This is a genomic window from Micromonospora sp. NPDC048909, assembly GCF_040649635.1.
Classification (GTDB): Bacteria; Actinomycetota; Actinomycetes; order Mycobacteriales; family Micromonosporaceae; genus Micromonospora.
On sequence record NZ_JBEZFU010000002.1, the window covers coordinates 55,977 to 283,605 of the forward strand.

Annotated in this window: 212 protein-coding genes, 3 tRNA genes, 1 other RNA gene, 1 pseudogene and 2 riboswitches (2 of these 219 only partly in view); of the genes and pseudogenes, 128 read left to right on the forward strand and 89 right to left on the reverse strand. The window is 73.5% G+C overall.

What is annotated here, in order from left to right:
* On the forward strand, positions 1-738 hold the 3' portion of the coding sequence (gene hemW, locus AB0C04_RS06450; protein WP_357049313.1) for a radical SAM family heme chaperone HemW. Its footprint begins 486 nt before the window's first position; 738 of the gene's 1,224 nt are visible here — the last part of the coding sequence; the start codon falls outside the window, past its left edge; it ends in the stop codon at positions 736-738.
* Between the two features lie 37 nt (positions 739-775).
* Here hemW and AB0C04_RS06455 read toward each other — a convergent pair whose 3' ends face one another.
* Positions 776-1,414, reverse strand: a complete 639-nt coding sequence (locus AB0C04_RS06455) for a DUF4870 domain-containing protein (protein WP_357049316.1) — start codon at positions 1,412-1,414, stop codon at positions 776-778.
* A gap of 210 nt (positions 1,415-1,624) precedes the next feature.
* Between AB0C04_RS06455 and hrcA the strand changes: the two genes are divergently transcribed.
* From hrcA to AB0C04_RS06470, 3 genes are all read left to right on the forward strand, one after another.
* Complete coding sequence (hrcA, locus tag AB0C04_RS06460; RefSeq protein ID WP_350874003.1) at positions 1,625-2,647, forward strand: heat-inducible transcriptional repressor HrcA; 1,023 nt, start codon at positions 1,625-1,627, stop codon at positions 2,645-2,647.
* An 80-nt stretch (positions 2,648-2,727) separates the two neighbouring features.
* Entirely contained in the window at positions 2,728-3,873 is a 1,146-nt protein-coding gene (gene dnaJ, locus AB0C04_RS06465) for a molecular chaperone DnaJ (RefSeq protein ID WP_350874004.1), read from the forward strand.
* Positions 3,874-3,926: 53 nt separating this feature from the next.
* Positions 3,927-4,661, forward strand: coding sequence for a 16S rRNA (uracil(1498)-N(3))-methyltransferase (locus AB0C04_RS06470; protein ID WP_357049319.1), 735 nt, complete (start codon positions 3,927-3,929; stop codon positions 4,659-4,661).
* Positions 4,662-4,880: 219 nt separating this feature from the next.
* Here the strand turns inward: AB0C04_RS06470 and AB0C04_RS06475 are convergent, their stop codons facing one another.
* Positions 4,881-5,639, reverse strand: a complete 759-nt coding sequence (locus tag AB0C04_RS06475) for an SDR family oxidoreductase (RefSeq protein ID WP_357049322.1) — start codon at positions 5,637-5,639, stop codon at positions 4,881-4,883.
* A 68-nt stretch (positions 5,640-5,707) separates the two neighbouring features.
* Here AB0C04_RS06475 and AB0C04_RS06480 point away from each other — a divergent pair, with 68 nt between their 5' ends.
* The 8 genes from AB0C04_RS06480 to AB0C04_RS06515 all read left to right on the forward strand — a co-directional run bounded on the left by AB0C04_RS06480 (position 5,708) and on the right by AB0C04_RS06515 (position 13,368).
* Complete coding sequence (locus tag AB0C04_RS06480; protein WP_357049325.1) at positions 5,708-6,067, forward strand: histidine triad nucleotide-binding protein; 360 nt, start codon at positions 5,708-5,710, stop codon at positions 6,065-6,067.
* Positions 6,064-7,440, forward strand: a complete 1,377-nt coding sequence (locus AB0C04_RS06485) for a serine hydrolase domain-containing protein (protein WP_357049328.1) — start codon at positions 6,064-6,066, stop codon at positions 7,438-7,440. The genes AB0C04_RS06480 and AB0C04_RS06485 overlap by 4 nt, the downstream gene beginning before the upstream one ends.
* A gap of 236 nt (positions 7,441-7,676) precedes the next feature.
* Positions 7,677-8,735, forward strand: a complete 1,059-nt coding sequence (locus AB0C04_RS06490) for a PhoH family protein (protein WP_357050701.1) — start codon at positions 7,677-7,679, stop codon at positions 8,733-8,735.
* A gap of 15 nt (positions 8,736-8,750) precedes the next feature.
* Complete coding sequence (gene ybeY / locus AB0C04_RS06495) at positions 8,751-9,224, forward strand: rRNA maturation RNase YbeY (RefSeq protein WP_350874009.1); 474 nt, start codon at positions 8,751-8,753, stop codon at positions 9,222-9,224.
* A complete protein-coding gene (locus tag AB0C04_RS06500; RefSeq protein WP_357050704.1) occupies positions 9,200-10,615 on the forward strand; it encodes a hemolysin family protein in 1,416 nt (471 codons plus the stop codon). The genes ybeY and AB0C04_RS06500 overlap by 25 nt, the downstream gene beginning before the upstream one ends.
* Entirely contained in the window at positions 10,608-10,994 is a 387-nt protein-coding gene (locus tag AB0C04_RS06505) for a cytidine deaminase (protein ID WP_357049331.1), read from the forward strand. Before AB0C04_RS06500 ends, AB0C04_RS06505 begins: the two co-directional genes overlap by 8 nt.
* Before the next feature lie 14 nt (positions 10,995-11,008).
* Complete coding sequence (gene era / locus AB0C04_RS06510) at positions 11,009-11,905, forward strand: GTPase Era (RefSeq protein WP_357050707.1); 897 nt, start codon at positions 11,009-11,011, stop codon at positions 11,903-11,905.
* Between the two features lie 248 nt (positions 11,906-12,153).
* Positions 12,154-13,368 carry an acyltransferase gene (locus AB0C04_RS06515; RefSeq protein ID WP_357049334.1) on the forward strand — a complete coding sequence of 405 codons (1,215 nt, stop codon included), beginning with the start codon at positions 12,154-12,156 and terminating at the stop codon, positions 13,366-13,368.
* A 16-nt stretch (positions 13,369-13,384) separates the two neighbouring features.
* Here AB0C04_RS06515 and AB0C04_RS06520 read toward each other — a convergent pair whose 3' ends face one another.
* Entirely contained in the window at positions 13,385-14,248 is an 864-nt protein-coding gene (locus AB0C04_RS06520) for a DUF4097 family beta strand repeat-containing protein (RefSeq protein WP_357049337.1), read from the reverse strand.
* A gap of 102 nt (positions 14,249-14,350) precedes the next feature.
* On the opposite strand from AB0C04_RS06520, the gene recO reads away from it, so the two are divergent.
* From recO to AB0C04_RS06545, 5 genes are all read left to right on the forward strand, one after another.
* Positions 14,351-15,157 (forward strand): DNA repair protein RecO, encoded by an 807-nt coding sequence (recO, locus tag AB0C04_RS06525; RefSeq protein WP_357049340.1) that lies wholly within the window; start codon positions 14,351-14,353, stop codon positions 15,155-15,157.
* Positions 15,154-15,966 carry an isoprenyl transferase gene (locus AB0C04_RS06530; RefSeq protein WP_357049343.1) on the forward strand — a complete coding sequence of 271 codons (813 nt, stop codon included), beginning with the start codon at positions 15,154-15,156 and terminating at the stop codon, positions 15,964-15,966. Before recO ends, AB0C04_RS06530 begins: the two co-directional genes overlap by 4 nt.
* 154 nt (positions 15,967-16,120) lie before the next feature.
* Positions 16,121-16,306, forward strand: a complete 186-nt coding sequence (locus AB0C04_RS06535; protein WP_350874016.1) for a hypothetical protein — start codon at positions 16,121-16,123, stop codon at positions 16,304-16,306.
* Between the two features lie 169 nt (positions 16,307-16,475).
* On the forward strand, positions 16,476-16,676 hold the full coding sequence (locus tag AB0C04_RS06540) for a thioredoxin reductase (protein ID WP_357049346.1): 201 nt from the start codon (positions 16,476-16,478) through the stop codon (positions 16,674-16,676).
* Positions 16,673-17,434, forward strand: coding sequence for a pirin family protein (locus tag AB0C04_RS06545; RefSeq protein ID WP_357049349.1), 762 nt, complete (start codon positions 16,673-16,675; stop codon positions 17,432-17,434). The genes AB0C04_RS06540 and AB0C04_RS06545 overlap by 4 nt, the downstream gene beginning before the upstream one ends.
* Positions 17,435-17,471: 37 nt before the next feature.
* Here AB0C04_RS06545 and gndA read toward each other — a convergent pair whose 3' ends face one another.
* Both gndA and AB0C04_RS06555 read right to left on the reverse strand, forming a co-directional pair.
* Positions 17,472-18,914 carry an NADP-dependent phosphogluconate dehydrogenase gene (gene gndA / locus AB0C04_RS06550; protein WP_357050710.1) on the reverse strand — a complete coding sequence of 481 codons (1,443 nt, stop codon included), beginning with the start codon at positions 18,912-18,914 and terminating at the stop codon, positions 17,472-17,474.
* A 226-nt stretch (positions 18,915-19,140) separates the two neighbouring features.
* A complete protein-coding gene (locus AB0C04_RS06555) occupies positions 19,141-19,437 on the reverse strand; it encodes a thiamine-binding protein (protein WP_088988093.1) in 297 nt (98 codons plus the stop codon).
* Between the two features lie 303 nt (positions 19,438-19,740).
* Between AB0C04_RS06555 and AB0C04_RS06560 the strand changes: the two genes are divergently transcribed.
* Entirely contained in the window at positions 19,741-19,995 is a 255-nt protein-coding gene (locus AB0C04_RS06560) for a hypothetical protein (protein WP_357049353.1), read from the forward strand.
* Positions 19,996-20,162: 167 nt separating this feature from the next.
* Here the strand turns inward: AB0C04_RS06560 and AB0C04_RS06565 are convergent, their stop codons facing one another.
* The 3 genes from AB0C04_RS06565 to AB0C04_RS06575 all read right to left on the reverse strand — a co-directional run bounded on the left by AB0C04_RS06565 (position 20,163) and on the right by AB0C04_RS06575 (position 23,097).
* Positions 20,163-20,963 (reverse strand): energy-coupling factor transporter transmembrane component T, encoded by an 801-nt coding sequence (locus AB0C04_RS06565; RefSeq protein WP_357049357.1) that lies wholly within the window; start codon positions 20,961-20,963, stop codon positions 20,163-20,165.
* On the reverse strand, positions 20,960-22,378 hold the full coding sequence (locus tag AB0C04_RS06570; protein ID WP_357050713.1) for an ABC transporter ATP-binding protein: 1,419 nt from the start codon (positions 22,376-22,378) through the stop codon (positions 20,960-20,962). Before AB0C04_RS06570 ends, AB0C04_RS06565 begins: the two co-directional genes overlap by 4 nt.
* A 134-nt stretch (positions 22,379-22,512) precedes the next feature.
* The gene (locus tag AB0C04_RS06575) at positions 22,513-23,097 is read right to left on the reverse strand and encodes an ECF transporter S component (protein ID WP_357049360.1); all 585 of its coding nucleotides are present in this window, start codon (positions 23,095-23,097) and stop codon (positions 22,513-22,515) included.
* Positions 23,098-23,172: 75 nt separating this feature from the next.
* Positions 23,173-23,279: riboswitch (TPP riboswitch) on the reverse strand.
* 73 nt (positions 23,280-23,352) lie between these two features.
* Here AB0C04_RS06575 and AB0C04_RS06580 point away from each other — a divergent pair.
* From AB0C04_RS06580 to AB0C04_RS06595, 4 genes are all read left to right on the forward strand, one after another.
* The gene (locus tag AB0C04_RS06580) at positions 23,353-24,183 is read left to right on the forward strand and encodes an alpha/beta hydrolase (RefSeq protein ID WP_357049363.1); all 831 of its coding nucleotides are present in this window, start codon (positions 23,353-23,355) and stop codon (positions 24,181-24,183) included.
* A gap of 34 nt (positions 24,184-24,217) precedes the next feature.
* Complete coding sequence (locus tag AB0C04_RS06585) at positions 24,218-24,967, forward strand: SIS domain-containing protein (RefSeq protein WP_357049366.1); 750 nt, start codon at positions 24,218-24,220, stop codon at positions 24,965-24,967.
* A 177-nt stretch (positions 24,968-25,144) separates the two neighbouring features.
* Complete coding sequence (locus tag AB0C04_RS06590) at positions 25,145-25,648, forward strand: DUF6328 family protein (protein WP_357049369.1); 504 nt, start codon at positions 25,145-25,147, stop codon at positions 25,646-25,648.
* Positions 25,649-25,853: 205 nt separating this feature from the next.
* Positions 25,854-27,776, forward strand: coding sequence for an acyl-CoA dehydrogenase family protein (locus AB0C04_RS06595; RefSeq protein ID WP_357050716.1), 1,923 nt, complete (start codon positions 25,854-25,856; stop codon positions 27,774-27,776).
* A 57-nt stretch (positions 27,777-27,833) separates the two neighbouring features.
* Here AB0C04_RS06595 and AB0C04_RS06600 read toward each other — a convergent pair whose 3' ends face one another.
* The 8 genes from AB0C04_RS06600 to AB0C04_RS06635 all read right to left on the reverse strand — a co-directional run bounded on the left by AB0C04_RS06600 (position 27,834) and on the right by AB0C04_RS06635 (position 32,752).
* Positions 27,834-28,001: a hypothetical protein gene (locus AB0C04_RS06600; RefSeq protein WP_350874028.1), complete on the reverse strand. Its 168-nt coding sequence runs from the start codon at positions 27,999-28,001 to the stop codon at positions 27,834-27,836.
* Positions 28,002-28,010: 9 nt separating this feature from the next.
* Complete coding sequence (locus tag AB0C04_RS06605; RefSeq protein WP_357049373.1) at positions 28,011-28,616, reverse strand: hypothetical protein; 606 nt, start codon at positions 28,614-28,616, stop codon at positions 28,011-28,013.
* Positions 28,617-29,073: 457 nt separating this feature from the next.
* Entirely contained in the window at positions 29,074-29,472 is a 399-nt protein-coding gene (locus AB0C04_RS06610; protein ID WP_357049376.1) for a Fur family transcriptional regulator, read from the reverse strand.
* 28 nt (positions 29,473-29,500) lie between these two features.
* The gene (locus tag AB0C04_RS06615) at positions 29,501-29,800 is read right to left on the reverse strand and encodes a metalloregulator ArsR/SmtB family transcription factor (RefSeq protein WP_350874031.1); all 300 of its coding nucleotides are present in this window, start codon (positions 29,798-29,800) and stop codon (positions 29,501-29,503) included.
* Between the two features lie 43 nt (positions 29,801-29,843).
* Complete coding sequence (locus AB0C04_RS06620) at positions 29,844-30,710, reverse strand: metal ABC transporter permease (RefSeq protein WP_357049380.1); 867 nt, start codon at positions 30,708-30,710, stop codon at positions 29,844-29,846.
* Positions 30,711-30,713: 3 nt separating this feature from the next.
* Positions 30,714-31,475: a metal ABC transporter ATP-binding protein gene (locus AB0C04_RS06625; protein ID WP_357049383.1), complete on the reverse strand. Its 762-nt coding sequence runs from the start codon at positions 31,473-31,475 to the stop codon at positions 30,714-30,716.
* Complete coding sequence (locus tag AB0C04_RS06630; protein WP_357049386.1) at positions 31,472-32,440, reverse strand: metal ABC transporter substrate-binding protein; 969 nt, start codon at positions 32,438-32,440, stop codon at positions 31,472-31,474. The genes AB0C04_RS06625 and AB0C04_RS06630 overlap by 4 nt, the downstream gene beginning before the upstream one ends.
* A gap of 54 nt (positions 32,441-32,494) precedes the next feature.
* Positions 32,495-32,752: a DUF6703 family protein gene (locus AB0C04_RS06635; protein WP_350874035.1), complete on the reverse strand. Its 258-nt coding sequence runs from the start codon at positions 32,750-32,752 to the stop codon at positions 32,495-32,497.
* Between the two features lie 27 nt (positions 32,753-32,779).
* On the opposite strand from AB0C04_RS06635, the gene AB0C04_RS06640 reads away from it, so the two are divergent.
* The 7 genes from AB0C04_RS06640 to dusB all read left to right on the forward strand — a co-directional run bounded on the left by AB0C04_RS06640 (position 32,780) and on the right by dusB (position 39,379).
* Positions 32,780-33,121 (forward strand): antibiotic biosynthesis monooxygenase family protein, encoded by a 342-nt coding sequence (locus AB0C04_RS06640; RefSeq protein ID WP_357049389.1) that lies wholly within the window; start codon positions 32,780-32,782, stop codon positions 33,119-33,121.
* Positions 33,122-33,145: 24 nt separating this feature from the next.
* Positions 33,146-33,715 carry a hypothetical protein gene (locus AB0C04_RS06645; RefSeq protein ID WP_357049392.1) on the forward strand — a complete coding sequence of 190 codons (570 nt, stop codon included), beginning with the start codon at positions 33,146-33,148 and terminating at the stop codon, positions 33,713-33,715.
* A 114-nt stretch (positions 33,716-33,829) separates the two neighbouring features.
* Positions 33,830-35,209: a glycine--tRNA ligase gene (locus AB0C04_RS06650; RefSeq protein ID WP_357049395.1), complete on the forward strand. Its 1,380-nt coding sequence runs from the start codon at positions 33,830-33,832 to the stop codon at positions 35,207-35,209.
* 189 nt (positions 35,210-35,398) lie between these two features.
* Positions 35,399-36,238 (forward strand): hypothetical protein, encoded by an 840-nt coding sequence (locus AB0C04_RS06655; protein ID WP_357049398.1) that lies wholly within the window; start codon positions 35,399-35,401, stop codon positions 36,236-36,238.
* Positions 36,239-36,318: 80 nt separating this feature from the next.
* Positions 36,319-37,260, forward strand: coding sequence for a hypothetical protein (locus tag AB0C04_RS06660; protein ID WP_357049401.1), 942 nt, complete (start codon positions 36,319-36,321; stop codon positions 37,258-37,260).
* Positions 37,253-38,083, forward strand: coding sequence for a hypothetical protein (locus tag AB0C04_RS06665; protein WP_357049404.1), 831 nt, complete (start codon positions 37,253-37,255; stop codon positions 38,081-38,083). Before AB0C04_RS06660 ends, AB0C04_RS06665 begins: the two co-directional genes overlap by 8 nt.
* 123 nt (positions 38,084-38,206) lie before the next feature.
* Positions 38,207-39,379: a tRNA dihydrouridine synthase DusB gene (dusB, locus tag AB0C04_RS06670; RefSeq protein WP_357049407.1), complete on the forward strand. Its 1,173-nt coding sequence runs from the start codon at positions 38,207-38,209 to the stop codon at positions 39,377-39,379.
* Positions 39,380-39,467: 88 nt separating this feature from the next.
* Here dusB and AB0C04_RS06675 read toward each other — a convergent pair whose 3' ends face one another.
* Both AB0C04_RS06675 and AB0C04_RS06680 read right to left on the reverse strand, forming a co-directional pair.
* Positions 39,468-40,127 carry a C39 family peptidase gene (locus AB0C04_RS06675; protein WP_357049410.1) on the reverse strand — a complete coding sequence of 220 codons (660 nt, stop codon included), beginning with the start codon at positions 40,125-40,127 and terminating at the stop codon, positions 39,468-39,470.
* 628 nt (positions 40,128-40,755) lie between these two features.
* Entirely contained in the window at positions 40,756-42,444 is a 1,689-nt protein-coding gene (locus tag AB0C04_RS06680; protein ID WP_357050719.1) for a beta-N-acetylhexosaminidase, read from the reverse strand.
* Positions 42,445-42,837: 393 nt separating this feature from the next.
* Here AB0C04_RS06680 and ppdK point away from each other — a divergent pair, with 393 nt between their 5' ends.
* The 4 genes from ppdK (at position 42,838) to AB0C04_RS06700 (ending at position 48,278) form a co-directional block, all read left to right on the forward strand.
* Positions 42,838-45,573 carry a pyruvate, phosphate dikinase gene (gene ppdK, locus AB0C04_RS06685; RefSeq protein ID WP_357049413.1) on the forward strand — a complete coding sequence of 912 codons (2,736 nt, stop codon included), beginning with the start codon at positions 42,838-42,840 and terminating at the stop codon, positions 45,571-45,573.
* Between the two features lie 215 nt (positions 45,574-45,788).
* Positions 45,789-46,139: a VOC family protein gene (locus AB0C04_RS06690; protein WP_357049416.1), complete on the forward strand. Its 351-nt coding sequence runs from the start codon at positions 45,789-45,791 to the stop codon at positions 46,137-46,139.
* 12 nt (positions 46,140-46,151) lie between these two features.
* Positions 46,152-47,432 (forward strand): deoxyguanosinetriphosphate triphosphohydrolase, encoded by a 1,281-nt coding sequence (locus tag AB0C04_RS06695; protein WP_357049419.1) that lies wholly within the window; start codon positions 46,152-46,154, stop codon positions 47,430-47,432.
* A 15-nt stretch (positions 47,433-47,447) separates the two neighbouring features.
* Positions 47,448-48,278 (forward strand): siderophore-interacting protein, encoded by an 831-nt coding sequence (locus AB0C04_RS06700; protein ID WP_357049422.1) that lies wholly within the window; start codon positions 47,448-47,450, stop codon positions 48,276-48,278.
* A gap of 42 nt (positions 48,279-48,320) precedes the next feature.
* Here AB0C04_RS06700 and AB0C04_RS06705 read toward each other — a convergent pair whose 3' ends face one another.
* Positions 48,321-49,529, reverse strand: coding sequence for a low temperature requirement protein A (locus AB0C04_RS06705; protein ID WP_357049425.1), 1,209 nt, complete (start codon positions 49,527-49,529; stop codon positions 48,321-48,323).
* A 136-nt stretch (positions 49,530-49,665) separates the two neighbouring features.
* On the opposite strand from AB0C04_RS06705, the gene dnaG reads away from it, so the two are divergent.
* Positions 49,666-51,543 carry a DNA primase gene (dnaG, locus tag AB0C04_RS06710; protein ID WP_357049428.1) on the forward strand — a complete coding sequence of 626 codons (1,878 nt, stop codon included), beginning with the start codon at positions 49,666-49,668 and terminating at the stop codon, positions 51,541-51,543.
* Positions 51,544-52,080 (forward strand): hypothetical protein, encoded by a 537-nt coding sequence (locus AB0C04_RS06715; protein ID WP_357049431.1) that lies wholly within the window; start codon positions 51,544-51,546, stop codon positions 52,078-52,080.
* Between the two features lie 55 nt (positions 52,081-52,135).
* Here the strand turns inward: AB0C04_RS06715 and AB0C04_RS06720 are convergent, their stop codons facing one another.
* Both AB0C04_RS06720 and AB0C04_RS06725 read right to left on the reverse strand, forming a co-directional pair.
* Positions 52,136-53,155, reverse strand: coding sequence for a TAXI family TRAP transporter solute-binding subunit (locus AB0C04_RS06720; protein WP_357049434.1), 1,020 nt, complete (start codon positions 53,153-53,155; stop codon positions 52,136-52,138).
* Complete coding sequence (locus tag AB0C04_RS06725; RefSeq protein ID WP_357049438.1) at positions 53,152-55,506, reverse strand: TRAP transporter fused permease subunit; 2,355 nt, start codon at positions 55,504-55,506, stop codon at positions 53,152-53,154. The genes AB0C04_RS06720 and AB0C04_RS06725 overlap by 4 nt, the downstream gene beginning before the upstream one ends.
* A gap of 94 nt (positions 55,507-55,600) precedes the next feature.
* Between AB0C04_RS06725 and AB0C04_RS06730 the strand changes: the two genes are divergently transcribed.
* Positions 55,601-56,533, forward strand: a complete 933-nt coding sequence (locus AB0C04_RS06730; protein WP_357049441.1) for an ABC transporter ATP-binding protein — start codon at positions 55,601-55,603, stop codon at positions 56,531-56,533.
* An 87-nt stretch (positions 56,534-56,620) separates the two neighbouring features.
* Positions 56,621-57,160: a hypothetical protein gene (locus tag AB0C04_RS06735; protein WP_357049444.1), complete on the forward strand. Its 540-nt coding sequence runs from the start codon at positions 56,621-56,623 to the stop codon at positions 57,158-57,160.
* A 63-nt stretch (positions 57,161-57,223) separates the two neighbouring features.
* Here the strand turns inward: AB0C04_RS06735 and AB0C04_RS06740 are convergent, their stop codons facing one another.
* On the reverse strand, positions 57,224-57,556 hold the full coding sequence (locus tag AB0C04_RS06740) for a hypothetical protein (RefSeq protein WP_357049446.1): 333 nt from the start codon (positions 57,554-57,556) through the stop codon (positions 57,224-57,226).
* Positions 57,553-57,870, reverse strand: a complete 318-nt coding sequence (locus AB0C04_RS06745; protein WP_357049448.1) for a PadR family transcriptional regulator — start codon at positions 57,868-57,870, stop codon at positions 57,553-57,555. Before AB0C04_RS06745 ends, AB0C04_RS06740 begins: the two co-directional genes overlap by 4 nt.
* A 205-nt stretch (positions 57,871-58,075) precedes the next feature.
* Here AB0C04_RS06745 and AB0C04_RS06750 point away from each other — a divergent pair, with 205 nt between their 5' ends.
* The 19 genes from AB0C04_RS06750 (at position 58,076) to AB0C04_RS06840 (ending at position 83,304) form a co-directional block, all read left to right on the forward strand.
* Complete coding sequence (locus AB0C04_RS06750) at positions 58,076-58,873, forward strand: ABC transporter permease (RefSeq protein WP_357050722.1); 798 nt, start codon at positions 58,076-58,078, stop codon at positions 58,871-58,873.
* A 12-nt stretch (positions 58,874-58,885) separates the two neighbouring features.
* Positions 58,886-59,695 carry an ABC transporter permease gene (locus tag AB0C04_RS06755; protein ID WP_357049451.1) on the forward strand — a complete coding sequence of 270 codons (810 nt, stop codon included), beginning with the start codon at positions 58,886-58,888 and terminating at the stop codon, positions 59,693-59,695.
* 63 nt (positions 59,696-59,758) lie between these two features.
* Complete coding sequence (locus AB0C04_RS06760) at positions 59,759-60,853, forward strand: YihY/virulence factor BrkB family protein (protein ID WP_357049454.1); 1,095 nt, start codon at positions 59,759-59,761, stop codon at positions 60,851-60,853.
* Positions 60,854-61,135: 282 nt separating this feature from the next.
* Complete coding sequence (locus AB0C04_RS06765) at positions 61,136-62,314, forward strand: ROK family protein (protein ID WP_357049457.1); 1,179 nt, start codon at positions 61,136-61,138, stop codon at positions 62,312-62,314.
* A 201-nt stretch (positions 62,315-62,515) separates the two neighbouring features.
* Entirely contained in the window at positions 62,516-64,027 is a 1,512-nt protein-coding gene (locus AB0C04_RS06770) for a sugar ABC transporter ATP-binding protein (RefSeq protein ID WP_357050725.1), read from the forward strand.
* Positions 64,024-65,151, forward strand: coding sequence for an ABC transporter permease (locus AB0C04_RS06775; protein ID WP_357049460.1), 1,128 nt, complete (start codon positions 64,024-64,026; stop codon positions 65,149-65,151). The genes AB0C04_RS06770 and AB0C04_RS06775 overlap by 4 nt, the downstream gene beginning before the upstream one ends.
* 95 nt (positions 65,152-65,246) lie before the next feature.
* Positions 65,247-66,299, forward strand: a complete 1,053-nt coding sequence (locus AB0C04_RS06780; protein WP_350874061.1) for a substrate-binding domain-containing protein — start codon at positions 65,247-65,249, stop codon at positions 66,297-66,299.
* Between the two features lie 20 nt (positions 66,300-66,319).
* Positions 66,320-67,558: a Gfo/Idh/MocA family oxidoreductase gene (locus AB0C04_RS06785; protein WP_357049465.1), complete on the forward strand. Its 1,239-nt coding sequence runs from the start codon at positions 66,320-66,322 to the stop codon at positions 67,556-67,558.
* Between the two features lie 643 nt (positions 67,559-68,201).
* On the forward strand, positions 68,202-69,368 hold the full coding sequence (locus AB0C04_RS06790) for an inositol-3-phosphate synthase (protein ID WP_357049468.1): 1,167 nt from the start codon (positions 68,202-68,204) through the stop codon (positions 69,366-69,368).
* Positions 69,352-70,281 (forward strand): SCO3242 family prenyltransferase, encoded by a 930-nt coding sequence (locus AB0C04_RS06795; RefSeq protein WP_357049471.1) that lies wholly within the window; start codon positions 69,352-69,354, stop codon positions 70,279-70,281. The genes AB0C04_RS06790 and AB0C04_RS06795 overlap by 17 nt, the downstream gene beginning before the upstream one ends.
* On the forward strand, positions 70,278-71,273 hold the full coding sequence (locus AB0C04_RS06800) for a sugar phosphate isomerase/epimerase family protein (RefSeq protein WP_357049474.1): 996 nt from the start codon (positions 70,278-70,280) through the stop codon (positions 71,271-71,273). The genes AB0C04_RS06795 and AB0C04_RS06800 overlap by 4 nt, the downstream gene beginning before the upstream one ends.
* 56 nt (positions 71,274-71,329) lie before the next feature.
* Positions 71,330-71,929, forward strand: a complete 600-nt coding sequence (locus AB0C04_RS06805; RefSeq protein WP_357049478.1) for an EboA domain-containing protein — start codon at positions 71,330-71,332, stop codon at positions 71,927-71,929.
* Entirely contained in the window at positions 71,929-72,795 is an 867-nt protein-coding gene (locus AB0C04_RS06810; RefSeq protein WP_357049481.1) for a TatD family hydrolase, read from the forward strand. Before AB0C04_RS06805 ends, AB0C04_RS06810 begins: the two co-directional genes overlap by 1 nt.
* Positions 72,795-73,994 carry a metabolite traffic protein EboE gene (gene eboE, locus AB0C04_RS06815; protein ID WP_357049484.1) on the forward strand — a complete coding sequence of 400 codons (1,200 nt, stop codon included), beginning with the start codon at positions 72,795-72,797 and terminating at the stop codon, positions 73,992-73,994. Before AB0C04_RS06810 ends, eboE begins: the two co-directional genes overlap by 1 nt.
* Before the next feature lie 76 nt (positions 73,995-74,070).
* Positions 74,071-75,525 (forward strand): nucleotide pyrophosphatase/phosphodiesterase family protein, encoded by a 1,455-nt coding sequence (locus AB0C04_RS06820; protein ID WP_357049487.1) that lies wholly within the window; start codon positions 74,071-74,073, stop codon positions 75,523-75,525.
* Complete coding sequence (locus tag AB0C04_RS06825; protein ID WP_357049490.1) at positions 75,522-76,589, forward strand: polyprenyl synthetase family protein; 1,068 nt, start codon at positions 75,522-75,524, stop codon at positions 76,587-76,589. Before AB0C04_RS06820 ends, AB0C04_RS06825 begins: the two co-directional genes overlap by 4 nt.
* Positions 76,590-76,903: 314 nt before the next feature.
* Positions 76,904-79,777 (forward strand): ricin-type beta-trefoil lectin domain protein, encoded by a 2,874-nt coding sequence (locus tag AB0C04_RS06830; protein ID WP_357049493.1) that lies wholly within the window; start codon positions 76,904-76,906, stop codon positions 79,775-79,777.
* 81 nt (positions 79,778-79,858) lie between these two features.
* On the forward strand, positions 79,859-81,976 hold the full coding sequence (locus AB0C04_RS06835; protein WP_357049497.1) for a ThuA domain-containing protein: 2,118 nt from the start codon (positions 79,859-79,861) through the stop codon (positions 81,974-81,976).
* A 320-nt stretch (positions 81,977-82,296) separates the two neighbouring features.
* The gene (locus AB0C04_RS06840; RefSeq protein ID WP_350874073.1) at positions 82,297-83,304 is read left to right on the forward strand and encodes a sugar phosphate isomerase/epimerase family protein; all 1,008 of its coding nucleotides are present in this window, start codon (positions 82,297-82,299) and stop codon (positions 83,302-83,304) included.
* Between the two features lie 44 nt (positions 83,305-83,348).
* Here the strand turns inward: AB0C04_RS06840 and AB0C04_RS06845 are convergent, their stop codons facing one another.
* From AB0C04_RS06845 to AB0C04_RS06860, 4 genes are all read right to left on the reverse strand, one after another.
* A complete protein-coding gene (locus AB0C04_RS06845; RefSeq protein ID WP_357049500.1) occupies positions 83,349-84,533 on the reverse strand; it encodes an ROK family transcriptional regulator in 1,185 nt (394 codons plus the stop codon).
* A 107-nt stretch (positions 84,534-84,640) separates the two neighbouring features.
* Positions 84,641-85,711, reverse strand: coding sequence for a TIM barrel protein (locus AB0C04_RS06850; protein ID WP_357049503.1), 1,071 nt, complete (start codon positions 85,709-85,711; stop codon positions 84,641-84,643).
* A 76-nt stretch (positions 85,712-85,787) separates the two neighbouring features.
* Positions 85,788-89,117, reverse strand: coding sequence for a ThuA domain-containing protein (locus AB0C04_RS06855; RefSeq protein WP_357049506.1), 3,330 nt, complete (start codon positions 89,115-89,117; stop codon positions 85,788-85,790).
* Positions 89,118-89,398: 281 nt separating this feature from the next.
* Entirely contained in the window at positions 89,399-89,797 is a 399-nt protein-coding gene (locus tag AB0C04_RS06860; RefSeq protein ID WP_357049509.1) for a hypothetical protein, read from the reverse strand.
* Between the two features lie 294 nt (positions 89,798-90,091).
* Between AB0C04_RS06860 and AB0C04_RS06865 the strand changes: the two genes are divergently transcribed.
* The 9 genes from AB0C04_RS06865 to AB0C04_RS06905 all read left to right on the forward strand — a co-directional run bounded on the left by AB0C04_RS06865 (position 90,092) and on the right by AB0C04_RS06905 (position 98,678).
* Positions 90,092-90,167, forward strand: a tRNA-Asn gene (locus AB0C04_RS06865).
* Positions 90,168-90,390: 223 nt separating this feature from the next.
* Positions 90,391-92,511, forward strand: a complete 2,121-nt coding sequence (locus AB0C04_RS06870; RefSeq protein ID WP_357049512.1) for an MMPL family transporter — start codon at positions 90,391-90,393, stop codon at positions 92,509-92,511.
* A complete protein-coding gene (locus AB0C04_RS06875; RefSeq protein WP_357049515.1) occupies positions 92,501-93,739 on the forward strand; it encodes an NAD(P)/FAD-dependent oxidoreductase in 1,239 nt (412 codons plus the stop codon). The genes AB0C04_RS06870 and AB0C04_RS06875 overlap by 11 nt, the downstream gene beginning before the upstream one ends.
* A gap of 44 nt (positions 93,740-93,783) precedes the next feature.
* Positions 93,784-94,734: a hypothetical protein gene (locus AB0C04_RS06880; protein ID WP_357049518.1), complete on the forward strand. Its 951-nt coding sequence runs from the start codon at positions 93,784-93,786 to the stop codon at positions 94,732-94,734.
* Positions 94,731-96,416 (forward strand): insulinase family protein, encoded by a 1,686-nt coding sequence (locus tag AB0C04_RS06885; RefSeq protein ID WP_357049521.1) that lies wholly within the window; start codon positions 94,731-94,733, stop codon positions 96,414-96,416. Before AB0C04_RS06880 ends, AB0C04_RS06885 begins: the two co-directional genes overlap by 4 nt.
* 62 nt (positions 96,417-96,478) lie before the next feature.
* Positions 96,479-96,555, forward strand: a tRNA-Ile gene (locus tag AB0C04_RS06890).
* Between the two features lie 184 nt (positions 96,556-96,739).
* Positions 96,740-97,336, forward strand: a complete 597-nt coding sequence (locus AB0C04_RS06895) for a hypothetical protein (protein WP_357049524.1) — start codon at positions 96,740-96,742, stop codon at positions 97,334-97,336.
* 338 nt (positions 97,337-97,674) lie between these two features.
* Positions 97,675-98,232, forward strand: a complete 558-nt coding sequence (locus AB0C04_RS06900) for a DUF3592 domain-containing protein (RefSeq protein ID WP_357049527.1) — start codon at positions 97,675-97,677, stop codon at positions 98,230-98,232.
* A gap of 65 nt (positions 98,233-98,297) precedes the next feature.
* Positions 98,298-98,678 carry a VOC family protein gene (locus AB0C04_RS06905; protein WP_357050728.1) on the forward strand — a complete coding sequence of 127 codons (381 nt, stop codon included), beginning with the start codon at positions 98,298-98,300 and terminating at the stop codon, positions 98,676-98,678.
* Positions 98,679-98,704: 26 nt separating this feature from the next.
* On the opposite strand, the gene AB0C04_RS06910 is transcribed toward AB0C04_RS06905, so the two are convergent.
* Both AB0C04_RS06910 and AB0C04_RS06915 read right to left on the reverse strand, forming a co-directional pair.
* Positions 98,705-99,064 carry a DUF1801 domain-containing protein gene (locus AB0C04_RS06910; RefSeq protein WP_357049530.1) on the reverse strand — a complete coding sequence of 120 codons (360 nt, stop codon included), beginning with the start codon at positions 99,062-99,064 and terminating at the stop codon, positions 98,705-98,707.
* 228 nt (positions 99,065-99,292) lie between these two features.
* Entirely contained in the window at positions 99,293-100,252 is a 960-nt protein-coding gene (locus tag AB0C04_RS06915) for a helix-turn-helix domain-containing protein (RefSeq protein ID WP_357049533.1), read from the reverse strand.
* Between the two features lie 52 nt (positions 100,253-100,304).
* Between AB0C04_RS06915 and AB0C04_RS06920 the strand changes: the two genes are divergently transcribed.
* The 4 genes from AB0C04_RS06920 to AB0C04_RS06935 all read left to right on the forward strand — a co-directional run bounded on the left by AB0C04_RS06920 (position 100,305) and on the right by AB0C04_RS06935 (position 103,592).
* Positions 100,305-100,892, forward strand: a complete 588-nt coding sequence (locus AB0C04_RS06920; RefSeq protein ID WP_357049536.1) for a DJ-1/PfpI family protein — start codon at positions 100,305-100,307, stop codon at positions 100,890-100,892.
* 107 nt (positions 100,893-100,999) lie between these two features.
* Complete coding sequence (locus tag AB0C04_RS06925; protein ID WP_357049539.1) at positions 101,000-101,794, forward strand: methyltransferase domain-containing protein; 795 nt, start codon at positions 101,000-101,002, stop codon at positions 101,792-101,794.
* Positions 101,795-102,285: 491 nt separating this feature from the next.
* Positions 102,286-102,555 (forward strand): hypothetical protein, encoded by a 270-nt coding sequence (locus AB0C04_RS06930; protein ID WP_350874087.1) that lies wholly within the window; start codon positions 102,286-102,288, stop codon positions 102,553-102,555.
* Positions 102,555-103,592 carry a hypothetical protein gene (locus AB0C04_RS06935; protein ID WP_357049542.1) on the forward strand — a complete coding sequence of 346 codons (1,038 nt, stop codon included), beginning with the start codon at positions 102,555-102,557 and terminating at the stop codon, positions 103,590-103,592. The genes AB0C04_RS06930 and AB0C04_RS06935 overlap by 1 nt, the downstream gene beginning before the upstream one ends.
* Before the next feature lie 22 nt (positions 103,593-103,614).
* On the opposite strand, the gene AB0C04_RS06940 is transcribed toward AB0C04_RS06935, so the two are convergent.
* Positions 103,615-104,145 (reverse strand): SRPBCC family protein, encoded by a 531-nt coding sequence (locus tag AB0C04_RS06940; RefSeq protein WP_357049545.1) that lies wholly within the window; start codon positions 104,143-104,145, stop codon positions 103,615-103,617.
* Positions 104,145-104,459 carry a metalloregulator ArsR/SmtB family transcription factor gene (locus AB0C04_RS06945; RefSeq protein ID WP_357049549.1) on the reverse strand — a complete coding sequence of 105 codons (315 nt, stop codon included), beginning with the start codon at positions 104,457-104,459 and terminating at the stop codon, positions 104,145-104,147. The genes AB0C04_RS06940 and AB0C04_RS06945 overlap by 1 nt, the downstream gene beginning before the upstream one ends.
* 118 nt (positions 104,460-104,577) lie before the next feature.
* On the opposite strand from AB0C04_RS06945, the gene AB0C04_RS06950 reads away from it, so the two are divergent.
* Positions 104,578-105,507: an LLM class F420-dependent oxidoreductase gene (locus AB0C04_RS06950; RefSeq protein WP_357049552.1), complete on the forward strand. Its 930-nt coding sequence runs from the start codon at positions 104,578-104,580 to the stop codon at positions 105,505-105,507.
* A 23-nt stretch (positions 105,508-105,530) separates the two neighbouring features.
* On the opposite strand, the gene AB0C04_RS06955 is transcribed toward AB0C04_RS06950, so the two are convergent.
* Complete coding sequence (locus tag AB0C04_RS06955; RefSeq protein ID WP_357049555.1) at positions 105,531-105,932, reverse strand: hypothetical protein; 402 nt, start codon at positions 105,930-105,932, stop codon at positions 105,531-105,533.
* A 173-nt stretch (positions 105,933-106,105) separates the two neighbouring features.
* On the opposite strand from AB0C04_RS06955, the gene AB0C04_RS06960 reads away from it, so the two are divergent.
* Positions 106,106-107,344, forward strand: coding sequence for an FAD-binding protein (locus AB0C04_RS06960; RefSeq protein ID WP_357050731.1), 1,239 nt, complete (start codon positions 106,106-106,108; stop codon positions 107,342-107,344).
* A gap of 212 nt (positions 107,345-107,556) precedes the next feature.
* Here the strand turns inward: AB0C04_RS06960 and AB0C04_RS06965 are convergent, their stop codons facing one another.
* Both AB0C04_RS06965 and AB0C04_RS06970 read right to left on the reverse strand, forming a co-directional pair.
* Positions 107,557-108,699 (reverse strand): site-2 protease family protein, encoded by a 1,143-nt coding sequence (locus tag AB0C04_RS06965; RefSeq protein ID WP_357049558.1) that lies wholly within the window; start codon positions 108,697-108,699, stop codon positions 107,557-107,559.
* Between the two features lie 83 nt (positions 108,700-108,782).
* Entirely contained in the window at positions 108,783-109,637 is an 855-nt protein-coding gene (locus AB0C04_RS06970; RefSeq protein WP_357049561.1) for an alpha/beta fold hydrolase, read from the reverse strand.
* A 170-nt stretch (positions 109,638-109,807) separates the two neighbouring features.
* On the opposite strand from AB0C04_RS06970, the gene AB0C04_RS06975 reads away from it, so the two are divergent.
* The 4 genes from AB0C04_RS06975 to AB0C04_RS06990 are packed head-to-tail and all read left to right on the forward strand — an operon-like array spanning position 109,808 to position 113,305.
* On the forward strand, positions 109,808-110,707 hold the full coding sequence (locus AB0C04_RS06975) for an ABC transporter ATP-binding protein (RefSeq protein ID WP_357049564.1): 900 nt from the start codon (positions 109,808-109,810) through the stop codon (positions 110,705-110,707).
* 2 nt (positions 110,708-110,709) lie between these two features.
* Complete coding sequence (locus tag AB0C04_RS06980) at positions 110,710-111,519, forward strand: ABC transporter permease (protein ID WP_357049567.1); 810 nt, start codon at positions 110,710-110,712, stop codon at positions 111,517-111,519.
* Positions 111,520-111,545: 26 nt separating this feature from the next.
* Positions 111,546-112,685 (forward strand): histidine kinase, encoded by a 1,140-nt coding sequence (locus tag AB0C04_RS06985; RefSeq protein ID WP_357049571.1) that lies wholly within the window; start codon positions 111,546-111,548, stop codon positions 112,683-112,685.
* On the forward strand, positions 112,682-113,305 hold the full coding sequence (locus AB0C04_RS06990; protein ID WP_357049573.1) for a response regulator transcription factor: 624 nt from the start codon (positions 112,682-112,684) through the stop codon (positions 113,303-113,305). The genes AB0C04_RS06985 and AB0C04_RS06990 overlap by 4 nt, the downstream gene beginning before the upstream one ends.
* Positions 113,306-113,311: 6 nt before the next feature.
* On the opposite strand, the gene AB0C04_RS06995 is transcribed toward AB0C04_RS06990, so the two are convergent.
* Both AB0C04_RS06995 and AB0C04_RS07000 read right to left on the reverse strand, forming a co-directional pair.
* Positions 113,312-114,226: a L,D-transpeptidase gene (locus AB0C04_RS06995; RefSeq protein WP_357049576.1), complete on the reverse strand. Its 915-nt coding sequence runs from the start codon at positions 114,224-114,226 to the stop codon at positions 113,312-113,314.
* 182 nt (positions 114,227-114,408) lie between these two features.
* Positions 114,409-115,854 carry an alpha-amylase family protein gene (locus tag AB0C04_RS07000; protein WP_357049579.1) on the reverse strand — a complete coding sequence of 482 codons (1,446 nt, stop codon included), beginning with the start codon at positions 115,852-115,854 and terminating at the stop codon, positions 114,409-114,411.
* Between the two features lie 1,550 nt (positions 115,855-117,404).
* Here AB0C04_RS07000 and AB0C04_RS07005 point away from each other — a divergent pair.
* Genes AB0C04_RS07005 through AB0C04_RS07020 form a run of 4 tightly spaced genes read left to right on the forward strand, consistent with a single transcriptional unit; the run spans position 117,405 to position 120,860 of the window.
* The gene (locus AB0C04_RS07005) at positions 117,405-117,800 is read left to right on the forward strand and encodes a pentapeptide repeat-containing protein (RefSeq protein ID WP_357050734.1); all 396 of its coding nucleotides are present in this window, start codon (positions 117,405-117,407) and stop codon (positions 117,798-117,800) included.
* 6 nt (positions 117,801-117,806) lie between these two features.
* Positions 117,807-119,276 carry an NADH-ubiquinone oxidoreductase-F iron-sulfur binding region domain-containing protein gene (locus AB0C04_RS07010; protein WP_357049581.1) on the forward strand — a complete coding sequence of 490 codons (1,470 nt, stop codon included), beginning with the start codon at positions 117,807-117,809 and terminating at the stop codon, positions 119,274-119,276.
* Between the two features lie 25 nt (positions 119,277-119,301).
* On the forward strand, positions 119,302-119,937 hold the full coding sequence (locus AB0C04_RS07015) for a redoxin domain-containing protein (protein ID WP_357049584.1): 636 nt from the start codon (positions 119,302-119,304) through the stop codon (positions 119,935-119,937).
* The gene (locus AB0C04_RS07020; RefSeq protein WP_357049587.1) at positions 119,934-120,860 is read left to right on the forward strand and encodes a cytochrome c biogenesis protein CcdA; all 927 of its coding nucleotides are present in this window, start codon (positions 119,934-119,936) and stop codon (positions 120,858-120,860) included. Before AB0C04_RS07015 ends, AB0C04_RS07020 begins: the two co-directional genes overlap by 4 nt.
* Positions 120,861-120,929: 69 nt before the next feature.
* On the opposite strand, the gene serS is transcribed toward AB0C04_RS07020, so the two are convergent.
* From serS to AB0C04_RS07040, 4 genes are all read right to left on the reverse strand, one after another.
* On the reverse strand, positions 120,930-122,216 hold the full coding sequence (gene serS / locus AB0C04_RS07025) for a serine--tRNA ligase (RefSeq protein ID WP_357049589.1): 1,287 nt from the start codon (positions 122,214-122,216) through the stop codon (positions 120,930-120,932).
* A 104-nt stretch (positions 122,217-122,320) separates the two neighbouring features.
* The gene (locus AB0C04_RS07030) at positions 122,321-123,379 is read right to left on the reverse strand and encodes a MerR family transcriptional regulator (RefSeq protein WP_357050737.1); all 1,059 of its coding nucleotides are present in this window, start codon (positions 123,377-123,379) and stop codon (positions 122,321-122,323) included.
* Between the two features lie 47 nt (positions 123,380-123,426).
* Positions 123,427-124,620, reverse strand: a complete 1,194-nt coding sequence (locus AB0C04_RS07035; protein WP_357049592.1) for a saccharopine dehydrogenase NADP-binding domain-containing protein — start codon at positions 124,618-124,620, stop codon at positions 123,427-123,429.
* 39 nt (positions 124,621-124,659) lie between these two features.
* On the reverse strand, positions 124,660-125,052 hold the full coding sequence (locus tag AB0C04_RS07040; protein ID WP_357050740.1) for a hypothetical protein: 393 nt from the start codon (positions 125,050-125,052) through the stop codon (positions 124,660-124,662).
* A 209-nt stretch (positions 125,053-125,261) separates the two neighbouring features.
* Here AB0C04_RS07040 and AB0C04_RS07045 point away from each other — a divergent pair, with 209 nt between their 5' ends.
* Positions 125,262-128,132 carry a LuxR C-terminal-related transcriptional regulator gene (locus AB0C04_RS07045; protein WP_357050743.1) on the forward strand — a complete coding sequence of 957 codons (2,871 nt, stop codon included), beginning with the start codon at positions 125,262-125,264 and terminating at the stop codon, positions 128,130-128,132.
* Between the two features lie 3 nt (positions 128,133-128,135).
* Here AB0C04_RS07045 and AB0C04_RS07050 read toward each other — a convergent pair whose 3' ends face one another.
* The 3 genes from AB0C04_RS07050 to AB0C04_RS07060 are packed head-to-tail and all read right to left on the reverse strand — an operon-like array spanning position 128,136 to position 129,919.
* Positions 128,136-128,684 (reverse strand): DsbA family protein, encoded by a 549-nt coding sequence (locus tag AB0C04_RS07050; RefSeq protein WP_357049595.1) that lies wholly within the window; start codon positions 128,682-128,684, stop codon positions 128,136-128,138.
* Positions 128,681-129,178, reverse strand: coding sequence for a redoxin domain-containing protein (locus tag AB0C04_RS07055; protein ID WP_357049599.1), 498 nt, complete (start codon positions 129,176-129,178; stop codon positions 128,681-128,683). The genes AB0C04_RS07050 and AB0C04_RS07055 overlap by 4 nt, the downstream gene beginning before the upstream one ends.
* A gap of 54 nt (positions 129,179-129,232) precedes the next feature.
* Positions 129,233-129,919: a BON domain-containing protein gene (locus tag AB0C04_RS07060; RefSeq protein WP_357049601.1), complete on the reverse strand. Its 687-nt coding sequence runs from the start codon at positions 129,917-129,919 to the stop codon at positions 129,233-129,235.
* A gap of 200 nt (positions 129,920-130,119) precedes the next feature.
* Here AB0C04_RS07060 and AB0C04_RS07065 point away from each other — a divergent pair, with 200 nt between their 5' ends.
* Positions 130,120-130,758 (forward strand): maleylpyruvate isomerase N-terminal domain-containing protein, encoded by a 639-nt coding sequence (locus AB0C04_RS07065; RefSeq protein WP_357049603.1) that lies wholly within the window; start codon positions 130,120-130,122, stop codon positions 130,756-130,758.
* Positions 130,759-130,869: 111 nt separating this feature from the next.
* Here AB0C04_RS07065 and AB0C04_RS07070 read toward each other — a convergent pair whose 3' ends face one another.
* Both AB0C04_RS07070 and AB0C04_RS07075 read right to left on the reverse strand, forming a co-directional pair.
* Positions 130,870-131,277, reverse strand: a complete 408-nt coding sequence (locus AB0C04_RS07070; protein ID WP_357049606.1) for a hypothetical protein — start codon at positions 131,275-131,277, stop codon at positions 130,870-130,872.
* 132 nt (positions 131,278-131,409) lie between these two features.
* Positions 131,410-131,550 (reverse strand): hypothetical protein, encoded by a 141-nt coding sequence (locus tag AB0C04_RS07075; RefSeq protein ID WP_357049609.1) that lies wholly within the window; start codon positions 131,548-131,550, stop codon positions 131,410-131,412.
* Positions 131,551-131,903: 353 nt separating this feature from the next.
* Here AB0C04_RS07075 and AB0C04_RS07080 point away from each other — a divergent pair, with 353 nt between their 5' ends.
* Positions 131,904-132,266 carry an STAS domain-containing protein gene (locus AB0C04_RS07080; protein WP_357049612.1) on the forward strand — a complete coding sequence of 121 codons (363 nt, stop codon included), beginning with the start codon at positions 131,904-131,906 and terminating at the stop codon, positions 132,264-132,266.
* Between the two features lie 70 nt (positions 132,267-132,336).
* Complete coding sequence (locus AB0C04_RS07085; protein ID WP_357049615.1) at positions 132,337-132,807, forward strand: SRPBCC family protein; 471 nt, start codon at positions 132,337-132,339, stop codon at positions 132,805-132,807.
* Between the two features lie 3 nt (positions 132,808-132,810).
* Here the strand turns inward: AB0C04_RS07085 and AB0C04_RS07090 are convergent, their stop codons facing one another.
* The 5 genes from AB0C04_RS07090 to AB0C04_RS07110 all read right to left on the reverse strand — a co-directional run bounded on the left by AB0C04_RS07090 (position 132,811) and on the right by AB0C04_RS07110 (position 139,038).
* Positions 132,811-133,332, reverse strand: a complete 522-nt coding sequence (locus AB0C04_RS07090) for a hypothetical protein (protein ID WP_357049618.1) — start codon at positions 133,330-133,332, stop codon at positions 132,811-132,813.
* Positions 133,333-133,479: 147 nt separating this feature from the next.
* Entirely contained in the window at positions 133,480-134,550 is a 1,071-nt protein-coding gene (locus tag AB0C04_RS07095) for a hypothetical protein (protein ID WP_357049621.1), read from the reverse strand.
* Between the two features lie 4 nt (positions 134,551-134,554).
* A riboswitch (cyclic di-AMP (ydaO/yuaA leader) is annotated at positions 134,555-134,684 on the reverse strand.
* Between the two features lie 153 nt (positions 134,685-134,837).
* Entirely contained in the window at positions 134,838-135,752 is a 915-nt protein-coding gene (locus AB0C04_RS07100) for a cation diffusion facilitator family transporter (protein WP_357049624.1), read from the reverse strand.
* A gap of 104 nt (positions 135,753-135,856) precedes the next feature.
* On the reverse strand, positions 135,857-137,974 hold the full coding sequence (locus AB0C04_RS07105) for an AAA family ATPase (protein ID WP_357049627.1): 2,118 nt from the start codon (positions 137,972-137,974) through the stop codon (positions 135,857-135,859).
* A 125-nt stretch (positions 137,975-138,099) separates the two neighbouring features.
* The gene (locus AB0C04_RS07110; protein ID WP_357049630.1) at positions 138,100-139,038 is read right to left on the reverse strand and encodes an alpha/beta hydrolase; all 939 of its coding nucleotides are present in this window, start codon (positions 139,036-139,038) and stop codon (positions 138,100-138,102) included.
* A 144-nt stretch (positions 139,039-139,182) separates the two neighbouring features.
* On the opposite strand from AB0C04_RS07110, the gene AB0C04_RS07115 reads away from it, so the two are divergent.
* Positions 139,183-139,848 (forward strand): carbonic anhydrase, encoded by a 666-nt coding sequence (locus AB0C04_RS07115; protein ID WP_357049634.1) that lies wholly within the window; start codon positions 139,183-139,185, stop codon positions 139,846-139,848.
* Positions 139,849-139,960: 112 nt separating this feature from the next.
* Here AB0C04_RS07115 and AB0C04_RS07120 read toward each other — a convergent pair whose 3' ends face one another.
* Positions 139,961-140,290 carry a hypothetical protein gene (locus tag AB0C04_RS07120; RefSeq protein ID WP_357049637.1) on the reverse strand — a complete coding sequence of 110 codons (330 nt, stop codon included), beginning with the start codon at positions 140,288-140,290 and terminating at the stop codon, positions 139,961-139,963.
* A gap of 321 nt (positions 140,291-140,611) precedes the next feature.
* On the opposite strand from AB0C04_RS07120, the gene AB0C04_RS07125 reads away from it, so the two are divergent.
* Both AB0C04_RS07125 and AB0C04_RS07130 read left to right on the forward strand, forming a co-directional pair.
* Positions 140,612-141,103: a DUF3145 domain-containing protein gene (locus AB0C04_RS07125; RefSeq protein WP_357049640.1), complete on the forward strand. Its 492-nt coding sequence runs from the start codon at positions 140,612-140,614 to the stop codon at positions 141,101-141,103.
* Between the two features lie 83 nt (positions 141,104-141,186).
* Positions 141,187-142,920 carry a glycoside hydrolase family 3 N-terminal domain-containing protein gene (locus tag AB0C04_RS07130; protein WP_357050746.1) on the forward strand — a complete coding sequence of 578 codons (1,734 nt, stop codon included), beginning with the start codon at positions 141,187-141,189 and terminating at the stop codon, positions 142,918-142,920.
* Between the two features lie 6 nt (positions 142,921-142,926).
* Here the strand turns inward: AB0C04_RS07130 and AB0C04_RS07135 are convergent, their stop codons facing one another.
* Together AB0C04_RS07135 and AB0C04_RS07140 are read right to left on the reverse strand one after the other, a co-directional pair.
* Positions 142,927-143,571 (reverse strand): lipoprotein, encoded by a 645-nt coding sequence (locus AB0C04_RS07135; protein WP_357049644.1) that lies wholly within the window; start codon positions 143,569-143,571, stop codon positions 142,927-142,929.
* Between the two features lie 82 nt (positions 143,572-143,653).
* Entirely contained in the window at positions 143,654-145,468 is a 1,815-nt protein-coding gene (locus AB0C04_RS07140) for an NAD(P)-binding protein (RefSeq protein WP_357049647.1), read from the reverse strand.
* A 93-nt stretch (positions 145,469-145,561) separates the two neighbouring features.
* Here AB0C04_RS07140 and AB0C04_RS07145 point away from each other — a divergent pair, with 93 nt between their 5' ends.
* Entirely contained in the window at positions 145,562-145,780 is a 219-nt protein-coding gene (locus AB0C04_RS07145; RefSeq protein WP_357049650.1) for a hypothetical protein, read from the forward strand.
* A 62-nt stretch (positions 145,781-145,842) separates the two neighbouring features.
* Here the strand turns inward: AB0C04_RS07145 and AB0C04_RS07150 are convergent, their stop codons facing one another.
* The 8 genes from AB0C04_RS07150 to AB0C04_RS07185 all read right to left on the reverse strand — a co-directional run bounded on the left by AB0C04_RS07150 (position 145,843) and on the right by AB0C04_RS07185 (position 154,301).
* On the reverse strand, positions 145,843-147,279 hold the full coding sequence (locus tag AB0C04_RS07150; RefSeq protein WP_357049654.1) for a carboxyl transferase domain-containing protein: 1,437 nt from the start codon (positions 147,277-147,279) through the stop codon (positions 145,843-145,845).
* A gap of 10 nt (positions 147,280-147,289) precedes the next feature.
* A complete protein-coding gene (gene fabF / locus AB0C04_RS07155; protein WP_357049657.1) occupies positions 147,290-148,516 on the reverse strand; it encodes a beta-ketoacyl-ACP synthase II in 1,227 nt (408 codons plus the stop codon).
* Between the two features lie 2 nt (positions 148,517-148,518).
* The gene (locus AB0C04_RS07160; protein ID WP_007072348.1) at positions 148,519-148,758 is read right to left on the reverse strand and encodes an acyl carrier protein; all 240 of its coding nucleotides are present in this window, start codon (positions 148,756-148,758) and stop codon (positions 148,519-148,521) included.
* An 89-nt stretch (positions 148,759-148,847) separates the two neighbouring features.
* Positions 148,848-149,792, reverse strand: a complete 945-nt coding sequence (locus tag AB0C04_RS07165) for a beta-ketoacyl-ACP synthase III (RefSeq protein ID WP_357049660.1) — start codon at positions 149,790-149,792, stop codon at positions 148,848-148,850.
* Positions 149,792-150,961 (reverse strand): acyltransferase domain-containing protein, encoded by a 1,170-nt coding sequence (locus AB0C04_RS07170; protein ID WP_357049663.1) that lies wholly within the window; start codon positions 150,959-150,961, stop codon positions 149,792-149,794. The genes AB0C04_RS07165 and AB0C04_RS07170 overlap by 1 nt, the downstream gene beginning before the upstream one ends.
* A gap of 78 nt (positions 150,962-151,039) precedes the next feature.
* On the reverse strand, positions 151,040-152,344 hold the full coding sequence (locus AB0C04_RS07175) for a helix-turn-helix domain-containing protein (RefSeq protein ID WP_357049666.1): 1,305 nt from the start codon (positions 152,342-152,344) through the stop codon (positions 151,040-151,042).
* A gap of 32 nt (positions 152,345-152,376) precedes the next feature.
* Positions 152,377-153,093 (reverse strand): response regulator transcription factor, encoded by a 717-nt coding sequence (locus tag AB0C04_RS07180; protein ID WP_357049669.1) that lies wholly within the window; start codon positions 153,091-153,093, stop codon positions 152,377-152,379.
* Positions 153,090-154,301 carry a histidine kinase gene (locus AB0C04_RS07185; RefSeq protein ID WP_357049672.1) on the reverse strand — a complete coding sequence of 404 codons (1,212 nt, stop codon included), beginning with the start codon at positions 154,299-154,301 and terminating at the stop codon, positions 153,090-153,092. Before AB0C04_RS07185 ends, AB0C04_RS07180 begins: the two co-directional genes overlap by 4 nt.
* A 194-nt stretch (positions 154,302-154,495) precedes the next feature.
* Between AB0C04_RS07185 and AB0C04_RS07190 the strand changes: the two genes are divergently transcribed.
* Positions 154,496-154,864 carry a hypothetical protein gene (locus AB0C04_RS07190; RefSeq protein ID WP_357049675.1) on the forward strand — a complete coding sequence of 123 codons (369 nt, stop codon included), beginning with the start codon at positions 154,496-154,498 and terminating at the stop codon, positions 154,862-154,864.
* Between the two features lie 37 nt (positions 154,865-154,901).
* Here AB0C04_RS07190 and AB0C04_RS07195 read toward each other — a convergent pair whose 3' ends face one another.
* Positions 154,902-155,546 carry a hypothetical protein gene (locus tag AB0C04_RS07195; RefSeq protein WP_357049678.1) on the reverse strand — a complete coding sequence of 215 codons (645 nt, stop codon included), beginning with the start codon at positions 155,544-155,546 and terminating at the stop codon, positions 154,902-154,904.
* 220 nt (positions 155,547-155,766) lie between these two features.
* Between AB0C04_RS07195 and AB0C04_RS07200 the strand changes: the two genes are divergently transcribed.
* The gene (locus AB0C04_RS07200; protein WP_357049681.1) at positions 155,767-156,417 is read left to right on the forward strand and encodes a copper resistance protein CopC; all 651 of its coding nucleotides are present in this window, start codon (positions 155,767-155,769) and stop codon (positions 156,415-156,417) included.
* Positions 156,418-156,485: 68 nt separating this feature from the next.
* On the opposite strand, the gene gltX is transcribed toward AB0C04_RS07200, so the two are convergent.
* The 3 genes from gltX to AB0C04_RS07215 are packed head-to-tail and all read right to left on the reverse strand — an operon-like array spanning position 156,486 to position 160,571.
* On the reverse strand, positions 156,486-157,895 hold the full coding sequence (gene gltX / locus AB0C04_RS07205) for a glutamate--tRNA ligase (protein ID WP_357049684.1): 1,410 nt from the start codon (positions 157,893-157,895) through the stop codon (positions 156,486-156,488).
* A gap of 49 nt (positions 157,896-157,944) precedes the next feature.
* The gene (locus AB0C04_RS07210; RefSeq protein ID WP_357049687.1) at positions 157,945-159,222 is read right to left on the reverse strand and encodes an MFS transporter; all 1,278 of its coding nucleotides are present in this window, start codon (positions 159,220-159,222) and stop codon (positions 157,945-157,947) included.
* Complete coding sequence (locus AB0C04_RS07215; RefSeq protein WP_357049690.1) at positions 159,219-160,571, reverse strand: GH1 family beta-glucosidase; 1,353 nt, start codon at positions 160,569-160,571, stop codon at positions 159,219-159,221. Before AB0C04_RS07215 ends, AB0C04_RS07210 begins: the two co-directional genes overlap by 4 nt.
* Before the next feature lie 186 nt (positions 160,572-160,757).
* Between AB0C04_RS07215 and AB0C04_RS07220 the strand changes: the two genes are divergently transcribed.
* Positions 160,758-161,207: an SRPBCC domain-containing protein gene (locus tag AB0C04_RS07220; RefSeq protein ID WP_350874138.1), complete on the forward strand. Its 450-nt coding sequence runs from the start codon at positions 160,758-160,760 to the stop codon at positions 161,205-161,207.
* 169 nt (positions 161,208-161,376) lie between these two features.
* Here the strand turns inward: AB0C04_RS07220 and aceE are convergent, their stop codons facing one another.
* Positions 161,377-164,121, reverse strand: coding sequence for a pyruvate dehydrogenase (acetyl-transferring), homodimeric type (gene aceE / locus AB0C04_RS07225; protein ID WP_357049694.1), 2,745 nt, complete (start codon positions 164,119-164,121; stop codon positions 161,377-161,379).
* A gap of 172 nt (positions 164,122-164,293) precedes the next feature.
* On the opposite strand from aceE, the gene AB0C04_RS07230 reads away from it, so the two are divergent.
* From AB0C04_RS07230 to AB0C04_RS07255, 6 genes are all read left to right on the forward strand, one after another.
* Entirely contained in the window at positions 164,294-164,713 is a 420-nt protein-coding gene (locus AB0C04_RS07230) for a hypothetical protein (protein WP_357049696.1), read from the forward strand.
* A gap of 26 nt (positions 164,714-164,739) precedes the next feature.
* Positions 164,740-165,144 carry a secondary thiamine-phosphate synthase enzyme YjbQ gene (locus AB0C04_RS07235; RefSeq protein ID WP_357049699.1) on the forward strand — a complete coding sequence of 135 codons (405 nt, stop codon included), beginning with the start codon at positions 164,740-164,742 and terminating at the stop codon, positions 165,142-165,144.
* Positions 165,145-165,328: 184 nt separating this feature from the next.
* Positions 165,329-168,142 (forward strand): transketolase C-terminal domain-containing protein, encoded by a 2,814-nt coding sequence (locus tag AB0C04_RS07240; RefSeq protein ID WP_357049702.1) that lies wholly within the window; start codon positions 165,329-165,331, stop codon positions 168,140-168,142.
* 111 nt (positions 168,143-168,253) lie between these two features.
* Positions 168,254-168,691, forward strand: a complete 438-nt coding sequence (locus AB0C04_RS07245) for a DUF3052 domain-containing protein (protein WP_350874143.1) — start codon at positions 168,254-168,256, stop codon at positions 168,689-168,691.
* Positions 168,692-168,804: 113 nt separating this feature from the next.
* Positions 168,805-169,269 (forward strand): peroxiredoxin, encoded by a 465-nt coding sequence (locus tag AB0C04_RS07250; protein ID WP_357049706.1) that lies wholly within the window; start codon positions 168,805-168,807, stop codon positions 169,267-169,269.
* A gap of 82 nt (positions 169,270-169,351) precedes the next feature.
* Positions 169,352-169,423 (forward strand) — tRNA-Val (locus tag AB0C04_RS07255).
* Positions 169,424-169,464: 41 nt separating this feature from the next.
* On the opposite strand, the gene AB0C04_RS07260 is transcribed toward AB0C04_RS07255, so the two are convergent.
* From AB0C04_RS07260 to AB0C04_RS07280, 5 genes are all read right to left on the reverse strand, one after another.
* Entirely contained in the window at positions 169,465-170,646 is a 1,182-nt protein-coding gene (locus tag AB0C04_RS07260) for a low temperature requirement protein A (RefSeq protein ID WP_357049709.1), read from the reverse strand.
* A 202-nt stretch (positions 170,647-170,848) separates the two neighbouring features.
* Positions 170,849-171,583, reverse strand: coding sequence for a VOC family protein (locus AB0C04_RS07265; protein WP_357049712.1), 735 nt, complete (start codon positions 171,581-171,583; stop codon positions 170,849-170,851).
* A gap of 257 nt (positions 171,584-171,840) precedes the next feature.
* Positions 171,841-172,605 carry a DUF1223 domain-containing protein gene (locus AB0C04_RS07270; RefSeq protein WP_357049715.1) on the reverse strand — a complete coding sequence of 255 codons (765 nt, stop codon included), beginning with the start codon at positions 172,603-172,605 and terminating at the stop codon, positions 171,841-171,843.
* Positions 172,606-172,843: 238 nt separating this feature from the next.
* Positions 172,844-173,662, reverse strand: a complete 819-nt coding sequence (locus AB0C04_RS07275; protein ID WP_357049718.1) for an LLM class flavin-dependent oxidoreductase — start codon at positions 173,660-173,662, stop codon at positions 172,844-172,846.
* Between the two features lie 57 nt (positions 173,663-173,719).
* Positions 173,720-175,636, reverse strand: coding sequence for a transketolase (locus AB0C04_RS07280; RefSeq protein ID WP_357049721.1), 1,917 nt, complete (start codon positions 175,634-175,636; stop codon positions 173,720-173,722).
* 180 nt (positions 175,637-175,816) lie between these two features.
* Here AB0C04_RS07280 and AB0C04_RS07285 point away from each other — a divergent pair, with 180 nt between their 5' ends.
* The gene (locus tag AB0C04_RS07285; RefSeq protein ID WP_357049724.1) at positions 175,817-176,614 is read left to right on the forward strand and encodes an alpha/beta fold hydrolase; all 798 of its coding nucleotides are present in this window, start codon (positions 175,817-175,819) and stop codon (positions 176,612-176,614) included.
* Here the strand turns inward: AB0C04_RS07285 and AB0C04_RS07290 are convergent.
* The 6 genes from AB0C04_RS07290 to AB0C04_RS07315 form a co-directional block, all read right to left on the reverse strand.
* Entirely contained in the window at positions 176,586-177,995 is a 1,410-nt protein-coding gene (locus AB0C04_RS07290; RefSeq protein ID WP_357049727.1) for a hypothetical protein, read from the reverse strand. The genes AB0C04_RS07285 and AB0C04_RS07290 overlap by 29 nt on opposite strands.
* Positions 177,992-178,495 (reverse strand): SigE family RNA polymerase sigma factor, encoded by a 504-nt coding sequence (locus AB0C04_RS07295; RefSeq protein WP_357049730.1) that lies wholly within the window; start codon positions 178,493-178,495, stop codon positions 177,992-177,994. Before AB0C04_RS07295 ends, AB0C04_RS07290 begins: the two co-directional genes overlap by 4 nt.
* A gap of 87 nt (positions 178,496-178,582) precedes the next feature.
* Positions 178,583-179,326 carry an SDR family oxidoreductase gene (locus AB0C04_RS07300; RefSeq protein WP_357049733.1) on the reverse strand — a complete coding sequence of 248 codons (744 nt, stop codon included), beginning with the start codon at positions 179,324-179,326 and terminating at the stop codon, positions 178,583-178,585.
* A gap of 151 nt (positions 179,327-179,477) precedes the next feature.
* Positions 179,478-180,413, reverse strand: coding sequence for a phosphotransferase (locus AB0C04_RS07305; protein ID WP_357049736.1), 936 nt, complete (start codon positions 180,411-180,413; stop codon positions 179,478-179,480).
* Between the two features lie 87 nt (positions 180,414-180,500).
* A complete protein-coding gene (locus AB0C04_RS07310) occupies positions 180,501-181,124 on the reverse strand; it encodes a Pr6Pr family membrane protein (protein ID WP_357049738.1) in 624 nt (207 codons plus the stop codon).
* Positions 181,125-181,160: 36 nt separating this feature from the next.
* Positions 181,161-182,354, reverse strand: coding sequence for a glycosyltransferase (locus tag AB0C04_RS07315; RefSeq protein ID WP_357049741.1), 1,194 nt, complete (start codon positions 182,352-182,354; stop codon positions 181,161-181,163).
* Positions 182,355-182,487: 133 nt separating this feature from the next.
* Here AB0C04_RS07315 and AB0C04_RS07320 point away from each other — a divergent pair, with 133 nt between their 5' ends.
* Together AB0C04_RS07320 and AB0C04_RS07325 are read left to right on the forward strand one after the other, a co-directional pair.
* On the forward strand, positions 182,488-183,000 hold the full coding sequence (locus AB0C04_RS07320; protein WP_357049744.1) for a GNAT family N-acetyltransferase: 513 nt from the start codon (positions 182,488-182,490) through the stop codon (positions 182,998-183,000).
* A 68-nt stretch (positions 183,001-183,068) separates the two neighbouring features.
* On the forward strand, positions 183,069-184,211 hold the full coding sequence (locus tag AB0C04_RS07325; protein WP_357049747.1) for a polysaccharide pyruvyl transferase family protein: 1,143 nt from the start codon (positions 183,069-183,071) through the stop codon (positions 184,209-184,211).
* A gap of 25 nt (positions 184,212-184,236) precedes the next feature.
* Here the strand turns inward: AB0C04_RS07325 and AB0C04_RS07330 are convergent, their stop codons facing one another.
* Positions 184,237-184,443, reverse strand: a complete 207-nt coding sequence (locus AB0C04_RS07330) for a hypothetical protein (protein ID WP_357049750.1) — start codon at positions 184,441-184,443, stop codon at positions 184,237-184,239.
* Between the two features lie 84 nt (positions 184,444-184,527).
* Here AB0C04_RS07330 and AB0C04_RS07335 point away from each other — a divergent pair.
* Positions 184,528-184,674 (forward strand): annotated as a pseudogene (locus AB0C04_RS07335) (mini-circle protein); the annotation flags it as partial.
* A gap of 76 nt (positions 184,675-184,750) precedes the next feature.
* Here AB0C04_RS07335 and AB0C04_RS07340 read toward each other — a convergent pair.
* Entirely contained in the window at positions 184,751-185,617 is an 867-nt protein-coding gene (locus AB0C04_RS07340; RefSeq protein ID WP_357049753.1) for a carbohydrate kinase family protein, read from the reverse strand.
* 62 nt (positions 185,618-185,679) lie between these two features.
* On the opposite strand from AB0C04_RS07340, the gene AB0C04_RS07345 reads away from it, so the two are divergent.
* Entirely contained in the window at positions 185,680-188,967 is a 3,288-nt protein-coding gene (locus AB0C04_RS07345; RefSeq protein WP_357049757.1) for a DEAD/DEAH box helicase, read from the forward strand.
* Entirely contained in the window at positions 188,964-189,899 is a 936-nt protein-coding gene (locus AB0C04_RS07350) for an SWIM zinc finger family protein (protein ID WP_357049760.1), read from the forward strand. The genes AB0C04_RS07345 and AB0C04_RS07350 overlap by 4 nt, the downstream gene beginning before the upstream one ends.
* Before the next feature lie 24 nt (positions 189,900-189,923).
* Here the strand turns inward: AB0C04_RS07350 and AB0C04_RS07355 are convergent, their stop codons facing one another.
* The gene (locus AB0C04_RS07355; RefSeq protein WP_350874167.1) at positions 189,924-190,181 is read right to left on the reverse strand and encodes a DUF3040 domain-containing protein; all 258 of its coding nucleotides are present in this window, start codon (positions 190,179-190,181) and stop codon (positions 189,924-189,926) included.
* A gap of 462 nt (positions 190,182-190,643) precedes the next feature.
* Between AB0C04_RS07355 and AB0C04_RS07360 the strand changes: the two genes are divergently transcribed.
* From AB0C04_RS07360 to AB0C04_RS07380, 5 genes are read left to right on the forward strand one after another with little or no spacing between them, the layout of a single operon-like run.
* A complete protein-coding gene (locus AB0C04_RS07360; RefSeq protein WP_357049764.1) occupies positions 190,644-192,728 on the forward strand; it encodes a DUF1800 domain-containing protein in 2,085 nt (694 codons plus the stop codon).
* Between the two features lie 8 nt (positions 192,729-192,736).
* Positions 192,737-194,119 (forward strand): DUF1501 domain-containing protein, encoded by a 1,383-nt coding sequence (locus AB0C04_RS07365; RefSeq protein ID WP_357049766.1) that lies wholly within the window; start codon positions 192,737-192,739, stop codon positions 194,117-194,119.
* Positions 194,116-195,534 (forward strand): ferredoxin reductase family protein, encoded by a 1,419-nt coding sequence (locus AB0C04_RS07370; protein WP_357049769.1) that lies wholly within the window; start codon positions 194,116-194,118, stop codon positions 195,532-195,534. The genes AB0C04_RS07365 and AB0C04_RS07370 overlap by 4 nt, the downstream gene beginning before the upstream one ends.
* 13 nt (positions 195,535-195,547) lie before the next feature.
* Positions 195,548-196,132 carry an FMN-binding protein gene (locus AB0C04_RS07375; protein WP_357049772.1) on the forward strand — a complete coding sequence of 195 codons (585 nt, stop codon included), beginning with the start codon at positions 195,548-195,550 and terminating at the stop codon, positions 196,130-196,132.
* Positions 196,133-196,181: 49 nt separating this feature from the next.
* Positions 196,182-196,904 carry an FAD:protein FMN transferase gene (locus AB0C04_RS07380; RefSeq protein WP_357050749.1) on the forward strand — a complete coding sequence of 241 codons (723 nt, stop codon included), beginning with the start codon at positions 196,182-196,184 and terminating at the stop codon, positions 196,902-196,904.
* Between the two features lie 272 nt (positions 196,905-197,176).
* Here AB0C04_RS07380 and AB0C04_RS07385 read toward each other — a convergent pair whose 3' ends face one another.
* Positions 197,177-197,848, reverse strand: coding sequence for a bifunctional DNA primase/polymerase (locus tag AB0C04_RS07385; RefSeq protein ID WP_350874226.1), 672 nt, complete (start codon positions 197,846-197,848; stop codon positions 197,177-197,179).
* Positions 197,849-198,097: 249 nt separating this feature from the next.
* Between AB0C04_RS07385 and AB0C04_RS07390 the strand changes: the two genes are divergently transcribed.
* The 9 genes from AB0C04_RS07390 (at position 198,098) to mctP (ending at position 207,765) form a co-directional block, all read left to right on the forward strand.
* Positions 198,098-199,327, forward strand: a complete 1,230-nt coding sequence (locus AB0C04_RS07390) for a helix-turn-helix domain-containing protein (RefSeq protein WP_357049775.1) — start codon at positions 198,098-198,100, stop codon at positions 199,325-199,327.
* A gap of 16 nt (positions 199,328-199,343) precedes the next feature.
* Positions 199,344-199,916 (forward strand): flavoprotein, encoded by a 573-nt coding sequence (locus tag AB0C04_RS07395; protein ID WP_357049778.1) that lies wholly within the window; start codon positions 199,344-199,346, stop codon positions 199,914-199,916.
* 145 nt (positions 199,917-200,061) lie between these two features.
* Positions 200,062-200,892, forward strand: a complete 831-nt coding sequence (locus AB0C04_RS07400) for a Nif3-like dinuclear metal center hexameric protein (RefSeq protein ID WP_357050752.1) — start codon at positions 200,062-200,064, stop codon at positions 200,890-200,892.
* Positions 200,889-201,626 (forward strand): C4-type zinc ribbon domain-containing protein, encoded by a 738-nt coding sequence (locus AB0C04_RS07405; protein ID WP_357049781.1) that lies wholly within the window; start codon positions 200,889-200,891, stop codon positions 201,624-201,626. The genes AB0C04_RS07400 and AB0C04_RS07405 overlap by 4 nt, the downstream gene beginning before the upstream one ends.
* Before the next feature lie 6 nt (positions 201,627-201,632).
* Positions 201,633-202,856 (forward strand): bifunctional RNase H/acid phosphatase, encoded by a 1,224-nt coding sequence (locus AB0C04_RS07410; RefSeq protein WP_357049784.1) that lies wholly within the window; start codon positions 201,633-201,635, stop codon positions 202,854-202,856.
* An 88-nt stretch (positions 202,857-202,944) separates the two neighbouring features.
* Complete coding sequence (locus AB0C04_RS07415) at positions 202,945-203,025, forward strand: putative leader peptide (RefSeq protein ID WP_350874228.1); 81 nt, start codon at positions 202,945-202,947, stop codon at positions 203,023-203,025.
* Positions 203,026-203,140: 115 nt separating this feature from the next.
* Positions 203,141-205,594, forward strand: a complete 2,454-nt coding sequence (locus tag AB0C04_RS07420) for a M14 family zinc carboxypeptidase (protein ID WP_357049788.1) — start codon at positions 203,141-203,143, stop codon at positions 205,592-205,594.
* A 279-nt stretch (positions 205,595-205,873) separates the two neighbouring features.
* Positions 205,874-206,116: a DUF3311 domain-containing protein gene (locus AB0C04_RS07425; protein WP_281572902.1), complete on the forward strand. Its 243-nt coding sequence runs from the start codon at positions 205,874-205,876 to the stop codon at positions 206,114-206,116.
* Positions 206,116-207,765, forward strand: coding sequence for a monocarboxylate uptake permease MctP (mctP, locus tag AB0C04_RS07430; RefSeq protein ID WP_357049792.1), 1,650 nt, complete (start codon positions 206,116-206,118; stop codon positions 207,763-207,765). Before AB0C04_RS07425 ends, mctP begins: the two co-directional genes overlap by 1 nt.
* A gap of 117 nt (positions 207,766-207,882) precedes the next feature.
* Here mctP and AB0C04_RS07435 read toward each other — a convergent pair whose 3' ends face one another.
* Positions 207,883-208,365: a MarR family transcriptional regulator gene (locus AB0C04_RS07435; protein ID WP_357049795.1), complete on the reverse strand. Its 483-nt coding sequence runs from the start codon at positions 208,363-208,365 to the stop codon at positions 207,883-207,885.
* A 53-nt stretch (positions 208,366-208,418) separates the two neighbouring features.
* On the opposite strand from AB0C04_RS07435, the gene AB0C04_RS07440 reads away from it, so the two are divergent.
* Positions 208,419-209,651, forward strand: a complete 1,233-nt coding sequence (locus AB0C04_RS07440) for an MFS transporter (RefSeq protein WP_357049798.1) — start codon at positions 208,419-208,421, stop codon at positions 209,649-209,651.
* Positions 209,652-209,780: 129 nt separating this feature from the next.
* On the opposite strand, the gene AB0C04_RS07445 is transcribed toward AB0C04_RS07440, so the two are convergent.
* Positions 209,781-210,542: a sulfite exporter TauE/SafE family protein gene (locus AB0C04_RS07445; protein ID WP_350874180.1), complete on the reverse strand. Its 762-nt coding sequence runs from the start codon at positions 210,540-210,542 to the stop codon at positions 209,781-209,783.
* Positions 210,543-210,680: 138 nt separating this feature from the next.
* On the opposite strand from AB0C04_RS07445, the gene rnpB reads away from it, so the two are divergent.
* The 4 genes from rnpB to AB0C04_RS07465 all read left to right on the forward strand — a co-directional run bounded on the left by rnpB (position 210,681) and on the right by AB0C04_RS07465 (position 214,022).
* Positions 210,681-211,095: RNase P RNA component class A (rnpB, locus tag AB0C04_RS07450), an RNA gene on the forward strand.
* 268 nt (positions 211,096-211,363) lie between these two features.
* The gene (locus tag AB0C04_RS07455) at positions 211,364-212,596 is read left to right on the forward strand and encodes an epoxide hydrolase family protein (protein WP_357049801.1); all 1,233 of its coding nucleotides are present in this window, start codon (positions 211,364-211,366) and stop codon (positions 212,594-212,596) included.
* A gap of 6 nt (positions 212,597-212,602) precedes the next feature.
* Complete coding sequence (locus tag AB0C04_RS07460) at positions 212,603-213,550, forward strand: redoxin family protein (RefSeq protein WP_357049804.1); 948 nt, start codon at positions 212,603-212,605, stop codon at positions 213,548-213,550.
* A gap of 256 nt (positions 213,551-213,806) precedes the next feature.
* Complete coding sequence (locus AB0C04_RS07465; protein ID WP_350874229.1) at positions 213,807-214,022, forward strand: hypothetical protein; 216 nt, start codon at positions 213,807-213,809, stop codon at positions 214,020-214,022.
* A gap of 76 nt (positions 214,023-214,098) precedes the next feature.
* Here the strand turns inward: AB0C04_RS07465 and sigJ are convergent, their stop codons facing one another.
* Positions 214,099-215,001 (reverse strand): RNA polymerase sigma factor SigJ, encoded by a 903-nt coding sequence (sigJ, locus tag AB0C04_RS07470; RefSeq protein WP_357049807.1) that lies wholly within the window; start codon positions 214,999-215,001, stop codon positions 214,099-214,101.
* 101 nt (positions 215,002-215,102) lie between these two features.
* On the opposite strand from sigJ, the gene AB0C04_RS07475 reads away from it, so the two are divergent.
* From AB0C04_RS07475 to AB0C04_RS07485, 3 genes are all read left to right on the forward strand, one after another.
* Entirely contained in the window at positions 215,103-215,879 is a 777-nt protein-coding gene (locus AB0C04_RS07475; protein WP_357049810.1) for an NAD(P)H-binding protein, read from the forward strand.
* Between the two features lie 77 nt (positions 215,880-215,956).
* The gene (locus AB0C04_RS07480) at positions 215,957-216,337 is read left to right on the forward strand and encodes a VOC family protein (RefSeq protein WP_357049813.1); all 381 of its coding nucleotides are present in this window, start codon (positions 215,957-215,959) and stop codon (positions 216,335-216,337) included.
* A gap of 126 nt (positions 216,338-216,463) precedes the next feature.
* On the forward strand, positions 216,464-217,330 hold the full coding sequence (locus AB0C04_RS07485; RefSeq protein WP_357049816.1) for an AraC family transcriptional regulator: 867 nt from the start codon (positions 216,464-216,466) through the stop codon (positions 217,328-217,330).
* Between the two features lie 62 nt (positions 217,331-217,392).
* Here the strand turns inward: AB0C04_RS07485 and AB0C04_RS07490 are convergent, their stop codons facing one another.
* The gene (locus tag AB0C04_RS07490) at positions 217,393-217,896 is read right to left on the reverse strand and encodes an NUDIX domain-containing protein (protein ID WP_357049819.1); all 504 of its coding nucleotides are present in this window, start codon (positions 217,894-217,896) and stop codon (positions 217,393-217,395) included.
* 129 nt (positions 217,897-218,025) lie between these two features.
* Positions 218,026-219,300 carry a M48 family metallopeptidase gene (locus AB0C04_RS07495; RefSeq protein ID WP_357049822.1) on the reverse strand — a complete coding sequence of 425 codons (1,275 nt, stop codon included), beginning with the start codon at positions 219,298-219,300 and terminating at the stop codon, positions 218,026-218,028.
* 197 nt (positions 219,301-219,497) lie between these two features.
* Between AB0C04_RS07495 and AB0C04_RS07500 the strand changes: the two genes are divergently transcribed.
* The 4 genes from AB0C04_RS07500 to npdG all read left to right on the forward strand — a co-directional run bounded on the left by AB0C04_RS07500 (position 219,498) and on the right by npdG (position 223,126).
* Positions 219,498-219,701: a hypothetical protein gene (locus tag AB0C04_RS07500; protein ID WP_357049825.1), complete on the forward strand. Its 204-nt coding sequence runs from the start codon at positions 219,498-219,500 to the stop codon at positions 219,699-219,701.
* Between the two features lie 82 nt (positions 219,702-219,783).
* Positions 219,784-220,620 carry a histone gene (locus AB0C04_RS07505; RefSeq protein WP_357049828.1) on the forward strand — a complete coding sequence of 279 codons (837 nt, stop codon included), beginning with the start codon at positions 219,784-219,786 and terminating at the stop codon, positions 220,618-220,620.
* A gap of 248 nt (positions 220,621-220,868) precedes the next feature.
* Positions 220,869-222,299, forward strand: a complete 1,431-nt coding sequence (locus AB0C04_RS07510; protein ID WP_357049831.1) for an RNB domain-containing ribonuclease — start codon at positions 220,869-220,871, stop codon at positions 222,297-222,299.
* A 128-nt stretch (positions 222,300-222,427) separates the two neighbouring features.
* Positions 222,428-223,126, forward strand: coding sequence for an NADPH-dependent F420 reductase (gene npdG / locus AB0C04_RS07515; protein ID WP_357049834.1), 699 nt, complete (start codon positions 222,428-222,430; stop codon positions 223,124-223,126).
* An 89-nt stretch (positions 223,127-223,215) separates the two neighbouring features.
* On the opposite strand, the gene AB0C04_RS07520 is transcribed toward npdG, so the two are convergent.
* The 3 genes from AB0C04_RS07520 to AB0C04_RS07530 form a co-directional block, all read right to left on the reverse strand.
* Positions 223,216-224,565 (reverse strand): DUF222 domain-containing protein, encoded by a 1,350-nt coding sequence (locus tag AB0C04_RS07520; RefSeq protein WP_357049837.1) that lies wholly within the window; start codon positions 224,563-224,565, stop codon positions 223,216-223,218.
* A gap of 488 nt (positions 224,566-225,053) precedes the next feature.
* A complete protein-coding gene (gene panB / locus AB0C04_RS07525) occupies positions 225,054-225,896 on the reverse strand; it encodes a 3-methyl-2-oxobutanoate hydroxymethyltransferase (RefSeq protein ID WP_357049840.1) in 843 nt (280 codons plus the stop codon).
* Positions 225,897-226,058: 162 nt separating this feature from the next.
* Positions 226,059-227,629, reverse strand: the 3' portion of a protein-coding gene (locus AB0C04_RS07530; protein WP_357049844.1) for an NAD+ synthase. It continues 190 nt past the right edge of the window; only the last 1,571 of its 1,761 coding nucleotides appear in the window; the start codon falls outside the window, past its right edge; its stop codon occupies positions 226,059-226,061.

Below are 227,629 nucleotides of genomic sequence, written 5' to 3' on the forward strand. Positions count from 1 at the left end.
GCGATCCTGGACCGCAAGCACAGCGCGGGTCGGGCCACCGCCGCCGCCCTGGAGGCGCGCGACGCCGGGTTCGACCATGTCAACCTGGACCTGATCTACGGCACGCCGGGGGAGAGCGCCGAGGACTTCGCCCGCTCGCTGGAGCAGGTGGTCGCCGCCGGCGTCGACCACGTCAGCGCGTATGCCCTGATCGTGGAGGACGGCACCCGGCTGGCCGCCCGGATGCGCCGTGGCGAGCTGCCGTACCCCAGCGACGACGTGGCGGCCGACCGTTACCTGGCGGCGGAGGCGGCGCTCGGCGCGGCCGGCTTCTCCTGGTACGAGGTCTCCAACTGGGCCCGGACGCCGGCCGCCCGGTGCCGGCACAACCTGCTCTACTGGGCCGGCGCCGACTGGTGGGGGCTCGGGCCGGGGGCGCACAGCCACGTCGGCGGAGTGCGCTGGTGGAACGTGAAGCACCCCACGGCGTACGCCCAGCGGCTCGCCGCCGGGACGTCCCCCGGCCTGGCCCGGGAGGTGCTCACCTCCGACGAGGCGCACATGGAGGACGTCATGCTGCGGCTACGGCTCGCCTCCGGGCTGCCGCTGGAGGTGCTGGACACCGCCGGCCGGGCCGCCGCCGCGCGGGCGCTGGCCGACGGCCTGCTGGACGCCGGACCGTACGCGGCCGGTCGGGCCGTGCTCACCCTGCGGGGCCGGCTGCTGGCCGACGCCGTCGTCCGCGACCTGCTGCCATGAGCGGTGCCCGACCGGCCGGGGGAGCGGCCGGCCGGGATCACTTGATGAAGCTCGCCGACATCGGGTAGCGGTAGAACTGGCCCTCGTTGGCCTTGATCCCGGCGAGGATGCCGAAGACCGTGCCGAGGATGACCGCCGCGGCGACGCCGATGAAGCCGATGAGGATGCAGGAGAGCACCCAGCCGATCAGGCCGACGATCGACCAGATCAGCTGGAAGTTGAGCGCCGCCACGGCGTGCGCCCGGACCGTCGGGGACTGGTTGCCCCGGGCCAGCATCGCCACCAGCGGGGCGATCCAGCCGAGCACGCCACCGCTGAGGAACATCCCGGCCGCCCCGCCGAAGTGCGCGACGAGCGTCCAGGTCTTGTCCTCGTTGTTGGCGAACCCGCCGCCGGGAGCACCGTAGGCCCCGCCGGTCGGATAGCCGACGCCCGGCGGCGGGTAGCCGCCCGGGGGCCCACCTGGGGGTGGGTAGCCGCCTGATGGTGGCAGGTCACCGCCGGGTGGCGGATAGCCACCGGGCGGGGGATAGCCGCCCGGGCCCGGGGCCCCGGACAGTGGTGCGGTGGGCGGCTCGTCCGCTGCGGACGGGCCCGGAGCTGCGTACGGCGGGTTCGGCTCCGGCGGGTTGCCGCCGGGTTCCCCGGCGCCGGGAGGGCGAGGTGGTTCAGTCATGAACGTCACGGTAGGGGCAGCCGGCAACGCCGCACCAGAGCGTCGCCGTCCGGATCGGCGGGACGTGGGCAGGGCCGCACCCGCGGTCCGTCGTTGATCATCGCGCTGGCGGGCCTGCCGACGTAGACTGGCACTCGCTACAGTCGAGTGCCAGGAGAGCCGCCGGCGGTGCCCAGTGCCGCCGGCCGAGGGGCGTAGGAGGTGGGGGGAATGGGTCTCGACGACCGCAAGCTCGCCGTGCTCCGCGCCATCGTCGAGGACTACGTCGCCACGCAGGAGCCGGTCGGCAGCCGCGCGCTGGTCGAGCGACACCAGCTCGGGGTCTCGCCCGCGACGGTCCGCAACGACATGGCCGTGCTCGAGGAAGAGGGCTACATCCGGCAGCCGCACACCAGCGCCGGCCGGGTGCCCACCGACCGCGGCTACCGGCTCTTCGTCGACCGGCTGTCCCGGGTCAAGCCGCTCAGCCCGGCCGAGCGCCGGGCGATCGAGCGCTTCCTGGTCGGCGCGGTCGACCTCGACGACGTGGTGCACCGCACGGTCCGGCTGCTGGCCCAGCTGACCCGGCAGGTCGCCGTCGTGCAGTACCCGAGCCTGGCCCGGTCGTCGGTCCGGCACCTGGAACTGGTGCCGATCTCCACCACCCGGCTGATGCTGGTCATGATCGCCGACACCGGGCGGGTCGAGCAGCGGCTGGTGGAGATGCCCGCGCCGATCCCCGCCGACGACGTCACCGATCTGCGCCGGTTGGTCAACGAGAAGCTGGCCGGCACCCGGCTCTCCGACACACCGCCGCTGGTGCAGGCGCTGGTCGACGAGGTGCCGACCGAGCTGCGCCCGGCGATGACCACCCTCTCCACCGTGCTGCTGGAGACGCTGGTCGAGCGGCACGAGGAGCGGCTCGCGCTGGCCGGCACCGCCAACCTGACCCGGGGTGGCCTGCTCGACTTCCAGGGCTCGCTGCGGCCGATCCTCGAGGCGCTGGAGGAGGAGGTCGTGCTGCTCAAGCTCATCGGTGAGACGGAGCCGAGCACGACCCGGGTGCTGATCGGCGACGAGAACGAGTTCGACAACCTCCGCGCCGCCTCGGTGGTCAGCACCGGCTACGGCCCGGGCGCCACCATCGTGGGCGGTCTGGGGGTGCTGGGGCCCACCCGGATGGACTACCCCGGGACCATCGCCACGGTGCGCGCCGTGGCACGCTACGTGGGCGAGCTGCTGGCCCAGAACTGACCAGTCAGGGCGCCGACGGCCGGCTCCGGCCGCCGACCGGCGCAACGCAACGCGAGACGAACATGAGGACACGGAACGCAGTGGCCAGGGACTACTACGGCATTCTCGGTGTGAGCCGGGAAGCCTCCGACGACGAGATCAAGCGCGCCTACCGCAAGCTGGCGCGCCAGTTCCACCCGGACGTCAATCCGGATCCGGAGGCTCAGGAGAAGTTCAAGGACATCAACGCCGCGTACGAGGTCCTCTCGGACGACCGGAAACGGCAGATCGTCGACCTGGGCGGTGACCCGCTCGCCCCGGGCGGCGGGGGCGCCGGCGGCCCGGGTGGCCCCGGCGGGGCCGGCCCGTTCGTCGGGTTCCAGGACATCATGGACGCGTTCTTCGGCGGGGCCGCGGGCGGCGCCCGCGGGCCGCGGCCGCGCACCCGGCCGGGCGCCGACGCGATCCTGCGGCTGGAGCTCGACCTGCACGAGACCGCGTTCGGCGTCGAGGCGCCGATCACCGTCGACACGGCCGTGCTCTGCACCACCTGCTCCGGCGCCGGCACCGCCGCCGGCACCCACCTGGCCACCTGTGAGGCCTGCGGTGGTCGCGGCGAGGTGCAGTCCGTGCAGCGCACCTTCCTCGGCCAGGTGGTCTCCGCCCGGCCGTGCACCGTCTGCCAGGGCTACGGCACCACGATCCCGCACCCCTGCCCGACCTGCGCCGGCGACGGGCGGGTGCGCACCCGCCGCTCGCTGACCGTCAAGATCCCGGCCGGGGTCGAGGACGGCATGCGGATCCGGCTGGCCCAGCAGGGCGAGGTCGGCCCGGGCGGCGGCACCGCCGGCGATCTCTACGTCGAGATCCACGAGCGGCCGCACGACGTCTACTCGCGCAAGGGCGACGACCTGCACTGCCGGGTCACCGTGCCGATGACGGCGGCGGCGCTCGGCACCCGGCTGACCATCAAGACGCTGGACAGCGAGGAGACCGTCGACGTCAAGTCCGGCACCCAGCCGGGCAGCACGCTGCGGCTGCGCGCCCGCGGGGTGCCACACCTGCGCGGCACCGGCCGGGGTGATCTCTACGTGCACCTCGACGTGCGTACCCCCACCAAGCTCGACGCCGACCAGGAGAAGATGCTGCGCGACTTCGCCAAGACCCGGGGCGAGGAGGTCGCCGAGCTGACCAAGCAGGGCGGCTTCTTCTCCCGGATGCGGGACGCGTTCAACGGCCACGCCTGAGTCGTAGCCGGGTCAGCCGCCCCGGCCGCTCCGGGGCGGCTAGCCTGTTGATCGTGTCCGCGCCGCTCTTCCTGGTCGATCCGCTGCCCGCCGCCGACTCGCTGACCCTCGGCGGGCCCGAGGGGCACCACGCGGCCACCGTGCAACGGCTGCGGGTGGGCGAGGAGCTGCTGCTCGCCGACGGCCGGGGTGGCACGGCAACCGCCGTGGTCACCGCCGTCGGCCGGGGCAGCCTGGAACTCGACGTCACCTCCCGGGGGTACGCCGACGCGGCCGTTCCACGGCTGGTGGTGGTGCAGGGCATCGCCAAGGGCGACCGGGGCGAGCTGGCCGTGCAGGCGATGACCGAGGTCGGGGTGGACGAGATCGTGCCCTGGGCGGCGTCCCGCTCGGTGGCCCAGTGGCGCGGCGACCGGGGGATACGGGCCCGGGAGAAGTGGGTCGCGACCTCCCGCGAGGCCGCCAAGCAGGCCCGCCGGCCCTGGCTTCCGGTGGTGGCCGGCGCGCCGGACGAATCGACCGCCCAGGTGGCCCGCCGGATCGCCGGTGCCGCCGCCGCGTTCGTGCTGCACGAGGAGGCCGACGGGCGCCTCACCACCGCCGAGCTGCCGGACGTCGGCGAGATCGTGCTGGTGGTCGGCCCCGAGGGCGGCGTCGCCCCGGCCGAGCTGGACGCCTTCGCCGAGGCCGGCGCCCGCCCGGTCCGCCTCGGCGAGTCCGTGCTGCGCACCTCCACCGCCGGCGTGGCCGCCCTCAGCGTGCTCGCCACCCGCCTGCTCCGCTGGTAACCCGCCCGCTCGCCGCCTCGTCTTCATTGCCCCGGCACTGCCCCGGCACCGCCCCGGCACTGCCCCGGCACCGCCCCGGCACTGCCCCGGCACCGCCCCGCCCGTCCTTTGCTCTGCTTCAGCCGACGCAACAGAAACGGGCCCTGACTGTCGCCTCCGTTGAAGCAGAGCAAAGGATGCGCAGGGTGTCCCTTGCTCGCCTGCCCGGCGCGAAGCGGGTCAGCGCAGGTAGGAGGCGCCGTTCAGGTCGACGATGGTCCCGGAGGCCCACTCCGCCTCGGGGGAGGCCAGCCAGTGCACCGCGGCGGCGATCTCCTCGGGGCGGGCCACCCGGTTGAACGGGCTCTGCGCCCGTACGGCCGCGCCCCGTTCGGCCTTCAGGTGCTCGTTGGTCATGTCCGTCGCCACGAAGCCGGGCGCCACCGTGGCCACCGCGATGCCGTACGGGGCCAGCGCCACCGCCAACGACTGGCCGAGCGCGTTCAACCCGGCCTTGCTCGCCCCGTACGCCGGGTTGCCCGGCTCGCCGCGGAACGCGCCACGGGAGGAGACGTTGACGATCCGGCCGCCGCGCTCGCGCATGTGCTGGGCGGCGCACCAGGTCGCGTTGGCCGCGCCGAAGAGGTTGGTGTCGAGCACCTCCCGCCAGCGCTGCCGCCACTGCTCGTAGGAGCTCTCGAAGACCGGGTGCGGCGGGTCGGCCGGCCCGAACATGCCGGCATTGTTGACCAGCACGTCCAGCCCGCCCAGCAGCTCGGCGGCCCGGTCGACCATCGTGCGGACCGCCTCCGGGTCGGCGAGATCGGCCTGGAGGACCACGTGCCCGTCGCCGGGCAGTTGCCCGCGCAACTCCTCGGCGAGGTCCGCCGAGTCCCGGTGGTGGATCGCCACCCGGTCACCGCCGGCCGCGAACGCCTGGACCACCGCCCGCCCGATGCCGCGCGAGCCCCCCGTCACCAGTACCGCCCGTGAAGTCACGCGGGCCATCATGCCGCAGCGGCCCGGCCTCGCCCATCCGGCCCCGGTGCAGCGAATAGCATGCCCCGATGGGAAGCGACTGCCTGTTCTGCCGAATCGTCGCCGGGGAGATCCCGGCCACCGTCGTCCGGGAAACCCCCACCACCCTCGCCTTCCGCGACATCGGCCCGAAGGCGCCGGTGCACGTGCTGGTCATCCCGAAGGAGCACTACGCCGACGTCGCCACGCTCGCCCAGGGCGACCCGGGGCTCGCCGGCGAGGTGCTGGCCACGGCCGCCGCGGTGGCCGACGACGAGGGCCTGCTCGGCGACGGTTTCCGGCTGATGTTCAACACCGGGGCGTACGGCGGCCAGGAGGTCTTCCACGCGCACGCCCACCTGCTCGGTGGCGCGCCGCTGGGCCCGATGCTTGCCCGGGACCTCGGGTGAGCGAGGTGGCGGACCGGCTGGACCGGATGGTGCGCCAGGTGCAGGCGCAGGCCCGGATCCCGGCGGTGTCGGCCGCGCTGCACCGGGCCGACCGGCCGCTGTGGAGCTGCGCGGTGGGCGGCACCGGCAACGACACCGCCCTCGGCCCGGCGACGCAGTTCCGGATCGGCTCGGTCACCAAGACCTTCACCGCCGTGCTGACCCTGCAGTGCCGCGACGACGGCCTGCTCGACCTGGACGACCCGGTGGGCCGGCATCTCGACCTGCCGGCGCACGGCGAGCTGACCGTGCGCCGGCTGCTCTCGCACACCGCCGGGCTGCAACGCGAGCCGTACGGCGACGTGTGGGACAGCCTGCGCGCCCCCGACGCCGACCAGCTCCTGGCCGACCTGGCCCGGGCCGAGCGGGTGCTGCCACCGGGCCGCCGCTACCACTACTCCAACCTCGGCATGGCGCTGCTCGGGCAGCTGGTCGGCCGGTTGCGGGGCGGCAGTTGGGCGGAGGTGCTCGCCGAGCGGGTGCTCGTACCGCTGGGGCTGACCGCGACCACCGTGACACCCGGGCCCACCGCCGCCACCGGGTTCCTGGTCGACGCCTACTCCGACGAGGCGCACCCGGAACCGCCGACCGACTTCGGCGCGGTCGGCCCGGCGGCCCAGCTCTGGAGCACCGCAGGGGACATGGCCCGCTGGGCCGCCTTCCTGGCCGACCCGGCGGCGCTCGACCCGGCGGGCGCGGTGCTGGCCCCGACCACCCTGGACGAGATGCGCTGGCCGCTGACGGTGACCGACGAGACGCTCTGGGCCGCCGGCTTCGGGCTCGGCCTGATCCTGGTGCCGCAGGGTGAGCGGGTGGTGCACGTCGGGCACGACGGCGCCATGCCGGGCTTCCTCGCCGGGGTGTACGGCCGGCGCGGCGGCGAGGGCACCCCCGGCGCGATGGGCTGCGCGGTGCTGCTCTCCTCGGGTGGCGCCGCCGCGGCGCTCGACCTGCCGCACCGGCTGCTCGCCGCGGCCGTCGAGCACGACCCGGCGCAGATCGAGCCGTGGCGGCCCGGCCCGCCGGCGCCCGCGCCGCTGCGCGGCCTGCTCGGCCGGTGGTGGGGCGAGGGCTACGAGTACGTCTTCTCCTGGCACGACGGGGCGCTGCGGGCGCGCGGCGCCGACGACCCGCCCGGCCGGCCGCCGGCGGTCTTCGCGCCGCTGCCCGACCAGCCGGACGTGTACCGCACCGTCTCCGGGCGGGAGGCCGGCGAGCTGCTCCGGCTGACCCGGGACGAGCACGGGACGGTGATCCGGATGCACTGGGCCACCTACCGGTTCACCCGCCGTCAGGAGACCTTCGACCGGTACGACTTCCGCCAGGGCGGTTGACCGGCCGGGGCGGGCCGGAGGACGCCGCCGGCCCGCCCCGGCGGCTTCCCGGAGGTGGCCGATCGCCTGGTTCGTCCCGGTCCGTCACGGCCGGGTGTCCCGGTCTCAGGGCGGGGAAATGCGCACGGTGTCGGCGCTGTTGAACCGATACGATGGGTGGTACGTCGTACGCCGCGCCACCAGGGCCGGCGCCCCGAGATCGAGAGCAGGTGGCACAGGGCCCCTCGGCCCGACCTATGACCGGCACCCCACCTCCCGGCCCGCCCCAGGTGCAGACCAGGATCACGGTTCCCGATCCGAAGATCATGGTCAACCTGCTCGGTGCGGGTGACGAGATCCTGCGACTCGTCGAACGCTCGGTCAACAGTGACGTGCACGTCCGTGGCAACGAGATCACCATCACCGGCGCGCCCGCGGACAACGCCCTCGCCGAGCGCCTCTTCAGTGAGCTGCTCGAACTCATCGAGAAAGGCGAGACCCTGACCACTGACGCCGTCCGGCGTACCGTCGGCATGCTCGAGCAGGGCAGCGCCGAGCGGCCCGCCGAGGTTCTGACGCTCAACATCCTCTCCCGGCGCGGCCGCACCATCCGCCCCAAGACGCTCGGCCAGAAGCGCTACGTCGACGCGATCGACACGCACACCATCGTCTTCGGCATCGGCCCGGCCGGTACCGGCAAGACCTACCTGGCGATGGCGAAGGCCGTGCAGGCCCTCCAGGCCAAGCAGGTCAGCCGGATCATCCTCACCCGTCCGGCGGTCGAGGCGGGCGAGCGGCTGGGCTTCCTGCCCGGCACGCTCAACGAGAAGATCGACCCCTACCTGCGTCCGCTCTACGACGCGCTGCACGACATGCTCGACCCGGAGTCGATCCCGAAGCTGATGGCCGCCGGGACGATCGAGGTCGCGCCGCTGGCGTACATGCGCGGCCGGACGCTCAACGACGCCTTCATCATCCTCGACGAGGCGCAGAACACCACGCCCGAGCAGATGAAGATGTTCCTCACCCGACTCGGCTTCAACTCCAAGATCGTCGTGACCGGTGACGTGACCCAGGTCGACCTGCCCGGCGGGACGACCAGCGGCCTGCGTATGGTCCGGGAGATCCTGGACGGGGTGGACGACGTGCACTTCGCCGAGCTGTCCAGCTCCGACGTGGTCCGGCACCGGTTGGTCGGGGAGATCGTCGACGCGTACGCCCGCTGGGATGCCGAGCGGGAGAACCAGCAGGCGCAGAGCGTGCACGCCGTACCGGGGCGGGCCGCCCAGGGCGGCCGTTCCGGCCGGCGCCGCTAGAGCAGGGGAATCCAGTTGTCCATCGAGATCGCCAACGAGTCCGGTGTCGAGGTCGACACCGACGCCGTGCTCGCCGTCGCCCGGCACGCCCTCGACGAGATGGGGGTCAACCCCCTCGCCGAGCTCTCCGTGCTGCTGGTCGACGTCGACTACATGACCGAGCTCAACCACCGCTGGATGGGTGGCGACGGGCCCACCGACGTGCTCGCGTTCCCCATGGACGAGGGCAGCGTCGACCACGGGCCGGGCGAGAGCGCCCCGGCCGGCGGCGAGCCGGCCCTGCTCGGCGACATCGTGCTCTGCCCCGACGTGGCGGCCAAGCAGGCGGCGACCGCCGGCCACTCCGCCGCCGACGAGCTGCACCTGCTCACCGTGCACGGGGTGCTGCACCTGCTCGGTTACGACCACGCTGAGCCGGAGGAGGAGCGGGAGATGTTCGCCCTCCAGGCCCGACTGCTGTCCAGCTGGCGGTCGAGCCGGTCCCGGTGATACCCCTTCATGCCTCCGCGGCCGGTGCGACCACCGGCCTACCGGACCTGCAACTGCTCGTCTTCGCCGCCGGGCTGGTGGTGCTCGCCGGGCTGATCGCGATGACCGAGGCGGCCCTCGCCGCGGTCTCGCCGGCCCGCGCCGCCGAGTTGACCCGCGACGGCGCCCGTGGCGCACGGGCGCTGCAGGCCGTCGCCGGCGACGTGGTCCGCCACCTCAACCTGCTCCTGCTGCTGCGGCTGCTCGCCGAACTGACCGCCACCACGCTGGTGGCGCTGGTCGCGGTGGACACCTTCGGCGCGGGCTGGCGGGCGGCGCTGGTCACCGCCGGCGCGATGACCGTTGTCAGCTTCGTGGTGGTCGGGGTCGCCCCGCGTACCCTCGGCCGGCAGCACGCCTACCCGGTGGGTCGCGCGGTGGCGCCGCTGGTGCGCTGGCTGGGTCGCGCCCTCAACCCGCTCGCCTCGCTGCTGATCCTGATCGGCAACGCGGTGACCCCGGGCCGTGGCTTCCGGGAGGGCCCGTTCGCCACCCAGGTCGAGCTGCGGGAGCTGGTCGACCTGGCCGAGCAGCGCGGCGTGGTGGAGCACGGCGAGCGGCAGATGATCCACTCGGTCTTCGCCCTCGGCGACACCATCGCCCGCGAGGTGATGGTGCCGCGTACCGAGATGGTGTGGATAGAGGAGGGCAAGAGCCTCTCCCAGGCGCTGGCGCTCTTCCTGCGCTCCGGTTTCTCCCGGATCCCGGTGATCGGCGAGAGCGTCGACGACGTGCTCGGCGTGCTCTACCTCAAGGACCTGATCCGGCGGGTACGCGGCGACGACCGCTCCGCCGAGCAGTTGCCGGTCTCCGAGCTGATGCGGCCGGCCACCTTCGTGCCCGAGTCCAAGCCGGTCGACGATCTGCTCTCCGAGATGCAGGCGGCCCGTAACCACCTGGTCATCGTCGTCGACGAATACGGCGGCACCGGCGGTCTGGTCACCATCGAGGACATCCTGGAGGAGATCGTCGGTGAGATCACCGACGAGTACGATGTCGAACGCCCGCCGGTCGAACGGCTGGCGGACGGGTCGGTCCGGGTCGCCGCCCGGCTCCCGGTCGAGGACCTGGGCGAGCTCTTCGACACCGAACTGCCCACCGACGAGGTGGAGACGGTCGGTGGCCTGCTCGCCCAGTCGCTGGGCCGGGTGCCGATCCCCGGTGCGCTGGTCGAGCTGGCCGGTCTCCGGCTGATCGCCGAGGGCACCACCGGCCGGCGTAACCGGATCGACACCGTGCTGGTGAGCCGGGTCGAGCCGACCGACCAGCAGGAGAGCCCGGGGCGCGGCGAGTCCGCCGAGTCCCGGGGCAACCAGAACCGAGCCGAGGAGAGGCAACCCGCCGATGCCTGAGTCGCCCGCCGTGCCAGCCGCCCGGCCCACCCCGTCCGCGCCGGCCGAGCTGAGCGCCGAGGACGGCAAGCTGGTCGTCCTGGCGCGGGGTGCCCGGGCGCGGGTGGGGGCCGTGGAGGGCGCGGCGGTGCGCGACCAGGACGGCCGGACGTACGCGGCGGCGAGCGTCGCGCTGCCGTCGCTGACCCTCACCGCGCTGCAGTTGGCGGTCGCCTCGGCGGTGGCCGCCGGCGCGACCCGACTGGAGGCCGCAGTGGTGGTCACCGAGGCCTCGACCCTGGACGGCGCCGGGCACGCGGCGGTCCGCGACCTCGCCGCCGAAGCGCCGATCCACGTCGCCGCGCCGAACGGCACCGTCCTCGGCACGGTGCTCCAGTGAGCGCGACCGGCGGTCTGCGGGACCCGGAGGAGCGCCCCTACCGGGCCGGCTTCGCCTGTTTCGTGGGGCGGCCCAACGCCGGCAAGTCGACGCTGACCAACGCGATCGTCGGGCAGAAGATCGCCATCACCTCGAGCAAGCCGCAGACCACCCGGCACATCATCCGGGCCGTCCTGCACCGGCCGGAGTCGCAGCTCGTCCTCGTCGACACCCCCGGCCTGCACCGCCCCCGTACCCTGCTCGGCGAGCGTCTCAACGACCTGGTCCGGACGACCTGGTCGGAGGTCGACGTGATCGGCCTCTGCATCCCGGCGGACGAGCCGGTGGGCCGGGGCGACCGGTTCATCAGCGGCGAGCTGGCGGAGCTGAAGGCGACCGTGCTGGCCGTGGTGACGAAGACCGACCTGGTCGACAAGAAGCGCCTGGCCGAGCAGCTGCTCGCGGTGAGTGAGCTGGGCGAGTTCGCGGCCGTGGTGCCGGTCAGCGCCGTCTCCGGGCACCAGGTGGACACCCTGGTCGACGTGATGACCGACTACCTTCCGCCGTCCCCGCAGCTCTACCCGGACGACATGCTCACCGACGACCCGGAGCAGGTGCTGGTCGCCGAGCTGATCCGGGAGGCGGCGCTGGAGGGCGTCCGCGACGAGCTGCCGCACTCCATCGCGGTGGTGGTGGAGGAGATGCTCCCCGAGGGCAAGCTCACCAAGATCTACGCCGATCTGTACGTCGAGCGCCCCAGCCAGAAGGCGATCGTGATCGGTCACCGGGGCAGCCGGCTCAAGCAGGTCGGCACCGCCGCCCGGCAGCAGATCGAGGAGCTGCTCGGCACCCGGGTCTATCTCGACCTGCACATCCGGGTCGCGAAGGACTGGCAGCGCGACCCGAAGCAGCTGCGCAAGCTCGGCTTCTGACCCGGCCCCAACCTCTGTTCGAGCGCCCGTCCCGGCCCCGGGGCGGGCGCTCGACCGTTGTCGCCCCACCCTGATCGAGACCGGTCGGCGCACCGCGTGGACCGCCCTGCTGACCAAATCCGGCATGATCGGCATCGGTCGGACCTATGGGAACTTTCACTTCTTCACGGGGTGTCGGTCCGTTTGGCCGCGGGCGGGCGGAGGGTAGGAGACATTCGCGCCCGTGCCCCCGACACAGATGCAGGCTGATGCGAAACAGATACCTCGATCTGCTCCGTTTCCTGGCCATCGTTCGAGTCGTCGTCTACCACGTCACCGGCTGGGCCGCGCTGACCCTGATCTTCCCGGCGATGTCGGTGATGTTCGCGCTCGCCGGTTCGCTGATGGCGGCCTCGCTGCACCGGTCCGGGCCGGCGGCGGTGGTCCGCCGGCTGCGTCGACTGCTGCCCTCACTCTGGGTCCTGGCCGCGATCTTCGTGCCGGCCATGCTGCTCACCGGCTTGCCGTTGACCCCACGGGTGCTGCTCTGGCTGTTCCCGGTCGCCGACCCGCCGGCCAACGACTGGGGCGCGCTGGCGCTGAGCGTCATCTGGTACCTGCGCGACTACCTGTGGTTCGTGCTCGCCTCGCCGGTCGCGCTCTGGCTGTTCCGCCGGGCCCCGCTGCCCACCCTGCTGGCCCCCTACGTCCTGCTCGCGGCGATCGAGTCGGGCATCTGGGCGACGGCGCCCGGGGTGGCCCGGGAGTTCGGCCTCTACTTCGGCGCGTGGTTGCTCGGCTTCGCCCACCACGCCGGGATGCTCCGCCGGCTCGCCAACCGGGTGCTGGTTCCGCTGGCGCTGGCGCTCGCCGCCGCCGGGGGCGGTTGGATCCTCACCCACCCCGGTCCCCGCGGCTACGACCTGAACGACATCCACCTCGGCAACGCGCTCTGGTCGGCGGCGTTCATCCTGGTCGTCCTGGGCCGGGGGCCGGCCGGCGCGGCGTGGATCGAGCGCAGCGCCCTGTTCAGCCGGCTGGTGACCGTGTTGAACCGGCGGGCGCTCACCGTCTACCTCTGGCACATGCCGTTCGTGGTCGCCCTCACCCCGCTGGTCGACGTGGTGGGCTGGTCGCACCAGGATCCGCTGGGGCTGGCCATCCGGGTGCTGCTGGTCTTCGCGCTGGTGGGCGTGGTGACGCTGGCGGTGGGCTGGGTGGAGGACCTGGCCGCCCGTCGGCCGGTCGAGCTGCTCCCCGGCGTCCGTCGCCCGATGCCCGCCGGCGTGCCGCCCACCAGCCCAGCACCGGCCGGCGCGGTCACCCGGCCGGTGCTCGTCGGCGCTGCCGCTCGTGCCGCCGACGGTGCACCGCGGTCCGCTGCCGCCCGATCCGACGGCGCGGCCGGGCCGGGCCCGACCGAGGCGTACCCGGCGGACCCGGACCGGCGCGGCCGGGTGCCGGCGCAGCGCACCGGCCGGTAGCCGCTCACGGCCGAGGTCAGCGCTGGGTGATCGAGACGTCGCCGCTGCCGGTGGAGACGTCGAGGACCAGGGACGCGCCGGGGTCGTCGGTGACGCCGAGCTGGGCGTCCCCGGAGCCGGTGTTGGACCGGACCCGGTACCGGCCGGGGGGCACGACCAGGTTGACGTTGCCGCTGGACGCGTGCGCGCGGGCGGAGACCGGCTGGTCCACCTCGACGTCGACGTCGCCGGAGTTGGCCTCGACGTCCACCTGTCCGGAGAGCCGGCGGGCGCTGATGTTGCCGGAGGAGGCCCGCAGGATGACCGGGCCGGTCACCTCGGTCACCTCGATGTCACCCGAGCCGGTCTCGACCCGGACCGCTCCGCTGCCACCCGCCAGCCGTACGTTGCCCGAGCCGAGCTGCAGCTGCACGGTGCCGACCCGGCTCAGCTCGACGTCCCCGGAGCCGGTCTCGCCCTGCACGGCGACCCCCTCCGGGGCGGTCACCTCGTAGGAGATGCTGCACCGCGACCCGCAGTCGGTGTCCAGCACCAGCTCGTTCTCGTTGATCTGGTACGTCGCGTCGGGCTGGGCGCCCTGGTAGCGCACCACCCGCTTGATCCGGACCTCCGACGCGCCGCCGGTGGCGCGCACCACCACGTCGCCCGCACCGGGCAGCACCCGGATCGTGGTGATCCGGGCCGCCTCGGTGTTGTCGTAGTCGAGCCGGCGGTACGAGAGGTTGTCACACCCGGCGAGGACGATGAGGGTGGCGGCCAGGCCGAGAGCGACCGCGCCGGTCCGGCGGGCGCCAGGGCGGCGGTCGGCGGGACGGCGGTCGGCGGGGCGACGGGCGTCGCGGTCGTCGGCGCGGCGGCCGATGGTGCGGTGCAGGGCCATGGCGAGCACGCTACGGCCGAAATCGGGCCCGGCGCATCGGGGTTCGTCCGGCCGTCCACCCCGAACCGACCCTGATATCGCACCCCGAGGGAGAATGGCCCGATGGCCGGGTACCGCCGACAGCTCTACCGCGACGACGCGGTGGTGCTGCGCGTGCAGAAGCTCGGCGAGTCCGACCGGATCATCACCCTGCTCACCCGCCGGCACGGCCGCCTTCGCGCGGTGGCCCGGGGCATCCGGCGCACCACCAGCAAGTTCGGCGCCCGGCTCGAGCCGTTCGGGCACGTCGACCTCCAGCTCGCGGGCGACCCCAAGGGCAACCACGGCAGTTCGCTGCACACCGTGAGCCAGGTCGAGGGGATCGACCTCTACGGCAAGCGGTTCCTCGGCGACTACCCGCGCTACACCGCGGCCAGTGCGATCGCCGAAACCGCCGAGCGGCTCACCCCGGTCGAGCGGGAGCCGTCGCTGCGGCTGTTCCAGCTCACCCTGGGCGCGCTGCGCGCGCTCGCCGAGGGCAGCCATGCCACCACCCTGGTGCTCGACGCCTACCTGCTGCGGGGGATGGCCCTGGCGGGCTGGGCGCCGGCGCTGATCGCCTGCGCGGTCTGCGGCACGCCGGGTCGGCACCGGGCCTTCTCGGTGCCGGCCGGGGGCGCGGTCTGCCCGGACTGCCGCCCACCGGGCGCGGCCCATCCCGCGCCGGCGACCATCGACCTGATGTCCGCGCTGACGAGCGGTGACTGGCGGGTCGCCGACGCCACCGAGGCCGGCGTGCGCCGGGAGTGCAGCGGCCTGGTGGCGGCGCACCTGCAGTGGCACCTGGAGCGCGCGCTACGCTCGCTGCCGCTGGTCGACCGGGGCGCCCCGGGGTCCGGCGAGAGCGGGGCGAAGGAGAGAACACAGTGATTCGCACGAGCAGGGCCCGCCGGCGTACGCCGACGCCACCGACACCGCACCCGTCCGGCGCCCGACCGCCGGCGCTGCCCGCCGAGGCGCTGCCGCGGCACGTCGCCGTCGTGATGGACGGCAACGGCCGGTGGGCCAAGGACCGCGGGCTGCCCCGCACCAAGGGCCACGAGGCGGGGGAGCACAGCCTCTTCGACACCATCGAGGGCGCCATCGAGCTGGGCATCCCCTACCTCTCGGCGTACGCCTTCTCCACCGAGAACTGGCGGCGCTCGCCGGACGAGGTCCGTTTCCTGATGGGCTTCAACCGCGACGTGATCCGCCGCCGCCGCGACCAGCTGGTCGACCTCGGCGTCCGGGTGGTCTGGTCCGGTCGGGCCGGCCGGCTCTGGAAGAGCGTCATCTCCGAGCTGCAGACCGCCGAGGAGATGTCCCGGGGCAACTCGACGCTGACCCTGCAGTTCTGCGTCAACTACGGCGGCCAGGCGGAGATCGCCGACGCCGCGGCGGCGATCGCCCGGGAGGTGGCGGCCGGCCGGCTCGATCCGGACAAGATCAATGAGAAGACCGTGGCGAAGTACCTCTACCACCCCGAGATTCCCGAGGTGGACCTCTTTCTGCGGCCCTCGGGCGAACAGCGGATCTCCAACTTCCTGCTCTGGCAGACCGCGTACGCCGAGCTGGCCTTCCTCGACACGCTCTGGCCGGACTTCGATCGCCGCCACCTCTGGTACGCCTGCGAGCTCTACGCGCAGCGGGACCGGCGGTTCGGCGGCGCGCTGCCCAACCCGGTCGCCCCGCCGGCCTGATCCGGCACAGCCCGGCCGGCCGGCGTCGGAGCGGCGACCGGCCACCGGGCGGGCACGGGCCGCTCTCGTGGCACCCACCGCCGGTCGGCAGGCTTACCAGGGCGTCACGCTGGGTATCAGTCTGCTCAGGAGCCACTGACGGAGGTGAACCCACATGATCCAGAAGCGCATTGCCCAGTGGGCGGTGATGGCCGTCGCCGTGCCGCTGGCCGCCGCCGGCGCGCGCCGGCTGAGCCACACGCTGGAGGCTCGTCGCGGCCCCTCCGGGGTGTCCCGACTGCTGACCCGGGGTGCCGACATGCTGCGCCCGCAGAAGGCCAAGCGCCGCCGGTTCTGGTGATCGACCCGAGATCTGCGCCGTCCGCCGAGTCGCGGGCGGCGCAGATTCGCGTCTGCGGCGTTGGCCGGTGGGCGGGGGGCGGCCGTGCTTAGGATCGGCAGGCGGGGGTGTCGTGGGGGTGCTCCCGTCTTCGGGGGTGGCGATGCGGGAGCTTCGGTACAAAATGATCATGGCGTTGAACGCCGCCGACCTGGGTGACCCGATCTGCGATCAGGTGGCCGAGATCTGTGCCGAGATCGCCGAGCAGCACTGCGCCGAACTCGGTCACGCGCCGCAGCTGCGCACCGGTGAGATCGGTGAGCTGGCCACCGGCGAACCGGCCCTGACCTGGGCGCCGACCCCCGCCGACAGCGCGCAGCGGGCCTGGTGAGCACGCCCGCGCCGGCGGTCGACGTACGCCGGGCCGACGACCGCTTCCACACCCGGATCTCCTGGCTGGACTCGAAGCACTCGTTCTCCTTCTCCCGGCACTACGACCCGGCCAACACCCACCACGGGCTGCTGCTGGTCAACAACGACGACGTGGTCCGGCCCGGCGCCGGCTTCGAGACCCATCCGCACCAGGACATGGAGATCGTCACCTGGGTGCTCCGCGGCTCGCTGGTCCACCAGGACTCGACCGGGCACTCCGGGGTGATCTATCCGGGGCTGGCCCAGCGGATGAGCGCCGGCACCGGCATCCTGCACTCGGAGAAGAACGACTCCTGGCGGCTCGACGGCCGGAACCCGCACACCGACCCGGTGCACTTCGTGCAGATGTGGGTGCTGCCCGACACCGAGGGCGTCGACCCGGGCTACGAGCAGTTGGAGATCGACGACCAGCTGCTCCGCGGCGACCTGGTGCCGGTCGCGTCCGGCATGGAGCGCTACGACGGCGCGTCCGCCATCCGGATCCGAAACCGGTACGCGGCCCTGCACGCCGCCCGCCTCGGCCCGGGCGACGCGGTCACCCTCCCGGACGCGCCCTACCTGCACCTCTACGTGCCCACCGGCGCGGTCACGCTGGAAGGCGTCGGGCCGCTCGGCACCGGCGACGCCGCCCGACTCACCGCCACCGGCGGTCAGCGGGTCAGCGCCACCGAGCCGGCCGAGATCCTGGTCTGGGAGATGCACGCCACCCTCGCCTGACGCCCGCTCGACCGGCAGCCCGGAGGGGTCGGGCTCGTCACGCCTCCACTTCGGAACGGTCGCCGGCCCAGAGGGTGTGGAAGGCGCCCTCCCGGTCGACCCGCTGGTAGGTGTGCGCGCCGAAGTTGTCCCGCAGCCCCTGGATCAGCGCGGCCGGGAGCCGCTCCGCCCGCAGCGCGTCGAAGTAGGACAGCGACGAGGCGAACGCGGGTGTGGGCACCCCGGCCCGGGCCGCGTCGGCCACCACCCGTCGCCAGCTCGGCACGCCCCCGCCGACCGTCTCGGCGAACCACGGCGCCACCAGCAGGGTGGGCAGGTCGGGCTGCTCGTCGTAGGCCTTCCGGATGCGGTCCAGGAAGCGGGCCCGGATGATGCAGCCGCCTCGCCAGATGGTCGCGGTGCCGCCCAGGTCGATGTTCCAGTCGTACTCCTGGCTGCCGGCCCGGATGTGGTCGAAGCCCTGGGCGTACGCGACGATCTTGGAGGCCAGCAGCGCCCGGCGGACGTCCTCGACGAACGTGTCGCGGTCGTCCACCTGCCACTTCGCCCCGGCGTCCGGGAAGGCCCGACGGGCCGCCGCACGCTGGTCGACGTGCCCGGAGAGCGAGCGGGCGAAGGTCGCCTCGGCGATGCCGGTGATCGGGATGCCCAGGTCGAGCGCGCTCTGCACGGTCCACCGACCGGTGCCCTTCTGCTCCGCCCGGTCCTGCACCACGTCGACGAACGGGCGGCCGCTGGCCGCGTCGGCGTGCGCCAGCACGTCCGCGGTGATCTCGATGAGGAAGGACTCCAGCTCGCCGTCGTTCCAGCCCCGGAAGATCTCCGCGATCTCCGCGGGCTCCGCGCCCAGACCAGCCCGGAGCAGGTCGTACGCCTCGGCGATGAGCTGCATGTCGGCGTACTCGATGCCGTTGTGCACCATCTTCACGAAGTGCCCGGCGCCGTCCGGGCCGACGTGCCGGCAGCACGGCACCCCCTGTACCTGCGCGGCGATCTTCTCGAAGATGGGGCCGAGCTTGCGGTACGACTCGGCGGAACCGCCGGGCATGATGCTTGGTCCGAGCAGCGCGCCCTCCTCGCCGCCGGAGACGCCGGTGCCGACGAAGTGCAGCCCGTGCTCGCGCAGCGACTCCTCCCGTCGGCGGGTGTCGGCGAAGTGGGCGTTGCCGCAGTCCACCACGATGTCGCCCGGGTCCAGCAGCGGGACCAGCTCGTCGATCACCGCGTCGGTCGGCGCACCGGCCTTCACCATCACGATCACCGCCCGGGGGCGTTCCAGCGCCCCGACGAAGTCGGCCAGCGACTCGGCCGGCACGAACGTGCCCTCGTCACCGTGCTCGGCGACCAGGCGCCGGGTCCGCTCCGGCGAGCGGTTGTGCACCGCCACCGTGAACCCGTTGCGGGCCAGGTTGCGGGCCAGGTTGCGGCCCATCACCGCCAGCCCGGTCACGCCGATCTGCGCCGTCGCCTGCTCCGCCATGCGTGCCGCCACCTCTCGCTCCTGCTGTCCGCGGCTTCGAACCTATCGCGCTGTCCGGCGACCCGCGCCGACGATCGACCGTCGGTGACGGGACGGGTGCGTTCGGCTGCGGGAGGGCGACCGCGACGGTCCGGCGCCCGGGTTCGGCGAGCTCCCCGCCGGCGCGTCCCGGGCGGCGACCGCGTTCCCGGTGCTGTTCGGTTTCGCCTTCGGCGACGGGCGGCGGTCAGCCCTCGGCCAGTCGGGCCTCGATTCGCGCGACCTTGCCGGTGAGCGCGTCGGTGACCCCGGGTCGGACGTCGGCCTTGAGCACCACGCTCACCCGCGGCGCCCGCGCGGCGACCACGTCGACCGCCCGCTTGACCACCGCCATCACCTCGTCCCACTCGCCCTCGACGGTGGTGAACATGGCGTCGGTCCGGTTGGGCAGGCCGGACTCGCGGACCACCCGGACGGCCTCGGCGACCAGGTCGCCCACCGAGTCGTCGCCGCCGAGCGGGGTGATCGAGAACGCGATCAGCATGTGCCGATCCTGCCAGCAAATCGGATGCGCGTGCGGCCGGGCATGGGTTACCGTCGGCACATGCGTAACTGACGCCCACCTCCGAGCCGGCCCGCCGCCCTGCGTGCGGTCCGTGCGCTCCCGGGCGTCCGCATTCTCCGCCACCGCCGCGTCGGTGGCCGTCGTGGCCGATCCCGGGACGAACCCCGTCCGCCAGGACCGTGGCTGTCGTCAGCCCGGTCCCCGCCCAGCCGAGACCGCGCCGTTCACGCCGCGACCCTGCGTCGCCCGTCCGCCGGCCGGTCCGCCGAGAAGGAGGCCTGGATGCCCACCAAGCGCAACCCGAAGAAGTCCCGTACCCCCCGACCCACGCCCGACGTCGCGGAGCTGACGCCGGCCGACCTCGACGCGGTGGTCGCCCCCGTGGTGCCGCCGCTGCCGCTCGACGCGGCGACCGAGCCGGCGACCCGGCCGGTCCCGCCGAAGGCCGGTCCGCCGGTCGGCCACGGCCGGTCCGGCGCCGGCCGGGGCAGTCAGCGGGCCGGCGCGCCCCGCCGGTACGCCTTCCGGCGCAGCTGATCGGCGGAGGCGGGTCCGCCTCCGCCTCAACCACCGCTGCACCGGCCGGCACCGGGTGCGGTTCGCCACCATCGGTGACGAACCGCACCCGGGCTCGGTGTCACCGGCGCCGCAAGCATGCGACCACGCGACTCCGGCCATGCTTGCGGCGGGGCAGGCGGGCCTGGTCAGCCGATGAGGGGCCGGAAGGTGCCGAGCAGGATGCTGGTGGTGAGGGCGGTGGCGGCCAGCGTCGCGGCGCCGGCCACCAGGAGGGCGTCCGCGGCGGTGAACCGCTGCCGGCGGGCGACCGTGCGCGGGGTGCCCGCGTCGAAGCCCCGGGCGTCCATCGCCACCGCCAGCCGGGTACCCCGCCGGATCGCCCCGACCAGCAGCGCGAACGCGGTCGAGACGAAGAGCCGCAGCTTCGCCACCGGGTTGCGCCCGGCGTCCACGCCGCGCGCCCGGCGGGCCATGCTGATCATCTGCCACTCCTGGCCGAGCAGCGGCACCAGCCGGAACGCCGCCAGGGCCCCGATCGCGAACCGGGCCGGCGCCTTGGCGTTCTGGACCAGCGCGTCGGCCAGGTCGGTCGGGTCGGTGGTGGCGAACACGATCACGCCGGGCAGCGCCACCGCGAACATCCGCAGCACCAGCCCGAGCGCGGTGAGCAGCACGCCCGAGGTGACCACGACCGGGCCGGCCTCGACCAGCACCCGGCCGGAGCGCTCGGCGGCGAAGAGCACCAGCGTGACCACGATGCCGACCGCGCTGACCAGCAGCGGCCACGCGCGCCGGGCCAGCACCCGGTAACGCACGCCGAAGAGCGGCAGCAGCGCCAGTTCGAACGCGATGGCGATCGCCGGCGCGACCGGGTCGAGGGTGGCGACCAGCACGATCGAGAAGACCAGCGCGGCGGCCAGCTTGGCGACCGGGTTGCGCCGCGCCAGCGGCGCCCCGGGCACGGCGACGGGTTCGAGGCCGATCACGACCGCCGGCCCAGCGTGAGTTGCCGGTCGGCGAGCGCCGCGACGAACTCCGGGTCGTGGGTCACGGTGACCACGCCGTGCCCGGCGTCGCGCAAATCGGCGAAGAGGTCGACCAGCTCCAGCCAGGTCCGCCGGTCCTGACCGAAGGTGGGCTCGTCGCAGACCAGCAGGCGGGGCGCGGTGGCCAGGGCGGTCGCGACGCTCAGCCGCCGCGCCTCGCCACCGGAGAGGGTGTACGGGTTGGCGCCGGCGAGCGCGGTCAGCCGCAGCCGGTCCAGCAGCTCGTCCACCGTGGACCGGATCGCCGCCTCGGGCCGGCCGCTGCGGCGCGGGCCGAGAGCCAGCTCGTCGTAGACGGTGCTCGTGACGAACTGGTGCTCCGGGTCCTGAAAGACCGAGCCGATCCGGCCGGCCAGGGCGGGGGCGCGCCAGCGGTGCGGGGGAGTGCCCGCGTCCCGGCCGGCCAGCTCCGGGCTCGCCGTCACCGCGCCGGTGCCCGGCCGGAGCAGCCCGCCGAGCAGCAGCGCCATGGTGGACTTGCCCACCCCGTTCGGGCCGAGCACGGCGAGCGCCTCGCCGGCGCGTACCGCCAGGTCGGTGTCGGCCAGCCGGGGTGGCAGGCCGAGCCGGTCGGCGGTGAGCAGCAGGTCGCCCGGGGTCGAGCCGGCGCGCCGGGGCGGCACGGTCCGGCCGGGTACCCAGACGCCCTCGGCGGCGAGCGCGTCGCCGTGGGCGCCGAAGACCGCCTCCGGGGTGCCGTCGGCGCGCACGCCGCCGCCGGGTTCGAGCACCACCACCCGGTCGACCAGCGGTAGCGCCTCGGCCACCCGGTGCTCGACCAGGATCAGCGTGGTGTCGGCGTCCAGCGCCCCGGCGACCGCGTCGCGGACCAGCGCGGCGCCGGCCGGGTCGAGGTTGGCGGTCGGCTCGTCGAGCAGCAGCAGGCCGGGGCGCAGGGCCAGCACCCCGGCCAGCGCGAGGCGCTGCTGCTCGCCGCCGGAGAGGGCGGCGGTGGGCCGGTCCCGGTCGTACGGGAAGCCGACCCGGCGCAGCGCCTCGTCGACCCGGGGCCAGATCTCCGCGGCCGGTACGCCCCGGTTCTCCAGCCCGAACGCCACGTCGTCGCCGCAGCGGGCCATCACCAGCTGGCTCTCCGGGTCCTGGAAGACGATGCCGACGCGTTCCCGGTCCTTACGCGGGTCCAACCCGTCGATCTCGACGGTGCCCGCCTGCTCGCCGGAGTCCTCCGGCAGCAGCCCGGCGAGCGCGGCCAGCAGCGTGCTCTTGCCGGCCCCGGACGGGCCGAGCAGCAGAACCCGCTCGCCGCCTTCGATCCGTAGGTCCACGTCGCGCACGGCCCAGCGCTTGCGCCCGGCGTGCCGCCACCCGAATCCCCGCAGCTCCACCCGGCCCACCACACCCCCTCCCCGCGCGCCGCTACCGGCCCCGTCATGTTGATCAAGAGGTTTGCGTCAGAAATCGGGCCGCCGTTGACGCAAACCTCTTGATCAACGGGTCCGGGGGTGGGGGAGGGAGGGTGGGGTGGGGGTTAGATGGCGGGGCGTTCGCGGGCGGCGGGGAACCGGTCGAGGACGCCGGTGTCGGCCAGGGCCCGGGTGAGGGCGAGGCTGCCGAACCCGGCGATCACCAGTGAGCTGGCAGCGGTGATCAGGATGTACGGGAGCCGGAAGCTGACCCACGAGGTCGCCGGGTACCAGACGAAGACGTCGTAGATGGCCGCCGCGAGACCGGCCAGCGTGGCGGCCAGCAGCGCGATGGGCGCCTTGAAGGTGCGGTAGCCGAAGGCCGCGAACGCCAGCTCCGCGGCGGCCGCCTCCAGCGGGCCCTGGATGACCAGCGTCCAGCCCCAACTGCTGCCCAGCGCCACCGAGACCAGCGCCGCGACCGTGAGCGTGAAGAAGGCGGCACCGGGCTTCCGGATGATCAGCCCGCCCAGGACGGCGGGAACCAGCCAGACGCCGTAGAGGACCGCCCGGCCGGGCAGCGGAATGGCGTCGGCGGGACCGTTCCAGAGCAGGCCCCAGGCCCAGAAGATGATGCCGAAGGCGATGGCGATCACCGAGGCCACGACGATGTCGACGGTCCGCCAACGGTTCGTGTCGGGTTGTGTCATGCGAGTGCTCCCAGTTCTGTGGAGGAACCAGGAGAAGACGCACGCCGACGTCCGGTGGAACCGGACGGCGGCGCGGCTGGAGGTCGACCGAACTCCCTGCGCTGGCATTACCCAGATCAGGTTCGAGGGTCTGCGGGCGTGTGCCCGCACTCTCAGCGCTGTGCGCTCCCCTGTCGGATGTGAAGTTGTTCCACAGACGCTAGCACCGCGACCGGGGGCCGGGCGACGCCGGCCGGCCTGGGTAGGCTGCTGATCATGCGGATCGACGCCCGAGGATTCACGTTCGACGTCCGCGCCGGTGGACCGGAGGAGGCCCCGCCGGTACTGCTGCTGCACGGCTTCCCGCAGCACGGCGGGGAGTTCGACGACCTGACGCCGGCCCTGCATGCCGCCGGCCTGCGCACGTACGCGCCGGACCAGCGCGGCTACTCGCCCGGCGCCCGCCCGGAGACCGTCGAGGCGTACCGGTTGGCGGAGCTGGTCGCCGACGTGGTGGCGCTGCTCGGCGCGCTGGGCGTCGAGGCGGCGCACCTGGTGGGGCACGACTGGGGCGCGGTCGTCGCCTGGGCCGTGGCCGCCGCCCACCCCGGCCGGATCCGTACTCTCACCGCCGTGTCGGTGCCGCACCCCGCCGCGATGGCGTACGCGCTGGCCCACGACACGCAGCAGAAGGTCCGCTCGTCGTACATGGTGCTGTTCCGGCAGCCCGGCAAGGCGGAGAAGGTGCTGCTCGGGTTGCGGGCGGCGGCGCTGCGTCGGATGCTCGCCGGGGTCGGCGACGAGGACCGGGTGGCGGCGTACGCGGAGCCGATGCGCGCGCCCGGCGCGCTGACCGGGGCGTTGAACTGGTACCGGGCGATGTCCCGGGGTGACCTGGCCGCGGTCGGGCCGGTGACCGTGCCGACCACGTTCGTCTGGAGCGACCGGGACATCGCCATCGGCCGGACCGCCGCCGAGGCGTGCGCGCAGCACGTGTCGGGGGACTACCGCTTCGTCGAGCTGCCCGGGGTGACCCACTGGATTCCGGACGAGGCGCCGGCGGCGCTGGCCGAGGCGATCGTCGCCCGGGTGCGGGGCGTGGCCTGAGCCGCGTCCGGCGGTCAGTAGGAATGGAGGAGACATGACGTTGAGCGCCGACGCCTACCTGGCGGTGGTGACCGAGACGATGAACCGGGTCGCCGCGAGCCAGCGGGAGGCGGTGGGTCGGGCGGCGGACCTGCTCGCCGACGCGGTACGTGCCGACGGGGTGGTGCACGCCTTCGGCGCCGGGCACTCCGAGGCGCTCTCGATGGAGATCGCCGGCCGGGCCGGCGGGCTGGTGCCGACCAACAAGATCGCCCTGCGGGATCTGGTGCTGCACGGCGGCGCGCCGGCCGATCTGCTCGGGCCGACCCTGGAGCGGGATCCGTCGGTCGCGCACCGCCTCTACGAGCTGGCCCCGGTCCGACCGGCGGACGTCTTCGTGGTGGCCTCGAACTCGGGCGTGAACGGCGCGATCGTCGAGTTCGCCAGCCTGGTCAAGGAGCGCGGCCACGGGTTGGTGGCGATCACCTCGGCGCAGCACTCGGCGCAGATGACCTCCCGGCACCCGTCCGGGCGGAAGCTCGCCGACCTCGCCGACGTGGTGCTCGACAACGGCGCCCCGTACGGCGACGCGACGTTGCCGCTGCCTGACGGCGGCGCGGTCGGCGCGGTCTCCTCCATCACCGCGGCGCTGCTCGCGCAGCAGATCACGGTCGAGGTGGTGGCCCGACTGCTCGCCGCGGGGGAGCGGCCCCCGGTCTACCTCTCCGCCAACATCGCCGGGGGCGACGAGCACAACCACGTGCTGGAGGCCCGCTACGCCGGCCGGATCCGCCGCGGCTCCTGACCGCCACCGGCGGGTGTCTCGCGCGCTCCTGACCCGCGACCGGCGGGCGCATCGCGGCGCGGGCGGCGACCGCCGGCGGGTCGATCCTGAGCTGGTTTCGCGGATTGCGTGATCGGGCATTGGCGTTGCTGCCGGCGGCGGGCCCCGCCGGCAGTAGCGTCTGACCGGAGGTAACGCGTGTCGAAGGAAACCGAGAAGCAGCGCTGGCAGCGCAATTTCGCCGACCTGCTCCAGGAGCTCCGGGTCGCGCAGACCGGGGTGCAGATCCTCTTCGCGTTCCTGCTGACCCTGCCGTTCAGCAACGGCTTCACCAGGACGACCGAGTTCCAGCGGGACGTCTACGTGGTCTCGCTGCTGGCCGCGGCGGCCGCCACCGCGCTGATCATCTCGCCGGTGGCGTTCCACCGGGCGCTGTTCCGCCAGGGGCGCAAGCCGGAGCTGGTCCGCTTCGCCCACCGGATGGCCACCGGCGGGCTCGCCTTCATGCTGATCGCCATGGTCAGCGCGGTGCTGCTGATCACCGACTTCGTGCTGGACCGTCCGATCGCGTTCGTGCTCAGCGCGGTGACCGCGGTCTGGTTCCTCGTCTTCTGGGTGCTGCTGCCGTTCGCCCGTCGCAACTGGGGTGACGACGACATCGACGACGATGACGACGACCCGCGCGCGGTCACCGGCGACTGACCGGCGATCGCCGAATCTCGATCTTCACAGACCGCTACCCCTGGGTAACAACCGGGGGTAGCGTGGCATTTGTCGAGCACGTTGACGCGCCGGACCGAGGTTCGAGGGGGCAGCCGTGACCACGACGCAGAACAGCCGACCCGTGCCGGACGAGCCCGGCGCCGTCCCGGAGCGGCCCGACACCAGCGGCGGTGTCGCCGCCGCGTTGCCGGTCGAGGCGGGGCAGGTCTCCGAGAAGGAGGCGCGCCAGGTCGCCGAGGCGGCACGGCAGTCCACCTGGGACCGCCCCAGCTTCGGCAAGGAGCTCTTCCTCGGCCGGTTCCGGCTCGACCTGATCAATCCCTGGCCCCGCTCCGACCCGGCGGAGGACGCCCGGGCCGAGGAGTTCCTCGACCAGCTCCGGGCGTTCCTCGTGACCGAGGTGGACGGCGCCGCGATCGAGCGCGACGCGCACATCCCCGACGAGGTGTTCCACGGGCTGGCCCGGCTCGGCGCGTTCGGCATGAAGATCGACCGCTCGTACGGCGGGCTCGGGCTGAGCAACCTGCAGTACTGCCGGGCGTTGATGCTGGCCGGCTCGATCAGCCCGGCCATCGGCGCGCTGCTCTCGGCGCACCAGTCCATCGGCGTGCCACAGCCGCTCAAGATGTTCGGTACCGCCGAGCAGAAGCAGCTCTTCCTGCCCCGGCTGGCCGCCGGCGAGGTCTCCGCCTTCCTGCTCACCGAGCCGGACGTCGGCTCCGACCCCGCCCGACTGGCCACCACGGCCGAACCGACCGAGGACGGCACCGGCTACCGGCTCAACGGGGTGAAGCTCTGGGCCACCAACGGCACGGTGGCCACCCTGCTGGTGGTGATGGCCCGGGTGCCGGCCGCCGAGGGCCGCCGCGGCGGGATCACCGCGTTCGTCGTGGAGGGCGACGCCGAGGGCATCACCGTGGAGCGGCGTAACGCCTTCGTCGGCCTGCGCGGTCTGGAGAACAGCCTCACCCGGTTCCACGACGTCTTCGTCCCGAAGGAGAACGTCATCGGGGGCGAGGGCAAGGGTTTGAAGATCGCCCTGACCACGCTGAACACCGGCCGGCTGTCGCTGCCGGCGATGTGCGTCGGCGCCGGCAAGTGGGCGTTGAACGTGGCCCGGGAGTGGTCCGCCGACCGGGTGCAGTGGGGCCGGGCGGTCGGCGAGCACGAGGCGGTCGCCCAGAAGCTCGCCTTCATGGCCGCCACGACGTACGGCATGGAGACCATGCTGGATCTCTGCTGCCTGCTCGCCGACGACGACCGCAACGACATCCGGATCGAGGCCGCGCTGGTCAAGCTCTACGCCAGCGAGATGGCCTGGCGGATCGCCGACGACCTGATCCAGATCCGTGGCGGCCGTGGCTACGAGACGGCGGATTCGCTGGCGGCCCGGGGCGAGCGGCCGGCCGCCGTCGAGCAGCTGCTGCGCGACCTGCGGATCAACCGGATCTTCGAGGGCTCCACCGAGATCATGCATCTGCTGATCGCCCGGGAGGCGGTCGACGCGCACCTGTCGGTCGCCGGGGACATCATCGACCCGGACGCCGGCCTCGGCCGCAAGGCCAAGGCGGGTGCCCGGGCCGGCGCCTTCTACGCCAGGTGGCTGCCCACCCTCGCCGTCGGTCGTGGCCAGCGGCCCACGGCGTACGCCGAGTTCGGGCCGCTCGCCGGCCACCTGCGGCAGGTGGAGCGCGCCTCGCGCAAGCTGGCCCGGTCGACCTTCTACGCGATGTCCCGCTGGCAGGGCAAGATGGAGCGCAAGCAGGCGTTCCTGGGCCGGGTGGTGGACATCGGCGCGGAGCTGTTCGCGATGTCCGCCGTGTGCGTGCGGGCGCACGCCGAGCGGGACGTCCGGCCGGAGAACCTCGAGCTGGCCGACCTGTTCTGTCGGCAGGCCCGGGTCCGGGTCGACGCGCTCTTCACCGCGCTCTGGGAGAACACCGACTCGGTGGACGTGACGGCCGCCAAGCGCATCCTCGCCGGCCGGTACGCGGCCCTGGAGGAGGGTGTGGTCACCCCGCCGACGGACGACCCCTGGGTGGCCCCGTGGTCGCCTGGCCCGTCCACCGCGGCCGACGTCCGCCGCCGGATTCCCCCGCCGCAGTGATCGCCCGGCGGTCGGCGGCGGTGGCCGCCGGTCGCCGGGACCTGGGCGGGTGCCAGCTCAGCGGGCGATCGCCCAGGCCAGGATCGCGGCCAGGATCACCCCGTTGAGCGCGGCGAGACCCAGGTACGCCCCCGGCGGGATCTTCCGCCCCTTGCGGACGAAGTTGACCAGTACGCCGGCATAACCGAGCAGCAGGACGGCGATCACGACCAGGAAGTAGAACACCCGAAGACCTTAGCGGCCGTCCCTGAGACCCAGTTGGCGCAGCTCCAGTGCGGCGAGCGCGTCGACGGTGTCGTCGTCGCCGCGGCGCCACGCCTCGGCGACGTCGGGCCCGATCCGGGTCAGCCGACCCAGCGGCTGGGTGGCCAGTGCGCGCAGGGCGAGCAGGTCCCGGCCGGCCGGCGCGGCGGCCAGCTTCGCGGCCGACCCGGCGCGGCGCATCCAGCGCAGCCGCAGCGGGAGCCAGCCGAAGAGCACCAGCCCGAGCGGGAAGATCAGCACGGCGACGGCGAGCGCCAGGGCCAGCTGGTCGACCAGCTGCTGCTGGTCCCGGCCGGCCTCGGCGAGCGACCGGGCCGCGTCGGCCGCCCGCTCGAAGGGCGCGGTCAGCTCGTCACCCACCAAGGGCACCCGGCCGACCTTGCCGCCGGCGTCGGCCAGGTTGTCGGCGAGCCCGCCGCCGGCGCCCTCCAGCTTCTGGCCGGGCACGGCGAGCTTCTGGACCAGGTCATGCAGCCACAGCGCGCCGCGGATCGCCCCGTACACCCAGGCGACGACGAGCAGGTCGGTGAGGAGCTGACGGGCGGCGGTCGGGAAACGATCGGCGTAGATCTTCACGCCGGACAGCGTGCCACGAACGGCCGTGCCCGGCATCCGCCGCCGGCCGGGTCGACGCCGCCCGGCCGGGCCGACTTCCGGGACCTGCCGCGCCGCGCCTGCATCTGCCGCGCCGCGCCCTCGTGCTGCGCCGCGCCGTCCTGCCTCTCGCCTGCTGCGCCGCGCCCTCGTGCTGCGGCCGCGCCCTCGTGCTGCGCCGCGCCCTCCTGCGCTGCCTTTGCTCTGCTTCAGCCCAGGCAACACCCGGCGTCCGGTCTCCGGACATCAGGTGGTGCCGGGATTGAAGCAGAGCAAAGGCGGCAGCGGAGGTGTCCGACGCCGGGTCCGGCGTGCCCCGTGGCGCCTCGCCCGCCGCCGCGCCGATGGTCCCCAAGGGGGACGGCGGGCGGCGGCGGTGCGCGGTGGTCGTGGGCGGGCGGCGGCGGTCAGTGGGCCGCGGCGTCAGTGGGCCGCGGCGTCAGTGGGCGCAGGCCGGGCAGGTGCCGAAGATCTCCAGGGTGTGGCTGACGTCGGCGTAGCCGTGCTGCGCGGCCACCCGCTCCGCCCAGCTCTCCACCGTCGGCCCGGCCACCTCCACGGTCCGGCCGCAGGCCCGGCAGACCAGGTGGTGGTGGTGCCCCTCGCTGCACCGGCGGTAGAGGTGCTCACCGCCGGGCGGGCGCATCACGTCGATCTCGCCGGCGTCGGCCAGCCCCTGCAGCGTCCGGTAGACCGTGGTCAGGCCGACCCGCTCGCCACGGGCCCGGAGCATCGCGTGCAGTTCCTGCGCGCTGTGGAACCCCTCGACCTCGACGAGCAGCGCGCTGACCGCGCTGCGCTGGCGCGTGTTGCGGACGGCGGTTGCGTTCTCGCTCACGGGGCACCCCCTTCGACCGGTCGCTGTTTCATGATCCCTCGCCGGCGTGACTCACCGCATCCGCGACGATGTGCGCGACGTGCTCGTCGACCAGGGTGTAGGCGATCTCCCGTCCCCGGCGGGCGCCGCGGACCACACCGGCGCCGCGCAGCACGCGCAGGTGTTGGGAGACCAGCGGCTGGGCGGCGCCGAGCTTCTCCACCAGCTCGTGCACGCACCGTTCCCCGTGGGCGAGTTCGCTGACGATGGCCAGCCGGATCGGGGCCGACAGGGCACGTAGCAACTCGCCGGCCCCCTCGAAGCCGTCGTAGCCGGATCCGCCGCTCACCCTGTAACGGTAACCAATACCGCTGGCATCGCGGCGACCAGCATCAGCGGAGCACGACCTCGTGCGGCTCGGACGCCGGCACGGCCGCCGGCGTCGTGCGGCGGCGCAGCATCCGCCACGCCCCGGCGGCCAGCGCGACCACCAGGAACGAGGCGATCGCCATCAGCACCACCGAGGCGCCGGGGGCGGTGTCGGCGTTGGCCGCGACCCAGACGCCCGAGCCGGCGGCGAAGAGCCCGAGCGCCATCGCCGCCGTCATGGTGCTGCGGAAGCCCCGGGTGACCTGCTGCGCGGTGGCCACCGGGACCACCATCAGCGCGCTGATCAGCAGCACGCCGACCGCCCGCATGGCGATGGTCACGGTGACCGCCGTGGCGACCGCGATCAGCATGTTCAGCGTCCGCACCGGCAGGCCGGAGACCCGGGCGTACTCCTCGTCGTGGCTGACCGCGAAGAGCGCCGGGCGCAACGCGATCATGGTCACCAGGATCGCCGCGCCGAGCACCGCGATCGTGGTCAGATCGACCGGCGAGATGGTGGTGAGCGACCCGAAGAGGTACGCGTTGAGGTTGCTGCTGGTGCTGTCGGAGAGCCCGACCAGCATCACGCCGCCGGCGATGCCGCCGTAGAAGAGCAACGCCAGGGCCAGGTCGCCGGAGGTCCGTCCGCGGGAGCGGACCAGCTCGATGCCGATCGCGCCGAGGGTGGCCACGATCACCGCGACGAGCACCGGAGAGCGGTTCAGCAGCAGCCCGGCGCCGACACCGGTCAGCGCCACGTGCCCGACCCCGTCGCCGATCAGCGCCAGCCGGCGCTGCACCAGATAGATGCCGAGCGCCGGGGCGGCCAAACCGATGATCAGCGCACCGATCAGGGCGCGCTGCATGTACGGGTACTGGAAGAGTTCCATGGGTCAGATGCTCCAGAGCCGGGCGGGCTCGTCGGGACAGTGCGGGTGCACGTGGTCGTGGTCGGGCTCGGCGTGGTGGCCGGCCGGCTCCGGCACCGAGCCGTCGTGGCAGATGCCGCCCTCGTGGACGACGATCGCTCGGCTGATCACCGGCCGCAGCGGCCCCAGCTCGTGCGCCACCAGCAGCACCGTGCCGCCGTCGGCGACGAACTCGCGCAGCGCCCCGGCGAATGCCTCCTGGCTGGCCGCGTCCACCCCGGCGGTCGGCTCGTCGAGCACCAGCAGCTCGGGTCGGCCGGCCAGCGCCCGGGCGATCAGCGTGCGCTGCTGCTGCCCGCCGGAGAGGGTGGCGACGGGGTCGCCGGCCCGGTCGGCGAGCCCGACGGCGCGCAGCGCCAGGTCGACCGCCGCCCGGTCGGCGGCGCCGGGTGGGCGCAGGAACCCGCGTCGGGCGAGCCGGCCGGAGGCCACCACCTCCCGGACGGTGGCCGGTACGCCGCCACCGGCGCCGAGGCGCTGCGGGACGTACCCGACCCGCTCCCACTGCCGGAACCGGCGCAGCGGGCGGTCGAAGAGGGTGACGGACCCGCCGGTCAGCGGCACCAGGCCGAGCACGGCCCGGACCAGGGTGGACTTGCCCGAGCCGTTGGCGCCGAGGACGGCGACCACCTCGCCGGCGGTCACCCGCAGCGAGACGTCGCGGAGCACGGGGCGGCCGTCATAGCCGACCGCCCCGTGCTCGACGGTGATCACCGGTGGGTTCACGAGCAGCCCAGTGCCGTACGCAGCGTCTGGAGGTTGGTACGCATGACCGAAAGGTAGTCCGAGCCGCTGCCGTCGGCGAGCCCTTCGATCGGGTCCAGCACCGCGGTCCGCGCGCCGACCTGGCCGGCGATGGTCTCGGCCACCTTCGGGCTGACCAGCGTCTCGAAGAAGATCGTGGTGGCCTTGTGCTCCCGGGCCTCCTCGATCACCTCGGCGAGCCGCTGCGGGGAGGGCTCGACGTCCGGGCTGAGCCCGGTGATGCCGACCTGCTCGAGCCGGTAGCGCTCGGCCAGGTAGCCGAATGCGGTGTGGCTGGTCACGATCTCCCGCCGCTGGCAGGTGGTCAGCCCGGTGGCGTACTCGCCGTCCAGCTTCTCCAGGTCGGCGTGCAGGGCCCGGGCGCGGCTGGTGAAGTCGGCGGCCCGGTCGGGGTCGACCTTGCCCAGCCGCTCGGCGAGCTGGTCCGCCACCGTGGCGAGCCGGGTCGGGTCGAGCCAGAGGTGCGGGTCCTTGCCGCCGCTCTCCTCCTCGTGGCCCGGCTCCTCCGTCGCCCCGGCCCCCTCGCCCTCGTGCTCGTGGGCGCCGGCGGTGGCGTCCCGCAGCGGCTGGACCGTGGCCACGTCGAAGGCGCGGTCGGCCGCGTTCTGCTCGATCGCCTCGTCCACCGCCGGCTGGAAGCCCTTCAGGTAGACGATCAGCTCGGCCTCGCTGACCTCGCCGACCTGGCTGGGGTTGAGCTCCAGGTCGTGCGGCTCGGCGCCCGGCTTGACCAGGTTGGTGACCCGGACCGCGTCCCCGCCGATCCGCTCGGCGATGAACTGGAGGGGGTAGAAGGCGGCCACCACGTCGACCCGCTGCGGGTCGGCGCCGGCCGGGCCGTCGGTGGAGCAGGCGGCGGCTCCGCCCAGGGTGAGCAGGGCGGTGGTGGCGGCGGCCAGGACGCGCGAAGCGGTGCGGTTGTTCATGCCGCCAACTGTCCGTCGTAACGACAATGATTGTCAAAAACGCATGATTGCATGTCAGAGCAGCTTCGCCAGGGCCGCCGTCACCAGCAGGGTCAGCATCAGCAGCCGGACCACCCGGGTCTGCGGCGCCTGCACCGACCAGGTGGTCGACAGCAGCGCGACCAGGGCCGCGGCCAGCGCCAGCAGCAGCACCGCGCCGACCGGGCCGGGGGTGAAGAGGGCCACCAGCACCAGCAGGAGGGTGACCAGGAACACCGACGTCGGGTTCGCCCGGGCCAACCGGGCCAGCAGGGGGCTCTGCGTACGCTGCATCCCACAGACTCTACGAGGAGGAACCCGGTGCTGGTGACCAACCGGTTCGTGGTCGAGGTCGATGTCGCGGACGACTTCACCGAGCGGGCGCACGCCGCCCTCACCGCGCTGGCCGAACGCCCCGGATACCTGCGCGGCCAGCTGGTCCGGGCGTTGGACGACCCCCGGCACTGGTGCCTGGTCACCGAGTGGGAGTCGGTCGGGGCCTACCGTCGCGCGCTCGGCGGCTTCGAGGTCAAGGTGACCGCCGTCCCACTGCTCGCCGAGTCGGTCGACGAGCCGTCCGCGTACGAGGCGCTGGCCACCGCTGCCCCGGGCGGGGCGGTCGTGATCTCCGCCAGTGATCGGGCCGCTGGTCCTTACCGCTAAGCCGTCGGGCACTACCCTGCTCGTATGACCGCTCCCGGACCGGCAGCCCCACCGCCGTACCCCGCGCCGACCGGGTCGGAGGGCGGGCAGCCGCCCGCCACGCCGGACATCCCGGCGGGAGCCCCCGCCCCGCCGCCCGGCCCGGGTGTGTCGCCGCCCTTCGCCGCGCCACCCACCGAGGGGCGGCGGACCCGGCTCTGGCTGGGTCTCGGCGTCGGCGCGCTCGCCCTGGTGCTCTGCTGCGGCGGGGGCGGGGCGGCCGTGGTCGGCCTGGCGGTCAGCGGGGTGCAGGCGCTCCGCGAGCAGGGCCGGACGGTCTCCACCGACTACTACCAGGCGCTGGTCGACCGGAACTACGGCGAGGCGTACGGCCAGCTCTGCGACGACGCGCAACGGCGCGAGTCGCGGCCGGAGTTCGAGCGGCGGGTGGCCGCGGAGCCGCAGGTGGCCGGGTACCAGGTGGGCGAGGTGGACACCAGGAACCTGACCGTGCCGGTGGACGTGACGCTGGAGGGCGGCCAGCGCGAGCGACAGCAGGTCATCCTCGGCCAGGACCAGCAGAACGGTGGCGTGGAGGTGTGCGGGATCAACTGACCCGCCCCCGGTATTCTGCTGGGCTCGGGGCGCTGCTGGTCGTACCGTTGTCCCGAACTGTTCGTTCCGTCCCCATCACGTCCCCGCCGACCGCCAGCCGGCGTAGGAGGAAACATGCCAGCCGACCGTATCGACGCCGTTGTCAGCCTCGCCAAGCGCCGAGGCTTCGTCTTCCCCTCCAGCGAGATCTACGGAGGCACCCGGTCGGCGTGGGACTACGGTCCGCTCGGCGTGGAGCTCAAGGAGAACGTCCGCCGGCAGTGGTGGAAGACCATGGTCCAGCAGCGCGACGACGTCGTCGGCCTGGACTCCGCGGTGATCCTGGCCCGCAAGGTCTGGGAGGCCTCCGGCCACATCGCCGAGTTCGTCGACCCGCTGACCGAGTGCCAGTTCTGCCACAAGCGGTTCCGCGCCGACCACCTTGAGGAGGCGTACGCCGAGAAGCACGGCAAGCCGCTGACCTCGCTGTCCGAGCTGAACTGCCCCAACTGCGGCAACAAGGGCACCTTCACCGAGCCGAAGATGTTCAACGGCCTGATGAAGACCTACCTCGGCCCGGTGGAGAGCGACGAGGGGCTGCACTACCTGCGCCCGGAGACCGCCCAGGGCATCTTCGTCAACTACAAGAACGTCGAGACGGTGGCCCGCAAGAAGCCCCCGTTCGGCATCGCTCAGACCGGCAAGTCGTTCCGCAACGAGATCACCCCGGGCAACTTCATCTTCCGGACCCGCGAGTTCGAGCAGATGGAGATGGAGTTCTTCGTCGAGCCGGGCTCGGACGAGCAGTGGCACGAGTACTGGCTCCAGGAGCGCTGGAACTGGTACCTCGACCTCGGCCTCTCCGCCGACAACCTGCGCCTCTTCGAGCACCCGAAGGAGAAGCTGTCGCACTACTCGAAGCGGACGGTGGACATCGAGTACCGCTTCCAGTTCGGCGGCACCGAGTTCGCCGAGCTGGAGGGCATCGCCAACCGGACCGACTTCGACCTGTCCACGCACAGCAAGCACTCCGGCGTCGACCTGTCCTACTTCGACCAGGCCAAGGGCGAGCGCTGGATGCCGTACGTCATCGAGCCGGCGGCCGGCCTGACCCGGGCGGTGCTCGCCTTCCTGCTGGAGGCGTACGACGAGGACGAGGCGCCGAACACCAAGGGCGGCGTGGACAAGCGCACCGTCATGCGCTTCGACCCGCGGCTGGCCCCGGTGAAGGTGGCGGTGCTGCCGCTGTCGCGTAACGAGGCGCTCTCGCCGAAGGCCAAGGACCTGGCGGCCACCCTGCGCAAGCGCTGGGTGGTGGAGTTCGACGACTCGCAGGCGATCGGCCGCCGTTACCGGCGACAGGACGAGATCGGCACCCCGTTCTGCGTGACCGTCGACTTCGACACCCTCGACGACAACGCGGTGACGGTGCGCAACCGCGACACCATGGCGCAGGAGCGGGTCTCCCTCGACCAGGTCGAGCGTTACCTCATCGACCGGCTGCCCGGCTGCTGACCACCGGCTCCACCCGACGGCCCCGCCCTCCGGCGGGGCCGTCGGCTTTTCCGGCCAGGTCTCGGCTCGGATACTCGGGCGAGCCCGGCCAATCGGACCGCAGGTGGGGTGCCGTTGCCGGCCGGCTGTTGAGTCGTCCGTGATCTCGTGCGAGCATTCCCGGCGTTGAATCTCGTCACGGGGGTGTGCATGACGCGCGCGTCGCAACAGGACCACGACCACGACCCGAACCGGCGGCGCCTGCTGCGCCGCGCGGCGACGGTCGCCGCCACCACGGCCGGCGCCGGGGTCGCCGCAGCCGTCGGGATGCCCGCCGCGGCCCAGGCCGCCCCGGGCGACAACCTGGTCATGGGTACGGCGAACGACGCCGGCCCGGCGACCACGGGCCTCACCCACACCGACACTCCGCTGGTGCTGCGCAACGTGGCCGGAGCGCCGCTGCGGCTGGTGCCGGGCGAGAGTCTCTACCCGCAGGTGCTCGAGTCCGAGGTGGGCACGCTCGCCGTCGACGACATGGGCGACCTGTTCGTCCGGGCCGGTGCGGACAGCGGCGACAACGGCGTCAACGGCTGGGCCTGGACCAGCGAGTGGGCGACCACCTCGGTCGCCGTGCCGCCCACCCGGGTGCTGGACACCCGCGACCCGAACCTGCGGCGCACCATCGTCGCGGGTGCGGAGACCCTGGACTCCACCGGCCGGATCACGCCGGGCAAGCCGATCGTGTTGAGCCTCGACTCGTACGTCCGGGACGGCTATGCGATCAAGGGCAACGTCACCGTGGTCGGGATGACCGGCGCCGGCGTGCTCACCGTCTGGGGCGCGGGCACCAGACCGACCGCGTCGACGGTGAACTGGTCGACCGCCGGCACCATCCTCTCCAACTTCCTCTTCACCGAGCTGGGCGCGAGCGGGGTCTACCGGAGCGTCATCACGATCCAGGCGACCTCCTCGCCGACGCATGTGATCGTCGACATGACCAGCCTGCTGGTCGGCCACCCGAGCCAGGTCCTGCTCGGCGGTGGCGCGTAGCCGCCGGGACGGCCGGCGCTCACCCGCCGCCGTCCGGCCCGCCCGCCGTAGACCGTCAACCCACCCAACGGGGGAATGAGATGAGTTCGTCCGAACCCGACCGCTCCGCGTCGCGGCGCAGCCTGCTGCGCAAGGCCGCCGTCACCGGCGGCGCCGCGGTCGCCGCCACCGCGGTGACCGCGGTCAACGCCACGCCGGCCGTCGCCGCCCCCGGCGACCCGGTGGCGCTGGGCCTGCCCAACTCCGGTGGCACCACCACCGTGACCAGCACCGCGCAGGGCGGCGCCGCCACCCTGGCGGTGAAGAACAGCACCGGTGCGACCGTGGAGCTGAAGCGCGGCACGTCCACGACGCCGACCCTGCCCGGCTCCCTCTGGTCGACCAGGAACGGCCTCGGAGTCTCCGGCGCGACCGGCTCCTCCGGCACGCTCGGCCGCTACGACGTGCTGACCACCGCCAACGCCACCATGCTGGTCCCGATCCCGCCGACCCGGATCCTGGACACCCGCAGCGCGGCCGGCCGGGCCCGGCTGCTGGAGGGCGCCGGTCGGGTGGACGCCCAGGGCCGGGTCGTCGCCGAATCCTTCCTGGTGGTGCACCTGGCGGGCATCGCGGAGTACGCCGACGGCATGCTCGGCAACATCACCGTGGCCAACACCGAGAAGGGCGGCTTCGCCACCGTCTTCGGTCGGGGCGACCTGCCGAACGCTTCCACCATCAACTGGTGGAGCGCCGGGCAGCTGCTCTCCAACGGCGTGATCACCCAGCTCGGCGACTACCAGACGGCGAACGGCGACTACTACCCCGACGTCGTGGCCATCTACGTGCAGAAGAGCGCCACCGCGGTGATCCTCGACGTGACCGGCCTGCTGGTGTGGCACCCGGACTCCGCCGTGATCAACGGCACCCGGAGCACGGCCCGGATGTCGCTCGCCGCGGAGTCGGGCAGCACCGAGGTGCGGGCCCGGGAAATCAAGGCCAACGCCGAGCGGGACGGCCGGGAGGTGCGGGCCGGTGCGTGACCACGGAACCGAGGAGAGCAGCATGACCGCCGAGGAGACCGCCGCGCCGACCCGGCGCCGGATCATCAAGGCCGGCGTGGTCGCCGGCGCCGGTGTGGGCGCGGCCGTGGTGGTCGCCAGCCCGGCCAGCGCCGCACCCGGCGACCCGGTGCTGATCGGGCAGACGAACGACGCGGGCGCCACCGAGACCGTGCTGACCGGCGGCTCGTCGGCCAACCCGGCGCTGGCGCTGAACGCCACCGGCGGCCGGCCGCCGCTGGTGCTCGCCCCGACGCCCGACGCGGGCATCCCGCAGGAGCTGCCCACCGGGTCGCTGGCGGTCACCCCCGTCGGTGACCTGGTGATCGGCGGTCGGGGCAACACCAAGGCGTACGTGAACACCTCCCGCTGGGCCAACCGGACGGTGGCCGTGGCGCCGCGGCGGATCCTGGACACCCGGTCGATCGGCAGCTACACCGCCAACGTGCTCACCGGTGCCGCCAACGTCACCTCGGGCAAGCTCGGCGCCGGCAAGGTCATCCACCTGACGGTGAAGAACGTGCCGCCGGCGCTCGCCGAGAAGGCGACCGCGGCCTACCTGAACATCACCGTGGCGGGCACCGTCGCCGCCGGGGTGCTGACCGCGTACAGCTCGTCGATCAGCAAGCCGGTCAGCTCCTCGCTGAACTGGTGGGGGCCGAACCAGATCCTCTCCAACCTGGTCGAGGTGCAGCTCGGCAGCTACAACGGCAACGGGCTGGCCTTCGCCCTGCACGTGAGCAGCGCCACGTCGGTGATCGTGGACGTCTCCGGCCTGATCCTCTCGGCACCGGCCACCTTCTGACCGGGCCGGCCGGCTTCTGACCGGTACGCCGGTCGCCGTCGCGGTGCGAGTTCGCTCACCCCGACGGCGGCGACCGGCCACCGGGCGGTGGCCCGACGCGGCCGGCGTGGGATTCTTGGGTACGTGACCAGTCCCGCCGCTCCCGCGCTCCGCCCGCTCACCCTCGGGCGGTACCAGGTGTGGCCGCCGGTGGTGCTCGCCCCGATGGCCGGCATCACCAACGTCGGCTTCCGACAGCTCTGCCGGGAGCAGGGCGGCGGCATCTACGTCTGCGAGATGATCACCACCGTCGCGCTGGTCGAGCGGAACCCGAAGACGCTGCGGATGATCGCCTTCGGCGAGCAGGAGCAGCCGCGCAGCCTCCAGCTCTACGGCACCAACCCGGAGACCACCGCCGCCGCGGTTCGGATCGTGGTGGAGCGGAACCTCGCCGACCACATCGACCTGAACTTCGGCTGCCCGGTGCCCAAGGTGACCCGCAGGGGCGGCGGCGCGGCCCTGCCGTGGCGGCGTCGGCTCTTCGCCCGGCTGGTGAAGGCCGCGGTGGACGCCGCGTCGCCGGCCGGGGTGCCGGTCACGGTCAAGATGCGCAAGGGCATCGACGACGACCACCTGACGTACGTCGAGGCGGGGCTCGCCGCGCAGGACGCCGGGGTGGCCGCGGTGGCCCTGCACGGCCGGACCGCCGCCCAGCGCTACTCGGGCACCGCCGACTGGGACGCCATCGCCACCCTCAAGCAGGCGCTCGACGTGCCGGTGCTGGGCAACGGCGACATCTGGGAGGCCGACGACGCGCTGCGGATGGTCGCGCACACCGGCGTGGACGGGGTGGTGGTCGGCCGTGGCTGCCTCGGTCGGCCGTGGCTCTTCGCCGACCTGGAGGCCGCGTTCAACGGGCGCCCGGAGCGCCGGCTACCCGATCTCGGCGAGGTCGCCGCGACCATGCGCCGGCACGCCGAGCTGCTGGTGGAGCAGTTCACCGTCGGGTCGCGGACTCCGGAGCGGGGCGAGCGTGACGGCTGCACCGACTTCCGTAAGCACGTGGCCTGGTATCTGAAGGGCTTCCCGGTCGGCGGCGAGCTGCGCCGGGAGCTGGCGATGATCGAGAGCCTGACCCAGCTGGACGACCTGCTCGGCAAGCTCGACCCGACCGAGCCGTTCCCGGTCGCCGCCCTGGGCCAGCCGCGCGGCCGGACCAACTCGCCCGGCAAGGTCTTCCTGCCCGAGGGTTGGCTGGCCAGCCGGGACGACGACACCGTCCCCGAGGGCGCCGAGATGGCCGACTCCGGCGGGTGACCGACGGCCCGGGTTCGAGGTGACGGAGAGACGACGAAGGGCCGGCCCCCGGTGGGGGCCGGCCCTTCGGTCGGTTGGTTGCTCCGGCTCAGTTGGCGGAGTAGCCGCGGGTGGCGATCCAGTCGGCGAGGTTGTCCACGCTCATCCGGTAGGAGGCCATGTTCGGATCGGCCGAGTCGGCGATCGTCACGACCTTGCCGCCGTCGCGGTAGCCGATGACGCTGATGTAGTGCCCGCCCTCGAAGGAGTGGGTGTTGCCATCAGTGTCGGTGGCGGTGCCGGCGATGTTGGCGACCACCGCGCGACCGTCGTCGACGGTGCGGACGACGTCAGCCTGCAGCTTGTCGGTCTGCTTGTCGTCGGCCTTCGGGGTGCTGATCTCGACGCTCCGGTACACGTCCTTACCGGTCTCCTTGTTCAGCACCGGGGTGATGTCGTTGATGGAGTTGGTGCCGGCCTCGGTGGTGCCCATCTCCTTGGCCATGGCGTCGACGTTGATGTCCTTGCCCTGGACCGAGAGAGCGTTACGGGCGGCGGCCGGACCGCAGTAGAAGAAGTTCGGCTGGGCCTCGTAGCGCACACCCAGCTCCCGCTCACCGTGCTTGCGGTCGCCCTGCGACGCCGAGGTGTTGGGCTTGTCGGTGCTCGGAGCGGCGAACGCGGTGGTCACCGGCCCGGCGATGGCGCCGCCGGTGAAGGCGAGCCCGGCAGCGGTCAGAGCGGTCTTACGGATCAGATCGGTACGCATGATGTGTGCCTCTCTGTTCGGGGGTGCACGACACGCGCCAGGTCAGGGGGCACGTGCCGGTATGCACAAAGGGGGTTCGTACGGGAGGCGTCCGGCGATCGTGATCGACCTTCTCGGTGCGCGTCCCGGGATGGTGTAACCGTGCGGGCCGGTCAGCCATTCCGGCGGGGGCCCGGGTCTTGCGGGGTACCGGGTCTTGCGGGGTACCGGGTTGTCAACCGAACCCAGCGACCGGCCATTCCCGGCGGCCGTCGGGCCCGCGGTACCGGGTGGTCAACCGACCCGAGGGCCCGGTCATTCCCGGCGGCCGGGGGGTTGGACCCGGTGCCGGCGGCGAGGCCGCGCGGCACGCCATGTTCAACGACCCGGGCCGGGCCATGATTCCGCCGCCCGGGTGGCCCCGACCACGCGACACGGATGGCCAAACGCGGACACCACGCCCAGCCCGGCAGCCCGCGAACCGGACAGCCAGCTCAGTCGGGACCGACCCGACGACCGGGCCGGCCAGCCCGACTTCGGGGTGATCCACTCCAGGGTCGCCGGAAGTGGGGTATCCCGGTCGCCCGGATACCGCCAGGTCGGCGAGCTGGAGTCGATCACCCCGGCCGTTCACGCCGTCGGGCGGCCGTCAGAGGTGATCGGCTGCGACCTCCGAGGCGGGCTGGGCTGGATTGCGCGGGTTGCCCGCCGAGGCGGGTTGGGCCGGGATGAGCGGGGTGTCCGCCGGCGCCGGGGTGACCGGTTCCGCCGGCCAGGGGACCTCGGGCGCCGGGTGGAAAGTGATGCCGGCGCCGGCCCAGCGCGGGCCGTGCCCGGCCAGCCGCTCCCGGAAGCCGGCCCAGTCGTGACTGTCCCGCGATGACCAGCCCAGCTCGGCGACGGCGGGCAGCCGGGGCAGGAGCAGAAGTTCGATGTCGGCCAGCGTGGTCACCGACTCGGTCCAGAGCGGGGCCTCCACGCCCAGCACGGCCTCGGCCGGCACGCCCGTCACGTGCGTGCCCGGATCCCACTCGTACGCCCGGCGCACGTCGATCAGCCCGGCCCAGTCGTGCCCGATCGGGGTGTCCGGGGCGTACTTCATGTCCAGGTAGGCGTGGTTGCCGGGGGAGAGGATCAGCCGCGCGCCGCGGCCCACCGCCTCGACCGTGGCCGGATCCTCGCCGTTCGTGCCCCACCACTGGAGCACCCGGCCGTCGGTGTGCGCGGCGGGCGCGATCTGGTGCCAGCCGACCACGGTCTTCCCGGTGTCGGCCACGATGCGCTGCACCCGCTCGACGAAGCCGGTGTAGGCCGCCCCCTTCACCTTGAAGGCCTCGTCGCCGCCGATGTGCAGCAACGGGCCGGGGGTCAGTGCGGCCAGTTCGCCGAGCACGTCGGCGACGAAGTCGTACGTCCGCTCGTTGGCCGGGTCGACGTAGCTGAAGCCGACCTCGGTGCCGGTGTACGGCGGGGGCGCGATCCCGTCCGGCGCCAGCTCGGGATAGGCGACCAGCGCCGCGTTGGTGTGCCCGGGCAGGTCGATCTCCGGCACCACGGTGACGTGCCGCTCGGCGGCGTACGCGACGATCCGCCGGTAGTCGGCCCGGCTGTAGTGCCCGCCCGGGCTGTCGCCGACCGCACCGACCCCGCCGACGGTGGCGAGCCGGGGCCAGGAGTCGACGGCGATCCGCCAACCCTGGTCGTCGGTGAGGTGCAGGTGCAGGTGGTTGAGCTTGTACCGGGCCAGGTGGTCGATCACCCGGAGCACGTCGGGGACGGCGAAGAAATGCCGGGCCACGTCGAGCATCGCGCCCCGGTAGGCGAACCGGGGCCGGTCGACGATCGACCCGCCGGCCAGCGCCCAACGCTCGACCGCCGGGGTGCGGCTCTCGATCGCCGGTGGCAGCAGCTGGCGCAGGGTCTGCACGCCGTAGAAGAGCCCGGCCGGAGTGGCCGCGGCGATCCGTACCCCGTCGCGGGTCACGTCGAGCCGGTAGCCCTCGGCGCCGAGCGCCTCGTCCCCGGTCAGCGCCAGCGCGATCCCGCCGGTCGACTCGGGCCGGGCCGTGTCGGTGACCGGCAGTGGAAAGCCGGTGGCCGGCCGGAGCAACTCGGCGAGCTGCTCGGCGACGGCGAGCGCGGCCGGGTCGGCGCTGACCCGGATCACCGCGTCGGCGGTGAGCGCGAAGTCGGCGGCGGGGTCCGGCCTGACCTGCTGCGGGGCAGGTACCACGTCGCCCAGCCCGATCGGGGCGGGCGGGGCCAGCAGCTCCGCGGCGGACCGGCTCGCCTGCCGGGCCAGTTCGGCTGCCGCCGCACCGGTCGCCGTCCTGGGCAGCGGTACGGGGGAGCCGGCCGGCCCGGTGGCGCGGTCGGTCGGCGGGTCGAGCGGCTCCGGGGCGGTGCTGGGCAGGGACACGGCGGCGACTCCGGGGTGTATTCGCGGCTGTTATGGCAAAGGTGAGGTTCACCGAAACGCGTGCCGTCAAGGGTACGGCGGACGGCCGGACTGCGTGATCCTGCGCGTGGAAGCGTTCCCAAAAACCGGTACGAACACGGATAGTCGTGATAGCTGTGCCTATTGTCACCGAACGGTCCCAGGTCACCCGATGTTCGCTTAACCTTCGCCCACCGATCGGCGTCGACCACCGGATTACCGGTGGTGCGGCTCGGGGTATGAGAGCAACTGAACCTTCGTTAAGTGTCGGACCGGCGCGCGTGGGAGGCTCTGGTGGCAGCGCAAGAGATGGCGGAGCACAAGTACGTCTACGACTTCACCGAGGGCAACAAGGACCTCAAGGACCTGCTCGGCGGCAAGGGGGCCAACCTGGCCGAGATGACCAATCTCGGCCTGCCCGTCCCACCCGGCTTCACCATCACCACCGAGGCGTGCAAGGCGTACCTCGCCACCGGCGCGGAGCCGGACGGGCTGGCCGGCCAGATCGAGGCGCACCTGGAGTCGCTGGAGCGCGGGATGGGCAAGCGCCTCGGCGACCCCGATGATCCGCTGCTGGTCTCCGTCCGCTCCGGTGCGAAGTTCTCCATGCCCGGGATGATGGAGACCGTCCTCAACGTCGGCCTCAACGACCGCAGTGTGCGAGGACTCGCCCGACAGGCCGGGGGCTCGGCCGACCGGGCCGGCTCCGACGGCGCGGACCGGTTCGCCTGGGACTCCTACCGACGGCTGATCCAGATGTTCGGCAAGACCGTCTGCGACGTGCCGGGCGACGAGTTCGAGCACGCGCTCGACGACGCCAAGCGCGCCAAGGGCACGTCGAACGACCTGGACCTCGACGCCGAGGACCTGCACGGGTTGGTCGACGCGTACAAGAAGATCTTCCTCAAGCACACCGGCCGGGACTTCCCGCAGGACCCGCGCGAGCAGCTCGACCTGGCGATCCGGGCGGTCTTCGATTCGTGGAACGCCGAGCGGGCGGTGGTCTACCGCCGCCAGGAGCGGATCCCGGCCGACCTGGGCACCGCGGTCAACGTGGTGGCGATGGTCTTCGGCAACCTCGGCCCGGACTCCGGCACCGGGGTCGCCTTCACCCGCGACCCGGCCAGCGGCGCGCAGGGCATCTACGGCGACTACCTGGCCAACGCCCAGGGCGAGGACGTGGTCGCCGGCATCCGCAACACCGTGCCGTTGCAGGAGCTGGAGCGGATCGACAAGACCTCCTACGACGAGCTGCTGAGCTACATGGCCCGGCTGGAGGAGCACTACAAGGACCTCTGCGACATCGAGTTCACCATCGAGCGCGGCAAGCTCTGGATGTTGCAGACCCGGGTCGGCAAGCGCACGGCGGCGGCGGCCTTCGTCATCGCCGGGCAGCTCGTCGACGAGGGCCTGATCGACCTCGACGAGGCGCTGCACCGGGTCAACGGAGCGCAGCTCGCCCAGCTGATGTTCCCGCGGTTCCGGCTCGACCACGAGTTCGAGCCGGTCGCCAAGGGCATCGGCGCCTCGCCAGGCGCCGCGTCCGGCAAGGTGGTCTTCAGCTCCGCCCGGGCGGTCGAGCTGGCCGGCGCGGGGGAGTCGGTGATCCTGGTCCGCCGGGAGACCAACCCCGACGACCTCAACGGCATGATCGCCGCCCAGGGCATCCTCACCTCCCGGGGCGGCAAGACCAGCCACGCCGCCGTGGTGGCCCGGGGAATGGGCAAGACCTGCGTCTCCGGCGCGGACGAGCTGGACGTGAACGTCCCGCAGCGCAGGTTCACCGTCGCCGGGCAGACCGTCAACGAGGGCGACGTGATCTCCATCGACGGCACCACCGGCAAGGTCTACCTCGGCGAGGTGCCGGTGATGCCGTCGGAGGTGGTGCAGTACTTCGAGGGCAGCGTCGACCCTGAGCACATCGACAACCCGCTGGTCCTGGCCGTACACCGGATCATGGCGCACGCCGACCAGCGCCGGCGGCTGGCGGTCCGGACGAACGCCGACACCGGCTCGGACGCGGCTCGCGCCCGGCGGTTCGGCGCCGAGGGCATCGGGCTGTGCCGCACCGAGCACATGTTCCTCGGCGACCGGCGTGAGCTGGTGGAGCGGCTGATCCTGGCCCGCAGCGACGACGAGCGGAACGCGGCGCTGGCCGCGCTGCTGCCGTTGCAGCGGGCCGACTTCGAAGAGATCTTCCGGGAGATGGACGGCCTGCCGGTCACCGTCCGGCTGATCGACCCGCCGCTGCACGAGTTCCTGCCCCCGCTGGAGCAGCTCGCGGTCAACGTCGCGGTCGCCCAGGAGCGCGGCGAGGACGTGGCCAAGGAGGAGGCGCTGCTCGCCGCCGTGCGGCGGATGCACGAGGAGAACCCGATGCTCGGACTGCGCGGCGTCCGGCTGGGTCTGGTCATCCCCGGCCTCTTCGCGATGCAGGTCCGGGCGATCGCCGAGGCAGCCGTCACGGTCGCCCGCAGCGGCGCGGTGGCCAAGCCGGAGATCATGGTTCCGCTGGTCGGCGCGGTGCAGGAGCTGGAGACGGTACGTGCCGAGGCCGAGAAGATCATCGCCGAGGTGGTCGGGGACAGCGGCGTCGAGGTGCTGATCGGCACGATGATCGAGGTGCCCCGGGCGGCGCTGACCGCCGGGCAGATCGCCGAGGCGGCCGAGTTCTTCTCCTTCGGCACCAACGACCTGACCCAGATGGCGTGGGGCTTCTCCCGCGACGACGTGGAGGGCGCCTTCTTCTGGCGCTACCTGGAGCTGGGCATCTTCGGCATCTCGCCGTTCGAGTCGATCGACCGCGACGGCGTCGGCCGGCTCGTCCGGATCGCCGCCGAGGAGGGTCGGGCGGCCCGGCCGGGGCTGAAGCTCGGCGTCTGCGGCGAGCACGGCGGCGACCCCGACTCGGTGCACTTCTTCCACTCCGTCGGGCTGGACTACGTCTCCTGCTCGCCGTTCCGGGTGCCGGTGGCTCGGCTGGAGGCCGGCCGGGCGGTCGTCGAGACGGACGGCTCGGACAGTCGCTGACCGGGAGGGCGGCGGGCCGGAGCACGGTCCGCCGCCCACGCCGGCGCGCGTCCGCGTGATCGATCCCGGTCACCGGTGCTCACCACGATCGACGGTCGGTCGCGGGGCGTCACTGCCGCGCCGCGCCGTGTACCGGGCCGTCGCCGGCGCGCCGGGACGGCCGTCCGGGCGTAATCTTGGCTCGCTCGTACCCGTCGATGCGGAAGGGTGACTGCATGTCCAGCGTCTGGGAGAACCTGACCGTCGACGCCCGCGACCCGGCCCGGCTGGCCCGCTGGTGGGCCGAGGCCCTCGGCTACCAGGTCGTCAACGAGAGGGCGGACGAGGTGGAGATCCGCCAGTCGGCGCAGCGGCTGCCCGGCATTGTCTTCGTACCGGCGACCGGCGGCAAGGAGACCAAGAACCGACTGCACATCGACCTGCGTCCGAGCGACCAGGAGGCCGAGGTCGAGCGGTTGGTCGACATGGGCGCCCGGCACGTCGACATCGGCCAGGGTGACGCCGGGTGGACGGTGCTCGCCGATCCGGAGGGCAATGAGTTCTGCGTGCTGTCGCAGCGTGCCTAGGCGGGTGACCGGGTGACCGGTCAGTCGCCCGGCGGCACCGCGCCGGACGCCGAACGACGGGTCGCCGAGCTGCCGAAGGACAGCGGGTACGGCCGTTCGCCGTACGAGCGGGACCGGGCGCGGGTGCTGCACTCGGCGGCGTTCCGCCGGCTCGCCGCGAAGACCCAGGTGCACACCGCGGGCACCGACGACTTCCTGCGTACCCGGCTCACCCACTCGCTGGAGGTCGCCCAGATCGCCCGGGAGATGGGCGCCCGGCTGGGCTGCGACCCGGACGTGGTGGACGTCGCCGGGCTGGCCCACGACCTCGGCCACCCGCCGTTCGGGCACAACGGCGAGGCCGCGCTGGACCTGCTGGCCAGCCCGTGCGGCGGCTTCGAGGGCAACGCCCAGACGCTGCGGGTACTGACCCGGCTGGAGGCCAAGGTGGTCGCGCCGGACGGCTCGTCCGCCGGGTTGAACCTCACCCGCGCCTCGCTCGACGCGATCGGCAAGTACCCCTGGCCGCGCCGCCGCGGCGAGCGCAAGTTCGGGGTGTACGCCGACGACGGCGCAGTGTTCGGCTGGATCCGGGCCGGTGCGCCGCCCGGCGACCGGCGATGCCTGGAGGCGCAGGTGATGGACTGGGCCGACGACGTGGCGTACTCGGTGCACGACGTCGAGGACGGCATCCACGGCGGGTACGTCGCGCTGCGTCCGCTGCTCGACGACGCCGACGAGCGGGCCGCGCTCTGCGCCGACGTGGCGGCCACCTACTCGGGCGAGTCCCCGGCCGACCTCGGCGAGGTGCTGGTCGATCTGCTCGCCGACCCGGTGCTCACCCCGCTCGCCGGATACGACGGCAGCCACCGGGCCCAGGCCGCGCTCAAGGCCACCACCAGCGTGCTGACCGGCCGCTTCGTCTCCGCCGCGGTGGCCGCCACCCAGGAGCGGTTCGGCCCCGGCCCGCACCGCCGCTACGCCGCCGACCTGGTGGTGCCCCGACCGGTCCGGGCGCGGTGCGCGCTGCTCAAGGGCATCGCGCTGCGTTACGTGATGCGCCGACCGGGGTCGCGCGGGCGTTACGAGCGGCAGCGGCAGATCCTCGCCGAACTGGTCGCCGCCCTGGTCGAGCGGGCGCCGGACGGGCTGGACCCGGTCTTCGCCCCGCTGTGGGCGGCGGCGCCGGACGAGCCCGCCCGGTTGCGCGTGGTGATCGACCAGATCGCCTCGCTGACCGACCCGGCAGCGGTGGCCTGGCACACCCGGCTGGTCCGTCGGGGCGTACCGCCGGTCGGTGACCCAGCTAGTTAGGTTAACCTAACCAGCATGACGGAGCGCCGTACGAAGGTCACGTTCGCTCGGGTCCTGCGCACCGGGCGGCCCACCCCGCACCTGATCCGGCTGGTCCTCGGTGGCGAGCAGCTCGCCGGACTGCCGGTGGGCCAGTTCACCGACCACTACGTCAAGGTGGTCTTTCCGGCGCACGGCATGACCCTGCCGACGCCGCTCGACCTGGAGGCGATCCGCCGCGAGCGGCCCCGCGAGCAGTGGCCCCGGTTGCGCACGTACACCGTCCGGGCGTGGGATCCGATCGCCGGGGAGCTCACCGTCGACGTGGTCCACCACGGCGACGAGGGGCTGGCCGGCCCGTGGGCGGCGGCGCTGCGCCCGGGCGACCCGGTGCACTTCGTCGGGCCGGGCGGCGGGTACGCCCCGAGCCCGGAGGCCGACTGGCACCTGCTGGTCGGCGACGAGAGCGCGCTGCCGGCGATCGCCGCGGCCCTGGAGCGGCTTCCGCTCGGCGCCCCGGCCCGGGTGCTGGTCGAGATCAGCGGCCCGGCGGAGGAGCAGCCGCTGCCCAGCCCGGGCGCGGTGGAGCTGACCTGGCTGCACCGGGGTGACCGGCCGGTCGGCGCGGCGCTGGTCGCCGCGGTGCGGGCGCTGGACTTCCCGGCCGGCTCCGTGCACGCGTTCGTGCACGGCGAGGCGACCTTCGTCAAGGAGTTGCGCCGGCTGCTCCGGATCGAACGGGGAGTGGCCCGGGAGTCGCTCTCCATCTCCGGTTACTGGCGGCGGGGCATGGACGACGAGGGCTGGCGGGCCAGCAAGCCCGAGTGGAACCGGCAGGCCGATGCCGAGGAGACCGTGGCCGCCTGACCGCGCGTCCGAGCCGCTGGGCGGCGACGATCGCGGCGTCGGTCAGTCGGCAGCGGTGAGCGGCACCCCCTGCTCCGGCCGTTCACCGCCCAGCAGGGCGGTGAACAGCACCGCATACCCGGCGATCGCCGCGCTGAGCAACGCCAGCATCAGAAACGGCGAGGAGACGGTCAGGGCGATCGCCCAGATCGAGGCGACGCCGGCCACGGCGATGAGCGTGGCGCGGCGCGAGACCCGGATCGACAGCCAGTACAGGCCGAGCCCGCAGACGAGCCAGAGGGAGGCCGAGCCGGCCAGCAGCAGCCGAAGCTCATCGGTAAGGTGCGTTTCGGCGTGGACCGCCCGGACCACCTGCCCGAGCGCCCACCCGAGCAGCAGCAGGCCGCCGCCGAGCAGGTAGTGCAGGTAGGTGTAGGGCTGACCACCGCGCAGCCGGTGGATCGGGATGCCGCTGGTGACGAAGGTGGCGTAGATCCACCAGATCGCCGCAGGCACGATGAGGGCCAGCGCGGCGGTGAGGGCCATCTTCTGGTCCGGGTGGTCCGGCACCGTGGCGAGCAGGTTCGCCACCGTGCTGCCGAGCACGATGATGATGAACTGGCCGACCCGCTCCGGCAGGTGCCGGACGTCCACCGGCCACCGGTTCAGCCAGCGATAGCCGACCCAGGGCGTGGCGAGCTCGACCGCCGTTCCGATGATCCAGAACGCCGGCCGCAGATGCCCCGGGACGGCCAGCGAGGCCAGCCAGATCAGCCAGCCGATCCCGAAGCCGATCAGGTAGACGAGGGTGCCCGCCCGAGCCTCCTCGGTGGTGGGACGGGCCCGCAGGTAGAGCAGGAGCAGCACGCCACGGACGATCAGGTAGCCGATCGGCAGCATCTCGCCGGTGGGGACCTCGTCCACGCCGAGGGTGATCGCCCCGGCGCCGAGCAGCGCGAGCAGCAGCAACAACCGGTGCGGCAGATCATCGGATTCGTACCGGGTGGCGTAGTAGGCGTGTCCCACCCAGGCCCACTGCACCACCAGGAAGAGCCCGAACACGGTGATCACGCTCCGCACGTGGGGGGTCGTGTCCTCGCCGAGCCGGTCCACCACGGCTGCCAGCGCGAAGACGAAGATCACGTCGAAGAAGAGTTCGAACCAGGTGGCGTGCCGGTGGCCGGCCTCGTCGACGGTGGCCGTCGGCCGACGTGCGACCACCCGGCCGGCCAGTCGGCCCCACCGTGCCGCACCACCCTGCTGCGCCCCCATCTGCCTATGCTCGCCGCAGCGAGTCGGTGGTTGGGACGGAAACGGGCAAGCCGCGCGCGATCCGGCTCACCCGACGCGCCCCCGGCGGCGCATCGTCGGCCCGGCAGGGCAGGATGTAAGTCGAGGGGGTGCATCCATGGCTGGCCGGATCCGGGACGAGGACATCGCGCTGGTCCGCGAGCGCACCTCGATCGCGGACGTCATCTCCGAGACGGTGACCCTGAAGTCCGCCGGTGGCGGCAACCTCAAGGGGCTCTGCCCGTTCCACGACGAGAAAAGCCCCTCGTTCAACGTCTCCCCGGCGCGCAACGTCTGGTACTGCTTCGGCTGCGGGGCCGGCGGCGACGCCATCAAGTTCCTGATGGACGCCGACCATCTCAGCTTCGTCGAGTCGGTCGAGCGGCTCGCCGCCCGCGCCGGCATCCAGCTGCGCTACCTGGAGGGCGACACCCCGGCCCCGCGTAGCCGCCCCCAGCAGGGGCAGCGGCAGCGATTGGTCGCCGCGCACGCCGCCGCGGTCGAGTTCTACCGGTCCCAGCTCACCACCGCCGGCGCCCGGCCGGCCCGGGAGTTCCTCGCGCAGCGCGGCTTCGATCGGGCGGCCGCCGAGCGCTACGGCTGCGGCTTCGCCCCCGACGCGTGGGATCTGCTCACCAAGCACCTGCGTCAGCAGGGCTTCACCCACGACGAGTTGGTCACCGCCGGGCTGTCCCGCCCGGCCCGGTCGGGTTCGCTGATCGACCGGTTCCGCCGGCGGCTGCTCTGGCCGATCCGCGACCTCACCGGCGACGTGATCGGCTTCGGCGCCCGCAAGCTCTTCGACGACGACGACGGCCCGAAATACCTCAACACCCCCGAGACCCCGATCTACAAGAAGTCACACGTCCTCTACGGCATCGACCAGGCCAAGCGGGAGATCGCCAAGCAGGGCAAGGTGGTCGTGGTGGAGGGCTACACCGATGTGATGGCCTGCCATCTGGCCGGGGTGACCACGGCCGTGGCCACCTGCGGCACCGCCTTCGGCGCCGACCACATCGGGGTGCTGCGCCGGCTGCTGCTCGACACCGACGCGGTGGCCGGCGAGATCATCTTCACCTTCGACGGGGACGCCGCCGGGCAGAAGGCCGCGCTGCGCGCCTTCGACGACGACCAGCGCTTCGTCGGGCGTACCTTCATCGCGGTCAGCCCCGACAACATGGACCCGTGCGAGCTGCGGCTGGCCAAGGGCGACCTGGCAGTCCGTGACCTGGTCGCCCGCCGCGAGCCGCTCGTCGACTTCGCGCTGCGGCACATGATCAGCCGCTACGACCTGGACACCGTCGACGGCCGGGTCGAGGCGATGCGCCGGGCCGCGCCGCTGGTGGCCAAGCTCAAGGACCGGGAGAAGCGTCCGGAGTACGTCCGCAAGCTCGCCGGCGACCTCGGCATGGAGATCGAGCCGGTGCAGCGGGCGGTGTTGGCCGCCGCGTCGGCCCCCGCGGGCCGGGAGGCGCCCGCCCCGATCGCCGCCCGGTCGGTCGCGGTCGCCGAGCCGGCGCTGGACAGCCCCCAGTCGATGGTCGAGCGGGAGGCGCTGAAGCTGGCCCTCCAGCAGCCGGTGCTGGCCGGGCCGATGTTCGACGCGGTCGAGGCGGCGGAGTACCGGCACCCGGTGCACGTGGCGGTGCGCGAGGCGATCGCGGCGGCCGGCGGGGCCGCGGCGGCCACCGGCGGCGCGGTGTGGATCGAGTCGGTCCGCGACGTCTGCCCCGATCTCGCCGCCCAGGCCCTCGTCGGTGAGCTGGCCGTCGAGCCGTTGCGGATCGACGGCGACCCGGATCCGCGGTACGTCTCGGTGACCATGGCCCGGGTGCAGTGGGGTTCGGTGACCAGCCGGATCCGCGATCTCAAGTCGCGCATCCAGCGGATCAACCCGGTCAACAACAAGGACGAATACTTCGCGCTCTTCGGCGAGCTGCTGTCGTTGGAGCAGCACGCCCGGGCGCTGCGGGAACAGGCCGCGGGAGGGCTCTAGATGGGACTGTTCAACCGCCGGCCGAAGCTGCCCCCGGCCGACCGGCCGCCACTGGCCCCCGACGAACGGGTGCTGGCCTGGGCGGCGGCCGGCAACGGCGAGGGCGACGGCGTGCTGGTGGCCAGCAACCTCGGGCTCTGGCTGCCCGGTCGGGGGCACCGGCTGGGCTGGCACGACCTGCTCAAGGCGGTCTGGTCCGGGCGGGAGCTGACCGTCACCCCGGCCGAGCGGGTCGCCGAGCGGGACGGCTACCTGGTCGTCGCCGACGGTCCCGCGGAGACCTATTTGCTGCTCGACCCGGGTGACCTGCCGCACCAGGTGCGGGCCCGGGTCACCCGCTCGGTCGCGTACACCCAGCACCATTCGATGCCCGGCGGTGCCGGCCGGATCGCCGCCCGTCGCGTGTCCGGAGTGGACGGCCTGACCTGGACGGTCCGCTACGACCCGGGCAGCCCGGTGGACGACGCCGAGCTGGTCGCCGAGACCGACCGGCTGGTCGCCACCGCGAAGGCCGCGACCGCTCCCGCCGACATCTGACCGGCCGGAGCGGCGCCCGACCGTCGACCGGCGGGAGCGGCCCGCCCGAGTTCGCTCAGCGCGCCCCGAGGTCCGCCAGGGCCTTGTCCGCGCCGCGGTGCAGCGGCACCGGGTCGGTCCGACGGGCGTTCTCCAGGCTGATGCCCTTGGCCGCCGGGTTCGCCTGGGCCAGCGCGTCCTTCTTCTCGAACACCGTCCGGGTGATGGCGCAGGCGACGTCGGCGTCGAGGTCCTTGCGCACCAGCAGCACGTTCGGCACCACGATGGCCGGGGTGTCGGCCGCCGTGCGGTACGCGTCCCGCCCGATGGTGCCCGCCTGGTAGGCCGGGTTCAGCTCGGCCATCTTCGGCAGCAGCGGCGTGACGTCGAGGAACCGCACCCGGTCGCCGGCCGTGGTGAACAGGTCGGTCACCCCGCCGGTGGGCAGCCCGCCGGACCAGAAGAAGCCGTCGATGCTGCCGTCCTTCATCCCCTCGACCGTCTTGGTGAGGTCGAGCCGCTGCGCCTGGACGTCCTTGGCCGGGTCGAGGCCGGCCGCCTCGAGCAGCCGGTTGGCGATCACCTCGGTGCCGGACTTGGGCGAGCCGGTGGAGATCCGCTTGCCCTTCATGTCGGCGACCGAGGCGATGCCCGCGTCGTTGCGCACGACCACCTGGGTGTAGTTGTCGTAGATCCGGGCAAGTGCCTCGACCGGCTGGGCGGCGGTGAAGCTGCCCTTGCCCTGCACCGCGTTGACGGCGGTGTCGAAGAGCGAGAAGGCCACGTCGTACTGGCCGGCGACCAGCTGCTCGACGTTCTGCACCGAAGCGCCGGTCTCGGCGGCGGTGCCGGTCAGCTTGCCGCCGGTGGCACCGGAGAGCTGGCCGGCCAGGGCGTTGCCGACCACGTAGTAGACGCCGGTCGCGTTGCCGGTCGCGATGCCGACCCGGGTGTCCCGGGTCACCTCGCAGGTGACCTCGCTGGCGGTGTCGTCCCGGGCCGCGCCGCCCTGTTTGCCACCGCAGGCCACCGTGCCCGCGGCGACGAGGGCGAGCACGCCGACGCCGGCGACGAGCCGAAGCTTCTTCCCGCTCACTGTCCTACCTCCCTGAGCTCCGCCGGTGATCCGGCCCGAGGCCCGCCGGTCCGGCCGGCCGATCCACGTCGTACGAACACCCCGGTCACCGCGAGCGCGGCCAGCGTGAGGCCGACCGCCACGGGCACGGGTTCGAGCCAGAGCAGGGTCACCCCGGCGAGCGCGGCGAGCAGGCGTTCCGGGGCCCTGGCCGGGCCCACCCCGGGCAGCCAGCCGCCCGCCGCGACCGCCAGCACGGCGACGCTGAGCGCGGTGACCACGCCCGCGAGGGCGATCCGTTGCGGGCCGCCGATGCCGAGCAGCCCGAGCCCGGCGGGTGTGATCACAAAGGCGATCGGGGTCAGGTACGCCGGCAGCGCGTAGCGCAGGGTCTGCCACATGGTGGGCACCAGCCGCCCGCCGGTCACGGCGGCGGCGGCGACGGCGGCGAGCGCGGTCGGTGGGGACACCTCGGAGAGCGCCGCGAAATAGAAGACGAACATCGCCGCCGCCGGGGTCGCCACCCCCAGGTCGATCAGCGCCGGTCCGATGATCACCCAACCGATCACGAACGAGGCGGTGACCGGCACGGCGAGCCCCAGCAGGCTGAGCGCGACGGCGGCGAGCACCGCGGTCAGCATCAGCACCAGGGTCGGGTCCGAGGTGACCGCCTTGGCGCCGTCCACCAGCAGCGCGGCGGCCTGCGGGCCGAGGCCGGTCTTGGTGGTGGTCGCCGTGATGATTCCGGCGGCGGCGCAGACGGCGGCCACGGCCAGCACCCCGCGTACGCCGGTGACCAGGGCGGTCAGCGCCCGCAACGGGGTGAGCCGGTGGGTGCGGTCCAGGAAGGAGAGCACGGCCGCCAGGGCCGTGGCGAGGACCACCGCCCGGGTCGCCGAGACGCCCACCGCGAGCAGCGCGATGATGACGAGCAGCGAGGCGAAGTGGTAGCCGAACCGGGCCAGCAGCCGCCACGGCGAGACGGCGTCGAGCAGCACCGGACGTACCCCGGAGCGCCGGGCGTCGATCTCCACGGAGAGCAGGATGCCGAGGTAGTAGAGGATGGTCGGCACGGTGGCCCAGCCGAGCACCTGCAGGTAGGAGACGCCAAGGTACTCGGCGATGATGAACGCCGCCGCGCCCAGGGTGGGCGGGGAGAGGATCGCGCCGACGCCGGCCGCGGCCAGCATGCCGCCGGCCCGCTCCGGGGGGTAGCCGGCCCGTCGCAGGATCGGCCAGGTGACCGCGCCGATGCTCACGGTGGTCGCGGCCCCGGAACCGGAGACCGTGCCGAGCAGGAACCCGGAGGCGACAGCGGTCCGTCCGGCGGCGGTCCGCGAGCGGCGGAACGCGGCGGTGGAGAGGGTCACGAAGAACCGGCCGGCGCCGGAGAGGTCGAGCACCGCGCCGTAGATGGTGAAGAGCACGATGTACGAGGCGGCGACGTCGAGCGGCGTGCCGTAGAAGCCGCTGTCGGAGTTGTAGAAGGCGTCGACCAGTTGGCTGAAGTCGAGCCCCGCGTGGGCCACCGGCCAGGACTGCGGCAGCAGCCCACCGTAGTAGCCGTAGCCGAGGAAGAGCAGGCAGACCGCGGGCAGAACCCAGCCGGTGGTCCGCCGGCACGCCTCCAGCAGCAACAGCAGCAGCACCGTGCCCATCACCAGGTCCACCGGCGCGAGCAGGCCCTGCCGGTCGAGGAAGGCGTCGTAACCGCCGCCACCGGAGCCGAGCGACAGCGGTAGCACCGGATAGAGGCAGGCGGCCAGCGCCAGCAGGGCCAGCACCCAGTCGGCCACGCTGGGCCGCGTCCGGGCCGCCACGGGCCCCTGTGCGCGCCGTCGTCGCAGCCGCAGATCGGCCGGGTAGGCGAGGAAGACCAGCGGCAGGATCCCGGCCAGGAAGATGATCAGGTAGTACTTGCTGCCCTGCGGCAACGGCCGGAACACCTGCCAGAGGGCGAGCGTGCCCACGGCCAGCGCCGCCCCACCGAACAGCAGGCCGACCGGCCCGGAGAGCAGCCGGCCGGGCTTCTCGTCCTCGAACTGGGCGGCCAGCTCGGGCACCCCGGGAGGCGCACCCGGACGGATCGCGCCGTCGCCGTCGGCGTCGTCGGAGCCGCTGGCGCGGTCCGCCGGTGCGATGCGGTCCGCCGGGCCGCCGGCGGGCGCGCCGGTGGTCTCGGGCGGGGCCGTCGACGGCGGGCCGGCGGTCGGATCGGCCGGATCGGCGACGGGTTCGGTGATGCTCTCCGCAGCGGGTGCGGGCGCTGGTCGCGGGGCTGGCCCGGCACCGTGCGGGTCGGTGCCGGCGCCGGTCGAGTCGGCTGGACGCGGCGTCGGCGGCGAACCGTCGGAGGAACGGGTGGGCGACACGAAGGGACGATACACGTCGATGGGTCGCCGGCGGGGGCGCCGCCGCGGGGATAAATGGGGTGGAGCTGTCGGACCCGGTGGCTAGGGTCGGGCGGTGACCACTGCTCAACCACTCATCCGGGCCCGAGGGCTGGTGAAGCGGTTCGGCGACTTCACCGCCGTCGACGGCATCGACGTCGACGTGTTGCCGGGCGAGGCGTTCGGCTTTCTCGGGCCCAACGGCGCCGGCAAGTCCTCCACCATGCGGATGGTCGGCTGCACCTCGCCGCCCACCGGTGGCGAGCTGCGCATCCTCGACATGGATCCGGTCCGCGACGGGCCAGCGATCCGAGCCCGGCTCGGGGTCTGCCCACAGCTGGACAATCTCGATCCCGAGCTCACCGTCCGCGAGAACCTCACCACCTACGCCCGCTACTTCGGCATTCCCCGCCGGGTGGCCCGGGAGCGGGCCGCCGAGCTGCTCGACTTCGTCCAGCTCGCCGAGCGGGCCGACAGCAAGGTCGAGCCGCTCTCCGGCGGCATGAAGCGCCGGCTCACCATCGCCCGCGCGCTGGTCAACGAGCCCGAGATCGTGCTGCTCGACGAGCCGACCACCGGGCTCGATCCGCAGGCCCGGCACCTGGTCTGGGAACGGCTCTTCCGGCTCAAGCAACAGGGCGTGACGCTGGTGCTGACCACCCACTACATGGACGAGGCCGAGCAGCTCTGCGACCGGCTGGTGGTGATGGACGGCGGCCGGATCGTCGCCGAGGGGTCACCCCGATCGCTGATCGAGCGGCACTCCACCCGCGAGGTGGTGGAGCTGCGCTTCGCCGCCGAGTCGCAGGAGGCGTTCGCCGGCAAGCTCAGCGGGCTGGGGGAGCGGGTCGAGGTGCTGCCCGACCGGATCCTGCTCTACGTCTCCGACGGCGACGCGGCGCTGGTCGAGGTGCAGGCCAGGGGCCTCACCCCGGCAAACGTGCTGGTCCGGCGCAGCAGCCTGGAAGACGTCTTCCTGCACCTCACCGGCCGCACGCTGGTCGACTGAGGTGCCGCGCCGTCCGGGGTCGGCCAGGGCGTAGCATCCCGGGGGCCCGGCCGCCGGTGGCCCGGGCGGGGCGAGCGGGGGTTTGCGATGTCTGTTGCGGAGGGTCGGTTGCGGCGTCAGGACGGGCTCGGTGCGCTCTATCTCGGCATCTTCGCCACCGTCTGGTTCAGCGTGCCGGCCGCGGAGCAGCCGCTGCGCGGCGCACTGCTGGCCGGCAGCGTGGCTGCCCTGCTCACCGCCGTCGGCGGAGGGATCCTCACGGCCCGGTCCCGGGGCGCGGGCGCCGGGCCGGGTGACCGGGCGGCGGGCCGTCGCTACCTGCTGATCGTCGTCGCCGAGTTCGCCCTCGCCGGGCTGGGTGCACTGGCGCTGGCCGCCGCCGGCTGGTCGCAGTTCATCCCGGTGCTCGTCTGCGCCGTGGTGGGGCTGCACTTCTTCCCGCTCGCCCCGCTGCTGGGCGACCCGCTGCTGCGCCCGCTCGGGGTGGCGATCTGCGCGGTCGCGCTGGCGGGGCTGGTGACGGGGTTGGCGACGGGAGTGCCGGCGGGCCTGGTGGTGGGCACCGGCGCCGGCGTGCTGCTGCTCGGCTACGCGCTCCGGGCGTTGGCTCGGGCGGTCCGGGGCTGATCCGGGCCGCACCAGCCACCGACCGGGCTTCCTCGAGCGCGGTCGGCGGTAGTGGGTCAGCCGCTACTGAACGAGCAACACCCCGACGCCGGCCAGCACGGCCATGGTGGACAGCGCGGCGAGGGCGACAGCGCGGCGGCGGGCGGTGGGACCGCCGACGAGGCGCAGGGCGAGGGCGAGCGGGCCGATGGGAAGCATGGACGGCTCCTTCCGGGCGGTGATGGCGATCCGGGCGGCGGCGACGACGATTCCCGCCGCGATCCGCACCGGTGACAGGTCGAGTTCGGCGGCGCCGCGCACGTCGGCCCGCCACTGTTCGAGGTAGCGCGCCCGCTGGGCCGGGTCGGGCAGGAGCGCCGCCGCGCAGCGGACGAGGGCCGGGGCCAGCCGATTCATCCGGCCTCCCGGGGGCGGGTGGGCCGGAGCGCGGCGCGCACCACGGTCGCCCGGGCGCAGACCCGGCGAGCTTCGCCGGCGCCCTCGGCGGTGAGCTGGTACATCCGGCGCCGGGGGCCCCGCCGCTCGGTCTCCGCCTCCCAGGTGGAGGTCACCCAGCCGTGCCGCTCCAGCCGTTCCAGCAGCGGGTAGACGCTGCCGGAGGGACGGCCGGTCAACTTGATGATCTCCAGACCCCAGCGCGGCTGGTCGCTGTCGAGCAGCACGCGCAGCACGTCGACGGTCGCGCCGCCGATCCGTCCGAGCGGTTCCACGAGGACAAGGCTACCTATGTAGATTAAGGCTGTCCACCAGAACGGGCGCCTGCCGCTTCCGTCAGTGCGGCCGGAGCGGAACCGGCGCGGAAACTGCCGCGACACCCGCTCCGGGCGGTCGTAGGGTGGCTCGGGCCTGTCGTACCCCCGGGGTAGGAAGGTCGCAGCGAGCGGACGGCGAGTCAGGGTGGTGATCGTGGTGGGCGTGACGCCGTCGGCGGGTGGGGTCCGGCACGCGCTGCCCCGGGTGCCCGCGCTTGCCGTGCTCAACTACTTCCTGGTCGGCTATCGGCGCACCTGGCGGGCCGGTGTCTTCTCCTCGTTCCTGCTGCCGGTGCTGACCGTGCTCGGCTTCGGGGTCGGCGTCGGCGCCTACATCGACCAGGGCGTCGGTGGGGTGCCCTATCTCGACTGGCTGGTGCCCGGGCTGATCGCCTCGACCGCGTTGCAGGTGGCCATCGGCGACGCGACCTGGCCGGTGTTCAGCAACTTCCAATGGATCAAGATCTACTTCGCGCAGAGCACGGCCCCGCTGCGGATCGGCGACATCCTGGCCGGGCACCTGCTCTACGTGCTGTTCCGGGTGCTCACCACCATCGCCGCGTTCCTGCTGATCACCGGGCTGTTCGGCGCGCTCCGCTCGCCGTGGGCGGTGGCGGTCCTGCCGGTGGTGGCGCTGCTCGGGCTGGCCGTCGCCGCGCCCACCTTCGCCTACAGCGCCGCGGTGTCCAGCGACAGCTGGCTGGCCATGCTGTTCCGCTTCGCGGTCATCCCGATGTCGCTCTTCGCCGGGGTCTTCTTCCCGGTCGAGAGCCTGCCCGAGGCGCTGCGCTGGCCGGCCTACGCGACGCCGCTCTGGCACGCGGTCGACCTGTGTCGGGCGGCGACCCTCGGCGTCGCTCCACAGTGGTCGGTCGCCGGGCACCTGCTCTACCTCGCGGCCTGGGCGCTGGGCGGGTGGCTGCTGGCCCGCGCGATCTTCCGTCGCCGGCTCGTCGTCTAGGAAGGGTTCGCTGTGGTCAGTCTTGTCCTGCCCCGGCTGGTCGACGTCTCCGCCGCGTCTCGGCGGTCGGTCTCGGTGGCCGAGCGCAACGTCGCGGCGCTGAAGTCGGTCTACTGGCTGCTGCTCATCTCCGGCTTCGTCGAGCCGCTGCTCTACCTCTTCTCCATCGGCGTGGGTGTCGGTGGGCTGGTCGGCGACCTCACGCTGCCCGGCGGCCAGATGGTCAGCTACGCGGCGTTCGTCGCACCGGCGATGCTCGCCTCGTCGGCGATGACCGGCGCGCTCGCCGAGACCACCTTCAACTTCTTCGGAAAGATGAAGTACATGAAGCTGTACGACGGGGTCATCGCGACCCCCGTGCAGCCGTTCGAGATCGCCCTCGGCGAGCTGGGCTGGGCGATGCTACGCGGCAGCGCCTACTCCGCCGCGTTCCTGGTGGTGATGGCGGCGCTCGACCTGACCACGGTCGCGCGGGCGGCGACCGCGTTGCCGGCCGCGGTGCTGGTCGGCTTCGCCTTCGGCGCGCTCGGCATGGTGCTCTCCACGTTCATGCGCAGTTGGCAGGACTTCGACCTGATGGGCTCCGCCCAGTTCACCCTCTTCCTCTTCTCCGGCACCTTCGTCCCCGCCGAGGCCTACCCGGCCGTGCTGCGCTGGCTGGTCGAGGTGACCCCGCTCTACCGGGCGGTACACCTGATCCGGGGCGTCTCGCTCGGCACCGCCGGTTGGTCCTGGTTGCTCGACGTGCTCTACCTGGTCGCGGTGATGGTCCTGGGGCTGCTGGTGGCTTCGCGGCGGATGGGCCGGCTGCTCTACAAGTAGGTGGTTATCCGGCGGCTAGGTCGGGGCATGTCCAGGGGACACCACCGACGATGAGGAGGGCGAATGGCCGCCGACGAGTCTGCCGCCCGGAGCGGGCGTCCCCGCGGGGACGCCGGTGCCCGGTCGGCCGGGGAACCGGCCGACGAGCGCTCCCGTGCCGGTGACCAGCGGGGCCGGGACGGGGCTCCGGTCGGGCCCGACGAGGGCCCGCAGAGCCCGACGGCGCTACCCGGCACCGGGTGGAAGGCGGCGCTGCGCCGGACGGTCCGGGAGTTCCAGGACGACAACCTGACCGACTGGGCGGCCGCGCTGACCTACTACGGGGTGCTCTCCATCTTCCCCGGCCTGCTGGTGCTGATCTCGATCCTCGGCCTGCTCGGGCCGGACGTCACCAAGGGAGTCACCGACACCGTCAACCAGGCGGTGCCGGAGGGCAACATCCAGACGATCATCGTGAACGCGATCGAGCAGGCGCAGAAGTCCGGCGGGCTGGCGAGCGTGGCGGCGGTGCTCGGTCTGCTCGGCGCCTTCTGGTCCGCCTCCGGCTACATCGCGGCCTTCATGCGCGCCTCCAACGCCATCTACGACGTGCCCGAGGGGCGGCCGATCTGGAAGACGCTGCCGATCCGGGTCGGCGTGACCGCGGTGATCGGCGTGATGCTGCTGGCCAGCGCGGTGATCGTGGTCTTCACCGGACGCCTGGCGGAGCAGGTGGGGGACGCGATCGGGCTGGGGTCGACCGCGGTGACGATCTGGAACATCGCCAAGTGGCCGGTGCTGCTGGTCCTGGTCAGCCTGATGTTCGCCATCCTCTACTGGGCCTCGCCGAACGCCCGGCACGGCGGGTTCCGCTGGGTCAGCCCCGGTGGGGTGCTGGCGGTGGTGATCTGGCTGGTGGTCTCCGGACTCTTCGCCGTCTACGTCTCGAACTTCGGCTCGTACAACAAGACGTACGGCGCGGTGGCCGGCGTGATCATCTTCTTGGTCTGGCTCTGGTTGACCAACATCGCGATCCTGCTCGGCGCGGAGTTCGACGCCGAGCTGGAGCGCAGTCGGGCCATCGCGGCGGGCCACTCGGCCGACGAAGAGCCGTACGTCGAGCTGCGCGACGACCGCAAGCTCCGGAAGAAGCGGAACTCCGCCGACCGCCGCCGCTGAGCGAGGCGAGACCCAGGTTCACCGAGAGAGTGGCTGTCCGTCCGGGCGGCCACTCTCTCGTCCTGCCCCGAGGACCGGGCCGGCGCGCAGCAGGAGGTCGGAGGCATTCGCCCGGTCGGGAGCTTTCCTTGATCCACTATTAGCTTTTGTTCGTTCGGACAAAAGTTGGAGTCAGATTGGCTGAAGCTCTGGACATGTAGCGCGGAACGCTCCTACTGTGTCGGACACAACACATCGACGTTGCGTCGATGTGAAAGACCCGCGATGCGGAGGTGAGTCCCGGTGCGGACGGAAGACCCGCTGCACGTCCGCCTCCTGCGGTTGCTGCGCGACGAGGGCGCGGTCTCCCGGGCCGAGCTGGGCGACCGGTTGCAGATGCCCCGCCCCCGGCTGTTGGCCGAGCTGGAGCGGTTGGTCGCCCTCGGCTACGTCGCCGAGGCCGGATTGGCCGCCTCCCGGGGCGGACGCCGCTCCACCCTGGTGGAGCTCAGCCCACACCTGCGCTTCGCCGCCGTCGACCTGGGCGCCAGCTCGATCGACGTCGAGGTGGTCAACGGCCGGCTGGAGCCGGTCGCGGCGTACGCGGAGCCGGCCGACATCCGCTCCGGCCCGAAGGCGACCCTGCAACGGGTCAACGAGCTGCTGCACAAGGCCAAGGTGGACGGCGCGTACGAGCGGCTGGACGCGGTCGGCGTGGGCGTTCCCGGGCCGGTCAGCTTCCGCGACGGCGTGCCGGTGTCGCCACCGATCATGCCGGGCTGGGACCGCCACCCGGTGCGTGAGCTGCTCACCCGGGAACACGGCTGCCCGGCGGTGGTCGACAACGACGTCAACATCATGGCGATCGGCGAGCGGCACGGCGGAGTCGCCCACTCGGTGGACGATTTCCTCTTCGTCAAGATCGGCACCGGCATCGGCTGCGGCATCTATCTCAGCGGCGAGGTCTACCGGGGCACCGACGGCTGCGCCGGCGACATCGGCCACATCCAGGTCGACCCGCACGGCCCGATGTGCTCCTGCGGCAACGCGGGCTGCCTGGAGGCGCTGTTCAGCGGTGCCGCCCTGGCCAAGGACGCGACCGTCGCGGCGCGCAGCGGCATGTCACCGGCGCTCGCCGAGCGGATGGCCGCACACGGCGCGGTGACCGCCCTCGACGTCGCCGAGGGCGCGGTCGAGGGGGACGTGACCTGCATCCAGCTGATCCGGGACGGCGGCCGGCGGGTCGGCGGCGTACTGGCCGGGTTGGTGAGCTTCACCAACCCGTCGATGATCGTGATCGGCGGCGGGCTCGCCCAACTCGGGCACATCCTGCTCGCCGAGATCCGCAGCGTGGTCTACCGCCGGTCGCTGCCGCTGGCCACCGGCAACCTGCCGGTCGTCCTCTCCGAACTCGGACCGCGGGCCGGCGTCGCCGGCGCAGCCGTGCTCGCGAGCGACGTGGCCTTCGGGGAGGCGTCGTGAGCGCGAGGAGTGAACCGGGCTTGCGAGCCCCGCAGTCGCGATCTGCGGCAGCGCTGTGAACGAGCGGGAAGAGGCACTGTGACCGAGCGGGAGGAGGGCGTGGTGAGCGAGCGGGAACCAACCGAGGTGGACGGAGTCGCGGAGGGCGTGGCGTCCGACGCCCCGCTGGTCGAGGCCCCGGCCGACACCGTCGCGGGCGAGGTGGTGCTCCGCCTCACCGACGTGGTCAAGACCTTCCCGGGCGTACGCGCCCTCGACGGGGTGCAGCTGGAGGTCCGCGCCGGCGAGGTGCACTGCCTGCTCGGGCAGAACGGCGCCGGCAAGTCCACCCTGATCAAGGTGCTGGCCGGGGTGCACCTGCCGGACTCCGGCCAGGTCGAGTGGCGGGGCGAGCCGGTCACCTTCGCGAACCCGCAGGCCGCCATGCGGGCCGGCATCGCCACGATCTACCAGGAGCTGGACCTGGTCGAGGACCTCTCGGTGGGGGAGAACGCCTTCCTCGGCCACGAGCCGCGCCGGCTGGGCTTCGTCCGCCGCGGGCACATGGCCCGGCGGACCCGGCAGATCCTCGGCCGGCTCGGCCACGCCGAGATCCCGCCGGGGCGGATGGTCCGGGCGCTGCCGGCGGCCGGCAAGCAGATCGTCAGCATGGCCCGCGCGCTGTCGCACGAGGCACGACTGATCATCATGGACGAGCCGAGCGCCGTGCTGGCCCACGACGAGGTCGGCAACCTGTTCCGGATCATCCGGGAGCTGACCGCGCAGGGCATCGCCGTCATCTACATCTCCCACCGGCTGGAGGAGATCCGCGAGATCGGCGACCGGGTCACCGTGCTGAAGGACGGCCGGACCACCGCGGCGAACCTGCCGGCCCGCGAGACTCCGACCCGCGACCTGGTCAGTCGGATGACCGGCCGGACCATCGAGTACGTCTTTCCGGAGCGCCCGGCGCAGGTCGCGGCCGGCGCCGAGCTGCTCGAGGTCGAGGGGCTGACCCGACCGGGCGAGTTCGCCGACGTGTCGCTCAGCGTGCGGGCCGGTGAGATCGTGGGCATCGCCGGGCTGGTCGGCTCCGGCCGCTCCGAGCTGCTGGAAACGATCTACGGCGCCCGCCGGGCCGAGACCGGCACGGTTCGGATGGCCGGCAAGGCGCTGCGGGCCGGCAGTGTCGGCGCGGCGGTACGGGCCGGAATGGGCATGGCGCCGGAGGAGCGCAAGAGCCAGGCGTTGCTGCTCGGCGAGCCGATCTACCGCAACGTCACCCTGGCCACCTTCGGCCGCTACGCCCGGCTCGGCTTCACCGACGCGGGCGCCGAGCGGGCCGAGGCGGACCGGATCGCCGAGAGCCTGGAGCTGCGCCCGCGTGACGTCCGGCGGCCGGTGCGCACCCTCTCCGGTGGCAACCAGCAGAAGGTGGTGGTCGGGCGCTGGCTGCTCGGCGACACCAAGCTCCTTCTGCTCGACGAGCCGACCCGGGGCGTGGACATCGGTGCCCGGGCCGAGCTGTACCAGGTCATCCGGGCGCTGGCCGCCCAGGGCGTCGGGGTGCTGCTGGTCTCCAGCGAGGTACCCGAGGTGCTCGGCCTGGCCGACCGGGTGCTGGTGATGCGGGAGGGGCGGGTCGTCCGCGAGGCCCCGGCCGGCGAACTCGACGAGAACACCGTGCTCGACCTCGTCATGGCGGGGTCCTTGATGGAAGGCGCACCGGCATGAGTGACGTGACTCCCACCGCGACGCCGGAGCGGGCAGCCCAGCTGCCGGCGCAGTCGCCGCCGGTGGATCCGGCGGAGACGGCGGCGGCCGGCGAGAAGGCGGCCCCGACCGGCAATCGGCTCTCCTGGTGGCGGGGTGATGGCGGCGACGGCGCCAAGCGCAACCTCGGTCTGATCGGGGTGCTGGTCGCGCTCATCGCGGTAGGGGCGATCACCAAACCCGACCTCTACGACGATCCGACCTGGGTCTGGAACAACATCCTGGCGATCCTGCAGCTCGCCTCCGTCGTGGGCGTGGTCACGGTCGGCATGACCTTCGTGATCATCGGCGGCGGGATCGACCTCTCGGTCGGCGCGATCGTGGCGCTGGCCGGGGTCTGGTGCACCACGGTGGCCACCCAGAGCTACGGTGCCGGCGGCATGATCTTCGCGGCCATCGTGGTGGGCATCTGCGTCGGTCTGGTCAACGGCGTGCTGATCTCGTACGGGCGGCTGGTGCCCTTCATCGCGACGCTCGCGATGCTGGTGGCCGCCCGCGGGCTCGCGGCGTCGATCTCGAACAAGCAGACCCAGGTGTCGAGCAGCACCTTCATCAACGACATCGCGGCGCGCAAGGTGCTCGGGATCCCGATCCTCGTCTACATCCTCGCCGCCGTCGTGGTGGCCGGGTGGATCCTGCTCAACCGGACGACCTTCGGACGGCGGACCATCGCCGTCGGCGGCAACCCGGAGGCCGCGCGGCTGGCCGGCATCAACGTCCGCCGGCACACCATGCTGCTCTACGCGCTCTCCGGTCTGTGCTGCGGCATCGCCGCCATCATGCTCACCTCGCAGGCCACCTCGGCCCAGGCGGCCATGGCCAACCTCTACGAGCTGGACGCGATCGCCGCCGCGATCATCGGCGGAACCCTGCTCAGCGGCGGCCGCGGCACCATCGTCGGCTCGCTGCTCGGCGTGATCATCTTCGCCACCATCACGAACCTCTTCGCCATCAACGGCCTCTCCATCGAGGCGCAGAACATGGTCAAGGGCGGCATTATCGTCGCCGCCGTCCTGGTCCAGCAGTTCCAGTTCAAGTCCTTCACTCGGCTCCTCGCGCGGAACAGGCTCACCACCACAACCTGACGCACCGCACGTTGTCCCTGGCGACGTCGAGATCTTCGACAGTGGCCGGACCTCGCACACCCTCACCAACTGAAACCCGCTCCCAGGAGGTCGTCATGACCCAGCACAGTCGCGACCTGTCGCGTCGTCGGTTGCTGTTCGGCGGTGCCGCCGTCGGTGCCGCCACCCTGCTCACCGCCTGCACCAGCAACGAGACGCCGGCGGCCAGCACCCAGACCAAGGCCGCCGGAGACGGCGCCGGCAACAACGCTCCCGGCAAGAAGGTGGTCATCGGCTTCTCCGCCCCGGCCGCCGACCACGGCTGGATGGGCGCGATCCACGCCAACGCCAAGGCGCAGGCCGCCGCCTACTCAGACGTCGAGCTGAAGGAGGTCGACGGCGGCACGACCTCCGAGGCGCAGCGCTCCACGCTGGGCACGCTGATCGCCCAGAAGCCGGACATCATCGTCGTGCTGCCGCACGACGGCAAGGAGGTCAACGCGGTTGCCCTCCAGGCGATGCAGGCGGGTATCCCGATCGTCAACCTCGACCGGGTGTTCCCCGACGCGCTGGCCTCCCGGCTGGTCATCAAGGGCGACAACTACGGCATGGGCGTGTCGGCCGGGCACTTCATCGGCAAGCAGCTGAAGGACAAGGGCGTCACCAACCCGGTGATCGGTGAGATCGCCGGCCTGGAGATCCCGCTGACCGTCGAGCGCAGCGCCGGCTTCGCGGCCGCCCTGGCGACCTACGGGTTCAAGGTGTCCAACCGTCGCTCGGCCGAGTTCACCTCGGACAGCGGCCAGCGCGAGGCGGCCCAGCTGCTCCAGGCATTGCCCAAGATCGACGCGATCTGGAACCACGACGACGACCAGGGCATCGGCGTGCTCGCCGCCATCAAGCAGGCCAACCGCTCCGAGTTCTTCATGGTCGGCGGCGCGGGCGCGAAGCTCGCGATCGACGCGATCAAGGCCGACAACTCGGTGCTCAAGGCGACGGTCACCTACAACCCGTCGATGGCCTCGTCGGCGATCTCCCTCGCCCGGCTCATCGCGCAGGGCCGGGGCATGGGGGACCTCACGGAGCTGCAGGTGCCCAAGGAAGTGACCCTCGCCTCCGAGACGATCACCAAGGAGAACGCGAGCAACTACGAGAAGCTCGGGTTCTGACACACGGGGGGAGACCCACCTTGTCCACGAGAGACAGAGACCTGCGGGTCGGTCTGGTCGGCTACGCGTTCATGGGCGCCGCGCACTCACAGGCGTGGCGCACCGTGAACCGGGTGTACGACCTGCCGGCGCGGGCTCGGATGGCGCTCATCTGCGGCCGGGACACCGGAAAGGTGGCCGACGCCGCCGACCGGCTCGGCTGGGAGGCGTACACCACCGACTGGCGTGACCTGATCAGCCGGGACGACATCGACGTGGTCGACGTCTGCACCCCGGGGGACAGCCATGCCGAGATCGCGCTCGCCGCGTTGGCCGCCGGTAAGCACGTACTGTGCGAGAAACCGCTGGCCAACACGGTGCAGGAGGCCAGGGCGATGGCCGCCGCGGCGGCCACCGCCCAGGCCGCCGGGGTGCGGTCGATGTGCGGGTTCAACTACCGCCGGGTGCCCGCGGTCACGATGATGCGCCAGCTGGTCGCCGACGGACGGCTCGGGGTGATCCGGCACGTCCGCGCGACGTACCTGCAGGACTGGATCGTGGACCCGCAGTTCCCGCTGGTGTGGCGGTTGCAGAAGGACAGGGCGGGCTCCGGCGCGCTCGGCGACATCGGCGCGCACATCATCGACCTGACCCAGTTCGTGACCGGCCAGCGGATCACCGGAGTGAGCGCGGTGACCGAGACGTTCGTCAAGGAACGTCCGCTGCCGGCGGAGTCCAGCGGGCTCGCCGCCACCCTCGACGGCAACGGTGACGGGCTGGCTGCCGGTGACGGCCACGGTCCGGCCACCGGTCCGGTCACCGTCGACGACGCCGCGGCCTTCGTGGCCCGGCTCGACGGTGGCGCGCTGGGCACGTACGAGGCGAGCCGGTTCGCCACCGGGCGCAAGAACGCCCTGCGTGTGGAGATCAACGGCTCGCTGGGCAGCCTGGTGTTCGACCTGGAACGCCTCAACGAGCTGGAGTTCTACGACGCGACGCTGTCCAGCACCGAGCAGGGCTTCAGCCGCATCCTGGTGACCGAGGGTGAGCACCCGTACATGTCGGCCTGGTGGCCGCCGGGTCACATCATCGGCTACGAGCACTCCTTCACCCACCAGATGCGCGACTTCATCGAGGCGATCGCCACCGGGGTCGACCCGGCTCCGTCCTTCGCCGACGCGTTGCAGGTCCAGCTGGTGCTGGACGCGGTGACCCGCTCGGCGGAGGAGGGCTCGTCCTGGACCGAGGTGGAGCCGGCGCTGACCGCGGTCGCGGTCTGAACCACGGCCCGGCCGGGCGGGAGTCCGGCCGGGCCACCACCCCCGACCCATCCGCGGTGGCGGTGATCCCGTCGCCACCGCCCGATCAGCTTTCCGGGAACGACCGGCGAGGGACCGGCCGCGGTTGCGCCCCGCGGCTCGGGACGAGGTCGATTCCGGAAGGGCGTGCAGCCAGGCCCCGCGGCCCGGTGGCGCACGAGCAGGACGGCTGTCCGGTGTGGCCGGACCGGGATTCCCCGGCCGCACCGGAGGGCCGCCACCACCCCGACGACGTTCCGGAGGAGCAGATGGCACCGCCAACGGCTCGCGCGACCGTCACCGACCAGTTCCGTCGCGCCGCGACGGACCGCGACTGCTGAAACGTCCGGCCGGGGCGCCATCGCCCTGACGGCTCGGATGCGGGGGAGGCAGGGTCGAGACGCCGACCCGACCCTGCCTGCCAGCCCCGTCCGTCCGCACCGCACCGGCAGCCGGTCCGGCGCCGTCGCCGCCGACTTCGACGCCGGACCGTCTCCGGAGCGGACGGGCGGACGGGGCCCATCCGATACATCGAGGTTTCTCACACTTCTATATCTTTCGGAATCAAATTCTGATATCAAGATAATTCGATGCACAACGGTCTTCCTGATCGGGAAGGGGCGCCATGCGTACGGGTGTCTGGCTGGTGGGGGCGCGCGGTTCTGTCGCGACCACCAGCATCGTCGGAGGGCTCGCGCTGCGCGCCGGCCTCACCGGTCCGGCTGGTTGCGTCACCGAGCTGCCGGAACTGCGCGGTCCCGCGCTCCCCGCCTTCAGCGACCTGGTCTTCGGTGGCCACGACGTGGCCACCACGCCGCTGGTCAAGCGTGCCGAGACGCTCGCAGCCGCCGGGGTGCTGCCAAGCCGGCTGGTCGCCGCCCTCCTCGACGAACTCGCCGCGGTGGAGCAGGAGCTGCGCCCCGCCCCGCCCGGCGCGACCCAGGCCGACCGGGCCGCCGCCGCCGTCCGGGATCTCACCGACTTCCGCGACCGGCACCGGTTGGAGCGGGTGGTCGTGGTCAACGTCTCGGCGACCGAGCCGGCCGTCCGGCCGCACCCGGGGCACGCCGACCCGACCGCGCTGCGCGCCGCGTTGACCGGCCCCGACGAGGTGCTGCCGGCCAGCTCGCTCTACGCGTACGCGGCGCTGACCGCCGGCTGCCCGTACGTCGACTTCACCCCGTCGACCGGGGCCCGGCTGCCGGCGCTGCACGCGCTGGCGGTCGAGCGCGGGCTGCCGTACGGCGGGCACGACGGCAAGACCGGCGAGACCCTGGTGAAGTCGGTGCTGGCCCCGATGTTCGCCATGCGGAACCTGACCGTGCACACCTGGTCCGGGCTGAACCTGCTCGGCGGCGGCGACGGCGCCAACCTGGCCGATCCGGCCGCCAACGCGGCCAAGGTGGAGAGCAAGCAGCGGGTGCTCGGCGAGACGCTGGGCTACGTGCCGCAGGGCGACACCCGGATCGACTTCGTGGAGGAGCTGGGCGACTTCAAGACCGCCTGGGATCTGATCACCTTCTCCGGCTTTCTCGGCACCCGGATGCGCATGGAGTTCACCTGGCACGGGTGCGACTCGGCACTCGCCGCGCCGCTGGTGCTCGACCTGGCCCGCCTCACCGCCGCCGCGCACGCCGGCGGGCACCGCGGCCCTCTCGAGGAGCTGGCCTTCTTCTTCAAGGACCCGCTCGGCGGGCCGACCCACTCGCTCGCCGAGCAGTGGACCCGGCTGGCGGAGTTCACCCGCCGCCTGCACGCCGGCCGGGGGAGCGCCGATGGCCACGCTGGCTGACCTCGCCGAGCTGGTCCGGGCGCCGGCCGCGCTCTCGGTCCCCGGGGACGTGGTCGCCGGGGCCGCCGCGGCCGGGGTGCTCGACCGGCGTACGCCCGCCCTGGCCGGCGCCTCGGTGCTGCTCTACTGGGCCGGAATGGCCGCCAACGACTGGGCGGACCGGCGGCTGGACGCCGTCGAGCGCCCGGAGCGCCCGATCCCCAGCGGCCGGGTCCACCCGGGCGCCGCGGTCGGCCTCGCCGCCGGTCTCACCGCCGCCGGCCTGGGCCTGGCCGCCGCCGCGGGCGGCCGGCGCGCGACGGCGGTGGCGGTGCCGCTGGCCGTGGCGGTCTGGGGCTACGACCTGCGGGCGAAGAACACCGCGGCCGGTCCCGCGGTGATGGCGGCCTGCCGGGGGCTGGACGTGCTGCTCGGCGCCGCCGGCGGTCGGCTGTCCCGCGCGCTGCCGGCCGCGCTGACCGTGGCCGCGCACACCTGGACGGTCACCGCGCTCTCCCGCCGCGAGGTCACCGGCGCCGACGTCACCCTGCCGCTGGGCACCCTCGCCGGCACCGCCCTGGTCGCCACGAGCGCGGTCACCGCACCCCGCCCACGCCCGACCCGACCGCCCGCCGACGGCGACGTCACCGTACGGTCCGCGCCGGCCCTCCGCTCCCGCCGCGCGGCGCTCGCCGCCGCGCTGCCGGCGGCGTTGACGGCCTGGTACGCCGCCGGCTACGGCCGGGCGCAGGCCCGGGTGGTCGCCGATCCGAGCGCCGGGCGGGTGCGCGCGGCGGTGGGTGCCGGGATCACCGGGCTGCCCGCGTTGCAGGGTGCGCTGACCGCCCGCAGCGGCGCCGGACTGCTCGGGTTGGCGGTCGCCGCGGCGGCCCCGCTCGGCCGCCGGCTCGCCCGGAGGGTCTCGCCGACATGACCGCACCGCCGCGCTTCGGCTACGGGACCAACGGGTTCGCCAACCACCGGCTGGACGACGCGCTCGCCGTCATCGCCGACCTGGGCTACGTCGGGGTGGCGCTCACCCTGGACCACGATCATCTCGACCCGTACCCGCCGGGGCTGGTCCGCCGGGTGGCCGCCGTGCGGCGCCGGCTGGAGACGCTCGGCCTGGCTGTGGTGATCGAGACCGGCGCCCGCTACCTGCTCGACCCCTGGCAGAAGCACGCGCCGACGCTGCTGCACGACGACCCGACCCGGCGGGTCGAGTTCCTGCGTCGGGCGGTGCGGATCGGCGCCGACCTGGGCGCGGAGGCGATTTCCTTCTGGGCCGGCGTATGCCCCGAGCCGGTCCCGCCGCGGACTGCCTGGGACCGGTTGGTGGCCGGGTGCGCCACGGTGGTCGACGCCGCCGACCGGGCCGGGGTGCGGCTGGGTTTCGAGCCGGAGCCCGGCATGCTGGTCGAGGACATCGCCGGCTGGCGGCGGCTGCGCGCCGCGCTCGACGATCCGGCCTGCTTCGGCATCACTCTCGACATCGGACACTGCCGCTGTCTGGAACCGTGGCCGGTGCCGCGCTGCGTGCACGAGGTGGCGGAGCACCTGGTCAACGTCCAGATCGACGACATGCGCCGGGGCGTGCACGAGCACCTCGAGTTCGGCGAGGGCGAGATCGACTTTCCGCCGGTGCTGCGAGCGCTGGATGACGCCGGCTACCGGGGTCTGATCGCGGTGGAGCTGCCCCGACACTCGCACGCCGCCCCCGCCGTGGCCGCCCGGTCCCTGGACTTCCTGCGCGCCGCCGCGCGGTCCGCGGGCCCGGCCCGCCCGGGCGGCGACGACCCGGGCGGTGGCGCCGACCCGGGGCCCGAGCACACCGACGGCCAGGACACCGACCGCCTCCTTTGCTCTGCTTCAGCGGAGGCGACAGCCGGTGTCCGCCATCCGGACACCGCCCGTCGCCTGGAGTGAAGCAGAGCAAAGGGCGCGGTGCGGTACCTGCCGACCAGCACGAGGGAGGAGACGGGATGACACCCGATCAACTGCGAGCGGCCCTGCGGGGCGTTCGGGACCCCGACTGGCTGGACGTGGCGCTGCGCCAGGTCGCCGCGGAACCGGCGGCGATCGACCGGTTCTTCCCCGCCGCCGGCCGGCACTGCGGCCGGGGGGAGCTGACCGGACTGCCCGGCTGGACCGCCGACGAGGCGGCCCGCGTCCTGCTGCTCACCGCCCTGCCCGCCGAGCACGTCCGCTACGCCGACGCGCTCTACCGGCACGGCGACGCGGCCGAGAAGCGGGCGGTGCTCAAGGCGCTGCCACTGCTGCCGATCGGCGGGGCCGGGGTGCCCCTGCTGCACGACGCGATCCGCACCAACGACACCCGGCTGGTCGCCGCGGCCCTCGGCCCGTACGCCCGCCACCTCGACCCCGCGGCCTGGCGGCAGGCGGTGCTGAAGTGCGTGTTCATGGAGGTGCCGCTTGCGGTCGTGGCCGACCTCGACACCCGCGCCGACGGGGAACTGGGCGTGATGCTGGGCGGCCTGGCCGCCGAACGGCAGGCCGCCGGCCGGAGCATGGCCGCCGACGCCACCGACCTGCTCGACCAGCTCAGCCCACAGGAGGCGTGATGCGCATCTTCGACCCGCACATCCACATGACCTCACGCACCACCGACGACTACGAGCGGATGGCCGCGGCCGGCGTCCGGGCGGTGGTGGAGCCGGCGTTCTGGCTCGGGCAACCGCGCACCAGCCCGGCCTCGTTCACCGACTACTTCGACTCGCTGATCGGCTGGGAGCCGTTCCGGGCCGGGCAGTTCGGCGTCCGGCACCACGCCACGGTGGCGCTGAACCCGAAGGAGGCCAACGACCCGCGCTGTCGTCCGGTGCTCGACCTGCTGCCCCGCTACCTCGACAAGGACGGCGTGGTGGCGGTCGGCGAGATCGGGTACGACTCGATGACCCCGGAGGAGGACGAGGCCTTCGCCGCCCAGCTGGCCATGGCCGTCGCCCACGACCTGCCGGCGCTGGTGCACACCCCGCACCGGGACAAGGCCCGGGGGGTCGAGCGCACCCTCGCCGTGGTCCGCGAGTCCGGCATCGAACCGGGTCGGGTGGTGGTCGACCACCTCAACGAGGTGACCGTCAAGCTGGTCCGGGACACCGGCTGCTGGCTCGGCTTCTCCATCTACCCCGACACCAAGATGTCGCCGCCGCGGATGGTCGAGCTGCTGCGGGAGTACGGAACCGAGCGGATGCTGGTCAACTCGGCGGCCGACTGGGGACGCTCGGACCCGCTGCTCACCCGGGCCACCGCCGAGGCGATGCTGCTGGCCGGGTTCACCGACGACGACGTCGACCAGGTGCTCTGGCGCAACCCGGTGGAGTTCTACGGCCAGTCGGGGCGGCTCGACCTGACCGGCCTGGACCTCGCCGACGTCGGCGGCACGGCCGGGACGTTCGCCGGCAACTCGATCCTGCGCGGAGGCAGCTGATGCGGCTGCGACACGCCGGTGGCGAGACCGTCCACCTCGGCTACTGCACCAACGTGCACCCCGCCGAGGACCTCGCCGGCATCCTGGCCCAACTGGACACCTACGCCGTACCCGTCCGGGCGGCGCTCGGCGCCGACCTGCTCGGCCTCGGGCTCTGGCTGGCCGCGCCGGTCGCCGCCGAACTGGCCGCCGACCCGGCGGCCCGCCGGCGGCTACGGACCGAACTGACCGCCCGGGGGTTGGAGGTGGTCACCCTCAACGGCTTCCCGTACGCCGCGTTCCAGGCCCCGGTCGTGAAGGGCGACGTCTACCACCCGGACTGGACCACCGCGCCGCGGCTGGCGTACACCCTCGACCTGGCCCGGGTGCTGGCCGACCTGCTGCCGGACGACGCGGCCCGCGGTTCGATCTCCACCCTGCCGCTGGCTTGGCGCTCGCCCTGGGACACCGACCGGGCCGACGCGGCCCGGCGTCGTCTCGACCAGCTCGCGGCCGGCCTGGCCGCCGTGGAGCGGGACACCGGCCGGCGGATCCGGGTCGGTTTCGAGCCCGAACCCGGTTGCCTGGTAGAGAGCACGAAACAATCCGCCACGATACTGTCCGGTATGGACACTCGGCTCGGCGTCTGCCTCGACCTCGCACACCTTGCCTGTGCCTGGGAGGAGCCGGCCGAGGCGCTGGCCCGGCTGTGCGCGGCCGACCTGCCGGTGGTGAAGGTGCAGGTCTCGGCCGCGCTGGAGGCGGCCGACCCGGTTGGCGCGAGGGAGGCGTTGCGCCGCTGGGTGGAGCCCCGCTTCCTGCACCAGACCCGGGCCGTCGGCTGCGCGGGCGCCGCCGACCCGGCCGATCCGGCGTACGCGGCCGACGACTTGGACGCCGCCCTGGACGCGGAGCTGCCCGGGCCGTGGCGGGTGCACTACCACGTGCCGCTGCACGCCCCGCCGGAGCCACCACTGGACTCCACCCTGCCGGTGCTGCGCGCCGCGCTGGCCGCGCTCTTCGCCGGCCCGGACGCGGGCTGCGACCACCTCGACGTGGAGACGTACACCTGGGGGGTGCTGCCCGAGGCGCGGCGCCCGCGCACCGACGCGGAGCTGGCCGCCGGGATCGCCGCGGAGCTGGCGTTCGCCCGCGACGAGCTGGCCACGCTCGGCCTCGCGCCGGTGACCCGGACCGAGCGAAGCGAGGTGGCGGCATGAGCGAGCGTCAGCGAGCGAGTCATCGACTCAGAGCGGTAGTGCCTCATGGCGGCACGGAGCGAAGCGGAGTGCCGGCATGAGCAGGCGGTTGGTCGTGCTGGACGTGGTCGGGCTGACCCCGCGGTTGCTGGCGCACATGCCGCGGCTGCGCGGGGTCGCCGACGGCGGGTTCCGGGCCGAGCTGGGCACCGTGCTGCCCGCGGTGACCTGCTCGGTGCAGTCCACCTTCCTCACCGGGGAGCCGCCGGCCGGGCACGGCATCGTCGGCAACGGGTGGTACTTCCGGGACCTCGGCGAGGTGCTGCTGTGGCGGCAGCACAACGCGCTGGTCGGCGGGGAGAAGCTCTGGCAGGCGGCCCGGCGGGCCGAGCCCGGCTACACCGTGGCGAACGTCTGCTGGTGGTACGCGATGGGCGCGGACGTGGACTGGACGGTCACCCCGCGCCCGGTCTACTACGCCGACGGGCGCAAGGAACCGGACTGCTACACCGATCCGCCGGAGCTGCACGACCGGCTCACCGAGCGGCTCGGCACCTTCCCGCTCTTCACCTACTGGGGACCGGGCGCCGGGCTGCCCTCCTCGGCCTGGATCTGCCGGGCCGCCGAGCAGATCCTCGCCGACCACGCGCCGGACCTGACCCTGGTGTACGTCCCGCACCTCGACTACGACCTGCAACGCTTCGGCCCCTCCTCTCCCCAGGCCGCCGCGGCGGCGGCCGCGCTGGACGAGGCGCTCGGCCCGCTGATCGACGCCGCCCGGGCCCGGGACGCGACGGTGGTGGCGTTGTCGGAGTACGGCATCACCGACGTGTCCCGACCGGTCGACGTCAACCGGCTGCTGCGCGCCGAGGGCCTGCTGCGGGTGCACACCCAGGCCGGGATGGAGTACCTCGACCCGTGGACGTCCCGCGCGTTCGCGGTGGCCGACCACCAGGTCGCGCACGTCTACGTCAAGGATCCGGCGGACGTGCCGGCGGTGGCGAAGCTCTGCGCGGGCCTGCCCGGAGTGGCCGAGGTGCTGGACGCGGAGGGCAAGGCCGCGCACGGGCTGGACCATCCGCGTGCCGGCGAGCTGGTGCTGGTGGCCGAGCCGGACGCCTGGTTCACCTACTACTACTGGCTCGACGACGCCATGGCCCCCGACTTCGCCCGGCTGGTCGAGATCCACCGCAAGCCCGGCTACGACCCGGCCGAACTCTTCTTCGACCCGGCCGCCCCGGTCGCCGCCAAGCGCCGGGCCGCGGTGGCGCTGGCCCGCAAGAAGCTCGGCATGCGCTACCTGATGAGCGCGGTCGGGCTGGACGCCGGGGCCCGGGCGGTGCGCGGATCGCACGGCCGGCTCCCGGCCGACCCGGCCGACGCGCCGGTGCTGCTCTGCTCCGATCCGGCCGCGTCCCGGGACCGGGTCGCGGCGACGGAGGTCAAGGGGCTCCTGCTGGAGCTGGCCGGGCTGGCGAAGGCCGGCACACCACCGGCCGAGGAGGTACGTGTCACCCCGACGGCGTCCGGCGTGCCGAGGGAGGCGTCGTGACGCTCACCGTGGCGCCCACCGACGCGAGCGGGCTGCGCGCCCGCTTCGACGCCGAGCTGGCCGCGTTCCTCGAACGGCAGGGCCCGGACTGGCCGGACGGGGCGCCGCGCGGCGTCTTCACCGCGTTGCAGCGGTTCGTGCTGGCCGGTGGGAAACGACTGCGCCCGCTCTTCTGCTACTGGGGCTGGCGGGGGGCGGGCGGCAACGACGGCGCCCCGATCGTGGTGGCCGCGGCCGCGCTGGAGCTGTTCCACGCGTTCGCGCTGATCCACGACGACATCCTGGACGGCAGCGACCGACGCCGGGGCGAGCCGTCGGTGCACCGGCTCTTCGCCGACCTGCACGCCCGCTCGTCCTGGCGGGGCGACCCGGAGACCTACGGCCGCAACACCGCGCTGCTCTGCGGCGACCTCTGCGCCGCCTGGTCCGACCAGATGTTCCACGAGTGCGGGCTCACCACCGAGCAGGTGCACCGGGGGTACGCGATGTTCGCCCTGATGCGGACCGAGGTGATCGCCGGGGAGTACCTGGACCTGGTCTCCGGGGTCGGCGACGGCTCGGTGGCCAGCGCGTTGACCGTGATCCGGATGAAGGCGGCCCGCTACACCGTCACCCGTCCGTTGCAGATCGGCGCGGCGCTGGCCGGCGGGCCGCCGGAGCTGATCGAGGCGATGGCCGAGTTCGGCGACCCGCTCGGCGACGCGTTCCAGCTCCGCGACGACGTGCTGGGAGTCTTCGGCGACCCGGCGGTCACCGGCAAGTCGGTCCTGGACGACCTGCGTGAGGGCAAGCCGACGGTGATGATGGCGTTGGCCCGCAGCGTCGCCGACCGGACGCAGACCGCCCGGCTGCGGGAGCTGTTCGGCAACCCGGACCTGGACCCGGAGGGCGCGGCCGAGCTGCGCGCGATCATCGAGGCCACCGGCGCGCGGGAGCGGATCGAGCAGATGATCCGGGTGCGCACCGAGGGGGCGCTGGCCGCCCTGGAGAGCGCGCCGCTCGACGACGCGACGCGGGCCGCGCTGGTCGGTCTCGCGGGGCAGGCGATCGACCGCCGCTCCTGACCGACCGCCGCCCACCGGACGTTGGCTGGGACTTTTAGCCGAATCAGCGAAAGTCCGGGTTGGCTCGGCAGAAGGTATGGACACATTGACATCTACGACTTAATGTCGTGGCCACCACCACACTGTTTCGTCGAGGTGAACCGGCGGCGCGGTAACCCATCGACTGGTGACCTCCGAGAACGTGGCTCCACCGACCGGTGGTCACGGCCGGCCCGATCGGCACCCGGGCCGCCTACCGCAACCCCGCTACGGCATCCGGCGCGTCGGCGCGCGCCCGCCCTGGCAGACACTCGTCAGGAAGGGACAGCCCTCGTATGTCCACATTGGACAAAGCACCTCAGCGACCCCGACGATGGTTCTCCGCCGGATCGGCGCTGCTGCTGGTCACCGCGGCCGGCACGGTCGCGCTCGGCGCCGGCCCGGCCGCGCTCGGCGGCCCCACCGCCGCGCAGGCGCATCCGATCAACGCGACCGACTTCCAGCAGGTCGAGCTCGCCCGCGGCGTCGCCGAGATGGGCGAGCCGATGTCGTTGGCCGTGCTGCCGGACCGGTCGGTCCTGCACACCGCGCGCAACGGCACCCTGCGCCGCACCGACGCGAACGGCAGCACCACGGTGATCGGCACGCTCCCGGTCTACACGCACGACGAGGAAGGCCTGCAGGGCGTCGGGGTCGACCCGAACTTCGCCACCAACCGGCACATCTTCCTCTACTACGCCCCGCCGCTCTCCACCCCCGGCGGGGACGCCCCGGCCACGGGCAGCGACTTCTCCGCCTGGCAGGGCGTCAACCGGTTGTCCCGGTTCACCCTCAACGCGGACTTCACCGTCAACCAGGCCAGCAAGGTCGACGTGCTCGACGTGCCGGCCGACCGGGGACTCTGCTGCCACGTCGGCGGGGACATCGACTTCGACGCAGCCGGCAACCTCTACCTCTCCACCGGCGACGACACCAACCCGTTCGACTCCGCCGGCTACGCGCCGATCGACGAACGGACCAACCGCAACCCCGGCTATGACGCCCAGCGCAGCGCCGGCAACACCAACGACCTGCGTGGCAAGCTGCTCCGGATCAAGGTCAACGCGAACGGGACCTACTCGATCCCGGCCGGCAACCTCTTCCCGGCCGGCACGGCCCGGACCCGGCCGGAGATCTACGCGATGGGCTTCCGCAACCCGTTCCGGATCAGCGTGGACAAGGCCACCGGCGTCGTCTACGTCGGCGACTACGGGCCGGACGCCGGCTCCACCAGCGCCACCCGAGGACCCTCCGGCCAGGTCGAGTTCAACCGGGTCACCGCGCCGGGCAACTACGGCTGGCCGTACTGCACCGGCACGAACACCAGCAGCGAGACGTACAACGAGTGGGACTTCGCCGCCAACGCCACCGGCCCGAAGTTCAACTGCACCGGCGGGCCGACGAACAACTCGTTCCGCAACACCGGCCTGGCCACCCTCCCGGCCGCCAAGCCGGCCTGGATCCGGTACGGCGGCGACGCCGGCAGCCCGACCGAGTTCGGCGGCGGCTCGGAGTCCCCGATGGGCGGCCCGGTCTACCGGTACAACGCCTCGTCGACCTCGACGGTGAAGTTCCCGCAGTCCTTCGACGGGCAGTTCTTCGCCACCGAGTTCGGCCGGGGCTGGATCAAGCCGATCCACGTCAACGCCGACGGAAGCCGGGGCGTCATCGACACCTTCCCGTGGACGGGCAAGCAGGTGATGGACTCGGCGTTCGGCCCGGACGGGGCCTACTACGTCCTCGACTACGGCACCGGGTACTTCAACGGGGACGCCAACTCGGCGCTCTACCGGTTCGAGTACATCGGCGGCGGCAACCGGGCGCCGACGGCGGCGGCCAGCGCCAACCGGACCTCCGGCGCCGCGCCGCTGGCCGTGACGTTCTCCTCGGCCGGCTCGTCCGACCCGGAGGGCGGCGCCCTGACGTACGCGTGGGCGTTCGGCGACGGCACCACCTCCACGGCGGCCAACCCGACGAAGACCTACACCGCCAACGGGACGTACACCGCCACGCTCACCGTCCGCGACCCGCAGGGCGCCACCGGCAGCGCCAGCGTGGTGATCAGCGTCGGCAACACCGCGCCGACGGTCACCATCAACGCGCCCGGCAACGGCAAGCTCTTCTCCTTCGGCGACACGGTGCCGTTCACCATCACCGTCAGCGACCCGGAGGACGGCACGATCGACTGCACCAAGGTCAAGATGACCTACGTGCTCGGCCACGACCAGCACGGGCACCAGATCACCTCGCAGAACGGCTGCTCCGGCTCGATCACCATCCCCGTCGACGGGGAGCACGACTACGCGGCGAACATCTTCGGCATCTTCGACGCCGAGTACACCGACGCGGGCGGCCTGACCACGCACACCCAGCACACCCTGCAGCCGCGGCACCGGCAGGCCGAGCACTTCAAGACGTCGTCGGGCATCAACACCTTCGACAAGGCCGCCGCCGAGGGTGGCAAGACCGTCGGTGACATCAACAACGGGGACTGGATCGCCTTCCAGCCGTACCAGTTGGGCAACGTGACATCGTTCAGCGCCCGGGTCTCCTCGGCCGGCGCCGGCGGCACCCTCCAGGTGCGGGCCGGCTCCGCCACCGGCACCGTGCTCGGCTCGGCCACCGTCCCGGTGACCGGCGGCTGGGAGACCTTCGCCACGGTGAACGGGACGCTCAGCAGCCCGCCCGCCGGCACCACCACGCTCTACCTGACCTTCGCCGGGTCGGGCACCGGAGCGCTCTACGACGTGGACGCCTTCACGCTGAACACCGGCACCGCCACCGGCGGCGCCGGCCCGATCCGGGGCCTGGCGAGCAAGTGCCTGGACGTCCGGTCCGGCGCCACCGCCGACGGCACGCAGATCCAGCTCTACACCTGCAACGGCAGCACCTCGCAGGCCTGGACGGTGACGCCGAACTCGACGGTGCGCGCCCTGGGCAAGTGCCTCGACGTCTCCGGTGGTGGTTCGGCCGACGGAACGAAGATCCAGCTGTGGACGTGCAACGGCACGGGAGCGCAGAACTGGTCGGCGCAGGCCGACGGCACGCTGCGCAACCCGCAGTCGGGCAAGTGCCTCGACGTGTCGGGCAACAACTCGGCCGACAGCACGCCGGTGCACCTGTGGACCTGCGTGGCCGGCGCGGCCAACCAGAAGTGGATCCTGCCCTGACCTGAGTTGAGCGGAGGGGTCGCCGGTTCCGGCGTACCGTCGAGACCGGTGGCCCCTCCCGACCGACCCTAGGAGAGCGACATGCGCAGACTCCTGCGACCCGTCCTCGGCGCGGCCACCGCCGTCCTCGCCGTCATCGCCTGCACCACCCCGGCCACCCCGGCCAGCGCCGCCGACGCCCCCTACGACGTGCTGGTCTTCTCCAAGACGGCCGGCTTCCGGCACGACTCGATCGCGGTCGGCACCCAGGCCATCCGCGACCTCGGCGCGGCGAACAACTTCACGGTCACCGCGACCGAGGACGCCGCCCAGTTCACCACCAGCAATCTCGCCCGGTTCGAGACGGTGGTCTTCCTCAACACCACCGGCGACGTGCTCAACGCGACCCAGCAGACCGCCTTCGAGTCGTACATCGGCGGCGGCGGTGGCTACGTCGGCGTGCACGCCGCGGCCGACACCGAGTACGGATGGTCCTTCTACGGCAACCTGGTCGGCGCGTACTTCGCCTCGCACCCGGCGATCCAGCAGGCCAACGTGAAGGTGGAGAACCGGGCGCACGCGGCGACCGCGCACCTGCCGCAGACCTGGACCCGCACCGACGAGTGGTACAACTACCAGACCAACGCCCGGTCGACCGCCCGGGTGCTGGCCACCCTCGACGAGTCGTCCTACTCGGGCGGCGGGATGGGCGCCGACCACCCGCACTCCTGGTGCAAGACCTACAGCGGCGGCCGGTCCTTCTACACCGGTGGCGGGCACACCCAGTCGTCGTACGCCGAGCCGGCGTTCCGCGCCCACCTGCTCGGTGGCATCCGCTACGCGGCCGGCCGGACCAAGGCCGACTGCCGACCGGAGACCGGCTACAGCACCCTCTACAACGGCTCGACCACCGGCTGGTCGCAGGCCGGGCCGGGCAACTTCAGCAACTCCGACGCCACCCTCACCTCCGTCGGTGGGATGGGGCTGTACTGGTACAGCGCGAAGCAGTTCACCAACTACTCGCTGAAGCTCGACTGGCGGCTGGCCGGCGACGACAACTCCGGGGTGTTCATCGGCTTCCCGCCGTCGAGCGACCCGTGGTCGGCGGTGAACAACGGCTACGAGATCCAGATCGACCCCACCGACGCGGTCGACCGGACCACCGGCGCGGTCTACACCTTCAAGTCGGCCGACATCGCGGCGCGGGACGCGGCGCTGAACCCGGCGGGGGAGTGGAACACCTACGAGCTGCTGGTCGAGGGGGAGCGGCTGCAGCTCTTCCTGAACGGTGTGAAGATCAACGACTTCACCAACACCGACCCGGTCCGCTCGCTCGCCGGGCACATCGGCATCCAGAACCACGGCACCGGTGACGACGCCTCGTTCCGCAACATCCGGATCAAGGAACTCGGCACCACCCCGCCGCCGACCGGCAACGTCACCGTCCAGGCCGAGGCGTTCAGCTCCGCCAGCGGTGTCAGCGCGGTCGGCAAGACCGGCGCCAACGGCGGGCAGACCCTCGGCTACGTCGAGCCGGGCGACTGGGCGGCGTACAACGGCGTCGACCTGACGGGGGTCACCTCGTTCCGGTCCCGGATCGTCTCCGGCGGGCCGGGCGGCACCATCCAGGTGCGTACCGGCTCGACCAACGGCCAGGTGCTCGGCTCGGTGGCGGTGCCGAACACCGGTGGCTGGAACACCTTCGCCGACGTCACCACGACCCTCTCCGGCGTACCGTCCGGCGCGCAGAACCTCTACCTCACCTTCACCGGGTCGGGCGGCGGGCTCTTCGACGTGGACGACTTCACCCTGGTGAAGGGGAGCGGAGGCGGCACCGGCACCGGGCCGATCCGGGGCCTGGCGGGTAAGTGCCTGGACGTGCGCAACGCCGGCACGGCCGACGGTACGCAGGTCCAGATCTACACGTGCAGCGGCAGCGCGGCGCAGACCTGGACGGTGACGCCGAACTCGACCGTGCGGGCGCTGGGCAAGTGCCTGGACGTCTCCGGCAGCGGGTCGGCGGACGGCACGAAGATCCAGCTCTGGACGTGCAACGGCACGGGAGCGCAGAACTGGTCGGCGCAGGCCGACGGCACGCTGCGCAACCCGCAGTCGGGCAAGTGCCTGGACGTCTCCGGCAACAACTCGGCCGACAGCACGGCGGTGCACCTGTGGACCTGCATCGCCGGGGCGGCCAACCAGAAGTGGACCCTGCCCTGAGCCGCTGATCGCGGGTCGCGGTAGGTCCGAGAGCGACATGCCCCAGGGGAGTGAATTCCGCTGGGGCATGTCGCTCGTGCGTGGGTGCCGCGCGGGCCGCGGCACCCAGGCTCTTCCGTGCCGCTTCCGGTCGACCTAGAGTGGGGTCGGCGACCGTGATGGTGGCCGGTGACCCGGCGGGAGGCGCAACCCGGCGGGCCCAGGTGCGTCCCGCACCCACCGGTCCTCCACCGCGGCCCCGCCGCGCACCGGTGCGACCGGTCGCCCTCGCCCCGGTCCGCCCGTACGGAATCCCCATCACAACAGGGGAGAGAAGGACAATGGCGCGACCTATCACGCTCTTCACCGGCCAGTGGGCCGATCTTCCGTTCGACGAGGTCTGCCGGCTCGCCTCCGAGTGGGGCTACGACGGGCTGGAGATCGCCTGCTGGGGCGACCACTTCGAGGTCGACAAGGCGCTCGCCGACGACTCGTACGTCGAGCGCAAGCGGGAGACCCTGGCCAAGCACAACCTCCAGGTCTTCACGATCTCCAACCACCTGGTCGGCCAGGCCGTCTGCGACCACCCCATCGACGAGCGGCACCAGGACATCCTGCCCGCCCGGATCTGGGGCGACGGGGAGCCCGAGGGGGTGCGTCAGCGGGCCGCCGAGGAGATCAAGGACACTGCCCGGGCGGCGGCGAAGCTGGGGGTGAACACCGTCGTCGGCTTCACCGGCTCGTCGATCTGGCACACCCTGGCGATGTTCCCGCCGGTGCCGCCGTCGATGATCGAGAAGGGCTATCAGGACTTCGCCGACCGGTGGAATCCGATCCTCGACGTCTTCGACGAGGTCGGGGTGCGGTTCGCCCACGAGGTGCACCCGAGCGAGATCGCGTACGACTACTGGACGACCAAGCGGGCGCTGGAGGCGATCGGCAACCGGCCCGCCTTCGGGCTGAACTGGGACCCGTCGCACTTCGTCTGGCAGGAGCTGGACCCGGTGAACTTCATCTTCGACTTCGCCGACCGGATCTACCACGTGGACTGCAAGGACGCCAAGGTGCGCACCGGGGACGGGCGGCGTGGCCGGCTCGCCTCGCACCTGCCCTGGGCCGATCTGCGCCGCGGCTGGGACTTCGTCTCCACCGGCCACGGCGACGTGCCGTGGGAGGACTGCTTCCGGGCGTTGAACGCGATCGGCTACTCCGGGCCGATCTCGATCGAGTGGGAGGACGCCGGGATGGACCGCCTGGTCGGCGCCCCGGAGGCGCTCCAGTTCGTCCGCCGGCTGGCCTTCGACGCCCCGACCGCCGCCTTCGACGCGGCGTTCAGCAGCAAGGACTGAACCACCCGGCCCGGGGGTCGGCCGCCGGTCGGCCCCCGGCCCGGTCAGTGCGTGGTGAAGACGTGCTCGCTGACCAGCCGCGCCGCGCCCACCAGCGCGGCCCGGTCGGCCAGGTCGGTCAACACGACCGGCATGGTGCCGGTGGCCAGCGGGGCCGACCGGCGGTAGACCACGCTGCGGATCTCGGCGAGCAGGAGGTGACCTGCCCCGTCCGGCGCGCCACCGATCACGACGATGCCCGGGTTGAAGAAGCTGACCAGCCCGACCAGCACCCGGCCGAGGCGCCGCCCCGCGTCGCGTACCACGGCCTGGGCGGCGGGGTCGCCGGCGGTCGCCGCGGCGGCCACGTCCCGCACGGTCAGCGTGCCCGCGGCGGCGAGCCGGGCGGCCAGCGCACCGGGCGGGCCGGACCGTGCGGCGGTCAGCGCCGCCCCGACCAGCCCGGCGTCGCCGCAGTAGGCCTCCACGCAGCCGCTCTCGCCGCAGACGCAGGCCGGCCCGTCCTCGCCCAGCGGCAGGTGCGCGATGTCGCCGGCGCTGCTGGTCGCGCCGCGGTAGAGCGTCCCGCCGAGCACCAGGCCGCAGCCGATCGCCGTGCCGAGCTTGAGGTAGAGGAAGTCGTCGAAGGTACGGCCGATTCCGGTGTGCTGCTCGCCGAGGGCGAGCAGGTTGGCGTCGTTGTCCACCAGCGCCGGGCAGCCCAGCTCGGTGGCGAACGCGTCCCGGACTCCGAACCGCTGCCAGCCGGGCAGGACCGCGGGCGCGACGGAGGTGCCGGCCTCGACGCCGACCGGCCCGGGCAGGCCGATGCCGACCCCGGCCAGCTCGGCGACGCCCAGCTCGGCGCGGAGCTTATCGACGAGTTCGACGGCCCGAGCGATCACCGGTTCCGGCCCGGTGCGGACGTCGACCGCGTCGTCGGCCTCGGCCCGGACGTTCAGCTCACCGTCGGTGATCGCGACCCTGACCCGGTCGGCGGCGACGACCACGCTGGCGAAGCGCACCCCGCCGGCGAGGCGCAGCAGCGACGAGCGACGCCCGCCGCGGGAGGCCGCCGGCCCGGCGGTCTCGACCAGGCCCCCGGCGACCAGCCGCTCCAGCTCCGTGGTCAGCGTCGAGCGGGACAGGCCCAGCGCGTCGCCCAGCTCCACCCGGGAGCGGGGGCCGTCGTCGCGGAGCAACCGGACGAGCCGTGCCTGCTGCGTGTTCTCCGGCCGGACGAGCACCATCGCCATCACCTCCGGCTGGAGTCTTCCACGGCGGTGTTACCGCCTTGTAGCGACCAGGGGCCGCATCCGATGACGGATGCGACCCCTGGCGTTACCTGTCGAGTCTGTCAGCCCCGCAGACTCGACATGTGCCGGTAGCTGATCTCCGCGTACCGCAGCGAGCGGCCCGGGTCGGTCGCCCCGCCCGGCGCGTTGTCCTGCTCCCACATCGGGTTGTGGTAACCCTTCGCGCCCATGTTTGCGAAGAAGTTCCCGTAGTCGATGTCGCCCTCGCCGAGCGGCACCATTGCGTAGCCGGCCGCGCTGGCCGGGTCGTAGGTGCCGTCCTTGGCGTGGAACAGCGGGAACCGGATGGTCTGCGCGGCGACCACGGCCAGCGGGTCGAAGATGCTGGTCTGGGTCACCCCGTCCGGGTCGGTGTAGCTGCGGAACCGGTGCTGGGCCACGTGCGCCCAGTAGATGTCCATCTCGAACCAGACCCACTCCGGGTTGGTCAGCCCGATGAAGTACTCCAGCTTGCGCACGCCGGAGGACCGGGTCGGCCGACCCTGGGCGTCCAGCGGTCCGCTGTCGAGCAGGAAGTTGTACGCCGCGTCGTGGTTGTGCGTGTAGAGCTTGAGCCCACGGGCGGCGGCCATCTCACCGAAGGTGTTCCACCGGTCCACGGCGGCGTCCCAGTCGGCCTTGAAGTTGCTGCCGGTCGGGTCGTTGCCGGTGCCGATGTGGGTCATGCCGAGGATCTCGGCGGTGTCCAGCGTCTGCTCGAACGCGGCGATGGTGTCCGGGGTGACCGTGCTCGGGACGGAGGCGTGCGAGCCGTTGGCGCGCAGCCCGTTGTCGTCGAGGATCTTGCGGATCTCCGTCGGGGTGATCTGCCGGCCCAGGATCGAGGTGTTCTGGGTGTACCCGGCGAACTCCACCTCCTTGTAGCCGATCTCGGCCAGCCGGCCGAGGACCCGCTCGAAGCCGTACGGCACGCCGCTGGTGTCCGGGGCGGCGCTGATCCGGTCCCGGACGCTGTAGAGGATGATGCCGCGCTTGCCGGTGGGGACGAGCAGGCCGTTGCCGGCGAGGGCCGGGGAGGCCAGGCCGGTGGCGCCGACGGCGGCCACGCCGGCGGCGCCGGCCAGGGCGCCGAGCATCCGGCGCCGGCTCATTCCGTGCTGACTGTCGTTCATCTGCTGCCTTTCCTGGTGCGGTTGGTGGGTGGAGCGGTTGGCCGGGGCCGCCGCGGCGGCCCCGGCCACGGCGTCGTCAGGACGTGACGCCGATGCCCTGTCCGGCGAACTCGATCCAGTTCAGGTTTCCGAAACCGCTGGTCGGGCCGCCGGGAACGGTGGTGAAGACGAGGTAGAGCCGGTGCGGGCCACCCGGGTCGGTGATCGGCACGGTGGTGCTGGTGAAGGCGTTGTTGCCGGTGGTGGCGTTGACCACCGCGGTGCCCAGCAGCGGGCCGGTGGGGGAGTCCAGCCGCAGTTGGACGCCGAACCGCGGCTGCCCGGCGGTCGCCGTGCTGCCGCCCGAGGTGCGCAACGTGACCGACTGCATGTTCCGCAGGTCCACCGTGTTGTTGACCGCGATCCAGTCACCCGGGTCGAGGCTGCCCCGCTGCTGCCCGCCACCGGTGTCGGCGCTGGCGCCGACGGTGGTGCCGGACTGGTCGACGGCGAACTCGACCTCCTGCCGCTTGTCCTGGATGACCTGCTGGTCCACCGTGGTCAGCGCCGGCTGCCCGTTGGCGCCGAGGTCGGTGTAGGAGGCGCTCACCACGCCGTAGATGTAGCCGCCGTGCGAGGCGTCGTCCGGATCGGTGGGCAGCACCCCCGAGCAGCCGAACTGGTTGGCCTCGCCGTGCCCGTGACTGTCGTGCCCGAGCACGAAGGTCACCTCGACCTTGCCGCAGTCGACCGGCCCGTCCTCAGGGTCGGTGACCGTCACCGACCACGGGATGCCGTCACCCCAGCTGAAGAAGCCACCCTCCAGCGGGGTGTTGACGGTGACCGTCGGCGCGGTGTTGCCGACCGTGATGGTGGTGTTGGCCGACGCGGTCTTGCCGCTGGAGTCGGTCACCGTCAGCCGGGCGGTGTAGACGCCGTTGGCGGTGTAGGTGTGCGTCGGGTTCGGGTCGACCGAGTCGGTCGTGCCGTTGCCGTCGAAGTCCCAGGCGAACGAGATGGAGTCCGCCGGGTCCGGGTCCTTCGACCCCTCGCTGCTGAACGCGACGCTCAGCGGTGCGGTGCCGTTGGTCCGGTCCGCGGTGAGCACCGCGTTCGGCGCCCGCAGCCCCTTGACGTAGCTGAACTTCAGCATCGCCGCGTCCGGGTTGACGTTGAAGAACCCGTCGCCGTACGTCAGCAGGTAGAAGTTCCCGTCCGGACCCCACTTCATGTCCATCGGGTTGTCGCAGAGGAACGGCTTCGTCGGCGTGGTGGGCGCCTGCCCGCAGTTCAACACGTTGTTGATCTTCAGGATGTCGCCCTGACCGTCGAGCCGGATCTCCTTGAGCGTGTCCCGGGTGAACTCGCCGAAGAAGATCGCGCCATCGAAGTACGCGGGGAACTTCGTCTCCGACCTCAGCTCCGGGTCGTAGTCGTAGCGCGCCGCGCCGTGCGGGCCGACGCCGCCGGTGCCCAGCTCCGGGAAGAGCACCGGGCAGGTCTGCGTCGGGGTGGACAGGTAGGACTCCGGGCAGGGAGTCGGGGCCTGGAACGAGTACCAGAGCTCCGACTTCTGCACCGCCGGCAGGTCGGTCAGGCCGGTGTTGTGCCGGGAGTTGTTCCGCGGCGCCGCGCAGTCGAACGGCGCCACCGGCGAGATCGGGTTGGTGGTCCAGTTCATCTCGATGTACGGCAGGTTCGGCTGCACGCACATCGGCCAGCCGTAGTTCGCCGGCTTGTCGACAACCATCATCCGACCGGTGCCCGCCGGGCCCCGGCCCACCGCGGCGGTCGAGGAGTCGGGGGAGTAGTCGGTGACGTAGGCGACGTCGTCGGAGTCGAGGGTGATCCGGAACGGGTTCCGGAAGCCCATCGCGTAGATCTCCGGCCGGGTCTTGTCGCCCGGGTCCTGGGCCTCGGGGAACATGTTGCCCGCCGGCACGGTGTAGCTGCCGTCCGCCTGGACCGAGACCCGCAGGATCTTGCCGCGCAGGTCGTTGGTGTTGGCCGAGCTGCGCCGGGCGTCCACGAACGGCGCCTGGTAGACCCCGGTGGCGCTGACCGAGTCGTTGTGCGGCGAGAAGCCGCCCGAGCCACCGCCGCCGGCCGGGGTGTCGTCCCCGGTCACCAGCCAGAGGTTGTTCGCCGAGTCGAAGGCGATGTCACCGGCGACGTGACAGCAGGCGCCACGGTCGACCGGCACCTGGAGGATCTTCTGCTCCGAGGCGACGTCCAGCGACGGGGACTCGCCGTCGACGAACTTGAAGCGGGACAGTTGGAAGTAGCCCTTCCACTGGTCCCAGGCCGCCGGATCGGTGCTGGTGGTCGGCGCGCCGCCGGTGGGGGTGTCCAGTGGTGGCGCGTAGTAGAGGTACACCCACTTGTTGGTGGCGAAGTCCCGGTCGATCGCCGGCCCGTACATCCCGTCCTCGCTGTGCGTGTAGACCGGGATCTGGGCGAGCACGGTGGTCTGGTTGCTCTTCGGGTCGTGCAGCCGTACGCCACCGCGACGGTCGGTCTGGATGACCCGGCCGTCGGGCAGCACGTCGAAACCGATCGGCTCGTTGACGTTCGGCTGCGCGCCGACGACCTCCATCTGGTAGTTGGCCAGCACGGTCGCACCACAGTCACCGTCGGTGGTGCCGGCCGCCCACTGGATCGCTCCGGCGAGGTGGGCCCGCAGGTCGGCGCCGGAGTAGCTCTCCGGGGTGGCGCCGAGTCCGGTGTAGAAGGAGCGGCCGCCCTGGTAGTCCTTGCACCAGGTGACCGGATGGTCGAAGCCCATGCTGCCGCCGGCGTACGTCTTCTCGTCCACCGTGGCCAGGACGTGTGAGAAGCCCCGGACGTTGGCCGCGAAGTTGTACCACCGGTCGGTCGTGGTCCACCGCTCGGGCAGCGGGGCGGACGCCGGGTGCACCCGGTCGGCGACGGTGACCGTGGCCGCGCTGGCCGGTGCCGCGGGCCCCGCGGCGCGGGTGCCGAGCACCTGGTCGAGGAAGGACCAGCCCGGCTCCGCCTCGATCGCCGAGTGCACGCCGACGAAACCACCGCCGTCGCGGTAGTACTGCTCGAACGCCGCCTGCTGGGCGTCGGTCAGCACGTCGCCGGACGTGTTCAGGAACACCACCGCGCGGAACTGCTTGAGGTGCGGCTCGTCGAACTTGCGGGAGTCGTCGGTGACCTCGACGGTGAACCGCCGGTCCTTGCCGAGTTCCCGGATCGCGGCGACCCCGGCGTCGGTGGCGGCGTGGCTGCCGCCGGCCGACCGGGTGAAGACGAGGACCTTGTACTGGATGCCGTTGCTCTGCTCGGCCGGGGCGGCCTGCGCCGGCGTCGGTTGGTGGGGTTCGGTCGCGACGAGCGTCGCGCCGACGAGGGTGAGAAGGCTGAGGTAGGTGACGGCTCTTCGGCCGATGGGTCTGCGCATCGAACCTCGCTCTGGTCGGGCGGGTCCGCCCCAGCGCCGGTACGTCGCTGAGGAGGTCGCCGGGGGAGTACCAAGAGCCTGGCCAGGTTCTACGCAGGACGATATTTGCGGCTGACACCAAAGAGAAGGGGTAACCGGCAGAAGTTTTTGTCGATACGGTCGAACTTTCGTTCCAAATCGGAGAAAGTCTCCCCGAGGCGTCGACGGCGCGGCCGTGACGTGCGCAGACACGGTACGGGCCCGATCGCCGAACTGGCGGTCGGGCCCGTACCGAGGTGCGACTAGAGGGTGTTGCTGTTGCTACCCGAGCCGGACGGCTTGGTCCGCGGCGTGGTGCTGGCCGACGACGTCGACCCGCCACTCGACGCACCGGTGCTGTGCTTCGCGCCGACCGTGGCCGGCGTGCCGGCGAACGCGTCGTCCGCCGCCGTCAGCTCCTGCTTGTGGCCGTTGCCGGTGCCCAGCTTCTCGCCCAGCTTGGTCTGGCCGAGCTTGTCCTTGCCCTCGCTGTAGAGCCGGGTCGCCTGGGCCTGGGCCACCCCGGCCGCCTCCTGGACGGTCGGGTGGTCGAGCACCTTGCGGCCCCGGACCACCAACTCCTCGTACTTCTCCCGGCCGGCACGGGCGCCCAGGACGAATCCCGCAGCCAGCCCGCCAAGAAACATGATCTTTCCGCGCATGGCGGCTCCTTCCGTACCTGACGCGCCGTCGGTCTCGTCGGGTCACCCCGGCGTACGACCACCTCGCGCCTGCGTCCTGTCGTCCGCAGCTAACTACCCATCCTGCTCCGTACTCATACCTGCTTGTGCCGTGATGACGATTTATCCGAATTGCGGATCCCGGGCGCCCAGGGTGGCCGGTCGCTTCCGAGGCCGGGGTGGGCTCGGTAACCCCCTGGACTCACACCCCCCGGAGTCCTGTATTCTTGTCCCCGTCGCACGGCGCCGGAGAGATCCGCACGCCAGCCGATGCAGTCCCCTGTAGCTCAATTGGCAGAGCAGCCGGCTGTTAACCGGCAGGTTATTGGTTCGAGTCCAATCGGGGGAGCCACTCCACGAACGCCCGTCGGCCCTCGCCGCCGGGCGTTCGTCGTTTCCGCCCTCTCCACCCCGCCACTGGTGTGGCAGTCCGCCGGCGCGCTCGTCCCGGCGCGACGCATTCGGGGCATAGGTGCCGTTTCGCCCCCTCCTGAGTCGCCGGCCGGGCACGATGGAGGATGCCGGCTTAGGCTTCGGTTGCGTCGTTCTGTGCGTCGAATCACGGGTGGGGGCGGATGTCCGGACCGGTAGGCCGCGGCCGGGCGACGCTGATCGCGGTCGTCGTGGTGCTGGCGTGGCTGGTCATCGGCGCGGTCGCCGGACCCTACTCGGGGCGCCTCGGCGACGTGGCGACCAACGACAATGCCGCCTTCCTCCCCGCCGACGCCGAGGCCACCCGCGCGCAGGATCTGGCCGGCGGCTTCGTGGACCGACAGAGCACCCCCGCCCTCGTGGTCTACGAACGGCGCTCCGGCCTCACCGAGGCCGACAAGCAGCGGGTGGCCGCGGACGCCGCCCGGTTCGCGCAGCTGCCCGGGGTGGTCGGGCCGCTGCCGCCGCCGATCCCGAGCGCCGACGGGCAGGCGCTCCAGGTGGTGGTCCCGATCGACGACGCCGAGGGGGAGCGGATCGGCAGCGTCGTCGAGCGGATCCGGGAGATCGCCGGCGGCGGTGCCAACGGGCTGACCGTGGACGTCGCCGGTCCGGCCGGCCTGCTCGCCGACCTGATCGAGGTCTTCTCCGCGATCGACGGCGCGCTGCTGCTGGTCACCCTCTGCGTGGTGCTGGTCATCCTGCTGATCGTCTACCGCAGCCCGGTGCTCTGGGCCTTCCCGCTGCTCGCCGCCGGGATGTCGTACGCCCTGGCGTCGCTCTTCGTCTACCTGCTCGCCGACGCGGACCTGGTCACCCTGAACGGGCAGGCGCAGGGCATCCTCACCGTGCTGGTCTTCGGCGCCGGCACCGACTACGCGCTGCTGCTGGTCGCCCGCTACCGCGAGGAGCTGCACCGGCACGAGAAGCCCTGGGCGGCCATGCGTGCCGCCTGGCGGGGCGCGGCGCCGGCCATCATCGCCTCCGGTGGCACCGTCATCGTCAGCCTGCTCTGCCTGCTGCTGTCGAGCCTGAACTCCAACCGGGCGCTCGGGCCGGTGGCCGCGATCGGCATCGCCGCCACCCTGCTGGTGATGCTCACCTTCCTGCCCGCGCTGCTGGTGATCGGCGGCCGCTGGGTGTTCTGGCCGCGCCGGCCCCGCAACGACCGGGCCGACCCGCAGGCCGAGCACGGGATCTGGGCCCGGATCGCCGGCTTCGTGGCCCGGCGTGCCCGGCGGGTCTGGGTGGTCACCGCGCTCCTGCTGGCGGTCCTCGCCGTCGGCCTCACCCAACTCGGCACCACCACGCTCGGCCAGTCCGACCTGTTCACCCAGCGCACCGACTCGGTGGCCGGCCAGGCGGTGATCGCCCGGCACTACCCGGCCGGCACCGGCAGCCCGGCGACCATCTTCACCAGTCGGCAGACCGCCCGGCAGGTCACCGAGGCGGCCCAGGGCGTCGGTGGGGTCGCCGCCGTGCGGCCGGTGACCGCCGATCGGGCCGGCGCCGCCGCGCCGGGGGCACCGCCGCTCGTGGTCGACGGCCGGGTCCAGCTGGAGGCGACGCTCGCCGACCCGCCGGACAGCGACGGCGCCGAGCGGACCATCCGCGAGCTGCGCATGGCCGTGCACCGGGTGCCGGAGGCCGGCGCGGTGGTCGGTGGATTCACCGCGATCAACGTGGACACCACCGACGCGGCCGAACGCGACCAGAACGTGATCATCCCGGTGGTGCTGGCGGTCATCGCGGTCATCCTGGCCCTGCTGCTGCGCGCGATCGTGGCTCCCGTCCTGCTGATCGTGACCGTGCTGCTCTCCTTCGCGGCCACCCTCGGGCTCTGCGCGCTGCTGTTCCGGTACGTCTTCGACTTCCCCGGCGTGGACGCGTCCTTCCCGCTCTTCGCCTTCGTCTTCCTGGTCGCTCTCGGCATCGACTACAACATCTTCCTGATGAGCCGGGTCCGGGAGGAGTCGACCCGACGCGGTACCCGGGCCGGCGTGCTGGCCGGCCTCGCGGTCACCGGCGGAGTCATCACCTCGGCCGGCGTCGTGCTCGCCGCGACCTTCTCCGCGCTCGCCGTGCTCCCGCTGGTGGTGCTGGTCGAGCTGGGCACCGCGGTCGCGGTCGGCGTACTGATCGACACCATCGTGGTCCGCTCGCTGCTGGTGCCCGCGGTCGCGTACGACCTCGGGCCGACGATCTGGTGGCCGGGCCGGCTGGCCCGGCGCAACCGTGAGGAGGGCCGGCTGAATGCTGGTTGAGACGGACGTGGTCATCGTCGGCGGCGGCCTGGCCGGGCTCGCCGCCGCCCGCCGGCTGCATCGCGCCGGTGTGCCCTGGCTGCTGCTGGAGGCGAGCGACCGGCTCGGTGGCCGGGTGGCCACCGACGCGGTCGACGGCTACCTGCTGGACCGGGGTTTCCAGGTGCTCAACACCGCCTACCCCCGGCTCGGCACCCTGCTCGACGTCGACCGACTGCGGCTGGGCCTGTTCACCTCCGGAGTGCTGGTGCGCAGCGGAGACCGGCTGGTCCGGCTGGTGAACCCGCTGCGCGAGCCGACCGGCGCCCCGGGCACCGCGCTCGCCGGGATCGGCTCCCTGCTCGACCGGATCCGTTTCGCCGGGCTCGCCGCCGGCTGCGCCACCCTGCCGGCCGGACGGCTGCTCAGCGCGCCGGAGACCACCAGCGAGGTGGCGCTGCGACGGGCCGGCCTCTCCGACGCGATCATCGAGGAGCTGATCCGCCCGTTCCTCTCCGGCGTCTTCATCGACCGCGAGCTGGAGACCTCCAGCCGGGTGCTGGCGATGGTGCTGCGGTCGTTCGCCCGCGGCCGGATCGGCCTGCCGGCCGAGGGGATGGCCGCCCTGCCCCGGGCGATCGCCGATCCGCTGCCGGCCGACCTGATCGAGCTGAACACCCCGGTCGCCGGGGTCGCGCCCGGTCGGGTGCGCACCCAGGCCGGCGACCTCCGTTGCCGGGCCGTCGTGGTCGCCGTGGACCCGCCGGCGGCGCCCACGCTGCTGCCGGCCCTGGCGACGGTACGCATGCACAGCTACGCGACCTACTACCACAGCACCGACGCGGCGCCGCTGGACGAGCCGATCCTGCTGGTCGACGGCGAGCGGCGGGAGATCCTCGCGAACACGGTGGTGGTCAGCAACGCCGCGCCGACCTACGCCCCGACCGGCCGGCACCTGGTGGCCACCTCGGTGGTCGGCCCGACGCCGCCACCCGAACCGACCGTACGCGCCGAACTGGCCCGGCTCTACGGCCGGTCCACTGCCGACTGGACCCACCTGACTACCGTCCGGGTACCCGACGCGCTGCCCGCCGCGCCGCCGAACCAGGGCCGGCTGCGCAAGCCGGTGGCGCTCGGTGACGGGCTCTTCGTCGCCGGGGACCACCGGGCCAGCCCGTCCATCCAGGGCGCCCTGGCCAGCGGCTGGCGGGCGGCCGGCGAGGTGCTGGCCGAGCTGCGTGCCGGCTGAACGGGGGAGTTGCGGCCCGATGATGATCACTTATGCTCTCCGCCGTGTCCGCACCCCTCGCCCCGCCGAATTTCGACCCCGCCGCGGCCTACCCGGAGGTCGCACCGGTCCGCGACGCGCTCGCCGCGAATGACTGGCCGGCCCTGCGCGCGCTCCTCGAGGGGCTCGACGCCGGGGCCCGGACCTTCCTTATCGGAGTGGCCGCCGAGGCCGAGGCCGTCGAACCGTTCCTGCGCAAGGTGGTCGCCGACGACCCGGACGACGCGCTGGCCGGCGCCCTGCTCGGCGCGCACCTGATCCAGGCCGGCTGGCGGATCCGCTCGTCCTACCGCGCCCAGTACGTCAGCCGTGAGCAGTTCGCCCAGTTCCACGACTACCTGCGCCGCGCCGAGCAGGTACTCATCGACGTGACCGCGCGGCACCCCGCCGACGCGGCCGCCTGGACCCAGCGGATCACCAACTGCCGCGGGTTGGAGCTCGGCCAGGCCGAGGCGCGCCGACGCTACGACCGGCTCGCCCAGCACCACCCGCACCACCTGCCGGCGCAGGCCTCGCTGCTGCAGCAGTTCTGCCCGAAGTGGAGCGGCACCTGGGAGCGGGCGCACGGCTTCGCCCGGGAGTGCGCCGAGGCCGCGCCGCCCGGCGCGCCGAACGCGGTGCTGGTCGTCGAGGCGCACCTGGAGCAGGCCCTGGACGGGAACCTCGGGCAGGCCCAGGCCTACCTGCGCAGCCCACAGGTCAGCCAGGAGATCCACGCGGCCGCGCACCGCTCGGTCCGGCACCCCGACTTCCGGCACGAGCACGGCTGGGTCTGGGTGCGCAGCGTCTTCGCCATGGCGTTCGTGCTGATGCAGGAGTACGGCCCGGCGGCCCAGCAGTTCGTGGCCATGGGGCCGCTCGGCGACAAGGCGATGTTCGGCTACATCGACGGGGACGCGAGCAAGCTGTTCCAGCGGTTCCGCGCCGAGGCGTACGAGAAGGGCGGTCTCGCATGATCCAGGAGCTGGAGGTGGACGGGGTACCCACCCTGCTCGCGCCGACGGCGGGCCCGATGCGGGCCGGGCTGACCTTCCGGGTCGGCACCGCAGACGAGACCCTGGCCCGCAGCGGCATCACCCACCTGGTGGAACACCTCGCGCTCGCCCCGCTCGGGCTCGCCGACTACCACTTCAACGGCGCCACCGCGCCCGTCGCCACCAGCTTCCACCTGCAGGGCTCCGAGCAGGACATCGCCTCCTTCCTCACCGCGGTCTGCCAGCACCTGCACGACCTCCCGGTGGCCCGGATCGAGGTGGAGAAGGAGATCCTGCGCACCGAGTGGAGCAGCCGCGGCGCCTCGGCGGTCGGTGACCTGCCGCTGTGGCGGCACGGCGCCCGCGACCACGGCCTGAGCAGCTACCCCGAGTTCGGCCTCTCCGCCCTGACCGCAGAGGACCTGCGGCAGTGGGCCGCCCGCTGGTTCACCCGGGAGAACGCGGTGCTGTGGATCGCCGGCGACCGGATCCCCGCCGGGCTGCGGCTGCCGCTGCCCGCCGGTGTACGCCAGCCCGTCCCGGCGGTGTCGTCGGCGCTGCCGCAGACCCCGGCGTACTTCGTCAACGGCTCCCGCGCGGTGGTGCTCGACGCGGTGGTGCGGCGGAGCACCGCGGCGAGCGCCTTCGCCGGGGTGCTGGAGCGCGAGCTGTTCCGCTCGCTGCGGCAGGAGGGCGGCCTCTCCTACGCGATCCAGGCCGGCTACGAGCCCCGCGGCGACGGGCACGCCACGCTCCGCGCGCTGGCCGACGCGCTGCCCGAGAAGCAGGACGCGGTGCTCGGTGGCTTCATCGACGTACTGGCCAAGCTGCGGGTGGGCCGGATCGAGCAGGCCGACCTGGACGCGACCGTCGCCAAGCGGGAGGAGTTCCTCGCCACCGGCGAGGTGGACGCCGCCCGGCTGCCGTCGTACGCCCTGGACCTGTTGACCGGTGAGCCCAACCTCAGCACCGACGAGCACCGGGCCGAGCTGAAGGCGGTGACGGTCGCCGACCTGCACGAGGTGGCCCGGGAGGTGACCGCGTCCGCGCTGCTCATGGTGCCGGACGGGCACACCGCGGACTGGGCCGGCTTCGTCGCGGCGCCCACCCGCTCGGCCGGTGTCGTCACCGGCACCGCCTACCGGGAGCGGGACGGCGAGGGCGAGCTGCGGGTCGGCCTGGAAGGGGCGAGCTACGTCGGACCGCACGGCCCGATCACCGTCCGGTACGCCGAGTGCGCGGCGATGCTGGCCTGGCCGGACGGCGCCCGCCAGCTGATCGGCGCCGACGCCATCACGCTGCGGATCGAGCCGACCCTGTTCGCGCTGCACCCCGACACCGTCCGGACCATCGACGCCCTGGTGCCGCCCGACCGGCACGTCCTGATGCCGGCCCGCGACCCGGAACGCGTCCCGCAACCGCGCAAGCCCGTCCGGCCGGTCCGCGAGGGCGCGCGCTCCTGGTGGGAGATCCCGGTGCTGGTGCTCAGCTGGCTGGCCGTGCTGTGTGTCGGTGGGCTCGCCCTGCTGATGACGGTCGGCACGTTCGCCACCGCGCCGGCCGAGCGCGACGGCTGGCTGTGGGGCATCGTCGTGGTGAGCTGGCTGCTCACTGTTATCCTCGCGTTGCCCATCGTGCTGCTGCGACAACGGCGGCGCCGATGATGCGCACCGGCCCCAGTGCTGGCCGGTGATCGACCGAGCGGGATAAGATCCGGCGCGGTGCCGGGGCGGTAGCTCAGCCGGTTAGAGCAGGGGACTCATAATCCCTCGGTCGCGGGTTCGAGTCCCGCCCGCCCCACCACGCAAACCTCTGGTCAGCCAACCTGTCAGCGGACCGGACGAACGGCGTCAAGCTGCACCGCCTTCACGTTGGCGCCGCGGCCACCGCAAGGCTGAACGCGGTGTCAGAAACACCTTCTCCACTCGCCCGATGGAGATCCGCTAGAGATCTTCACAGCGTGGCCACGACTCCGTACGGTGGCGTCGTGAACGACGAGGCCGATGCTGGTCGGCGAGCAGGGTTGGCCAGGGTTGGGGCGGGGTTCGCAATCATGCTCGTCGTCTGCGCTGTCGGTGGCTACCTCGCGTGGCCTGCCTTGGCCGAGCCAATCTATTTGGTTCGCTCATTCTTCAACCGTGGCTGCTTCGCCGCACCGGACGAGCCGGCGAAGTTGGCTCGCGAGGCAGCCTTTCAGCAGCTGCCAGCAGGCGCGTCGCCGGTTGGCGAGCCGGCCACCCTAGAGCCTTGCACCGAAACCGGTCCGGGCAGTGAGAGCCAGATCTATGGCCAGGTGACCGTCGAGTATCGCAGCGGACTGTCGGACAAAGAGATCCGGAGCCACTACGACACGGTCGCCCGCGAGTCGGGGTGGGGGTCCGAAGTCTCAGACCTCCGGCTGCTGTTCGCCAGGAAGATGGTGCGGGACAGGTGCCTGTGGTTGAACGTCTTGCACGACCACGCTCACCGGCCCGGCTACTACAGGGTCCAGGTCGACTATTGGCCCAAGTACCACGACCACTACTGCCATACGCCTCTTACGGCGCTGCTGAACGAACCGTCTACTACACCGCCACCACGATGACAGCGACGGATGGAAGCAACGGTGCTGGACGGACGACTGAGGGCGCGCGACGGCGGAAGCTGTCAGGGCCTGTTCATGGGCCTGCCCGGCAACCAGCCGGCTCACGCTGAGAGGATCCTCCGCGCTTCGACATCCCAGCCGTGTCCGAGCAGTGCCTGTGCCGCATCGACTCGCTGGACGAACTCCCGAGCCTGGCCGCGAGGAACAACGCGGCGAGCGGCTGGTGGCTCGGCTCTGATCCTTGGCCATTTGACGGCCCCTTCGGGTGGGACTGAGCGTTCGACCCGGCAGCCCGAGCCGTGCGCGGACGGGTTGCGTCACGGCGGGACGATGACCGGGTGCGAGTCCTGATCATGATGCGACGGTCCCCGGCCCTGGTGACTCTCGGCTGCGCGCTGTTGGTGGTGGTCGGCGGCGCGCTGCTCTGGCTGCCGGCCCATACCCAGTACGCGCTCGATGACTGGAAGGTCGAACTGCGGGCGAACGGTGCACCCGCGCGGGCGTCCATCTATGACCGGGTGACGAAGCGCGGTGGCACCTCGACCACGATGTATTTCCGGTACGAGCTGGCCGGCCGAACGCACGAGCAGGAGGTCGCCTGCTTCGAGGTGTGCCGGTCGATCGGCGACGAGGTGCCGATCTGGGTGAACCGTGCCGACCCGACCGACTTCGTCACCGACTTTGACCAGCTCAGCGGCCATCGTGGCCGGATGCAGGGGTTGCTGGGCGCGGCCGGGTTCGTGATCCTGGTCGGCGCGGTGCCGCTGCTGCTGTCGCGCATCCCGTTCCGGCGCTGGTTTCCTCGACGTACGCCGTTGCGGCGCTCTGCCGCCCCGGGTGGGGGCGGTGCCGGGTTCACGAGCCGCTCCAAGCACAAGAGCGGCCGGCGGCGCTGAACGTACGCCTGCCGCGCTGAAGGCTCGCCGCCGCGCACCCGCCGCGATAGCCTCCCGCCGTGTCGATGTTTCGCACTCCGCAGATCGTCCTGTTCAGTGAGGACGTCCCTCGTGCCGTCGCGTTCTACTCGCAGCTCGGGTTCACCGAGACCTTCCGGGTGCCGACCGAGGGCGAGCCCATCCACGTCGATCTCGTGCTCGACGGCTACAAGATCGGTATCGCCTCGGTCGAATCCACCCGCGACGATCACGGGCTGGATCCGGTGCCCGCGGGGCAGCGGGCGGCCGTGATCCTCTGGACCGATGACACGGCCACCGCGTACACGGGACTCATCGCGATGGGAGCTCCAGCCCTGGCGTCACCCCACAAGTGGCTCGGTCGCCTGCTGATCGCCTGGACCGCCGACCCGGATGGAAACCCGATCCAGATCGTCCAACGCCTCTGACGGCTCGACGGTGACTCGCGACGGGGTCATCGCTGCTCCAGGGCCTGGGCCTGGCGCAGCCACCCGGCGAACAGCGCCTCGTCGATGTCGGCGGTGGATGACAGGCGCACCGGAGCCATCTGCCGCCCGCCAGCCGTGAGACGCCCCGAGACGTCAATGATCTGCTGACCGCGCCACAGGCCGAAGCTGAGGTGAGAGCGGTAGGCCTTGAGCAGGCAGATCGGCTGCTTGCCGGGGGCGCCGTAACCCCAGACCGGGTGGCCGTGCCACATCGTGCCGGCGGCGTCGGGCAGCGCCGCGTCGATGACGGGCCGCATCTGTCGGCCGATCTCGCACAGTTGGGCGTCGAGACCGGTCAGGTAGTCGCTGACGTCTGCCGTCTTCATGGTGCTCCTGTTCGGTTAGGGGTGGTCGGCCCGTGGTCTTCGACCACATCCGCGCTGGTAGTGGGGCTGCGCGGCGGACCGGTGACGCCCTCAACGATCTGCTCAACCGCGTCGTGGACCAAGCCATGATCGGGGTACGACCGTTGACTCTGGCTAAACGAATGCTCGCCATCCGTATTCAGGCCACCCTCATGGCATGGCAGAGTTACCGGCCACCAAGAGACCGCGTCAGCGGTCCGGGTGTCCGGGGGTGAAGGCTCGCCGGTAGGCCGTGGGCGTCGCGGCGAATGCCCGGCGGAAATGTGTCCGCAGGTTGGTGGCGGTGCCCAGGCCGGTGCGTCGAGCCACCTCGTCGATGCTCAGGTCGCCGTCCTCCAACAGCGTGCAGGCGGCGCGCAGCCGTTGCTGGACGAGCCACGCTCGCGGGCTCAGGCCGAACCGGGCCTGGAAGGCGCGGTGCAGGCTGCGGGTGGACTGCGTGCCTCTGCGGGCAAGGTCGCCGACGGTGATGGGCAGGTGCAGGTTGGCGGTCGCCCATGCGGTGACGTCGGCCAGCTCCACGGCCTCGACCGCGGCGCTCGACGGAATGAACTGTGCCTGGCCGCCGGCCCGGTGCAGGGGCGTGACCATGCGACGGGCGCGATGGATGGCCGCGGACTGGCCGTGGTCGCGGCCGACCAGATAGAGGCAGAGGTCGAGGCCGGCGGCGAGCCCGGCGCTGGTCAGCACCTGGCCTTCGTCGATGTACAGCGCGTTCGCGTCGACCGTGACCTGGGGGTGCTCGCGGGCGAGCGCGTCGGCGTGCAGCCAGTGGGTCGTGGCGCGCCGGCCGTCGAGCAGGCCGGCCTGGGCCAGGGCGAACGCGCCGGTGCAGATCGACGCGATCCGCGCGCCGCGAAGGTACGCGAGGGCCAGGGCGGCGAGGGCCTGCACCGGCGCCCGCCCGCGGGCGAACCCGGGCACGACGACGGTGTCGGCGTCGGCGAGCGCGTCGAGGCCGGCCTCGAGGGTCAGGCCGAGGCCGGCAGTGGTGGTGGCGACCGCGCCGCTCTCCAGCGCACAGATGGTGAGCGCGTATCGGCCCTGGCCGTCATGGCCGAACACATGGGTCGCGATCGTGAGGTCGAACGCCACCGTGGACGGCAGTGCGAGTACGGCCACCCGATGCGTGGCAGCTTGCTTACGCATGATGGCAAGCATGCCACTCGTGCCCACGGTGACCCGACGGGATGCTGGCCGGGTGCGAATCGAAATCGTGGTGTTCGACGGCGTCGACGAACTGGACGTGTTCGGGCCGTTCGAGGTGTTGTCCATGGCCGGGTTCACCGTCGAGCTGGTCGCTGTGGAGCGACCCGGCCCGGTGACCAGCATGCGTGGTGTCAGGTTCGACGTACCGACGGTGTTGGGCCAGCCCGACGGTCTGGTCGTGCCCGGCGGTGGCTGGCTGAACCGCGCACCGGCGGGTGCCTGGGCTCAGGCGCAACTCGGCGTTCTGCCGGCCCGGCTGGCGGCGCTGGCGCCGTCGACCCGTTGGGTGGCCTCGGTGTGCACGGGCGGTCTGCTGCTGGCGGCTGCCGGTCTGCTGGGCGATCGGCAGGCCACCACCAATCAGAACGCGTACGAGGAGTTGCGGGCCTACGGGGTGGATGTCGTCGCCGAACGGGTCGTCGACGACGGTGACCGGATCACCGCGGGCGCCCTGAGCGCCGGGCTGGATCTGGGCCTCTGGATCACCGAACGGGAACTGGGCTCGGCCACCGCGGACCGGGTCGCGGCCGTCATCGGCTACGCGCGGACGGCCCGGGTGTTCCACGCTCGAGGGCGATAGCCGAGCGTGGGACGGACGTGCTGGTTCGGCGCCAGCCGTCCGCTCAGATCGGCTGGGCGGTCGCGGCGTGACCGTCCCGTCGATCGACCCTGGCGTATGGTGCCCGCATGACGGGCCCGGTCTGGGTGGACGGTGTGGCGTACGAGGCGTACGTCGGGCGGTGGAGTCGTCGCGTCGCGATGGAGTTCCTGAGCTGGCTGGACCAGCCGCTCGGCCGGCGCTGGCTCGACGTCGGCTGCGGGACCGGCGCGCTCACCTCGACGGTGCTGGCCCTGGCCGACCCGAGCGAGGTCACCGGCGTAGACCCGTCGGCGGGGTTCGTGGCCCGTGCCCGGGCGCTCATCGAGGACGGGCGCGCCGAGTTCCTCATCGGCGACGCCCGGTCCCTGCCGGTGTCGGTCGGCAGCGTCGACGTCGTGGTCAGCGGGCTGATGCTCAACTTCGTGCCCGAGCCGACGCGGGCGGTGGCCGAGTTCGCCCGGGTGCTCGCGCCCGGCGGGGTGGCCGCCGCGTACGTCTGGGACTACGCCGAAGGCATGGCGATGATGCGCCACTTCTGGAACGCCGCCGCCGCGCTCGACCCGTCGGCGGCCGAGCGGGACGAGGGCCGCCGTCGCGGGGTCTGCGACCCGGAAGCCCTGCGCGAACTCTGGGCCGACGCCGGTCTGCGGGCGGTGACGGTGCAGCCCGTCGAGGTGCCCACCGTCTTCGCCGGCTTCGGCGACTACTGGACCCCGTTCCTGGGTGGGCAGGGCACGATCCCGGGCTACGTCAGGTCGCTGTCCGAGCCGCAGCGGAACCGGCTGCGCGACCTGCTCGCCGCCCGACTGCCGGTCGAACCGGACGGTTCGATCCGGCTCACCGCCCGCGCCTGGGCGGTCCGCGGCAACGCCGCCGGGTGAGCTGCGCCGCAGCTCACGGGCCGTCGACTAGACACATGCCGATGTTCTTCGCAAGCCGGGACCACTGTCCGATAGCGGACAAGACGTCCGGGCCTCCGGCGTCGCACTGTTGTAGCAGGTGAAGAGGCTGACGGATGGCGGGCCACATCCCACTCCTCCGGCCCGGCGGGGACAGCATGGTCGCCGCCGACGCCGCCATCCCGAGCCCGTCCGGCCGCTCGCGGCGGACCCGGCGTAGCAGCGCCGATTCCGACCGCGTACCCGCTCGGTCGTGGCCGCGGCCCGCACCGTCCCGGGCGCCCGGAGCGGTGCCGATCTCATCGGCGACAAGGACGTCATCCCACCTCCCGGTAGCCGACGCCGCCGCCGGCCGGCAGCGCGCCGACGCGCGCCCCCGGCGGTCCCGGCTCCCCGCATCCCCGACACCCGGCCGGCCGGCGTCGACTTCGCGCCGTGCGCCCCGGCGACCGAACAAGAGAGGAGGGGCCGACATGGCCGCTCCCAGCGCGACCGCATCCCTCAACGCGTCGACGTACTCACCGGGGGACCAGATGACCCTGACGGTGACCTACTCCGACGCCGACACGAAGCCGTTGACCGTCACGATCGTGGTCACCGACGCGCAGGGCAACAGCAGCGCTCCGGTCCGCGTCGCCGCGGTGATCGACCCGCTCACCGTCACCGTCACCGACGACTCCGGTCGCACCTGGACCCGGCTGTCGGACAGCGGCTCGGTGGCCGTCTACCGGGCGGTGGCGTGATGCCCCGGGTGACCGTCACGGTGCGCGACTCCGGCGGGCGCACCGCCACCGCCACCGCCGACTACGCCATCGCCCAGCCGGTGCTCGGCGGCTACTACCTCTCCGGAGGGGCCGACCCGACGGCGGACATGGCCGGCGGGAACTTTCGTTCCCTCACCCAGTACCGGAGCTTCGCCGACGGCTACACCTTTCCCGGCTACCAGCGAGCCTGGCTGACCACCCTCGGCAAGGCGGGGGTGAAGATGAACATGGTGCTGGAGCTGAAGCACTACGGGGCGCCCAACGCCGGGCCGCAGACCTTCACCGTGGACGGCACGTCGTACACCGTCCCGGAGCCCGCGATGACCATCCAGCAGCGACCCGGGACGACCTGGCCCAAGGCGTACGGCTACGGCCAGGTCATCGCCGGGCAGTGCGACGGGCTCTTCGCCCGGGCCCTGTCGCAGTACCGCACCCTCGGCTTCGGGGTGAACATCCAGCTCGCCTCGGAGCTGGACACCGACCATGAGTTCGGCACCAGCGAGGCGGGCAAGGCGTACACCTGGGCTGAGTCGGACGCCCGGGCGGTGCAGGCGATGACCTACATCGTGAACTGGTTCCGGGCGCGGTCGCTGCCGGCCGGGACCACCTTCTCGGTGGGGCTGGGCGGGTTCGACCGGGCCTGCTTCCAGCGCACCCACCCGGAGGCGCTGATGGCGAAGCTCGACTTCCTGCAGTGGAACGCCTACGCCACCAGCGCCAGCCACACCGCGCTGTCCCGATTCCGGCGCACCAAGGACTGGGCGGTGGCCGACCTCGGCCCGATCGCGCTGTCCCGCCCGGTGATCATCGCCGAGTGGGGGGTGCGGGTGGCCGAGGTGCCCGACCAGGCCGCCTGGATCGCCACCGTCCCGGCGGCGATCGCCCAGCTCAACGCCGAGCGGGGGCCGCGGATCGTGCGCACCAACTACTTCAACTCCGGCTGGGGGACGCTGTCGCCCAAGGCCGCCGGGCTGGCCGCGCTGCGGTCCGCGTACGCCAAGCGCCCGTACGTCTGACGGCCGGCGTGCCCGGCGCGGCTCAGTCCAGGTCGAGCTGTTCGACGTACGCGTCGCGCAGCTCGGCCCAGCCGAAGTCCTTCGCCTCCGCGCCCCGGATCGGGCCGACCGGGTCGCCGTCGAGCAGCTGCCCGGCCACGTCGAGGCAGAGGTGCCAGCCGGCGGCGACCATCGGCACGATGCCGCGATCGGCCACGGTGTGCCGCAGCGTGAGCCGGGTGCCGGTTTCGGTGGCTGCCAGCTCCCAGCGCAGCAGGTCGTCGCCCCAGGTGTACTCGAGCAGGTGCGGCGGCTCGGCCCGGCGTACCACCGCCGATTGCTCCTCGCGGGTCGCGCCGTCGACCTGGGTGAGCACGGCGGCGCCGGGTGTGCCGAGCTCGCGGTCGGCGAGGAACGGCGCCCACTCGGCGAGCCGGGCCGGCTCGGTCAGCGCCGCCCAGACGGTGGCCGGCGGGTGGCGCAGGTCGCGGACGAGGACCAGGGTGGCGCCCCCGCCGGTGGTCTCGCAGCCCAGCTCGCCGGGCGGGCTGGGGCGGAACGAGTCGCGGTCCATCACTGCTCCTGACTGTCGAGGTGCCGTTCCAGGGCGTCCAGGTGTCGCGCCCAGAGCCGTCGGTAGGGGTCGAGCCAGCCGTCGACGGCCTGCAGCGGGGCCACGTCGATGCGGTAGATGCGCTGCTGGGCGGCCGTGCGGCAGGTGACGAAGCCGGCGTCGCGGAGCACCCGCAGGTGCTTGGAGACCGCCGGCTGGCTGACCCGTAGGGCACCGACCAGCTCGCCGACGGAGCTCTCGCCCCGCCGGAGCTGGTCGAGGATCCGGCGCCGGGTGGGCTCGGCGAGGACGGTGAAGGCGTCGACTGCGGGCACCACCACAATATGCCGCGACCAGCATATGCCTGTCAAGGCATGTGTGGCTCGCCGGCGCTCCGCCGGCGGTCGGACCGGTCCCCGGACGGGGCCCGTGGCGGCTTCCTATGCTCGGGGCATGGAACTGCGGATCTTCACCGAACCCCAGCAGGGCGCCAGCTACGACGAGCTGCTCGCCGTGGCCCGCTGCACCGAGGACGCCGGCTACGGCGCGTTCTTCCGCTCCGATCACTACCTGAAGATGGGCGCGGTGAGCGGCGACCCCGGCCCCACCGACGCCTGGACCACCCTCGCCGGCCTGGCCCGGGACACCAGCCGGATCCGGCTCGGCACGCTGATGACCGCCGCCACCTTCCGGCTGCCCGGGCCGCTGGCGATCACCGTGGCGCAGGTGGACCAGATGAGTGGCGGCCGGGTGGAGCTGGGCATCGGCACCGGCTGGTACGGCGAGGAGCACACCGCGTACGGCATCCCCTTCCCGTCGCTGGCGGAGCGCTTCGACCGGCTGGAGGAGCAGCTCGCCGTCATCACCGGGCTCTGGGCGACGCCCCGGGGCGAGACCTTCGACCACGCCGGCCGGTACTACCCGGTGACCGACTCGCCGGCGCTGCCCAAGCCGGTGCAGGACCCGCGCCCGCCGATCCTGCTCGGCGGCATGGGCCCGAAGCGCACGCCCCGCCTCGCCGCCCGGTACGCCGACGAGTTCAACCTCCCGTTCGCCTCGGTCGAGGACTCGGCGGCGCAGTTCGACCGGGTACGCGAGGCCTGCGTCGAGATCGGCCGGGACCCGGCTCAGCTGCACTGGTCCAACGCCCTGGTGCTCTGCTGCGGGCGGGACGACGCCGAGGTGGCCCGCCGGGCCGCGGCGATCGGCCGGGAACCGGACGAGCTGCGGGAGAACGGCCTCGCCGGCACCCCCGCGGAGATCGTCGACAAGATCGGCCGGTACGCGGCGATCGGCAGCCAGCGGCTCTACCTCCAGGTGCTCGACCTCGCCGACCTGGACCACATCGAGCTGGTCGCGGCCGAGGTGATGCCGAAGCTCTGACCCGGGCCGCCAGCGCCGACCCGTCAGCGGGCCGGACCGGGGTCGCGCAGCACCGTGTCCAGCCGGCCGTCGCGGTCCCGGTCGACGTAGGTGACGTCCGGCACCCCGTCGCCGGTCAGGTCGACCTGCACCACGTCGGCCAGGCCGTCACCGTCGAGGTCGGTGACCACCTCGACCGACCCGTCCAGGTGCCGGGTGACGATCGAGCGCCCGCCCGGTCCGGCCGCCCGCGGTGGCGGGGCCGGCGTGGGCACCGGTCGCGGCGCCGGCGGTGGCGCCGGGGTGGGCCGGGGGCCGGGCGACGACGCGTCCGGGTACGCCCCGGCCGGTCCGCTGGCCGGTTGCACGGCGGTGCCGGTCGGGTCGATCTCCTCCTCGGAGGGGTAGACGTCGCCACGTGGTGCGGGATCTCGGTAGCTGCTCATGGGCGTAGGGTTTCCCTCCGACGCCGGTGGCAACCGTGTCCGGTCGACCGGGCCCGCCGCGTCGGGGCGTCGGCGCGGGTGCCACCGGCGGCCACGGTCAGGAGCGGGGGGTCAGGGACGTGGGACAGCGCCAGACGGCCGAGCCGGAAGCCGCCGGGAGCGGCCCCGCGGACGTGCCCCGACAGAACTGGGCCGGGAACGTCCGGTACGCCGCCCGCCGCTTCCACCGCCCGACGGCGGTGGACGAGCTGCGCCGGCTGGTCGCCGACAGCGAACGGATCCGGGCCGTCGGCAGCGGGCACTCCTTCAACCGGCTCGGAGACAGCCGAGGTGACCTGGTCACCCTCGCCGGGCTGCCGCCGGAGATCACCATCGACCGGGACCGGCGTACGGTCACCGTCGCCGCCGGCCTGCGCTACGGCGACGTCGCCACCCGGCTGCACGCCGAGGGCTACGCCCTGGCCAACCTCGCCTCGCTGCCGCACATCTCGGTCGCCGGGGCGATCGCCACCGGCACGCACGGCTCCGGGGTGGCCAACGGCAACCTGGCCACCGCCGTCGCGGCGCTGGAGCTGGTCACCGCAGACGGCGAACTGCTACGGGTGGACCGCGACACCGACGGGGACACCTTCGCCGGAATGGTGGTCTCGCTCGGCGCGCTGGGCGTGGTCACCCGGGTCACCCTCGACCTGCTGCCCGCCTTCGACGTCCGCCAGTACGTCCAGCTCGACCTGCCCCGCGCCCAGGTGGACGCCGCACTCGGTTCGGCGTACAGCGTCAGCCTCTTCACCGACTGGCGCTCACCGCGCATCGGCCAGGTGTGGCGCAAGCAGCGGGCCGAGCAGCCCGCGCCGCCGCCCGGCTGGCTCGGTACGACGGCGGCCGACACCCCCCGACACCCGGTGCCCGGCATGCCGGCGGAGAACTGCACCGCGCAGCTCGGCGCGTCGGGGCCGTGGCACGAGCGGCTGCCGCACTTCCGGCTCGGCTTCACCCCGAGCAGCGGCGACGAGCTGCAGTCGGAGTACCACGTGCCGCGGGCGGTGGCGGCCGAGGCGCTCGCCGCGCTGGACCCGGTGGCGCACCTGATCGCCCCGGTGCTGCAGATCTGCGAGCTGCGTACCGTGGCGGCCGACCAGCTCTGGCTCAGCCCGAACCACGGCCGGGACAGCCTCGCGATCCACTTCACCTGGATCGACGACGCCGACGCCGTGCTGCCGGTGCTGGCCGCCGTCGAGGAGCGGCTGGCACCGTTCGGGCCGCGCCCGCACTGGGGCAAGGTCTTCGGCATGGCCCCGGCCGAGGTGGCCGCGACCTACCCCCGTCACGCCGACTTCGCCGCCCTGCTGACCCGCCTGGACCCGACCGGCACCTTCCGCACCGACCTCCTCGACCACCACTTCCCCCGCTAACCCCCCACCCCCACTCCCACTCCCACCCCCGGCCCCACCCCCACCCCCCTCCCGGTGGATCATGCAGTTGTGGTGCCTGACAAAAGGTGCGTACGGCGCGGAACCGGCACCACAACTCCTTGATCGACGGAGGCGGGGGTGGGGCGGGCGGCGCGGGGCGGGGCGCGCGGGGCGGCGCGGGGTGCGGGGTGCGGGGTGCGGGGAGGGGCGGGTTAGCGGGGGGTGGGGGTCAGTTGATCGCGGACGGTGCCTCGTTGTACTGCGCGGCTGATGTCGCTGGGTGAGACGATGCCGACCAGTCGGCCGTCGCTCACCACCAGCGCCCGCCCGTCGGCGCACTCGCTGAGCCGGGGGAGCAGGTGGTTCAGCGGTTCCTCCGGCTCGGCCAACGCCAGCTCCTCGGGCCGGCAGGCCACCTCGGCCAGCGTCGTCGTCGCCCGCTGGTCCGCCGGGATGCCGCGCACCCGGTCGAGGGTGACCAGGCCGATCGGCCGCCCGTTCTCGGTCAGCGGCAGCGCCGAGTGCCGGTACGCGAAGAGGTAGTGGTCGACGAAGTCGGCGACGGTCATCTCCGGCGACGCGGTCTGCGGCTGCGGGGTCATCACGTCGGTGACTCGGATGCCGCGCAGTGCGCTGCCCATCCGGGCCTGCCGCTCCTCCATCCCGGCGGCGCCGATCAGGAACCAGCCGATCAGGGCCAGCCAGAGCCCGCCGAACCCGACGCCGGAGAGGAACTGCCACAGACCGAGGCCGATCAGCAGCGCGCCGAGCACCCAACCGGCCCGGGCCGCCACCACGGAGGCTTTGGTCCGGTCGCCGGTCCACTTCCAGACCGCCGCGCGCAGCAGCCGCCCACCGTCCAGCGGTGCGGCCGGCAGCACGTTGAAGACCGCCAGCAGGATGTTGATGCCGGCCAGCCAGGCGAACGCGCCGAGCAGCAGCCCGCCCGGCCCGACCAGGGCGAAGATGATGGCGAACGCGCCGAAGAAGAGCCCGATGCAGAGGCTCACCAGCGGGCCCACCCCGGCGATGCGCAGCTCCGCGCCGGGACTCTTCGCCTCACCGCGCAGCTCGGCCACCCCGCCGAAGAGCCAGAGCGTGATGCCGCCGACCTCCAGCCCCTCGCGCTTGGCCACCACCGCGTGCGAGACCTCGTGGGCCAGCAGGCCGACGAAGAAGACCACCGCGGCGGCCAGCCCGGCCAGCACGTAGAGGATCACCGGGCGGTCCGGGTAGGAGCGGGGGAACTGGTTGGCCGCCAGTCCCCAGGCGATCAACGCGAAGATGACCAGGACGCTCCAGTTGACCCCGACGGGTACGCCCGCGATCCGGCCAAGTCGGAAGCTCGCCCTCATCTGCCCGTCATACCCCCGATGCGTGTCGCTATGCCCAGCGGCGGCGATGACCGGATGCGGTTGGTCGAACCGTCGACGCTCGGTCAGGGACGGGGGGTCTCGGACGCGATGGTGGCCTGGCGGGGCAGGGCGGCCGCGCGCAGCGCCCAGTCGAGGGCGTAGTCGGCGACCTCCTCCCAGCCGTCCTGCCCGACGGTGAAGTGCGATCGCCCGGGAAAGCCGTGGTACGCGGTCAGCGCCCGGGACTTCGTGTAGAGCGCGGCGTTGCTGCGTACCACGCCGGGCGGGACCACGTGGTCGGCTCCGCCGGCGATCAGCAGCAGCGGTGGCCGGTCGTCCCGGCGGGTGTCGACCTCGGCGGTGCTGTTCGGGTCGAGGTTGGCGAAGGCGCCCTCGAAGAGCACCCGCCCGGCGCCGGGGACGGCGTAGCGCTCCCAGGCCCGGTCGGAGTCCGCCCGGCTCATCGTGTTGCCGAACGCGTAGTGGAAGTCGTCCTGGGTGAACGGGACGGCCCGGTGCCGGTTGGCCGGGCTGCGCAGGATGGAGAAGCCCGAGCGCAGAGTGCTCAGCGGCAGCTTGAGCACGCCCTTGATCGGCGCCGGGTGGATGGCCACCGCGGCCGCGCCCAGGCCCCGGTCGACCAGGACCTGGGTGAAGAGCCCGCCGAACGAGTGCCCCATGATGATCGGCGGGCGGGGGAGCGCGGCGATGATCCGCTGGTAGTGGTCCACGATGTCGGCCATCCGCTGCTGCGCGATCGGCGTGGGGTCGTCGCGCAGCTGCTGGACCTCGCCCTCCATCCCGGGCCAGGCGGGGGTGAGCACCCGCAGGCCACGCTCGGCGTACCGGTCGGCCCATCGTTCCCAGCTGTGCCGGGTCATCCACAGCCCGTGGACCAGTACGACGGTGTCCACATCTCCCAGCGGCGCGCTGCCCATCAGCGTCCCCTCCCCAGGTGTCGCGGTGCGCGGAACCGGCGGTTACCCGGCTGGCGGGGCGGGAATCCTGCCGGCCCGGCCCGGGGACAACCAGCCCCTGACAAATGTCATGCCCGGAAGGTGACGCGCGCTCCGGGCTCCGGGACCGGGCGCGCCGGAGCATGGCTGTCATGACCAGTACGCATCCGGCCGTCGAGCTGAGCGGCCTCACCAAGACCTTCGGCGCGGTCACCGCGGTCGACGGGCTGAGCCTGCGGGTGGAGCCCGGCGAGGTGGTCGCCTTCCTCGGCCCGAACGGCGCCGGCAAGACCACCACCATCGACATGCTGCTCGGCCTGGCCCGCCCGGACGCGGGCCGGGTGCGGATCCTCGGCGGCTCCCCGGTCGACGCGATCGCGCACGGCCGGGTGGCCGCCGTGTTGCAGACCGGTGGGCTGCTCAAGGACCTGACGGTCGGCGAGACGGTCCGGCTGACCGCCAACTTCTACCGGCGCACCCGCCCGGCGCAGGAGGTGCTGGAGCGGGCCGGGATCGCCGACATCGCCGACCGGGTGGTGGGCCGCTGCTCCGGCGGCCAGCAGCAGCGGCTGCGCTTCGCACTGGCCCTGCTGCCCGACCCGGACCTGATGGTGCTCGACGAGCCGACCACCGGGATGGACGTCGAGGGGCGCCGCGAGTTCTGGCAGGCCCTGCGGCGCGACGCCCGGACCGGGCGGACGGTCATCTTCGCCACCCACTACCTCGACGAGGCCGACGCGTACGCCGACCGGATCGTCCTGGTCCGGAAGGGGCGCATCGTCGCCGACGGCACCACCGCCGAGATCAAGAACCTGGCGGCCGGCCGGCTGGTCCGGGCCACCCTGCCCGACGCCGACCAGGCCGCGCTCGCCGCGCTGCCCGGCGTCGACGCGGTCGAGGTCCGGGGCGACAGCGTGCTGCTGCACACCGGCGACTCCGACCGGGTCGCCCGGCACCTGCTCACCCGGACCACGGCCCGGGACGTGGAGATCACCTCCCGCAACCTCGAGGACGCCTTCCTCGCCCTCACCACCGACCACCCCGGAGCCTGACGATGACCACCACCCTGCCGGCGACCGCCACCACCGACCGCTCCGACGCCGCCACCCGACGGCCGCCCGCCCTGGGCGGGTTCTCCCCGGCCGTGCTCGGCATCGAGCTGCGCCGGGTGCTGCGCAACCGGCGCACCCTCGCGTTCACCCTGCTCATGCCGGCGGTCTTCTTCCTCATCTTCGGCCTGCCCCAGCGCGGCCAGGACCTGGACAACGGCCGGCCGGTGATCGCGTACGTCATGGTCAGCCTGGCCGTCTACGCGGCCATGGTGGCCACCACCAGCGCGGGCGCCGCGGTGGCCACCGAGCGGGCGCTGGGCTGGAGCCGGCAGCTGCGGCTCACCCCGCTGCGCCCCACCGCGTACGTGGCCACCAAGGTCGCCACCGCGATGGCCCTCGGCCTGCTCGCCGTCTGCGTCGAGTTCGCGGTGGGCGCTGCCGCCGGCGTCCGGCTGCCCGCCCACGTCTGGCTGCTCTCCGGCCTCGGGGCCTGGCTGGGCTCGCTGGTCTTCGCCGCCTTCGGTCTCTTCATCGGCTACCTGGTGCCGGCCGAGAACGTCATGCAGTTCATCGGGCCGATCCTGGCCGTGCTGGCCATGTTCGGCGGGCTCTTCGTGCCGGTCGAGGTGCTGCCCGACGTGCTCGCCGAGGTGGCCCGGTACACCCCGGTCTACGGCCTCGGGGAGGTGGCCCGCGCCCCGCTGACCGGCGACGGGGTGAGCCTCGGCGCGCTGGTCAACCTGCTCGCCTGGACGGCGGTCTTCACGGTCGGCGCCGCCCGGCTGTTCCGCCGGGACACCGCGCGGGTCTGAGCGGGCCGACGACTAGCGTGGACCCGATGGACGTCGTCATGCCGGGTCGGCCCCGGCCGGTGAGCCGCCGATGGCGGATCACCGGCTGGCTGCTCGCCGCGGTCTGGCTCTTCTTCCTCAACGTGCCGGTGGCCACCGCGCTGCGTCAGCCCGAACCGTGGCGCCGGGTGGTCGGGGTCGGCACGGTGGTCGCCTTCGGCGTGGCGTACGTGCTGCTCTTCCAGTGGGTGCGGGGGCTGCGGCAGGCCGGCCTGCCGATCCCGCGCGGCCGGGCGGTTGCCGCGCTGCTGGCGCTGCTGGCGCTCGGCGTGGCCGGGATTCCCGGCACCGACGGGGACTGGTTGACCACCCTGGTCTTCGTCGCCGCGGCGGCCGTGCTGCTGCTGCCGGGCGGCTGGGCGCTCGCCGTCGTGGCGGCCGCCGCCATCACCCCGCTGGTCGCGGCGGCGCTGGTGCCGGGCTGGGAGGCCGAGAGCACCATCACCTTCGCCGTCCTGCTCGCCTCGTTCGCGATGTTCGGGTTCGCCCGGCTGGCGCAGCGCAACAGCGAACTCCAGGCGGCCCAGCAGCAGATCGGCCGGCTCGCCGTCACCGAGGAGCGGGCCCGCACCGCGCGGGACCTGCACGACATCCTGGGCCACTCGCTCACCGTGGTGGCGATCAAGGCCGAGCTCGCCGGTCGGTTGATCGAGGTGGACCCGGCCCGGGCGGCGACCGAGATCGCCGACGTGGAGCGGCTCGCCCGGGCGGCCCTCGCCGACGTGCGGCAGACGGTCGGGGCGTACCGGGGGGTGCGCCTGGCCGAAGAGCTGGCCGGGGCCCGCGCGGCGCTGACCGCCGCGGGCATCGCGGCGCAGCTGCCGACCGAGCTGCCGGAGCTGCCGGCGGAGCGCGACCAGCTGTTCGGTTGGGCGGTGCGGGAAGGGGTGACGAACGTGGTCCGGCACAGTGGGGCGCGGTGCTGCACCATCCGGGTCCGGCCGGACCAGGTGGAGATCAGCGACGACGGTCGCGGACCGTCCATGCCGGACGCGGTGGCCACCGGGCACGGGCTGGTCGGTCTGCGCGAGCGGGCGGCGCGGCTGGACGCGACGGTGACGGTGGGCCGCCGCCCCGACGGCCCCGGGTTCCTGCTCCGGGTCGGGCTGTCGGCGGACGCCCGGTGAGCGCGCCGATCCGGCTGCTGCTCGCCGACGACCAGGCGCTGGTCCGGGGTGCGCTGGCCGCGCTGCTCTCGCTCGAGCCGGACCTGACGGTGGTGGCCGAGGTCGGGCGGGGCGACGAGGTGGTGCCGGAAGCCCGGCGGACCAGCCCGGATGTCGCGCTGCTCGACGTGGAGATGCCCGGCATGGACGGGATCGCCGCAGCCACCGCGCTACGGGCGGCGCTGCCGTCCTGCCGGGTGCTGGTGGTGACCACCTTCGGCCGGCCGGGCTACCTGCGGCGGGCGATGGAGGCCGGCGCCAGCGGCTTCGTGGTGAAGGACACCCCGGCCCGGCAGCTGGCCGAGGCGGTCCGGCGGGTGCACGCGGGCCTGCGGGTGGTCGACCCGACGCTGGCGGCGGAGACGCTCGCCACCGGGGCCAGCCCGCTGACCGAGCGGGAGACCGAGGTGCTGCGGGCGGCCCGGGGCGGCGGCACCGTCTCCGACCTGGCCGCGACGCTGCACCTGTCCGAGGGGACGGTGCGCAACCACCTCTCCGCGGCGATCGGCAAGACCGGCGCCCGCAACCGGGCCGCGGCCGTCCGGATCGCCGAGCAGAACGGCTGGCTGCTCGGCGACTGAACCCGTCTAGGCGGTGGGCGGTGGCTCGGGCAGCGCCTCGACCACCACCACGCTGCTGCCGGGCCGCACCTCGGCCAGCAGTTCCCGCTGGCCGCTGCGGGTCAGCCGGATGCAGCCGTTGGTGGTGTTCTCGCCCAGCTCGCCGTCGTGGTACCAGGTGTGCAGGCCGATGTGCGCGCCGCGCAGGCTCTCCGGGACCGAGTCCGGGTCGTCGGGCACCGAGCCGAGGGCGTAGATGTCCACCCCGCCGTAGACGTCCTGCGGCGGCGGGGTGCGGCCGAGGATGAAGGTACGGCCGAGCGGCGTCTCCTGCCCGCGCTGCCCGAGACTGATCTCCCAGGAGCGCACCGCCCGGCCGGCGCGGTACCAGGTCAGCCGGTGCCGGCCGCGCTCCACCACGATCTGGTCGCGCAGCGCGACGGTGGTGAAGCCGCCGGGCGGGAGCCAGGCGAGCCGGCGGTTGGCCGAGGGCAGCAGCACCGCCGTCCAGCCGGACTGGCGGTCGGCGATGGGCATGGTCAGCTCGACGCCGCTGATGGTCGGTGCGAGCAGGGCCACCGGTCGCCCGCCCGGCGCGTTGTAGGCCGCGATCTCCCGGGTCGGGTGCAGCCCCTCGGTCAGCGGCGTGGTGTCCAGGGTGGCCGGATCGGCCGGGAACCCGGCCGGCGCCGGATCGTAGGTGATCACCGGCAGCCCGGGTGGGGCCGGCGCGGCGGGCGGCACACTCTCGTCGGTGTCCTGGTCGGCGCTGCTCGGCGCGGGCTGCGCGGTGGCCGGCGGCGCCGCCTGTCCGCCGGTCGGCTCCGCATCGGGGGTCAGCGCCAGCCCGGTGAGCAGCGCGGCCACCAGCAGCGCCGGTACGCCGATGCCGGCGGCGATCCAGCCACCCCGCCGCCGGGACTTCATTCGGTCAAACGACACGAAACAACTCTATGCCCGATACCTCTCCCACCAGCCTCTTTCCCCCCAAAAAGCCCACCACCAACACCGGTGATCAAGAGGTTCGCGTCAGGATCTGGGCGGAAACTGACGCGGACCTCTTGATCAACCCGGCGCGGCCGGCAGGCCGGGGGGTCGGGGGCTGAGGGCTGACGGCTGGGGGGTTAGACGCGGGCGCTGGTGTGGATGGCGATCGCGTCGTGGGCCGGGACGTTGGCGGTGAACCAGCCGTTGGCGTCCACAGTGATCAGCGGGCCGCTGCACGAGCCGTTGCTGAAGGTGCCGTGGATGACGTCGCAGTAGCGACCCGCGGGCAGCCCGGTGGAGTACGACCGCCCGGTGATCGCCTGGTCCTCGTCGTTGACGGTGAGGTAGCCCTTGCCGGTCCGGCTGAAGGCGATGTGGTTGTTGCCGTTGTCGTACCAGTTGGTCACGCCCGCGCCCTCGGTGGCGTTGCGGAAGCCGACCATGTTGGCGATCACCGGCCAGCGGTGCTCGCACTCCCAGCCGGAGTAGCAGGTGGTGTTCAGGGTCTTGTTGTTGCCGTCCGAGGGCGGCCCCTGGTCGCGGTTGCTGAACGTGTAGCTGGACATCACCGTGGGGGAGCCGTATGGCCAGGCCAGCATGAAGGCGTTGGCCAGCGCGTAGATGCCCCGGTCCCGATAGGTCAGCACCCCGCCGGTGTCGCGCTGGGTGTCGTGGTTGTCCACGAACACCGCCGCCGGGCCGGTCGGCAGGTGGCCCCAGCCCGTGCCGAAGTTGCTCAGGTAGGCCAGCCGCTCCGAGCGGAACACCCGGGCCAGGTCCTTGCCGTAGCGGAACTCGTGCACGTCGCCGTTGCCGGTGTACTCGGTCGGCTGGATCGGCTCGCCCGCGCCGTGGATGACCTCCTGCACGAGGTACGCCGGCCGGGACAGCCGGGCCTTGATGGCTGCGATGTCGGCGGCCGGCATGTGCTTGCTCGCGTCCAACCGGAATCCGTCGACGCCGAGGGAGAGCAGGTCGTTGAGGTAGGCGGCGATCCGGCCCCGGACGTAGTCGGACTCGGTCTTCAGGTCGGCCAGGTTGACCAGTTCGCAGTTCTGCACCTCGTACCGGTCGCCGTAGTTGGCGATGTCGTTGTTGCCGTTGCGGCCGCAGTAGTGGAAGTCCTGTGACTGGTAGATGCCCGGGTAGTCGTAGTGGCCGTACGACGAACCGGCCCAGCCGGTGCCGCCGGCGTCCTGCCCGGACATGTGGTTGATCACGGCGTCCACGATCACCTTGACCCCGGCGGCGTGGCAGGTGTTCACCATGGACTGGAACTGGGCGCGGGTGCCCTTGCGGGACTCGATCCGGTAGCTGACCGGCTGGTACGCCAGCCACCACTGGGAGCCGCGGACGTGCTCCTGGGGCGGGGAGACCTGGACGTAGCCGTAGCCCTTCGGGCCGAGGGTGCTCTGGCACTCGGCGGCGACCGACGGCCAGTTCCACTCGAAGAGCTGGACGATGACCTTCTTGCTGCCGCTCGGGGCCGCGACGGCCGGGGGTGCCGTCACGACGGTGGGTACGAGCAGGCTGGCGATCATGCCGACGGCGAGGATCGCCGAGCGGCATCGGCGTCGATGCATCGCGACTCCTGACGGGGGTGGGAGGACGGGTGGCGCGGCGGGGGAGGACGCCCACGTCTGCCGGAATCTTGCAGCGAGGGCTGAAATTTTCCGAAAGGTTACAAGCGTGTTGCAGTGACTGTCAACGCATGGATGCCTGTCGTTGTGTCGAGGTCGGCTACACGCGTCACGGTGCCGGCCGGTTCGATCCGGCGGTGGAAATTTCTCCGCCACCGGTGATCCGTCCGCGCCGCCGGTCCGTACTCGATGGGGGAGCAGGGTCGGGCGGTGCGCCGCCGTTAGACGATCGAGGAGCAGATGGCCCGGGCTAAGCAGAATCAGAAGCCGGCGACCGTCCGGACCAGCGAGAGCAGCCGGGGGGTCCGCGGCCGGTCGCGGTCGGCGGTGGCGGCGCTGATCGTCTCCGCGCTCGCCGCGGCGTGGGCGGCGGTCATGCTCACCGGCGCCGGCCAGCGGGCGTACGCCTACGGTTTCTTCTTCACCGAGTTCTTCGCCGGGGTGGTCACCCTGGTCGCGCTGAGCCTCACCGTGATGCTGGGCCTGCTGGCCACGGACCGGTTGGTGCTGCTGATCCGGCACCGGGTGCTGCTCCAGTCGGCGCACCGGGCGACCGGTGTCCTCGGCATCGTCGGGCTGCTCTTCCACGCGCTCACGAAGATCGCGACTGGGCGGGCGGCGAGCACCGACGCGGTGGTGCCGTTCGTCGGTGGTCGCGGGCTCTACGTCGGGCTCGGCACCGTCGCCGCCCTGCTGATGGTCTCGGTGCTCTGGACCGGCGTGGTCCGGGCCCGCTTCGCCGGCGTCGGTCCGAAGTGGCTCTGGCGGGCGCTGCACTCCCTGGCATACCTCGCCTGGCCGTTCGCCCTGCTGCACGGCCTCAACGCCGGCCGCCCGGCGAAGTCCTGGGTGACGCTGAGCTACCTGGCCTGCGTGCTGCTGGTGGTGCTGGCGCTGCTGGTCCGGCTCTCGGTGACCCTCGGCCGGCGCAGCCGGGAGCAGCACCAGGCCGCCGTGATGAACAGCGCCCTCGCCGGCCGGCCGGCCGAGGACGGCAAGGGACGGTCCGTGCTGGCCGGCCTCGGCCGCCGCGGCGACGCCAAGCGCGAGGCCCAGGCCGCCCGGGAGCGCCGGGAGGCCGAGTGGGCGCAGACCACCGCCGAGTTCTCGATGTCGACCGGCGATCGGCGCCGCGACCCGCAGCGCTTCGCCGTGCCGGTGGTGCCCGAGCCGGGCACCCTGCGCGAGCCGGCGCGGTCCAGCCGCAAACGGCGCGACGAGGAGTCGGCGCCGGCGGCCCGTCGTGCCCGACGGACCGCGGAGGTCGAGCCGGCCGGCCGGCAGTCGTCCCGGTACCGGGACGAGGAGCCGGCGGCGGGCCGGTCCCGGCGCCGCCGCGCGGAGCAGCCGGAGTCGCCCCGTCGCGACGAGGAGCGCACCGGCGCCCAGGCCCCGGCGCCGAGCCGGCGGCGGCGCCGCGCGGCCGACGAGGTGGACGCCGGTACGCGGTATCAGGCTCCGTCGCGGCGGCGGACCGACGAGCCGGAGGAGCCGTGGGACAGCCCGCGCCGCTGGGAGGTGGGCGAGCCGGTCTCCGCCGAGCCGATCTCCGCCGGGCCGATCTCCGCCGGGCCGATCTCCGCCGGGCCGATCTCCGCCGGGCCGATCTCCGCCGGGCCGATCTCCGCCGGGCCGATCTCCGCCGCGCCGCGCAGCGGCGCCGGGCGGCACAGCGCCGAGGACGACCAGCCGGAGGAGCCGGACTACTGGCGCCCGCCGGCCCGGTACGTGCCGGAGGAGGTGGCGCCGCCCGTCGACGACACCCCGACCCTGGTCGACCTGGCGTCGCGGCGGGCCCGCCGGGCCGCCGGCGAGGGCCGGTCGGGCCGCCGCAAGCGGGCCAACGCGGATGCGGTGGACGGGGCGTACTGGGCCGGGCTGCGGGGTGAGGCGAAGTGACGACACGCACCACCGTTCCCCCGGTCGCCTGCGTCGGCGAGCCCCGGCTGACCGCCGGCTTCGCCGAGTTCGGTCGGCTGAACCTGGCCGCTCACGAGGAGGTGCACGGCCCGATCGGCCCGATGGAGCCGGCCAACCTGCTCCGGCTCGTCGAGGGGATCCAGCTCAAGGGCAAGGGCGGGGCGGGCTTTCCGTTCGCCCGCAAGCTGCGCGCGGTGCTGGAGTCCTGCGAGCGGCAGGACCTCAGCGCGGTGGTGGTGGTCAACGCCACCGAGGGAGAGCCGGCCAGCTGGAAGGACAAGGTGCTGCTCACCCGGGCCCCGCACCTGATCCTGGACGGCGCGGCGCTGGCCGCGTACGCGCTGGACGCCGACGAGATCGTGATCGGTGTGGCCGACGAAGGGGTGGGCCGCGAGTCGCTGATGGAGGCGCTCGCCGAGCGGCGGATGCCGGTGCCGACCAGCATCGTCACCGTCCCGCACCGGTTCATCTCCGGTGAGGGCGGCGCGCTGGTCAACGGGATCAACGGGCTGCCGCACATCCCGCCCGGCACCAAGAAGCGCTCCAGCGACTCCGGCGTGAGTGGGCTGCCCACCCTGCTCTCCAACGCGGAGACCTACTCCCAGCTCGCCGTCGCCGCCCGGCTCGGCCCGTACGAGTACGCCGCCCTCGGCACCGACGACGAGCCGGGCACCGTGCTGCTCACCGTCACCGGCGCGGCCGGCCGGCCGGCGGTGGTCGAGTGCGCCGCCGGCACCCCGCTGCGGGACATCCTGGACCTCTGCGAGGTGCCCGACGGCCCGGGCATCCTGACCGGTGGCTACCACGGCAAATGGATCACCCCGGAGGCGGCGGACCGGGCCGAGGTCTCCCGCAGGGGGCTGGCCGCGGTCGGCGGCACGCTGGGTGCGGGCATCATCATCCCGCTCGGCCCCGACACCTGCCCGCTCGGCGAGGCCGCCCAGGTGGTGCGCTACCTGGCGGGCGAATCCGCCGGCCAGTGCGGCCCGTGCCGGATGGGCCTGCCGGACCTGGCCCGCGCGGTGGACCTCGCGGTCGCCGGCAGTCAGCCCGCCGACGTCGTCCGGGCCGCCGCCGGCGAGGTGAAGGGCCGCGGCGCGTGCAGCCACCCCGACGGTACGTCCCGCTTCGCGCTCTCCGCGATCGAGGTCTTCGTCGAGGACCTGCGCCTGCACGCCACCGGCGAGGGGTGCGGCCGGCGGGTCAAGGCGGTGATGGGCCTGCCCGGCGCGCCCGACCCGAATCCGCAGAAGTTGACCCTCGACTGGTCCCGCTGTGACGGGCACGGGCTCTGCGCGCACGTGGTGCCGGACTTCATCCGGCTGGACGGCAACGGGTACCCCGCGTTCCCGCCGACGCCGGTGCCGACGTGGCTGCGGGAGGGCGCGATGAAGGCGGTCAAGGTCTGCCCCGAGCTGGCCCTCCGGCTGGCCAAGGCCGAGTAGCGACCGGGACGAACGGAGACGGGCGATGCGGACGGTGAAGGCCGGGCAACCACCCCGGACGGCCCAGCTGGGGCAGGGGACCCTGGCCCGGCTGCGGCGGGTCGTCGCGACCGGCGCCCTGCTCGCCGGGCTCGCGGCCACCTCGGCCTGCACCGGCGGCGGGGCACCGGAGGCAGCCGCCGCCACGCCGGCCGCGGCGACTTCGGGCGCCGCCGCTCCCGCGTCCCCCTCGGCCGTCCCGGCGGCGCGGGTGCCGGACATTCTCGACTTCACCGGCACCACCCTGGACGGCGCGTCCTTCTCCGGCGCCGCGCTGGCCGGTCGGCCGGTGGTGCTCTGGTTCTGGGCTCCGTGGTGCGCCACCTGCGCCAGCCAGGCCTGGACGGTGGCCGAGGTGGCCCCGACCTACCGGGACACCGTGCCGATCGTCGGCGTCGCCGGGCTCGGCGAGCAGCGGGCCATGCGGGACTTCGTCACCGAGTTCGAACTGGCCGGGGTGCCGCAGCTCGACGACCGCGCCGGGAAGCTGTGGCGCCGCTTCGAGGTGGTCGAGCAGAGCACCTTCGTGATCATCGACCGGAACGGGAGCGTGGTCCACCAGGGCTTCCTCGACGGCGAGGCGCTCACCGCGCGGCTTGGCGCGCTGGCCGCCGGCCGGTGACGACCGCCCTGCTGCTGGCGCTGACCGCCGGCATGCTCGGCGCGGTCAACCCGTGCGGCTTCGCGATGCTGCCGGCGTACCTGTCGCTGCTGGTGGCCGGCGCGCCGGGCGCCCGGAGCGCCGTCGGCCGCGCGCTCACCGCCGCCGCCGGCCTGACCCTGGGGTACGTGCTGGTCTTCGGCGCCTTCGGCCTGGCGCTCGCCCCGCTCGCCGGGTGGCTGCGACCCCGGCTGCCCTGGGTCACCGTGGCACTCGGGCTGCTGCTGGTGGCGGCCGGCGTCTGGCTGCTCGCCGGCCGGCGGCTACCCACGCCGGGACGGTTCACCAGGGCGCCCCGGCTGACCCGTTCCTGGGCGTCCACGGTGCTCTTCGGCGCGGCGTACGCGGTCGCCTCGCTCGGCTGCGCGATCGCGCCGTTCCTGGCCATCGTGGTGACCAGCCTCCAGGCCGGGTCGACCCCGCGCGGGCTGGCGCTCTTCGGGGCGTACGCGATCGGGATGGGACTGGTGGTCGCGGTGGCCGCGCTCGGCGTGGCGCTGGTGCGCGACGGGCTGGTGGCCCGGCTGCGCGGCGCCGGTGCGCTGGTGCCCCGGCTCAGCGGTCTGGTGCTGATTGCCGCCGGCGGCTACGTCGCCTGGTACGGCTGGTACGAGGTGCGGCTCGCCGCCGGCCGGCGGGACGCCTTCGGTGACCCGGTGGTGCTCGCCGCGACCCGGATCCAACGCGCGCTCGCCGATGCCCTGGATGCGGTCGGCCCGACGTCCCTCGCCGTGGCGCTCGCCGCGCTGCTGGCGGCTGCGGCGCTCTCGCGCCGGTGGGCGGCCCGACGCGACGCCCGCCGCGCCGAAGACCGGGACCGTGATCGGCTCGCGCATCGCGCGGGCCGCCAGAGTCGGCGCGAGCGTGACACCTCTCCGGCATGAAGATGCCGGAGAGGTATCACGCTCGCGTTCAGGAGCACTCCCGGACGGCCTCGCGCCGCCGGTTGCGGGTCAGCGGGTGGGCGTGAGGCGGTCGGTGCCCATCCGGTCGTGCAGGACCTCGGGCAGCAGCACCGAGCCGTCGGACTGCTGGAACTGCTCCAGGATGGCCGGGAAGAGCCGGCTGGTGGCCAGCGCCGAGCCGTTGAGCGTGTGCACGAACCGGGTCTGCTTGCCGCCCGGCTCGCGGTAGCGGATGGCCGCCCGGCGCGCCTGGTAGTCGCCGGCCCAGGAGACCGACGAGACCTCCTTGTACTTGCCGGTGCTCGGCATCCACACCTCGATGTCGAGGGTCTTCTTCATCGACGCGCTGGCGTCGCCGGCGGAGAGCAGGCTGCGCTGGTAGTGCAGGCCCAGCCGCTCGACCAGGCTCTCCGCGTGGCCGAGCATCTCCTCGAGCGCCGCGTCGGCCTGCTCGGGCAGGGTGAACTGGAAGATCTCCACCTTGTTGAACTGGTGGCCCCGGACGGTGCCGCGCTCGTCGGAGTGCGAGCCGGCCGCCTCCCGCCGGTAGCAGGGGGTGTAGGCGAACGCCTTCAGCGGCAGCTTCGGGGTCTCCAGGATCTCGTCCTGGTAGGCCCCGAGGATCGCGGTCTCCGAGGTGGGCAGCAGGAACTGCCCGCGCGGGGCGGACTCCCGGTCCAGGTGGTAGACGTCGTCGTAGAACTTGGGGAACTGGCCGGCGGCGAAGCCGGCGGTGTCGAGCAGCAGGTGCGGCGGGAGCAGGAACTCGTAGCCGGCCTTGACGTGCTCGTCGATGAACCAGTTGATCAGCGCCCATTCCAGCCGGGCACCGACCCCGGTGTACATCCAGAAGCCGGAGCCGCCGAGCTTGACCCCCCGCTCGTGGTCGACCAGGCCCAGCGCGCGGCTCAGCTCCATGTGGTCGCGGACCTTCTCGATCACCGGGGGCTCGCCGAAGGTCTTCACCACCCGGTTGGCCTCCTTGCCGCCGGGCACGACGTCGTCGGCGGGCAGGTTGGGCAGCTCGCTCATCGCGGATCGCAGCCGGGCCTGCACCTCGTCCAGCTCGGACTCCAGCTGGGCGAGCTGCTTACGCTCGGCATCCGCCGCGGTGACCTGCGGCTCCACGCCGGCCCGCTTCGCCTCGGCGTACGCCCGCGCCTCCGCCTTGCGGCGCTGCCGCTCGGCGTCGATCTCCGTGATCAGGGCGCGGCGTTCCTGGTCGAGTCGCTGGATCTCGTCCAGCGCCCGGTTGACCTCGGCGGGATCCAGACGCTTCGCCAGCGCGGTCGCCACCGCCTCGCGATCCTTCCGGATCAACTCCATGTCGAGCATGCTGCTCCGTACGCCTCCGTCTTGGGAGTCGGGTGGGACCCCCAGATGCTACCGTCGCGCCCCTTCCCGGCAGGGCCGGGGCGCGACGGCGCCTCGGGCCGGGGTCAGAGGCGGATGGGCATCAGGATGGAGAAGGCGTCCGCGTCGGCGGAGCTGCGGATCGCCAGTGGGGCGATGGGGCCGTCCAGCTCCAGCACCAACTGCCCGTCGCCGGCGGCGTCGAGGGCGTCGAGCAGGTAGCGCCCGTCCACCCCGATCCGGACCCCGGCCGTCGACTCGTCCGGGCCGAGGATCCGTAGTCCGTGGTCGTCGGCACCGAGCACCGTCACCGCGTAGGTCCGCCCGTCGTGCTCCCGGTGGATCGTGGGGGCGTCGGGGGCGCGCAGCGCGGTCCGCAGCGCGGCGGCGTCGACCGGGAACCGGTGGGCCGGCGGAGCGCCGCCGGCCCGGGGCAGCAGCCGCCGGTAGTCGGGGAACTCGTCCGGCATCGTCGGCCCGGTGACCTCGCCGCCGTCGACCGCGACCAGCACGCGATCCCCGGTCAGGGTCAGTGTCACCGCCGCGCTCCGCCCGGCCGCCAGCAGCGGCCGGATCTCGTCGACGACGGCGGCGGGGAGCAGCGCACGCACCGGCGGGCCGTCGACCGTCCCGCCGGCCCGGGCGACGGCGAGCCGGTGCCGGTCGGTGGCGACCAGCCGGACCCCGTCCGGCTCGACGTCCAGCAGAACGGCGCTCAGCATCGGCAGATCGGGGTCGTTGCCGGCGGCGAACCGGACGGCGTCGACGGCGTTCGCCAGCTCGACGCGGGACAGGATCAGGCGGGTGGTCATGGTGAACTCCTCGGGGCCGATCAGGCTACGGATCCGGGAGAGCTCACGGCGGGCGTCGGCGAGGCCGTCCTCCAACCGGCGTTGGTGCGCGTCCAGCAGCCGGTGCACGTCGGCCGGCTCGGCTCGCACCGCGGCGGCGATCTCGGCGACCGGCATGCCGACCCGGCGCAGGCCGGCCACCAGCCGGGCCGACGCCAGCTGCGCGTCGGTGTACCAGCGGTAGCCGGTCGTCGGATCCACCCGGGCCGGCACCAGCACCCCGGCCGAGTCGTAGAACCGCAGCGCGCTGACCGTGAGGCCGCTGCCCCGGGCCAGCTCGCCGATGCTGCGCAGTTCGCTCTCCACGACCGGTGATCCTGTGGTCTCGACCAGGTCGAGGGTCAAGCCGCCGGCGCGGCCGGGGCGCCCAGCACGCGGAAGGTGATCCCGGCCCGGGTGAGCCGGCCCAGCAGCGCGTCGCCCATCGCGGTCACCGAGGTGACCTGACCGGCGGTCGGCGGCAGGTCGTCCAGGGCCAGGCAGAGCGCGGACTCGGCGAGCATCTTCGCCGTCTCGTCATAGCCGGGGTCGCCGCCCGCCACCTCGGTGTGGACCCGCCGGCCGCCGCCCGCGCCGACGAACCGGACCCGGAACCACGACTCGGCCCGCTGCTGCGGGGTCGGCCCCTGCCCGGAGGCGAGCCGACCGAGCAGCCAGCGCCGGGTGGGCGCCAGCCGCACCAGGCCGGCCAGGGCGCCGAGGCCGGCCGCGCCGGCCAGCACGGTGGGCAGGCGGCGCACCGCGGCGAAGTGCCGGTAGCGGAAGTCCGGGCCGTACTCGGGGCGGGCCGCGGCCGAGCGGCGGACCACCTGCGGGTCGATGGTGGGCAGCGGCACCGTCCACATGCCCAGCTCGGCCGAGCGGGCGAGCCGGCCGGGCACCGCCCGGACCCGCCGGTCGGCCGGACGCGGCTCGGCCGCCCGGCGCTCGCGGGCCGCCCGGCCGGCCTGCGCGGCCCGGGAGAAGGCGGTGAGCGCCGAGTGGTAGGTGCCGGCGGAGATGCGCCCGCCGGCCCGGACGAAGCCGTCGACGGTGATCGGCACGTCGGTGGGGAGCTGCCGAACCGTGAACCAGGCGCCCAGGTCGTGCGGGATCGAGTCGAAGCCGCAGGCGTGCACCAGCCGCGCACCGGTGCGGACCGCCTCGGCGTGGTGGCGCAGGTACATCAGGTCGACGAACTCCGGCTCACCGGTGATGTCGAGGTAGTCGGTGCCGGCCCGGGCGCACGCGGCGACCAGCGGCTCCCCGTGGTGGATGAACGGGCCGACGGTGCTGGCGACCACCTGGGCGCTCTCCGCCACCGCGCGCAGCGAGTCGGCGTCGGTGACGTCGGCGGTCAGCAGCGGCAGCTCGGCCAGCGCCGGATCGATCCCGGCGAGCCGTTCCCGCACCGCGGCCAGCTTGGCGGGACTGCGCCCGGCCAGCGCCCACCGCAACCCCGCCGGGGCGTGCCGGGCCAGGTAGTCGGCGGTCAGCCCGCCGGTGAACCCGGTCGCCCCGAAGAGCACCACCTGGTACGCCCGCTCCCCAGCCATCCCCAGAGTCTGCCACCCGACCCGCCGAGCGGCACACCCTCACTCACCCGGCCCGGCCCGGTCCACCGCCGAGCGGTCCGCGCGGAGCACCTCGCCGGTCTCGACCAGCTGCTTGGCCTGTCGCAAGGCGCCGGCGACCAGCAGGCCGGGATGGTCTCCGACCAGGTGCGCGGCGAGCCCGGTGGGCGGGGGCGCCCCGACCCGGAGCCGGGCCGCGAGTTCGCTGCCGCGGCCGCCCGGCGCCGGGCGTACCCGCACCTCCACCGCCCCGTCGAGCCGGCGCAGCGACTCCGGCCACCGGCCGTCGGGCAGCACCTCGTCCGGCGGTCGGTGCACGGTCACCACCTGCCAGCGGGCCGGCTCCGGCCGCCCGCCGGTGCGGCCCGGCCGCCGGGGTACGACCGGCGCCCGGGCCACCGCCCCGGCGGCCACCGATCCGGCCAGGGCGAGCGCCCAGCCGGCCAGCCGCCCGAAACGTCCCACCTCGTCCCTCCCGCCTCCTTCGCGGCGCTGTCGGCAGCCGACCCGCCCCGCACCCCGATGGTCGGCGCGGTGCGGGTGAAGCGGACTCGCCCCGAAGGGGTGAACCGGCCCGCGCCGGGTAACCGCCCGCCGACCGGGGGTGGAACGCGTCCGTGGGGGTGGGCCGGTTGCCGGAACAGCAGAGCGGGGCACGGGTGGAGACGGTGGCGCCGGCCGGCCCACCGCTGCTGGCCTCGCGGCTGACCCCGCCCGCGCCGCCCGAGCCGGTGGTGGCCCGGCCCCGGCTGCTGCGCCGGCTCGACGCCGGCAGCGCCGGGCCGGTCACCCTGGTCCGCGCCCCGGCCGGCTGGGGCAAGACCACCCTGCTCGTCTCCTGGATCCGGCTGGTCGACGCCAGCGCGGGGGAGGGGGCCGAGGTGCGCCCGGACGGCAGCGTCGACGACCCCGCCCGGCCGGCCCCGGCGTGGGTGTCCGTGGAGTCCGGCGACGACGGCGACCGGCTCTGGTCGTACCTGGCGGCGGCGCTGCGCGCCACGGCGGACCCGCTGAGCCTGGCGGCGGCGCCGGTGCCGGACCGCCCGCCCCGCCCCGACCAGCTGGAGCTGCTGGCCGCCGCGCTGGCCGCCCGCGAGCGGCCGGTGCTGCTGGTCCTGGACGACCTGCACCGGGTCACCGACCCGGCGGCGCTGGCCGGTCTGGAGTTCCTGCTCCGGCACGCCGACCAGCGGCTGCGTCTGGTCGTCGGTGCCCGGGCCGGTCTGCCGCTGGCCGTGCACCGGCTGCGGCTCGCCGGGGAACTGACCGAGATCGGCCCGGACGAGCTCGCCTTCACCGACGACGAGGTGGCCGACCTGCTGAGCGCGCACGGGGTGCAGCTGCCCGGCACGGCGCTGCGCCGGCTGCGGGAACGGACCGGCGGCTGGCCGGCGGCGCTCCGGTTCGCCGCGCTGGCGCTGCGCCGGCAGCCGGACCCGGCTCGCTGGGTCGCGCAGTACGGCGGCGACCAGCCGGAGATCGCCGGGTACCTGCACGAGGAGGTGCTGGCCGCGGTGGACCCGCCGGCCCGCGAGCTGCTGCGCCGGACCGCGCTCGCCGAGACGGTCTGCGCGGACCTGGCGGACGCGCTCACCGGCGGCTCGGACGCCGAGCGGACGCTGGCCGACCTGGCCGGCGACGGCGGTCTGTTGAGCCGCGACGACAGCCGCCCGCCCTGGTACCGCTGCCATCCGCTGCTCACCGACCTGCTCCGGGCCGAACTGGCCCGGCTCCCCGGCGAGGAGCTGCGCGAGCTGCACCTGCGCGCCGCCGGTTGGTACGCCGACAACGGCCGGCCGGCCGAGGGGCTGCGGCACGCGCTCGCCGCCGGGCGGTGGGACCGGGCCACCGAACTCTTCATCGCGCACTGGCCGGAGCTGGCCCCGTACGACCAGGTCGGCGGGGCCGGACCGGCGCCGGCGGCCCCGCCGGCCGACGCGGTGCGCCGCGACCCGGAGCTGGCGCTCGCCTGCGCCGCCGAGCGGGCGTACGCCGGTGACGCCACGGCCGCCGAGGCGTATCTGCGCACCGCCGCGGCGAACGCCGACACGCTGCCGACCCCGCGACGCGACCGGTTCCTGCGACTGGCCACCACGCTGGAGCTGACCCTGGCCCGGCTGGCCGGTGACCACGCCGAAGTACGCGCCGCGGCGGCCCGACTGGTCCGGGGCCGGCCGCTCCCGCCGGCCGGAGCGTCGCCGGGCGCCGAGCCGACGGCGGCCGAGCCGCTACCGGTGTCGTCGAGCGGCGGCGGGCCGCGCGGAACCGCCACCGACGACGCCGACCTGCGTGCCTTCGCCGGTACGGCGCTCGGGTTGGCGGAGCTGGCCGACGGGCAGCTGCCCACGGCGCGGTTCGACCGCGCGCTGACAGCGGCCCGGGAGGCCGGCCGGCCGCGCACCGAGCTGGTCGGCGCCAGCCGTTCGGCATTGCTGCACGCGCTCCGCGGTGAGCTGCGCGTGGCCGAGGCGGCGGCCCGGGACGCGCTGTCCATGCCGCCCTGTCACGGCTGGGCCTGCCGGCTGGACTGCGGGTACGCCTACCTGACGCTCGCCGTGGTGGCGCTGCACCGGGACCAGCCCGACGAGGCCGCCGCGAACCTGGCACTCGCCACGCCCGCGACCGGCGGCGCGGAGCCGGACGAGCGTCCACCCGGCCGCGAGGTCCCGGCGGGCGAACTGACCGCCGCGACGGCGGCCGCGCTCTGCCGGGCCCAGCTGCTGCACGACCGGGGTGAGCCGGCGGCCGGGCAGCGGCTGCTGGCCGAGGCCCGGGACCGGCTCGCCGACCGACCCGCCGCCGCCGAGCTGGCGCACTGGCTGCTGGCCGCCGAGGCGGATCTGCGCGGTGCCCGGGGCGACCTGGAGGGCGCCCGGGAGCTGCTCGCCGGTCGGGTCGGCGAGCGGGTCGAGCCGGTGGCGCCGATCGCGGTGGCGCTGGCCCGGGTCGAGCTGCGGGCCGGTGATCCGCGGGCCGCCGGGCGGGCGCTACCGGACTGGCGCGCGCCGGAGACGGCCGACTGGCCGCTGCCGGTACGCCTGCAGGCCGGGCTCCTCGACGCGGTCCTGGCCCGGCAGGGCGGGGACGAGCGTCGGGCCGGCCGGCTCCTGGAGGAGGTGCTCGACCTGGCCGGTCCGGACGGCTTCCGGCGGGTCTTCATCCGGGCCGAGCCGGCCGTCCGGGACCTGCTCGCCACCCATCTGGACACCGGCACCGCGCACTGGCCGATGGTGAGCGACCTGGTCCGCGGCGCGGACGCGCCGGTGGAGCGGGGCCCGGTGGAGCCGGGCCCGGCGCTGGACGAGCCGCTCACCGAGCGGGAGCTGACCATCCTGCGCTACCTGCAGAGCATCCTGTCCAACGTGGAGATCGCCAGCGAGCTGTCCCTGTCGGTCAACACCGTGAAGACCCACGTTCGCAACATCTACCGCAAGCTCGACGCGACCCGCCGCCGTGAGGCGGTACGGCGGGCGCGCGAGCTGCGGCTGATCTGAGGCTCAGGTGTCGGCTGCGGCGTCCACCGCGGCGAGCAGGTCGGACAGGGCGTAACCGCCGTCGTGGCGGACGTCGTTGACGAAGAGCGTCGGGGTGCCGTTCACCCCGCTGCGGATGCCGCCGACGAAGTCCCGCCGCACCCGGTCGGCGTGCGCCTGCCGCTCGACTTCGGCGCCGATCTCCTCCGGCGGCAGGCCGAGCTGCTCGACGCCGAGCGACAGGTGCACCGGGTCGAGTTGGTCCTGGTGCTCGTAGAGCCAGTCGTGCATCTCCCAGAACCGACCCCGGGCCCCGGCGGCCTCGGCCGCCTCGGCGGCGCTCTCGGCGTACGGGTGCACGTTGGCGATCGGGAAGTGGCGGTAGACCAGCCGCACCGTCCCCTCCCGTTGCCGGAGCAGATCGTGCAGGTTGGGGTACGCGGCGCCGCAGTACTGGCACTGGAAGTCGCCGTACTCGACGACGGTCACCGGCGCGTCCACCGCGCCCCGGACATGGTCGCTCTCGGTCACCGGCGTCCGGAGACGGGCGGTGACCTGCAGTGGCGTGGTCATCCGGCCACCACCTGCCGACCGGTGCCGAGCCGCTCCAGGGCGTCCAGGATGCCGTCGGCGCCCGGGTTGACGTCGGGCGGGGAGAGGTGGCTCCAGGCGACGGCGCCGTCCGGGTCGAGCACCACCAGCGCCCGGGCGGCCTCGCCCCGCGGGGTGTACGCGCCGTACGCGCGGGCGACCTCGCCCTTGGGCTCGAAGTCGGCCAGCAGCGGGAACGCGATGCCCTGGCTCTCGGCGAACGCCCGGTGCGACCAGATGCTGTCCACCGAAATGCCGAGCACGGCCGCCCGGTAGCGGTCGAACTCCGGCATGGCGGCCTGGTAGAGCGCCATCTGGTCGCCGCAGACCGGGCTCCAGTCGGCCGGGTAGAAGGCGAGCACCACCGGCCGCCCGCGGTACCCGCCGGGTCCGGTGTGCTGCCCGTCCGGGGTGGCCGGCAGGGAGAAGTCCGGCGCCGGCCGCCCCGGTCTGATCAGCCCGTTCGGATCAGTCATGGCTCCCACGCTCGCCCCCGGGCGGGTGAGGCCGGCTCACCCGGCCCGGGTGGTTCAGTGCAGCACCGGGGCGACCGCGATCTGGTTCTGCACCTCCCGGATTCCCGGCGCGGACCAGGCCACCCGCTCCACCTCGGCCCGTTCCGGGATCGAGTGGACCAGTCCGGACAGCACCACCGTGTCGCCGTGCACCCGTACGGTGACCCGCTCGGCCTCGCTGGCCCGGTTGCGGGCGAGCGCGTCGACTATCCGCTGGACCAGTTCGTGCCCGTCCGGGCGGATGGCCGGGCGGACGGTGATGCCGTTGCTGACCCCCTGCACGCCGCGCAGTCGGCTGACCACGCGTTCGGCGGCCCGCCGCTGGTACTCCCACTCCACCTCGCCGTGCATCGTCACCCAGCCGGCGGAGACGGTCACCTGCAGTTGCTCGACCGGGACGAACGCGTCCCACTCCAGCGCGCTCCCCACGTCGGCAGCGATGTCCGGATCGGCGCGTTCCGCCCCGCCGGGCAGTTGGACGGTCAGGTCGTTGGCGACCGCCCGGACCATGGCCACCCGGTGCGCGGCCCGCTCGGCCGCCCACTTCTTCGCGTAGCTGTCCACCCGGCCGGTCAACGTGACGACGCCCTCGGCGACGGTCACCCCGATCTCGTGGGGGCGTACCCGTGGTTCCCAGGTGAGCTCGTCGAGGACGTCGGACTGGATGTCCTGGTCGGTACGCGTGATCGTCGCGGTGGCCATCTGTCCCTCCTGAGGTTCGTGGGGCGGCACGCACCCCGGCCTGCACCGATCCTGTCGCCTGCCGGGGTGAAACCCCCTCGCCCGACCGGGGTGAGCCGGTGCGGCGGCAGTGGGGCGAGCGACCCGGTGGGCGCCCGTCGGGGAGGCGGGGCGGCCGGCCGGGTCGTACGCTCGCCCTGGCCACCCCGAGGAGGTACGACATGAGTCCGATCAGGACGGCATATCTCACCGCCGCGCGCTCGGCCGTCGGACTGCTGGGCGACCCCGCGGTCGCCGCCCGCTGGAACACGCCCAGCGCGCTCGCCGAGTTCGGCGTCGCCGGCCTCGCCGGGCACCTCGCCTCGCAGGTCTTCCAGGTCGAGGCGGTGCTGGCCGAGCCGGTGCCGGAGGGCGACCCGATCGGGCTGCTCGACCACTACGCGCGTGGGAGCTGGGGCGGCGCGAGCGTCGACGACGAGGTGAACGTGGGCATCCGTCGGGCGGGGGAGAAGATCGCGGTGGCCGGAGCCGCCGCGCTCGTCGAGGGGACCGCGGCGGCGGTGCAGCGGCTGGCCGAGGCGCTGGCCGACGAGCCGGCGGACCGGGTGGTGCACCTGGCCCGGGGCCCGTGGTCGCTCGCCCTGGACGACTTCCTGACCACCCGGCTGATGGAGCTCGCGGTGCACTCCGACGACCTGGCGGTCAGCGTCGACGTACCCACCCCGCAGCTGCCCGCCGAGGTGATCGACCCGGTGCTGTCCCTGCTCGCCCGCCTCGCGGTGCGTCGACACGGCCAGCCGGCGGTGTTGCGGGCGCTGACCCGGGCCGAGCGGGCCCCCGCCCTGATCAACGCGTTCTGACCCGGGCCGAGGGGGCCTCCGCACTGATCAAGGCGCGCCGACCCGGCCGACGCACACGGGCCCCGACCGACGGTGGTCGGTCGGGGCCCGCGCGTCGGGTGGCTCGGGCGGTCAGCCGTCCTGACCGACCGGGGAGTTCGGCCGGTCCACGTCGACGAACTCGATGTCGTCCGCGGCGCGATCCTCGCGGCTGCCGGCGGCCCGGGCAGCGGTGCCGGCGGCCCAGCCGACGGCCGCGCCCACCAGCGCGGCGCCGATCAGCAGCGTCCAGGGCAGCGCCGGCCGACGGCCGGCGAGCGCGTCGAAGGCGAGGCTGGCCCGGTGGCGAGCCTCGTCGGCGGCGGAACCGACCAGGTCGCCGGCCTCGTCACCGAGGCGATGACCGCCGCGGCGGGCGGACCGGGCGGTGTCCCGGACGCTGTCCCCCGCGGCGTTGACGGCAGAGACCAGCTGCTGCCACGCCTGGTCCGCGATCCGCTCGGGCTTGTTGCGGCGGTCCACCAGGTTGGTTCCGAACATCGTGATTACCTCCTCGGGTGCCGGAGTCGGCGGCCACTTCGGACTCCGGCGTCTGTCCAGCGCCTCACGGTTCGCCTACCCGCCAGTGCCCCGCCCGCCGGCGCCGCAAACCCGCCCCCTCGGGCGGTGGGTTCAGTGCAGCACGACCACGGCCGCGCCGCGGGCGAAGTCGTCGTCGTCATCGTCGTCGTCGTCTCCGCCGCCGAAGCCGCAGGCCAGGGCGAGGGCGAGCAGGGCGGCGACGCCGGCCAGCCCGGCCAGTCTCTTGATCATCGATCGTCCTCTCCGTCACGGTGCACTCCCGGCCGATGCTAGGCAGCGCCGGCAACCGCGCGGACCGCCCGCGCGCGGCCCCGGCGTGCCGGGGGCGGGGGTGGGCGCGCCGGATCCGCGCCGTTCCGGCCGTGGTGGCGGGCACCGGTTACTCTGGTCCGGCGACGCGCCGGTTTGGCGATTCGCTGAACGAACAGACGAAGAGAAAAGTCCGGACAAGGGTGACGAAGTGTGCCCTGATCCGCGAATTGCTCATCCTGAGGGGTGGCGACCGAGGGCGTCGGCGGAATACTCTCGGTCGCGGCCCGCGTACTGATGAGACGCCCGGGGGACGGGCGGGTGGAGGTGCTCGCGTGAGCCTGTCGATTGTGAAGTCGGTTCTGTCCGGTGGTGTCGTGGAGATCGCCCCGCGCGGCGAGATCGACGTCGACACGGCGTACGAGGTGCGCGAGGCGATCGCCGAGGTGCTCGCCAAGGGGCGCCCGGCCCGGATCGAGCTCAACATGCGGCTCGTCACCTTCATCGACTCCGTCGGCATCAGCGCGATGGTCGCCGGCTTCCAGACCGCCGAGGTGAGTGGGGTCAAGCTGGTGGTCACCGAGCCGAGCCGGTTCGTGCACCGGCAGCTCTGGGTGACCGGCCTGCTCGGGCTCTTCGGCGCGCCCGAGCCCTACTACGCCGGCGCCGCCACCCCCGAGGTGCTTCCCGGCGCCTGAGCCGTCCGGGCGTTGCCAGCCCGCCCGGCGTACGCGACGATCGGGCGACCAACGGCGGCGGGGAGACGGTGTGCTCAGGCGAGACTCGTTCAGCTACACCGTCCAGGCGCGTTGCTCGCTCGCCGAGGCCACCGCGCTCCTGTCTGACCTGCGCCGGCAGGGCGAACTGCATCCGCTGATCATCGAGGTGCGGCAGCTCCCGCCTCGGCCCGGGGCGCGTGCCAGCTACGCGATCAGCGACCGGTTGGCCGCCGGTCCGCTCCGGTTCCGGACGACCTACCAGGCAGACCTGCTGGTCAGCACGGACGACGAGATCGTCATGGTGGCCCGGCAGTGGCCGGCCACCACGGTGCGCAACCACACCCGGCTCCGCGCCGAGCCCGGCGGGCTGGTCCGGATCGACGTCGAGATCACCCTCGCCGCGCCGGCGCCCCTGTTCCGGTACGCCTTCCGGCAGGCGCAGGCGGCGCACCTGGGCCTGGCCAGCCGGCTCGCCGCGGTGCTGGACGCGGCCCCGGGCGGCCCGAGCGCCACCGACTGACGGTCAGCGCGCCGGGCGTCCGGCCACCGCCGAAGGGCGGCGGCTCGCCACCGGCGCGGCCGCCCGGCGCGGCCGGCCCCACGGCTTGTAGGTGGAGAGCACGGTCGCGATGATCATCAAAGTGGTGGACACGGCGGGCGCGATCACCAGGTCGGCCCGGTCCCTCGACGGCAGCGTGGCGCCGAGTTCTCCGGCGGCGCGTAGGTTCGGCGTGAGCAGCAGCAGCACCAGCCCGACCATCACCGTCGTGATGAGCAGCTTGACCAGCACCCAGCGGTGCCGCAGCAGTCCCCACGGGGTGAGCAGCGCGCTGGCCACGCCCACCAGCCAGACCAGCACGCTGAGCGGGGCGAAAAGGGCGGTGCCGATCAGCGCGGCGACCGGGTAGACCACGGCCGGGTCGGCGCCCCGCTGCACGGAGATGCCGAGGGTGAGCAGGACCAGGTCGGTGCCGAGCCACCCGAGCGAGGTGACCAGGTGCAGCGTGAGCAGCGCCTTGCGGGTGCGGGGCGGTATCCGGGTCATGCCGCCGATGCTGCCCGCGCGGGCCCGCCGGTTCGTCCGGCGACCGACGACACCTCGGCTACGCCCGGCGACGTAGCGCTGCCGGTGGCGACGCCACGGCGTGCGTACGCCGGGCGGCCCGCGGTGCGGACCGCCCGGCGGGCCGGGTCAGTAGACCGACAGGTGCACGTGGTTGGTGTGGTCGCTGGACGGGTCTCCGCCCGCCCCGCTGTACGACTTCCAGCCGCTGCTGGGTAGCCAGATCTGCCGGTACCAGATCACGTAGAGCACGGCGAGCCGGTCGGAGTTGCGGATGAAGTACGCCGCCAGGTTGTTGCCGTAGGTCTTGTCCCCGCCGGTGGCGTCGCCGCCGAAGCCGCCCTTCTGCGCGGCGAAGTCGCAGGCTCGACCCTTTGGATGCTCGCCCGAGCCACCGTTGCGGTGGCAGGAGACGTACCGGGTGAAGCCGGCCGCCTTGGCCTGGTTGAGCGCGTGCAGCGTGCGTGGGGTGATGCAGCCGGTGGCCGGGGTCGGGTCGTTGACGCTGCACGACTCCGAGGGCCAGGAGCCGTCGGAGTTGCGCCGGGCCGGGGTGGCCGTCGCGGTGGAGGTGCCCCGGTTGGAGACGTCCGCGGCGCGGGTGGCGTTGTTGTTGGCGACCGTCAACGCCCGCTCGGCCTGCTCCTTCCGCTTGGCCATCACGGTGACCTGCTTGCGCTGCTCGCGGATCTCGCCGTCCAGCGCGGCCCGGGTCCGGTTCGCCTCGTCCCGGGTGGCCAGCAGCTCGCGCAGCACCCGGTCCTCGTTGGCGGCCACCGCGTCCAGGGCGGCGGCCCGGTCCATGAAGCCGTCCGGGGAGCCGCTGTTGAGCAGCGCCGACATCGCGCCGAGCCGGCCGGTGCGGTAGGCCACCCCGGCGATCTCGCCGACCTTGCCGCTGCGCACGTTCAGCTCGGCCTCGGTGGTCTTCAGCTCGGCGCCGAGCTGCTGTTGGCGCTTCACCGACCGGTCGAGTGCGCTCTTCGCGTCGAGGTAGCCCTTGCTAGCCGCCTCGAGCTGGGCCCGCAGCGCGGGGGTGCCGCCCTCCTCGTCCTGCCCGGGGGCCGCGGCGAGCTGCCCGGCCGGGGGAGCGGCGCCGGCGGCGGTGCCGGGGGCGATCGCGACGCCGAGGGCGAGCGTCGCGGCGATCAGGGCCGCCATTCGGGCGGCGCGTCGTCGTACGGGTGCCACTGGTGGCATGCACATGTCCTTCCGTCAGCCGCCGACCGGGTTAGCTGACGGGTTCGGGACGGAAGATCCCTACCGCTGACGCGGATGCACCCCACGAACGTGGTTCCCCGGCTCGCCGTGCGGCGATTAGGCGACGGTCACCGCCGGCGCCGATGGGCGCCGCCTGGCGGAGGCCGGGACCGAGCCTACCGGTGCCAGGGCGACCTCTGCAGCAGAAGTGACAGAGGGTGCTGCTGTGGTTACCGGAAAATCCGGCGTAAGCGGACGATAGCCACCCTGAATTAAGAGAGTCCTCATCACCACTCCACCGACCCGCAGGCCCCGGAGGTCGCTCCGGGCTCGATCTGCAACGTGGCGTGCTCGATGTGGAAGTCCTCGCTGAGCGCCGTCCGGGCGGCGGCGAGCACCGCGCCGACGTCGGCCCCGGGCGACATGGTGAGGTGCGCGGAGGCCACCTCCATGCCCGAGGTGAGCGTCCAGACGTGCAGGTCGTGGACGCCGGCCACGCCGGGCACCTCGGCCAACCGGTCGTGCACGGCGGTCACCTGCAGGTGCTCCGGGGCGGCCTGGACCAGGATGCGGACCGCGGCCCGCCCGAGCCGCCAGGTGCGGGGCAGGATGAACACGCCGATGGCCACCGCGACCAGCGGGTCGGCCCACCACCAGTCGGTCACCGCGATGAGCGCCGCCGCGCCGATCACGCCGAGCGAGCCGAGCAGGTCGCCGAGCACCTCGAGGTAGGCGCCCTGCAGGTTGATGCTCTCCCGGGCGGCCGAGCGCAGCAGCGCGAAGGCGCCCAGGTTGGCCAGCAGGCCCAGCGTGGCCACCACCAGCACCGGGCCGGCCAGCACCTCCGGCGGGTCGCCGAAGCGGCCGACCGCCTCGACCACCACGTAGACCGCGACCCCGGAGAGCAGGACGGCGTTCGCCAGCGCGGCGAGCACCTCGAGCCGGTAGAGGCCGAAGGTGCGTTGCGGATCCTGGTTGGCGTGTCGGCTGGCGGTGATCGCGGCGAGCGCCATGCCGATGCCGAGCACGTCGGTGAACATGTGCCCGGCGTCGGAGAGCAGGGCCAGCGAGCCGGTGCGGAACGCGGCCACGGCCTCGACCACCATCAGGCCGCTCAGCAGGGCGAAGGCCGCCCAGAGCCGGCCACGGTGATGCTGCGCGGCGTTCGCCACCGACCCGTGGTGGTCATGACCTGCGCCCACCAACTCACCCTCCGCCGACGGTCCGGACCGGTCAAATATATGCTCACATTGCTATGTGTGCAAGTAATCGACCGCGCTCAGTGGCGGCGGTGCCTCGCACGGTGTCAGCCGGTCGGGTCGATCGTGGTGAGCCGCTGGGTGGCCCGGGAGAGCGCCACGTAGAGCGTCCGGACGCCCGAGCCGGGGTCGGCCCGGATCTCGCTCGGCGCGACCAGCACCACCCCGTCGTACTCCATGCCCTTGGCCTCCAGGCTGGTCACCACCTGCAGCCGGGGAGCGTTCAGCGGGCCGAGCCAGCCGGCCACCTCGTCCCGACGCGGCACCGGCGTGATCACCCCGACCGTCCCCTCCACCTCGCCGAGCAGCGTGGTCACCGCCGCCATGGTGGCGGTCCGCACCTCGGTCGCGGGCACCACCAGCTCGACCGGGTCGACCCCGGTCGAGCGGACCGCGCTGGGCAACGTGAGGTCCGGGTAGAGCCGGCGGATCTCGGCCGCCGCCACCGCGAAGATCTCCGCCGAGTTGCGGTAGTTGGTGGTGAGGGTGAACTGCTGCCGGCGCCGCCGGCCCAGCGCGTGGTCGCGGGCCCGGGTCAGCTCCGCGGGGTCGCCGGTCCACGCCGTCTGCGCCGGATCGCCGACCACCGTCCAGGACGCCAACCGGCCCCGCCGGCCGATCATCCGCCACTGCATCGGCGAGACGTCCTGCGACTCGTCCACCACCACGTGCGCGTACTCCCGGTAGTCCTCCGGGCGCTGCCGGGCCGCCTCCCGGGCGGCCCGCTGCCGGTCGGCGAAGGTGCTCAGTTCCCGCACCCCGCCGGCGAGCTGGTACGGGTCACGCTTCGCCCGGGCGGGCCGCACCGGCTGGCCGAGCATCGAGTCCAGCTCGTCGAGGAGCGCGATGTCGGCGATCGTCAGCCCCTCGGCGTCCAGCGTCCGGTACGCCGCGTCCAGCAGCCGGATCTCGCCGCCGGCGAGGATGCCGCCGGCGTAGCGGCGCAGCCGCTCCGGGCGGGCCAGCCAGCCCAGCACGTGCCGTGGGTGCAGCCGTGGCCACCAGGCCTTCAGGAACTCCCGGAACTCCGGCCGCTCGGCGATCTCGTCCTCGAAGGCGCGCTGCTCCGGCAGCCGGCCGATGCCCAGCCGGCGGGCCTGCGCCCAGAGCGCGGAGAAGACGCCGTCGAAGCCGGCCCGGCGCACCTCGTTGCGGCGCGCCCCCCGGTGCAGCGCGCGCTCCCGGATCCCGTCCAGCTCCCGGCGGTCCAGCCGGAGCAGCGTGCCCCGGTAGAGCAGGCGCAGCTCGGTGGGGCCGTCTGGCACGGCGTCGCGCACCGCCCGCTCCAGCACCCGGCGCATCCGCAGCGAGCCCTTCACCGAAGCCACCTCGGGCGGGTCGGTGCGGGTGGCGGTCATCCCCGGGAAGAGCGTGCCGAGCGAGTGCAGGGTGGCGGTGTCCTCGCCGAGCGAGGGCAGCACCGAGGCGATGTACTCGACGAAGACCGAGGACGGGCCGACCACCAGGATGCCGCCGCCGGCGTACCGGCTGCGGTCCGAGTAGAGCAGGTACGCCGCCCGGTGCAGGGCGACCGCCGTCTTGCCGGTGCCGGGGCCGCCCGAGACGATCGTCACGCCCGACCCGGGGGAGCGGATGGCCTCGTCCTGCTCCCGTTGGATGGTGGCCACGATGTCCCGCATGCCCCGCCCGGTGGCCCGGGAGAGCGTGGCGAGCAGCGCACCGTCGCCGACCACCGCCATGTCCGGCGGGGCGGCGGCGGGGTCGAGCAGGTCGTCCTCGATCCGGGTGACCCGCTCCCCGCTGGACTGGATCGTCCGGCGGCGCACCACGCCGAGCGGCTGGGCCGGGGTGGCCTGGTAGAACGCCGCGGCGGCCGGAGCCCGCCAGTCGACCACCAGGCTGACCGCGTGCTCGTCCCGGATGCCGAGCCGGCCGACGTGCAGCACCTGTTGGTCGCGCAGGTCGAGCCGGCCGAAGACCAGCCCCTCGTGCTCGGCGTCCAGGGCGTGCCGGCGTCGCGCCGCGTGGAAGACCATGGCGTCCCGCTCGACCAGCGCGCCGAAGTTGCCGACCCGGGCCAGTCGGTAGCCGTCCCGCTCGGCGTGGACCGCCGCCCGCCGCAGCTCGGCGAGTCGGGCGTACACCCGGTCGAGATGTCGCTGCTCGGCGGCGATCTCCTGGTCCAGGGTGGTCTGGTCGGTCAACGAACGCTCCTGATCCCCGTCGGCGCGGGCGCCGCGGATACCGCGGGCCGTGTGCCGGGCCAACCGGACGAGGGTACGGCCCCGGCCGGCGCCACCGCGCCCGAGGTGCGCCCCGGACGTCCTGGTCAGCCCCCGGCCACCGGCGCGGGACCGCTCGCCGGGGCGGGCCGGCCCAGCACCTGCCGGAGCACTCCGAGCAGGGCGGCGTTCACCTCGTCGGGCCGTTCCATCATCAGCATGTGCCCGGCGCCGGGACAGACGGTGAGCTCGGTCGCCGGCAGCGCGGCGGCGATCGACTCGGCGCACGGCGGCGGGGTGAGCCGGTCCCGGTCGCCGACCAGCGCGGCGGCCGGCAGGTGGGCCAGCGCCGCCAGGGTCTCCAGCCGGTGCTGCGCCCCGATCGAGGCGCGGAACCCGCCGATCGAGCGGAGCGAGGCCCGGGCCACCGCGGAGGTGACCAGGCGGATGTCGGTGGGGTCGCAGCGGTCGCCGAAGAGCAGCCAGCGGATGCTCGGGCGCAGCGCGCGCAGCAGCGCCAGGGGTGGCCGCCACGATCCGCACCGGGCCAACACGCCGGCGCCGGTGGTCTCGGCGAGCCGGATCAGCCGGGCGATCCGTGGGGTGAGCCCGTAGACGGTGTGCGTGTGCCCCTCGGCCGTGGTCGAGACGAAGGCCAGCCCGGCCGTGCGGGCGGTGAAGTGCGCGGGATGCCGGTGCGCGTACTCCATGATCGTCATGCCGCCCATGGAGTGCCCGACCAGGACCACCCGGCCGGTCGGGGCGACCGCGTCCACCACCGCGGCGAGGTCGTCGCCGAGCTGGGCCAGGGTCGCCGTGCGCAGCGACATGCAGCTCGACCGGCCGTGACCGCGGGCGTCGTAGGCGACCAGCCGCACCGCCGGGCCCAGCGACTCACCGAGAGCGGTGACCTGCCGGTGCCAGCTCCGCGCGTCGAGCGTCCAACCGTGCAGCAGGATCACGGTCACCTCGGCGTCCGCCGGGCCGGTCACCTCGACGTGCAGCCGCACCCCGTCGGGGAGGCGGACCTCCGACTGCTCCGGCATCGCCACCTCCCAGGTCGCCCGGACGCGCCCACCGGGATACCCGGCGGTAACACCGGCTACCCGCCATGACACCACGCCAACCGTGGCAGTGGGAAGATTCGCAACCGCGCTGCGCGGCGCCGGACGGGCGGCCAAGCTGAGAACATGGGGTCGCCGCTGGCACCGCCGCCGAGGCCGGGCCGGTCGTCGTCGGCCGGCGCCGCGCCGCCGGGGCGCCCGGCCGGTGGTACGCCCCGCACGGCGCTCGCCGAACTGCTCGCCGGCAACCGTCGGTTCATCAGCGGTCAGCCGGTGCACGGTCACGACGTCACCGCCGCCGCGGCGAGCGCCTCCGGCGATCAGCAGCCGTACGCGGTGCTGCTCGGCTGCATCGACTCACGGGTGCCACTGGAGGCGATCTTCGACCAGACCTTCGGCTCGATCTGCGTGATCCGCACCGGTGGGCACGTGCTCGACCGGGCGGTGCTCGGCTCGATCGAGTACGTCGTGCACCAACTGGGGGTGCCGCTGGTGGTGGTGCTCGGGCACGAGCGGTGCGGCGCGGTGGCCGCCACGGTCGAGGCGGTGCGCAGCGGCGAGCGGCCCGGCGGCGCACTGGCCCACCTGGTCGACCAGATCGCCCCGGCGGTGACCGAGGTGGGCGCCGCCGACCCGCGGGTCCAGCCACTGGCCATCCGCCGGCACGTGCTGCGGACGGTGGCCGCGCTGCGCGCCGACGACCTGCTCGCCGGCCCGGTCGCCACCGGCCGGGTGGACGTGGTCGGCGCCCTCTACGACCTGGCCAGCGGCGAGGTCACCCTGCTGCGCTGAGCGGCGTGGCCCGGCCTCGCCCGACGTCCGGGCGAGCCGGGGGCGGAGATGACGAACCGCCCGCCGGGAGGTCCCGACGGGCGGTTCGGATGTCGCTGGTGGAGCGGGCGGATCAGGCCTCGAAGACGCCGGCCGCGACCAGGCGCTTCTCGGTCGCCTCCCAGCCGTCGCCGGGGTGCGCCTGCGCCAGGGTGTTGATCTCGGCCCGGATCTTCGCGGCGTGACCGGCGGCGGCCAGCACCCGGATCTCCTCGACGAAGGCGTCGGAGTCCGTGCGCAGGTGCGCGGTCTTGCCGTTGGTCAGGTTCCGCACGTAGGCGTGCTTGCCGCCGTTGAGCGGGATGAGGTACTTGAACTCGCCCAGCACGCTGAGGGCGCCACCCTGGCCAGCCTGGCCGGCCCGGACGGACGCGCGCGCGGTCTTAGAGGTGTTGCTCGCCACGGAGGTACTCCTTGCAAGACGTACGGGAGGACTGGACGTCCGGGGGCTGGTGCGGGAAGCACCGCAAAGGTGGACCCGCGAAAGTCGTGCGCGGCAGAAGCCGCCGGTGGAACTGTACACGACCACGATGCCTGGCTGGTCATCGCGCTGTCCTGAGAGACAACGGCGGTCACCCGGTCGGCTATTCCACGGCCCCGGGCCCGGCGAATTTTCCGATTCCCTGGCGCACCATCCGTCACAGGAGTCATCATGTGTTGCAGGAACCACTCGGGTGACACGAGGTCGTAGGGGAAGACGCACCTCGCTCTCCGGGAGGTCACCGTGCCAACGCGTGGCGTCGTATACGTCCACTCGACCCCGCTCGCCGTGTGCTCACACGTCGAGTGGGCGATCGCGCGCGTCCTTGCCGCGCCGGTCAACCTGCAGTGGACGGCTCAGCCCGTCGACCCCGGCGCCCGCCGGGCCGAGTGCGGGTGGACCGGTCGTCCGGGGACGGGCGCCGAGCTGGCTGCTGCCCTCCGGCAGTGGCCCATGATCCGTTTCGAGGTGACCGAGGAGCCGAGCCCCGGCGCCGACGGTGAACGGTTCATGCACGTTCCGGGGCGTGGCCTGTTCCGGGCCACGGTCGGCGCGGCCGGCGACATCCAGCTCGGCGAGGACCGCCTGCGCAGCATCCTGGCGACCGCCCGGGCGCCGGAGGCGATCGCGCACGCGGTGGACAAGGCGCTCGGCACCGCCTGGGACGCCGAGCTGGAGCCCTACCGCTACGCCGGCGACGGCGCCCCGGTGACCCTGCTCACCCGGGTCGGGTGACCCGCTCGGCGGCGGCGCCGACGGCTCGCCGGGCAGGCCGACCGCAGAGGTCAAGTTGCCCCGATACGCGGAGAACTGGTGGGATAGGCGGCGTGTCGTTTCGCCCGCGCCGCGCCAGCGTCGCCGTCGCCGCCCTGACCGCCCTGCTCGTCTCCGGTTGCGCGACGGGCCCGGACCGCCCCGGTCCGGCCCCGTCGGGCGCGACCGCGGCGCCGACCCCGACCGCCACCGCGCCGCCCCCCGATGATCCCGCGGCCCGCGCCGCCGCCCTGGTCGGCACGCTCGGCGACGAGGACCTGGTCGGGCAGGTGCTGATGCCGTACGCCTACGGCAGCGCCGCGACGAAGGTCTCGCCCGGCTCGGCGGCCGGCAACCGGGCCCTCGCCGGGGTCGACACCCCCGCCGAGATGATCGCGAAGTACCGGCTCGGCGGGCTGATCCTGGTCGGCTTCAGCGCCGACGACCCGACCAGCGGCAACCAGGAAACCACCAACGTGGACAGCCCGAAGCAGGTCCACGAGCTGACCACCGGGCTGCGCGAGGCGGCCGGCCGGTTGCCCACCGGTGCCGCGCCCTTCCTGATCGGCACCGACCAGGAGTACGGCGTGGTCACCCGGATCACCGACGGGGTCACCGCGCTGCCCAGCGCGCTGGCCGCCGGTGCGGCCGGCGACCCGGCGTTGACCGAGGCGGCCTGGCGGGCCGCCGGCGCCGAGCTGGCCGCGATGGGGATCAACCTCGACTTCGCGCCGGTCGCCGACGTGCTCGCCACCCGCAGCACCGTGATCGGCTCCCGGTCGTTCGGCGCCGACCCCAAGCGGGCCGCGGCGCAGGTCGGCGGCGCCGTGCGCGGCCTGCAGGGCGCGGGCGTCGCAGCCACGGTGAAGCACTTTCCCGGGCACGGGCACAGCGCGGCCGACTCGCACCAGGAGCTGCCGACGCTCACCCAGTCCCCGGCGGCGCTGGCGGCCGGCGCGTGGCCGCCGTTCAAGGCTGGGATCGACGCCGGCGCGATGGCCGTGATGTCCGCCCACCTCGACGTCCGGTCGATCGACCCGGGCACCCCGGCCACCTTCTCCCACAAGCTGCTCACCGACGTGCTCCGCAACCAGCTCGGCTTCCAGGGCGTGGTGATCACCGACGGCATGAACATGCCCCCGGCGAAGCGCTGGTCGCCGGGGGAGGCCGCGGTGCGGGCGTTGAACGCCGGCAACGACCTGATCCTGATGACCCCGAACGTGGGCCAGGCGTACGACGGGCTGCTCGCCGCGCTGCGCGGCGGCTCCCTGCCCCGCGCTCGGCTGGTCGACGCGGCGACCCGGGTGCTGACCATGAAGTTCCGGTTGGCCGGGCAGCCGGCCCCGGCGATGTCCACGCTCAACGACCCGGCGCACCGCACGGCGGCCGACGCGCTCGCGGCCGCCTCGGTGACCGTGCTGCGCGGCGCCTGCGGCACCGCCGGAGTCGCCGGGCCGGTGACCGTCACCTCCTCCGGAGGTCGGGACCAGACCCGGAAACTGCTCACCGAGGCCCTCACCGCCGCCGGCGCGCGGGTGGTGCCCAGCGGTGGCACGATCGTGCACCTGGTCGGCTACGGCGACGGCGCCGGCGACCTGCGCGCCGACGCCGCCGTGACGGTCGCCATGGACACCCCGTACGTGCTGGCGAAGGCGAAGTCGCCGACGCTGCTGGCCACCTATTCGTCCAGCCGGGCCTCGATGACCGCGCTGGCCGGGGTGCTCGCCGGGAAGGCCCGCCCGGGCGGCCGGTCGCCGGTCAAGGTGACCGGGTTGCCCGCCACCACCTGCGCCAGCTGAGAGCCGTCAGTAGCGCCTGACGCGGGCGGACTGCTTCACCAACTGGTAGGCGGGCAGCAGCTCCTCGGTGTCCGGGGTGTCCAGGGTCAGCACGACCGGGCCGTACAGGGAGGCCATGGCGATGGCCCGGTCCCGGACGGAGCCGCCGCCGTCCTTGAAGTAGCTCGCCTCGAAGGCGTCCACCTTGCCGGCCTTGATCCGCCGGTACTCGGCGTCGGCGGACTCCGGCGCGTACTGGTTCAGGAAGTGCTTCAGGTGCGGCTCGGTGCCGCCGGCGACACCGTTGATCCGCCACACGCGGACGAAGCCGGTGACGCCGCTGGGCCGCGCGTCGATCTCGCACCACAACTCGGTGTCCCCGAGGTCCAGCTGAGCGGCCTTGCCCTCCATCGACCGGACCTTCCAGCCGGTGGGCACGGAGAAGGTGACCGGCAGCTCGCAGGTGCTGCCGGCCTCTCCCACCGTGACACCGGCCGGGGCCGCGGCGACCTCGTCGTACCAGGGTGGGCCGGGGGTCACCGGTGAGGCGGTGGGACTCGGCGACGCCGTCGGCGAGGCGCTCGCCGACGGCTTCTCGTTCTGCTCGGCGCAACCGCCGGCCAGTGCGATGGTCAGCGCCGCGAGTACGGCGACACAGCTCCGCTGCCCCATGGGATCCCCCCGTTGTCGATCTTCAGCCGGCACAGCAAACCGGGTCGGGGCGGCGGCGTCAACTCCGTTGCGGGGACCGGGGTCACGCGGGGCGGTTCGGCTCCGGACGGTTCGTCCGCTCGCGCTGAGCCGGCGTGGCGAGCAGTGGCAGCGGCGACGGCTCGGGCAGCGCCGACGGGTCGGCGCTGGGCACCGTCCGGGGCAGCAGCGCGGCGAGACCTGCCCGGGTCGCCACCACGATCAACCGGTCGGTCCGGACCAGTGGACGGCGGTCCGGCAGGGACCAGATGGTCTGACCGGCCCGGCCGGTGCGCATCGCGATCACCCGGACCTCGCCGGGCCGGGAGATGTCGGGGCAGAACAGCCCCTCGATCTCGGAGCCGGCGCCCACCGGCAGGTCGGCGACGAGCAGGACCCGGCGCCCGACCGAGATGGTGTCGATGACCTCGCGTCCCATCATGGCGGCGGCGAACGCCGGCGCGGCCAGGTACGACACGCTGCGGGACCGGGTGAGGCCGAAGGTCCGCTGCACCCGCTGCGCGAAGCCGTCGTCGAAGAGCCGCAGCACGATGCGCAGCGGCGGCTGCCCCGCGGCGGTCCGCTGGGAGGTGTGCCCCGGTCGGCCCAGCAGGGCCGTCTCCAGGTTGGACACGTCGTCGCCGGTGAGCACCACCAGTGCCCGAGCGGTGTGCAGCGAGGCGGCGCGCAGCGTCTCGGGGCTCGTCGCGTCGCCGATCACCACGGGCAGCCCCAGCTCGCGGGCGACGGCCACCCCGCGCGCCGACTCCGCGCGGTCGACCGCCACCACCAGCACCCCGAAGGAGTGCAGTTCCTGGAGCACCCGGGTGCCGATGTTGCCCAGGCCGACCACGATCACGTGGTCGGCGACCGGGTCCACCAGCCCGCCGGCGGCCACCGTGAGCCGGGCGTGCACGAGCGCGTCGACCACGAGGGCGGTCACGGTCGGCACGATGGCGACTCCCGCGATCACCAGCACCACCGCGGTCACCTTCTCGGCGAGCGGAGCGCCCGGGTCGGCGTCCGCGCCGCCCAGCGCGGTGAGCAGCACCAGGTACGCCGCCTCGGCCGGTCGAAGGCCCCGGGCGAACGCGAGCACCGTGCCGGCGGCGACGAAGAGCGCGGCCAGGCCGGCCAGCGCCAGCCGCACGTTCCGCCCGAAGATCAGGCCGGTGGTCCGCAGCAGGCGGGACCGCCGGCGGGGCGGCTCGGGGCGACGCTGCCCGTAGGTGCGGACGAGCACCAGGTCGGCGTCCTCCTCGTTCTCGGGGAGGGTGACCGGCTCGGGCCCGTCGGTGTCCGCGAGGGCGCAGACGATGTCGGCGGTGGCCGGACCGAGCGCCTCCCGGTGCGCCGTGCGGACGAGTTCGTCGTCGGGCAGCCGCAGGTAGGTCGGGGCCTCGTCGCCCAGGGTGGCGGCCACGAACGCCGGGGCGGCGAACTCCGAGCCGGACAGCACGGCGCAGTCGCCCAGCGCGGTGGCCACCCCCTCGCCGAGCACCGAATTGAACAGACGGACCACGAGCCGTACGTCCGGGTCCAGTTCGCGCACGATCATCGCGGCGTCCACGTTGGTGACGTCGTCGTCGCCGACCAGCGCCACCGCCGCCGCCTGCCGCACCCGGGCCTGCTCCAGCACCTCCGCGGTCAGCCGGCGGGCCACCAGCACCTCCGGTCGCTGACCCGGCCCACCCGGCTCGGGGGAGAACTCCGCGATGTCCGGCGCGTGGTTCTCGGTCAGCGACGGCAGCACCACGGTGACGGCCACGCCGTACCGGTCCACCAGCTCCGCCACCAGGCGACGGGCGAGGGTGCCGTCGCCGCAGACCACGTAGCGCTGGCCGGAGTGCTCCGCGGCGGGGAGGGTGTCGTCGGACACGCCCCGGATGGTAGCCGCCGGACTCCAGCCGGCGGCGGCCGTCGGGCCGGAATCCGGTCGCGCCGGCCGGGCCCGGCCTGGCACCCTGCGGGCATGACAGCGGCGCGGGGATTCCGGTACGTCGAGCGGGCCGACGGCACGGTGGTGATCACCCATCAGGGGCGGGTCGCCGGCACGTTGCGTGGCGGCCGGGCGGCACAGTTTCTCGCCGAGGTCGACGACGACCCGCAGCTGGTGATGGCGCGCTGGACCGGCAACTACCGCCGGGGCAACGAGCGGACCGCGCAGCAGCACCCGCGCAACCGCGGCTGAGCGGCGGCAACGCCGAGGGCCCGCGCTCGACGAGCGCGGGCCCTCGGTGGAACCGTCGAACGTTACAGCGGGATGTTGCCGTGCCCGCCGCGGGCAGCCGGGGCCGCGGCGAGCGCCTCGGCGATCCGGCGTCGGGTCTCCGCCGGCTTGATCACGTCGTCCACCACGCCGATCTCCAGCGCCCGGTTCACCCCACCGGCCGTCCGGGTCTGCTCCTCGATCAGCTGCGCGCGCAGCGCCTCCCGCTCCTCGACCGGAGCGGCGGCCAGCCGCTTGCGGTGCAGGACGTTCACCGCCGCGCTCGCGCCCATCACCGCGACCTCCGCGTTCGGCCAGGCGAAGACCGCGGTGGCGCCGAGCGAGCGCGAGTTCATCGCGATGTACGCGCCGCCGTACGCCTTGCGGGTCACCAGGGTCACCCGCGGCACCACCGCCTCGGCGAAGGCGTGCAGCAGCTTCGCGCCGCGGCGCACCACGCCGTCCCACTCCTGGCCGAGACCGGGCAGGTAGCCCGGCACGTCGACCAGCACGATCAGCGGGACGCCGAGGGAGTCGCACATCCGCACGAACCGAGCCGCCTTCTCGGCGCTGGAGGCGTCGAGGCAGCCACCGAGGCGCAGCGGGTTGTTGGCGATCACGCCGACCGTCCGCCCGGCGAACCGGCCGAGCGTGGTGACGACGTTCGGCGCCCACTTGGCGTGCAGCTCCACGCCGGGGGCGTCGAGCAGCGCCTTGACCACCGGCTTCACGTCGTACGCCCGGTTGGTCTCGGCCGGCATCCGGGCGGTCAGGTCGTGCCCGTCCTCGCCGTCGGCCGACACGTCGTCGGGCGAGAGCCGGCCCTGGTGACCGAGGAGCGCGGCGAGCCTGCGCGACTCGGTCATCGCCGCCTCGTCGTCGGGGCAGGTCACGTGCACCACACCGGAGCGGCGACCGTGCGGCTCCGGGCCGCCGAGCCGCTCCATGTCGACCTGCTCGCCGGTGACGCTGCGGACGACCTCGGGGCCGGTCACGAAGATCCGGCCGGCCCCGCTCATCACCACGATGTCGGTCAGTGCTGGCCCGTACGCCGCGCCGCCGGCCGCCGGACCGAGCACCACCGAGATCTGCGGTACCCGGCCGGAGGCCCGCACCATCGCGGCGAAGACCTGCCCGACGGCGTCCAGCGCGACCACGCCCTCGGCCAGCCGAGCGCCGCCGGAGTGCCAGAGGCCGAGCACCGGCACCCGCTCCCGGACGGCGGTGTCGATCGCGTCGACGATGTGCCGGCACCCGTCGAGGCCCATCGCGCCGCCCATCTTCGTCGCGTCGGTGGCGTACGCGATCGCGGGCGTGCCCTCGATCTCACCGCGCGCCCAGAGCACGCCGGAGCCGTCCCGCGGCGCCGACAGGCGCAGCGAGCCGGCGTCGAAGAGGGCCCGCAGCCGGACCTCGGGATCCCGGTGGTCCACGATCGCTGTGCCCGCGCCGACGGCGGTGGTGCTCACGTGGGCCTCCATGCGTGTGGTCTCAGGCCCGGGTGAAGACGAGAGCCACGTTGTGACCACCGAAGCCGAACGCGTTGTTCAGCGCGGCGGGGATCTCCATCTGGCGCGGCTTGTGGGCGGCCACGTCCAGGGTGAGGCCCTCCTCCGGGTCGTCGAGGTTGATCGTCGGGGGTACGACACCGTCGCGGATCGCCAGGATGGTGGCGATCGACTCCAGCGCGCCGGCCGCGCCGAGCAGGTGACCGGTCATCGACTTCGTCGCGGCCAGCACCGGGTGGTCCCCGAGTGCCTTGTGCAGCGCGCCGATCTCCAGCATGTCGCCGACCGGGGTCGACGTGGCGTGCGCGTTGACGTGCACGATGTCCCGCTTGGCCACCTCCGAGTCGGCGATCGCCCGGGCGATGGCGCGGATGGCGCCCTCACCCTCGGCGTGCGGCTGCACGATGTCGAAGGCGTCGGAGGTGATGCCGGCGCCGGCGAGACGGGCGTACACCCGGGCTCCCCGGGCCGCGGCGTGGTCGGCCCGCTCCAGCACGACCACCCCGGCGCCCTCGCCCAGGACGAAGCCGTCCCGGCCCTTGTCCCACGGGCGGGAGGCGTGCTCCGGGTCGTCGTTGCGCGTGGACATCGCCCGCATCGAGGCGAACCCGGCGATCGGCAGCGGGTGGATGACCGCCTCGGTGCCGCCGGCCACCACCACGTCGGCCCGGCCGGACCGGATGATGTCCAGGCCGAGCGCGATCGCCTCCGCGCCGGTCGCGCAGGCGCTGGCCACCGAGTGCACACCGGCCTTCGCGCCCACCTCGAGCCCGACCCACGCGGCCGGGCCGTTCGGCATCAGCATCGGCACGGTGTGCGGGGAGACCCGGCGCGGCCCGGAGGCCTCCAGGATGTCGTCCTGGGCGAGCAGGGTGGTCGCACCGCCGATGCCGGAGCCGACGCTGACCGCCAGCCGCTCCGGGTCCAGCCCGGAGTCGGCCAGGCCGGCGTCCGCCCAGGCCTGCTTGGCCGCCACGAGAGCGATGGCCTCGGAGCGGTCCAGCCGACGCAGCTTGACCCGGTCCAGCACCTCGGACGGCTCGACGGCCAGCTGCGCGGCGATCCGGACCGGCAGTTGCGCCGCCCACTCCTGGGTGAGGGGACTCACCCCGGAGCGGCCGGCGAGCAGGGCTTCCCAGGTCGACGCGACGTCCCCGCCGAGCGGGGTCGTCGCGCCGAGCCCGGTGACGACGACGTCGGGACGAGTCATGATCAGGACTGCGCCTCGATGTAGCTGACCGCGTCCCCGACGGTCTTCAGGTTCTGCACCTCGTTGTCCGGGATCTTGACGCCGAACTTCTCCTCGGCCGCCACCACGACCTCCACCATGGAGAGCGAGTCGACGTCCAGGTCGTCGGTGAAGGACTTACCCTCGGCCACGTCGTCCGGGTTCACCCCGGCAACCTCTTCGAGGATCTCGGCGAGGCCGGCGGTGATCTCGTCACGGGTCATTGCGGTTGGTTCCTCTCATCGGGGGTTGATCGCGTCGGACGGCCGCGCCGCCCGACGTTCGCCTCGGCGCGTGCGCGCCGAGGTGGCACTCAGGGACACCGGACGACCTGGCCGGCGTAGGTCAGGCCGCCGCCGAAGCCGAAGAGCAGCACCGGCGCCCCGGAGGGCACCTCCCGCCGCTCCACCAGCTTGGACAGGGCCAGCGGCACACTCGCCGCGGAGGTGTTGCCGGACTCGACGATGTCCTTCGCGATGATCGCGTTCGGGATGTCGAGCCGCTTGACGATGCCGTCGATGATCCGCGCGTTGGCCTGGTGCGGCACGAACGCGGCCAGCTCGGAGGGAGCCACTCCGGCCCGCTCGCAGGCCTGCAGGGCCAGCGGGGCCAGCGCGGTGGTGGCCCAGCGGAAGACCGCCTGCCCCTCCTGCTTGATGTAGGGGCGCCAACCCTCGATCCGGACCGCGTCGCTCTTCTCCGGCACCGAGCCCCAGACCACCGGGCCGACCCCGGCCGGCTCGTCGTCGCCGGTGGCGGTGACCACCGCGGCACCCGCCCCGTCGGCGAAGATGATGCAGGTCGAGCGGTCGGTCCAGTCGGTGAACTCGGAGAGCTTCTCGGCGCCGATCACGATCGCGTTGCGCGACGCGCCGGCCCGGATCGCGTGGTCGACGGTGCCCAGCGCGTACGCGAAGCCCGAGCAGGCGGTGTTGATGTCGTACGCCCCGGGGGCGGTGATGCCGAGCTTGGCGGCGACCCGGCAGGCCACGTTCGGGCTGCGGTCGACCGAGGTGCAGGTGGCGACCACGACCAGGTCGATGTCGGCGGCGCTGAGACCGGAGTTCGCCAGCGCCTTGCCGGCGGCCGCGGCCGCCATGTCGGCCACCGTCTCACCGTCGGCGATCCGCCGGCTGACGATGCCGACCCGGTCCCGGATCCACTCGTCGTTGGTGTCGACCATGCGGGCGAGGTCGTCGTTGGTGACCACCCGGGAGGGCTGGTAGTGCCCCAGGGCGACGATCCGGCTTCCAGCCATTAGTTCTGTCCTCCGATGCGGGCGAGCGGTTGGCCCGGCGCGACCGGGTCGTCGTGGTGGGCGAGCCACTCGGTGAGCGCGCCACTGCCGTGCGCGGTCACCTCGACCTGCCCCTGGCGGGTGACGACGTGACCGACCACCTGGCCGGACCGGAGCGTCTCGCCCTCGGCGAGGCCCTCGGCCGGCGCGAAGGTGCCGGCGGCCGGGGCCACCACCACCCGGAACTGGATGGTCGGCTCGTGGCTCGGCGCCATGCCGTGCCGGGCGATGAGGTCGCGGGCGGCGGGCAGGTCGTCCGGGGTGTTCAGGGTGACGATCTCCGGTGCGCCGGTGGCCTTCAGCTCCCGCTTCACCAGACCGGCCAGGGTGCCGGCCGGGGGAAGCTCGATGACGCCGGTGACCCCGAGGTCGACCAGCGTGCGCATGCAGAGGTCCCACCGGACCGGGGCGGTGACCTGGCGGACCAGCCGCTGCACCATGTCCCGACCGTGGTTGACCGCGGCGCCGTCGAGGTTGGACAGCAGGATCCGGGCCGGGTCGGCCGGGGTGATCCCGCCGGCCACCGTGGCGAGCGCGGCCTCCGCCGGCGCCATGTACGGGGTGTGGAACGCGCCGGCCACCTGGAGCCGGATGATCCGGGCCTTCGCCGGCGGCTCGGCGGCGAGCTTGTCGAGGCCGTCCAGCGCCCCGGCGGCGACGACCTGACCGGCACCGTTGCGGTTGGCCGGGTGGAGCCCGTGCGCCTCGATCGCGGCGAGCACCTCGTCCGGGTCCCCGCCCAGCACGGCGGCCATCCCGGTCGGCTGCAGCGCGCAGGCGGCGGCCATCTCCCGCCCGCGTACGCCGGCCAGGGTGATCGCGGACTCGGCGGGTAGCACCCCGGCCAGCGCTGCCGCGCCCAGCTCGCCGACGCTGTGCCCGGCGGTGACGCTCACGTCGTACATCGGCAGGTGCTCGGCGGCGAGCAGCGCCGCGGCGACCAGCAGCGGCTGGGTACGCGCGGTGTCCTTGATCTCGTCGGCGTCGGCGGCGGTACCGAGGTGCACCAGATCGACCCCGGCCAGCGCGGACCACCAGCGCAGCCGCGCCTCGGCACCGGTCAGGTCGAGCCACGGAGTCAGGAAGCCGGGCTTCTGGGAACCCTGGCCGGGCGAGAGTACGGCGAGCACGTCTATGACTCTCCCGGATACGCGTGGGTAGCGCTGTGCCGCCCTCGACCAAACCACACTAGAAGCTTTGTCGGGATCCTACAAAGATCGGCGGTGATCATCGCCTGTCTGCGCGGTTTTGGTGTTGGCTGGGTTCATTGTCTGGGTTGGGACCACCGAGACCACCGGGACCACCGGGTCGAGCCGGCCGACGGTGAGCGCGATCTGGAGCGCGAACGCGTCCCGCGGGACCAGCGGCGAGAAGCCGGTGACCTCGGCGATCCGGCGCAACCGGTAGCGCACCGTGTTCGGGTGCACGAACAAGGCCCGGGCGGCGCTCTCCAGCGTGCCGCTGGCGCTGAAGTAGGCGTCCAGCGTCTCCAGCAGCTCGCCGCCGGCACGGACCAGCACCGCGTACACGTCGTGTCGCAGCCGCCGCCGGGCCTCCGCGTCACCGGCCAGCGCCCGCTCGGGCAGCAGGTCGGCCGCGGACACCGGTCGGGGCGCGGTCGGCCAGGCCGGCGCCGCGCGGAACCCGGCCAGCGCGGCCCGTGCCGACTCGGTCGCCTCGTCCAGGCTCGGCACGGCCGGGCCCACCACCACCGGGCCCTCGCCGAACGCGGTCAGCAGCTTGCCCGCCGCCGCCAGCGGGTCCGCGGCGCCGCCGAGCACCACGACCAACCGGTCACCGTGCACCCCGCCGATCACCTCGGCCCCGATCCGGCGGGCCAGCCGGTAGACGGTGTGCAGCACGGCCGAGACCTCACCGCCCGGGGAGCGCCCGACCGCCACCGCCACCGGCGGGGCGTCCGCCCAGCCCAGCGCCGCCGCGCGGCTGGCCAGCACGTCCGGGGAGTCGCCGCGCAGCAGCGCGTCGACCAGCAGCGCCTGCAACCGGGCGTCCCAGGCGCCGCGCGACTCGGCGGCGCGGGCGTAGACCCGGGCGGCGGCGAAGGCGATCTCCCGGGAGAAGCGCAGCACCGCGTCGCGCAGTTGCTGCTCCTCGCCCTTCGCGGCGAGGTGGGGCACCTGCTCCTCGACCACGTCGATGGTGACCTTGATCAGCGCCACGGTCTGCTGGAGGGTGATCGAACGCGCCAGCTCCAGCGGCGCGGCGGCGAAGACCTCGTCGGAGACCTCCTGGGTGCTGTCCGCGCTGCCGCCGCCGGAGCTCAGCCACTGCACCAGGGACCGGACGCCGGCCTGGGCCACCAGCATGACCCAGGAACGCTGGTCCGCCGGGAGGGACCGGAACCAGGGCAGCGTCTCGTCCATCCGGGCCACGCTGCCGGTGGCCAGAGCGCCCGCCGCCCGCTCGATCCGGCGCAGCGTGGCACTGAGCTCCGCGTCGCCCGGCTCGTTCCCCACCGCACCAGCCTGACACGCCCTGAGCAGCGGCTCCACGCCGGGCCGGGCTGCCGGCGGCCCTCGACCGGTTAGCGCGGTGGCGGCGCGGGCAGGCCCAGCTCCTGGGCCAGGATGGCCGCCTGCACCCGGCTGCGCAGCGCCAGCTTGGCCAGGATCCGGCTGACATGGGTCTTCGTGGTGCTCTCCGCCAGGGCCAGTCGGTCGGCGATCTGCTGGTTGGACAGGCCCAGCCCCAGGCAGGCCAGCACGTCCCGCTCGCGGGGGGTGAGCGTGGCCACCGCCGCCCGGCTGCCGTCCGGGGCGTCCGGGACGCTGTCCGCGAACGCCCGGATCAGCCGGCGGGTGACCGCCGGGGCGATGAACCCCTCGCCGCGGGCCACCGTCCGCACCGCCGCCACCAGGCCGGCCGCGTCGGTGTCCTTCAGGAGGAAGCCGGCCGCCCCGGCCCGCAGCGCGCCGAAGACGTACTCGTCGAGGTCGAAGGTGGTGAGCACCAGTACGTCGGTGTGCCCGTCGGCGACGATCTCGCGGGTGGCCGCGATGCCGTCCTGGCGCGGCATCCGTACGTCCAACACGGCGACGTCGGGGCGCAGGTCGCGGCAGAGCCGGACCGCCTCGTCGCCGTCGCCGGCCGCGCCGACCACCTCGACGTCCGGCGCGGCGGAGAGGATCAGCGCCAGCCCGGCCCGTACCGCCGGCTGGTCGTCGGCGAGCACCACCCGGATCGTCCCCCCGGTCGGCACCCCTCGACGCCCGGCGCTCGGACCGTCCACCCGGCCGGTCACGGCACCGGCTCGGCGGTCGGCAGGTTGGCCCGGACCCGCCACCGGCCGTCCCGTGGCCCGGCGGCGAACCGGCCGTCCAGCACCACCGCGCGCTCCCGCATGCCGATCAGACCCGCGCCCGCGCCGACCAGAGCCGCGCCGGGCAGGCCGCGGCGCGCGGGGCGGACCGGATTCTCCACCGTGACCACCACCTCGGCCGGCCGGTACGCGATCTCCAGGTCGGCCTCGCCGTCACCGTGCTTCAGGGCGTTGGTCAACGACTCCTGCACGATCCGGTACGCCGCGAGGTCGACCCCGACCGGCAGCGCGGCCGGTTCCCCGCTGGTGCTCACCCGGACCGTCAGCCCGGCGGCGCGGACCCGCTCCACCAGCCGATCCAGCTCACCGAGTCGGGCGGGGATCGCGTCCACCGAATCCCGCCCAGTCGGTTCGGTCGGCTCGGCCGGCGCGCGCAGCACGCCGATCATCTGCCGCATCTCGGCCAGGCCCTGCACGCTGTTCTCCCGGATCACCCGCAGCGCCGACTCGACCTGGGCCCGGTCCAACCCGGGCACGGAGAGCGCCGCGGTGGCGTGGATGGCCACCGCGCTGAGGTGGTTGGCAACCACGTCGTGCAGCTCGCGGGCCATCCGCGCGCGCTCCGCGGCAACCGCCTGTCGCCGGTCCAGCTCCGTCAGGCGCGCGGTCTGTTCGGCCCGGGCCCGCTCGGACGCGGCCTGGTCGCGGTACTGCCGCACGCTGATCCCGGTGAGCACCGGCAGCACGCCGGCCAGCGCGAACGGCACGCCGAGGGCGACGCCCCGCCAGTGCCCGAAGATCACCACTCCGGCCACCGCGCCGAGCAGGCTCAGCGCGACCGTGATCCGCAGCAACCACCGCCAGAGGGCCGCGCCACCGTGCACGCAGGCGTCGTAGAGCACCTGGGTGTAGATCAGGATGGTCCCCAACGAGCCGCCGAGCAGGCTGTCCGCGAGCACGGCGGCCGTGCCGAGGGCGAGGCTGGCGCCGGGGGACGCCCGGCGTAGCGCCACGGCTGCGCAGACGGCCACCAGCGGTGGCAGGAACAGTGCGACGGGCACGTCCGGATGCGGGGTGATCTGCGGCTGCCAGCCGAGGCCGTGCAGGACCAGCCCGCCGGCCAGCGCCGTGCCGGCCAGAGCGAGATCCCGTCCCGGGGTGCCGGCGCTCGGCCACGGTGGCGGTCGCATGGGCCGATCCCACCACACCGGCGCCCGGTCGCCCTCCGCCCCCGGGAGGACGTCAGGCCGGCCCGCCTCCCCCGAAGGAGGTATCCGGGAGCTGGCGGCGGCACGCGCTGCACGGCACGTCGGGGCCGGCCAGTACGGTGACAGGGCACGTCGGCGCGACCGTCGACGGCGACCGCGAGCGTGAGGAGACCGGGATGACCCAGGGGGAAGCCGAGCACGGCTGCGCCCAGGGTGAGCCCTGCCGGCCGGGCCACCACGAGCAGCAGGCGGGCGCCAAGCACCGCCGTCTGGTCGGCGGGGTGCCGCCCTTCACGCCGGAGCCGGTGGGCGGCTGGCCTGCGGAGTCGACCGGCGGGTGGCCGGCCGAGCGGGCCGAGGAAGATGCCCCGGTGCCCCGGCAACGCTCCGGGGAGCTGCCCCCGCCGGTCGAGCCCGAGCCGGTGACGGCGGCCTCGGGCTGCCGCAGCGTCCTCCCGGGTTGGGCGGGTGCGCACCGGCACGGCCCCGTGCGACCCCGGCAGCGCGGCGCTCGCCGTGAGCACCCGCCGCGTCGCTGGTGCTGATCCCGCGCGACGGGCGCTGACCGACCCGGGCGGCCGGTCAGCGGGTGCGGCGGCGGATGAGCAGCGCGATCCCGGCCAAGCCGGAGGTGATGACCAGCATCACCGCGACGTTGAGCAGCAGCAGCCGCTGGAGTTCGCTGAGTGCCTCGTCGATGTCCCGGCCCGGGTTGATCGCGTCTTCCGGGATCACCCGCTCGCCACCGCCGACGCCGCCGCTGACCGTGTCGTACTGCCGCTCGAGCGGCACTCCGGCGGTGCGCAGCGTCTCCGACATGGAGAGTCGACCGAGGAACCAGCCGGCACTGGTCTTACGGGAATCCGGCTGCTTGGCCGGCCGGTAGACCCGGGGCCCGCCGACGGCCTTCGGGTAGAGGTCGTAGGTCTGCTTCGGCGTCTCGCCGGCCAGCACGACGACCGTGTACTTCGGACCGAGATCGGCCGGCTTCGGCCCGTTGGCCGTGCCGATCCGGCCGAGGAAGTTGACCTGATCGATCAGGGCGACCACGTGTGCCGGCTGGGTGTCCGAGCGCAGCCGCAGCGGCGCACTCATCCCGGTACCGGTGATGTCGACACCGGGCGGCGGCTTCGGGGCGGCCTGAGCCGGGCCGGCGACGCCGAGCGACACGGCCGCCGTGAGCGCCCCGGCCAGCACGGCGATCAGCCGCCTCACCTGTCGGACCATCGCCGCCTCCTCGCCCCGTTCGATGGATGGCTTCGCTGCGCCTGACGTGTCGGTCGGTCGACGGCGACCGGACCCGATGGCCGGACGCCCCACCTAAAGACTCCGCAGAATGTCGATCGGTTGCAGTATCTGGAACAGTATTTGGAACTATGTGCGATCTCGGCTCGACTAATGAGGAGCCGTTGATCAGCGCGCGGATCGTACCTTTACGGAGGGGTTCATGGGGGGCAGGGTCGCACGTGTGGCGCGGTTCGGGCCAGCGGTCTTCGGCGTGGCGCTCGGTGTGTCGTTGTTGCTGCCGGCGCAGCCGGCTGCCGCGCACAACTCGCTGACCGGCAGCGATCCGCGCGACGGCGCGCGGGTGGCGGCCGCGCCGACGCGTGTCGAACTCCGGTTCCTGTCCCGACTGGACCCGAGTACGACGAAGATCACACTGACCGGACCGGACAATGTGGTCGCGGCCGGTGGGGCGCCGCGCTTCGCGGGCAGCCGGGTGAGCGTGCCGTTCAAGCCGGGCAGGGCCGGTCTCTACACCGTCGGCTACCGGGTTGCGTCCGGCGACGGGCACCCGATCTCCGGCGAGGTGCGCTTCACCCTCACCACCGGCACGCCGGCCGATCCCTCGGCCGCACCGACGTCGGGCCCGGCCGTACCGCCCTCGGGCGGCTCGACCGCCGGCCCGTCCCCGGCCGGGTCGGCCTCGCCGACGGCCGGTCCGGACGGTGCCAGCCCGACGGCAGCCGCCGTGCCCGCCGCTGAGGAGCAGGACGGCAGCGGCAGCGGCTGGTTCTGGGCGCTCGGCGGCCTGGTCCTGCTCGCCGCGCTGTTGACCGGCGGCATCCTGCTCCGCCGCCGCGCCAGCCGCGGCTGACCGACGGGCGGGCCGCACCCGCAGCCGGCAGGCCCGGTGCGGGTGCGGCCCGGCCGCCGGTACGGGTGTCAGACCAGGCGGACCCGGGCGGCGCGCAGCCGGGTGAGGGTGCGCTCGCGGCCGAGCACCTCCAGCGACTCGAAGAGCGGCAGCCCCACGCTGCGGCCGGTGATCGCGACCCGGACCGGCGCCTGGGCCTTGCCGAGCTTGAGACCCCGCTCGGCGCCGACCGCCTCCAGGGCAGACTTGATCGACTCGGCGTCCCAGGAGACCGACGACTCGAACGCCGCCGTCGCGGCCTCCAGCAGCTCCGCCGAGCCCTCCTTCATCGCCTTGGCCCAGGCCGCCTCGTCGATCAGCGGGGTGGCCAGGAAGAGGAAGTCGACGTTCGGCACGATCTCGCTGAGCACGGCGATCCGGGTCTGGGCGAGCGGGGCGACGGCCGCGAACGCGGCGGCGTCGAACTCCGCCGGCTGCCACGGCGGGGGCGCGATGGTGCCGGTGCCGGTCAGCCACGGCTGGCAGGCGGCGACGAACTCGTCCACCGGCAGTGCCCGGATGTACTCCCCGTTGAACGCGCGCAGCTTCTTCTCGTCGAAGAAGGCCGGCGAGGGGTTGACCTCATCCAGCCGGAACTCCTGCTCGATCACCGACCAGGGGACGATCTCCCGGTCGCCGGAGGGCGCCCAGCCGAGCAGCATCAGGTAGTTGCGCATCGCGGCGGCCAGGTAGCCCTCGTCGCGGTACGCCTCCAGGGCGACCTTGTCCCGCCGCTTGGAGAGCTTCTGCCGCTTCTCGTTGACGACCACCGGCACGTGCGCCCAGATCGGCGGCTTGACGCCGAGCGCGTCCCAGAGCAGTTGCTGCTTCGGGGTGTTCGGCAGGTGCTCCTCGGCCCGGATCACGTGGGTGATCCCCATGATCATGTCGTCCACGACGTTGGCCAGCAGGAAGACCGGCGAGCCGTCGCCCCGGGCGATGACGAAGTCCTCGATCAGCTTGTTCTCGAAGGTCGGCTCGCCGCGGATCAGGTCGACCACCACGGTCTCGCCCTCGTCCGGCGTGCGGAAGCGCAGCGCCCGCCCCTCGCCCGGGCCGAGACCCTTGTCCCGGTGGAAGCCGTCGTAGCCGGCGTACTGCGAGCCGGTGCGGGCCTGGACGTCCTCCCGGGTGCAGTCGCAGTAGTACGCCCGGCCCGACTCGTAGAGCCGCTGGGCGGCGGCCCGGTGCTCGTGGGCGTTCTCCGACTGGAAGTGCGGGCCCTCGTAGCTGGTGCGCTCGATGCCGATCCAGTCGAGCGCGGAGAGGATGCCCTCGGTCCACTCGGGCTTGTTGCGGGCCGCGTCGGTGTCCTCGATGCGGAGCACGAACACCCCGCCCTGCTGCTTGGCGTAGATCCAGTTCTGCAGGGCCGAGCGGGCCCCGCCGACGTGGAACATACCGGTCGGGGAGGGGGCGAAGCGTACACGTACCGTCACGCCCCCAGCCTACGGCGCTGCGCCACCGCATTCGGCCAAGGGGTGCCGCTCAGGGCACCGAACGGATCTTCACGACCAGGGCGCTGCCGAGCAGGGTCACCACGGCGGTCACCGCGTAGAGCGTCGGGTAGCCGCCCAGATGCACCACGATCGGCGCGGAGAGGGCCGGGCCGAGCACCTGTGGCGCGGAGTTCGCGATGTTGATCACCCCGAGGTCCTTGGCCCGGTCGGTGGCCCGGGGCAGTACCTGGGTGATCAGGGCCGCGTCCACCGAGAGGTAGACGCCGTAGCCGGCGCCGAGCAGCAGCGCGGCGACCACCGCCATCGGCCAGACCGGGGCGACCGCGAGCAGTACCGCGGCTACCGCCATGATCAGCCCGGAGGTGATCACGTAGACCTTGCGCCGTCCGGAGCGGTCGGAGAGCCGGCCGGCGATCACCGCGGTGAGCATCATCCCGAGCGTGTAGAGCAGGATCAGCACCAGCAGGCTGCCCTCGGGATCGGCCACCCGTACCCCGTCGGTGAGGAAGTACAGCAGGTAGAGGGTGCCCAGCGCGTTGCCCACCTGGACCAGGAAGCGGGTGAGCCAGGCCCAGGCGAAGTCCGGGTGCCGGCGCGGGCTGATCCACATCGAGGCCAGCAGGGCCCGCGGCCGCAGCGCCGGCCGGTGCGTGCGGGGCAGCGGGTCGTCGGCGGTGAAGAGCGCGAACGGCAGCGACAGCAGCAGCATGGCCACCGCGATCGCCAGGTAACCGGCGGCGTTGCCGGTGACCACGGCGGTGACCAGCACCGCGCCGACCACCAGTCCGAGCGCCTGCGGGATGCCGACCCAGCCGGAGACCCCGCCGCGTTGGACGACCGGCACCCGGTCCGGGATGGCGGCGGTGAGGCTGGCCAGCATCGCGTTGAAGCAGACCTGGGCGGCGACCCAGGCCACCGTCACCCCGAGCACGGTCCGCTGCTGGGCGAGCAGCATCAGGGCCGCCGCCCCGAGCAGCGCGCCGCCCGCCGTCCAGACGTGCCGACGGCCGAACTCGCGCCCGCCCAGCCGCAGGCAGGTCCGGTCGGACAGCGCGCCCGCGAGCGGGTTGGCGATCACCGCCGCGAGCGCGCCGAGCCCGGTGACCACGGCCAGCATCGCCTCCTTGTCGCCGGGGGTGATCCGCTCGATCTGCTGGGGCAGCAGCACCTGGATCGGGGTGAAGAAGGCCATCCAGACCCCGAGGTTGGCCGCGAAGATCAAGGCGATCCAGCTGCGCCGGACCGGCACGGTCGGCTCGGCCAGCGCCGCCGGCAGCGACGTCGGGGTCGGGTCGACGGTGGTCACCGCGCGGAACTCCGGCGAGCGGCCGCGATCACGTCGCGGAGCCAGGCGTACGAGGACTTCGGGGTACGGGTCTGGTCGGCGTAGTCGACGTGCACCAGGCCGAACCGCTTGGTGAAGCCCTCGGCCCACTCCCAGTTGTCCAACAGCGACCAGACGAAGTACCCGCGCACGTCGACGCCGTCGTCGAGGGCCGCCCGGACCGCGCGCAGGTGCCCGTCGAGGTAGGCGATCCGGTCGGGGTCGTGCACCCGGCCGTCCGGTCCCGGCGCGTCGTCGTACGCGCAGCCGCTCTCGGTGATCTCGATCGGCGGCAGCGCGTCACCGTAGCTGTCGCGCAGCCAGCCGAGCAGCTCACGCAACCCGTCCGGGGCGACGGGCCAGTCGAACGCGGTCCGCGGATAGCCGCCCAGCGGCACCAGCTCGAACGGCAGCGGCGAATCCTCCTCGGGTGCGCGTACCCCGGTCGGGTTGTAGTAGTTGACCCCGAGCACGTCGATCGGGGCGGCGATGGCCGCCAGGTCGCCGTCGCGGACGAGGGACTCGTCGACGGCCGCGCCGTCCGGGTAGCCCCGGCCGAGCAGCGGGTCGGTGAAGAGCCGGTTGTGCAACGCCTCGTAGGCCGCGCCGGCGGCCCGGTCGGCGTCGGTGTCGCCGAGGACGCGCACCGGCGAGTAGTTGTTGGCGATGGCCACCGGGCTGCCGGTGCGGGCGCGCAGGGCGTCGACCGCCAGCCCGTGGCCGAGCAGCTGGTGGTGGGCGACGGGAAAGGCGTCGAAGAGCAGCATCCGGCCCGGGGCGTGCACGCCCATCCCGTAGCCGAGGCTCATGTGGATGAACGGCTCGTTCAGCGTGATCCAGAGCCGGACCCGGTCGCCCAGCCGAGCGGCGACCAGGTCGGCGTACGCGGCGAAGCGGGCGGCGGTGTCCCGGTTCAGCCAGCCGTCGGCGTCCTCAAGCGGCTGCGGCAGGTCCCAGTGGTAGAGGGTGGCCACCGGGTCGATGCCGTGCGCGAGCAGTTCGTCGACCAGCCGGTCGTAGAAGTCCAGCCCGGCCGGGTTGGCCGGCCCGGCGCCGGTCGGCTGGACCCGGGGCCAGGCGACGGAGAAGCGGTACGCCGAGACGCCCAGCCCGGCCAGCAGCTCGACGTCCTGCCGGTACCGGTGGTAGTGGTCGCAGGCGAGGTCCCCGGTGCTGCCGTCGGCGATCCGACCGGGGGAGTGGGCGAAGGTGTCCCAGATGGACGTTCCGCGTCCGTCCGCCCCGACCGCGCCCTCGATCTGGTACGCGGAGGTGGAGACGCCCCAGCGGAAGCCGGCGGGGAACTGCGGCATCGGTGCGGTCGGCGGCATGCGTCCTCCCGATCAACGTGAAACGTGTTCGGGACTCTAGGGCCCGGTCGGGAATTGCGCCATAGGCCGCGATGGCGCGATGCGCAATGGTTTTCGGCGTGTCTTTTTCCGAACCCGTCCAGGTACGTCCGAATTTGCGCATAGAGTGCCGATATCGTGGGATGTCCTCACTGGAGGAAGACGGAAATGATCCTCGTGGAACGCAGTGCGCACGTGGCGGCGCCGGTGGAAGCGGTCTGGGACGTCGTGCAGCGGGCCGAGCAGTTGCCGGCCTGGCTGGCGGGGGTCCGTGCGGCCGAAGTGCTCTCGGGAGAGGGCTTCGGTCGACGGCAACGGGTCCAGGCCGGGCGTGGCGCGGCGCATGAGGCCGAGGTGATCGCCTTTCAGGAGCCGACCCTGATCGGGTGGCGCGAGCGCGCCAAGGGTGCCGGCGCCCGAGCGGAGGCGCGCACCGAGATCTACGTACAGCTCACTCCCGACGACGAGGAGGAGGGCGGCACCGTCGTGCGGCTGATCGTCGTACGCTGGCCGGCCGGCCCGGTCAAGGCCGCCCTGCTCCGGCTCGGCCTGCGCAGGGTCGGCGCCGACCTGGAGGATTCGCTGGCCCGGCTGACCGACCTGGCCGCCGTCGGCTGACCGGACCCGTCCTGGCGTCACCCGCGACGGCGGTGGCCCGGCCTCCCCGCCAGGGAACGCCGGTCCACCGCCGCTCCGTCGCACCCGCCGCTTCGTCGCACCCGCCGGTGCGCAGACGGCGAAGGGCCCGCGCCTGCCGGCGCGGGCCCTTCGAGACGCGTCGGACGGACTAGCTGTCGCCGCCGGTCTCGCCGACCGGGGCGGCGTTGACGTCGTCGATCGCGTACTTCTTGGCCGCCTCGGCCGGCACGTTGGCCGGCACCGCGCCGCGGAGCGCGAGCTGCCGCAGCGTGGCGACCACGATCGACTCGGCGTCGACGTGGAAGTGCCGGCGCAGGGCGTGCCGGGTGTCCGACATGCCGAAGCCGTCGGTGCCGAGCGAGGTGTAGTCGCCGGGTACCCAGCGGGCGATCAGATCCGGCACCGCCCGCATGAAGTCGCTGACCGCGACCTTCGGCCCGTCCGCCTCGGCCAGCTTCCGCTGGATGTACGGCACCCGCGGCTCGGCGCCCGGGTTGAGCAGGTTGTGCTCCTCGGCCTCGACCGCGTCGCGGCGCAGCTCGGTCCAGGAGGTCACCGACCAGACGTCGGCGGCCACCCCCCAGTCCTGGGCGAGCAGCTGCTGCGCCTTGAGCGCCCACTGCATGCCGGTGCCGGAGGCGAGGACGTTCGCCTTCGGCGCGTCCCCCTCGACCTGCGGGGCGGGGGAGTAGCGGTGGATGCCCTTGAGGATGCCCTCGACGTCCACGCCCTCCGGCTCGGCCGGCTGGAAGATCGGCTCGTTGTAGACGGTGAGGTAGTAGAAGACGTTCTCCTGCGCCTCGCCGTACATCCGGTGCAGGCCGTTCTCCATGATGTGCGCGATCTCGAAGGAGAACGCCGGGTCGTACGCGACCACCGCCGGGTTGGTGGCGGCGATCAGCAGCGAGTGACCGTCCTCGTGCTGCAGACCCTCACCGTTGAGCGTGGTCCGCCCCGCGGTCGCGCCGAGCAGGAAGCCCCGGGCCATCTGGTCGGCGGCCGCCCAGAGCCCGTCGGCGGTCCGCTGGAACCCGAACATCGAGTAGAAGATGTACATCGGGATCATCGGCTCGTCGTGCGTGGCGTACGACGAGCCCGCGGCGGTGAACGAGGCGACCGAGCCGGCCTCGTTGATCCCCTCGTGCAGGATCTGCCCGGTCGTCGACTCCTTGTAGGACAGGAACAGCTCCCGGTCGACCGAGGTGTAGCGCTGGCCGTGCGGCGAGTAGATCTTCGCCGTCGGGAAGATCGAGTCCAGGCCGAAGGTACGCGCCTCGTCCGGGATGATCGGCACCCAGCGCTTGCCGAACTCCTTGTCCTTCATGATGTCCTTGAGCAGGCGGACGAAGGCCATCGTGGTGGCCACCTTCTGCTTGCCCGAGCCGCGCTTGACGTCGGCGAACCGCTCCGGCCCCGGGATGGTCAGCTTCTTTGAGCTGGTCCGCCGCGACGGCAGGTAGCCGCCGAGCTGCTCGCGCCGCTCCCTGAGGTACTGCATCTCGTCGGACTTGTCGTCCGGGCGGTAGTACGGCGGCAGGTAGGGGTTCTCCTCCAGCGCCGAGTCCGGGATGTCCAGGTAGAGCCGGTCGCGGAAGGTCTTCAGGTCCTCCAGCGTCAGCTTCTTCATCTGGTGGGTGGCGTTGCGGCCCTCGAAGTGCGAGCCGAGCGTCCAGCCCTTGATCGTCTTGGCCAGGATGACCGTCGGCTGCCCGGTGTGCTCGGTGGCCGCCTTGTAGGCCGCGTAGAGCTTCCGGTAGTCGTGCCCACCCCGCTTGAGGTTCCAGATCTCGTCGTCGCTGAGGTGCTCCACCATCTTGCGGGTCCGCGGGTCGCGGCCGAAGAAGTGCTCCCGGACGTACGCGCCGGACTCCGCCTTGTAGGTCTGGTAGTCGCCGTCCGGCGTGGTGTTCATGAGGTTGACCAGCGCGCCGTCGGTGTCCGCGGCGAGCAGCGGATCCCACTCCCGGCCCCAGACCACCTTGATCACGTTCCAGCCGGCGCCCCGGAAGAACGCCTCCAGCTCCTGCATGACCTTGCCGTTGCCCCGGACCGGGCCGTCCAGCCGCTGCAGGTTGCAGTTGATCACGAAGGTGAGGTTGTCGAGCTCCTCGCGGGCGGCCACACCGATCGCGCCCAGCGTCTCCGGCTCGTCCATCTCGCCGTCGCCGAGGAAGGCCCAGACGTGCTGCTGGGAGGTGTCCTTGATGCCCCGGTGCTGCAGGTAGCGGTTGAACCGGGCCTGGTAGATCGCGTTCAGGCCGCCGAGACCCATCGAGACGGTGGGGAACTCCCAGAAGTCGGGCATCAGCCGCGGGTGCGGGTACGACGGCAGCGCGCCGCCCGGGTGCGACAGCTCCTGACGGAACCCGTCGAGCTGGTCGTCGCTGAGCCGGCCCTCCAGGAACGCGCGGGCGTACATGCCGGGGGAGGCGTGGCCCTGGTAGAAGATGTGGTCGCCGCCGCCGGGGTGGTTCTTGCCCCGGAAGAAGTGGTTGAAGCCCACCTCGTAGAGGGAGGCGGAGCTGGCGAAGGTGGAGATGTGCCCGCCGACGCCGATCTCCGGGCGCTGCGCCCGGTGCACCAGCATCGCGGCGTTCCACCGGATGTAAGCCCGGATCCGCCGCTCGACGTGCTCGTCACCCGGGAACCACGGCTCGCGCTCGGACGGAATCGTGTTGATGTAGTCCGTGGTGGTCAGGGGCGGAACCCCGACCTGGCGCTCGCGAGCCCGCTCGAGCAGGCGCAGCATGACGTAACGGGCGCGCTTGGTTCCGCGCTCGTCGATGACACCGTCAAGCGACTCGACCCATTCGCTGGTTTCCTCAGGGTCGATGTCCGGAAGCTGGCTCGGCAGGCCGTCGCTGATCACCGGGCGCTTGCGTTCCGTAGCCACAGGCGTTCCCTCGATTGTGTGTGGGATAGGTCTCTAGCGCCATCCTGCCCCCTGGTGGCACCCGTCGTCACGTCTAGGTCCCCCGGACGCGACGCTGAACACAGGTACCCGCCAGTAACTTAGCGCGACGACGACCGCTCCCGTCTTGTCCGGGCCCACTACCCTGCCGGGCGTGAACGGGCGACGAGTGGTGCTCGGCGGCCTCCTCCTGACGGCCGGAATGCTCGCGGTGGTTCCCGCGGCGACGGTGCTGCTGGCGGGTGATGTCGCCGCGCTGCCGATCATGATCTTCGGTCTGGCGGCGGCGGTGTTCGGCGCGGCGCGGCTGCGCGGCGGCCTGCGCGCTCCGGCGCCGCCCCGGGTGGCGCGCGGCGTGCCCGGCCCGCGCCGCCGGTACGCCGAGACCAGCAGCCCGCCGATGCCCTACTACTCGACGAGCGACTACCCGTACACCTCCGATGGTGGACATCACCGCGAGGGTGATCGCGGTTCGATCGGCGACCACCGCGGCGAGGGCTTCGGTGGGGACTCCGGCGGCGGCTGGTCCGGCGGCGGTGGCGGTGACTCCGGCGGCGGTGGCGGCGGTTCCTGACCGCTACCTGCGGCAGAATGCGACGTATGCGCAGTGACGTGATCACCGTCCAGACCGGGTCCCGGCCGGCCGTCCGGGACATCACCGCGGAGGCCCAGGCGTTCGTCTCCGATCAGGGCGACGGGCTGCTGCACGTCTTCGTGCCGCATGCCACCGCCGGGCTGGCGATTATCGAAACCGGGTCCGGCTCCGACGACGACCTGTTGACCGCGCTGGACGACCTGCTGCCCACCGACGACCGCTGGCGGCACCGGCACGGCTCGCCCGGGCACGGCCGCGACCACGTGCTGCCGGCGTTCGTGCCGCCGTACGCGACGCTGCCGGTGCTCGGCGGTCGATTGGCGCTGGGCACCTGGCAGTCGATCTGCCTGGTCGACACCAACGGCGACAACCCCACCCGCCAGGTCCGCTTCTCCTTCCTGCCCGGCTGACCGCCCCACCCCGCCCCGACGCGCCCCGGGCCGCGCCGTCGCCCGCGGATCTCGGCCGGACGTTGCGCGGAGTGAGGCGGCGGCGGGTTACGGGCAACGGCCCTGCCCGCGGACCCTCGGCGATCAAGCAGTTGTGGTGCCTGGCCAGGGCCGCGAAGCGGCAGAAATCGGTCACCATGACTGCATGATCGACGGCGGTGGCGGTTGCTCCCGGCGGCGGCCGCGGGTGCCTCAGGTGCTGTCGGACTCCCGACTGCCCACCGCGCCGAGCGCCGACGAGCTGGTCGTGCCGCACGAGCTGGTGGCGAAGGTCGGTGATGCCACCGGTCCCGACGACCACGGGAGGAGACGACCGGTCGGGCCCGCGCGGGTGTCCGGGTGGGCGGACGTGGCCCGCGTCGGTAATGCTGTCGACGTGACCACCCCGCACGATCTCGATGACCGGTTCCGGGAGACGCTGGCGGCGCTGACCGCCCCCGAGCAGGGGCGTGACCCGGCCGAGCCGGTTGCCGACGGCGTCGAGCTGACCGGCACGCAGGCACTCGACCTCTTCGACGCGCAGGTCACCAGCCGACAGCTCGACCTGGCCGGGCGCTGGTTGCGCAGCTTCGACGAGGGCTTCTACACGATCGGCTCGGCCGGTCACGAGGGCAACGCCGCGGTCGCCGCGGCGCTGCGGCCCACCGACCCGGCCCTGCTGCACTACCGCTCCGGCGCGTTCTACTGCGTCCGCGCCGGTCAGGCCGCGGCAGCCGCCGGCGACCCGGCCGCTGCCGCGTCCGACCCGACCGCCGCGCTCGCTGATCCGTCGAGCCAGGGATCGGGCCCCGCCATCGTGCCGGCCGACGCCGACGTGACCGGGCCCGCCGGCCTGACCGGGCCCGCCGGCCTGACCGGGCCCGCCGGCCTGACCGGGCCAGCCGACCCCGCCGGGCCTGCCGGCCCGCGGGCGGAGGCCGGCGACACCGCCACCCCCGACAGCGCCGACCCGGGCGGGGACGGCGGCGCCGGCCGGGAGGTCGCCGGGCTCGAGCGCCCCTGGGTGTACGCCGGTGCCGCCCGGGACGTGCTGCGCGGAATGGTCGCCTCCGCCGCGGACCCGATCGCCGGCGGCCGGCACAAGGTCTTCGGCCACCCTGACCTCGCCGTCGTGCCGACCACCTCCACCATCGCCTCGCACCTGCCCCGGGCGGTCGGGATGGGGCTCGCCGTGGAGCGGCTGCGCCGGCAGGAGCGGGCCGGCGGCGGGGTGCGCATCGGCGGCGACGCCGAGCAGTCGCCCTGGCCGTCGGACGCCATCGTCGTCTGCTCGTTCGGCGACGCCTCGGTCAACCACGCCAGCGCCACCGCCGCGTTCAACACCGCCGGGTGGTACGACCACACCGGGCTGCGGATCCCGGTGCTCTTCGTCTGCGAGGACAACGGCCTCGGCATCAGCGTCCGCTCGCCGCAGGGCTGGGTGGAGGCGACGCTGCGGGCCAAGCCGGGGATCCGCTACTTCAGCGCCGACGGCAGCGACCTGGTGCAGGCGTACGCGGTGGCCGCCGAGGCGGCGGCCTGGGTGCGGCGGCACCGCCGGCCGGCCGTGCTGCACCTGCGCACGGTACGGCTGATGGGGCACGCCGGCGCGGACGCCGAGACCGCGTACCGCAGCCCGGCGGAGGTCGCCGCGGACCTGGACCGGGATCCGCTGGTCGCCACCGCGCGGCTGCTGGTCGAGGCGGGGGTGGCAGCCGGCGCGGAGCTGCTGGCCCGGTACGACGACATCGGCTGGCAGGTACGCCGGCTCGCCGAGGAGGTGATCGGCGAGCCCAAGCTCGCCGCCGCGGCCGAGGTGGTCGCCCCGCTGGCGCCCCGGCGTCCGGTGCGGGTGTCCCGGGCGGTGGCCGACGCGGCGGCCCGGGCCAGCGGGCCGAACGCCGCGGCGCGGGCCGAGGCGTTCGGTGGCAAGCCGCCGGAGCTGACCGGCCCGCTGACGCTGGCGCAGAGCATCAACGGCGCGCTGGCCGACGGCATGCTCGACCATCCGCAGATGGCGATCTTCGGCGAGGACGTGGCCGCCAAGGGCGGCGTGTACGGGGTGACGAAGGGGCTGCGCGACCGGTTCGGGCCGGCACGGGTGTTCGACACCCTGCTCGACGAGACGTCGGTGCTCGGGCTGGGGCTGGGCGCCGGGCTGGCCGGGATGCTCCCGGTGCCCGAGATCCAGTACCTGGCGTACCTGCACAACGCCGAGGACCAGCTCCGCGGCGAGGCGGCCACCATGCAGTTCTTCTCCCGGGGGGCGTTCCGCAACCCGATGGTGGTGCGGGTGGCCGGGCTGGCCTACCAGCAGGGCTTCGGGGGGCACTTCCACAACGACAACTCGGTGGCCGTACTGCGGGACGTGCCCGGCCTGGTGATCGCCGTGCCGGCGCGGCCCGACGACGCCGCGCCGATGCTGCGGACCTGCCTGGCCAGCGCGGCGGTGGACGGCAGCGTCTGCGTGTTCCTGGAGCCGATCGCGCTGTACCACACCCGGGACCTCTACGCCGAGGGCGACGGGGAGTGGCTGGCCGGCTATCCCGAGCCGGGCGCGTGGGTGAGCGGGCACGTGCCGATCGGTCGGGCCCGGGTGTACGGGGTGGGCTCGGCCGAGGACCTCACCATCATCACCTTCGGTAACGGCGTACGGCTCTCGCTGCGCGCCGCGGCCACCCTCGCCGACGAGGGGATCGGCACCCGGGTGGTGGACCTGCGCTGGCTCGCGCCGCTGCCGGTGGCGGACATCATCCGGGAGGCCTCCGCGACCGGCCGGGTGCTGGTCGTGGACGAGACCCGCCGGTCCGGGGGCGTGGGTGAAGGGGTGATCGCGGCACTGGTCGATGCCGGATATGTCGGGGCGGCGCGGCGAGTAGCCGGACTTGACTCGTTTGTACCATTAGGTCCGGCCGCGCGTCAGGTTCTGGTCTCCGAGGAAGCCATTACCCAGGGTGCCCGCACGCTCCTGGCACGGTAAATTCCGTTCCACCCGGTGCGCCACTTGCGCGGGGAGCCACAACTGTGTGGACTTGCCTGACGGCGTCGAGCGGGCGCCGCTGGCAGGGACGAGATGAGGAGGCACGCGACAGTGAGCGCGACCGCTGGTCAGGCCGCCGACGGGGTACGCAGCCTGGCGGACCGGTTCGGACTCGAGCCGGGGATGGTCGTCATGGAGATGGGGTACGACGATGACGTCGACCAGGATCTCCGGGACGCCCTGACCGACCGCTGTGGAGAGCTGGTCGACGAGGACACCGACGAGGTGGTCGACGCTGTCCTCGTCTGGTACCGCGACGGCGACGGTGATCTTTTCGAACTCCTCGTCGACGCCCTCGGCCCACTGGCCGACAACGGGGTCGTGTGGCTGCTCACCCCGAAGGCGGGGCGCGAGGGGCACGTCGAGCCGAGCGAGATCGCCGAGTCCGCCCCCACGGCCGGGCTGCAGCAGACCTCGACGGTCAACGCCGGCCGCGACTGGACCGGCGCCCGCCTGGTCCTGCGGCGCGGGGCCAAGGCCAAGAAGTAGCCGTCGGTCGCCGGTCGCACCAAGGGCGAGCGGCAGCCGATCGGGCACCCGGCGGGGACCCCGCCGGGTGTGGCACGTTGGTGCCGTCCGGACCCCACCCGAGGAGTTCCCGCATGCCCATCGAGGTTGGCGCCGAGGCGCCGGACTTCGTGCTCAAGGACCAGAACAACCAGGAGGTACGGCTCGCCGACTTCCGCGGCAGGCGCACCGTGCTGCTGGTCTTCTACCCGCTCGCCTTCACCGGCGTCTGCCAGGGCGAGCTGTGCGAGGTCCGGGACAACCTCGACGAGTACGTCAACGACGAGGTCCAGGTGCTGACCGTCAGCGTCGACTCGGTCTACAGCCACAAGGTGTGGGCGGACCGCGAGGGCTACCAGTTCCCGATGCTCGCCGACTTCTGGCCGCACGGCGCGGTCGCCCAGGCGTACGGCGTCTTCAACGACGCGACCGGCGTCGCCAACCGGGGCACCTTCGTGATCGACAAGGCGGGCGTGGTCCGCTTCGCCGAGCAGAACCTGCCCGGGGAACCCCGCGACCAGCTCCGCTGGCGCAAGGCGCTGGCCGAGGCCGCCGCCTGATCGTCGACCGGCCACGCCGTGCGACCGGACCGACGGCGAGCAGGTAAGCTTGCCAGCCACCGGCCCGCCGCACGGGCGTTCCGGGCGCGTAGCTCAGTGGGAGAGCACTCGCCTTACAAGCGAGGGGTCGCAGGTTCGAAACCTGCCGCGCCCACCCAGCACAACACCATCGCGAAGATCCATCCCCACATCCGGCTAGCCGGGTGGTGACGGCGGCTCGGACGGGCGTCTGCGGGCGCGGGCTGCGTCGGATATGGCGATCCCGGTCAGGACGAGGGCGGCAGCGGCGGCGACCACGACCGGCGGCAGGGGGAGCATCGCCGGTGTCAGGGCGGCCAGCGCAAGGACGCCGATCGGTCGGGTCAGGGACACGCGGCCGAATACCGCGTGCTCGAAGCGGGCGTGCCCGGCCAGGTACAGCGCGGGTCCGCCGAGGATGACGGCGATCCAGGCCGGTGGGGTGTGCCCGAGTGGATGGGCGATGACAAGTTCGTCGCCGACGGCTGCAGCGACCACGCCGGCCACCATGGTCAGGTGGGCGTACGACGCCGATCCGGCGAGGCGGACCGGGTCGGCAGACACGGCAATCGCGTCCGCCAGGACCTGCCCAGCGCGGTAGATGTAGATCCGCCACAGCAGCACGGTGGTCGCGATCGACACTGCGAACGCGGCGACCCTGTCCGGCGCGAAGCCGCTGCTGCTCAGCGCCAGGCCGGTGACCAGGATCAGCTCGCCGAGCGCGATGATGAAGAACTGCCGGTAGCGCTCGGACAGGTGCTCGCCCGAGATCACCAGGTCCTGGCTGGGCGTTCGGCCCGCCCCCGGGGTGGGGAAGCCGATTCTGCCTGCCGTGTGGTCAAGGACCACCGCGAGTGCCCACAACGCGCCACGCGCCGTACCGTGCATGAGCGCCCCCGCGATCCACGGCAGCGCCGACAGGCCGTACCAGAACAGCCCGCGCACTCCGGTGCGCTGCAGCTCGTGGCCACGCAGAACGGCCGCGAGGACGAGACCGCGACCGAGCTGGATGGCGACGTAGGCGCCCGCGAAGATCAGGCCCGTGTCGCCGAATGCCTCGGGCACCGCGGCCGCCATCACCAGGCTGCCGACCATGGTCGCGATGACCAGCACCTGGATCACCGGTCGTTGCGGGTCCGTCCGGTCGGTCAGCCACGCGGTGCTGGACCAGACCCACCACACGGCCGCCAACAGCACCAGCGTCCGGAAGGCACCGCTCCACCCGAGATCCTCGGCCAGGCCGCGCGAGAGCTGCGCGAGCGCGAGGACGAACACCAGGTCGAAGAAGAGTTCCAGGAACGTGGCCCGCTGCGGATCCCCGGCTTTCCGCACCAGCTCGGCCGCCCTGCGCGTCGTCATCGGCTCGCCCGTTCTGCCAGCTCTGCTCCAGGTTTGGGGGCATTCTGACATGCGGCAGCGGCGGCGACCGCGGACGTGCTGCCGTTGACTGGATCGCGCGACCCGCGTTACACGAACGGCATTCGCGACGCGGCGGGGTCGGCCGGGGCGCGTCGCGACGTCCGGACTCGTGGCCGTGGTGAGCGGATGAAGAGGGCTGTGGTCAGCTCGGGGCGAGGAGGCAGAACTCGTTGCCTTCCGGGTCGGCGAGGACCGTCCACGGGACACTCTGGCCGAGGTCGATGGCGGTGGCACCGAGAGTCCGCAGTCTGGCCGCCTCGGCCTCCGGGTCGTCACCTGGGTACGGGCGGACGTCGAGATGGACGCGGTTCCACACGGTCTTCACGTCGGGTGTGCGGAGGAACTGCAGATAGGGGCCGACGCCCTTGGCGGAGCGCAGTACCGCTCTGTGGTCGGTCACCTCGTGCAGGGTCCAGTCCATGGCCTTGCCCCAGAAGCGGGCCATGGCTCGCGGATCCGCGCAGTCGACCACCACCGCGGCGATCGGTCCGGTGTCTCGGTAGAGCGGTCGGGGGTCCAGCACGCAGAACTCGTTGCCCTCTGGGTCGGCCATGACCGTCCATGGGACGTCGCCCTGGCCGACGTCGGCGGGTTTTGCGCCGAGTTCCTTCAGACGCGCGACCATGTCCGCCTGATGGGCCGCCGAGGTGGTGGCGAGGTCGACGTGCACGCGGTTCTTCACCGTCTTGGGTTCCGGGGAGACGATGAGGTCGAGGCAGACAGCGACGGGGTCGGGGTAGACGAAGCCCTCGGGTTCGAGGTTGGTCACGCCGGGTCCCTCGCTGGAGATTCCCCAGCCGAGCGCCTCCGCCCAGAAACCGCCCAGCGCGGAGTCGTCCCGAGCCTTCATGTTGATTTGAACAAGCCGCGTCGCCATGCCGACGATGCTAGAGGAGATCAACGACCAGCAGAACCCGAGAAAACAGCAGGCCAGCCGCCGTGTGACAGCGGGCGACGGACGAGTCGACCTGTGCGCCGGCGTCTGTGGCGAGCGCCGGCAGATGGCGGCGTGATGACTGAGCCCGTCACCGCCCCGTGCCTTGCCTGCTCAGGTGGGCTCCGGCAGGCGCTCGGGTAGCCGCCGGACGTTCCGGCGGACATGCTGCGAACTTGCCGGGAGCGCCCTACGAGCGCTCAGGCCCCGGCGGGTACGTCGACGGCCGTGGCGCCGACGATGGCCCTGGCGCCGTCGTTCTGCACGTAGCCGACCACCGAGGCTTGTCGAGGGTCGAGATCGGGCGGCACCTCCAACTCCAACCGCCCACGCTCCACGTCCAGGCCGAGCGACATGAAGGCGCGCACCACGTTGTCCTGCCGCAGCGTCCGCCCGGCGTTCTCACCCCGGGCGACCTCGCTCTCCAGGGCACGTTCCACGACCGCCACGTTCAGCACCGCCCGCTCCGGCGGCCGCTCGGTCTGGAAGTCCACCACCATTCGCCGCCCGTCACCCCCGGCGGCCTCGACCGACAGCGCGAGCGGCGTGGGGGCCGCCGCCGTCAGGGCGGACGCGATCGCGGTCGCCGCTCGTCGACGGTCGGAACCGATGAACTCGACGGTGCCGTTGACGACCATCTGCGGGGTGTACAACCGGCCGGTGCCGAAGGCGCGCGCGTACGCCTCCTGCCGCGCGCTGTACGCCTCGTCGGCGAACTGGTCTGGCCAGCCCAGGTAGTCCCAGTAGTCGACATGGAACCCGAGGGCGAAGACCGGCTGTCCCCGCTCCCGGGCGTCGCGCTCGATCTCGGTCAACACCTCCTCCGCGGGCGGACAGCTCGAGCAGCCCTGGGAGGTGAACAGCTCCACGACGGCCACGCCGCCCGCCGGCGGGACGTCCCGCTCCTGTGGCATCGAGTCCTGCGGGCGGCCCCGATCCGACCCGGTGCGAGATCCGTCCGTCATGACGCCCCTCCTCGGTCGGTCCGACTGGCGGCTCTCCGATTCCCGTTACCGCCGCGACCATGCCCGGTCACCCTCAGCCGTGGGCGGCGGTTGGGTCGACGGCCCGTGGCGTCGGCCGGAGCGGGCCAGATCTTCCGACACGCGGCAGCGTCAGCGCGCGGTTCGAGGCACCCTTCGCGGCCCCGCTGATCGGGCAACTCGAAGCCGGGGTACCGGCCGACTCCTGAACGTGTCGGGTTCAGCGGGGTGGGCCGGCCAGGATCCGGGAGCGGGCGGCGTCCACGCCACCACGCCACCAGCCCATCGCCTCGATCCACCAGGTCATGCCGGCGGCCGCGTACGGCGTGATGATCTCCGTGGCGTTTTCCGGCGACGTCCAGCCTTCGAGCCCGATGTCGAAGCCGTCCAGCGAACCCCGCTCTGCGGCCACGAAGCGGACCACGTCGGCGAAGTCCTCGACCGGCACGGGGACGTCACGACCGGCGTGGGCGAAGGTGGGCACCACGCCGTCCCAGCGGGCCGACCGGCGCACGCCTGGCCGGTTGGGCCACCGGCCGGCACACCAGACGGGGATGCGCGGCTGCACCGGTGTCGGCAGCATCCGCACCCGCGCACCGGACGGCATCGCCACCTCCGCGCCCGACCACAGCGCGGTGAGCTGCTCAAGGGACTCGTCCAGGCGGCTGCCCCGGCCCCGCGGGTCGGGATCCTCGCCGAAGGCGGCGTACTCGGCGTCGATCGAGCCGATGCCGGCGCCGAAGACGAGCCGGCCGCCGGAGAGCGTGTCCAGGGTGACCGTCTCCCGAGCCACCGTCTGCACCCGCCGGCGCGGTAGGGCTGCCATGAGCACCCCGAGCCGGATCCGCGTCGTGCGGGCCGCGATCGCGGACGCGACGACGACCGGGTTCACCACCGGCCAGTCGTCGTGGTAGAGCAGGTGGTCCCAGAGGAAGACCCCGTCCCAACCGTGTTCCTCGGCCGCGACGGCCAGGTCGACCAGGGTGAGCGGGTCGGCGAAGGGCCCGACGTTGGGCAGACCGACGGCGTATCGGATCATCCGGCAACACTAGGTGACAGGGCTGACGGAACGGCGTCCTCGCGTCCGCCGGGCAGGTCAGCCGCTCACCAGGTACCGCGCGGCGGAGGTGACGTGGTCGGCGTCGATGCCCGCCCAGGCCAGGAGTTCCTTGCTCGACCCCGATCCCGGCATGGCCCGTACCGCGAGGTGGATCAGTGCCGGGCGCACCCGGCCGTCGGCGACGAGACTGTCCTTCACCGCCGACCCGAGGCCGCCCTCCGGGTGGTGGTCCTCGACGACCACGATCCGGCCGGCGGTGGCGAGCACGGCGGCCGTGATGGTCGCGTCGTCGATCGGTTTGATCGAGTAGCAGTCGATGACCCGGGCGCTGATCCCCTCGTCGGCCAGGGCGTCGGCGGCGGCGAGGCAGGCGTGCAGGGTGACCCCGGCGCCGATGAGGGTGACCGCGTCCTCGTCGGACGAGCGCAGCACCTTCGACCCGCCGACCGGGAAGGTCTCCCCGTCGGGGTAGAGCACCGGGTACTTGCCGCGGGTGGTGCGCAGGTAGCTGATCCCCGGGGTGGCGGCCATCGCCTCGGTGAGGGCGACGGTGCTGGTCGCGTCACTCGGGTAGAGCACCGTCGAGCCGTGCACGGCCCGCATCATGGCGAGATCCTCGAGCCCCATCTGCGAGGGTCCGTCGGGGCCGATCTCGATGCCGGCGTGCGAGCCGACCAGGCACAGGTCGACGCCGGAGACGGCGCCCATCCGGATGAAGTCGTACGCCCGGGTCAGGAACGCGGCGAAGGTGGAGGCGAAGGGGCGGTAGCCGCGTACCGCGAGGCCGGTCGCGGCGGCGACCATCTGCTGCTCGGCGATGAACATCTCGAAGTACCGCTCGGGGTGGGCGCGCGCGAACTCGAAGGCGTACGTCGAGTTGCTGACCTCGCCGTCCAGCGCGACGATGCGCGGGTCACGGGCGCCGAGCGCGGCGAGCGCGTCGCCGTACGCCTTGCGGGTGGGCACCGGCTCGCCCACGCCGTAGCTCGCCGGCGCCGCGCGCCGGGTCGGTTCGGTCGTGACGGGCCGGGCCGCCGGGTCGCTGGCGGGGCTGGCGCCGTCGATGCTGCCCTCGGCGGGGCGCGGGCCGCGCACGGTCAGGTTGCGTACGCCACCGAGTTCCCGGATCGCCCGGTCGGCCATCTCCGGCGGGAAGGGCTTGCCGTGCCAGTCGTTGCTGTCCTCCACCTCGGCGAAACCGCGGCCCTTGACGGTCCGGGCCAGGATCACCGTCGGCTGTTCCCCGGCCGGGTCCGCGGCCGCGGTGAGGGCGTCGTCGACGGCGGTCAGGTCGTGCCCGTCGATGACCAGCACGCGGGCGCCGAACGCCTCGGCCCGGCGGGCGTACGCGTCGACGTCCCAGCCCAGGTCGGTGGGACCGCGCTGGCCGAGCCGGTTGATGTCGACCATGGTGACCAGGTTGGACAGCCGGTAGTAGGAGGCCTTGTCCAGCGCCTCCCAGATGGAACCCTCGGCGAACTCGCTGTCGCCGCAGAGCACCCAGACCCGGTAGGGCAGCTTGTCCAGGTACTTCCCGGCGAGCGCGACCCCGACGCCGTCCGGCAGCCCCTGACCGAGCGAGCCGGTGGCGACGTCGACCCAGGGCAGGGCGGGGGTGGGATGCCCCTGCAGGCGCTGCCCGAGGCGCCGGTAGCCGTGCATCAGCTCGTCGTCGGAGATCACCCCGACGGCCTTGAAGAGCGAGTACAGCAGGGGGGAGGCGTGGCCCTTCGACAGCACCAGATGGTCGTTGGCCGGCGACCGCGGGTCGTCCCAGTCGTAGCGCAGGTGCCGGGTGGCGAGCACGGCGAAGAGGTCGGCCGCCGACATGCTGGACGTCGGATGCCCCGAGCCGGCACTGGTGCTGGAGCGGACCGAGTCCACCCGTAGCTGTGCGGCCAGTTCGGCGGCGGTGTCGAGGCCGATGGTCGCGGTGGGGGCGGTGAGGGTCACGGTGCCTCCTGTGACTGCGCGTCCGGCAGGTGCTGCCGCGCGGATACCCGCGACGCCCGCGATCAGACGTGCCGGTCGGTTATCCGGGCCGGCCGCCGCCCCCGTGGCGGTGCGTCGGCGCGGATCGGCCGTTCCGGTCGTTCCGCCGGTGTTGGATCGGAGCGGACGGGAGGTGCCACGGTGAGCTACGCCGAGGTCAACGGGTTACGGCTCTGGTACGAGTCGCACGGCGACGGGCGTCCGCTGGTGCTGCTGCACGGCGGCTTCGGCGCGGCCGAGACCTTCGCCCCGATGCTGCCGGCCCTCAGCGAGCGGCACCGGGTGATCGGCGTCGACCTTCAGGGCCACGGCCACACCGCCGACGCCGACCGGCCGCTGCGCTACGAGTCGATGGCCGACGACGTCGCCGCCCTGCTGCGCCACCTCGACCTGCCCGCGGCCGACCTGCTCGGCTACTCGCTCGGCGGCGGGGTGGCGCTACGGGTCGCGATCCAGCACCCGGCACTGGTCCGCCGGCTGGTGGTGGTCTCCGCCCCCTGCCGGCGGGCCGGCTGGTATCCGGAGGTGCTGGCCGCGATGGCCGGGCACGACGAGCAGGCCGGCGAGCGGATGCGGGGCACCCCGCCGTACCAGCTCTACACCCGGATCGCCCCCCGCCCCGACGACTGGCCACACCTCTGGGCCAAGTCGGGCGACCTGCTCCGCCGCGACTACGACTGGTCGGCCGAGGTGGCCGCGTTGGCCCTGCCCACCCTGCTGGTCTTCGCCGACGCCGACTCGATCCCGATCGCCCACGTGGCGGCGTTCTTCGGGCTGCTCGGTGGCGGTCACCGCGACGCGGGCTGGGACGGCACCGGCCGGCCGGCCGCCCGACTGGCCGTGCTGCCCGGGCTGACCCACTACGACATCGTCAGCTCACCCGCCCTGCCGGCAGCGGTCCTGCCGTTCCTCAACCACCCCGTCGCGGCTCCGGCCTGAAGCGGCGCCGACGCTCCCGGCGCTCCGCCCGCCAACCGCGGCTCCAGTAGCCGGCCAACCCGATCACCAGCACGCCGATCAGACCCGTCCAGAGCCAGAACCGCAGCCCCACCCCGCCCGGTGGCTCCGCGTCCCGGACCCGGCCACTCCGAACGACCTCGTCGGCGACGTCGATGGCGAGCACCTGCTCGGGTGCGGTCGTCACGGTGCGCGGCTCGGCCGCTCCCGGCGTCAGCGCCAGCAGGCGTACCGACCTGACGTGCCCGTACGCGACGCGTTGGTCCAGCTCCAGCGGCTGGTCGAACCGGGCGGGCGACGCCGGCTCCGGCTGGTACGCGACGACCAGCGCCGAGCCGTCCGGTCGCCAGCCGAGCAGCCGGATCGCGGTCACGTCGGAGACCGCCGGCAGCGACAAACTGCCGCTGCCGCTGCCGCTGCCGCTGCCGCTGCCGGTCCGGGCATCGACCTGGCGCAGGCTCCACTCGGTGCTGCCGGGTTGGCGAGTGGCGAGCGTCAACCGGCCGTCCGGGGTCCATGCGCCCTTGCCGGCGAGCCAGCTCTCGGCCGGCAGGGCGAACGAGGAGAGTTCCCGTCCGTCGAGGTCGGTGACGGCCACCGTGCGCCCGTACTGGTAGGCGAGGCGGTCGGCGGAGAACGCGACGACCGAGCCGAAGCTCGCCTCCTGCGCGCCGCTGGCCAGTTGGCTCCACCGCTCGCCGTCGAGGGTGACGATGCTCAGCACCGAGCGGTAGGTCGCCCCGTCGAAGGCGACCGGCACGGTGTCCCGGACCACCAGCCGCGCACCGCCGGGCGACCAGCCGACCGGCGTGGTCAGCACGCTGTCGGCGACCCTGCTCGGCAGGCGTCGGGTTCCCCCGGTGGACAGGTCGATCACGTCGACCCGGGGACGTTCGGGATCGCCCGCCGGCCGGGCCACGTACCGGCCGTCGGGGGAGAGCAGGACCTGGTCGCCGGCCGGCGCCTCGAATCCCATCGAGAAGATCCGGTAGCGGTCGGCGTCGGCGCCGACGACACCGACGATGCCGTCCTCGTTCCAGCCCTGCAGGCGGGGCGCCTGGCCGGTGAAGATGACCGACGCGGGCCCGAGCGCGGGTCGGTCGCTGGCGTGCCGGGTGCCGAGCGGCGGCAGGCCGATCCGGTCGGGCAGCGCGGCCCGCGCGCCCGTCGCCGGGTCCACCGCGGGCGTACCCGCCAGCGGCAGCGCCACCCCGGCCAGCACGACCAGGACGAGTGCCGCGGCAGCGGCGGCGGTGCGCCGGCGGCGGGAGCGGCGTGCGGTGGCCAGGGCCCGCTCGTACACCGGATAGCCCGGCACCCCGTCCGCGGTGACGCGCAACGCCTCGCGCAGCCGGGCGGTCATCGCGGGCTCCTCTCCGGGGTGCCGTCGACGAGATCGGGGGCGATGAGCCGCAGCCGGCGTACTGCGTCGTGACCGTGCCGTTTGACGGTGCCGACGGAGCAGCCGAGCACCTCGGCGACCTGCGCCTCGGTCAGGTCCTCGTAGTAGCGCAGCACGATGACGGCTCGCTGACGCGGGGTGAGCTGGCGCAGCGCCGCGGTCAGCGTCAGCCGCAGCGCGGTCGTCTCGGTGTGGTCGGCGCCGGCCCGCTCGGTGGGCTCGGCCTCCAGCCGCTCGGCGACCCGGCGCCGCCGCCACCAGGAGACCTGCTGGTGGTACATCACCCTCCGGACGTACGCCTCCGGGTCGCCGCCGCGGATCCGCCGCCAGTGCCGGTAGGTGCGGGCCAGCGCGGCCTGCACCAGGTCCTCGGCGAGCTGGTGGTCGCCGGTGAGCAGGTAGGCGGTCCGGGACAGGGCCGGCGTTCGGTGCACCACGAACTCGTGGAACGTCTCGGTCATGCCCACCCCCTCACCGGGACAGACGCCACCCACCGCACGAATGGTTGAGGCCGGGCGCGACGGGTTTCCGCCGCGTCCGGCTCTCGGTCAACTGGTGAAGCCGCCGTCCACGTTGACCACCGCGCCGGTGACGTAGCCGGCCTCGGGTGCGGCCAGGTGCGCGACGGTGGCCGCGATGTCAGCGGGGCGAGCGTAGCGGCCCAGGGCGGTGAAGCCGGCGATCGCCGCAGCGTTCGGGCCGTCGGCCGGGTTGGCGTCGGTGTCGGTCGGTCCGGGGTTGACCAGGTTGACCGTGATTCCGCGCGGCCCCAGCTCCCGGGCCAGGCCGCGGGTCAACCCGGTCAGCGCGGTCTTGCTCATGGAGTAGAGCGCCAGCCCGGGAAAGACCGCCCGCTCGCCGACGTTGCTGCCGATGCTGATGATCCGCCCGCCGTCGGCCAGGTGCCGCGCCGCCGCCTGCGCGGCGAGGTACGGCGCCCGCACGTTCACCGCGAGCGTCTGCTCCAGCTCGTCCGCGCCCAGCTCGGCGACGCCGCCGACCAGGAACACCGCGGCGTTGTTCACCAGGATGTCGAGCCGGCCCAGCTCGGCCGCCGTCCGGTCCACCGCGTCCCGGACCGCCGCCGGGTCGGCGCTGTCCGCCGGCAGGGCGAGCGCACGCCGGCCCAGCGCCTCGATCCGCTTCACCACTACCGCGGCCTGGTCCGCGCTCTGCCGGTAGGTGAGCGCCACGTCGGCACCGTCCTGTGCCAGCCGCAGCGCGATGCCCGCCCCGATGCCCCGGGCACCACCGGTGACCAGGGCGACTTTTCCGTCGAGTTTCGTCGTCATGTGACGATCATGGAAGCGCGGGCGCGGTAGGTCTGGCGATGATCGGACGTCTCGTTCGCCGGCCACCACCAGGTCCGATTCCCGCCTTCATCTGACCGCGCCGGCCGGGCGCCATGACCGCGCGGGCCCGGGGCGGCGGACCCCGGGGCGGTCAGGAGAGGCGGGCGGCCAGCCAGGGCAGCAGGGCGTCGCCCTGGGCCTGCTGGAACGCGCGCACCGTGGGGATGTTGGCCGGCGCGGGCCGCCGGGCCCCGTCGGTGAAGAAGCCGGCCAGGCCCGCGTACGTGCCGGTCAGCACGTCCGGGTCGACGTCCGCGGTGAGCGGCAGCCGGCGCAGCAGAGCCTCGGTGTCGTGCCCACCGTGCAGCCGCACGTTGACCAGCAGCAGCGCGGTGTCCAGCCAGGCCGGCCCGCGGCAGGCCCACGGCCAGTCGACCACGGTGACCGCACCGGCCGCGTCCACGAGCAGGTTGTCCGACCGGATGTCGAGGTGGCAGAGCGTGTCACCGGTCAGCGCGGCGAGGCCCCGGTCGGCGGCGGCGCGCAGCTCGTCCAGGTGCGCGCGGGCCCACGGGTCGAGGGTCGCGGGCGGGTCGGCGGCGATCCGGTGCCAGCCGCCGAAGTCGTGCGCCAGCCGCTCGGCGGCGGTCGGCACCTGCGGCACCGGGGCCGGGGTGAGCGCCACCGCCATCGCCGCCAGCGCGGCGAGCACGGCGGTCAACTCGTCGGTCCGCCACGGGGTGGCCGGGTGTCGACCGTCCACATCGGTGAAGACCAGGGCCACCCAGTCGCCGTCGTCGTGGCAGCCGAGCAACCGGGGCGTCGGCGCGGACGCCGGCAGCACGGCCGCCACCTGGGCCTCGGTGCGGTGCAGCCGGGGACTGTCCGGGTTGCGCGCCGGGTTGACCGCCTTGACGAAGGCCCGCCGGCCGGTCGCGGTGCGGACCCGGTCGGCGGAGCCGGGGGAGTAGCCACCGGGCTGGGAGACCGCCTCGACCACCCGGTCACCGAGGATCTCCTGCACCGCCGCCCGGACGTGCTCGGGCAGCTCGGACCAGCCGAGCCGGGCCCTGTTCGCAGCCGTCATCCGCCCACGGTGCGCGACGGGCGTCCCGCCGGGCAACCTGATTAGCGCGTTGACTGGCCGCCGTCCCGGACCCCGCCGGTGGCCGCTTCAGGTGGCGGGTGACCCGCCGGGCAGCGGGTCCGGTCGGCGGCGCGACAGTTGGACCGCGCCGAGGCCGAGAAGCAGCACCAGCACCGCGAAGACCAGCGCGTTGACCGCGATCGTCGGGTAGCCGAGCCGGGGCACGTCGAGGAAGGGATAGAGGTAGCGGTCGTCGGCCCGGCTGAACGCCGCGCCCCGGACCAGGACCAGGGTGAGCCAGACCAGCGGATATCCGAGCAGGCCGACCGCGTACGCCGCGGTCGGCGGCCGCCGGGGACGGCGGGTGAGCCAGTCGGCGGCGGCCAGCGGTGGCGCCACCGCGTGCAGCAGCAGGTTGCCCGCGTCGGAGACCGTCCCCCGGGCGTCGGCCGTCGCCACCATGGCGTAGCCGCTCCACGGGTTCGCCAGCACCAGGACGAAGACCAGGGCGGTGACGAGCAGATAGACGGTGAGCGCGGTGCGCAACCGGTCGCCGCCGCCGAGCAGCAGCACGGCGAGGTAGGCCAGGTCCACCTGGATGGTGAAGTAACAGAGCAGCTCCACCGGCTCCTCGCGGGCGGCGACGAAGGCGAGGGCCAGCCCGACCGCGAGCACCACCACGATGCTTCCCCGCAGGACCCGGCCGGACACGCGCGGACGCTACCACCGGCGCATCGACCGATGCGACTACGAGCGTGCTGCGCCGGCGACCGTGGAGTAGATCGCCGTCAGCTCGGCCAGGTAGCGCTGACCGGTCCACGCGGCGCAGCTGTCCCGCCCCTCGGCAACCACCCGCTGCCGCAGCTCGACATCGGTGAGCAGCCGGCTGAGCAGCGCCCCGAACGCCTCCGGTGTGCCGGCGGCCACCGGGCGGGTGGTGCCGGTGCCGGGGCGTGTGGCGAGCCCGGCGTCCACCATGGCCACCGGCAACCCGTGGGCCTCGGCCTCACCGAGCACCAGCCCCTGGGTGTCCGTGGTGGAGGTGAAGGCGAGCAGGTCGGCGGCGCGGTAGTGGGCGCCGACCTGCTCGCGCGGCACCGGGGGCAGCAGGTGCAGCGCGTCGGCGACGCCGAGCCGGCGGGCGGCCCGGCGCACCGCCGGCCGGTGGCGCCGCACGCCGAGCAGCACCAGCCGGGCGTCCGGCAGTTCGCGCCGCACCCGGGCGAACGCGGCGAGCAGCAGACGCGGACTCTTCTCCGGCGTGGTCCGGCCCACGGCGAGCAGCACCGGCGCGTCGGCGGGAACACGCAGTCGGGCCCGCAGCCGCCGCCGGTCGTCGGCGTCGTCGGCCGGCGCGGGGATCGGGGTGGGCAGCACCACGATGCGGGTCGGACCGGCCATCGGCGCCATCGCCGCCGCGGTCTTCGCCGAGGGGGCGAGCAGCACGGTGGTGTGCGCCAGCAGGCACCGCCCGAGTTCGGCGAGCCGGGCCTGCCGGCCCGGCCCGGGACGGGCCAGCGCCCACAGGTCCCGGGCCCGCCAGCGCAGCCCCAGCCGCAGGCCGGCGTACCCGGCTCCGATCGGTATCTCCGGGTAGTACGCCGCGTACGCGACCAGGTCGGTGTGCCAGGTGAACACGACCGGCAGGCCCCGGGCGGCGGCGAACCGCAGCCCGGCCACGCCGACCGGGCCGGTGGTGTGCACGTGCACCACGTCCACCGGCGCGTCCGGCAGCCGGGGCAGCGCCAGCCGGTACGGCCGGGTGGGCACCGGCACCGAGGGCAGTTCGTCGGGGTGGCGCCGCCGCCGGGACAGCGGGCCGGGGCAGTGCAGGGCGACCTGGTGCCCGGCGGCGCGCAGCAACGCGACCGTGGCGCCCACCGAGGTGGCCACCCCCTCGATGTTGGCGAGGTGACTGTCGCTGACGTGCGCGATCCTCACCCCGCCATCATCGTCAGCCTGCACTCTTCTGGCCGCCCCCCGATCGGCCGTACCGCAGCGGTTACCGGGTGGCGCGTTCCGGGTCGCTCTGCTGCACTACCCGCTGGGCGCTTGAGGAGAGGGTGGTACGCCGATGGAGCTGATGCTGACCCCGATGACGGCCGACGAGTTGGCGCGGCTGACCGGCGCGCTGGAACGCTCGTACGCCGAGGAGCTGTCCCGGCACCGGGCGATGAGCCCGGCCGACGCGCAGGCCCGCGCGGCGGCCCAGATGCGGGACCTGCTGCCGGACGGTGCGGCCACCCCCGGGGTGCTGCTGCGGGTGGCCCGGGTGGGTGACGTCGAGGTCGGTTGGATCTGGGTGACCCTGCCCGGCGCCGCCGGGGCGTCCGACGCGCCGCCCGGCTCCGGACGGGCCTGGATCCACAACATCGAGGTGCACGAGGCACATCGGGGCCGTGGCCACGCCCGGTGGATGATCCAGCTCATCGAGGCCGAACTCGCCCGGCTCGGCGTGGCCGAGCTGGGGCTGAACGTGTTCGGCTCGAACACCGTCGCCATCGGGCTCTACCAGAGCCTCGGCTTCCGGGTCACCGCCCAGCAGATGGCCAAGCCGGTCTCCGCCGGCCCCGTCGCCCCGGGCTGACCTGCGCGGAGGACTGTTCGCCAATCCAGCGGGAACCCGGGCCCCGACGCACCCGGGAGGAGCGACGGATGACGCATGGGGCCGGACTGACCATCGGTGTGCTGGGCTCGTACGGCGGTCGCAACCTCGGTGACGAGGCGATCCTCACCGGCCTGCTGACCGACCTGCGCCAGCAGGAGCCCAACGCCCGGATCATCGTCTTCTCCCGGGACCCCGCGCACACCCGGATCGCCCATCCGGACGTGGAGGCGGTGCCCTGGGAGGGCGTCAGCCGGACCGACTCCGCGTTGGTCCTGGCCCAGCTCGACCTGCTGATCCTGGGTGGCGGCGGCATCCTGTACGACCGGGAGGCCCGCCGCTACCTGCGGGTGGTCCGGGTGGCCCAGGAGCGGGGCCTGCCGCTGATCACCTACGCGGTGGGGGTGGGGCCGCTCAGCGACGGGGTGGACACCGGCATGGTCCGGGAGACGCTCGGCGGGGCCACCCAGGTGACCGTCCGGGACCAGGAGTCCCGGATGGTGCTGGAGGAGGCCGGACTGATCAACCCGATCACGGTCACCGCCGACCCGGCGTTCCTGCTCGAACCGGAGGACTTCCCGGCCGAGCTGCTGCGCGAGGAGGGCGTCCCGGCCGGGCGGCGGCTGGTCGGAATGAGCGTGCGGGAGCCGGGGCGCGCCGCCGAGCGGCTCGACGTGGACGGCTACCACCGCCTGCTGGCCCAGATCGGCGACTTCCTGGTGCACCGGATCGACGCGTACGTGCTCTTCGTGCCCATGGAGCGCGACGACATCCGGCACTCGCACGGCGTGCTGTCGCACATGATCGCCGCCGAGCGCGGCCGCATCCTGCACGGCAAGTACTCGCCGCAGCAGGTGCTGGGCCTGATGCGCCACTTCGACCTGGCCGTCGGCATGCGGCTGCACTTCCTGATCTTCGCCGCGATGGTGGGTACGCCGTTCCTCCCGCTGCCGTACGCCGGGAAGGTCTTCGACCTGGCCCAACGGCTCGGCGTGCCGGCGCTGCGCGGGGTCGAGCGGGAGGTGGAGGGCCCGCTGCTCGCCGAGGTCGACCGGCTCTGGGACGAGCGCGAGGCGCGCGCCGAGGCCACCGCCCGCCGGGTCGCCGAGGTGTGCGACCAGGCCCGCGGCACCTCCGAGGTCACCCGGGGGGTGCTGGAGAGCCTGCGTAGCCGCCGGCTCACCCGCGCCTGAACCGACCCGGCTCACCCGCGCCGGCTCAGACCGCCGGGCCGCGCCAGCAGTAGCGCCAGTCCTGGGCCCCGTCGACGGCGGCCTCCAGCTCGTAGATCTCCGCCTCGGCCAGCCCGCCGGGGCCGAGGTGATGGTGGGTCAGCGGTGGGCGGCCGTTGCTGTCCAGCTCGACGGTGACGCTCTGCCCGTCGGCCACGCCACCCACCAGCGGGATCTCTACCGTTGAGGCCATGGGACCATCCTGCCCTTCCCGGCGGGCCCCTCGCAGCGGTTAGCGGGGCAGCGCCCGGCGGGCGTGCGCGGGTAACGTCCGGTCATGGCGGAGACGACGATCGATCCCACGCTCGGGCCCGTGCTGGCGCGCACCGGCGACGAGCGGGCCGTGCTCGAATCCTTCCTCGACTTCCACCGGGGCGTGCTGCTGCGCAAGCTGCGCGGCCTCTCCGACGCCGACGCGACCCGCCCGGCACGCCGGTCACGCCGACATCCTGCGGGAGCTGACCGACGGGCAGACCGGCGCGATCTGAGCGCCGGTCGGCTCAGCCGGCGGGGAGCAGCCCGGGCGGATACTCCATCCCGTCGTGCGTACAGGCTGCCGCGGCCACCCGGGCGGCGTACGCCGCGGCGTCGGTGAGCGCCGCGCCGTCCAGCCGGGCGGCGATCAGGCCGGCCGCGAACGCGTCCCCGGCGCCGTTGGTGTCCACCACCGGCGCGGGCGGCACGGCGGCCGGCACCGGCGTCGGGCCGCCGCCGCCGAGGTGCAGCTCGGCGCCGTCGGCGCCCCGGGTCACCACGACGGTGCGCGGCGCCAGGCCGGCGGCGACCGCCGCGGCCCGCGCGCCGAGCCGGACCCCGCTGACGAAGACCAGGTCGGCCACCTCGGCGAACGGCCGGTGGTAGGGGTTCTCGCCGTCCCAGTCGTGCAGGTCGGTGCTGACGCCGACCCCGCGTGCGGTCCGCAGGTCGGGCAGCAGGCCGGTCGCCCAATCCATGATCGACAGGTGTACGTGCCGCGCGTCCCGGACCAGCGCGGCCAGCTCGGCGCCGGTCAGCGGCGGCGGGCCCTGCCAGGGGCGAGGGTCGTAGAGCGACATCCGCCGTCCGGCCGGGTCGACCAGGTTCACCGAGCGGCGGGTGCCGGCCGGGGCCGCCAGCAGCACCGGATGCACCCCGGTGCGGGCCAGCGCCGTCCGGACCACGTCGCCGGCCGGATCCGCGCCGAGCACGTCGACCAGGGCCACCCGCAGCCCGAGCGCGTGCGCGGCGAGCGCCACCCCGGCGCCGGTGTTGCCGATCCGCAGCTCGACCGGGTCGACGGTGAGGGAGTCGGCGGCCGGCAGCGGCAGCGCGGGCACCCGGACCCGCACATCCACCCCGAGCCCGCCGACGACGAGGAGGTCGAACATGGCGCCGACGGTAGCCGGCCGGCGCCGCCTATCCTGGGCCCGGGCGTCGTAAGGGGGAGTGCGTGCTGGTCATCCACGGGTTGTGGCGACCCGGCCCGGCCGAGGCCGAGCTCGCCGTCTGGGCCGAGGAGAGCACGCTGCCCGCGCAGGCGCCGCGACGCCCCGGCCGGGCGCCGCGGGAGCGTCCGCACCCGTTCGCCGCCGACCACCCCACCCTGGCCGCCGCGCTCGCCGAGGCCGCCGAGCCGACCGGGCTCGGCACCGCGCTACTCACCCTGCCGACCCGGGCCGGCTCGCCGGCCGACTCGCCGGAGCTGGTCCGGACCGCCGTGGCCACCCCGCCCCGCGGGCGGGTCACCCTCGCCGGGTGGCGGGTTCCGGTGCTGCGGTACGCCCCGGACGCCGCGCTGGCGCTACTGCGCGCGCTGGTCGAGCTGCCGGCCGCGCCCGGGGCGACCCTGCGCCACCTCGCCGAACTGGCCGAGTTCGCGGCCGACCTGGTCACCCGAGGCCGGATCCTGCCCGGTCTCGCCGACCCTCTCCCGACGCGCACCGCCGGGTCAGCCGCGCCCGCCGTCGCCGATTCCGCGGTCGGCCCTGACGTCGGGCCCGACTCCGACGGGCACCTCGTCGCCGACGGGGCGGCCCGGTGGGCCTCCCCGTCGGACGACGGCGTGCCGGCGCGGGCGGTGTGGCGGCCCCTGCTCACCGGCACGGACGCCGCCTGGGCGCGGTCCCTCGCGCTCGCCGTGCCGCCGGCCGCCCGTGCCGCCGAGCCGACGATCGCCGTCGGCGAGCTGATCGCCGACGCGTTGGACGCGCTGACCGACGCCGCCGCCCGGGCCGCCCTCGCGCAGACCCCGCTGGCCCGCGGGGTACGGCCCAACGGCGCGGTGCCCGCCTGGCTGGCCGCCCTCGCCGGGCCGCACCGGGACTTCACCGCCGACCCGGCCGCGCTGGCCACCCTCCGCGCGGAGCTGGAGGCCTGGCAGCGGGACGCGGCCGGAGGCGCGGTCCGGGCCAGCTTCCGGCTGGTCGAACCCGCCGCCGAGATCACCGAACCGGTGGTGGTGACCGTCGGCGGCCCGGCCGGCACCGGCGGGGCCGCCGCGAACGGCGACCCGCGAACCTCGGCCGGCCCGGACTCCGGCGCCGGCCGCCCCGAACACCCGGGGGCGGACGCGACGCTCGACGGGTGGCGGCTGGAGTTCGGGCTCCAGGCCGCCGACGAACCGAGCCTGCACGTCGACGCCGGGCGGGTGTGGCGGGAGCCGGCGACGGTGGCCTCGCTGGCCGGCCCGACGACCAGCGCGCAGGAGACGCTCCTCGCCGAGCTGGGCCGGGCCAGTCGGCTCTGGCCGGACCTCGACCCAGCGCTGCGCACCGCCGCCCCCGAGGCGCTGGAGCTGGACGTCGAGGGCGCGCACCGGTTCCTCCGCGAGGGAGCGCCCGTGCTGCACGCCGCCGGCTTCGGCGTGCTGCTGCCGTCCTGGTGGCAGCGCCCGTCGTCCCGGCTCGGCGCGCGGTTGCGGGCGCGCAGCAGGACCGCCCCCGGCACCGTCGCCGCAGCGGGTCCCGGGGTGGGCCTGGACGCGCTGGTCGACTATCGCTGGGAGCTGGCGCTCGGCGACCAGCCGCTCTCCGCCGACGAGTTGGCCTCGCTGGCCGAGTTGAAGACCCCGCTGGTGCGGCTGCGCGGGCGCTGGGTCGAGCTGGACCCGAAGCGGCTCGCCGCCGGGCTGCGGCTGCTCCGCTCCGCCGGCGAGCTGACCGTCGCCGACCTGCTCCGGCTCGGGCTCACCGACAGCGACGACGGCGCGGCGCTGCCGGTGCTGGAGGTGACCGCCGACGGCACGCTCGGTGACCTGCTCGCCGGGGCGGTGGAGCGGCGGCTCACCCCGCTCGATCCGCCCCCGACGTTCCGCGGCACGCTGCGCCCGTACCAGCGGCGGGGGTTGGCCTGGCTGGCCTTCCTCCAGTCGCTCGGGCTCGGTGGGGTGCTCGCCGACGACATGGGGCTGGGCAAGACGGTGCAGCTGCTCGCGCTGCTCGCCGGGGACCCGCCCGAGGCCGGGCCGACCCTGCTGGTCTGCCCGATGTCGCTGGTCGGCAACTGGCAGCGGGAGGCGGCCCGGTTCACGCCGGAGCTGCGCGTACACGTGCACCACGGCGCCGAACGGGCCCGGGGCGCGGAGTTCACCGCGGCCGTGCACGGCGCGGACCTGGTCCTCACCACCTACTCGGTGGCGGCCCGCGACGCGGTCGCGCTGGCCGGCGTCGACTGGCACCGGGTGGTGGTGGACGAGGCGCAGGCGATCAAGAACGCCTCGACCCGGCAGGCCGAGGCGGTGCGTGCGCTGCCGGCCCGGCAGCGGGTGGCGGTCACCGGCACGCCGGTGGAGAACCGGCTCGCCGACCTCTGGTCGATCATGCAGTTCGCCAACCCCGGCCTGCTCGGCCCGGCGGCGACCTTCAAGAAGCGGTTCGCCGAGCCGATCGAGCGGCACGGTGACGCCGAGGTCGCCGAACGGCTGCGCCGGATCACCGGCCCGTTCGTGCTGCGCCGGCTCAAGACCGACTCGTCGATCATCTCCGACCTGCCGGAGAAGCTGGAGATGGAGGTGGTCTGCAACCTCACCGCGGAGCAGGCGTCGCTCTACCGGGCGGTCGTCGACGACATGCTGGCGAAGATCGAGTCCAGTGACGGCATCGAGCGGCGCGGGCTGGTGCTGGCCACCATGACCCGGCTCAAGCAGATCTGCAACCACCCCGCCCAGCTGCTGCGCGACGGCTCCGCGCTGGACGGTCGCTCCGGCAAGCTGGCCCGGCTGGAGGAGATCCTGGACGAGGTGCTCGCCGCGGGGGAGAAGGCGCTGCTCTTCACCCAGTACGCGGAGTTCGGCGGGATGCTGCGCGGGCACCTCTCCGCCCGGTTCGGCCGGGAGGTGCTGTTCCTGCACGGCGGCGTCGGCAAGGCCGACCGGGACGCCATGGTGACCCGGTTCCAGTCCCCGGACGGCCCGGCGATCTTCGTCCTCTCGCTGAAGGCCGGCGGCACCGGGCTCACCCTCACCGCGGCCAACCACGTGGTGCACGTCGACCGGTGGTGGAACCCCGCCGTCGAGGACCAGGCCACCGACCGGGCGTTCCGGATCGGGCAGCGCCGGCGGGTGCAGGTCCGCAAGTTCGTCTGCGCCGGCACGGTGGAGGAGAAGGTGGCCGCGCTGATCGCCGACAAGCGCAACCTCGCGTCCCGGGTGGTGGGCAGCGGCGAGCAGTGGGTCACCGAGCTCTCCACCGGGCAGTTGCGCGAGCTCTTCGCGCTGGAGTCCGGGGCGGTGGTCGAGTGAACGAGCGAGCCACCGGGCCGAGCAGCGGCGGCGCAGACGGGACGTCCAGCGGCCGGTTCGCCGACTACGGCCGGCCCCGCCGGGTGGACGGCGGGCTGAAGGCGCGCAGTACCCGGGGCGCGATCGGCCGGTCCTGGTGGTCGCGGCGCTTCCTGGAGGTGCTGGAGTCGTTCGCGCTCGGCACCCGGCTCACCCGCGGCCGGTCGTACGCGCGCGCCGGCCAGGTGGTCAGCCTCGACATCGCCCCGGGTGCGGTGACCGCGGTCGTGCAGGGTTCCCGACCGCGACCTTACGCCGTCCACATCGGACTTTCCGCGTTCCCGGCCGAGTTCTGGGACCGGATCGAGGCCGAGCTGGCCGGCCAGGCCTTCTTCAGCGCCCGGCTGCTCGCCGGTGACCTGCCGGCCGAGCTGGAGGAGCTGTTCGCCGCGGCGGGCGCACCGCTCTTTCCGGCCGGGGTCGACGAGCTGGCCCAGCGGTGCGACTGCCCGGACTTCGCCGTGCCGTGCAAACACCTGGCGGCCACCTTCTACCTGCTCGCCGAGGCGTTCGACGCCGACCCGTTCGAGCTGTTGCACTGGCGCGGGCGGGGCCGGGTCGAACTGCTCGACCGGCTCCGTGCCCTGCGGGCCGCGGCCACCGGCGCCCCGGCACCGTCCGAGCAGGACGGTGCGCCGGTGCCGGTCGTCGCCGAGCCCGTCGAGGCCGCGCCGGCGGGAGCCGCCCGGGCGCTGGCCGGCCTGCCGTCGGCGCCACTGGCCGACGCGGCGGACCGGTTCTGGCTGCCGCCGGTGCCGTTGCCGGACCGGCCACCCAGCCTGGCCACCGGACCGGACCTGCTGTTGCGGCAGCTCGGCCCACCGGCTCCCGCCATCGGCGGGCCCGGGCTGGTGGAGCGGCTACGCCGGGCGTATCAGGCGTTCGGCCGGTGAAGCCGCGCCGACCAGCCCGGGCGGTCATAGCCAGCGCCGACGGAAGCGCCACATGAGCACCGCGTTGGCCACCAGCACCACGGCGCAGATCGCGCCGGCCAGCCGCCCTGCCAGCACGGTCATCGCCGGCAACGAGGCCCACAGCACGATGGTCAGCAGCAGCAGGTAGCGGCCACGGCGACCCTTGGCCCGGTTGTCCAACCGGGCGAAGAACGCCGGGTCACTCTCCCGGAGCTGGCGGGTGATCTGTTCGAACCTGCGCTGATCCTCTTTGCTGAGCATGGCGGTGCCTTCCCCTCACGCGTTCAGCGGTCCGGCGGCATACCCGCTGCGACGGCGGCTCACGCCGCCCGCCGCTGGTCCTTTTCCCCGCCCGGCCTGCACCACGTGCCCGCCGCGCGCTGCTCTGAGCGCCTCAGCACCGGCTTATCCGATCCTTAAGTTTCGCTGTGGCGGTGAACGGTGCAGGAAGCGTCCACCCCGGCGAAAGTGTCACATCGGCGCCGTCGCGGTACACGTACCCCCTGCTGGGGGCGTTCGTGCCCACGTGGTCCTCCGGCACCTACCCGGACCCCGCGCTGAGGGCTGTCTTAAGTGCCCTCACGAGGCCATTCCGCTCGCCTTGTCGGGGCCAGACCCCTTGGTTACCTTCCCGTAGCAACCCCCTCAGGCATCAGTCGCCGCCGCTGCCATCCCTGCCCGATCGCAGTCGTGCCGGCGCTCAGCAGAAATCGGGATTGGTACATGGCCGACCAGAATGTGCCACCACGTCGACCGCGGGACGACCGCGGTTGGGACGCACAGCAGCACCCCTCCTCCGGCGGGTACCAGGACCTGACCGCGTCCGCTCCGTACGGGTACGACACGCCGCACCCGCAGCAGGGCGGATACCCGGCCCAGGCCGATCCGCGCACCTCGTACCACTTCACCGGCCAGCCGGACCCGGCGCCGCGCGGACCACAGTGGGTGGGCCCCGAGGGCCTTGGCCGGCCGGCCCCGGCCCGCACCGCCGGCGCCGGACTGCCCAACCTGGACGACGGGGACGAGCCCGGCCGGGGCGTCGGCCGTCGGAAGGCCCTCGTCGCGCTCGGTGGCACCGCCGCGGTGGTCGCCGGCGGCGCCGCCCTGGCGATGACCCCGCAGGTGCGTGGTCTCTTCGGCGGCGATGCCGCGGCCGGTGACGCCACCGGCACCACGGTCACCGACGGCACCGCCGCCCGCCCGAGCGGGCAGCAGCCGAGCACGGTGCGCACCTACACCGAGCAGAACGAGAGCTACATGGGCTCGCGGGCCGGCGAGGCGCTGAAGAAGAACGCGCCGGCCGGTGGCCGTACCTTCTCCGGGCCGGCCGCCGCGGCCGCCGAGACCAAGGTGACCGTGAAGACGGTGCTCGCCAAGGACCCGGTGCTGCACCTGGCCCGCCGGGCCACCTTCGGCCCCACCCCCCAGCTGCTCGCCGACATCAAGCGGCAGGGCATCGACGGCTGGATCCGGGCGCAGTTCGAGCCGGACAAGATCGAGCCGAGCCGCGCCGAGCTGAAGCTCGCCGACCTGCCCACCCAGAAGCTCTCCGTGCAGCAGCTGCGCGACCAGCGGGACCAGCTCAACGAGCGGGGCGCGCAGCCGGAGCGGGAGATGGTGGACGCCACGGTCGCCCGGCAGATCTGGTCCAAGCGCCAGCTCTTCGAGGTGATGGTCGACTTCTGGAACGACTTCCTGCACGTGGCCGCGGAGTTCGACGGCGGCGAGGTCTACCGCAGTTCGTTCGACCGGGACGTCGTCCGGGCCCACGCGCTGGGCAGCTACCCGGAGATGCTGGTCGCCGCGAACAAGCACCCGGCGCTGCTGCTCTACCTGAACCAGAACGACTCCCGTGCCGACGCGGTGAACGAGAACCTGGCCCGGGAGAACCTGGAGCTCTACTCGGTCGGCGTCGACGGCGGCTACACCGAGAAGGACGTCCGGCAGGCGGCCCTGCTGCAGACCGGTCGCGGCGTCGAGGACGGGAAGTACATCTTCCGCGCGGACCGGCACTACGTCGGCAAGGTGAAGATCCTCGGCTTCACCCACGCCAACAACACGAAGGACCCGAAGAAGGCCGACGCGGCTATCGACGCGTACATCGCCTACATCGCGCTGCACCCGTCGACCGCCAGGTACGTGGCGCAGAGCCTGGCCACCCGGTTCGTCTCGGACACCCCGCCGAAGTCCCTGGTGGACCGGCTGGCCAAGACGTACACGGCGAACAAGGGCATGATCAAGCCGGTGCTGATGACGCTCTTCAGCTCCTCGGAGTTCTGGGCCGCCGTGGGGCAGAAGGTCCGCCGGCCGATGGAGTACCTGGTCGCCACGTACCGCGCCCTCGGCGTCTCGCCGGAGGCGTCGCCGAAGCACGACAACGGCGACAACAAGCGCACCCCGTTCGCCCGGGGCCTGCGGCAGGTCTCCGACAAGATGCGGGAGCTGGGGCAGTTCCCGATGGGCCAGCCCACCCCGGACGGCTACCCGGACGTCTACATCGCGTGGACCTCGGCCGGCACGATGGTCAACGGGTGGAACGAGGCCGGCGAGCTCATCGCCGGCTATCGCACCCAGTTCACGTACGTCAAGCCGGAGAAGCTGGTCGCGAAGCCGCCGGCCACCGCCGGGGCGTACGTGGACGCGCTCGCCCTGCGCCTGGTCGGCCAGAAGCTCACCGCCCGGGAAAAGAACCTGATCCTCGGCGTGGCCGACGTGTCGGCGACCGCCAAGGTCGACGCCACGTTCAACGGGGCCATCACCGCCGTCGCGCGGGCGATCCTCGCGTCCCCTCAGCACCACCTCCGGTGAGGCACCCGATGGAGAAGACTGTGTACAACACCTACCCCCTGCACCCCGAATGCCGTGACCTGCGGCGGCTGGCCGACAACCCGGCCGAGGCGCTGCTGCGGGCGGAGGCCGACGTCGTGGCCGCCGAGAACGCCGCCGAACGGGACCGCTACCGCCGGCTGGAGGACCTGGAGGAGGCCCAGCAGGACGGCCGTGGCGTCACCCGGCGGACCTTCGTCGCCGGTGCCGCTGCCACCGCCACCGCGCTGGCCACCGCCCAGTTCGTCACCACCTCGGCCTCGTTCGCGGCCACCAAGACCGGCACCCTGATCCACGTCTTCCTCTACGGCGGGCTGGACGGGCTGAGCCTGGTCGCGCCGGACAACGACCCGGTGCTCGCCAAGGCCCGCCCCGACCTGCTGCTCGGCGACGACTCGCTGGCCCTGGGCCGCGGCTTCAAGCTGACCAGCGCGTTCAAGCCGCTGGAGCAGTGGCTCAAGGCCGGCCAGCTGGGCTTCATCCCGGCGGCCTCCGACGAGCGGCTGTCCCGCAGCCACTTCCAGGCGGCGGACGCCTGCAACCTGGGCGGGCTGCCCAACGAGACCGGCGGCCGGGGCTGGCTCGACGGCCTGGTCGACAACCTCGGCAAGGGCACCGCGTTCCGCAGCGTCGGTGTCGGCAGCACGCTGCCCCGCTCGTTGGTCGGCAACAACGGCGCGCTGTCGCTGAACAGCGTCGGCTCGCTGCGGCTCAACGGCGACGACCGGTTCCGGGCCGCCACCGAGAAGGCCATCAGAGGGCTCTTCACCGGGATCAACCACCCGGTCGAGGAGGCCGTGCAGGACGGCCTCGGCGCGCTGGCCACCGCGCAGAAGCTCGCCGCCAAGCCGTACCAGCCGGCCGAGGGCGTCAGGTACGAGGGCGTCGGCAACGCGTTCCAGCAGCTCGCCCAGCTCATCAAGGGCGGCGCCAACGTCCGGGTCGCCACCGTCGGCATGGGTGGCTACGACACCCACGAGAACCAGGGCACCCGCGAGGGCGGCCAGCTGCACCGGCGGCTCAACGAGCTGGCCGGCGCGATGGCCGCGTTCTTCACCGACCTCGGCCCGAAGGCCGCCGACGTGACGATCATGGTGTCCAGCGAGTTCGGCCGGCGGGTCGGCTCCAACAGCGGCGGCACCGACCACGGCCACGGCGGCGTGATCACCCTGCTCTCCGGCAAGAAGCTCGCCGGCTCGCTGCTCGGCACCTGGAACGGTCTGGACAAGCTGGACTCCGGTGACGTGCCCGAGTACAACAACATGTTCAACGTCTACGGCGCGGTCGCGCAGGGCCGGTTCGGGCTCACCAACGCCGAGGTGGACAAGGTCTTCCCCCGGCAGAAGTACGCCCCGATGAAGCTGTACGCGTGACCTACCAGCACACCCACGCCGCCGGCCGCCGGACCGGGACCCCGTCCCCGTCCGGCGGCCGGTCGGCTGCGCCCGTGCCGCCGCAGGTGCCGGCGCGACGCGGCCCCGGCGGCCGGCGGCTGCTCGCCGCGCTGCTCGTGGTCGGCCTGCTCGCCAGCGTGCTGCCCTGGTGGCTGGACACCCCGGCCGGTTCGCTGCGCTCCACCGCGGCGACGCTCACCGCGGCCGGCCGGATCAGCGGCCTGGTCGCCGGCTACCTGCTGCTGGTGCAGGTGCTGATGATGAGCCGGCTGCCGGTGCTGGAACGGTGGATCGGCGGCGAGCAACTCGCCCGCTGGCACCGCGACGTCGGCGCCACCCTGCTGGTCGCGGTGCTCGCGCACCTGTCGCTGATCCTGCTCGGCTACGCCGGCCTGCGGGACCACTCGGTGCTCACCGAGGCCGGCGTGCTGCTGCGCGACTACGAGGACATGCTCGGGGCGTTCCTGGCCACCGGCATCATGGTGCTGGTCGGCTTCACCAGCGTCCGGGCGATCCGCACCGCGCTGCCCTACGAGCTCTGGCACGTGCTGCACCTCTCCAGCTACCTGGTGCTGCTGCTCGGCTTCGGCCACCAGTTCAGCAACGGCGCGCAGCTGTTCCAGCCCGGCCCGGTCCGCACCGGTTGGATCGCGATGTACCTGCTGGTGGTCGCCGCGCTCGGCTGGGGCCGGGTCGTGGTGCCGCTGCGGTTCAACCTGCGGCACCGGCTCCGGGTCGCCGACGTGGTGGCGGAGAGCCCGGACACCATCTCGATCTACCTCACCGGCGCGCGGCTGGACCGGTTGGCGCTGCTCGGCGGGCAGTTCTTCCGCTGGCGGTTCCTCACCCCGGGCTGCTGGTGGCAGTCGCACCCGTTCTCCGTCTCCGCCGCCGCCAACGGCCGGTGGCTCCGGCTGACCGTGAAGGTGGTCGGCACGCACACCGCCGACCTGCGCGACCTCGACCCGGGCACCCGGGTCTGGGCGGAGGGGCCGTCGGGCACCTTCACCGCCGCGCATCGCCTGCGGGAACGGGCTCTGCTCATCGCCGGTGGCAGCGGGATCACCCCGATCCGGGCCATGCTGGAGGAGCTGCCGCCAGGCGCGGCGCTGATCTACCGCGCCCGCACCCCGGCCGACGTGCTGCTCGGCCGGGAACTGGACTGGCTCGCCCAGGCCCGCAACACCGACATCTGGTACGTCATCGGCTCCCGCGACGACCCCGGCCCCCGCCAGGTGATGAGCCCCGACGGCCTGCGCCAGCTGGTGCCGGACCTGACCGCGCGGGACGTCTACCTCTGCGGGCCGCCCGGGCTGGTCGAGCAGTCGGTGCGCGCGCTGCGCCGGGCCGGCGTGCCCCGCAAGCAGATCCACCTGGCCACCTTCGAGCTGTAGAAGGACGATCACCATGCGCCGCGCGTTCCTCGCGATCACCGGCCTGGCGGCCAGCACCACCGCGCTGGTGGTGCTGAAGGGCTCGCCCGGCACCAGCCAGGTCGCCCAGGAGGTGCCGGCCGGCCAGCCGGTCAGTCCGACGCCGGCCGGGTCGGCCCCGCCCGCGGCGGAGAGCCCGACGCCGGGCGCCACGCCGACCAGCGTCGCCGGGTCGCCCCGGCCCAGCCGCAGCGCCACCAGGGCGCCGGCCGGCCGCCCCACCACCAAGGCGCCGGCCGCGCCCCGGACCACGACCAGCAAGCCGCCGCAGTCGACCACCCGTCGGGTGACCGGGCCGATCGTGGAGAACGAGTACGGCAACGTCCAGGTGCAGATCGTCCTCTCCGGCAACCGGATCGTCGAGGCGCTCACCCTGGAGCTGCCGAGCGGGCCGGGCGAGACCGAGCGGCACAGCGACGACGTGCGGCGCGCGTACAACGGCACGTCTGGGCAGGTGGTGCGGAACCAGAGCGCCGACCTGGACACCGTCTCGGGGGCCACCGAGACCAGCGCCTCGTACGAGCAGTCGCTGCGGGCCGCCATCGAGCAGGCCCGCTGAGATGACCGCGCCGCTGACCCGGCCCGGGCTGCGCCGGGTCGAGCAGATCATGGGTACGGCGATCAGCCTGGACCTGGCCGACGACCTGCCCGCTGTGACCCTGCACGAGCTGGCCGACGAGGTCTTCGCCTGGATGCGTGAGGTGGACGCCCGGTTCAGCACCTACCGCGAGGAGAGCGAGGTGCGCCGCTTCGACCGCGGTGAGCTGCTGCTCTCCGAGGCGTCGGCGGATCTGCGGTCGGTGCTGGCGGCCTGCGCCGAGCTGTGGGGGGCCACCGACGGCTTCTTCGACGCGTACGCCACCGGCGGGCTCGACCCGTCCGGCTACGTGAAGGGGTGGGCGGCCCAGGTCGCCTCGGACCGGCTGCTCGCGGCCGGCGCGGTCAACCACTGCGTGAACGCCGGCGGGGACGTCCGGCTGCGCGGGCACTCGGCGGCGGGGCGACCGTGGCGGGTCGGCGTGCGGCATCCGTGGGACGCGGGGGCGACCTGCCTGGTGCTCACCGGCACCGACCTCGCGGTGGCCACCTCCGGCGTCTACGAGCGTGGCCACCATGTGCTGGACCCGCGGCGGGGCGCCCCGGCGAGCGGCCTGCGCTCGGTCACCGTGGTCGGCCCCGACCTGGCGGTGGCCGACGCGTACGCCACCGCGGCGTTGGCGATGGGGGTGGCCGGCATCGGCTGGCTGGACAAGCTCCCGGGCCACACCCACGCGATCGTCACCGACGACGCCCGGCTGCTGCACTCCAGCAGCCTTCCGCTCGCCTCCTGACCGTCCGCGCGATCTCCGGCGGGTCAGCGGATGGGGCGGTGGGTGCCGGCGGGGCGGGAACCGGTCGGTCGGGGTCGGCCGGGTCGCGAGCCGGCGGGTCGGGTGCCGGCCCAGCGGTGCCGCGGGCGGCTGCGGTACGGAGGCTCGCTGCCGCCGGTCTGCGATGCGGTGTCGTCGCTGGACATCATTCCCCCCGCTCCTGGCGCGTTCGCGCCGTCGCCGTGCTCAACGAGGGGAGGCGCCCCGGCGACGCTGCCGCCCCCGCGACCCGCTCAGACGCCGCGGCGGGGCAGCGGCAGGTGGCCGGGGAACAGGTCGGAGGTGAGCGTGACCCCGGTGGCCCGCAGGGCCTCGATAAGCGTGTTCTGCACCAGGTACGAGTCGGGCAGCTGCCAGCGGGCCTGCTCCGGCGCGACGGCCCAGCGGACGGTGCCCTCGGGCAGCCGGGTGGGCGGGGCCGGTATCCACGAGCCGGGGCCGTGCCGCACCACGTGGAAGCAGTGCTCCAGCTCCGGCCGGAGCGGGTCGCCCGGGCGGACCAGGAACATCCACCGCCCGGTCGGGGTCACCAGCACCGGACCGCGTACGCCGGTGCCGGCCGGGTGGGTCTGCACCGCGTCCAGCACCCGTCGGCCGAGGTGGGCGGGGACCTCCAGCACGTCGAACGCCCGCCCGGTGGGCAACAGCACCCCGTGTGGCCGGTCGCGCCACCAGGTCGCCACCCGGGCCGGGTCGGCGCTGGCGGCGTGCTCCCAGTTCTCCAGGGCGGGATGGCAGCCGACCGTCGGGCAGCCGGCGCGGCCGCAGACGAAGCGGCTTCGGGCCAGACATGCGCCCGGGGTCACCTCCCAGCCGTGCGCGGCGTACCGCACCGCGACCCGGCGCAGCCGGACCCGTTCCAGTGGCGACAACTCCGCGACCCGTGGGCCGACATTCCCCCACATCTGTGCCATCTCCCCTCGTCGGGCCCCGCGGGCACCACGTCCTACGTCGAGCACCGTCACTGCCGTAACCCGCGATCGTTGAGTTGACGAACGGCTCATGCAACTTGCACGAAAAGTACGAGGACTGGCTGTACGGCTGACGCACTGGCTGTGCGACCAGCGAAAACCTGAGACGACGCACCGCGCGCCGCGACCGCGAGGGGTGGCCGGCCATCGGCCGGTATCTCAGTCAGGGGGAGGGACCAGGAGATGGACGAGCTACCCATAGGCCGTCGGGTCGCCTACTGGCGGGGCCGGCGCAAGATGTCGCAGCAGGTCTTCGCGGACCGGTTGGGCAAGTCGAAGAGCTGGGTGGACAAGGTCGAGCGCGGGGTGCGCCGGCTGGACAAGTTCTCCGTCCTCTACGAGATCGCCGACATCCTCCAGGTCGACGTGCAACTGCTGCTCGGCAAGGACCCGGAGCGGCGCACCGACGCGCTGAACTGCATCGACCAGGTCGAGGTCGAGGAGATCCGGGCGGCCCTGGAGCGGTACGACTCGATGAGCGCGTACTTCGACGCCGCGCCCTACCCGCCGCCGCTGGCCGACATGCGCAAGGCCGTCAACCACGCCTGGCTCACCTACCAGTACGGCCGCTACGGGATGCTCACCCGGGCCCTGCCGAAGCTGCTGCGCGACGCCCAGGCGGCCGACGCCGGCCTCGGCGGCGACGACGGCCGCGAGGCCGCCCACCTGCTCGGGCAGGTGTACCAGATCGCCTCCTCGGTGCTGCGCAAGCTGGGTGAGTTCGAGCTGGCCTGGCTGGCCGCCGACCGGTCGATGGCGGTCGCCCAGCGGGCCGACGACCCGCTGCTCGCCGGCATCGCCACCACCCGGGTCTGCAACGCCCTGGTCGCCATGGGCCGGGCCCGCCCCGCGCTGGAGCTCAACGTCACCATCGCCAACCGGCTCGCCCCCGGCGGCGGCAACGACGCCTCCCCGGCCCGGCTCTCCGTCTACGGCATGCTGCTGCTCCAGGGCGCCATGGCCGCCTCGCGGATCGGCGACACGGCCACCGTCGACGACCTGATCAGTGGCGCCCAGGAGGCGGCCACCCTGCTGGGCAGCGACCAGAACCACTACTGGACCTCGTTCGGGCCCACCAACCTTGAGCTGCACCGGGCCGCGGCGGCCGTCGAGTTGGGCGACGGTGGTCGGGCTGTGGAGGTGCACCAGCTCCGGATCCAGGAGCCGGCGTTCAACGCGCTGCTGCCCGAGCGGCGCACGCACCACCTGCTCGACATCGCTCGCGGCTACGCCCAGGTGGGCGATGTGGCCAACGCGGGCGAGATGCTGCTGCGCGGCGACCGGCTCGCCCCGTCCGAGATCCGGTGCCGGCCGATCGCGCACGAGGTGATGTCCGACATCCTTCGTCGCACACGTGGTGCGCCGCCTTCTCCGATTGCGGAGTTGGCTGAGCACATGGGAGTAGGGGTATGAGCGCGGAGCCGGCCTGATGTCCGGCCCGCAGTCCAGCAACGGGCGCCGCGAGGTGCTCTACGTCATCGCCTGCGGTTCGCCGCTGGCCCGTCACGTCGGCCGCCTCGTCGACCTGGCCCAGCAGGACAACTGGGACGTGTGCGTGATCACCACACCGGACGGCGCGAAGTTCGTCGACCAGCCCGCGCTGGCCCGGCAGACCGGTCACCCGGTCCGGACGCACTACAAGCAACCCGGCGACCCGGACCTGCTGCCGCCGGCGGACGCGATGATCGTCTGCCCGGCCACGGTCAACACGGTCAACAAGTGGGCGGCCGGGATCACCGACACCCTCGCCCTCGGGCTGCTGGTGGAGGGGCAGGGCCTGGGCCTGCCGATCGTGGCGGTGCCGTTCACCAACGCCGCCATGGCCGCCCACCCGGCCTTCCGGTCCGGCCTCGCCCGACTCGACGAGTGGGGGATCACGGTGCTCTTCGGTGACCACATTTTCCCGCTGCACGCGCCCGGCACCGGGGAGCGGCGGATGCACGCCTTCCCCTGGGACGTCGGCCTCACCGCGCTGCGGGCCCGCCTCTGCCCGCTGGTCTGAGCCGGCGCCCCGGCCCTCGCCCCGCCCGGGCGGGGGCCGTCGAGGCCGATCGGCCCGCTCCGGCGGGGGAGGCCGCCCGGCACCGCCCGCGCCGGTAAGCTGGCCCGCCGTGAGCACAACCGGATCCGGGCCGACGGTGACCGACGTGGTGGCCGAGCTGGAACGGCGCTACCCGCCGGTCTGGGCCGAGGAGTGGGACCGGGTCGGTCTGGTGCTCGGTGAGCCGTCCGCCCCGGTACGCCGGATTCTCTGCGTGGTGGACGTGGTGCCGGAGACGGTGGCCGAGGCGCTCGCCGCCGGGGCCGACCTGATCGTCGCCCACCACCCGCTGCTGCTGCGCGGGGTCTCCTCGGTCGCGCCGACCACGTACAAGGGTCGGATCGTGCACCAGCTGATCCGCGCCGGCGTGGCGCTCTACGTCGCGCACACCAATGCCGACACGGCCGCCCCGGGCGTCTCCGACGCCCTCGCGGCCCGGTTCGGGCTGACCGGGCTGCGGCCGCTGCACCCGGCGGCGCCCGGCTCGCCCGCCCACGGGCCGGGCCGGGGGATCGGCCGGATCGGCGAGCTGCCCCGGCCGATGACCCTCGCCGAGCTGACCCGGCACGCCGCCGCCGTGCTCCCCGCCACGTCCTGGGGCGTTCGCGCCGCAGGCGACCCGGGGCGTATGGTGCGTACCCTTGCGGTCAGCGGCGGCTCGGGAGATGCCTTCCTCGCCGACGCGTCCGCCGCCGGGGTGGACGCGTACCTCACCGCCGACCTGCGGCACCACCCGGCTGGCGAGCACCTCGCCGCCGAAGGCCCCGCCCTGCTCGACGCCGCCCACTGGGCGACCGAACGACCCTGGCTGGACGACCTGGCCGCGCTCCTGCGGGAGACGCCGGGCGTCGAGACGCTGGTGTCCGACCTGGACACCGACCCGTGGACCGTACACGCCTCCGCACCCGCTGTGGACGACAAGGAGCCCCGACCGTGAAGGCTGACCCCCAGGTCCAGCGCCGCCTGCTCGACCTCCAGGCGATCGACACCACCCTCGCCCAGCTCGCCCACCGCCGTCGGGCGCTGCCGGAGCGGGCCGAGCTGGAGGGCCTCGCCCGGGAGCTGTCCGGGCTGGAGGACGAGCGGGTGCGTGCCCAGGTGGCGGTCGACGACCTGGACCGGGACATCGCCCGGCTGGAAAAGGATGTCGACCAGGTCCGGGCCCGCAAGGAGAAGGACCAGGCCCGGCTCGCCGCCGGCACCGGCCCGGCCCGCGAGCTGGAGGCGTTGCAGCACGAGCTGGCGTCGCTGAACCGCCGCCAGAGCGACCTGGAAGACGCCGAGCTGGAACTGATGGAGCAGCGGGAGACCGCGCAGGGGGTGCTCGACGGCGTGGAGCAGCGGCTGGCCGAGGCCCGGGAGAAGCGGGCGGCCACCGAGCAGCGCCGGGACGAGAGCCTGGCCGAGATCGCCAAGGAGGAGGAGTTCAAGCGCTCCGCGCGCCAGCCGCTCGCCGCCGACCTCCCGGCCGACCTGGTCACCCTCTACGACCGGATCCGCGAGGAGAGCGGGCTCGGCGCTGCGCTGCTCACCGCCGGCCGGTGCGGCGGCTGTCGGCTCGAGCTCTCCGGCGCCGACCTGGCCCGCATCCGCAAGGCGGCACCGGACGAGGTGGTCCGCTGCGAGGAGTGCCGGCGGATCATGGTCCGTACCAACGAGTCGGGGCTGTAACCGGCGATGGCGGCACGGGTGGTGCAGATCGAGGCGGACGGAGGCTCCCGGGGCAACCCCGGCCCGGCCGGCTACGGCGCCGTCGTCCGTGACCCGGAGACCGGCGAGGTGCTCGCCGAGCGGTCCGAGTCGATCGGGGTGGCCACCAACAACGTGGCCGAGTACCGGGGTCTGATCGCCGGGCTGGAGGCCGCCGCCGAGCTGGACGCCACCGAGGTCGACGTCCGGATGGACTCCAAGCTGGTGGTCGAGCAGATGTGCGGCCGCTGGCAGATCAAGCACCCCGGGCTGCGCCCGCTCGCCGCGCAGGCGGCCGGGTTGGTCGCCCGCTTCGCCGCCGTCCGGTTCAGTTGGATCCCCCGCGAGCGCAACCGGCACGCCGACGCGCTGGCCAACGCCGCGATGGACGCCGCGGCCGCCGGCGCGTCCGCCCCGCCGGCGATCGAGAAGCCGCGGATCGTCGAGCCGCCCCGGGAGGTCGCCGCCCCCGACTCGGCGGCCCGGGCCCGGGCCCGCGAGGTCGCCGCCGGTGCCGCCACCGCGCGGGCCACCGGCAGCGACGCGACCGCGGCGCCCGCCTCGTGGGAGCCACGGCCCAGCCTGACCGGGACCCGGCTGGTGCTGGTCCGGCACGGCGAGACCGAGTACACCGAGCAGGGCCGCTACTCCGGTCGCGGCGACATCGCGCTCTCCGCCCGGGGGCGGGCCCAGATCCGCGCCACCGCCGCCCGGGTCGCCGCGCTGGCGCCGGGCACCGTGGCCGTGGTCAGCTCGCCGCTGACCCGGTGCGTGGCGACCGCCGAGGCGATCGCGGCCGCCCTCGGCGACCGGCCGGTCCGCCGGGACGACGACCTCATCGAGTGCGACTTCGGCGCCTGGGAGGGGCGGACCTTCGCCGAGGTACGGCAGGGGTGGCCGGGGGAGCTGGACGCCTGGCTCGCGTCGACGAGGATCGCGCCACCGCAGGGGGAGTCGTTCACCCAGGTCGCCGAGCGGGCCAGCCGGGCCGTCGCCCGGCTCTGCGCGGCGTACCCCCGGGAGACCGTCGTGGTGGTCTCGCACGTTTCGCCGATCAAGCTGATGCTGCGCGACGCGCTCGCGGCCGGCGACTCCTTCCTGCACCGGCTCTACCTCGACGCCGCCGGCATCTCGGTGCTGGACATGTGGCCGGACGGCGGGGTGGCGGTCCGCTCGGTGAACGAGACCGGCCACCTCGACGGGATCGACTGACTCCCATCCACCGGGAGAGCTGCCGCGCCACGATGGACGATGCGGGAAGCGGTTGACAGCCCCGCCGGCGACCTTGAAGATCAGTTTCGTGCGAAGCGTTCACCTGACGAAGCGAGGTCACATCGACCTCCTGCGCGTCGCCAGCGCCGCCTGTCGACGCTCCATCTGACGCCGGGCCTCTCCCTTCCTCGCACGCTGCTGGCGTAAACCCGATCCGCTGGTCTCCGGCCCCGCGGTGCGTCCGCCTGCGCGCACTCCTCCTTCCGACAGGAGATGTGTCCTTGTTGGTCCGTAGACTCCTTCCCCGGCTCGCCGCGACCACGGTGACCGCGGCGGTGCTCGGCACGGCGGCGTTCACCGCGCCGGCCGTCGCCTCGGCGCTGCCGGCGGTGCCGCCGCGCGCCCCCGACCTGTCCGACATCCGGGGCCTCCCGCAGCGCAACGTCCTGCCGGTCTGGCCCGACAACCCGGCCGACGCCTCCATCCCGATCGGGGTCACCCCCTACGACGACATCGCGCCGAAGCTCAACGCCCTCCAGGCCGGCAGCGACCGGGTCTCGGCCCGGGTGGCCGGCCGGTCCGCCGGCGGCCACGACCTGTACGCGGTGACGGTGACCGCGCCGGAGACCCGCGCCGAGGCGCGCCAGCAGGAGCTCTGGAAGCGCCGCATCGAGGAGGAGCCGGCCCGCGCCCAGCGGGACGCGGCGCTGCTCGCCGGCTACAAGACGCCGCTCTTCGTCAACGCCAACATCCACGGCAACGAGTGGGAGGGCACCGACGCGGCGCTACGGGTGATCGAGGACCTGGCCACGGACACCAGCGCCGAGACAGCCAGACTGCTCAAGCGCAACCGGCTGGTCTTCAACATCACCTCGAACCCGGACGGCCGGGTGGCCGGCACCCGCGCCAACGCCGCCGGCTACGACCTGAACCGCGACCTCACCATCGTGTCGCAGCCGGAGACCAACCTGATCCGCGAGCTGATCATCGACACCAAGCCGATCATCACCCTCGACCTGCACGGTTACGTCAGCCCGACGCTGCTGCACCCCAGCACCCCGCCGCACAACGTCAACAACGAGTACGACCTCTACATCAAGCACGGGCTGCCGAACGCGCTGGCGATCGAGGCGGGCCTGCGCGACCTCGGGTACGCCGAGACCCAGCAGGCCCGCATCCCGTTCCGGGACGACGAGCCCGGGGTCTGGGACGACTTCCCGCCGATCTACGTGCCGTCGTTCGCCATGCTGCAGAGCAGCATCCCGTACACCATCGAGGCGCCGCTCAACCCGCGCGGCAGCACGCTCACCCCGGCCGAGCGGGTGCGCCGCTCGGGCATCAACACCGACGTGCACGAGGTGGCGATCCGGACGTCGCTGCGCTACATCCAGGAGCACCGGGCCGAGGTGCTGCACGATCAGGCCGAGGTCTACCGACGCGGTTGGGCCGGGGAGCCGCTGCGCGACCTGCCCGACGGTTACGTGCCCGGCTGGGGTCCGGAGGACGACTACCGCACCACCTTCCCGCGGGCGTACGTCATCCCGAACGGCGCCGGCCAGCGGTCGGAGCCGGCCGCCGCCCGCCTCGTCGACCTGCTGATCGGCAGCGGGGGCCGGGTGTGGCGGGCGAAGAAGGCGTTCACCGCGAACGGCCGGAGCTACCCGGCGGGCTCCTACGTGGTGGACCTGCACCAGCCCAAGCGGGGTCTGGTCAACTCGCTGTTGGAACCGGGCGCCGACATCACCGAGCGGGTCGACGACCTGTACGCCGGCCCTGCCGCCTGGAGCCAGGGGCTGACCTGGGGCGCCACCGTGGACACCCTCTGGGACAGGCTGCCGAAGGTGCCGTTGGAGCGCACGTACGACGGGCGGGCCGAGGGCGACGTCCCCGGCGGCAGGGGTGACCTGCGCCTCGACCTCCGGGACGCCGCCGACCTGCTGGCGGTGAACTCGCTGCTGGGGCGGGGCGTCGCGGTCCACCGGCTCGCCGACGGATCGGTGGTCGTGCCCGGCACGCCGGCCAACCGCGCGCTGGCCCGCGCCGAGGTCCGCGCCCACGGGGTGAGGTTCGAGCGGGCGCCGGCCGGCTGGCGCGGTACCCGACTCGACCAGGTGGTGGTCGGCTATCTCGGCACGGTGGAGGAGCGGGACACCCTGGCCGACCTCGGCTTCGCGGCCCGCGCGCTGACCGCCGCCACGCTCAGCACGACCCTGACCGACGACGTCGACGTGCTCCTCGTCGCCAACTCGGTCAACCTGGCCGACCTGTCCCCGGAGAACCGGGCGGCCCTCGACGCCTTCCTCGCCCGCGGCGGCGGCGTGGTCGGTCTGGGTACGGCCGGAGCGGGCTTCAGCAACGCCGCCGGGCTGCTGACGGTGACCGCCACCGCCGGACCGAGCCTGGCCAGTGGCGTGGCCAACGTCGTCAACCGGGGCGGCCCGGTGAGTACGAGCGCTGCGCCGCACTCGTTCATCAGCCAGCCGGTCTGGTTCACCGACCTGAGCCCGGGCGTCACGGTCGAGCAGTCCTACGCTGCGGACCCGCTGCTCTCCGGCTGGTGGGTGACCGACGGTCCCGGCGGTCAGAGCGCGGCGGCCAGCCAGGCCAGCATCGTCCGGGGGACCGCCGCCGGCGGCAACCCGGTGGTGCTGTTCGGCACCGACCCGACGTTCCGCCTGCACCCCAAGGGCCTCCAGTCGCAGCTCGGCCGCGCCCTGCTCTGGACCGCCCGGCGCTGACCGGACGGCTATGAGCCGGTGACGGGCCCGGGTGCGGACGGCACCCGGGCCCGTCGCCGTCTGCGGCGTCGGCCTCCCGCGCGGTCCGGCTGCCGACGCCCTGCAACAGGCGGCTGACCGGCGGGGCAGCGGTGCCGGCGAGCCGGCCGGGGCCGCCGTTCGGCGCAGCCCGCCGGCCGTTCGGCGCAGCGCCGTCCGCCGGCCGAGCGTGACGGCAGTCACAGGGTCGTAGCCTCCGGCCGTTACAACGCGAGTTACGACTTCCCGGAGGTGTGTCAGATGGCTGCACCCGAACCGGAGGCGCCACCCAAGGCGTCGTCCAGGGCGAAGGACCACAGCCCCTGGAACTGGTTGCTCTTCATCCCGATCGTGGTGCCGCTGGTTCCGGCGTTCTTCAACGCGGACTCGCCCCGCCTGTTCGGCTTTCCGCGGTTCTACTGGCTCCAGCTGGCCTTCATCATCCTCGGCGTGACCACCACGACCGTCGTGTACCAGCTGACGAAGAAGCGGGGTGACCGCTGATGTGGCGCGACCACCTCACCGAGATCATCGTCTTTTCGCTGCTCTTCCTGCTGGTCAGCGCGATGGGCTTCGTGGCCGCCCGGTGGCGGGCGCCGAAGGACATGGCGCACCTGGACGAGTGGGGTCTGGGCGGACGCAGCTTCGGCGGCTGGATCACCTGGTTCCTGGTCGGTGGTGACCTCTACACCGCGTACACCTTCGTGGCGGTGCCGGCGCTGATGTTCGGCGCGGGCGCGGCCGGCTTCTTCGCCGTGCCGTACACCATCGTGATCTACCCGCTGGTCTTCCTGGTGCTGGTCCGGCTCTGGTCGGTCTCGCACCGGCACGGCTTCGTCACCCCGGCCGACTTCGTCCGGAAGCGGTTCGACTCGCCGGTGCTGGCGCTGCTGATCGCGATCACCGGCATCGTCGCCACGATGCCCTACATCGCGCTGCAACTGGTCGGCATCGAGGCGGTGCTCAAGACCATGGGGGTGACCGGCGAGAGCAGTGTCGCCCGGCACCTGCCGATCATCATCGCGTTCGCGATCCTGGCGGCGTACACCTACCAGTCCGGGCTGCGCGCGCCGGCGCTCATCGCGTTCGTCAAGGACTCACTGATCTACATCGTGATCCTGGTGGCGGTCTTCTACCTGCCGTACAAGCTGGGCGGCTGGGGCGACATCTTCGCCGCGGCGGACGCCAAGTTCGACGCGTCGCCGAACCCGAACGACGGCGTCCTGCTCAACGCGAACAACCAGCTCCAGTACGTCACGTTGGCGTTCGGCTCGGCGCTGGCGCTCTTCCTCTACCCGCACAGCCTCACCGGTGTGCTGGCCAGCAAGAACCGCGACGTGATCAAGCGGAACATGTCCGCGTTGCCGGCGTACAGCCTGCTGCTCGGCCTGATCGCGCTGCTCGGCTTCATGGCCATCGCCGCCGGGGTGACGCCGCTGCCCGGGTCGAAGGAGGGCACGGTCGACAGCAACACGGTGGTGCCGGTCCTGTTCGACCAGCAGTTCCCGGACTGGTTCGCCGGTGTCGCCTACGCGGCCATCGGCATCGGGGCGCTGGTGCCCGCGGCGATCATGTCGATCGCGGCGGCGAACCTGTTCACCCGCAACATCTACAAGGAGTACCTGAAGCGGGACGCCAGCCCGGCGCAGGAGGCGAACGTCTCGAAGATCACCTCGCTGGTGGTCAAGATCGGTGCGGTGGCCTGCATCGTCTTCCTCGACCCGCAGTTCTCCATCGACCTCCAGCTGATCGGCGGCGTGATCATCCTCCAGACGCTGCCGGCGGTGGCGCTGGGCCTCTACACCCGCTGGTTCCACCGTGGCGCGCTCATCGCGGGCTGGGCGGCCGGCATGGGCCTCGGCATGTGGATGCTCTACCAGATCTCCAGCCCGACCCGGCAGCACTTCGGCGGCTCGGCGTTCCCGCTGGAGAAGTTCGGCTTCGACACTCCGAAGACGATCTACGTCGGGATCGTGGCGGTGCTGGTCAACCTGGCGGTCGCGGCGCTGGTCACGCTGGTGCTGCGGGCCGGCAAGGTGGGCGACGGCGTCGACGGCACCGAGCCGGACGACTACTTCGCCGACGAGGGCGACCCGCGGGTCACGGTGGGCGACCGCCGCGACGCCGACGCCGCCCCCGAGCCGGTGGCCTGAGCGGAACGCACCGACGGCCCCCGGGTTGATGGCCCGGGGGCCGTCGGCTGTCCGGTGCGCCGGACCGCGCCGGTCGGGCCGGCCGCGGTCACGGTGATCCGGGTGGTCGTCCGACCGTCAGCGTTGGCGGGCGCGGGAACTCAGGGCCCGGTTGAGTCGGTGCAGCAGCGCGGCGAGGGTGTCCCGGTCCTGCGGCGCCCATTCGGCCAGCATGTCGCCGTAGAGCCGGGTGCGGGCGGCCTGCACGGCCGCCATCCGTTGCAGCCCGGTCGGGGTGGGGGAGACCACCATGCCCCGCCCGTCGCGTGGGTCGGGCTCCCGCACGATCAGCCCGTCGCGCTGCATCGCCGAGACCTGCCGGGTCACCGTCGAGCCGTCCAGGTTCAGCCGGGCGGCGAGCGCCGAGACGTTCTGCGGGCCGGCGTCGGCGAGGTGGCGCAGGATCACGTACGCCGCGCGGTCGAGAACCCGGTGCTCGGCGGTGCCGGTGCCCCGCCGGGTGGCCTCGCCGAGTCGCATCAGCATGGCCACCTCGGTCTCGATCCGGCCCAGGGTGGTCTCCGCGGTCTCGTCGGCGTCCGTGGAGGAGTCGTCGCTCATAGCTGTATGATACAAGGTATATACCTGTAACATACAGCTACCTGGGAGTCGGAGTGGATCGGCGTTCCGAACCGAACCGCAGTGCCATCTACGCCACCACGTTGGTGGCCTTCCTCGCCATCGCCGGCATCGCCGTCGTCGACCCGATCCTGCCCGCCATCGGCGAGGCGATCGGGGTGACCGCATGGCAGGTCGAGCTGCTCTTCACCGCGTACATCGCGGTGATGGCGCTCGGCATGATCCCGGCGACCCTCGCCAGTGGCCGGTTCGGCTTCAAACCGGTGCTGATCACCGGGGTCTCCGTCGTCGGCCTGGCCGCCATCCTCGCCTCGTTCAGCGACAACATCGTCCAACTCTCGGTGCTGCGCGGCGTGTGGGGACTCGGCAACGCGATGTTCTTCGCCACCGCCATGGTGGTGCTGGTCAACCTGGCCGTCGACCGGGAGTGGGTTGTCGGGCTCTTCGAAACCGCGCTCGGCCTGGGCTTCGCGGTCGGCCCGCTGATCGGCGGCCTGCTCGGCCACGTGAGCTGGCGGCTGCCGTTCTTCGTCTGCGGCGTGTTCATGGTCCTCGCCCTCGCGGTGGCGTCCCGCAAGCTGCGCGAGCCGGCCAACCGGCAGGCGCCGGTCCGGGTGGGCCAGATCTTCGCCACCTACCGCAGGCCGGCCTTCGTCGCGCTCTGCGTGGTGACCGCGGCGTACAACTTCGTCTTCTTCGTGGTGCTCGGCTACACCCCGCTCTTCCTGCACCTCGACGTGGTGCCGCTGGGGCTGGCGTTCACCGCGTGGGGCCTCGGCCTCGCCGCCGGCATCCTCGTCATCGGGCACCGGCTCGCCCACCGGATCGGCGCGGTGCAGACCGTCGGCGTCGCCATCGCCGGGCTGCTGGTCTGCATGGCTCTCTTCGCCACCTCGACCGGCACCGCCGAGGCGCTGGTCGTGCTCGTCCTCGCCGGGCTCTGCATGGGCCTGGCGAACGCGAACCTCACCGACCTGGCGCTCGGCCTCGGCTCCAGCGACCGGCGGGTGGCCACCGGCGCGTTCAACCTGGTCCGCTGGGGTGCCGCCGCGCCGGCGCCGATCATCTCCGGCAAGCTCGCCGAGCACTCGCTGGCGCTGCCGTTCTGGGTCGGCTTCGGCGTGCTCGCCGTCGGCGTGCTGGTCTACCTCGCCTCCGCGCACCTGATGGCCGCCGGCTACGGCGAGCGGGTGCTCTGGTCGCGGTGGAACCGAGCGGCAGCGGAGGCCGAGCGCGTGCCGGAGGAGCCGGTCGGCGAGGCGTACTGAACCACCGTCCCCCGCCCGTGCCGCCCCGCCGCATTCCGCGACGGGGCGGCACGCCGTCCGGCCCGGGTGCGGCCGCCGTCCGGTCGGGGTCTCCGGCGCTCGGGACGCCGGGCCGTCGCCGGCTCGGCTTCAGCCGAGCGCGCGGGAGAGCAGGTAGAGGCCGATCACCGTGCCGAAGACCACGATCACGGTCTTGAGCACCACCGGGGGCAGCCGACGCACCAGCCGGGCCCCGACGTACCCGCCGAGCAGCGTCGCCGGGGCGACCACCCCGACGGCGGCCCAGTTCACCGGCCCGAAGAGGGCGAAGACCACCAGCGTGGTCAGCCCCACCGTCGCGGAGAGCAGGTTCTTGATCGCGCTCACCCGGGCCAGCGTGGCGTCCAGCACCAGGGCCAGGCCGGCGACCAGCATCACCCCGAGCGCCGCGCCGAAGTAGCCGCCGTACACCGCGCCGAGCCCGACCATGGCCTGCACGGTGACCGTGCGGCGGCGCGGCGACAGATCGCGCGGGTGGCCGACCAGCCGGCGCAGCGGATCCTGGAAGGCCAGCACCGCGGTCGCGCCGAGGACCAGGAACGGTACGACCACCTCGAAGGCGCGGGCCGGGGTGGCGAGCAGCAGCAGCGCCCCGGCGATGGTGCCGAGCACGGTGGTGGGCAGCAGCGTGGCCAACGTACGACCGGGCGGCAGGTCCGCCCGGCTCCCCGCCACGCTGGCCACGTATCCGGGAAAGACGGCGACCGAGTTGCTGACGTTGGCTGGCACCGGTGGCAACCCGACCGCGATCATCGCCGGGAAGGTGATCAGCGACCCGCCGCCGGCCACCGCGTTCATCGTGCCCGCGGCGAGACCGGCGGCGAGCAGCAGCGCGGCGTGGGAGAGATCCATGATCTCCCGAGGCTAGTACCTGGCCGACCCGCCGGCTTCCCGGCGGTGGCGGTCGTCCGGCCGACCCGTTCCGATCTTGTGCCGGCGGGGTGGCAATAGCCGCGCAGCCGGCGTCGTTAGGATGAAGAGCGCGACGGACGAGTCGACCGGGCGGTCGCGTCGGCGGGCTCCGGCCCGCCGCCGAGGAACGTCCGGACTCCACAGGGCAGGGTGGTTGCTAACGGCAACCCGGGGTGACCCGCGGGACAGTGCCACAGAAAACAAACCGCCGCCCCCATCGGGGACGGTAAGGGTGAAACGGTGGGGTAAGAGCCCACCAGCACCCCGGGTGACCGGGGTGGCTCGGTAAACCCCACCCGGAGCAAGGCCAAGAAAGGGTCGTCACCGCAAGATGACGGCCCGCGCGGACGCTTGAGGACGGCCCGTCCGATGTCTGCGGGTAGGCCGCTGGAGCCTGTCGGCAACGGCAGGCCGAGATGGATGGCCGCCGCCGGCGCGAGCCCCTCGGGGCACGCGCCGCGCACAAAATCCGGCGTACAGGTCGACTCGTCCGTCGCCCACCAGGTCAGCCGCCCGTCCACCGGGTGGCTGGCCCTTTCTCTTCTGGTCCGTCTCCCAAGGCCACGCGGGAATATCGCCGCGATGACGGGGTAACGCGTGCCAAGCCACATATGGCGGCGGCGTGCCCGTGTCGAACTGGCACGTAAGTCCGTGCCTTCAACGACGCGCATGGTGCGGCACGGGTCGGGGCGATCTTCTCTGCCCTCCTCATTGCGGGAAATGGCACCTTCCAGCGAACCCGAACGGAGAGGAAGGCACGCATGGCTGTCAAGACCGAAGCAAGACCCGGCACGACGGAGATCCGGCCGTTCACGGTGGAAATCCCCGAATCGGAACTCAAGGCGCTGCGGGCGCGGATCGCGGCCACGCGCTGGCCGGAGAAGGAGACCGTCGCGGATCAGTCGCAGGGTGTGCCGCTCGCGACGAGCCAGGCACTCGCCCGCTACTGGGAGAAAGAGTACGACTGGCGCAAGGTCGAGGCGAGACTGAACGCCCTACCGCAGTTCACCACCAAGATCGACGGTCTGGACATCCATTTCATCCACGTCCGCTCGAAGCATGAGGACGCGCTGCCGCTCATCGTCACACACGGATGGCCCGGCTCGATCATCGAGCAGCTGAAGATTGTCGATCCGCTCACCAATCCCACGGCACATGGCGCGAGCGCGTCGGACGCTTTCCATCTGGTGATTCCGTCGATGCCGGGCTACGGCTTCTCGGGCAAGCCGACCGAGCCGGGCTGGGGCCCCGAGCGCATCGCGAGTGCGTGGACCGAGCTGATGAAGCGCCTGGGATACACGCGATTCGTGGCGCAAGGCGGCGACTGGGGTGCGATCGTCACGGATATGATGGGTGTGCAGGCTCCGCCGGAATTGGTCGGCATCCACGTCAACATGCCCGGTGTCTTCCCACCCGACATCGATGCGCTGTTCCAGTCCGACGTCACCGGAGCGAACAACGCACTCGGCAAGCTGCCATCCAATCTCTCAGCCGAAGAAAAGCGCGCGTCCGAGCAGCTGGACTTCGTCTGGAAGCACGTCGGCTACGGCCTCATGATGGCGTCGCGCCCACAGACGCTGACCGGGCTCGCGGATTCGCCCATCGGTCTCGCGACCTTTCTGCTTGATCATGACGCAGCCAGCCTGGCGCTGATCTCCCGGGTCTTCGCCGGGCAGTCCGAAGGCCTTACCCGAGACGATGTCCTCGACAACATCACGCTCTTCTGGCTGACGAACACGGGGGTCTCCGCGTCGCGTCTGTACGCGGAGAACAAGCTCTCCTTCTTCGCCGTCAAGGGCGTATCCCCATCCATCCCCGTTGCCGTCAGCGTCTTTCCTGACGAGCTCTACCAGGCCCCGAAGAGCTGGGCAGAGCAGGCGTATCCGAACCTCGTCCACTACAACAAGCTCGACAAGGGCGGGCACTTCGCGGCCTGGGAACAGCCGCAACTCCTTTCCGAAGAGATTCGCGCCGGCTTCCGGTCGCTCCGCTAGATGACCGTGTCCGAACGTCCGAGCATGCCCTCGCTCGGCGGGGCGACCGGGTGGCTCAACTCCGAGCCACTCGACCCCGCCGAGTTGCGCGGCCGCGTGGTCCTCGTGAACTTCTGGACGCTGACGTGTATCAACTGGCTGCGCCAGGAGCCGTACGTCCGTGAGTGGTCGCAGGCCTACCGGAGCGACGGATTGGTCGTCATCGGGGTCCACACGCCGGAGTTCTCGTTCGAGCAGGAGATCGACCGGGTGCGACAGGCGGTCACCGCGCGAGGGATCGACTACCCCGTCGCGGTCGACAGCGACTACGAGATCTGGAGCGCCTTCGACAACCACTACTGGCCGGCGCTCTACTTCGTCGACGCGGACGGCGTCATCCGTGACCAGCACTTCGGCGAAGGACGCTACGAGCAGTCGGAGCGCGTCCTGCAGCGGATGCTCGGCGTCGAGCGGGAACTCGTCGGCGCCGAAGGGCTCGGCGTGGAGGCGGAGGCCGACTGGGACCACCTGCGTACGCCAGAGACGTACCTTGGCTACCAACGCGGCGAGCACTTCGCGTCACCGGACGGCGCCGCGTTCGACGAACGTCGCGCCTACGGGCTCCCCGAGAGCCTGCGCCTGAACCAGTGGGCCCTCTCCAGCGAGTGGACGGTCGGGTCCGAGAAGGTCGTGCTCGACCGGGCCGGCGGGAGCATCGCCTACCGGTTCCACGCGCGCGACGCGCATCTCGTGCTGTCTCCCGGAGCGCGAGCGCAGATCCCGTTCCGCGTGCTCCTCGACGGCGAAGCGCCGGGCCCGTCACACGGCGTCGACGTGGACGAAGATGGGAACGGCCTGCTCCGGGAAGGCCGCCTGTACCAACTCGTGCGCGAGCACGACGCGGTCCGCGACCGGACCCTGGAAATCACGTTCCCCGAGTCCGGCGCCGAGGCGTACGTGTTCACGTTCGGATAGACCCCGCGTCTGACCGGGCCCCGCTGTCGCCGGTCGCACTGACCGTCACGGGCGACCGCGAAAACGACCAAATCGGCCACTGGAGACCGAAGACCGTGGGAGACCCAGTCTTCAGCTTCTGGGACTGAACACCACAGACCGGTCCGGGCAACAGGGACAGCTCGTCCAGCCGGAGGTGTCGCCCGGATTCCGAGACGAATCTGTCACGGGCCACGCTCTCGGCCGTGCCGCCGCCTCCTGCTACGGTCGCGATGTGATGGTCGAGGAGCACTGGTGGAATGGGGATGCAACGGCACGAGGGCGTCGTGACGTCTACATCCGTACCGATGGTCAGCGCTGGGAAGTGCAGGCGCAGATCGGTGGCGCACAGGGCCGTTCCGAGGTGCTGGAGTGCCAGAGCCGTAGCTCGGCCAGCATCGTCGCGGGGGCCTGGCGCGGGGGCAGCTCCGGCTGGCGCGAACTGCCCAGCTGAGCACCGCCCCGCCGGGCCCAGGCCGGCGGCAGTGACACGGAACGAGGCGACGGGTCGGTCGGCCCGCCGTCGGCGGTCAGGGCGCGCCGTCTGTCGTGGCATCGAGGCCGTTGAGGTCGAGTTGGCGTAGCCGCTCCGGGTCGGAGAGGACGTCGATGGCGACGATCCGTCCGTCGGCCACGGTGAAACCCATGATGGAGAGCGGCCGGCCGTTCGCGGTGACCACGACGCCGGCTGCGCCGTTGACGAGCGCCGGCCGGACGAACGGCGCCAGCCGGGTGAACATGACCGCCTGCGCGGCGACCTGCCGCGCGCCGTGGATGGTGACGGTCTGCCGGGCGGGTCCGGCGCCGCCGTCGGCCCGGAGCACCACGTCGGGGTGGAGCACGGCGACCAGCGCGTCGAAGTCGCCGTGCCGGGAGGCGGCGAAGAACGCGTCGACGACGTCGCGTTGCCGGGTCAGGTCGGGGTCCGGGACGGGCGCCTGCCCCTGCACCCGGCGACGGGCGCGGCTGGCGAGTTGGCGGGCTGCGGCGGGCGACCGGGCGACCATCGGGGCGATCTCCTCGAACGGCACGGCGAACATGTCGTGCAGCACGAACGCGAGCCGCTCGGCCGGTGTCAGCGTTTCGAGCACCACCAGCAGCGCCAGCCCGACCGAGTCGGCGAGCAGCGCCTCCTGTTCGGGGTCGACCCCGGACTCCGGGCTGACGATCGGGTCCGGCACCCGTACGTCCAGCGGCTCCTCGCGCCGATGTTCCCGGGAACGCAGCACGTTGAGGCAGATCCGGGCGGTCACGGTGGTCAGCCAGGCGCCCAGGTTCACCACGTCGCCGGTCTCCGCGCGGCTGACCCGCAGCCATGCCTCCTGGACGGCGTCGTCGGCCTCGGCGACCGAGCCGAGCATCCGGTAGGCCACCGCCCGCAGCCGGGACCGGTGCTCCTCGAACCGCTCCGTCAGCCAGTCGCTCTCATTCACCGGTCACATCCGTTCGTCGCGGGGGGTCAACTCAGTAGACCCGCGGCTGCGGGCCGATGTGACCGGGAGATCGACTCCCGGAAGGCGGAACGGAGTTCATCATGACCTCACCCGTACTGGTCACCGGCGGCACCGGCACGCTCGGACGCCTCGTCGTGCCACTGCTGACCGAGGCCGGTTGCGAGGTGCGGGTACTCAGCCGGCACCGTCCCGGGACCGGGCGGGCAACCGCCGACGTCGAGTACCTGACCGGTGACCTGCGGGCCGACCAGGGGATCGAGGCTGCGGTGGCCGGGGCGCGGACCGTCGTACACCTGGCTGGTGGCCCGAAGGGCGACGACGACGCGGCCCGCAACCTGGTGCGGGCCGCGTCCCGGGCCGGCGTGCGGCACCTGGTGCACATCTCGGTCATCGGAGCGGACCGGCTCCCGGTGGGCTGGCTGCGTTCGAAGCTGGCCGCGGAGCGGGCGGTGGCCGGCTCCGACGTACCCTGGACGACGCTGCGCGCCGCCCAGTTCCACGACCTGGTCCTGACCGTGGCGGAGAAGATGGCGAAGCTGCCGGTGGTGCCGGTGCCGGGCGGGCTGCGGTTCGAGCCGGTGGACGCCCGGGACGTGGCGTCGCGGCTGGTGGAGCTGACACTGGGCGGGCCGGCCGGGCTGGTGCCCGACCTGGCCGGGCCCCGGGTGTACGGGATGGCCGAGCTGCTCCGCGGCTACCTGGCGGCGCGCGGCAGCCGCCGGCTGATGATGCCGATCCGGCTGCCGGGCCAGGCCGGCCGCGCCTACCGGGCCGGCGAGAACCTGGCCCGTGCGGGGGCCACGGCGGGCAAGCGGACCTGGGAGGAGTTCCTGGCCGAGCGGGTCCGCCCGCGGTAGGCGACCCACGGGCCCGGGCGGGATACGGCCGTCGTCGTGCCCTGCCGGTCGGGACGCGGCTCGATATCCTGCCCCGCATGCATCGAAGCCGCGTGTACGCCCTGCTGATCGACACTCCCCGCGCGGAGGCGGACCAGGCGGTGGCCTTCTGGTCCGCCGCGCTCGGCGCCACCGCCGAGCCGTACGCACCGGAGCCACAGTTCATCAGCCTGCACGGCGCGCTGCCCGGGCTGGTCGCCGCCGTCCAGGTGGTCGACGACGCGCCCCGGTTCCACGTCGACATCGAGACCGACGACGTGGCGGCCGAGACGGCTCGGCTGCTCGCCCTCGGCGCCACCGAGGTCGCGCGATGGCAGGAGTGCCGGATCCTGCGGGCGCCCGGCGGGCACCTGCTCTGCGTGCTGCCGGTGGAGAGCACGCCGGAGGTCTTCGACGCCGGTGCGAAGACCTGGCCGTAGGCCACGCAGGACGCCCCCGGCCGGCGGCCTGGGGGTGGTGCCACCCGACCGCATCGGGCACCGATAGTCGGGTCCGGCCACCCCGGTCCCGCCTAGCGTCGCGGTGGACAAGGGAAGGAGGCCCAGGTGCTGGAGCGACTCAACCAGGCGATGGCGTACCTCGAGGAGCACCTCGACCAGCCGATCCAGGTGGCCGAGCTGGCCCGGATCGCGACGACGTCGGAGTACCACTTCCGCCGGCTCTTCTCCGCGCTGGCGGGCCTGCCGCTGTCGGAGTACGTCCGGCGTCGGCGGCTCACCGTCGCGGCGGCCGCGGTGCTCGCCGGTGAGGAGACGCTGCTCGCCATCGCGGTGCGCTACGGCTACGGCTCCGCCGAGGCGTTCGCCCGGGCGTTCCAGGCCGTGCACGGGGTCGGCCCGGGCGAGGCCCGGCGGACCGGAGCCGCGCTGAGCGCCCAGCCCCGGATGTCCTTCCGCCTCACCGTCGAAGGGAGCAGCAGCATGCGATACCGGATCGTGCAGAAGGACGGGTTCCGGCTGGTGGGCCGCCGCGCCCGGGTGCCGCTGGTGCACGAGGGGATGAACCCGGCCATCGTCGCGTTCATCAAGGGCATCGAGCGGGAGACCGTCGAACGGATGGAGGCGCTCTCCGACCAGGAACCGGCGGGCGTGGTGAACGTCAGCGACAACCTCGCCGGCGACCGCGCCGAGGGCAGCGAGCTGGACTACTGGCACGGCGTGGTCACCGGCGCGGACGTGCCGGGGGACATGGACGCGCTCGAGGTGCCGGCCGGCGCCTGGGCCGTCTTCGAGACCTCCGGCGCGTTCCCGCAGGCGGTGCAGTACCTCTGGCGGGACGTCTTCACCCAGTGGTTCCCGTCCAACCCGTACCGCAGCAGGCCCGGGCCGGAGATCTCCCGGACCCGGCTCTCGGCGGACGGCACCCAGGCGGACGCGGAGCTGTGGATCCCGGTGGAGCGGGTTCCCGCCTGAGCCTGGCGGCGCCGCCGTCACTTCACCAGCTACCTCTCGGCGACGCGGGGACCGGGGCGGGCCTACCGAGGCCCGTCCCGGTCGTCCCAGACCGTGCCGGCGGGCAGATACCAGGCGCGATCCGCGGTGCCGAGCGCGTGCGCGATGACCAGCCGGGCGTGCGCGTCGAGTTCCGGCAGCCGGTCCGGCGGGAACCACTGCACCGCCTCGGACTCGTCGTCGTTGACCCGCGCCGTACCGCCGAGCAGGCGGCACTGGAAGCCGAGGTTCAGGTACTCGCAGCGGTCGCCGTTGGGGTAGGTGTGCGGGTGCGACACGACGCTGGCGAGCCGGACCGGCTCGACGTCCAGCCCGGTCTCCTCCTGCACCTCCCGGACGACGGCGGTGGCCGGCTGCTCGCCCGGCTCGACGAACCCGCTCACCACCGACCAGCGGCCGTCGTCGGACCGCTTGCCGAGCAGCAGTTCACCGGCCTCGTTGCGGACCACGGCGCTGACGCTCGGCAGCCAGAGCAGGTCGTGGCCGACGTGCTTGCGCATCCGCAGGATGTAGTCCGGTACGCCCATCGGCAGACCATAACCGCAACCGCCACCGCGGATCCGTCACGGTCAGCCGTGCGCGTCGGCCGCTCCGGCCCGGCCTGGCCTCTCCCGGTCCGGCCCGTCCGCTCGGCCCGTCCGCTCGGCCGGTCCGGTTCAGCCCGACCAGGCGACGGCCCGGCGGATCTGCTCGTACTCCTTGGCCAACTCGGCGTCGATGCGCGCCGTCCGCTCCTCGGTGAGCACCACCAGCGGGTCGTGCCGGGGTCGCTCGGCGAGCATCCGGCGGCGCAACCCGGACGGCGGATGCGACGAGAAGAGCGAGGACTCCTCCCGGACCGACAGTTGGCGCAGCAGCGACAGTCGGCCGCTCGCCGCGGCCCGGGACTCGGCCACCGCGCTGCGCCATCGCTGCGGTCCGTGCCCGGCCCGCATCTCCCGACGTACGGCCAGGGCCACCGACTCGTGCCCGAGCGCGGTGTCCAGCAGGCTGGTTGCCGCGTCGGTGCCCGCGACGCGGGCCGACATCTCGTCGGCCAGGTACTCGGCGCGCTGACTGTCCCGCAGCGCCACCGCGACCAACACCAGGTGTACGCCGAAGAGCAGCCGGGACAGCGTCCACTGGAACGCCTTGCCGAGCGCCTCACCGATCATCTCGATGATGCCGCCGCCGGCGACGGTGTCCACCGGCCGGACCAGGTCGGCGGCCGAGCCGAGCATGGTGAACGCGGGTTGGGTGAGCACCATCCGGCGCGGGTCGCCGTTGCCGAAGTGGCCGAGTTCGTGCCCGAGCAACGCGACCCGTTCCGGCGGGCTCAGCGCGCCCCACCAGGGCAGCCCGAGGCAGAGCACCCGGCGCCGACGCGGCCCGACCGCCCCGGCGTACGCGTTGAGGTCGCCGTTGACGCCGATGACGTGCGGGCTCGGTGTGCCGATCGCGGCTGCCACCTCGTCGACCAGCGCGAACAGCTCGGGCGCCCGGTCGGCGGAGAGCACCTCCAGCTCCGGGTCGAGCCGGCCGAACCGGGGCCGCAGCGCGACGGCCAGTCCCAGCAGCGCGACGCCGAGCAGGATGGCGACATTGGGGAACGGGAACGCCACGATCAACCAGATCCCGGTGACCGCCAGCGCCAGCACCGCACCGATCAGCAGCACGGAGACGCCCGCGGTCACCATGGCGGCGGCGCTGCGTCCGTCCGTGCCGAGCGGACGACCGGCCAGGTGGGTGAACTGGCGTCGGGTCAACCGGTACCCGAGACGGTGGCTCCACCGGTCCACCCAGGCCCACCCGAACTCGGGCGCCCTCCGCTGCCGGTCGTACGCGTCGAGGTTCCACTCACACCCGGCGCACCAGGGCTCGGCGTCGTCCACCGAGACCGTGGCGGCGCCACAGGTCGGGCAGCGGCCGGCGGCGGACGTGGTGATGATCATGAAGCCCGATCCTGCCCAGCGCCGGCGCGCACCGGAACCGTCCGTTCAGCCGACTCGGCGGACGGGTCTCGGATTTCTTCGCTGCCCTATTTGCCGGATTTCGACCCAAGTCGGCGGCACCGGATCTACTGTGGAGAGCAGCGGCGACTTGCGGTGTTCCGGTGGCGGTCGGGTGGCTCGCGGTGCACAGTGATCCCATGAGCGACAGCGGACGTGGTGGGCACTACTACTGGTGCACCCGACACCACCGGGTCGAGACCGACGCCGACGTGTGTCCGGCGAAGCACGTCCTCGGCCCGTACGCCTCGGCTGCCGACGCGGAGAACGCACTGCAGCGGGTGCAGGAGCGTAACGAAGCGTGGGATGCCGAGGACGCCCGTTGGGCCGGGGAGGACAGGTAGACGGCGCGGGACGGCCCGTGTCGAGGTACTCAGTGCTCAGCGTGGAGACACGCGAGAGCACGTCCCCAAGGAGGGAACCGAGATGGCCGAAGCAACGAAGGCCACCACGCGCCCGGCCGCCAGACGTACCACCGCGAAGAAGACCGCCGCGGCGGAGCGGAACACGGCTGCCAGCCGGACCACCCCGGCGCGCCGGGCCGCCACCGGAACGGCCGCGAAGGCACCGGCCAAGAAGGCGGCCGGTGGGGCGGGGCGCGCTCCGGCGAAGAAGACGACCGCGGCCAAGGCCCCCGCCAAGAAGGCGGCGACCAAGGCCTCGACCACCGCCCGGAAGACCACCGCGACCGCGAAGAAGGCGCCGGCGAAGAGCTCGACCGCCGCGAAGAAGGCCGGCTCGACCGCCCGGAAGACCACCGCCGCCGCGAAGAAGACCACGACCACCGCGAAGCGCACCACCACCTCGGCGGCGAAGAAGACGACGGCGGCGGCCCGCAAGACCACCGGGGCAGCGAAGAAGACCGCAACCGCCACCGCGCGCAAGACCAGCACCGCGGCGAAGAAGGCCCCGGCGAAGAAGGCTCCGGCCAAGCGGGCACCGGCAAAGAAGGCGCCGGCCGCCAAGAAGACGACGGCCGCCACGACCCGCCCGGCCGCCACCACCCGCCCGACCGGCGCGGCCCGTACGGTCGCCGCGAAGAAGGCGTCGGCCCGCAAGACGACCACGGCTCGCCCGACCGCCGCGACCCGTACGACTGCCGCGACCCGCGCGACCGGCGCGACCGCCGCGAAGAAGGCCCCGGCCCGCAAGACCGCCGCCAAGACGACCACCAAGCGGACGACGGCGGCCACGAAGGCGACGCCGCGGACGACCGCGACCCGGGCCACCACCACGCGCGGCACCCGGACGGCCGGCCGGTAGTCGACCCGCTGGCCCGGCACGCCGCGGTCGACCGGCGGGCCCCACCAGGTGGCGGGCCACACTTCGCGCGTCGCTGAGCCGTGGCTGACCGAGGCATGGCCTTGGACGATCGGCTGGCCGAGGCATGGCCTTGGACGATCGGCTGGCCGGGCATCGCCACAGCCGATCGGTTGGCCTGAGCGTCGTGGCGGCCGCTCCGCGGGCTGCCGATGGAGGCGGATCATCGGCCGCACTGTCAGGATGGACCCGTGGTCATCCGACGCGTGCTCGCGCCCCGCATCGACTTCGCCGCGCTCCGCCGCGAGCTGGGACTGCCCGAGGAGTTCCCGGCCGCGGCGCAGCGGGAGGCGGACGCCGCCGCGGCGGCACCGCCGCGCCCGGCCGCGGACCGCACCGACGTCCCCTTCGTCACCGTCGACCCGGCCGGCTCACGTGACCTGGACCAGGCGATGCACCTCGCCCGCCGTCCCGGTGGCGGTTACCGGGTGCGGTACGCGATCGCCGACGTGGCCGCGCACGTCCAGCCCGGCGGTGCGCTGGAGGAGGAGACCTGGCGGCGGGGGCAGACCGTCTACCTGCCGGACGGAAACGTGCCGCTGCATCCGGAGACGCTCAGCGAGGGTGCGGCGAGCCTGCTGCCCGACGTCGACCGGGCGGCGGTCGTCTGGACCATCGACCTGGACGCCGACGGCGGAACCGTCACGGTCGCGCTGGAACGCGCCCTCGTCCGTAGCCGGGCCAAACTGGACTACGCCGGGGCCCAAGCCGACGCCGACGCCGGCCGGCTGCCCGAGCCGATCGCCCTGCTGCCCGAGATCGGCGCCCGGCTCACGGCCCGAGGGCTGCGCCGGGGCGCGATCAACCTGCCGCTGCCCGAGCAGGACGTTGAGGCTGACGGCGACGGCTGGCGGCTGGTGCTGCGCGGGCCGGTGCCGTTGGAAGAGCACAACGCGCAGATCTCCCTGCTGACCGGGATGGCGGCCGCCGACATCATGCTCGCCGGGCGGATCGGCCTGCTGCGTACGATGCCACCGCCGAAGCCGGACGCCGTGCAGCGGCTGCGCGCCGCCGCCGCGCCGCTGGGCGTGCGCTGGCCGGACGGCGCCGGTGCCGGCGAGGTGATCGCCGGGCTCGACCCGGCGCAGCCGCGGGCGGCGGCCTTCATCGACCAGGCGGCCGAGTTGATGCGCGGCGCCGCGTACACCGCTTTCGAGGGCGAGTTGCCCGAGCAACCGGCACACGGCGGGGTCGCCGCCGCGTACGCCCACGTCACGGCGCCGCTGCGCCGGCTGGCCGACCGGTACGCGACCGAGGTCTGCCTGGCCCTGCACGATGGCCGGCAGGTGCCGGAGTGGGCCCGCGCGGCGCTGCCCCGGCTGCCCGAGGTCATGGCCACCACCGACCGGACGGCCTCCGCGGCCACCCGCGGGGCGGTCGAACTCACCGAGGCCGTGCTGCTCGCCGACCGGGTGGGGGAGACCTTCGACGCGGCGGTGCTGGATGTCGACGCGCCGCCGAACGGCCGGTCCCGACCCCGCCCTCCGGGTGGCACCGTGGCTCTCGACGCCCCACCGGTGCGCGCCCGCTGCCTCGGCGAACTGCCGCTCGGCGAGCGGATCCGGGTCCGCCTGGTCACCGCCGACCCGGCCGCGCGGACCGTACTCTTCGAGCGGGCCTGACCGCGCCGGGACCGGCACCCGCCGAGTCGGCCCGGTGTGCCGTTGACCGCGGGGCGCGGTCGGGGCAGCGGGAAGTGTCACATCATCGGGCGCTGCTGCCGGCCCGCCGGGTTTGCGAGGATGGGCCCATGGCATACGACGCGAGCACGCTGCCCGACGTTTCCGGGCTGACCGTCGGCATCATCGGCGGCACCGGTGACCAGGGGCGGGGCCTTGCCTACCGGTTCGCCCGGGCCGGTCAGAACGTGCTGATCGGCTCCCGCTCCGCCGAGCGGGCCGCCCAGTCGGCCGAGGAGATCGCCGCGCTGCCCGGCGTGCCGGCCGGCACGAGCGTCACCGGCGCGGACAACGACGAGGTCGCCCGGCGCAGCGACGTGGTCATCATCGCCGTGCCGTGGGACGGGCACGCCGCGATCGTGGCCGCCCTCGCCGAGCCGCTCGCCGGCAAGATCGTCGTGGACTGCGTCAACCCGCTCGGCTTCGACAAGCAGGGCCCGTACGCCCTCGCGGTCCCCGAAGGCAGCGCGGTGCAGCAGGCCGCTGGTCTGCTGCCCGACTCCCGGGTGTGCGCGGCGTTCAACCACGTCAGCGCGCCGCTGCTCGCCGACCCGCAGATCGACCGGATCGACCTGGACGTGCTGATCTGCACCGAGGACCGGGAACTGGTGGGCGTGGTCGCCGCGCTCGCCGCCCAGATCCCCGGCATGCGGGGCATCTACGCCGGACGGCTGCGCAACGCCCACCAGATCGAGGCGTTCACCGCCAACCTCATCGCCATCAACAAGCGCTACAAGGCCCACGCCGGAATCCGCGTCACCGACCTGTGACGTGCCGCCGGCCGTCTTGCCTGCGCCCGGGGCGGTGCCTGCGCCGGCAGCGACTGTCTACCCGGGCCAGGGCTGGGGCGTTGGGCCGGTCACGGTGGTCGGGGTTGGGCTGGCGTTCTGCGGGGCGATCGGCCGAGGGGCCGCCGGGGGGTACCGGCCGGACGGGTGGCCTGGGGCCGGTCCCGCCGGTGGGCGGGGCGGTGGTGGCGGTTGCGGCGGGGGCGTTGGTGCGGGTCGAGCCAGGCGGGCGGGACGAACTCGGGATGCCCGTCGCCGGCGAGGCGGACCTGCCAGCCGTGGTGATGCACCTGGCGGTGGTGGTGGCGGCAGAGCAGCACCGCGTTGGTCAGGCTGGTGCGGCCGCCGTGGGACCAGTGGCGCAGGTGGTGGCCCTCGCACCAGCGGGGCGGACGATCGCAGCCAGGGAAGGCGCAGCCGCCGTCGCGCAGGATCAGCGCCCGCCGCAGCGGCCCGGAGACGAGCCGGCGTTGCCGCCCCACGTCGAGCACCTGACCGGTGCCACCGAGCACGGCGGGCAGCACGCCCGCGTCGCAGGCCAGTCGACGGACGGTCTCGGCGGGCAACGCCAGGCCGGTGTCCAGTGTGCCGGCCCCGAGTTGGCCGGCGAGCGCGTCGTAGGACGTCGTGACGACGATCTGTGCCGGCTCCCCGCCGTGCTCGGGCAGCTCGCCGGTGCGCAGGGCGAGCCGGCAGACGTCGCCCAGCGCGTCGTGTCGGCGTTGCCCGGGCGAGCGGCCATCGTCGGGACCGGAGGGCGCGGTCAGCGGCTCGATGGCGGCGCGGAGCAGTGCCGCGGTCTCGGCGTCGAGGCTGCCGGTCAGCCGTAGCCGCCCGTCGTGCAGGTCGGAGAGGGTGAGGTGGCGATCGCGGGCGGCCCGGGCGGTCTCCGCGTCGAGCGCCTTGCCCGCGGCGGCCTCGGCGATGTCGGGCGCGACGTGGTCGAGGATCCGGGAGCTCAGCCTGCGCAGCAGGGACGGGTCGAACTGATCGGCCCACTCCAGCAGGATGCCGACCGCCTGGTCGGCGGCCTGCGGGCCGGCCGTCGTGTTGACCGTGGCCATCGTCGCGGCGATCACCCGGGCCTGCTCCGCGTCGATCCGGCCCTCGGCGAGGGCCTCGCGGACCACCGGCGATCCGTCGTCGAGCGCGGCGGCTAGATCGACCAGCCGGCGGGCGGCCGGAACCGTGAGCCGCAACCGGTCACGCAGCCAGGTCGCGGTCGACGTCGCGCCCTCGGCGACCGCGACGCCGCGCCCGTCGAGCTCGCGCACCAGGGCCAGCTTGATCGCCGCCAACCGTTGCTCCAGCCGGTGCGCGGCGTCGAGCGCCTCGACGAGCTGCCGCTCAGGCATGGCCCAGGTGGCCGCGGCCACGCACGGCCGCGTCGCCACCTCCGCCCGCGCCAACTCATCGATCACCAACCCAGATTAGAACAGATGTACGACAATTTCGGAGCCGGAGCCGGAGCCGGAGCCGGAGCCGGAGCCGGAGCCGGAGCCGGAGCCGGAGCCGGGGCCGGAGCGGAGGCTCGAGGCCGCTGTTGGATTCCGGGGCGGGTGCGAATGCGGGGCCGGGCCGGAGTTGGACGTGGGGAGGGAGCTGGGCGCGACCCGGAGTCAGGTCCGAAACTGGTGTCGGCGCCGGGTGTGGGATGGAGCTGAGACCTGCCGGGATCGGCGCGGGAACCCGGGATCGAGCTGGAGCCTGGGTTCGGGGGCCCAGGTTCGAGTCCGGATCCCAGCGGGCTGCGGCCGCGCCGACGGTGCTGAAGCTGGCGCTGATCGAGTGTGGTGGCGGGTCCCGGGAACAGTGCTGCCGGGACCCGCCGTCCGTCCTCGAACCGGCGACCGAGGATCGACCGCCGGGTGGCGCTACAGCCGGGTGGCTGTACCAGCCGGTGGCCGTGCTAGAAGGTGTGTTCGGCGGTGGGGAAGTCGCCGCCGCGTACCTCGTCGGCGAAGCGGCGGGTCGCGTCGGTCAGGGCGCCGGCCAGGTCGGCGTAGCGCTTCACGAAGCGCGGTGCCTTTCCGGTGCGCAGGCCGGCCATGTCCTGCCAGACCAGGACCTGGGCGTCGGTGTCCGGGCCGGCGCCGATGCCCACGGTCGGGATGTGCAGCTCGTGGGTGATCCGCTTGGCCACCTCGCCGGGCACCATCTCCAGCACCACCGCGAAGGCGCCCGCCTCGGCCACCGCCCGCGCGTCGGCGATCACCTCGTCGGCCGCTTCGCCGCGCCCCTGCACCCGGTAGCCGCCGATGGCGTGCTCGCTCTGCGGGGTGAAGCCGATGTGCGCCATCACCGGGATGCCGGCGCCGGTGATCGCGGCGATCTGGGCCGCGCAGCGACGCCCGCCCTCCAGCTTCACCGCGTGGCAGCCGCCCTCCTTCATGAACCGGACGGCGGTACGCAGCGCCTGGGTCGGCCCCTCCTCGTAGGACCCGAACGGCAGGTCGCCGACGATCAGCGCCTGTCGGGTCGCCCGGACCACCGCGCGTACCAGCGGAAGCAGCTCCTCGGCGGTCACCGGGACGGTCGTCTCGTAGCCGAAGACGTTGTTGGCCGCCGAGTCGCCGACCAGCAGCACGGGGATACCCGCCTGGTCGAAGAGCGACGCCGTGTACTGGTCGTACGACGTGAGCATCGGCCACCGCTCACCGCGCTCCTTGGCGGCGATCAGGTCGCGGGTACGCACCCGCCGGGTGGGTGGGCCGCCGTAGAGGGCGGTCACCTCGCTCGGAGTGGATTCCATGGCTCTCTCCTTCCTCGAGGCCGCCTGCGCGGTCCCCGGGTTCCGCCCGATCGTCGCACCGGACGACCGGGCGGCGGCAGAGCGCAGTGGAGGATTTCACTCCGGATGCGGGCCCGACCTCGGCGCTGGCCACGGCCCACCCGGCCGAGGAAGTGGGCCCGGTCAGCCGTCCTCGCGCCAGCGGTTGGTGATCGGCAGCCGCCGGTCCCGGCCGAACGCCTTCATCGAGATCTTCGTGCCCGGAGCGGACTGCCGGCGCTTGTACTCGGCGGTATCCACCATCCGCAGCACCTTGTCGACCACCGCGGGGTCGTGCCCCGCCTCGACCAACCCGTCCCGGCCCAGGTCGCCGTCGACGTAGCCGATCAGGATCGGGTCGAGCACGTCGTAGTCGGGGAGCGTGTCGCTGTCGAGCTGCCCCGGGCTCAGCTCGGCGCTCGGCGGCTTGCCGATCGAGCTCTCCGGGATCGGCGCGGTCTCGCCGCGCCGGGCGGCGTCAGCGTTGCGCCACTTGGCCAGCCGCCAGATCAACGTCTTCCAGACGTCCTTGACCGGGTTGAACCCGCCCACCGAGTCGCCGTACAGCGTCGAGTAGCCGACCGCCAGCTCGCTCTTGTTGCCGGTGGTCAGCACCAGGTGGCCTTCCTGGTTGGACAGCGCCATCAGGATCACGCCGCGTACCCGGGCCTGGAGGTTCTCCACCGCCAGCCCGGAGAGCGACATGTTGGCCAGGAAGGTGTCCACCATCGGCTGGATCGGCTCGATGCGGAAGTCCAGGCCGGTCCGCTTGGCCAGGTCGGCCGCGTCCTCCCGGGAGTGCTCGGAGGAGTGCTGGCTGGGCAGCGACACCCCGACCACCCGGTCGGGCCCGAGCGCGTCCACGGCCAGCGCGGCCACCACGGCCGAGTCGATGCCCCCGGAGAGGCCGAGCACCACCGACGGAAAGTGGTTCTTGTTGACGTAGTCGCGCAGGCCCAGCACCAGCGCCTGCCACACCTCGGCCTCGTCGGCGACGGGCTCGATCAGCCCGCCGACCGCCGTCGGGCCGGCCGGCGTCGGCAGGCTCTCGCCCACCGTCGCCCGGACCACCCGCATTCGATCGGCGATCTGGGTGCCGTCGGCAACCGGCTCCCCGGCCGCGGGCAGCTCCACGTCGTGTACGAGCAGGTGCTCGACGAACTGCGGGGCGCGGGTGAGCAACTCCCCGTCGGCCGCGACGATCATCGAGTCGCCCTCGAAGACCAGCTCGTCCTGACCGCCGATCATGTTGACGTACGCGATGGCGGCGCCCGCCTCGGCGGCGCGGCGCCGGACCAGCGGCAGCCGGATGTCGTCCTTGTTCAGCTCGTACGGCGAGCCGTTGATGTTGACGACCAGGCCGACCCCGGCCTGCCGGGCGGCGGCGAACGGGCCGCCGGCCTGCCACAGGTCCTCGCAGATGGTCAGTGCGACGTCCACCCCACCGATCCGCACCACGGTGAGCATGTCGCCGGGCAGGAAGTAGCGGTCCTCGTCGAAGACGCCGTAGTTGGGCAGGTGGTGCTTGAAGTAGGTGGCGGCCACCGTGCCGGAATGCAGCACGGCGGCGGCGTTGCGTGCCCCGCGGCCCGGCTCGGCGTCCGAGCTGACCTGCGGCGGGCCGTCCGCGTCCAGGTATCCGACCACCACCGGCAGGTCACCCAGCCCGTCGGCCGCGAGGTCCGCGGCGAGCCGGTCCAGCGCCGCCCGGGACG

Coding starts and splice junctions, on each gene's coding strand:
- AB0C04_RS06775 (WP_357049460.1), top strand. CDS start 64,024: ATGAGTGACGTGACTCCCACCGCGACGCCGGAGCGGGCAGCCCAGCTG.
- AB0C04_RS06800 (WP_357049474.1), top strand. CDS start 70,278: ATGACCGCACCGCCGCGCTTCGGCTACGGGACCAACGGGTTCGCCAAC.
- AB0C04_RS07455 (WP_357049801.1), top strand. CDS start 211,364: ATGGCTGTCAAGACCGAAGCAAGACCCGGCACGACGGAGATCCGGCCG.
- AB0C04_RS06970 (WP_357049561.1), bottom strand. CDS start 109,637: ATGGGCAGCGCGCCGCTGGGAGATGTGGACACCGTCGTACTGGTCCAC.
- AB0C04_RS06655 (WP_357049398.1), top strand. CDS start 35,399: ATGACGCGCGCGTCGCAACAGGACCACGACCACGACCCGAACCGGCGG.
- AB0C04_RS06635 (WP_350874035.1), bottom strand. CDS start 32,752: ATGCAGCGTACGCAGAGCCCCCTGCTGGCCCGGTTGGCCCGGGCGAAC.
- AB0C04_RS06490 (WP_357050701.1), top strand. CDS start 7,677: ATGACCGGCACCCCACCTCCCGGCCCGCCCCAGGTGCAGACCAGGATC.
- AB0C04_RS07240 (WP_357049702.1), top strand. CDS start 165,329: ATGATCGACGGCGGTGGCGGTTGCTCCCGGCGGCGGCCGCGGGTGCCT.
- AB0C04_RS06985 (WP_357049571.1), top strand. CDS start 111,546: ATGGACGTCGTCATGCCGGGTCGGCCCCGGCCGGTGAGCCGCCGATGG.
- AB0C04_RS06760 (WP_357049454.1), top strand. CDS start 59,759: ATGGCCGCCGACGAGTCTGCCGCCCGGAGCGGGCGTCCCCGCGGGGAC.
- AB0C04_RS07465 (WP_350874229.1), top strand. CDS start 213,807: ATGGTCGAGGAGCACTGGTGGAATGGGGATGCAACGGCACGAGGGCGT.
- AB0C04_RS07220 (WP_350874138.1), top strand. CDS start 160,758: ATGATCCTCGTGGAACGCAGTGCGCACGTGGCGGCGCCGGTGGAAGCG.
- AB0C04_RS07190 (WP_357049675.1), top strand. CDS start 154,496: ATGACCCAGGGGGAAGCCGAGCACGGCTGCGCCCAGGGTGAGCCCTGC.
- AB0C04_RS07480 (WP_357049813.1), top strand. CDS start 215,957: ATGCATCGAAGCCGCGTGTACGCCCTGCTGATCGACACTCCCCGCGCG.
- serS (WP_357049589.1), bottom strand. CDS start 122,216: ATGCTCGACATGGAGTTGATCCGGAAGGATCGCGAGGCGGTGGCGACC.
- AB0C04_RS07435 (WP_357049795.1), bottom strand. CDS start 208,365: ATGAGCGACGACTCCTCCACGGACGCCGACGAGACCGCGGAGACCACC.
- AB0C04_RS07305 (WP_357049736.1), bottom strand. CDS start 180,413: ATGACGGCTGCGAACAGGGCCCGGCTCGGCTGGTCCGAGCTGCCCGAG.
- AB0C04_RS07505 (WP_357049828.1), top strand. CDS start 219,784: ATGGCCGAAGCAACGAAGGCCACCACGCGCCCGGCCGCCAGACGTACC.
- AB0C04_RS06515 (WP_357049334.1), top strand. CDS start 12,154: ATGCGAAACAGATACCTCGATCTGCTCCGTTTCCTGGCCATCGTTCGA.
- AB0C04_RS06650 (WP_357049395.1), top strand. CDS start 33,830: ATGCCAGCCGACCGTATCGACGCCGTTGTCAGCCTCGCCAAGCGCCGA.
- AB0C04_RS06585 (WP_357049366.1), top strand. CDS start 24,218: ATGACGTTGAGCGCCGACGCCTACCTGGCGGTGGTGACCGAGACGATG.
- AB0C04_RS07390 (WP_357049775.1), top strand. CDS start 198,098: ATGGACGAGCTACCCATAGGCCGTCGGGTCGCCTACTGGCGGGGCCGG.
- AB0C04_RS07095 (WP_357049621.1), bottom strand. CDS start 134,550: ATGCCACCAGTGGCACCCGTACGACGACGCGCCGCCCGAATGGCGGCC.
- AB0C04_RS06850 (WP_357049503.1), bottom strand. CDS start 85,711: ATGAACGACAGTCAGCACGGAATGAGCCGGCGCCGGATGCTCGGCGCC.
- AB0C04_RS07500 (WP_357049825.1), top strand. CDS start 219,498: ATGAGCGACAGCGGACGTGGTGGGCACTACTACTGGTGCACCCGACAC.
- AB0C04_RS06860 (WP_357049509.1), bottom strand. CDS start 89,797: ATGCGCGGAAAGATCATGTTTCTTGGCGGGCTGGCTGCGGGATTCGTC.
- AB0C04_RS07410 (WP_357049784.1), top strand. CDS start 201,633: ATGGCGGCACGGGTGGTGCAGATCGAGGCGGACGGAGGCTCCCGGGGC.
- AB0C04_RS06965 (WP_357049558.1), bottom strand. CDS start 108,699: ATGAGGGCGAGCTTCCGACTTGGCCGGATCGCGGGCGTACCCGTCGGG.
- AB0C04_RS06580 (WP_357049363.1), top strand. CDS start 23,353: ATGCGGATCGACGCCCGAGGATTCACGTTCGACGTCCGCGCCGGTGGA.
- AB0C04_RS06535 (WP_350874016.1), top strand. CDS start 16,121: ATGATCCAGAAGCGCATTGCCCAGTGGGCGGTGATGGCCGTCGCCGTG.
- AB0C04_RS07265 (WP_357049712.1), bottom strand. CDS start 171,583: ATGGCGACGCGGCTTGTTCAAATCAACATGAAGGCTCGGGACGACTCC.
- AB0C04_RS06885 (WP_357049521.1), top strand. CDS start 94,731: ATGATCCAGGAGCTGGAGGTGGACGGGGTACCCACCCTGCTCGCGCCG.
- AB0C04_RS06675 (WP_357049410.1), bottom strand. CDS start 40,127: ATGCGTACCGATCTGATCCGTAAGACCGCTCTGACCGCTGCCGGGCTC.
- AB0C04_RS06690 (WP_357049416.1), top strand. CDS start 45,789: ATGTCCAGCGTCTGGGAGAACCTGACCGTCGACGCCCGCGACCCGGCC.
- AB0C04_RS06705 (WP_357049425.1), bottom strand. CDS start 49,529: ATGGGGGCGCAGCAGGGTGGTGCGGCACGGTGGGGCCGACTGGCCGGC.
- AB0C04_RS06740 (WP_357049446.1), bottom strand. CDS start 57,556: ATGAATCGGCTGGCCCCGGCCCTCGTCCGCTGCGCGGCGGCGCTCCTG.
- AB0C04_RS06575 (WP_357049360.1), bottom strand. CDS start 23,097: ATGACACAACCCGACACGAACCGTTGGCGGACCGTCGACATCGTCGTG.
- AB0C04_RS07490 (WP_357049819.1), bottom strand. CDS start 217,896: ATGGGCGTACCGGACTACATCCTGCGGATGCGCAAGCACGTCGGCCAC.
- AB0C04_RS06820 (WP_357049487.1), top strand. CDS start 74,071: ATGAGCAGGCGGTTGGTCGTGCTGGACGTGGTCGGGCTGACCCCGCGG.
- panB (WP_357049840.1), bottom strand. CDS start 225,896: ATGGAATCCACTCCGAGCGAGGTGACCGCCCTCTACGGCGGCCCACCC.
- AB0C04_RS07445 (WP_350874180.1), bottom strand. CDS start 210,542: ATGGATCTCTCCCACGCCGCGCTGCTGCTCGCCGCCGGTCTCGCCGCG.
- npdG (WP_357049834.1), top strand. CDS start 222,428: ATGGCATACGACGCGAGCACGCTGCCCGACGTTTCCGGGCTGACCGTC.
- AB0C04_RS07330 (WP_357049750.1), bottom strand. CDS start 184,443: ATGGCCTCAACGGTAGAGATCCCGCTGGTGGGTGGCGTGGCCGACGGG.
- AB0C04_RS06790 (WP_357049468.1), top strand. CDS start 68,202: ATGCGTACGGGTGTCTGGCTGGTGGGGGCGCGCGGTTCTGTCGCGACC.
- AB0C04_RS07070 (WP_357049606.1), bottom strand. CDS start 131,277: ATGTTCGGAACCAACCTGGTGGACCGCCGCAACAAGCCCGAGCGGATC.
- fabF (WP_357049657.1), bottom strand. CDS start 148,516: ATGACTCGTCCCGACGTCGTCGTCACCGGGCTCGGCGCGACGACCCCG.
- AB0C04_RS06955 (WP_357049555.1), bottom strand. CDS start 105,932: ATGAGCAGCTACCGAGATCCCGCACCACGTGGCGACGTCTACCCCTCC.
- AB0C04_RS06560 (WP_357049353.1), top strand. CDS start 19,741: ATGCCCACCAAGCGCAACCCGAAGAAGTCCCGTACCCCCCGACCCACG.
- AB0C04_RS07160 (WP_007072348.1), bottom strand. CDS start 148,758: ATGACCCGTGACGAGATCACCGCCGGCCTCGCCGAGATCCTCGAAGAG.
- AB0C04_RS07235 (WP_357049699.1), top strand. CDS start 164,740: ATGCGCAGTGACGTGATCACCGTCCAGACCGGGTCCCGGCCGGCCGTC.
- AB0C04_RS06915 (WP_357049533.1), bottom strand. CDS start 100,252: ATGCGTAAGCAAGCTGCCACGCATCGGGTGGCCGTACTCGCACTGCCG.
- AB0C04_RS07260 (WP_357049709.1), bottom strand. CDS start 170,646: ATGACGACGCGCAGGGCGGCCGAGCTGGTGCGGAAAGCCGGGGATCCG.
- AB0C04_RS07295 (WP_357049730.1), bottom strand. CDS start 178,495: ATGACCGAGACGTTCCACGAGTTCGTGGTGCACCGAACGCCGGCCCTG.
- AB0C04_RS07110 (WP_357049630.1), bottom strand. CDS start 139,038: ATGCCGGAGCAGTCGGAGGTCCGCCTCCCCGACGGGGTGCGGCTGCAC.
- AB0C04_RS07050 (WP_357049595.1), bottom strand. CDS start 128,684: ATGACCACGCCACTGCAGGTCACCGCCCGTCTCCGGACGCCGGTGACC.
- AB0C04_RS06930 (WP_350874087.1), top strand. CDS start 102,286: ATGGCCGCTCCCAGCGCGACCGCATCCCTCAACGCGTCGACGTACTCA.
- AB0C04_RS07115 (WP_357049634.1), top strand. CDS start 139,183: ATGGGGTCGCCGCTGGCACCGCCGCCGAGGCCGGGCCGGTCGTCGTCG.
- AB0C04_RS07325 (WP_357049747.1), top strand. CDS start 183,069: ATGACGCATGGGGCCGGACTGACCATCGGTGTGCTGGGCTCGTACGGC.
- AB0C04_RS07195 (WP_357049678.1), bottom strand. CDS start 155,546: ATGGTCCGACAGGTGAGGCGGCTGATCGCCGTGCTGGCCGGGGCGCTC.
- AB0C04_RS06805 (WP_357049478.1), top strand. CDS start 71,330: ATGACACCCGATCAACTGCGAGCGGCCCTGCGGGGCGTTCGGGACCCC.
- AB0C04_RS06875 (WP_357049515.1), top strand. CDS start 92,501: ATGCTGGTTGAGACGGACGTGGTCATCGTCGGCGGCGGCCTGGCCGGG.
- AB0C04_RS07065 (WP_357049603.1), top strand. CDS start 130,120: ATGAGTCCGATCAGGACGGCATATCTCACCGCCGCGCGCTCGGCCGTC.
- AB0C04_RS07150 (WP_357049654.1), bottom strand. CDS start 147,279: ATGGAGGCCCACGTGAGCACCACCGCCGTCGGCGCGGGCACAGCGATC.
- AB0C04_RS07145 (WP_357049650.1), top strand. CDS start 145,562: ATGACAGCGGCGCGGGGATTCCGGTACGTCGAGCGGGCCGACGGCACG.
- AB0C04_RS06555 (WP_088988093.1), bottom strand. CDS start 19,437: ATGCTGATCGCGTTCTCGATCACCCCGCTCGGCGGCGACGACTCGGTG.
- AB0C04_RS07385 (WP_350874226.1), bottom strand. CDS start 197,848: ATGTGGGGGAATGTCGGCCCACGGGTCGCGGAGTTGTCGCCACTGGAA.
- AB0C04_RS07360 (WP_357049764.1), top strand. CDS start 190,644: ATGGCCGACCAGAATGTGCCACCACGTCGACCGCGGGACGACCGCGGT.
- AB0C04_RS07340 (WP_357049753.1), bottom strand. CDS start 185,617: ATGTTCGACCTCCTCGTCGTCGGCGGGCTCGGGGTGGATGTGCGGGTC.
- AB0C04_RS06870 (WP_357049512.1), top strand. CDS start 90,391: ATGTCCGGACCGGTAGGCCGCGGCCGGGCGACGCTGATCGCGGTCGTC.
- AB0C04_RS06925 (WP_357049539.1), top strand. CDS start 101,000: ATGACGGGCCCGGTCTGGGTGGACGGTGTGGCGTACGAGGCGTACGTC.
- AB0C04_RS06840 (WP_350874073.1), top strand. CDS start 82,297: ATGGCGCGACCTATCACGCTCTTCACCGGCCAGTGGGCCGATCTTCCG.
- AB0C04_RS06810 (WP_357049481.1), top strand. CDS start 71,929: ATGCGCATCTTCGACCCGCACATCCACATGACCTCACGCACCACCGAC.
- AB0C04_RS06910 (WP_357049530.1), bottom strand. CDS start 99,064: ATGAAGACGGCAGACGTCAGCGACTACCTGACCGGTCTCGACGCCCAA.
- AB0C04_RS06980 (WP_357049567.1), top strand. CDS start 110,710: ATGACCACCACCCTGCCGGCGACCGCCACCACCGACCGCTCCGACGCC.
- AB0C04_RS07270 (WP_357049715.1), bottom strand. CDS start 172,605: ATGACGGACGGATCTCGCACCGGGTCGGATCGGGGCCGCCCGCAGGAC.
- AB0C04_RS07035 (WP_357049592.1), bottom strand. CDS start 124,620: ATGGCTGGGGAGCGGGCGTACCAGGTGGTGCTCTTCGGGGCGACCGGG.
- AB0C04_RS06735 (WP_357049444.1), top strand. CDS start 56,621: ATGTCTGTTGCGGAGGGTCGGTTGCGGCGTCAGGACGGGCTCGGTGCG.
- dnaG (WP_357049428.1), top strand. CDS start 49,666: ATGGCTGGCCGGATCCGGGACGAGGACATCGCGCTGGTCCGCGAGCGC.
- AB0C04_RS07375 (WP_357049772.1), top strand. CDS start 195,548: ATGCGCCGCGCGTTCCTCGCGATCACCGGCCTGGCGGCCAGCACCACC.
- AB0C04_RS06935 (WP_357049542.1), top strand. CDS start 102,555: ATGCCCCGGGTGACCGTCACGGTGCGCGACTCCGGCGGGCGCACCGCC.
- AB0C04_RS06950 (WP_357049552.1), top strand. CDS start 104,578: ATGGAACTGCGGATCTTCACCGAACCCCAGCAGGGCGCCAGCTACGAC.
- AB0C04_RS07355 (WP_350874167.1), bottom strand. CDS start 190,181: ATGCTCAGCAAAGAGGATCAGCGCAGGTTCGAACAGATCACCCGCCAG.
- gndA (WP_357050710.1), bottom strand. CDS start 18,914: ATGGCGGAGCAGGCGACGGCGCAGATCGGCGTGACCGGGCTGGCGGTG.
- AB0C04_RS06480 (WP_357049325.1), top strand. CDS start 5,708: ATGGGAAGCGACTGCCTGTTCTGCCGAATCGTCGCCGGGGAGATCCCG.
- AB0C04_RS06795 (WP_357049471.1), top strand. CDS start 69,352: ATGGCCACGCTGGCTGACCTCGCCGAGCTGGTCCGGGCGCCGGCCGCG.
- AB0C04_RS06700 (WP_357049422.1), top strand. CDS start 47,448: ATGACGGAGCGCCGTACGAAGGTCACGTTCGCTCGGGTCCTGCGCACC.
- AB0C04_RS07320 (WP_357049744.1), top strand. CDS start 182,488: ATGGAGCTGATGCTGACCCCGATGACGGCCGACGAGTTGGCGCGGCTG.
- AB0C04_RS06630 (WP_357049386.1), bottom strand. CDS start 32,440: ATGAACAACCGCACCGCTTCGCGCGTCCTGGCCGCCGCCACCACCGCC.
- AB0C04_RS06975 (WP_357049564.1), top strand. CDS start 109,808: ATGACCAGTACGCATCCGGCCGTCGAGCTGAGCGGCCTCACCAAGACC.
- AB0C04_RS06855 (WP_357049506.1), bottom strand. CDS start 89,117: ATGCGCAGACCCATCGGCCGAAGAGCCGTCACCTACCTCAGCCTTCTC.
- AB0C04_RS07250 (WP_357049706.1), top strand. CDS start 168,805: ATGCCCATCGAGGTTGGCGCCGAGGCGCCGGACTTCGTGCTCAAGGAC.
- AB0C04_RS07290 (WP_357049727.1), bottom strand. CDS start 177,995: ATGACCGCCCGGCTGCGCGAGGCGTTGCGCGTCACCGCGGACGGGGTG.
- AB0C04_RS06455 (WP_357049316.1), bottom strand. CDS start 1,414: ATGACTGAACCACCTCGCCCTCCCGGCGCCGGGGAACCCGGCGGCAAC.
- AB0C04_RS06520 (WP_357049337.1), bottom strand. CDS start 14,248: ATGGCCCTGCACCGCACCATCGGCCGCCGCGCCGACGACCGCGACGCC.
- AB0C04_RS06540 (WP_357049346.1), top strand. CDS start 16,476: ATGGCGTTGAACGCCGCCGACCTGGGTGACCCGATCTGCGATCAGGTG.
- AB0C04_RS07135 (WP_357049644.1), bottom strand. CDS start 143,571: ATGGGGCAGCGGAGCTGTGTCGCCGTACTCGCGGCGCTGACCATCGCA.
- AB0C04_RS07365 (WP_357049766.1), top strand. CDS start 192,737: ATGGAGAAGACTGTGTACAACACCTACCCCCTGCACCCCGAATGCCGT.
- mctP (WP_357049792.1), top strand. CDS start 206,116: ATGTGGCGCGACCACCTCACCGAGATCATCGTCTTTTCGCTGCTCTTC.
- AB0C04_RS07000 (WP_357049579.1), bottom strand. CDS start 115,854: ATGCATCGACGCCGATGCCGCTCGGCGATCCTCGCCGTCGGCATGATC.
- eboE (WP_357049484.1), top strand. CDS start 72,795: ATGCGGCTGCGACACGCCGGTGGCGAGACCGTCCACCTCGGCTACTGC.
- AB0C04_RS06845 (WP_357049500.1), bottom strand. CDS start 84,533: ATGGTGCTCGTCCGGCCGGAGAACACGCAGCAGGCACGGCTCGTCCGG.
- AB0C04_RS06940 (WP_357049545.1), bottom strand. CDS start 104,145: ATGGACCGCGACTCGTTCCGCCCCAGCCCGCCCGGCGAGCTGGGCTGC.
- AB0C04_RS06660 (WP_357049401.1), top strand. CDS start 36,319: ATGAGTTCGTCCGAACCCGACCGCTCCGCGTCGCGGCGCAGCCTGCTG.
- AB0C04_RS07185 (WP_357049672.1), bottom strand. CDS start 154,301: ATGCGACCGCCACCGTGGCCGAGCGCCGGCACCCCGGGACGGGATCTC.
- AB0C04_RS07055 (WP_357049599.1), bottom strand. CDS start 129,178: ATGACTGATCCGAACGGGCTGATCAGACCGGGGCGGCCGGCGCCGGAC.
- AB0C04_RS07215 (WP_357049690.1), bottom strand. CDS start 160,571: ATGCCGCCGACCGCACCGATGCCGCAGTTCCCCGCCGGCTTCCGCTGG.
- AB0C04_RS07475 (WP_357049810.1), top strand. CDS start 215,103: ATGACCTCACCCGTACTGGTCACCGGCGGCACCGGCACGCTCGGACGC.
- hrcA (WP_350874003.1), top strand. CDS start 1,625: ATGGGTCTCGACGACCGCAAGCTCGCCGTGCTCCGCGCCATCGTCGAG.
- AB0C04_RS06835 (WP_357049497.1), top strand. CDS start 79,859: ATGCGCAGACTCCTGCGACCCGTCCTCGGCGCGGCCACCGCCGTCCTC.
- AB0C04_RS07380 (WP_357050749.1), top strand. CDS start 196,182: ATGGGTACGGCGATCAGCCTGGACCTGGCCGACGACCTGCCCGCTGTG.
- AB0C04_RS07200 (WP_357049681.1), top strand. CDS start 155,767: ATGGGGGGCAGGGTCGCACGTGTGGCGCGGTTCGGGCCAGCGGTCTTC.
- AB0C04_RS06620 (WP_357049380.1), bottom strand. CDS start 30,710: ATGGAACTCTTCCAGTACCCGTACATGCAGCGCGCCCTGATCGGTGCG.
- AB0C04_RS07425 (WP_281572902.1), top strand. CDS start 205,874: ATGGCTGCACCCGAACCGGAGGCGCCACCCAAGGCGTCGTCCAGGGCG.
- AB0C04_RS06715 (WP_357049431.1), top strand. CDS start 51,544: ATGGGACTGTTCAACCGCCGGCCGAAGCTGCCCCCGGCCGACCGGCCG.
- AB0C04_RS07075 (WP_357049609.1), bottom strand. CDS start 131,550: ATGATCAAGAGACTGGCCGGGCTGGCCGGCGTCGCCGCCCTGCTCGCC.
- AB0C04_RS06905 (WP_357050728.1), top strand. CDS start 98,298: ATGTTTCGCACTCCGCAGATCGTCCTGTTCAGTGAGGACGTCCCTCGT.
- AB0C04_RS07395 (WP_357049778.1), top strand. CDS start 199,344: ATGTCCGGCCCGCAGTCCAGCAACGGGCGCCGCGAGGTGCTCTACGTC.
- AB0C04_RS07165 (WP_357049660.1), bottom strand. CDS start 149,792: ATGGCTGGAAGCCGGATCGTCGCCCTGGGGCACTACCAGCCCTCCCGG.
- AB0C04_RS06505 (WP_357049331.1), top strand. CDS start 10,608: ATGCCTGAGTCGCCCGCCGTGCCAGCCGCCCGGCCCACCCCGTCCGCG.
- AB0C04_RS07015 (WP_357049584.1), top strand. CDS start 119,302: ATGCGGACGGTGAAGGCCGGGCAACCACCCCGGACGGCCCAGCTGGGG.
- AB0C04_RS07495 (WP_357049822.1), bottom strand. CDS start 219,300: ATGATCATCACCACGTCCGCCGCCGGCCGCTGCCCGACCTGTGGCGCC.
- AB0C04_RS07060 (WP_357049601.1), bottom strand. CDS start 129,919: ATGGCCACCGCGACGATCACGCGTACCGACCAGGACATCCAGTCCGAC.
- recO (WP_357049340.1), top strand. CDS start 14,351: ATGGCCGGGTACCGCCGACAGCTCTACCGCGACGACGCGGTGGTGCTG.
- AB0C04_RS06645 (WP_357049392.1), top strand. CDS start 33,146: ATGACCGCTCCCGGACCGGCAGCCCCACCGCCGTACCCCGCGCCGACC.
- AB0C04_RS07090 (WP_357049618.1), bottom strand. CDS start 133,332: ATGACCCGGATACCGCCCCGCACCCGCAAGGCGCTGCTCACGCTGCAC.
- AB0C04_RS06830 (WP_357049493.1), top strand. CDS start 76,904: ATGTCCACATTGGACAAAGCACCTCAGCGACCCCGACGATGGTTCTCC.
- AB0C04_RS07300 (WP_357049733.1), bottom strand. CDS start 179,326: ATGACGACGAAACTCGACGGAAAAGTCGCCCTGGTCACCGGTGGTGCC.
- AB0C04_RS07275 (WP_357049718.1), bottom strand. CDS start 173,662: ATGATCCGATACGCCGTCGGTCTGCCCAACGTCGGGCCCTTCGCCGAC.
- AB0C04_RS06780 (WP_350874061.1), top strand. CDS start 65,247: ATGACCCAGCACAGTCGCGACCTGTCGCGTCGTCGGTTGCTGTTCGGC.